The organism is Flavisphingomonas formosensis, assembly GCF_009755815.1.
GTDB lineage: Bacteria > Pseudomonadota > Alphaproteobacteria > Sphingomonadales > Sphingomonadaceae > Flavisphingomonas > Flavisphingomonas formosensis.
This window is the reverse complement of sequence record NZ_WRPK01000013.1, coordinates 1-196,319: the sequence shown is the minus strand read 5'-3', so window position 1 is coordinate 196,319 and position 196,319 is coordinate 1. Positions and strand designations below refer to the sequence as shown.

Sequence of the window (196,319 nt, the reverse complement as noted above, 5' to 3'; positions counted from 1 at the left end):
CGTTCTCGCGACGCCTTATGGGATCGAACCGGACAACTCCTCGACCTCTTCCCCGCCCACGAATGTCAGAATTATATCCGTCATGCCGGATATGATCCCGTATGATCACAAAATGCTCTAAAGCGGCAGGATAGGTGGGCGTTGCCGTCGCCACAGGTTCGCCGCGGCAATTCAGGAATATGTCCTTGTCAGGTCAGGATAGCGCGCGGCTCAAGAAAGGACGTCAGGCCGAAGGCGCCATATTCACGTCCCATCCCGGACTGCCTGAATCCTCCGAAGGGCGCCATCGGTTCATGTGGCGCGCCATTGATCACGACGCGGCCGCTGTCCAACTGCCTTGCAACTTTGCGGGCGCGTTCCACGTCACCGGACAGGACGTAGTTCTGAAGACCATAGCTCGTATCGTTGGCGATGCGCACGGCATCGTCGTCATCTTCATAGGACAGGATGCACAGAACGGGCCCGAAAATCTCCTCCCGCGCGACGCGCATGCCGTTGTCTACGTCGCTGAACACTGTGGGTCGCACGAACCAGCCTCGATCCAACTCGTCAGGACGGCCGAGGCCGCCGGCGATCACCCTGGCGCCTTCTTCGATGCCGAGCGCGATATAGGACTGGACACGCTCCCACTGCTTCTGGCTGACCATCGGCCCGATCCGGGCTGCGGGATCGCTCGCGGGTCCAACCGGGTAGCTGGAAAGGGCGCCGGCCAGTTTTTGCTCGAAGGCAAATTTGAGGCGGGACGGAATCAGGACACGCGTACCGGCGATGCATGCTTGGCCGCTGTTCATAAAGCCGCTTGTCAGCGCTTGTTCTGCCGCCCGATCGAGATCGGCATCGTCGAGAATGATCTGCGCGCCCTTGCCTCCCAATTCGAGTGTGACGCGCTTCATGGTGTCGGCCGCGGCGCGCAAAATTGCGCGGCCTGTCGCCGTCGAACCCGTGAAGCTGATCTTGGCGACATCCGGGTGCGCCGTCAGTGCTGAGCCGCATGTTTGCCCGTCACCGTTGACGACATTCAGCACGCCGCGAGGCAAGCCGGCTTGGTGCAATGCTTCCAGCAGAAGCTGGGTTTGGATCGCGCTCATCTCTGACGGTTTGATGACGATGGGAGAGCCTGCCGCTACCGCCGTTGCCAGCTTGGCGCAGATGAAGCCGATGTTGCTGTTCCAGGGCGTTATCGCGGCTGCCACGCCAAGAGGACGCATCTCGACTTCCGCGCTGCCGATCGTCTGGCGCCATGGATAGTCGATGACGGCCCTTGCCATGTCGAGGAACACGGTGCCGGCTCGCTCCGCGCTGAAGGAGACGAATCCGGAGGGGGCGCCATATTCCTCCCGCATGGCCGTCGCGAGCGGCTCTGAACGCGCGGCAACTGCCTCGGCAAGACGGCCGAGCATGTCCACCCGTTCCTCGATGGAGGTCGCGGAAAAAGACGGATAGGAAGCCTTTGCGGCGGAGACTGCGGCATCGACATCGTCAAAGGTGGAAAGACGTACAGTGCCGATCTGCTGCTCCGTGGCAGGATTGTAGAGCGGGGCTTCAGACGTCCCGCTCGATTTCCGGAAATCGCCGTCGATATAGTTGGTGGTGATGATCTGCATGTCTGCCTTCGACGAGATGGCATAGATGCGCTGCACCATCTGTCATGATAAGATGGACAGATGAGGATGGGTTGATGAGTAGGATCGATCAGTGAGAGCCTCTCTCACCGAGCTGGAAGCGGTTGTCGCCGTGGCTCGGCACCGCGGTTTCCGCCCTGCCGCAAGGATGCTCGGCATATCCTCTTCGGCCATCAGCCACGCCATCGCGGCGCTGGAAGAGCGTCTCGCCGTACGCCTGTTCAATCGCACGACGCGCAGCGTTTCGCTGACGTCGGCGGGTGAGGAACTCGTCGGGCAGATCGAGCCGGCGCTGGGGGCGATCGATGCCGCTGTCGAGGGGATCGGGATCCATGCGAGCGAACCGAACGGCTCGTTGCGGATCAATATGTCGCACGGAGCGGCACGCCTCATGCTGGATCCGATCCTCCTCGAATATGGGCGGCGCTATCCGAAAGTGCGGCTGGAGATTGTTACCGATGATGCGTTGATCGACATCACCGCAGCGGGCTTCGATGCTGGTGCGCGCCTGCATGACGCGATCCCGCCCGACATGGTGGCTGTACCGGTCTTTCGTAAACTGCGCATGATCGTCGTGGGTTCACCTGCTTATCTGGAAGGGCGCGAACGGCCCTTGGTCCCGCGCGATCTGGCCGCACATCAATGCGTCCAGATGCGCCTTTCGAGCGGTCGTCTATACCGCTGGGAGTTTGAGCGGCGAGGACATGCCATGGCGCTGGACGTGCCGGGCAATCTGGTCTTCGACGCTTCCGACCTGGTCCTGTCCGCTGCACTCGCAGGCGCGGGCCTGGCCTATGTCGAGGAGAAGGGCGCGCGCGGCCATGTGGTCGCAGGCAGGCTTATCCAGCTTCTGGACGAATGGACGCCGCCGTTCGAGGGCCTGTCGCTTTACTTTCCCGGCCGGCGCCATCTGCCGCCGAACCTTCGCGCACTGGTGGACCTGATCCGGGAGGTAAACGCCGAGTTCAGTTGAACAGGCGGTTCGCCCGCAGCCGGTCCACCGCCAGATCGACGAATGCACGCACCTTGGCCGGAGCGTGGCGGCCTTCGGGATGGACGACATGGATCGGTAGCGGCGGTTCCTCATGATCCGCCAGCACGATCTGGAGATCGCCAGCCACGAGCGCCGGACCAATCTGGTAATGCAGCACACGCGTCAGACCCCATCCCGATCGCGCCGTCGCGATCGCGGCCTCGTTGGTATTGCACTGGAGCGTCGCCTCGATCGTCACACGCTGGTCGCGGGCGAAGCGCCATTCGGGTGATGCCCATGCGCTCGTTGCCGCTGCAACGCGGTGGGCCTTGAGGTCAGCAGGCGTCAGAGGCACGCCCTGCTTTTCGAAATAAGCCGGCGCGCCACACACCACCCGGCGCACGGAGCCGACCCTGATCGCAGTCAGGCCGGAATCCGGCAGATGACCGATGCGGATAGCCACATCCACGCCCTCATCCACTATGTTCACCGGGCGATCGATGAAGAAGGTCCGCCCGTACATCGTCGGCCAGTTGTCGAGATATTCGGTCATGACTGGAAGGACGTACATCTGGCCGAACATGACCGAGGCGGTGACGGTCAGCGTTCCGGCAGGCGTCGCGTAGGAACCCGCCGCCGCTGCCTCCGCTTCTGCGATGTCGGACAGGATGCGCCGACAATCCTCAAAATAGCGCGCCCCTGCTTCGGTCATCTTCACCGACCGGGTGGTCCGCACGAACAGGCGGGCGCCGATCAGTTCCTCCAGCGCGGCGACCGCCCGCGTCACGGCAGGGGCACTCATGTGCAGGAGGCGGGAAGTCGCGGCGAAGCTCTCCGTCTCCGCGACCTTCACGAAGATCCGCATCGCCTGCCACCGGTCCATTGCTCCCCCTTCACTCCTGCCTTCCCATGAGGCGCATCAGCATTTTTGCGTCGCAATCATCTGCAGCACGGAGCATGTCGCCACGACAGCCCTTGCGTCTGACATGCTCAGACGCCGCAGGCAAAGGCAACGATGTGGAAGCGCGTCCGCCACCTGCACTATTGTTTATCGATCGCCCGGACCTGTCCGGCGAGGCGCTCGACTTCACGGCATGCCTGTTCGCAAAGGCCTGCCTGCCGCGCGCGTTCCCGCACCTCATCCCGTTCGTCCGTCGAAGCGAGCGCCAGCGCAAGCGCCCGCGACCGTCGCAGATCGAAACTGCGCCCGGCGCGCGCGGCATCGATCTCGGCCCCCGACATTCCCAGCCGTGCCGCCTGGCTGTTCTGGCGCTGATGAAGCACCGGATCGTCCCGGTCCCCCGTCAGCGCCATTTCGATCGACAGGCAGGTCAGCGCATCGAGCCATGGGGTCGACATCGCCCGATCCTTCGCCGCTTCACAGGCCAAGATCGCTAAGGCCCGGATGGTCATCGGGCCGACGGCCGAGCGGCCAGCGGAACTTGCGATCCCCTTCACGGATCGGCATTTCGTTGATGCTGGCGTGGCGGTTCGCCATCAGGCCGTCTTCGGCAAACTCCCAATTCTCGTTGCCATAGGCGCGAAACCATTGGCCGCTGTCGTCCCGATATTCATAGGCATAGCGCACGGCAATGCGGTTGCCGGTGAACGCCCAGAGTTCCTTGATCAGGCGATAATCGAGTTCCTTGTTCCACTTGCGGGTCAGGAAGGCCTGCGCCTCCTCGCGGTTGGTGGCGAACTCGACCCGGTTTCGCCAGCGCGTGTCGGTTGTGTAGGCCAGCGCGACCTTGGCGGCATCGCGGCTGTTCCAGCCATCTTCGGCAAGGCGGACCTTCTCGATGGCGCTTTCGCGCGTGAAGGGAGGCAGGGGTGGTCTGGACATGCGGCTTCTCCTTGTTCGAGCAGGGAAGAAAGATGCGGTGGGCGGCTCCGGGGAAGCGGGCGCGCGCCTACGGTCAGGCGACCTGGCGATCGATGCGGGGGAAATCGATCGCGGTTCCCAGCGCCTCGTTGACATAGTTGGTAAAGGTATTGAGCGCGACCTGCGCGATGATCTCGAGAATTTCCCCGTCGCTATAGCCTGCGGCGCGCACTGCCTCGACCTCGGTCGGAGCGACCGCACCGCGCGCCACTGTCAGGGCGCGTGCGAAGGTCAGTGCGGCAGCTGCCTCTGCATCGCTCGACGTGCCGTTGCGGGCTGCGGCGATCTCGGTGGCGTCCAGCTTGGCGAACTTCGCGGCGGTGAAACTGTGAGCGGACAGGCAATAGGTGCAGCCATTCGCTTCCGCCATCGTCAGCGCCAGCCGCTCGCGTGTGGCAAGCGACAGCTTGCCCTTGCCGAGCGCGCCCTGCAGCGCGGTGAGACCACTCAGCGTGGCCGGGCTGTTCGCGATCAGGCGAAAGATGTTGGGGACGGCGCCCATCTGCTTCTGCACGGCTTCCAGGATCGGCTGCGACGCTTCGGGCGCATCGGCGATGGTTGCGGGGGTGGGGATGAGGGACATCGGACTTGGCTCCTTTGGAGAGGGCGACTTGCTCTCGGCAAGAGAGAGATGATCGTTTCGGTTGTCGAATGAATGAGCAAAAGGTGGAAGTAACTATTGCCTCTGGTGGCTCTAATCCGAGTTCACAGCTCCAGCTGGATGCTAACGTCGCTACCGTCTGCCTGCTGGGCGGGCACCGCGCTGCAGATGAGCACTTCGTCATCGGCCAGCGCGACGCGCGGCTGGCGGATATGGGTGACGGCACCGCGCAGCAGCTTCGTCTTGCAGGTGCCGCAGGTACCTTCCCGGCAGCTGAATTCGGGTTCCAACCCTCTTGCTTCGGCAAGTTCCAACAGCGTGCCTGACTCCGGCGTCCACCGGGCCTCTTTCAGCGAACCCATGAAGGCGACCGACACCGGTTTGGTCGACGTCGGCGACTGGACGGCGGGGGGCAGGGCCGACACATCGGCAAGCCGCACAAGCGACGATGGGCCGAACGATTCCGCATGGATGCGGCTGTCGGCGACGTTCAATCCGCGCAACCCGTCATAGAGCGCCTGCGTGAAGCCCGGCGGACCGCAGAGATAGAAATCATAGTCATTGAACGGCAGGAAGCGCGTGAGCAGCGCCATGTCGATCCGCCCGGCGGCGTCATAGTCGACGCCTTCGCTCGCGCCGACGGGATCGCCCAGCACCCGGATCAGCTTCACGGCACTGAACGAGGACTCGACCAGCCGAGCAAGCTCCTCCGCAAAGGGGCGCTCCGCCACGGTCTTCGCGGCGTGGAACAAGAAGGTCGGCCTGACCCGCTGCTTGCGCACGCCCTCGTAGACGACATGGCGCAGCATCGCGAGCAGCGGCGTGATTCCGACGCCGCCCGCCAGCAGCACCGCCGGACGTGGCTCGTGCGCATCGATGGTGAAGTCGCCCGCTGGCGCGCGCGCCTCGATGATGTCGCCGATCGTGATCCGGTCGTGCAGATACCGGGACACCGCGCCGTCGCGCTTGACGCTGATCCGGTACCCGGCGTCCGAAGGCGCGGCAGAGATGGTGTAGGTGCGGATCACGGGCTTGTCCGCGCCGGGCAGCGTGACGCGGATCGGCAGATGCTGTCCCGCCTGATGCGGTAGGAGCCCGGCGCCGTCGTCGGGCGTGAGATGGAAAGAACGGATCGTGGGGCTCTCGTCCACGATCCCCGTCACCCGGAGCGGCCGCCAGTGGGTCGCGAGTTCCGCGGCGCGCAGCCGGTCCGCTGCCTGCACCCAATCCCCGGTCATCAGCGAATTGGGCGACCAGCCTCCTTCGCCGCGAAAAGTCCAGCGCAGCGCCAGCGCACCCCGCCGACGCACGATCCGCTGCGGGGTAAAGGTCCACAGCCGCTCCGCACCCTGGAACGCCGCGATCTCCGGCGAGTCGAATATGACTTCCGCCGTGCCCGTCAGCTGGAGCATGTCGCCGCTGGCATAATCCACGAACAGCAGGCCTGCTTTGCCGTTCAGCAGGATATTGCCCAATGTGTTGAAGAACAGATTGCCGTCGAAGTCGGGGATCGTGAGCCCCCCGCTCGCGTCGATGCGGACGAAGCCGCTCTTGCCGCCGCGATGGGAGACATCGACCTGCCGCCGCGCCTCGCGATCGGCATAGGAGGCGACGAAGAAACTATCGGCGGCATCGATCGTCGCCCGCGCCTCTCGATCGAGACCGCTCAGGGACTCCACCTCGCCTGCATAGGCTATGGAAACGTCGCGCGCGTAAGCGAAGTCGCGCAACTGGATATAGCGCGGGCAATTGCCGAAACTCTGGTCGACAGCGACATGCAGGCCCGCTGGCGTCATCGAGACGATGCCGTTCATCCTGTTGCGGCGGCGGGTGTGCATCTCGATGCCGAGCAGGCCGACGGGCTGCCCCTCGGCAATCCCCGCCGCCGCCGGATCGCTCGGGTCCGGACGGGCGGCGATATCGAGGGTGGTGGGCGTGGGAGAGGCGATGAAGCCGGAGGGCCCTTCGAGAAAGGTGGTCCAGGCGTCGCCCCGTCCGTCCACGCTCCCCACCACGATGAACGGCGACTGCGCGTAGAAGCTGCGATGCTGGTCGGGCATATAGTCGCGGATGACGCGCTGGCCGACCGAGGCCATATGCTCCGCCACGCCCAGCTTCTCCTGGATGAAGCGTTCGCCCTCATGCCATGTGGACAGCGTTTCCATCATGCTTCTCCCACGCGCAGATGCTGTGTTTTTCAGGCCGTGACGGCGGACAGGCCGGCCGGGGTCTGAACGAAGGGGACGAAACCGGGCAGCGCCTCGATCCGCCGCAGAAGAGCGTTGACTTGTCCGTAGTCCGAAAGGTCGACATTTCCTTCCGGCGCGCGCGCCACATAGCTGTAAATGGCAACGTCTGCGATGGTCGGACCCTTGCCGACCAGCCAGTCGCGATCCGCCAGATGCGCGTCAAGGCGGGCGAGGATGGTGTGTGCCCGGCTGATGACCTCTTCCGGCCGGAAGTCCGCGCCGAAGACGGTGATAAGCCGTGCGGCGGCCGGACCATAGGCGATCTCCCCCGCCGCGACCGAGAGCCAGCGCTGAACCTGCGCGGCGCCCCTGGCGTCCTCGGGCAACCAGTCCGTGCGCCCGGCCTTCTTCGCAAGATAGACGAGGATGGCGTTCGAATCGGCGATCGCGACGTCACCATCTTCCAAAACCGGCACCTGGCCGAACGGGTTGAGCTTCAGGAAATCGGGCTGCTTGTGCGCGCCGGCCTTGAGATCCACTTCGACCAGTTCGTGGGGCACGCCCAAAAGCGAGGCGAATAGCACGGCGCGGTGGGCGTGGCCGGAGAGGGGGTGGTGATAGAGCTTCATGACGCGTTCCTTCGATCTGGAGGACGGGTCCATTCCCGCTCCACACCGGAAGATTGGTCTATTTGTGGATTGACGATAATGGCCGCTCTTTGGACTTTTTCATTACGCAAGATGAAATAATGGCGATCATGATCCCCCATCCATGCACACATTTGCGCCAGATCGACGATTCGTCGGCACACGACATCATGGACAGCCGCTAGAGAACCCCGCTCGGTCGCCTTGACCAGCGCCGCGCAGCGGGTCGCATTGAGCAGCAACGGCTGTTCTGGCACCTTCCGGTCGATCGGCCCGTCGCCGCATTGAACGTCACCACCCAATGCCGGGCGATCTGCAGCGTAATGCCGCCGATCCGCGGCGCCTCAGTCCGGCTCGCTCCATCATAGATCACCGCCAACGCAAGCAGACGCCGGGCTTGCGCCCCGTCCTTCGAGCGGCGGCCGGCCCTCCTCACCGAGACGCGGGATCGCCATGGCGAACTCCAATCCGTTCGCCACCTTGAATCGCAGCCTCCCCTGCTGGATTCGAGCAAGCGTCGAAAAGAACGATCGAATCAGGGCGCCTCAAACCGCTCCCCGCGCCCGAGGAGTTCCAGAGCGAATTGCTGTCGGGTGGCGAGGCGGATCAGCTGGCCCATATTCCCTTGTAAATCAGGATATCATGGGCGCCAGCTGGCGGAGCGGGAGGGATTCGAACTAATCGGCTAAGCGGCTGATTTCCTGCGCTTATGATCGATCCGAATTTCCGCAATACCTCGGAATATACCTCGTCGACTTTTTCCTCTGAAAACCGTCACTTGTCGGCTCAGTTCGACTGCGGGCACGGTATTCGAACCCACGATACAAAGCAAGTTTTCGGCAGTCGCTGATCGACCGGGCTTGGGACTTTCCGGTCATTCCCATCACATCTTCCAGCGACGCTTCCGTCGAGACCGGACATTGCCAGACAGTCGCAACCGCGCCCGGATATCAGACGAGCCGATTGCCCAACCGGGAGGTTAGTGAAGGTCGAAAGCAGGCCTACCCGCATGCGACTAGACAAAGCATCAACACAACTATATTGTTGTGTGTATGATACCGACTTTGGTCGATCTTGGCTCTCCGGCTCCATGGCCCGTGCTTCCCCCCGGGATCCATGATGCGTCGATCGATGAGATCGAAACGCGCTTCGCGACCACTCCCCATCGCCGCTGGTTGTTCGAAGGATTCCGCCGCCTCGCGCAGGCGCTGGCCGATGCCGGCTGTTCGACTCTCTACCTCGATGGCAGCTTCGTCACCGCCAAACCGCATCCCGGCGATTATGATGGCTGCTGGGATCATCTCGGCGTCGATCTCGCCTTGCTCGACCCGGTCCTTCTGAGATTCGAAAACAAGCGCGCGGCGCAGAAGGCCAAATACCTTGGCGAGATGTTCATCGCCGGCTCGCCCGACGGGCTCGGGAATACCTTCCTCGATTTCTTCCAAGTCGAGAAATTCTCCGGCCTGCCCAAGGGCATTCTGCGCGTCTCGCTCGCGCCCCTGAAAGGAGCGACGCCATGATCACCAATGAAAAACAATATCGGTCGACGCGAGCGTTGATCGAAAAGCTGACTGCGAGCGCGTCCGCTTTGTCGGCCGACCGAACCGACCTGCCGGCCGTGCTGATCGAGGCCCAGCGTGCTGCCCTCAAGAGCCAGATCGACGAGCTCGAAGAGGACGCCAGCTTTTACGACAAGCTGCGCTCGGGGCAGATCAGCGCCTTCTCGGCCGAAAGCCTCCATGACCTGCCAGATATCCTCATCCAGGCACGGATCGCGCGCGGGATGAGTCAGAAGGATCTTGGCACCTTTCTCGGGCTCAAGGAGCAGCAGATCCAGCGCTACGAAGCCGAGCGCTATCGGTCGGCCAGCCTCGATCGGCTAATCGAAATTGCTGACGCGCTGAGCGTGCGGATCAGCGAGCGCGCTGAATTGGTCGGCAATAATCGGCTGGAGGCCGTCACGCCCGAGGCCTGGCAAGCCTTTCCGATCGCCGAAATGTATAAACGTGGCTGGTTCGAGGATTTCTCGGGCACGATGGCACAGGCGCGCAAGGCGGCCAGCGAACTCGTCCCGGCCTTCCTGCGCGGGGCGCACTCCCAATATGCGCCGATGGCCTTCCACCGGAAGTCCGTGCGGTCGAACGGTCAGGTGCATGAGGCGGCGATTGCTGCGTGGGAAGCCCGCATCCGAAGCGTTGCCGATCGCGATCCACCCGAAACGACCTTTGATCGCAGTCGAATTTCCGATGCGTGGCTCGAAGGCCTGGTCAGGTTGAGCCTCGATCCCTATGGCCCCGCCGCATCGGTAGACTATCTGCGCGCCGCCGGGATCACGCTCATCGTGGAACGCCAGCTGCCAGGCACTCTGCTCGACGGCGCAGCGCTCTGCTCGCTCGATCGCCGTGCGATCGTCGCGCTGACGCTGCGCCACGATCGGCTCGACAATTTCTGGTTCACCCTGCTGCACGAGATCGGTCATCTGAAACTGCATATCGGCGAGGGGGAGTTCGCCGCGATCTTCGACGACACCGAAGCACCGGCCGGCGATCAGGTTGAACGCGATGCCGACCTGTTCGCGCAGGAGGTGCTCCTGTCGTCGGAGAAGTGGAAGCTCGGCGTATCGCGCTACACCCGAACCGAGAAAGCTGTCATGACCGACGCCAAGCGCTTCGGGGTCGGCCCGGCAATCATCGCCGGTCGTATCCGACGCGAGGCCGACGACTACACCCTGCTAAGAACGCTCGTCGGCAATGGCGAGGTTCGGCGCCAATTCGGGCTTTAGGGAGAGCGGGAGATGATCATGCCGACCGATTATGTCCCGCTGCTCCGCTGGCGGATGGGCGAATATCAAGCGCTCGAAAAGCTCGATCCTGGTCTCAAGGCCGGGGTCGTGCCGCTGATCGAGGTTCTGCCGCCCGATTACGACTTCGAGCTGCGCAAGCCGAAGAAGGAAATCGGCGAGCAACTCTCGCCATTCGCGAAACAACTAAAAAAGCGCTGGGGGGATGGTCCTGCGTTGCTCGATGCGGGCCAACTGCCCGCCGCAACGCGGATGGACGACGGCCGTCATCCGCTCACTTTCCTGTTCGACGAGACCCGCGCGCAGGGAGCCGAACTGACGCCGGTCACCGCGCTCGACCGGGACGACGATTATCAGCAGGCCGTTTTCCTGATCCACGCCATCGACGGGCGCGGGGCGGCGCTGCGCTGCACGCTTGACGAGGCGCTCGATCCGGACTTCGACACTAATGTCGACGCGCTGTTGACGCGCCTCGAGATCGAGGCCGACGCGCTCGACATCCTTCTCGACCTGCAATGCCCGGCATATGATCCGCAGGATGGTCTGATCGCCGTCGTGACCGCAGCCTTGAGCGGTGCGACGATTTTCGGCGATGCGCGGAGCGTCACCGTCATCGCCACCTCTTTCCCGGACTCTCTGGCCGACCTCAAACAGGCGATCCAATTTCTCCCGCGCCGTGAATGGCTCCTTTACAAGGCCCTCGTCGCGCAGCTTCCCCAAGGCGTCCGCCGCCCTGGCTTTGGTGACTATGCTGTCGCGGCCGTCACCTTCGCCCAAGGTGACATGCGCTTCATGCGCGGGTCGCCTAACATTCGCTATGCTGTGGATGACGGTTGGCTGGTGGCAAAAGCGAAGCGGGACAAGGGTGGCAGCAATCATGCTTATCCCGGCCTCTGTTCCAGTCTGACGGCATCGGGCCGCTTTCTCGGCCCGACCTTTTCAGCCGGCAGCGCGTATATCGATGGCTGCCGGACCGGCAGCGAAAAGCGTGGCAATCAGACGACCTGGAAATGGGTCGCGACCAACCATCACATCACGAAAGTGGTGGACGATCTCGCCAGGCTGAACGGGTTTTGAGGGTCTCGCGTACCTTATAAGCCAAGATGCGCTTCGGCAGCTCCGCGACAAGGCGTTGATACAGAGCCTCGCGAGGCGCGCGTAGATCGCGTTCCGCAACGCCGACACCGCGCAGGATCGTAATCGCTTCGGGGCGCCAAAGCAGCCGAGCGAGCATCATTGAATCGACCATGCGGTTGACCCGTTCCTCCCGAATTCGGTGAAAGGTCACGCCGCTCCGCCGGCCGCGTTGCGCGACGACGACGCCCCACCAGTCAGGGATGATTGCGAGGGCGGCGTCGATATGGCGAGGTGCGGCGATCAGCGAGGCCTTGTCGACGACCTCGCCATAGGCCGCAACCTGACGCGGCAGACGGTCCAGCGTGTCGGCGTCGGCCTTGATCTCAAGCCCGCGGATATGGCCGTTGATAACCGCGATATCGACGCGACAGGCGCCATGATCGAGCCCGAGTTCGTCGATCACCAGCGTGTCGGGACAGGCCTGGGCATGAACGAGCAGACGGCCATAGGCCGCCTTGCGTATATCGATATCTCTCAGTGCCCCCGACGCCATATGCGTCGAATAGCCTCCGATATCCGATAATCGCAAACGCTTTGCGATGGTCCCGCCCGTCTGTCGGGCGACCCGAGTCACCTCGCAAGGCGGTCCGGAGGTAACCTATCGTATCACGGACAGGACCGGCAGCATGGTGTTCGAACCCACGATACAACGCAAGTTTCCGAGGCCGTGAGGTGGCTGATCATGGCGCCGCTCAGAAGGGCACATCGTCATCGAGAGCCCAAGGATCGGCCGCGGCTGGGAGCGCGGCTCTCGGAAGCTCAAGCCGGTGCCCCGTGTATAGATTCAAGATGTGCTCGCGATCCATGAACATGATCTGGCTGCGCTGGGATGTGTTCAGGACGCCACCCAACCAGTTCCGTGCAGCCTTGGTGATCTCGCCACCGGCAACGATGAAGGCGTGATCGACCAGAGCCTTCTTGTTGGTGTCGGAATCGAACACCTCATGCCCGAGCATCATGAGAACCTGCTGGTAGATTTCGGCCATGTTGGCGTTGGTGCCCTTAGAAGAGCCGGCGGAATCCAGCTTCCCTTTCTTGGCCTGGATGCCGAAGTAAATGACGTGCTCCGTTGGTAGCTTGTAACGCATCCAGACGTCTTTGCCGTACTCTAGCGCCTTGTCCTTGTGCCCGACACTGGTGATCCGTTGATAGCCGAGGTGCCGAAACATCGGCAGCAATACCTCCTCGATCAGCTCGTCTTCCGAACACATGTCGAGGTATGCGACCAAAAGCTCCCGCTTCTCTAGCTCAGCCGGAGTGAGTGGGCGGTAGAGATTCACTTGGGTCGAGACGGTCCTCGTCTCGATGTGGCGGACATAGAAGATCCCGTCTTCACCATAATAACCCTCAAACCCTTCGCGCATGAGCGGCACATTTAGGGCCGCCAGAGCCTGAGAGCGGTCATTGTCGCCATCCTCAGCCTCGCGCTTGTCCATTAGCGTGCGGAGAACCCGCGCGAACCGCTCCGGCAATTGATTGGTGCCCGGCTGAGGGTCGTTCAACAGCTCGGCAAGCACGCCCTCCGTCCACGGCACCCTTGAGGTTCCGTCATGAACGTAGTCCAACTCACATTCTTCAAAGAAGCGCGTGATGTAGAAGCTGCTGCGGTAATGAAACCATTGGTGGTCTCGGTTGCCGACCACCATTTCAGCTATGGCTCGGAGGTTGCGCGGCTTGAATTGCATTTGGCTATGATACTGGCTGGCTGGCTCATGCCAATCGCGGCGAGGTTGGGGTGACCTCTTTTAAGGCCTCCCGCGGACGGATCAGTCAACGACAACGGGAAGCTAGTCGGCCTCCCGACGGACTCCGTCGATTTTTGCCTTTAGTGCCACCACATAGTCCTGGATCTCGTATTCGATCATGTCGTCGTTTTGATCGAGCAGGGTAGCTAGCTTGGTCCAATAGCGTCGGTTCGGCCGCCTCTCACCGCCGCTCAGTAGTGCCTCGATCAGAAAAGCCCGCATCTGCGAGACCTCGCCGTCATCCGGGTGGAGATTTTTGATGGTCCGGATGGTCACGTCGTGCAGCGTTCGCACGACGCCTGCGTCAATCCGATCGGACATGACGACGCAGAACAGCACTGTCCCCAACGACAAGGCGGACGCGTGCGGGACAGTCGCCGCGCCTCCCGGCCGATCGGGAAATTTTCGATGTTCTGCCCCCGCGGGCAGATGCCGAAAGAACTCGACCCACGACGTCAGGTGACAGAAGAGATCATACAGAAGATGCGCGGAGCGTGTAGGAAACTCCGCGGTTTGGTCGATGCCATCGCCACTGGAATTGTAGCCGCGCTCAAGCCGTTCCGCGATATGAGGAATGTAGTAGAGCCACATATGATAGCCGACGCCCTGCTTGGCAGCCGCACTGACCATAATGCTGAAAAAGAACATGCCGACGAACGTCGGATCCTGCATTTGGTCCCGATCGAACCAGTCCGGCCGGTCGTTGAGCCACGACCAATAGTCGGGACGTTCGTCGCCATCGAGCAAGCGTTCAAGATAATTGCCGACGCCCTTCCAGGCCGAAAGCTCCTCGGCGACGCGGGCATCTGCAAATAGGTAATGCAGGATCCGGTTCCGCGACGGAAGCCGATATCCGATCATGCCGTCGCAGACGTCGTTAGTGGCGATTTCCTGATAGAGGGCGCTGCCTTGCCGGCGCATCAACTCGGTCAGATAGCGTTCGAGGAAATCTGGAGCACCGAAGATATCAGCGCGGAAGAGGCTGAGAGCAAAATATGGCCGCCGAGCGACGATATACTCGAACAGTTGCGGCGAGGTCATGATGAGCTGCAGGATGTCGGCTGCAGCATGTTCGCTCCGCGCGCCGTCGGGGATCCATCGAGAGATGAATCGAACGGGCGCCGCCGCCCACCCCGGCCAACTCTCGCCCGAAAAGCGACGCTCACCAGAGCGGCGCAAAAAGCGCTTGAACGAATTTTCGGGTGTCGGTCCAAAATCGTCGAGCCAGTCGTGAAGGCGTTGGCGCGAGCATTTGCGCCGACTGGCTTGGGCGAGCAGTCGGACGTGTGGCTCGAGGAGTTTCAGCGCGTCGCCATATTGCTCCTCGTCGATCAGCGCCGTGGCGACAGTGGTAAAGGCGGGAACGCTTGCGAGCGTCGGTTTGGCGATCCGGTGAATGACAATCGCGCCGATGAGCCATGCGAACGCGATCAGAAACGCGAACTTGCGCGCAGGTCCAGGATCAGCTCCGCCTAGCGTCAGCAGGTTGCAGAAGCGGCCGAACGAGGGAGGGCAGCTCGGTGGTTGCAGATCGAAAAGTTCGAAAGCGAGGATGCCAGCGAGGGAGGGCATGGCCAGACAAAACTGTGGTCGCCAGGTCAGGGACAATCGCAGTCGCTGTACCGGCGAAAGAACCGCGTAGATCGCTGCGCCGAGCGCTAACACTGTGAGAAAACCGTCGAGTGTCATCTAGGCCACCATCGCCTTCGCGCGAAGGTACGCTCCGCAATTCTCGGCAAAGGGGCAATCGGGATTTTCTGGTTGTTCGAACCAGCGATGCGAGAGACATGTACCGCTGTTGAAACTAAGTGGTTCGGTCGGGACGATACTGCGCATCAGCATTCTGCCTTTGGTGATTCCGCAGAACTGCTGGATTGGATTGTCTGACAGCGTCGATACCAGGAAATGGAAGACCCGGCCGAGGAACTCGTTCACAGCGTTGAGATTGCCGTCCATCGTCGTGAAGATGTCTTCGTAGATGAGCGGCTTGTCGTTCTTCGACATGCCGGTGTGCATATAGCTGACAAGCCCGGTATCATCCTGCAGGTTGCAATGGCCGGTATCGCGGTGCGTGAGCTCGTCTCTGAGGTAGCGGAGCGGTAGGTACCAATCAGCTGCGGACAACGCATTAACGATTGGCTCAGGCAGCCCAAAGATCTTGCCGTAGTCCGTAAAAAGAAAGCTCGTGGAAGCTTTGAACCCACGGGTTGATGGACCGAGCGTAGCGCGCAGGACCTGGGCGGTGCAGTCTGCGGCAGAATATAGTTCGACAGCAAAAGCCTCGACGACGGCCGCCAGCTTTCGGGCGTGATTTGCAGGCGTGAATCCCTGCCTGTTAAGCTCCTCGCGATCTATATCGAGGGTCGGCCTCAGCTCCTCGGCTAGGCTCTTGAATATCTGAGCCTTCTCGAAATGCGCCGAGACGCCGGCCAGAGCCCGGGCGTCGCGTTTCGACAACGAGTACGTGCCAGAGCAGAGCTTCGCGAACCGGGTAACCTCGCCCCAATATTCCGGCGCAAAGAACAGGACCGCCTTCGCAAGTCTCGGATCATCCTCGTTGCTCATGTTCAATCGGCCTTCTGCCGCACGGCCGCACCCGTGGGCCTTTCGTTCTGGCTGATGATCGGAAAGAACGGGCCAGACGCGAGGCGACCCTCCGTGCGCGCGTTCACGGCGCCGACGATCGCATGATATTCCGGCATTCCAAACGGTGCCGGGTCGACGAACCAGTTGCAGAACAACCGAATGGTCACGCCGCAAACATGGCCATGCGTCTTCGTTCGGTAGAGCGACACCTGCATCGAGTGGGCATTTGATCGATCAGGTCGCGAGTCCGGTGGCAGCTCACGGTAATCGCCACCAATCCAAAGTTCAGCGTCGCCCTCTCCCTTTAGGATAAGCGGCAAAAGCCAGGCGTCGAACCCGTCGATCCCGAGGTACAGAACGGCAAAGCAATGCGCCAGTTTGGCAAGGAAACGGTGAAAAGCCGAGAGGTTGAACGTGGCTTCGAATTGAATCGCGTCCGCTCCGAGCTGCTCGGCGGTGACACCCTCATTTGCCATCAGCCGGAGCCGTATCGGACGCTGGTCGCCTTCATAGCCGTCCAAGATCTTGCAAGGCTGAAGCCAGGCAACGGGCGTGAATGCGGGATGCTCGTGCCGCGCGATGGCGACCTCTTCCAGCTGGCCGCCGCGAAGCACCGTTAGGGGCATGTGCTCCGGGCGGTCCTTCTTATGCCGCGTCGGGAATTCATGTCTCGTGCGCATCGGGCCGAATATCTGCCGACCAACGACACCTTCGAATTTGTGGGTCACGCCAGCGCATTCGCGACATGACGCAGCGACTAACTGGATGCCACCTCCCAACGCATACGGAATGATGTGCTCGTCGGTCAGTTCGTCGTTTGCGCCGCAATATATGCACAGCCCGACCGGACCCAGTTTGGTGTATTTGAAATCCAGCCGTGACATCGCCGCAGGTTAGTCGATCGCGGCTCCGTTCGCACCTCCCAGGAGGAGCGGTCTGAGCCATTTCAGAGTTTTCGCTTCTTCCCTTCGAACCCGTCCTTCACGTCGTTTATCCACGCAACGATCTCGCGGTCGCTCCACCGCGATGCGAGCGGGGAAACTTTGTAGGGCGCAGGAAACCGACCTTCCTGGATCAAACGATAGATCATCGACTTGCCGAGGCCAACACGGCGTTTGACCTCATCGAGTTTGATGAGCCGCTCCGGCTGCTCGGCATCTGTCATTTGGAGCCGGCCCGGCTGCGCGAGAATGCGCGATCGCTATCCAGGAATGCCGCCAACATGGCCGGGATCAGCTCGGCGACAGGCTCCTCTCGGCCATAGGTGGTCGCGTATAGCGCCGCATATTCTGTCAACGCCTGATGGAGGTCCGGCATCACGGAGACGCTGAGCTTCACTGGATTGCGGTCCGGCAGCTGGGGCAATTTGAGGTCAGCCATATCAGCGTTCCTCCTTCCAAGGCGCGAGCACGAGATCCTTGTGGACGACCAACCGCACCGGCACCCCGGGCCGGATCGTGATCGTCGGCTGGATATTGAGGTTGCGCGAGGTGAGCTGATCACCAGCGCGCGACACATTCTGCTGCGTCGACTCTCGGATCGCCTGGACGAGATCTCCCTCGCCGGACACGGTAAGTTCCGATCCGACGCCGAGCAAAGTGGTGAGCGCGACGCCCTTGAGCAACGCCCAGGTGTGGAAGTCGACCTTGTCCTGCAGACCCGCATAGCCTGAAGCATCGGTCGCCGGGACATTGTCGACCCGGAGCGAGCTGCCATCGGGCAGCACGATCCGCTGCCACACGATCAAAGCGCGCTTCTGTCCGAACGCGACGACGCTGTCGTAACTGCCGATCAGTCGCGCACCCTGCGGGATGAGCAGGATGCGGCCGGTTGCGCTGTCGAACACCTGACTAGTCACCTGTGCCGTGACGAGGCCAGGCAGGTCCGAACGCAGCCCGGTGATCAGGCTCGCTGAAATCACGCTACCAGCCGACAGCAGATACGGCGACGGTGCCGCGGCAAGCGCGTGCGGATTGACGTCGCCCGACTTGTCGAGCGCACCGACAAACTGAGCCTTGCGGCCCTGCGCATTCGGGTCGCGATCAGGATCGAGTGCCGGTTTCGCGGCATCGGCCGCTGTCGGCACCGGCACGGACGCAGCCTCGGGCACGGCCGGCACTGCCGTGGTTGTCCGACCCTGAACCAGGATCCCCGACTCTCGTGCTGCCTTGAGCTCGGCCAACTGACGCTCGCGCTCCTGCGCCGCCATCTGAGCCGACGCGTCGGCGCTCGACCCGGTCTCCATCGCCATGCGGCGTTGGCTTTCGAGAATGGGGCGGCCGAGATCGCCCGGCAAAGGCGGACCAAGTTTTGGAGTATCTCCGTATGTCGATGGCAGCCCGTTCAGTGCTTCGGTCGACGGCCTATTGCTCGGCTCCAGCTCCTGCCGATCGGCAACAGCGTTGAACACGCGCGGCTTCAAGGCGATCCAGGCGACCGTGATGAGGCTGACCGACCCCAGGGCCGCGATGGCGATGATGACGCCGCGGCGGAACCGGATTGCGCGCGCCGGCTTAGCCCGGATCGCCAGCGTCTCGGGATCGAGCTTCGGAGCGGGTGAGATGACAGCCTCGCTCATGACCGCTTGCCCTTGCGTGCTGTACCGGTCTCGGCGACGCGATCGATCCGGACGATCTGCTGCTTGTTGGTGCCGAGCCGCAGCTCTGCCGCATCGAAGATGCGATCGACGACATAGAAGCGTCCGCGCACGCGGTAATTGACCAGCTCGGCGTCACCGGTCGGGCCGATGACGAAGAGCGGTGGCGCCTCGCCGACCGCGATGCTCGCGGCAAACTCCACGAAGGTCTGGCGGCCGTCGTCGAATGCGCGCAGCGGCCGCCAGGCCGGGCTGTCGCCGCTCAGCCTGTAGTTGAAATGAAGACTGTCGATCGAAAGGCTTTCGGCGACCGGCGCGGCCGCCGCGGTTCGCTCGGCGGCACGGCGCAGCGCGATCAGCTGGTCCGCCGGATAGGTCCAGGACAAGGCCGCCATCGCGGTACGCAACGTCGCCGTGAGCTGGAGGTGATAGCTCCGGCGATCGGTCGTGATGATGAGGTTGGTGGCGAGCCCGGTCGCGAACGGCTTCACCAGGATGTGCGTCCGCTTGTCTGTGCCGGCGCCGCTGGTCGTGTCGCCGATGACCCAGCGCACCGTATCGCCGGCCGCGACGGCGATGAGGTTCTCGCCGGGCTGCAAGGCAAGGTCGGTCACCGCGCCGGGCGCGGTATAGACCTGATAGATCGCGCCATCGCTGAAAGGATAGACCTGCGCGGCGTTCACGAAGGCTTGGGCCTGCGGCTCCTGCGTCGCCGCGCGATTGGCAGCGGCGACGCGTGCGACACCGGGACTGACCGGCTTGCGGACGCGGGCACGGCGGACCTGCGGCTTGGCAGGCGGCGTGGTGATGGGAGCCGCCGCCACATTGGGCGTGGGCTTCGGCGCGGACGGCGGCAATGCGGCAGTTTGCGCCGACGCGGGCGCGATGCTGAGGGCGAGCGCCGATGCGGCGAGGAGGAATTTCATGGACGGGGCTCCGGATTGGGCTGCGCCGATGCAGCGAGATTGGGATCGAGGGGCGAGCCGAGCGGCACGGCGGCCGGGGCTGTCTGGGCGGGCGGCGGCGCCGGAGCGGGTTTCGGCGGGGTCGGCGGATCGAGCTCGCGGCTCCAGTCGATCGCGTCGACATAGACGCCGAGCGGGTTGCGGCGGAGCGTGTCGGCGTCGCTGGGCGGCTTGAGCACGACCGTGAGGATCGCGGTCCAGCGCGACGTGCCAGTCTGGTTGCCGCGCTCATAGGCGATCTCGGCCCACTTGACCTGGAACGAGCGGTCGGATGCGCGCACCACGCTGGTGACCTGCACCGACACCGTGCGTTCGCCGATGTCAGCGAAAGGATCGGCGCTCCGCGCATAATCACCGAGAAACTGGCTGCCGCGCTTGGTGGTGAAGTCGTAGGCCTCGAGCCAGTCCTGCCGCACCAGCACCGGATCGAGCGATCGGCCGCGGACATTGGCGATGAACCTCGAGAGGTGCCACGCGATCTGCGGATCGGTCGGATGGTAGCCGGCCTCGGCTTCGGTGACGGCCCGGGCCTCGCCGAGCCTGTCCACCTCGACGACATAGGGCGTCACCCGGCTCTGCATCGACTGCCAGACGAGACCGCCCGACAGGCCGGTCGTCAGCGCGAGACAGCCGAACGCCATCAGCCGCCAGTTGCGGGCCTGCACGCGAGCCGAGCCGATGCGGTCGTCCCAGAGCTGCCCGGCACGCTGGTAGGGCGTCTCCGGTTCGGGGGTTCGTCCATAGCGCTGGACGGCGCGTTTGAAGATCATCGGTCATCCCTTTCCTTGATATCGGGTGTGGCGGAGCCGCCGCCGCGGTCGCCCTGCTGAAGGGTGTGCAGCGCGATCTGGCGGTGATGGCGGGCGGTCTGCTGGTTGCGCATGGCGCGTGCCCATCCGGGCGCGCCGTCATTGCTGGCGGGTTGGGCGGCGTCATTGCCGCCCGTGCGATTGAGCGCATTCCATGCCGCCGCGCGGCCTTGGGACGCGGCCTCGCCCAATCCGAGCGCGGAAGATGCGCGATCGCGTGCTGCGTTGCCGGCGGCTCGCGCGACGCCGCCAAGACCAGCGGACTTGGTAGGCGCGGGCGCGGTCTCCTTGCCGAGCGTGTAGGCGGTCGACGCCGCTGATCCCATCGACGTGCCGGCGCGGACAGCGCCGAGCGCAGCACCGCCGAGCATGCGCGCGCCACCGACAGCCGCGCTACCGGCGAGCATCGTTATGCCCGCCGCACCGACCGTCGTGCCGAGCGCTGCGCCAGCGCCGAGTTGGGGTGCGCCGGCAACGAGGCCCGACGCGATGCCGGGACCGAAGATGCCGAGGCCGAACAATGTCAGCGAAGCGAGAAGCAGGCTCGCGGCGGCCGCCAGGTCCGGTTCGCCCTGACCGGCCGTCGCGAACTCGGTGAAGAAGTTCGAACTGATGCCGATGATGACGGCGAGCACCATCACCTTGATGCCCGAGCTGACGACGTTGCCAAGCACGCGCTCGGCGAGGAAGCTGGTGCGATTCCAGAGTGCGAACGGGACGAGGATGAATCCGGCCAGCGAGGTCAGCTTGAACTCGATGATCGTGACGAAGACCTGCACGGCCAACACGAAGAAGGTGATTATGGTCAGCGCCCAGGCGAGGAACAGCACCGCGATCGTCGCGAAGTTCGTGAAGAAGGCGATCGGGCCTGTGAGGTCGGATATCTGTTGAAGAAGAGGCCACGCGGCCGAAAAGCCGACGCCCGCAAGCCGCCCTGGCTTGAGCAGGTCGTCGGCCGTCATTCCGCCGCCGCCCGCCGTGAGGCCGGCGGCCGTAAACGAACGGAAGATGATGTCGGCCAGCGTCGAGAAGCTGTTCAGGATGAACGCGAACGCGCCGATATAGAGGATCTTCTTGATGAACCGGCCGATGACGTTGTCGTCACCGCCCATCGCCCAGAACAGGCCGGCCAGCGTGATGTCGATCCCGATCAGCGTCACGGTCAGGAAGTGGACGTCGCCGCCGAGCAGCCCGAATCCGCTGTCGATGTAGCGGATGAAAGCCTGCATGAAGCGGTCGATGACGTTGAGGTCGTTCACGTTGGCGGTGTCCTGAAAAGATGAACAGATGCCGCGAGGCGGGACCGGGGGAGCGAAACCCCGCCCCGCGGCGGACGACGACGGGAGGCGGGACCGCCGTCGCCCCTGACCGGCGGCGCTACTGGGGCGTGTAGGCCGTGCCGGAGCCGAGGAATCGTTTGGCCGCCGCGCGCGCGTCGATCTCGGCCTGACCTTGGCGCGCCCGCTCGATCGCCTCGGCGCGGTATTGCGCGGCCATCATGTTCTGGATCTGGAACTGCTGCTTGGCGGTCAGTGCGAGCAGTTGGTTGGTGGCCTGCTGCGCCTGCAGCGACCCTTCGGCGCCCTGACTCTTGGCGACGATCGCGGACAATGCCTGCGTATCGGCCGCGACGTTCTCGGCGATCTGCGCCTGCACCGTCATCGTGTGCTGGTAGGCGGACATGCTGGTGTCCAGCCGCGTGCGAGCGGCGATGACCTGGTCGTTGGTGCTGAGTGCCTGCCCGAAGCTCTGCGGGAAGAGCTGGCGGAACCGTTGATCGAGGCCGGACACCTGAAACTGGATGCCCTGCGCCTGGCCCATTAGCCGGTCGACCTGCTGGAGCGTCTGGGTCAGCGCCTGCAATTCCGGGAAGTCGATCCTGGTCAGGTTCTTGGCCTGATTGATCAGCATGTTCGCTTCGTTCTGCAGCGATTGAATCTGATTGTTGATCTGCTGGAGCGTGCGGGCAGCGGTCAGAATGTTCTGGCTGTAGTTGCCTGGATCGAACACGGTCAGCTGCGCGTGCGCAGGCGTGCTGGTCATGGTCAGGCCGATCGCCAGCGAGCCGGCGGTGCCGAGGCCGAGCGCGCTCGCGATCAGACATTTGCGGGTGAGGAAACGCATCACATTACTCCTGTGCTTGGGGGGCGGGAAAATTGGCGAGAAGCTCGGCGGCCCATTCGAGGCCGGTGCCGGCGAGGAAGCGGGCGGCGAATTCCGCCTGGCCGCCCTCGGCGATCATCGTGTCGATGCGCGCTTGCGTGACGGGGTCGGAGGCGCCGCACAGCGCCAGCGCGATCGGTCCGAGCCCAAGCTCGAACAGCCGGTTGCCGCGCGCGGACTGGAGGTAATATTGCCGTTTGGGGGTCGCGCGGCTGACCAGCTCGATCTGGCGGTCGTTGAGCCCAAACCGCTCATAGGCCTCGCGGCTCTGCGGCTCGATGGCGCGATCGTTGGGCAGCAGGATGCGCTGCGGGCAGCTCTCGATTATGGCCGGGGCAATGCTGCTCGACGCGATATCGGCGAGGCTCTGGGTCGCGAACAAGACCGCAACATTCTTCTTGCGGAGCACCTTCAGCCATTCGCGGATGCGCGCCGCGAAGAGCGGATGGTCGAGGAAGATCCAGGCCTCGTCGAGGATTAGCAGCGTCGGCCGGCCGTCGAACCGTTCTTCCAGCCGGTGGAATAGATAGGTCAGCACCGGCGCCACCACGCCGGTCTGGCCCATCAGTGCCTCGGTCTCGAAGCATTGGACGTCGGCGAAGGCGAGATGCTGTTCGGCGGCGTCGAGCAGCCGGCCATAGGGACCGTCGAGCGTGTAAGCGCTGAGCGCGGTGCGCAGCGCGTTGGACTGCAACAGCAGAGCGAGACCGGTCAGCGTTCGCTCTTCCGGCGGGGCGGATCCGAGGCTGCCGAGCGCAGACCAGACCGCGTCCTTCACCTCTGGTGTGACCGAGACCTTCTCGTGCGCCAGCAGCGCCGCGATCCATTCGGCCGCCCAGCTCCGCTCGGTGGCATCCTCGATCCGGCGCAGTGGTTGGAACGCCAGCGTTTCGCCGGCATCGGCGCCAAGGCCGAGCGCATGGTGCGCGCCGCCCATCGCCAGCACCGCGGCGCGGGCCGAGAAACCCTTGTCGAAGATGTAGACCTGGCTGTCGGCGTAGCGCCGGAACTGGAGCGCGATCAGCGCGAGCAGCACCGACTTGCCGGCGCCGGTCGGTCCTACGACCAGCATGTGCCCGACATCGCCGACATGCGTCGACAGCCGGAACGGCGTCGATCCCGCCGTGCTGGCATGGAGCAGCGGCGGTCCGTCGAGGTGCGCGTTTCGGGTGGGTCCCGCCCAGACCGACGAGAGCGGCATCAGATGTGCGAGGTTGAGCGTGTGGACCAGCGGTTGCCGGACATTGGCGTAGGTCTGTCCGGGCAATGACGACAGCCATGCCTCGACCGCGTTGACGCCCTCGCGGATCGTCGTGAAGCCGAGCCCGTTGACGATCCGCTCGACCTGCCGGACCTTGTCCTCGACCCGGCCGCGATCTGTGTCGGTCACCGTGATGGTCGTGGTCAGATAGCCGAACGCGACATGGTCGCCGCCGAGCACCTGAAGCGCGAGGTCGGCATCGACCGCCTTATTGTCGGCATCGGTGTCGAGCAGCTGCGAGGGCTGGTTGTACATGATCTCCCGCAGCAGCGCGGTGATCGACTTGCGCTTGTTGAACCACTGGCGACGCAGCCTCGTCAGCGCCTTGGTCGCGTCGCTCTTGTCGAGCGCGATGAAACGCGTGACCCAGCGATAGGCAAAGTCCTGATGGTTGAGCGCGTCGAGGATGCCCGGTCGGCTCATGCTCGGAAAGCCGAGCACGGTCAGCGTCCGGACATGCGTGTCGCCAAGCCGCGGCTCGAGCCCGCCGGTCAGCGCCGTGTCGGCGAGGAGCGCGTCGAGATAGATCGGCGTGTCAGGGACTGCGACTCGATGGGGCCGTGTCGAGATCGTGCCGTGCAGGAAGGTCAGCGTCTCGCCGTCGTCGAGCGCGCGGACCTCGGGCATGAAGCTCGCGAACAGGTCGAGCGCGCGGTCGCTCTCGGCGACGAAGCTCGCAAGCGCGCTACGCCAGTCGCGGCCCTTGTCCGCATCGGGTCGGTCGACCAGCGACCGGCCCGCCGCGTCGGCATTGTCCGGCGTCGGCAGCCAGGTCAGGGTGAGATGGTAGCGGCTCTCGAAATGCTCGCCTTCGCCGAGAAAGGTTGCGCGCCGCTCCTGATCGATCAGCCACGATGCGCCGTCGGGAAAGTCGCTGTCGGGATAGGCGGTCGCCTCGCGCCGCTCGGCATCGAAGAACAAGGCCCATCCGGTGCCGAACCGCTTCAGCACATTGTTCGCTCGCGCGCAGGCCGAGATCAACTCGCCCTCGGTGGCGGATTCGAGATCGGGCCCGCGGAAGTGGAAGGTTCGCTGGAAGCTGCCGTCCTTGTTGAGGACGACGCCGGGGGCGATGAGCGCGGCCCAGGGAAGATGGTCCGCCAGCCGGTCGGACCGATGACGATATTCGGCGAGATTTAGCACGCGAGATAGCCCTTCTGGCGGATGTGGCGGAGCAGGACGGGCGCGAAATCGGGATCGCGGCGGGCGGCGAACACGGCGATGCTGTGCCCGACCGCCCACAGCACGAGGCCGGTCAGCCACTGCTGGAGGCCGAGGCCTACCGCTGCCGCGATCGTCCCGTTGACGATCGCGATCCCGCGCGGCGCGCCGCCGAGCAGGATCGGCGAGCCCAGGCTCCCGTGGATGGGAGCCTCGAAGCCTTCGAGGTGCTGACCGGTCCCGATCACGCGATCAGCGCTCCGCCGCCAAAGCTGAAGAAGCTGAGGAAGAAACTCGACGCTGCGAACGCGATCGACAGGCCGAAGACGATCTGGATCAGCCGCCGGAAGCCGCCGCTGCTCTCGCCGAATGCCAGCGTCAGGCCGGTGACGATGATGACGATAACGGCGACGATCTTGGCGACCGGCCCCTGGATCGATTCGAGCACCTGCTGGAGCGGCTGCTCCCAGGGCATGCCCGAGCCGGCCGCCTGGGCGCTGTTGCCGATGGCAAGTGACAGGCCGACGGCGGCGCCGACGAGGAAGGTCGATCCGCGAGACGGAATTCTGGCAAGCTGCATGGTCATTCTCCTTGGGGGTTGGCTGGGTTGAGAAGGTCGGCGAGCGCGTAGCTGCCGGTGTCGGGATCGAGCCCGGCGACGCGCGCGATGCTGGCGATGCGGCGATGGAGACCGCGGCCGGAGATGAAGACGATGATGTCGATCGCTTCGGCGATCAGCCGGCGGGGCACCGTGACCACGGCTTCCTGCACGAGGCCTTCGATCCGGTAGAGTGCCGACATCGCACTGTTCGCGTGGACAGTGGCGATGCCGCCGGGGTGCCCGGTGTTCCATGCCTTGAGCATGTCGAGGGCCTCTGGACCGCGGATCTCACCGACGATGATGCGATCGGGACGCAGGCGCAGTGTCGAGCGGACCAAATCAGCCATGGTGACGATGCCGGGCCGCGTGCGCAGCGCGACAGTGTCGTCCGCCGGGCTCTGCAACTCGCGCGTGTCCTCGATCAGGATAACGCGCTCGTCGACCCATGCCATTTCGGCAAGCAGCGCGTTGGCGAGCGTCGTCTTGCCGGAGCTGGTGCCGCCGGCCACGAGGATGTTGTAACGCTGGGTGACGCAGGCTTTCAGCCGATCGGCGGCGGCTTGGCCCATGATGCCGTCGGTCACATAGTCGTCGAGGCTGTATAGTCGCTCCGCCGGCTTGCGGATCGAAAAGCAGGGCGCGGTCGAGACCGGCGGAAGCACGCCTTCGAAGCGCTCGCCGGCGCGACCCTCGATATGGGGCGGCAGTTCTGCCGACACGATCGGCGCATCGCCATGAACTTCAGCGCGCGCGTGCGAGGCGACCAGTCGGATGATGCGCTCGACCTGAGCGGTGTCCATGCGGACGCCAGTATCGGACCGGCCTTCACCGAGCCGGTCGAGCCGCAATGCTCCGTCCGGGTTGACCATGATCTCGATGACGCGCGGATCGGAAAGGGCTTCGGCGATGGCCGGCCCCATCGCCGTGCGCAGCATCGCGCGCCGGCGGTCGGCGGAGACACCGGCGGTCATTGGCCGGGCTCCATGCCAGCGCTGAACGCATCAGATAGCGTCCGGCGACCCGCCGCGATCTGCCGTCCAACTTGGGCGACGAAGGCTTCGAACCGCTTGGCAGCCATGGCACGGCCCGCCTGATCGTTCTCGGCGAGCGGAGCCTGGATCGCCAATTCATAGCGGACGAACAGGGCCAGCGTTTCGAGCTGGATATGACCATCGCGCTCAAGCCGGCCGATCGCGGCGGTCATGCGATCCAGCCGCAGACCAAACCGATCCTCAAGCTCGGATGCGCCGCGCCGGTTCAACCAGGCTGTCACGGCATCGGTGAGGATCGCCGATTTGGAAGCGCCGGGCTTGGCAGCGAGCGCTTCGAGACGGTCGCTGATCGGCTTTGGCAGGAAGAGCTGATGGCGGATCTTCTCCACGGTCAGAATCCCAACTGCAAGTCGTCAGGCTGGCCGGTGGCGGCGTCGAAGCCGCAGACCGTCCGGGCGGTGCTCAGCGCTTGCACGCGGTCCATCGCCCGCCGTTCGGCTGCCTGGTCGCCATCGTCCTCGCCAAGGCCAAGCGGATCCACGATCTCCGCCTCAGCCGTTTTGACCGGCTCGATCTCGTGCGCCGGGTGACGGGCCTGTTCGAGCGCGCCGCCCACATCATCGCCATCGTCCTGACCGACGACACCGAGCCGCTGGTCGATACCGCGAACGATGCCGGCCCAATCGTCCCGCCGCGATGCCGGTCGATCGGCATAGTCGCCATCGTCGAGCGCTGGCGGCGGCAGGACGCGCGCCTTGAATGTGCTGTCCTCGTAGTAGCGCAGCTTGGCGGCGCGGATCGGCGGGGTTCCGGCGACGAGAACCAACTCGTCGGTCGGCGGAAGCTGCATCACCTCGCCCGGGGTCAAAAGAGCGCGGGCGGTCTCCTGCCGGCTGACCATGACATGCGCGAGCCACGGTGCGAGCCGATGCCCGGCATAGTTGCGCATCGCGCGCTGCTCAGTCGCGGTCCCTAGAGCATCGGAAATGCGCTTGGCGGTTCGCTCGTCATTAGTCGCGAACGCGATGCGGACATGGCAATTGTCGAGGATGGCGTTGTGCTCGCCATAGGCCTTTTCGATTTGGTTGAGACTCTGCGCGATCAGGAAGGCGCGGACGCCATAGCCGGCGAGAAACGCGAGGCTGGTCTCGAAGAAATCCAGCCGCCCGAGCGCCGGAAACTCATCGAGCATCATGAGCAGCTTGTGCCGGGCGGCAGCGTTCGCGCCGTTTTCCGCGTGCAGGTGTTCGGTGAGCCGGCGGCCGATTTGGTTGAGCACGAGACGGATCAGCGGTTTGGTGCGACTGATGTCCGACGGCGGCACGACGAGATAGAGCGAGACCGGCGACCGACCGTCGACGAGATCGGCAATGCGCCAATCGCAACGGGATGTGACGGTAGCGACGGTCGGATCGCGGTAGAGGCCGAGGAAGGACATGGCGGTCGACAGCACGCCCGAACGCTCGTTCTCGGACTTGTTGAGCACCTCGCGCGCCGCCGAGGCGACGACCGGATGGACCGCTGGCGCATCCGGCGTGCCAAGGTGGTTGGTGGTCATCATGCGCCGCAACGTCGCGGTGAACGGGCGCTGCGGATCGGAAAGGAAGGACGCGACCCGCGCGAGCGTCTTCTCCTCTTCGGCGTAGAGAATGTGGAGGATCGCGCCGACCAGGAGCGAATGGCTCGTCTTTTCCCAATGATTGCGGCGTTCGAGCGCGCCTTCGGGATCGACCAGGATATCGGCGATGTTCTGGACGTCGCGGACCTCGTCGATGCCGCGGCGGACTTCGAGCAGCGGATTGTAGCGCGCCGATCGCGCGTCGGTCGGATTGAAGAGGAGGCAATGGGAGAAGCGCTGACGCCACCCTGCGGTCAGCTGCCAGTTCTCGCCCTTAATGTCGTGGATGACTGCGGAGCCCGTCCAGCCAAGCAGCGTCGGCACGACGAGTCCGACACCCTTGCCGCTCCGCGTTGGCGCGAACGCCATGATGTGCTCGGGGCCGTCATGCCGAAGAAATTTTGGGCCAGACCGCCCAAGGAAGACACCGGCCTCCTTGAACAGGCCGGCGCGGCGGATGTCCGCAGCCGACGCCCAATGCGCCGAACCATAGGTAGTGATGTTCCGGCACCGCCGAGCACGCCATAGCGATCCGAACACCGCGGCGCCGCACCCGGCAAAGCCGCTTGCGGCGGCGATCGCGCCGGCCTCTTCAAAGACCTTCGGAGCATAGGCATCGAAGTGGAACCACCAGCCAAAGAGCGCCCATGGATGGTAGATCGGCCTACCGAGGAACCTAAACCAGGCTGGGCCAAGCTCCGGCTGGTAAGCCAATTCCGCCGCTGCCCATTGTGTAGCGAACCACAGGCCCGCCAGCGCGATCGCGAAGACGACGATGATCTGTCCGAGAAGCAATTTGGTCGGGGTCATGCGGGCCTCCGCCCGCACCAGAATCAGTCGGTGCGGGCTTGCCCGCTAAGATCGGCGAGGCTCCGGGCGAGCGTCAGCGTCTGTCCGCGGCCGTCAGCGACCTTTCTGCGGACACCCGATACGGCCATTTTCGGATCAACCAGCTCGTTCAAGAAACGAAACGACCATATAGTCTCGATCCGACCGCTTCATTTGGACACCATACTTGCCCTTGCTCAGCCCCACGATCATCGCTCCGGACAGTTCGCACTGGGCCAAATGGCTCGATGCGATGTCCGCCGACGATTCCGATCGGCGGCATCGGGCGCTTTCGCTGCACGATCAGCTTGTCGCACAAGGTCGCATTCCGCTCCTGTGCTGGCACCATCTCGAAGAATTGCTCGGCGGGGACGACGACGCGAGGGCGCGTAAGCGCATCTCGTTCCTGATGGCGCTTCCGCTGATCGCGTGGATCCGCTTGCCAAAGGACGAGGTCGGCCTTGGATCCGCCGCGCAGGTACGCGCGGCAGAGGCGGTCGCCGCGTGCGAAGGGCTGAATGACCTGACCGCCATCCGCGATCGAGCCCGCGCGCTGCTCCTGCAAACCGGAACCGGCCGCCAGGCGATCGGCGAAGAAGCGTGGGTCTGGGAGGCAGTTCGTCCGATGCTGCGGGCTCGCAGGGAGGGATCGGACATGGTCGCGGCCCTGGGACCGCTTCGCACTTTCGACGAAACACGGACGATCGGCGAGCTCTCGAAAGGCGCGATCAACTCACCGCGAGAGATGCGGGCGCAGCTCGGCACCATCCACGCCAAAGCCTTGCAAGAAGCGATGCAAAGCACCGGAGGCGATGCAGTTCGGTCTCGGGCAATGGCCGATCAGTTCATGGATCGGGTGCTCGCGATGCTGCCACCTCCAGGGACGACCGTGCGCGATCTGTTGGTCTCGTCGCTGGTCGATCAAGGTTTGGACGCGGACGAGATACGCGACGAATGCGTCCTCGCGGACCTCAGTCGGCTTGGCGTATTCCGCAGTCAGCTTCGGGTGATTGCGTCGGAAACCGGACGCTCCTTCGAGGCTCTCAAGCGCGTGCCGATGGACATGCTTCCGAGCTGGGTGATCGGCGAGGCCCTTCGAAAGCATGGGCAGGTGCGCACGCTTCGGCCGGGCAGCGATCTTCACGACAGCCATCTCGCTGTGCTCGCCGCCTACTGCGAGGTGCTCTATGTCGACAAGCGGACGGCCGAGGATTTCCGCCAGGCCCTGAAGAAGGAGCCGCGACTGGTCGGCCTGCTCGGGGAGATCGCCAAGGCCGGCGACTTCGACGGCATTGCGGCGCCGCCATGCTAGTCGCAATCAACGGTGCCGACGAGAGCCGCGTCGAGGCCGGGAACGCGGTGAAGGGACCATCCTTCACCTGCCCGGGATGCAAGGCGCCGGTAACGCTCGCCAAGGGGCGGATTCGCCGACCCTATTTCGGGCATCGGCCCGGCGCTGCGTGCTCCTATGCCGCGCTGGAAACGTGGGAGCATCAACAGGCGAAGGAGGATTTTGCGGCCGCCTATCGCGCACGGGGCCTTGAGTGCGACGTCGAGATCGAGGTGCTGTCGATCGATGGTGACCGCCGCGCCGACGTGCTGCTGCACGCACCCGACGACGCCTATCACGTCGTGCTCGAGGTTCAGAACAGCCCGCTCGACTATACGGCGTTGGAGGTGCGAACGACCGCCTACCTGAGCGCGGGCGTCCCGGTGATCTGGGTGCCGATCCTCATCCGCAAACGGCTCGACAACGTCCAGCGCATCACGGGCACCAACATATATCATGTCAGCCACTTTTCGGCGCCGCCCTGGCAGTTTTGGATCCACGATCTTCAAGGCGGGCTCTGGTATTATGATCCCGTGGTCCGAGGCGTTTGGCGCGGACTGCTCGACGACTGCATGCTCTACCGCAATCCCACCTCGTGGTTTGCGGATGGCGACGAGCACAGCGCCGGCGGTCATTGGTACTCCTCCGAACGCTGGTCGAGCCTGTTTCTGGAAGGCCCGTTCGACCTCTCGCGCCTTCGGGTGAAGCGGGTGAAGCGTCCCGGGCGCAAGCGGCGAACCTATCGCCTACCTGGCGGCATCGGCGCCGACTTCCTCCTTGTCGATGATCCGCGCGATTATACGATGCCGGTGCGCATCGGGAGCACCAAGGCCAACGGTCCTGGCGATTTCCACTATTATCGCGTGGAACGCCGCATCGACGATCAATGGGTGGGAGCGTCATTGGAGGCGTCGGTTTTGCCCGACATCGCCCTGACTGAGGGATAGGATTTCGAGCAATGCGCAACACCGATCATATCATCCTCGAAGATCGCGCAGCTCCGTTGCTGCTGCCGTGGCCGCTGCCAGGCAATCCCGGAGGGTTCATCGAAATCACGAAGGCCGACGATTGGCGGGAGCTGGTAGGCGGTCTGAGCATCGATCCGCGCATTCCTGATAGCGTTCGCGCCAAATTCGACCGCGCGCAGACTCTGTATCTGCTGGGATGGCTCGATCTCGGCTTGGTGAAGGCGGCCGAACTTGCCGCGCTGATCGCGCTCGAACTGGCGGTGATGGATCGCTACGGCGGCAAGGTTTCAAAGAGCAAGCGCAGCTTCGCCGCGCTGCTCAAATATATGGTCGACAGCGATGGCCTGACCGATGCGCAGATCCCGATGGTCGTTCGCTGTGGCGGCGCGGCGATCGGGCAATTGACCGGCGAGACCCAACCGACGCTCGCCGAGCGGCGCAACAAGCTGGCGCATGGCGACCCGTTCGACGGTCTCCCGACCGGCGGCCTGTTGGAGTTGGTCCGCGATCTCATCAACTTCGCCTATCGCGACTACATCGTCGAGGCGGCGGCCTTGGAGATTGAGCCATGACGCCGTTCCGATGGAAGAACTGCTTTGCAGACGTCCAAGCCAGCAAGCACGACATGACGATCGAATCCTATCTTCAGGATGTGATCATGCCGGCGCTCGCCACGCTCCAATCCAAGATCGAGGAACTAGAGAACAGTGATTGGCCGGGCGCGGTGTTCGCAAAGGCCGACATGGAAGAGGTTCGCCTCGAAACGATGCGCGCCTTCGGCTTGTCCATCCAATCGATCTGGGAGCGTCAGCTGCGCAGCTATCTCCAAGGCTGCGCGAAGGATCTGAGACCGAGCGAACCCTTCGCCACCAAGATCGAGAAGGCGAACTGGAAAGAGCTCCAGAAGCTGTTTCGCGGCCTGCGCGGAATCGGGCTCGACGCTTTTCCGAGTTTCGCGGTGCTCGATGCGCTTCAGCATCTCGGCAACGCCTGCCGTCATGGCGATGGCGATTCCGCCGCCGAGCTGGCGCAGCGTTACCCGGACTTCTGGCCCGTCATTCCGCCGATGCCGCCGGGGTTTGGGGCACCGGCGCCAAGCCCGCCCAGGGTGGCTCAGATGCGGATCCCGCTGCAACGGCTCCAGGAGTTCGTCGCAGCGATCGCACGGTTCTGGCGCGACGCCGAATATATCTACAATGAGAGCATCGAGCGGAAGGATCCCGGGCTCGAAGCCCGTCTCGCTCGCGAACGCGCAGAGCGTGACTGGCTGCCGCTGGCGCCGATGGATAGCAACTGATGGCGGCGAGCCCTGCCTTGATCGGCGCGGTCGAAGCGCTGTGGCGCGTACGGCGCCCCGGGCCGAGCAATCTCCTCGCCGCGCCTGCCTTCACCGCGGTCAGTGAAGTTTGCCGAGCGGATTATGGCGGCGACAAGCCGGTCTTCGCACTGAGCACGGCGGTTCGCTCGCTCGGCGTTCCCTGCTGGCTGCCGGCCGGTCACGCAAACCTGTCGGTCGACCCACTGTATGCGGCCAACGCCATCGACGAGGCGTTCACGCGGAAGACGATCACGCGGCGGCATCTCTGTCCGCTCGATCTCGCCGACGATCTTCCCGGGCTTGCCTTTGGCACGGCGCGCCTTGCCAAATTCGACGCGGACGAACTGGCGCAGATGTTCGACGCGCCACGCCTCGTGCGCAATTTTCCGACCCAGCCCATCGACGCGAAGCGCCTCGCGCAATTCCAGTGGCTGGTGATCGAAGAAGCCCATGAGGTGACCGGCGGGGCCGAAGCCCGGGCGGCACCTTTCATGTTCATGGCGATGAACCGCGACTTCGGCGAAATCGATCCGCATCTCGGCCGCTTTCCTCCGCCGGTGGAGGCGGCGCTGTTCTTCCTGCTCCTCGCCCCCTGGGAGCGTTGGTCGACGATGCAGGATGTCGACTGGCGCGGCTTTCGCGTTCCATGGATTTACACGATCACCGACGACCTGTTCGTCCGGCCGTCGCCGCCGCCCAGCCCTGACAGTCTCACGCTCGAGCCGTGGATCGTCGAGGATCGATGGGGCGAAGAAGTCGAACTTGAGCGACCGACGGAGCTGCCGTTGGATGACGATGCGAGGGCGGGGCTCGCACTCTTCACCGATGGCGCTTGGCGGGAGCTTGTGGCCGCGCGATCGACGAGCCTGTTCGAAACGCCGATCGCCCATTTTCTCGTTCGCGCGTTCTTGGCGGACGGCATGGACGAAGTGATGGCCCATATGACCGCGATCGAAGCGGCGATGGGGCTCGAGATGGATCACAAGAGATGGATGCGACCGAAGACCGACAAGCATAAGGACCGCTCGGCGACCGACCGTGTTGCCGCCCGGATCGCCGCGCTCCTGAACGATCCGAACTGTGTTCGCGACTATCGCCATCTCTTCGAGCTGCGCAGCACTTTCGTCCATGGGCGCGCCGCCGTTAAGAAGGTGTCGACGCACGAACGGGTGATGGCGCGCAGTCTCGCACGCAGTGTTGCTCGCGGATTGGTCAGCGCTGCCGCGCCGCCCGTCTGCTCCCGCGTCGACGTCTTGACCGACCTGCTCGACGAGGGCGTGCAATATCTCTGAAGCGGCGGCGAAGCTGTCGAACTGACGTGCGAAACGCCCTCTAATTTGCGACGGGCATCGATCATATTGAGGACATGGACACGGTCGAACCTCTCGAAACCTTCGTGCTCGACGAAGCCGCCATCGCGAACTTCGTGAAGCTGCAGCGGACCTTCAACGGCTGGAAGCAGGACATGCTTGCCGCCGAGGCCGGCGTGTCGCTGGCGACGGTGTCGCGGGTCGAGCGTGGTCAGAAGGTACGGCCGGCGCAATTGCGCAAGTTGGCGCGTGCATTGGGAAAGCCCGAGGACGAGTTTGTGCGCGAGCGCGTCCGGCCTACGCCGGAGGAAGCCGCCGCCAACTTCGTTGATATGTTCGCGTGGACCGAGGGGCGCGTACCCGTCGCGGTCGCCCCGTTCAGGACCGAGCTTCAGCTCCGCGCGACGCTGGCGACCTTCAGCCTGCTGCTCGTCTCCGATCTCGACGACACCGCCGCGAGCGATGTTGCCGAGCTGCGCGAATGGCTCGATCTGGCGAGCTTCGTCCAGGCCGAACGCGAGGGGATGATTGGGTCGAAGCCCGGTCGAGATTTCCGAGTGCGCCGGCTTTGGCGTGACGTGCTTGATTGCGTCGACCGGCTCGAGCGCACCCACGCCGCCGTTGTGCTCACTGGCACTTACGCTGCCGAGCCCTTGGCGGGCGGCGAACCGATCATGATCGCTATCGTTGCAATCCGCTCTCGCCTTCGCAATCCCGCGGCTAGCACGATTACGACGCTGTGGGCGGACGCGAAGGTCGACGAGCGGCAAATGCTGGCCGACTATTTCGAGGGGGTCGATTGATGGCTCGGACGAGCAAATCCGTCGATCGCTTCACCGGCGCCTTTCTGGAGGAGCTGGGTCGCTGGTCCGCCCGGCTGGTGATCGCGGCGGTGATCGCACTCGTGAGCGGCTTGATCGTGCTCCCGAACTGATCAGGCTTGGTCGCCCTCGATCTGCCGTGCGGCTTTCTCGATCCGATACGCTTCGACCCGCTCCTTCGTTCCTGCATCGATCATCGCCAGTTGCTCGCGCGCGGCGTCAAGGCGCGCCTCCTCCATCGGCTCGGTCATGAGGCGGGCGTATCGCGCATCGAGCGCCCCGAGTACGCCATCGAAAGAGAAGTCGTTCTGCATGGAGCGGCGAAATACCCATTGCATCAGACGCCACGAATCGGCGCCGATCTCCTTCTCACGGTGAAGCCTGTTGAACAGCCACATGATAACGTCGGTGACCTGGATGCCCGGACTGGCTTCGGCGGTAGATATCTCGAAGGTGCTCCCGCCAGCGCGCTGCGCCTTGAACATTTCGCCCATCATTAGCGGTACACGCTCCGGCGAGGCGTTCGCGTAAAGCTCATGCCAAAAGCGCAGTGCGGCCTCGAACTCGCTCTGTCGATCATGCCGAATGCGCCGCACCGGCCGGCGCCACGCCTCCGACTGTGCCTCCACTCCGTCCATCAGATTGCCGAACCCGACGAGGTTGGGAAGATGGCCCTGCCGCGCGATGCGGCCGTCCGAATGGAAGTAGATCGCTTCCGGATTCTCCTGCGCCCATTCGATGGCGGGGCGGATGCGGCGGACAAAGCCTTTGTCCTCGACGCCGGGTAAGAGTGCCAGCACGTCGTTACAGAACTGGATCATGCCGCCTTTCGCGCGGTCTGCATTGGTCTCCATCATCGACGCCCAGAAAGCGCGCGCCATGTCTTCGGTCACGATGCCGGCGAACTTTACCGCAAACGTGATCCTGAGCGGGCGAAGCATATAGATATGCGGTGATGCGGCGCGGTTCTCGCCAGGATCAAACAACAGATCGAACATCTTGGTGGCGACGATGTAGCGTTTCTCGACCCGGGAGACGAAGAAGCGCGGGTCGGCGCGCTGCAGCAGCTTGTGGAGCGGCCGGGCAATCTCCTCGATCCGCGCCACGCCCAGCTTGGCCGCGTGCAGCTGGGTGTCCCCGACCTCGCGAGCGAGGGCGGCGATCGGCTTGGCGTTGATGGCGTCGAAGTCGGTGCGCGTCATCAGTGCGACCGTCAGAAAGATCGGCTGCGCCTCATCGAAAAGATGGGCACCGGTATTTCCGGATTCGTCGACGAACACATACATCGCGCCCTGATATCCGAGCGGAAGTCGACGAACCAGAGGATGGTCTGCGATCAGGAAATTTCCGGACCAGAACGTCCGCGTCCGAACGTCCAGCTGACCCCATCTGCGCGCATGATTCCGGAAGCAGTCTTGCCCATTTGCCTTTCCAGCACCGGCCGCCACGGCACGAGCGTAAAATCGCGGGCGCGCTCGATGACGGCAAAGCGCCCGCTGGCGAGGTCGACCGAACGGGTCAATTTCCCTTCGATCCGGTCGCCCGCTTTCGTCTCGGCAAAGGGCTTGCCGATCTCGCTCGCGATCTGGTCCCCGGCGCTCAGCAGTTCGCGGCGCTGAAGCACCATGATCGCGCCGGCGCGCAGACGAACGCGATCGCCCTCGACATCGGCCAGCTCCTGCTCGATCAGCCACTGCCGGCGGGCCGCCATCGCGCCGCGCACCTCATGGCCAAAGCCAGCATCGCGGATGGGCAGCGGCGATGGCGACGTGAACTCACGATCGATCCACGTCGCCGCGCCCAGTGCCGGGAGCTGGTCGAGCGGCCGTGCCGACAGCGTCTCCACTTCGACCGGCTGGTCGCGATGGCGTCGCGCCTCATAGCCTGCGGCACGGTCGAGATGATCGGCAGGGATCGTCCAGCTCCCATCTGCCGCTCGGTCGATGCCGATCCCTGCGCGCCGCATCGCTTCCAACCGTCGAACATGCGCCTCGGCAAAAGCCTGGGTCGACGACGGGTCGTGCCGCAGATGGAGGTCGGGCGTGTATTGCCCGCCGTTCGCTGCGGCCACGTCTGCGACGGTGCGATCAACCTCGCGTATTTCGAGCTTGCGCGCGGAGACGCGGACGATCGCGCCCTCGGCGAGCGGCGCAGTCGCGTCGCCACGTCCGATGTCGACATAATGAGCATGACCGTCGACGCCGTCGACAAGCAGATAGTGACGGTCACGAAGCTCGTCGGCGAGACCGCGCGCGATCACCCGCCCGATGATCGGCTCTGGGTCGCCTTCACCGGCGCCGAACAAGCTGCGGCCAAGCCACGGCCGCTCAAGCTTTCGCGCCGTCAATTCACGCTGCATTGTGCGGATGATGTCGCCCCGCTCGCCAAGCGAGCGGAGCGTACCCTCCAGATCCTCGGCGAGCCGCCAGCGCCCGCCACCTGTAGCTTCGGCGAGGTCCATGCTGGCGAGCTTCTGCAATCGCCCCGCTCGCAGCGACTGCTGGAAGGGATCGCGGTCGAACGATGTGACCAGGCCATCGGCGTCGATCGATTTGAGCAGACGCCGGTCGATCGCGGTCATTCGCTCCTCGCCGATATCGTGGCGCAGTCGCGCTTCGATCTCCTGATCGGTGCGCGGCCCAAGATCAAGTGTCACCAGCTCGGCGGCGCGCTCGCGAATGCCATGGGCGATATATTCGCGGGCGATGATCAGATTCTGACCCGTATCGTCGACGCCGCGCAGCATGATGTGGGTATGCGGATGGGCCGTATTGAAATGGTCGACCGCGACCCAGTCGAGCCTGGTCCCGAGATCGCTTTCCAGCTGCGCCATCAGCCGGCGGGTGAACGGCTTGAGGTCGGGATATTCCGAACAGTCCTCGGCGGAAACGATGAAGCGGAACTGGTGGCGATCGCCATCCGAGCGCTGGAGAAAGGCCTTGCCGTCGGCCGTGTCGTGCTCGGCGGAATAAAGTTCACCGGGCGCACCTTCGCGGGTGACGCCGTCGCGCTGGATGTAGCGCAGGTGGGCGCGCGCCGCCGGCATGCCCTTCGCGCCGATGCGGACGAGCCGGGTCTTCACGACCGCGCGCCGCGCGCGCAAGCCGCTGAACCGATCGCGGCTGGAAAGCAGCCGCCCCATGCTGGCGCCGCGGCCGATCCTGCTGCCGTCGAACCGCCGGCTTTTGATCGCGCCCTTCTCGGCCGATCGGATCGCGGCGCCGACGATGCGACCAAGGTAGCGCCGGGCCTTCTTGCCGCTGCGCTGTCGCTGCCGGCCGAGCCGAGGGGTGAAATCCTCGTCGTCGCTCATCGCCGAGCGTCCGCAGGCCGGCGAATCTCGCGATTGCCGCGCAGAAATGGCGAATTTCCGCCAATCTTCACGCGCATGTCTCGCGCGCAGGACGGTCTGTCTCGTAAGAAAACGATGTGCAGACAACCACTTAGCAATGCCTTGGAGGCATTGCCTTTCTCTTGCTTTCGCTTTCTCCCTTCCTTTTCCCCCGCCCAGTCCCCTCGGCTCAAAGAAAAAGCCGGGACACGGTGCCGATGCGACACCGAATCCCGGCCCGAAATGTGTGCGTTTTCAGGCATCCGCAAATGCCGCCAGTGCCGCTTTGCGCAGCCCGAATGTGCGCTTTCCCATCAGGCCATGCGGGTTTCCATCGCCATCGACGATCACCACAGCGACGAACCATTTGCCGTCCAGTCGCCCGCAAATCCGCACCCCATCCAGGTCGATTTCATCCTCGTCGATGCTCTCATAAGCGCCGATCCAGCGCTCCATCTCTCGCGCATCCCAGAGGAAATCACTCTCTTCGGCCCCGAGAAATCGTTGCGCCAACGCATCTGCGACATCGTGCCCGAACTCGATCTCCAGCCCCGATATCAGCGCTGCCATCACGCGGTCAGACGCTACCGAAATGGGTTGAAACATGCCCATGATCATCTCCATCGTTTCTGCTCTCCTCAGCGAGAGCAGCGTGAAGACGACGGGTGGCGGAGCGGCTGTCAGGGCCGCGTAGCGAAGCGAAGCGCCGCGAAGCGGACGTGGGGGGAACCGATTTTCGAAGAAAATTGGGGGGCACCCACGGGCCTTGAGAGCCGCTCCGCCAGCCGTCATGCTGGGCCTATCGAGACGAGCCCCTCCAACGCTCGCCGTCATGGGACGTCCTTTCGAACCACGAACAGCATATTCTGTCCGCCCGGCTGATCGGAGGCCAGACGCTCGGACGCGACATCGCGGCGAACGATGAACATCGGGGGTGCCGGCGCTGGTCCGGGCACAGTTGGCCCCGTCACCGCAGCGCTCCCGACGGATGCCAGATAGGCGGTTGTCTCGTCTGGAAGCTGCCTTCTGCCGGCGAGATAGGCCGCGTAGGCGCCGGGTCCAGCATTATAGGCACCGAACAGACCGGGATATCCGAACCGGTCGTACATGAGCCGGAGGAAGCAGGTGCCGGCGAGGATATTATCGCGCGGATCATCCGGATTGGTGCCGAGTCCGAGTTGCGTGCGCATCTGCTGCCAGGTCGCGGGCATCAGCTGCATCAGGCCCATCGCACCGGCCCGGCTACGGATCGGGTGGCCGCCAAGCGTGGTGAGACCCCGGCTCTCGGCGCGGATCACCTGTTCGATCCAGCTCGTCGGAATGGCGAAGCGGGTCGAGGCTTCCTCGATCAACGGGCGCCATTGATCGACAGCGTCGGCCCGCGCTGGCGATGTCGCCAGGAACAGCGCCGTCGGGATCAGCCGAGTCAGCGCCCCTCCGCCGCCCTTCCAACGATGGTTACTCATCGTTGAAGCCTTTGGCCGGCTTCGCCCATAGCAGCCGCGCCTTGCCAATCACCTGATGGCCCTCGGTGATGCCGAAGTAGCGGCCATCGAACGAGGTCGGGCTCTGGGTCATCAACAGGAAGAGCTGGCGCCCGCGCAGCCGCACGCAACCGGTCCACCAAGGCATCGGGCGATGCTCGCCATCGGCCTGGCGGCGCTCGGCGAGCCACCGGCCGTTGACGAAAATCTCATGCCCGAGCGCGCAGACTTCGTCCCCCGCTGCCGCTGCGACATGCTTCACCAGCGGGACATTGGCGGGGATATAACGCCGTTTGGCCGCGAGCAGCCGCCACGGGTCCGGCACGCGCGCGATCACCATGTCCCCCGCCTCGATCGAGGCGTTCGGCGTGACCGAATAGAGGCCGATCGGCGCGCTGGCGCTAGCGTTCCAGACGAGACGCGGGAGCGGCGGGAAGGCGATGGTCAAGCCGAGGATGCTGATGCCGATGCCGGCGATCCCGACGCGCCGGCCGAGCCGCCGACGCCGCTGCTTCCGGGCGCGCAGTTGGTCGCCCCAGGCGAGGAGCGGCGTGTCGCCGCGGCGCGCGTCACGCGTCGTCATGGTGTGCTCCTGCGCTCATCTTCGCCTTCGACCAGGCGTCGAGGTCGTCGATATGATATTGAATGAAGCGGCTGTGGTGGCGGGACGCCGGGCCTTTGCCGGCCCGCCTGAGCCGCCTCAACAGGCGACCCGAGATCTTCAAATAAGCGGCTGCCTGATCGGTGTTGAGATAGGGAGAGCCGCGCTTGGCGCGGTTCGCACGGGAGATGTCGTCGTCGCTGTCCATGGGGTGTCCGTTGTTCCGGGAGACGGCGAATGGCCGCCGCTGGCAACGGAAGTGACGGGTGCGACCGCGAGGCGGGAGTGTCGGAATCGCGATGGTCGATTTCGACACACCCGCCAGAAAATTGAAGAAAACCCCCGCGCGCCGTGGCGCGCGGGGTCGGGAGGTCAACGCGACCAGATGAGCTTGTGCTCGCCGTTGTCGCCTTGGGTCAGGTTGGCGTAGATCGGGGCCGGAAACGACGGGTCGTCGAGCTTGAGACCGAGATATTCGGCGCCAGTGTCGCGCGCGGCCTTGCTCCAGCCGGCACCGAATTCAACACCGCCGGCGCTGACGCGGTAGTCGGGCGATTTATCGTTGTCGCGTTCGACGGGCTTGATGGTTGCCTTGACGCGCAACGTCAGCGTGCGGATTTCGCCGGTGTAGACGCCGTTTTCACCGCGGGTGAACGAACCGATCTGTGCCATGATGCTTCTCCTATTCATCGCTGCCGCGCCAGTGCGGCTTCGATGGCGGTCGACCGGCATCGGTACGGGCGGTCCGCACCCGGAGGGCCGCAGCGTTCAGCGGAGGATGGCAGGGCCGGGCTTTCTTGTTGCGCGAGGAGGCCGCGAAGCGGCCGGGGAAGAAAGTTCGGCATTGCCATTGCGGATCGAGACGGATCGCTGCCAGACCAGCCAATCGATTAAGCGGCTGATGCGGCAGGCGTGATCAGGGGGGAACGGATGGCAACAGTATTGGAGCGGGTTCGCGCGTTGATTGAGAGGCTATCGCCCGCGCCGATCTGCGACGATTGCATCGCCGAAAAGCTCGATCTCTCGGTGCGCCAACACGCCAATCACAAGTCGCGCGAGCTCGCCGGCGCGCCCGGATTCGAGCGGCGCAAGGACATCTGCTCGATCTGCTGCGGCGACAAGATCGTCATTCGCCGGACATCACGATAAGTGGGCCACGATCTTAGGACGCGACCGCGCTTCGAACGGCGGTCGCTACTCGTCTTCGCCCGGTTTGGTGAGTTTGCGCAGCGGGACGGTCGGGATCACGCACTCGTCTTCGGCGGGCCGTTCGGTCCTGGAAATGATCGCGACCGGCTGCTCGGTGATCCGCACGGGGTTCCCCATCCATTCACAGGCCGTGCAGAACGCTCGCTCCCAGACCTCCTCCGCGTCATCGGGATTTTCAGCCCTGAGCGGTGTCAGGCGATGATCACCGCATTGAGGACATTCGTTCGGGACGCCGCGAATGTGAAGCGTCGCGGCGTTGGTGCAGTGGGAAATCACGGCTTCGGTGGCCGACACGGCGGCTTCGGCATCGTGCCAGTTGGAGGTCGTCGTGTGCGTTAGCCAGTTGACGAACGTCCAGGCGGCGTCCGCCTGAGTCTTGAACAACTGGCGCCGGTGCTTGTTGGTTTCGCCGGCGAGGGAAGCCGCGCAGATGTGGTCGATCCAAGCTTTGAAGTCGCTTTTCTTCGGCGGCTCGTCGGCACTCGTCCAGGGTATCGCCACTTGCGCGATCGCGGTGAAGGCGAGCAACGCTTCGCGACAACGGACACCGACGGTTTGATAGTCGGCCACCTTGTGCGCCTGTCCGAGCGCATCGTGGGCTGCGGCGGCGGCCTCGAAAGCCTTGGCGAAGGGTTCGATCTGCCCGGCGCTTATCGGCGTCTTTTCGGAGCGCGGCACGCGCAACATGAGGCCGATATGGAATGTCATCGCCAAATCCATGTTGGGAAACATGGCCTGCGAGTAGAGGTTGGTCGGGTTGGTGATCACCCACCAGCGATCCTTGGTGGTGTGGACGTCCCAGACATCGTGCCGATGGCTGAGCACACACTCGCTATAGATTTTCTGGCAGAAAGTGACTTTGAGATCGGGCGCCCGCCATTCGACATAGTCGGTAATCTCGGAAACTTCTTCGTCTGTCGCTTGGAGCACACGTCTTCCCCCGGGGTCGAACACCTAATGCTCTACTGCATAACGGGCGGAGTGTCCTCGCCGAAGCTCGCCACCCCAGCAAACGATACCGCGCGCCGACGCCGGAACGGCGGAGGCGCGCAGCCGATATTTGGGGTGAAGGATGGGCGGGCCGAAGCCCGCCTACAGGTGTTACGCCGCCTGCTTTAACGGCTCATGGCATTCGTCGGGGTCCGGCGCGGGGGTCCGCGCCGCCTCGACCTTGGCGTGGGCGGCGACGGTGCCGACCCCGCCGCGCGTGGTGTAGGCCGACGCCGGGAAGGCCAGCCATTTCGGCACCCAGCGTTCGACCTTAGTCCTTCCCTCCGCGCCGTCGAGATGGTCGCGGACGATGCGCTTCAAGGTCTTGGTCTTCTCGCCCGCGTTGGCAGTGGCGACGGTATTCCCCGCCACCTCACCGACGATCTCGCCCAGCACCTCCTTGTCACGGATCAACTCGAAGAAGGCTTCGTCCGCCTGCCACCAATCGGCCATGTCGACGCCGATCTGGGTGCCGACCGCCGCGACGGCGGCGCTTCCGCTCGCCAGCGTTTCGCCCATGATGACCGTGATAATCTCCATAATCACCGGGTCAGGCAACTCGATCAGACGCAGGAACAGGTGCGCCACTCCATAGTCGTCGCCGTTGCCGCCGGTCACGGTCGGTTCCTCGGGCGAGAAGCCGAGCACCGCCAGCACCGCGCGGCGGCGCTCGTCGAAAACCGTCTCGGCGCGGCTGGTTTCGAGGCTTTCGCGAACCTCGTCGTTGCGCGTCGTCTGCGGCTCTGGTGTCACCCGCCATAGGTGCGAACCGCCGATGGTGTGGGCGACCATCAGGCGCAGTGCAATGCCCGGATGCCCGAGCAAAGCGGCGCGAGCGGCGGCATGACGGTGCAGGTCGAGATAGGTCTGCATCGTCGAAGTCACCTCGGGCCGGGCGACCTTTACCGCCTCCGGGGCAGCGCCGCGCGCGACGCGCTGCGCTTCCTTGCGGGTGATATAACCTTCGTGGAAGGTCACCTCGCCGTTGCTGCGGACATCGATATAGACCCGCCCGCCTTTGCGTTTGGGGGCTTTCTCGTGCTCCCACGTCTGGAAATGTTCGGACGGCGGTACGATCACCACATCGCTCCAGCCGTCCCCCAGATAGGCGGCGCGGCGGGCTTCGATGGCCGCATTCTGCGCGGCCCAGAAGGCATCGGCATCGGCGAAATAGCGGTCGTCGCCGAACAGGTCGGCGACGGTCGCTCCCTTGAAGCTGTCGAGGTCGAACAGCGCGAACTTGGCCGGGATCGATTGCCCGCCGAACAGCCAAGCCTTCAACTGATGGCCGGTCGGGACATAGGCATTAGGGTCGTCGAACAGCGCCAGCCATGCCTTTTGCTGGCTCTTGCTCCCGAGGGTCAGGTGGCGGACGGTCGCGCGGTCGATCTTCTCCGCTGCGTAGAGGCTCCGAACACGCGGGAGCAGATTACCGAGCGCCAGCACCCGCTGGATAGTGAGGTCGGGAAGCCCGAAGGTTGCGGCGATGTCGGCAACGTCGCGGCCTTCCTTGACCAGCCGGGTGAAGGTTTCCCACTGGGTGACCTCGTCGGCGTCGAGCCGCGCCAGATTCTCGATCATCGATGCCTCGATGGCGGCGTCGTCGGTATCTGCGAGGATGCGGCAGGGCAGCGGCTCGGCCTCGCCGGTTTCCTGCGCGACGATCTGCGCGGCGTGGAAGCGGCGCGATCCGGCGACGATCTCGAAATGCCCCTCCTCGCAATTGGGGCGGACCAGCAGGGTCTGGATGACGCCACGCTTGCGGACAGTTGGCAGGATGTCGGTCACATCGGGCGCCTTCTTGCCATAGCGCATGTTGGTTTTGCTGACGGACAGCTTGTCTTGGGCGATGAAAACGAGTGTCATGGCACAACTCCTTGTGAGTGCCGGTCCGTCGCTCTTTCCGGGGTTGGCGGACCGGTTTTCGGATGGCGGCGAACGGCCGCCTGCGTCATCCGCCGCTTGACGGAAGCTCGGGGTCCGGCGTCGGATCGACGCGCCAGAGAAGGCTTTGGGCGTGGAGGATCGATCCGGCGCGGCGCGCGGTTTCCGCCCAGACAGACAGAGGGTGCGGCGTTTCAAAACCGACGTCGCGCTCGATGCCCAGGCCGAACGGCAGGCGCACCGCCTCGATCTCGGACAGGCTGAACGAGCCGAGTTCCGGGCATCCGAAGCCAAGATCGGCCAAGCCGAACAAGGTATCGCCATCGCGGTCAAGTTCGGTCGCGAGCCACGTCGCAGCGCCGATGGGATTGAAAAATTTGACCACCGGGCACGGGTCGGGCTCGGGAAGGTCTCGGCGGGCGTGCATTTCGCGCAGGACCGCGTTGGTGCGAAGGGTCTGGCGGAGTTCTGGGGTGAGGAGGAGCATCATGCCGCCAGCCTCCCTTCTGCCCGCGCCGCCTGTGCCTCGCGATGGCGGGCAAGCAGCCATTCGGCGGCTTTGGTGGCGGCGCTCGCCGCGCGGAAGATCGCGCGATTGTCCTCGCGCAACACCTCCAGCCAAGTGCCGATATAGTCGGCATGACGGACGGTGGGGACGATGCCAAGCGCGGCGCAGAGGAACGCCGATCCCATCTCGGCGATCAGTTCTTCCCGCGCATAATCCTTGCTCCCGAAGCTGTTGGTGAGATCGCGGCCCAAGCGCTTGGCGTGGCCGGTCGCGTGGGTCAGTTCATGGAGGCAGGTCCGATAATAGTTGATCTGCTCGAAGAAAGCGGGCTGCGGGGGCACCTGCACGAAATCGAGCGCGGGCACATAGAAAGCGCGGTCGCCGCCGATGTGGAAATCGACGCCCGATGCGGCGATCACTTCCTCGGCAACCGGCACGATCTCCCGCTCGGGGAGCGGTGCGGGATCAGATGCCAGCCCGGCGCGAAGACCCTCGCATTGCGCGACATTGAAGACGGTGAAGCGCTTGAGGAAGGGCACCGCCTTGGCCTCGTCGCCATCGCGGGAGGCGCGCTCCTTCTCGGCCTCAGGGGTGAAGCGGTCGGCATAGACGACGGTCACGCCATGCTCGCCCTTGCGAACGCACCCGCCCGCTTCCTGCGCCTGCCGGAAGGTCAGCCACGATTGCGAGGGCCAGCCATGTTCGATGACCGCGCCCCAGAGGATCAAGACGTTGACGCCGGAATAGTTGCGGGCGGTCAGCGCGTTGCGCGGCAGGGCCGGCCCGGCGCTGCCGCTCGATCCCCAAGGCTGGACCCACGGCAGCCGACCGGCTTCCAGCTCGGTGACGATCCGGGCGGTCACCTCGTCATAGAGGTTTGTCCGGTTGTCGGTCTGACGATCTTCGCCCGCACCCTTGCGGCCGGCACGACGGTTGGGGGCATCACGCATCGCTATCCTCTTTCCGCCACCCAAAAAGCAGCAAGCCTCCCCGCAAAGGCGGGGGTGGGCGGCGAAAAGCGACCAAGAGGCCCGGCTCCAGTGGCCGGCGGCACCGTCAGGGCGAAACGAAGTGGAGCACCCCGGGAGCGCTAGCGAAGGGGTTGCGGCCGGCCGCGACGGGCCTAGCCGGGAGCGCCGCCCACTCCCGCCGCAGAGGGAGAGGCACCAGCCACGCCGCCGCGCTACAGCGCGGCGTCCACAGCCACGCCAGCGATCGTCACCTTAGGGCCGAGACCCGCCAGGGGCTCGGCGGAGATCAGTGCCGACAGGCGGTGATCGTAGTAGAGCGCGGTCGCACTTCGGTGCGAGGCGCCGGGACACCGCGTGCAGTTCGATGTCAGGCACGGACGTTGAAGGCAACGAGGGCCTCCGCCAATCCCTCACCAACAATCCAGCGGGCCCGGTCCAGATGCGTTCGCCAGCAGTCTTCGGCGTCAGGGCAAGCCGGATTGAGGTGCATCAGAGAGGTCGCGGCGCTGCGCCAATCCTGACCAGCGTCGTCGGCCTCGAGCAGGGCAGCGTACAGCGCGAGGTTGGAACGGTCATAATCGACCACATCGCCACTCGGCGCGCGCTGTGCGATGCCTGCCATCTCGTCTCCTCCAGAACAGCGAACTCTAACGAATAGGCACGATCGTTCCTAGCACTTTCGTTCCTATTCCGTGATCCAATTGACATGGATCTGAAGCACGTCCTGGCCAAGAATCTCAGGAAAGTTCGCCATGAGCGAGACCTGACCCAGGAAGATGTGGCGGGTCTGACTGGTCTCAGTCTCCGCTATATTGGCTCGATCGAGCGCGCCCGGGTTTCTGCTAGTGTCACCGTGCTCGGAAAGCTTGCGACGGCACTCAAAATCGATCCCTGCCGGCTCATCAGCTGACGATTGACTGCCACGCCAGACTCTCGGGCGGCTCTCTTCCCGGCGGGGTTCGGAAATCAAGTTTCGCCGATCATGGGCTAGCCTTCCGACGGCGCAAGAGCCGCTTTCAAGGCGGGATTGACCAGCGTGTCGAGCCGGGCTTTCGCCCACTTTGCCGTGCCGCCTTCCGGATTCAATCGAGCGAGCATGGCCAACGCCTGCGAAAGACGGTTCAGCAACGGAGCCGATCGTTCGTCACAAGCCTCCTCGAGCCACTCATCGGCATTGTCCTGTTCACGCTCGAGGAAGCGCAGCAGCGAAAAGGTGACGGGCTCGATGATCCCGTCCTCGCGGCAGGCGAGCTGGGAGCCGCCAGGCCCGTCATGGGTGTGGTGGCCGGAGCGCTCGGGATCTTCCGGCACGCGGCGCAAGAGGATCGGACTGGTTCCGACGAGCGCGAGGATCGCCGGGTCCATCAGACCGACGATGCGGTCCTCGTCTGTCGACAGCGCGCCGATCCGGACGCTCGCCAGGTGCGACAGGATGAGCCACGCGTCGAGATCAGCATAGGTCACCGCGGCTTCGCCGGCGGGCAATTCGATTCCCTCGCGCCAGCCGGGCTTCCTGATCACCGTCACGCCATCGGCGCGGGTCGTCATGTTGAGTTGGCCGACGCTCGGCATCCAGACGACGGCGCGCGTCCCCGGCTTGATCGGGCGGACCTTCGGCGCCCGCTGTAGCAAGGTGTTCAGGAACGCGACCGAGATGCCATTGCGCCAGGCTACGAGGTCGACCAGCGCTTGCGCGCCGATGACGTCGCCGAAGGGCAGCCGGGCGGTGGTCGCGACCAGCCAATCGGCAGCCTCCGCGTCGGGATCCGCCTCCTCGTCGCCCATGCGTTCGGCCAGTTCCTCGGCGATTTGCCGGGCGAGTTCGGATGCGATCAGTTCGGGAATGCGTCCCGTGACGAGGGGACGATTGCCCATGTCCAGCGCGGTGCCTGAGATGCCGGAGCGCAACATCGCAGCCATTTCGTCGCCATCGGCGTGCTCCCGCATGGTCGCCCTGCGAACCATGAAGCTGTGCATCGAGCGCAGGAGGACATCGTGGGGGCGGTCGCTGCGGCTATAATCATCGAGCACGGCGCGGGCGAAGGTCGCCGCTTGTTCGGCAAGTTCGTCCTCCACGAAATGATCGCGCGTATAGCGGAAGAGGTCGAGGCTGAGCAGAGGGGGCAGGATCGCCGTCATGCCCTTTGTCCTCTCCGGCGCGTCGACGACGCTCGCTGCCATCGACCGGAGCAGCCAGGGTTGGCGATATTCGTCCGCCTTGTCGGCACCGTGCATGAAGCCGACGTCGTGGCGCCTAAGCTCGTCGAGGGCTTGGCCAAACTCGTCGTCGTCGAGCCGGTCGACAAGAATGCGCTCCCCACGGCGGGCGAAGACAGTGTCCTTGCGCCGGCTCTCGCCCTTCCACAGGCGGTCGACGACCGACGTGTCGGCTTCCACGACGAACTTGACCTTTGGTCCCATAGACTGGGCCGACAGTGCTTCGAGTTCGCGGCGGATGCCGTCATGCTCCAAGCCGAGGCCATCGATGGCGATCACGAGCTGTGGACCGTCGGATGTCGCAAGCCGCTCCAGCCAACGTCGCGCCTCGTCGGCAGAGATCCGCCAGCCGACAGCGCCTGACAGAAGCCGGGCCACCTCGTCGGCAATTCCGATCGCGGCGGTGCCCGATGCTTCAACGAGGAGCACCGCGATGTCGTCCGACCCGGTAGTGCCGATCGCAAGCTCGCGCAGGACATGGCTCTTGCCGATCAGGGGCGCGCCCTCGATCGCGATGACGCGGCGGGTACCGGCCAGGACGGCCAGCGCCTGCGTCGACGCCTTACGCGAAATGTGGAAGTCGGGCGTGAACGGCGTACGGAGATCGCTCCAGTCGCCGGTTAGCTCGTCGAGTGTTTGCTCCGTCGCGGCGCGGATCGCGGCCATCCAGACGTTCGAGCCCGGGCCCATCAGCGTGGCGATCGCGTCCTGCAGGCCTGCATGAGCATTGGCCATGGCGGCATCCACCAGCGCGGCGAAGGCCTGCTCGTTCGGCAGCCCGTCCTTCAGAAGGTCGCCAGTCTCGGTCGCGTAGGTGTGGGTTTCGGTCCCGTTCGAGACGATCACGATCGGGGGCCGGGGATGCAGAACCCGGGCGTAGGACAGACCTTGGGCAACATCGTCGGCGTCGAGCGGCTGCCCGGGCTTCTTCAGTTCGAGGATCGCGAGGCGCTTGCTGCCGCTCTCAATCAGCATATCGAGCCGGCCACGCCGGCTGGAAGCTTTGGCACCGTCGATTTTGACCTTCTTGTGCCCCAGCTGAAAGGAGAAGGTCAGCTGATGCTTGATCCCGGCGGGGTCGAGCCAGGGCAGGGCCTTCTTGATGGCGGCGTTGGCATCGGCTTCGAAGTCGGTTTCGGTCTTGCCGACCGTGGTCTGCGTAATCGTCATTCGACCGTTTTACACCGGACGGCATCCGGGCTTCATTATTTGAATGCGCCATCGGCGAGATAATGCGTGATTGCCAAGATCGCGCTACCGCCCCCTGACCGACCGTTTGCTCGATGCAACGGGATTGGGAGCGGCACGAGCTTAGCGAAGAGCGGCACAAGCTCGACGGGCAGCATGTCGCGCCAAGCCACGACGCGGGTCTTCGGTGGCCTGGACTAGTGCGTCGCTCGCCTGTTGAACGCGACCAGGGCGGTAGCGAGGCCCGCTCCAACGATCCACCTGGCTCGTTCGAGATGCGATCGCCAGCAGGCCTCGGCGTCAGGCCGGGTCACATCGAGGTGCATCAAGGAAGAGGCTACGTCGCACCAATCGCGGCCGGCGTTCTCGGCTTCGAGGAGTGCGGCATAGAGGGCGAGGTTCGTCCGGTCATATTCAACCACCTCATCTCCCGCCGGAGCCAGTGCCTCGATCATGCTCAATTGACCAACTCTCCCAGATCCATTGACGAGTATACTCCGTGGATTGTCACTCGACTATGGCGTCCTTTTCGGCTCGTGGCCAGTCGAGACCATCTTGCCAGAAATCTTAAGAGATTGCGGACCGCGCAGGGGCTTTCGCAGGAGGCTCTGGCCTACGCGGCAGGGATCGATCGCACCTACGTTAGCGCGCTCGAGCGGCGCAAATACAGTCTGAGCATCGATCGGCTCGACCAACTCGCCTCATCCCTCGGTGTTGAGCCCTATGTTCTTCTGATGCCGGGGACGACCTCAGAGGAATGATCCATTCTGGGGGTAATTTGCCGGGGACGCCACTAATTACGTTAGCCTTCGATTTAGGCCCAAATCTTCAGCCACCAAGCACGGCGCGTGGGCCCGCGCTGATCATCCTCTCGCCGGCTGCGATCATGCGCCGAACGTGCGATTTCCGATGCTCGCCGTCGCCGGGCCAGTCCCCCGGCCCAAGGACACGTTCGGCAATCTCGCGGAGGCTGGCGCCAAGATCGCGGGCATCCACGGCCTGGAGGGCGTGAAGCCGGCGAGCGAGCTGACGGTGCAGCCGGGGTGATGCGGTGCTTGCCGTGAAGCTGCGGATGGCGGCGATCCGACGCTCCAGGTGGGGATCGTCAGCAAGGTCGAAATGCAGGACGACAGGACCGGCCAAGGAGGTCCCGTCGATGATGTCGAGCCGGGTGACCATACCGTTGCGCTCGACCAGAAGATGCTCCCGCCCGCGGCTGCGGACCGCGCGCACGACCTCGGCGGAGGCATCGAAGGGGCGAGCGCCAGGCGATCCGGTTCGGGAGGCCCGGGCCGGCAGCACATGCGGGTCCACGGCCGCCGACCAGAGCGGCAGCACGATGGCGCAATCGTCCGCGGGATTCTCAGGGAAAGTGCAACCCCCAGTCCGCGACGAAGGCAGGGTCCGCTGCAGCATCGAGAGCCGGTGACGTGGACAATCGCGCATAGGCTGCGCGGTAAGCCGGATCCCGGCGCAGGACTTCCCAAGCCAGCGCGGACCTGCCGCGCCGCGCGATGGCGCCGAAAGCGTCAGGGTCCGTCATCGCCATCGCTGCCTCAGCCGAGCTCGCCCATCTGCGAGCGCACGAACAGGGCGGCCGCCTCGGCCTGATCGGGCCGAAGGGCGTCGACCGCGGGCATATGATCCGGAACGTCGTTGCCGAGGAGGACCGAGGGACACTGGCCTTCGACATTGCCGAGGTTGGGCCTGTGCTGCGCATAGCCGACCAGGGCAGCCAGCTCGGGCGAAAAGCGCTGCGCGACGTGGGGCGGATAGACGAGCCATTGCAGCTCGAACGGCTTGAGCCACCCGAGACAATAGCTGATCACGATGCCGCGCCGCGGAGCCGGGCTGACGTTGCCGCCGCCACCGTGCAGCGTCGATCCGAGGAAAACGAGTGCGTCACCTGGGACGACGGTCGGCACGACGGCTTCTCCCTCGGGCAGGAGGGGCACGTCCTGATCGAAATGGCTGCCCGTCCACAGCCGTGTGCCACCGTTCGCGCGGGTGAAGGCGGTGAGCGGCCACATCACGTTGACGAGATATTCGAGACTGCCCTTCGGCCCTTGCCACATGTCCTGATCACGGTGGGGGAGCTGCGGCAGCGCGCCGGGGTGGATCTCGATCGCCTGGGTCAGATTGAGCGCGATCCGCTCGCACCATGGCAGAAGCATCCCCTCGACCAGCTTCAAGATGAGCGGGTGCATGGCCAGCCGCTCGATCGCGGGCGCGCGGGTCAGCAGCGAACCGAAGCGCTTCGTGCGGGCGCCATAGAAGGCACCCTCGCACAGCGGCGTCGCCCGGAACCGATCGTCGAGGTCCGCCTCGATCGCTGCGATGACCGCGGGTTCAACGGCTCGCCGGAGGACACACCAGCCATCACGCGCCAGCGTGGCCGCGTGTCGATCGACGGCCGCTGTCATGCCGGCACCTGGTCCGCGGCCTGCGGATAGACGCCGGTCCAGCGCAGCCGGTCGGGCGTGTCGGGCCGGACATGGATGAGAAAGGCCCCGATCGGGCCGCCGGGAATGCGCACCGCCGGCCCGAGGGGCTCGGCCTGCCAGCCCAGCGCTAAGACTTCCTTCCGAAAGGGGTCAGGAATGACGCCGGTATAGCGCTCGATGCCGCGCTCGAGGGCGACATCCACCATCGAGGCGAAGAGCTGGTTGCGTAGGATCCGGCGCCGCTCGGCTCCATGCCGCTGCGGCAGGCACAGGCGCGTGCTTTCCCAGGTACCGGCGTCGACAGGCACGCCGAGCGGACAGAGATGGGGAAAGAGGGTCCCGAGCATGTGCGGCTCGGTACTCGGATAAAGCCGGATCGACGCAGCATGGCTGCCGTCCTCGTCGGCAACGATCAGGTAGACGGTGTGGGCATTGTCGAACTGGTCGATCTCATACTGGCCGTCGATCACGGGAATGTCCCAGCCGAAGAGGTCGACGAAAAGCCGCTTGCGGTCGGCAAACATGGATTGAAGCAGCGCGCCGTTCTGCGGCGCCAGATGGTTGTCGATGACGTGTATCATGGGGTGCTCCGCTCGTGGTGTCGCGCACGAGAGAAGCAGCGGTCCGCACCGCAAAATAGACCGAGCGATTACTCGGGTTGACGCCTCAATTCGTGCAGGCCGACCTCTCCCGCAAAGACGGCGCTCACGACCAATTCGGTCCTGTCATGCGCATCAAACAAGCGCCGGGCTTCGGTGAGATAGCCGTCCACTGTCCGTGGCGTCAGGTTCAACGCACGTGCTATCTCCTTGTTGGAATGTCCCCGACCGGCGAGAATGACGCAGTCACGCGGACGTGGATGAAGCCGGGGCGGCGCTTCGGCAATCGGACGCTGTCGGGGCAGTAGCCGAAGTGCTGCCTGGAACGCGAAGATGCCTATCATTTGTGCAGCGCCAATGAACCGATCGGCGCGCTCCGGCCACGGCGTACCTGCAAAGGTGCACGATCCCATCCGGTCGCCGAGGCGCACATAGGGAACTGTGATCCCCTCATTGAGGCCGTGGCGGTAGCCTTCTTCGAAGCTCGCGCGATCGTGGCGGTCCACTCGAATGAAGCGCGGAAGATCTTTCCAGAGGAAGGCACCGTCCGCGAAGATGCAGCCACGGATCACCGGGTCGCGGCGATATCTTTGCTGGCCGATCAAACGATCGGTGACCGCGGCGGGATAATTCTTGAGGTCGACACGATCGGGGCGGATGGAACGCAGATCGTCATGATGAATGAGGGCATAGTAACGAAAAGCCATCTCGCGCGTCACCACGTCCATCAGGGAGGCAAGGTCTCCCCGCGTGCTCGTTTTCCGAAGCGCGTCGACGACGAGGTTCGTTAGCGTGAGTCCGAAGGGTTGGCGCGTCGGCGCCCTGACAGATGCCATGTGCTTTCATCCCACAGCCCCCGCAGTGAGTTCGATTTCATGGTTCAACCTTCCCCCAAAGTCGTTCTTGCCCACGTTATGAAATGGTGGATGGCGTCCCGCGACTGGCGGATGGAGGCACGGTATGCCGGATTCGCAAGGTCGATAGATACCAGCGGCCAAGCGGCGTGGTGGGCGGCCATTGCGGTGCGCATATCGTTGAAGAAGGACCGGAACTGTTGAAGTTGTCTCGGATCTTCGAATGCCTTTTCGGCGAGACGATCGATCGCGGACCTCTTCTCTCCCATTAGACGGCGGAGCTCGATACCGCGGCGGCGGTTCGCGTCGAAATTCTCGTCACCGAGCTTGGACGATTCAAGGATTATCGCCTCGAACTCATTCACCGCGCACAAGAAAGCTTGCCTGGCATCCATTCACAAACTCCGGGGTCGGATGGAAAGAGTGAAGCGCGATCGCGTACCGAGCGAGCAGCGGAGAGGCGCGCTGCGTCCCCCTTCCGCAGCCGAAACGCCGTGAACCTCATCGCTTGAGGACACTGCGATACACCCAACTGATCAGCAGGTCCGCGATCTCCAGGTTGTTGCGGTCCTGCATGATCATGTGACTATTGCCGCGGATGCCCATGTCGGGTGTGTGCAGCAGAGTCGCTTTGCCCCCCGCCGCATTCACCCGTGCAACAAAAGCTTGGCAATCCTTGAAAAACGGGAGCCAGTTCGGGCCGACGCTCTGTGGCGCGTCCAGATGATCCCCGAAAACGACTAGGATGGGTACTTTGGCGAGCGCGCTGATCTGACCAGCGGAGTAGCCATCGGAATTGCACCCTCCGGGCTCAATCGCGACAACGCCTTTGATCCCGCCGGGGTGCAGGAGGGCCACCTCGAACGGAAACCGCCCGGACTGGGAGTGGCCAATTAGAATGCTGTCCTGCAGGCGTCCGGCTAGATCCGCCAACGCCGTGTAATTTGCCCTGTCAGAGGCGGGATCGGGCTGGATATCCGGAACCGATTGCATCGCGAGGGGGGCTGCCGCCTCTGCTGGAAATTGGGAGTCGGGGAAACTGACCCCCGCCGCGGGACCAAAGCGGAACCGGACCCACGCTAGATCGTCGGCGATACGACGGAAATTCCGCTGGCTTTCAGGTGGAGCGATTTTGCCTCGGACGTTGTTGAATCCTGCCTGATCGAAACCAGAGCGGCCCCGACCGACCTGATCGACAACGTAACTGGGAAAGCCCTGTCGCGCGAAATACTCATACCAGCCCATGCGGCCGTCGGGTGTTGTCTCGTAGGTTTTGCCGGTGAGGGTAGCGCCATGGATCATCACGATGGACGGGCCGGTCACAGCTTCCGGGATTAGATACTCGACGTACATCTGATCGACTGAGACCGGCCCGCCGCGGTAGAGTCCCGCCTCCAATGTAGTGAAAGTTGCCTTTCGGCCGCCGACGAAAAAGCTTCCTGTCGATCGAAGCGACATCGGCTTGTTCAAGCCCCCGAAACGAGCGGCGGTCGGATTGCGTGGCGGGCGGGTCTGGTCGCTGTTCGTTGCGCAGGCGGAGAGGCCGAGCGCCATTACACATTGTACCAACCAACGGGTACGACGCCAGAGAGGGTCACAAGGGCGAGCGGGGCGCTTCCGCTTGGTGGCTATCATGGCTTGCGCGCCTTGCCGACCGCTCCAGCTCCCGTATGCGCCAGGTTTTCATCGAAGAATCGTACCTGCTCGCTCCACAGACGATCCCAGCTGCTCTGCCGGATCATCCGATGGGCTTCGCCAGGAAGGATGACAGTACGCACAGCCACACCACGGTCAGTCAGCTCACGATCGAGGTCGATTGTTTCGTGAACATCGACGTTCATGTCTTGGTCGCCGCTGAACAGGAGGACCGGTGATTTCCAGCCGTTCAGCGCGGCGACTGGAGAGGACTGCAACGCGCTGTTCCGCTGCGTCGGACCAACACCGAAGGCTTTTCCGGGGTATGCGAGACCAGCAATGGTCGGGACACGGCTCCAGTCGAAGAGGCCGTGCACGGCCACTCCCGCCGAAAAAAGGTCCGAGTTTCTGGCCAAGGCATTGGCGGTCAGAAAGCCGCCGTACGATGTGCCCCAGATCCCGATACGCCTGGGGTCAACATCGTCCCTCGATGCCAGCCACCGGCCAGCTGCCAATACGTCCTGATAGTCGGAGGCTGCGCGCCAAGCACGCCCCTCGGCTTCGCGAAACAGCCGCCCATATCCCGTGCTGGACCGGAAGTTCACGCTCAAAACGACATAGCCGAGCTCCGCCAGCCGGCGGTTGATCGCGTAGTCGTAGGCATAATAGCTTTGGTAATGAAAGGCGGGGAACATCTGCTCCTTTGGCCCGCCGTGCGCAAATACGATCGCAGGATGGGGAGCTCGTCCGAGGGGGAGGAAGAGCTGGCCTGAAAAGGCAAGTCCATCTGTTGATTTCAGTTTGACGCTTGTCGGGGATGGGTCGCGAAACTGGTAGGTATAACCGAACGTCGCGGGCGTCTCATCCAAGAGCAAGTTGCCGGTTCTTGCGTCGACGATGCGCAGCAAAGAAGGCGAACGGGAGTCTGCGCCCGCATAAGCGACCCACCGGCCGTTACCGGCAGCGACCGCATTCGCGAACACTTGATCGGAGGTTTTGATCGGGTGCTCGACGCCGTTCGATATGTCGAATGTCGAAATCTGGCGGAGATCGAGGTCGCGGCAATTGTGAACGACGAATAGCTTGCCTCGTTCAAGAAGGGCACTCTCCGCAACTTCGCACTGTGGTGGGGTCAGGGCGCGGGGTGAGCCTCCGGTTCGTGCAATCGCATAGAGTCGAGCCCAGTCGTCAGGCTCTGCTCGGAAGACGAGCGTCCGGTCATCTGCCCAACGCAGCCCGGATGTGTCATCGTCCGCGATCTTCAGCCCGGCCTTCTTCAGAGAGCGCCATAGGACGGTGGTGGTGCCAGTCTCCAGGTCCATCGCTTCAAGCGAAACCGGCTCGTTTTCGTACATGTCGGAAGCGACATTCTGCTCACGAACCGGCCAACGAAAATAGGCGATCGTTTTGCCGTCCGGGGACAGCGCTGGCGAGCTCACACGGGAAGCGCCCGCCGCCAGCCAAGTTATCCGATCGTTGCCCAGATCGTAGCGACCAAGGAACGACCAGCCCCCACGGTCTTGGACGAAGAAGAGAGACTTGCTGTTCGATGACCATGTCGGATGGACGAAGGTCGCCCCTCCCGTGACAAGTACCGACGGAGCGTCAGCGGGCGTTCTTACTTTAGCGGCCCATAGGTCGCGACCACGCCTGTAGGTGAGAAGACCACTATCGGGGGTGAAGACCGGCGTGGTGCCGGCTCCAAGCTTGATCGGTTCTGCGCCGCTGCGTGCCTCGATGATCCAGACGGTTGCACTAGGCGGAGAAATCAGACTTGCAGGGTTGTATCCGTCATCTCGCCCGCCAATCGCCGTCCCGGTTACGAAGGCGACGTGACGACCGTCAGGTGAGACGCGGATCTCGCTAATGGGCTGGCCGTCGCGGTCTGACTGAACCACGAGCTCGACCGGGGCAAAGTTTGGCGCCGTCGCGATCCTGAGCCTGGTTAGACCTCCCTGGCGAATGACCCACGCAACGGTGGGGGCATTCCCTGCGCTTACGGCGGAAACCATCGGGAAGTGCAGGAAGGCGGGGTCGGTTATCGTCACCGAATGAGCCGGAGCCGCGGTAGCTAATCCGGCGGCACTAAAAATTCGGCAGGCAGTCCTGAGCATCGTCCCGGCGCAATGCATTGAATTCCTCGACTGCATACCTTGCCTGCTCAGGGGGAGGGCCGTGCTGGCTTCCATTGGCCAGCACGGCTCCGGACCATTACATTTTGAAACGGACTCCAATGCGGAAGCTGCGACCCAGGAGATCGTAAAGAAGCGGATTGACGCTGAGCGGAGCGGCACCGATCGCCGGGCCGAACGCCACCTGGGCGGGATCCTTGTTCAGGATGTTGTCCACAGACAGGAACGCCTCGACCTGCTTCGTCAGCTTCGCGCTGATATTCGTGTCGAAGTAGATCGCGCCGGGCAGGTGATTGTCGTTGATAGTCTGATTTGCCACCGTCGACGCCGGGCAGTTCGAGGTGCACTCGATGTAGGAGGTGTTGTAGACGCCCGCGCTGAACCCTCGCGCCGTGACAGAGAAGGTCACGGGGTCGCGATCGTACGTCAGGTTCACGAGATAACGCCACTTCGGCAGGGTGTTGCGAAGGGTGCCGTTCACACCATTAGTGCCGACATTATCCGTGGCGGGTGTGATACCGTCGTTCGAATAGTTCTTGATGAACCGGGTCGCGAGACCGCGCAGTGTCAGCGCACCGCCGAACAGCGGTGTGCGGTAGCTCGCTTCGAAATCGAGACCGCTTGCTTCCTGCTTGGCGATATTGACTGGCAGGATCGTCACCAGCGACAGCGCGCCCGCGCTATCCCGCGTGATCTGCGAGCAGAGCGCAGTGTTCCCCTGGAAACACTGGTCTACGATTGCCTGACCATTGACGGTGGAAATCGCTCCCTTAATCTTGATGTCGTAATAATCGACCGATGCTTGGAAACCGGGAAGGAAACTGGGCTGGACGACGGCGCCGATCCCAAGCGTGTCGGCAACCTCGGGCTTAAGATTGAGATTCCCCTTCGTCACCTGTGGCACGGCGGCGCTGACATTGCCCCGGAATCGGTCGATGATCGTCCCGAGGTTGTTGATGCCTGCGGCGAACAGTTCCTGCAGATTTGGCGCCCGGATGTCGCGCGATCGGGTGAAACGGAAGGTCAGGTCATCGACGGGCGAATATGTCAGGCCCAGCTTCCAAGTCGTGACGTACCCGGAGGTGCTGTAGTCGGTAGCCCGCACCGCGCCGTTGAAGTCGAGACTCTTCGCAAACGGCATGTCCTTGGCGAGCGGAACGACCGCCTCGAAAAAGCCCTCCGTAACGTTGAAGGAGCCGAACGTCGGCGTGTAGTTGCCCGCGAAATACGGTCCAGATCCGCCCGCGGCCAGCACGGCCGCGCGCAGCGGATCGACGCTGCCCGACGTGGAGTCCTTGCGGTGCTCGATGCCAGTGGCGATCGAAACCGGCCCGGCCCATGTCGAGAATGGCTCGCCACGCAACGTGCCGGCGATCACATTCTCGCTGACCTTAGTCTTTCCCCATGCGAGGCCGGTGACATAATCCACCGCCGCTTGGCTATTAACCCCGGTGCCGAATGCGTTGTATGGTACGCAGCCGTTGGTTGGGTTGGTCAAGGTAGAGCGGCAAACGATCACGCCGTTGGCATTGCGGACGGAATCGATCGCTTGGAGGAACCGCGATGTGACGGTCTGGTAGAAGTCAATTCGGATATCATTGACTTGACGCTGGCCGTAGACGTCCCAAGTCCACTTGGAGCCGAGTGCCTCGAAATCCCCCTTGGCACCCACGGTGCCGACCCATGACGAGCGGTCCGTATTCGAGTATAGCTTGCCGATGTCCTGGCTGAACGTTCCCAGATTGAACGGGGCCGTCACGCGCGGCGCGATGCTCGCCGGAATGAAGGCATTGTCCGGCTGAATTGTGATGTTGCCGAAATTGAACTGGTAAAGCGGACGCGAGAAGGTGGTCGCCCGGTTGTACCCGCCTTGTGCGAACACCTCGAGATGATCTGTCAATTCATAGCTGACGCGACCGAAAACGCTCTGCCGGCTGGCTCTGGGGTCTAGGTCCTGCGAACCGCCAAGGTCTGAATAGAGATAGTCTCCGCCAACCATCACGTTGCCGCTGACGATGGAACCATAATTGAACTGCGCCGGCGTTCCACCGGGACCGAAATACGTGCCGCGCAGGGGGCCCGTGGTGATGATCCCTCCAGGCGTCGCGGTCGCAAACCCGGCATTGGGCAGGTTCAGCAGTTGCGGCTGGCCATTGGTCGGCGTGTAGTTGGGATTTACGAACAGCAGCGAGTGGTTGTACCATTTGCGCTCGCCGATGCCCTCGATGCCGTCATTGTGGGCAATTTCGCCGCTCAGCAGAACATGTCCACGTCCGTCGCCGAATTTCGCGCCGGCCGAGATCGAAGCGTTGTAGCTGCGGTCGTCGCCATAAGTGGTGACGCCGCCTTGGATCATTCCCTTCAGGCCCGTGAAGTCCTTGTCGAGTACGAAGTTGACGACGCCTGAAACCGCGTCCGAACCCCATTCCGCGGAAGCGCCGCCGGTCACGATGTCGACCCGCTTCACTAGCGCCTGCGGAAGCGTGTTGATGTCTACCAGGCCTCCGAGATTTGAGGGTGGTACGCGCCGGCCATCCAAAAGGACCAGTGTACGCGTCGCGCCGAGGCTGCGCAGATTGAGCGCGTTGATACCGGTGAAGCCGGTTCCCAGAGAGGCGATGTTCGCGCGCGGAGAGGTGCTCGCCGACAGTGACGGAAGTTGGTTCACGAAGTCGGCAAGGTTGACTGGAGACCGCTTCGCGATCTCCTCCGACCCAACCACGGTGGTCGGCGTCGGCGCCTTGTACCCGTCTCGGATAACGCGAGTTCCCGTGACGAGGATCTCGCCCGCTTCATCCGGGGCAGTCGCATCGCCGGTGCTTCCAGTTGGCGCGCCCGCCGGTACGGCAGTGGTATCTTGGGCGAACGCCGCTCCCGGCGCTGCGACGGCAATGATGATCGCCAAACTCGCGCTGCTCAAGAACTTCATCTTCGCCTGAACCGAAAAGGCTGGCCCGGTAGTCATGTTATTTCCCCCCTTATGTATCTGTGGAGGGTTTCATGGTGAAACTGCTCAGCCCTGTCCGTCAAAGTCGAAAAATCGCGGGGTGTATTCTCCAAGTTATAGGTTCTTGGGCCTGCAAAAGCTAGTTCAGTTCCTCCACTAGGAGGCCTGCGAGGGCCTCTGGCGCGTCGATCATCATGTCGTGACCGCTGTCGATCGACGCGGTTTTCCAGCCAGCCGTTTCGCGAAGCCGGTCGTAGGTGTTGTGGTTTGCCGATGAGCGATAGCGCGTCGCGACGATGAACGTTCGATTTGCGACGAGAGCCTCTTTTCCTGTGAAGTGTAATCGCTGGATTAGAGTTCCGATAGGTTGAGGGGTGCACTTTGCGTTGACCCAATCGAGGTCCGCGGGATTTACATTGAAGAGTGTGGCGTCGGGCGGTTCCACCGCCAACCCGTTTGCACCGGCATCCCTTATGAGCGCCATTGCCCGATCCGCGCCGATTATATCGAAGCTCGACTGGCCGTCCTCAGGCACAAGGCCGTCCAGGTAGACAAGGGACCTGATGCGATCGCCGATCCGGCCTGCGACCCCCGTAATGACCATGCCGCCATAGGAGTGGCCACACAGAACAACATCGACCAAGCTATGCGACTCGATCAGCGCCGTGACATCGTCGATGTGAGTCGAGAGATTTACACCGTTGGTGCACAGATGCGCCAGCTCACCCACACCGGTCAGAGGCGGCGCAAAAACATCGTGGCCTAAGCGTCGTAAGCGCTCCGCGACGCGTGAGTAGCACCAGCTTCCATGACAGGCGCCCGGGACGAGTACGAAGATGCCCATGCTGAAACACCTATTGCAATACGTTCGTGGGTCAGGAGGTCCTCGGGCGGATCAGGATGTCCGATTTGGGACTATCCGATATCGTCATCACGATCGCGCATGAAGCAAGCAAAGACCCGACAAGCAGGCCGAAAGTAAGGCCGAACGAGCCGCCGGCGATGGTTACGAGGTAACCGATCAGAATTGGCGAAATGAACGCCGCGATCTGGCCTGCTGTGTTGATGAACCCGCTCGCCACCCCCATCAGACGGCGCGGCACCGAATTCATCGGCAGCGCCCAGAACGTGGAGAAGAAGAAGTTGAGAAAGAAGCCGGCCATGGTCTGACAGGCAATCAGCACGATTGAGGACGTGGCGAAGTAGGAGCAGAAAAGGAGCAACGCCGCCCCGAGCTGCGAGGCAATAATTGGGAGCTTGCGGCTGTCTTTCAAAACGCGGTCGGACAGCCACCCGCCGAGTATGCACCCCACGGTGCCGGCGACAAACGGCAACGATGCCGCTACACCCATCTGCACCATCGAGAATCCTCGCGCTTGTACCAGGTAGGTTGGCAGCCACGACGTGAATCCCCAATACGCTATGTCGTAGGCAAAAAGAGCCAGGAAATATTTGACGATGTTGGGTTGCCGCATGACCTCCCCCATCGACGTCTTAGCAATCGGGCCGCCTCCATTGGATTCCCCTTCGTCAATCTCGGACAGTTCCGTCGCATCGACGGATTTGCTCTCCGCCGGGCTGTCGGCGATGAACAGCCAAAGAATCAGGGCAATGGCGAAGCCCGGTACGAACAGGAGGTAGAACACATGGCGCCAGCCCCACATGGACATTATTCCGACGACAAAGAGGGGCGCTAAGGCCGCTCCGAAGGGACCGGCGGCCATCTTGATTGCATTCGCGGTGGCGCGCTCCTGCTTCGGGAACCAGACCGCGATGGTCTTGAAAACACACGAGGGGAAAACACCCTCGCCCAACCCGAAAATGAAGCGGGCGAGAAGCATGTGCGTGAAATTGGCAGCAGCCCCGGTCAGCGCGGTGAAGGCTGACCACCAGAGCAGTGAAATGGTCGCGACGCGGCGCACGCCGAAACGATCCGCCAGCATGCCGCCCGGAATCTGTGAGATGGAATAGCTTGCAAAGAAGGCGCTTAGGACCATGCCGCCTTGCCAAGGCAAGAGGTGAAACTCCTCTGAGATATATGGCAGCGCAACCGACATCACCGTTCGGTCCATGAACGATACGACCCATGCGACGGTCAGGATCGACAAGACCGAATATCGCGCTCGCCATCGACGCGATCTTTCCATCAAGCCACCTCCATCAGACGCCGAACGGCGAGCGCGCGCCCAAACGCTGGTTTCCGCAGCCGCTGGACGCGTGGCTCCACGATTGACGAACGGTATGGGGTTATGATCTATTTCGTCCATGTCGAAAATCGGCGGTCTCTATTCCTGAGGTTATAGCATGCCCCGTCCCATCAATCTTCGACAGATTGAAGCGTTCAAGGCGCTGATCGAAAGCGGAACTGTAAGTGGCGCCGCCGATCTCGTGGGGCTCTCCCAGCCGGCGGTGAGCAAGCTGATTGCGAATCTGGAGTTTGACGCAGGCGTGAGCCTGTTCGACCGCGTGAAGGGGAGGCTTGCTCCCACCGCCAACGCGATGCGGCTTTACGATGAGGTGGGCCGAATCTTCGCGGGCGTTCGGCAGGTGCAGAACGCGCTCGATGCGATCCGTCGCGAGGAACAGGGCCGTTTGGCCGTCGGTGTCATGCCCGCACTGAGCGGCTCATTCATCCAGCGCGCCACCTCACGATTTCTAGACGTTTCTCCGGAAGTATTTTGCTCCGTTCAGACGCTGAGCTCACAATGGATTATCGACCTCCTGATCGCCCGGAAGATCGATGTGGGCCTGGTGGATGGAGGAATTGAGAACCCGTACGTCACTCACGATCCATTGATGACCCATCCACTTGTCTGCGTCATGCCCCACGATCACCCCCTGCGCAAAAAATCGAAGATCAAGGCACAGGATCTTGATGGAGTGCCTTTTGTCGCGCTCCACCGCGACACGAACCTCGGGCTGCGTGTTGAGAACATTCTCGAGGAGCATGGTGTCAGGCCAAACATCGGCATCATTTCAAACGCCACCCAGACGATCGCAGAATTCGTCGCGGCAGGTCGCGGTGTGTCGCTCTTACATCCGCTGATGATCAGTGGCTTGGAGGATCGGATCGTAGCTCGACGCTTCTCGCCAGAGGTGCTCTATAATTTTCAATTGTGCCGCAGTGCCGACAGTCGAAATACCAGGCTGGTCGATGCGTTCGTACAAGAGCTTCGCCGCATGACGGACGAGATTTCGTCGTCGATGCTATAAGAGTCTGATTTCAATTACCCCCCGGGCTGCTCTCGGGACCTTTACGCGACGCGAACTTCACCAGCGGGTCGCGCCGAAGCCATCCCGGGCGAGGTCGACGGTATAACTTGCAGAATACCAACCCAGTTTTTTCGACTTGGACGAATATAAAGCAGCCGCTTAGCCATTCCCCCGAGAAGGGGAATGTCCGTGGAAGCTTTCGATATCGTGGTGGGCCTGCATTGCAGCCAGATCCGAAAAGCCGACGCCTTTAGGATAGGGTTGCCCGCCGACGAGATGCAAGTTGGTCTCTCGAGCAGGCCCGGCAAATGAGCGATCGGATGATCGTCATCGGGGGAGGCCTGGTTGGCGCCGCCGTCGCGTTTGGCGCGGCGCGCGAGGGGCTTGGCGTCTGCGTACTCGACCAAGGGGATAGCGCATTTCGGGCTTCACGCGGGAATTTCGGTCTTGTTTGGGTGTCCAGCAAAGGCGCGGAAATGCCGAGATACGCGGCTTGGAGCCGTGACGCTCTCAAGCTCTGGCCGGACCTTCAACGCGAGCTGCAGGAACTGACGGGCGTGGACTCGGGCCTTCGTCAGGTCGGAGGTTTCTGGCTCGGTTTCAGCGACAAGGAAATGAAGGCGCGGTATGAGTTGCTGAGCGGCATAAGCCGAGCGGTCGACGGAATTCCCTTTAGGATGATGGAGCCGTCGGAGCTGCGGCATTACCTGCCTGGGCTTGGCCCAAAGGTCGCTGGCGGGAGCTTTTGCGAACTGGACGGGGATGCAAACCCGTTGATGTTGCTCCGCGCGTTGCACTCCGGACTAATCGAAAAGGGTGCCGACATCGTCTCGAATGTCGACGTTGTTCAGGTAAGATACGACCAGTCCAATGGCGTGTTCGAAGCGGTCGCCGCCGATGGGCAACGCTGGCAAGCCGAGCGCCTCGTGCTCGCCGCAGGGCTGGGAAATGCTCGACTTGCCCCGCAGGTCGGGTTGCAGGCCCCGGTCAAGCCAAGCCGGGGTCAGGTATTGATTACCGAGCGGCTGCAGCCTTTCCTTCACTATCCCATGAATAAGCTGCGGCAGACGGTGGAGGGCAGCGTCCAGATCGGATCCTCGTCCGAGGACGTGGGCTTCGATGACGGAACAACGCCTGACGTTATCGAGTGGCAAGTGAAGCGCGCCGTCGCCGCCTTTCCTGCGCTGGCCAAGGCAAGGCTTGTGCGTGCCTGGGGAGCGCTGCGGCCCTTGGCGCCGGACGCCTATCCAATCTACGAAGAGTCGGAATCTTGCCCTGGGGCCTTTGTGGTCACGAGCCACAGTGGCGTGACGCTCGCTGCGGCACATTGCTACGTCATCGGGCCATGGGCGGCCGGGCTTTCACAGACGCCCCCCGACTTTGCCGACTTTAGCGCCGAACGATTTCGGGATCCCAATAAGAGCTTTTCTCATGCTCACTGAGCCGTTGTTTTCCATCCCCGCGTCAGAAGGGCGCGAGACAGTGACCATCATATTCGATGACCAAGCGGTCACCGCCCCGGCAGGGATTAGCGTTGCAGCGGCTCTGCTGGTTGCGGGGGCGAGCGACTTCAGGACCAGCATCGTCGGGCACGAACCGCGAGCGCCCTATTGCATGATGGGCGTGTGCTTCGAGTGCTTGGTCGAGATTGACGGTGTTCCCGCCCGGCAGAGCTGCCTTGTCCCGGTGAAAGACGGAATGATCGTGCGGCGGCAACAAGGTGCCGTCAGCTTGCCCGATAGCGAGATTGGAGACGGCCGATGAATGTCGAGACGACGGACCTCGCGATCATCGGGGCAGGACCCGCCGGCTTGGCAGCTGCTTGCGAGGCACGGACGCTCGGCCTTTCCGTAACTGTTTTGGACGAGCAATCCGCCGTGGGCGGGCAAATCTACCGCAATGTGGTCAGCGCCCCTCGGGCACGGTCGGCAATTCTTGGCCCCGACTATTCCGCTGGCGCAGAACTGGTTTCAGCCTTCGCTTCGAGTGGTGCGCTCCATCTCGATAGCGCCGTCGTCTGGAATGTCGCCACTGACGGCACGATCGACTACATCCGTGAGGGCCGCACCCGCAAACTGTCCGGAAAATATGTCTTGCTGGCGAGCGGCGCGATGGAGCGACCGTTCCCGATCGAGGGTTGGACACTGCCAGGCGTCATGGGTGCCGGGGCTGCCCAAATTTTGCTGAAGAGCGCAGGCGCGCTTCCGCGCGAGCCGGTTGTGCTAGCCGGCTGCGGTCCCCTCCTATACTTGCTCGGCTGGCAGTATCTTCGCGCTGGAGCTCGGATCGCCGCTCTTGTCGATACCACCGCCACTTCCGACTACGTGCGCGCGTCACGTCATCTGATGGGCGCGCTGCGCAGCTGGAAGGAGCTTCGAAAAGGGCTCGGGCTTATCGCGGCTCTTCGGCGAAGCAATATCGCGCTCTATTCTGGCTGTTCGGACCTCAGGGCTGAGGGGACATGCAAAGTCGAAGCACTGGCCTTCCGGCAGGACGGCCGCTCGGTCCGCATTCCCACCTCGTTGCTGCTGGTCCATCAGGGAGTCGTTCCGAATACGCAGCTGAGCTGGTCCGTCAAAGCAGAGCACCGTTGGAACAAGGCGCAACTTTGCTGGGAGCCCGTGACAGATATATGGGGGAGGCTCGGCGAAACCGCCCTCTATGTCGCTGGCGACAGCAGGTCGATCGTGGGTGCGCAGGCTTCGGCGGTCCAAGGCCGCCTCGCGGCCCTGTCGATTGGTAATAGGCTCGGTGTCCTGCCTGACATTACGATCCGCGCCGCTCCATATCTGGAATCCCTGAAGCGCTATACGGCGATTCGACCGTTCTTGGACGCACTGTATCGACCAAAGGACGAGAACCGGGTGCCCGTGTCGGACAAAGTTGTTGTCTGCCGCTGCGAGGAAGTGACTGCTGGCCAGATACGACGATTTGTCGGGCTTGGTTGCCAGGGCCCAAACCAGACAAAGGCATTCGGCCGCTGCGGCATGGGACCATGCCAGGGTCGCTTCTGCGGACTGACGGTGACCGAGACGATTGCCCGAGAGCGGCAGCTCGAACCTGCCGATGTGGGTTACTACCGCATCCGCCCTCCCATCAAGCCGGTCTTGCTTGGCGACTTCGTCGAATAGCTAGGATCGCATCACTTCCAGCGAGGATAACTATGACCGACATCGTTCGGATCGAAACAAACGCGCGCCGCAGCCGAGCGGTGATATACAACGGCGTCGTATATGTCGGCGGGATGGCGGCGGACGACCGCAGCCAGGACATTCGAGGTCAGACCGAGCAAGCACTGGCAAAGATCGACGAGTTCCTGGCCAACGCAGGCACGGACAAGAGCCGGCTCCTCACCGCTCAGATTTGGCTGAAGGACATTACCCGCGATTTCGACAGCATGAATCAGGTCTGGAACGCCTGGACGACACCGAACGCGGCCCCCACGAGGGCCACGGCTCAATGCGAGATGGGGGCCCCGGACGTTCTGGTCGAGATCATCGTCACCGCGGCTTCTCAGGACGGACGGACCGTCGGGTAGCTGCGTCGCCGTCTATCATCCTTTGCATCTGCAGCAGGTGTCCAAATGCCTCTTTCCATATTCGAGGTGGAGCATAGCACCGCACCGTTGGCTAGCTCACGTCGTCGCGCTCTTCTCGCAGACCCCGGCTTCGGCCGGGTTTTCACAGATCACATGGCTCTTGCGATTTGGACTCGCGGGCATGGATGGCATGGTGCGTCCGTGATTGCACGCAAACCCTTCATCCTCGATCCAGCTGCGGGGGTGCTCCATTATGCTCAGGAAATATTCGAGGGCATGAAAGCGTATCGCGGGCAGCATGGCACCATCAACCTGTTTCGACCCGAGCAGAATGCCAGCCGCTTCAACGCATCTGCCAGACGGATGGCGATGCCCGAGATTCCGGAGGAAATGTTTCTCGATGCGGTGGAGACGCTTGTCTCGGTCGACTCAGACTGGGTACCTGAGGGTGAAGGAAGTCTGTACGTGCGGCCCTTCATGTTCGCATCCGAGGCATTTCTTGGAGTGCGTCCTGCTGACGAATTCACGTTCTGCGTGATTGCCTCCCCGGCCGGCGCATACTTCAAGGGTGGCAACAAGGCGGTCTCGCTCTGGGTTTCAGGTCGGCACAATCGAGCCGGTCCCGGAGGCACCGGGGCTGCGAAATGCGGAGGCAACTACGCGGCCAGCCTCGCGGCCCAGGCTGAGGCGTACGAACATGGGTGCGATCAAGTCGTCTTTCTGGACGCGGTGGAGAATCGCTGGATCGACGAGCTTGGCGGAATGAATCTGTTCTTCGTCTTCGACGACGGGCGCGTGATCACACCTCCTCTGAACGGCACGATCCTGCCTGGCATTACGCGCGCATCCATCATCGAGTTGCTCCAAGGTCGCGGCGTCGACGTGGCTGAAGAACCCTATGCGATCGACCAGTGGCAAGCGGACGCGTGCAGCGGCCGACTTGTCGAAGCGTTCGCCTGCGGCACAGCGGCTGCCATCGCCGATGTCGGGCGCGTGAAAGGCAGCGACGGGGAGTGGTCGATAGGCGACGGATCAGGCGGAAATTTCGCCGCTGCCATCCGCAACGAGATCATTGGGATTCAGCGGGGGCTGATCGCAGGGCCTGCGGGATGGGTCCGGCAGGTAGTCGGCTGACGATCGGACATTTTCTGGAACGACGTCGTGGCTCCAAACGTCCAACTTTCGCCACCTCACTCGAAGCTCGAAGACGTCCATGCTCTTGTGATGGGGGCAAGCTTTGCCGCGTTCGGCCTGGTTATGCTGAAGGCCGCCGGTCTGGTCACTGCGGGCGTGGCCGGCATAGCGCTCGTGCTGTCCTACGCGACGGCTTGGCCGATCGGTCCGCTGTTCGTCGCAATCAATCTGCCATTCTTTCTCGTTGCGCAGAGAAGCATGGGTGTGACGTTCACGATCAAGTCCTTGGGGGCGATGGTCCTTCTGGCCGCGCTCGCGCGGTTCATGCCGCTTTGGCTGCATTTGGGCAGCGTGCAGCCCGCCTTTGCAGCCGTCTTCGGTGGTTCGCTCATCGGGATGGGAGTGCTCTCCCTGGCACGACACAAGGCGAGCGTCGGCGGGATCGGCATCGTCTCCCTTCTTCTTCAGGATAGACGGGGCTGGAACGCCGGCCTCACTCAGATGATGTTCGACGTCGTCATCATCGGCGTCGCGCTCCCGATCGTCGGTATCGTGAAGGTCGGCTATTCGATTCTGAGCGCGGTTGCCTTGAACGGGGTCATGTTCGCGTACCATCGGCCTGGTCGCTACTTCGGCTATTGAACGAAGCCTGCTCCGTGGTCGCACTTAGTGGAAATCATGGCTGCGGACGCGGAGAATTTCTTCCTGCTCGGCGTCGGTTCCGAACGGCGGCGACGCCAAGGTTCGCCCTCTCGGAATGGCAGGGCTGCGGGAATCGGGACCTCCGCCAGTGTTCGCGCCGTCGCCGCGTCCAAGTGCAACAGAGAATTGTGTTCGACCGATCAAGCGCAGCATGGCGTCATGATCGGTGATCCGGTCGCAGATGATGTGGATGACCTCGCCTTCCTTCTGCAGCCGCCCGCGCATCGCGATCATCGACGAGGACATCACTTGGCGACGGTATATCTCGAACTTGTTGGGCCAGAGGATACCGTTCGCGATGCCGGTTTCATCCTCGATCGTGATGAACAGCACGCCTCGCGCCGACCCTGGTCGCTGCCGGACAAGAACCACACCCGCGACCTCGATGTTGCGCCCGTCGCGGATGTGGGCGAGATCCGCGCACCGGACGATCCGCATCGCTTCCAGTTCTCGACGAAGGAAGCTCACTGGATGACCCCGCAGCGATAGCTGCAGCGACCGATAGTCCTCGACAACCTCGCGCCCTGGGGTGAGCGGCGCGAGAGTCGCGGGAGGCTCGATCGCCTCCGGCGAGAACGCCCGCTCGCGCGCATCGGCGGCGGCGAACAGCGGCAACGGCGCTTCGCCAAGCCCTCTTACCTTCCACAGCCCTTGACGGCGATCCTCGGCAATGCAGTGGAACGCGTCTGCCTCGGCAAGGCGCTCGATCGCGGCGCGTGGCACACCCGTACGCCGCCACACTTCCTCGACGCTCGCATATGGGCTGTCGCCGCGGGCGACGGCAATCTGCGCGCCGTGGATATTGGCGAGGCTGCGCACCTGACGAAAGCCAAGGCGGACGGCCATGTAGCGGTCGTTGCTGGGCTCAAGCGTGCAGTCCCAATGGCTGTGATTGACCGACACGGGGCGGACCTCGACGCCGTGCTTGCGGGCGTCGGCAACGATCTGGGCCGGAGCGTAGAAACCCATCGGCTGCGCATTGAGCAATGCTGCGCAGAACACGTCCGGATGATGGTGCTTCATCCAGCAGCTGGCATAGGCGATCTTCGCGAACGAGGCCGCATGGCTCTCGGGAAATCCGTAACTGCCGAAGCCTTCGATCTGCTTGAACGTGCGTTCGGCGAACTCCTTGGGATAACCGCGCGAGATCATGCCGTTGACGAGCTTGTCGTAGAAATGGCTGACGCCGCCGGTCAGCTTGAAGGTCGCCATGGCTCGGCGCAGCTGGTCGGCCTCGGCGGGGGTGAAGCCGGCGCCGACGATCGCGACCTTCATCGCCTGCTCCTGGAACAGCGGGACACCCAGCGTCTTCTCAAGCACGGCGCGCAGCTCCGGCCGGGGATATTCCGGCTTCTCCTTGCCTTCGCGTCGCCGGAGATAGGGATGCACCATGTCGCCCTGGATCGGGCCGGGACGCACGATCGCAACCTCGATCACCAGGTCGTAGAAGCGGGCCGGCTTCATCCGCGGCAGCATCGACATCTGTGCGCGGCTCTCGATCTGGAAGACGCCGAGCGTGTCGGCCCGCTGGATCATCTTGTAGACCTCCGGATCATCATCCTGGAGGTCCGCCATGGTGACCTTGATGCCCTTGTCCTGGTCGAGCAGGTTGAAGGCGCGGTTCATGCAGCCGAGCATGCCAAGGCCGAGCACGTCGACCTTCATGAACTTGAGCGCGTCGATATCGTCTTTATCCCATTCGATGATCTGCCGGTCCTCCATGCGGGCAGGTTCGATGGGCACGAGATCATCGAGCCGATCCTGCGTGAGCACGAAGCCACCCGGATGCTGCGAAAGGTGGCGCGGCGTCCCGATCAGTTGGCGCGCAAGCCGCAAGGTCAGCTTGAGCCGATGGTCCCGCGCGTTGAGATTGAGGCTCTCGATCTGCTCGTCGCTGATGCCGTCCATCGACCAGCCCCAGACGAGCCCAGTGAGCATCTTGGTGAGATCGCGCGGCAGCCCCAACGCCTTGCCCACCTCGGCCACCGCGCCGCGCGTGCGGTAGCGCTTGACGACAGCAGTGAGCGCCGATCGTTCCCGGCCGTAGGTCTCATAGATCCACTGGATGATCTCCTCACGCCGCTCATGCTCGAAGTCGACGTCGATGTCCGGCGGCTCCTTGCGTTCGCCCGAGACGAAGCGCTCGAACAGCAGCTCATGCTGGATCGGGTCGATCGACGTTATACCGAGCAGGTAGCAGACGCAGCTGTTCGCGGCGGAGCCACGCCCTTGGCAGAGGATGCCCCGCCGCCGGCTCTCGGCGACGATCGAATTGACCGTCAGGAAGTATGGCGCGTAGCCGAGCTGGTCGATGAGCCGAAGCTCGTGGCCAATCTGGTCGCGATAGCGCTGCGGCACCCCATTCGGGAATTTTGCCACCGCCGCCGCTTCGGTCATTTCCGCCAGCGCTTCCTGCGCCGTGCGGCCGACCGTCACCTGCTCATAGGGGTATTGATACTGGATCTCGCCGAGATCGAAGGTGCAGGCGCGCGCAATGTCGGCGCTGACCTGGATCGCGTCGGGGAATGCCCGGAAGCGCCGCTCCATTTCCGCGGGCGGCTTCAAATGGCGGTCCATGAACCGCTCGCGCCGATAGCCGAGCGCATCGACCGTCGTCTTCTCGCGGATCGCCGTCACCACGTCCTGCAGCGGTCGCGCTTCCGGACTATGATAGAGCACGTCGCCGGTTGCTACCGCGCGCACGCCGTGCTGGGCGGCTAAACCCGCGAGCTCGTGGAGCCGGATCGCATCGTCGGGCCGGCGTCGGAACGATAGCGCGCAATATCCCCGGGCGCCAAACGCCGCTGCCACGTCGGTGAGCTGGCGCTCGCTCGTTTCGTTCGGAAGATCGGGGAGCAGGATGCCGACCATCCCTTCGGCATGATGGACGATGTCGGCCCAATCGAGGATGCAGAATCCTTTGCCGCCGCGCGCCTTGCCGATCGACAGCAGCCGGGTCAGTCGGCTCCAGGCGGCACGGTCCTGCGGATAGAGAAGCAGGTCATGGCCGTCGGTCGCATGGACGCGGGCGCCCGGGATCATGCGCACGCCTGTGGTCTTCTGGCCGTCCCAGCCGCGCACCACGCCGGCAACGCTGCCCCAGTCGGCGAGCCCCAGCGCGCCGTGACCTTGGAGCGCTGCCGCCGCGAACAGCTCCTCGGGCGAGCTCGCGCCGCGCAGGAACGAGAAATGGCTCATCACCTGAAGTTCGACATAGGCCGTCATCAGCCGAACATCCCATGGATGTACCAGCTGAGATCGCCGGTCTCTGGCTCGACGCCATCGCCGCGCCGGAACAGCCAGAACCGCTCGCCGCTCTCGACTTCGACGCGGAAATAGTCGCGCACCGCCCAGAGCTCGGTGTCGGTCCGCCACCATTCGCCATGGATCCGCTCGGGGCCATCGCCGGCGGTCACGCGGTAGGCTTGGCCGCGCCAAGTGAAGCGTCGAGGTGGATGGTCGGGAAGCAGCGCCACGACATGGGTCAGATGCTCAGGCCGACGCAGCATGCGGACCGGGCGCTTCCACCTCGGCCAGCAACCCGGTTCGTCCAATGGGCCGGCCCGTCGAATGGCACGCTCAGGGACGTCGCTTTCGTTGGGAGCCACACGGAACACGGCGTCCTCGCCCGCCCGGCCGACCAGCTGATCGATCGCAGGCGCCAGGTCCGTCGCGGCTGCATCCGACTTGATGAGCGATCCCGCCGTGCTGGCGCCGAGCGGCTCGCTGTGCGGCACGGTGAGGTGCATCGCCTCGATTCCAAGGCCCGGCTCGATCCGATCGAGCTTCAGTCCGAACATGCGCTTGAGGTGCTTGGCGTCGCGCGTTGCCCGCGATGCTCCGATCCCGATCCGCTGCGCCTCGCCATCGACCCTGTCGGCGACGAGCAACGCGGTGCGGACGCCAAGCCCGCGCTGCCGAAGCACGTCGATCAGGTCATCGACGAGATCCGAGATCACCTGTGTGATGCTCTCGGGCGTGCCGATCGGTTCAAGCAGACGACGCGACACGTCGGGCGCCTCGAACGGCACTACCGCCGTGATCGGCTCGGCGACATGGCCGAGCGCCTGGTCGAGACGGGTCACCGCATTGAGGCCGAGCCGCTTTGCCATCGGCCCGCGCGGGAGGCGGACAAGATCCGCCACGCGCTCTAGCCCGAAGCGAGCCGCCGCGGTCAACGCCGCCGCCTCGAGCCGGAGCGCTGCAACCGGCAGCTCGGCAAGTGCCGTCGCCTCGGTTCCGGAACCGAGAACGAGGATGTCCCGGCCGCCGTAGCGGGCGAGCGCATGCGCCGCGCCGGGCGTGCCGGCGATCGCGACGCGCGCCGTGAAGCCCAGTCGCTGCAGGAAGCGGAGCAGTCGGCGGCAAAACCGGTCCTCGCCGCCGAACAGATGGGTCGTGCCTGACAGATCGAGCCACAGGCCATCGCCTCCCGACACGCTCGCGATCGGCGTCCAATGAGTCACGCCATGGAGCGCCAGCCGATCGAGCCATGCCTCGTCACCGGCCGGATCGGCGTCCCGCACGTCGAGATCGGAAACTAGCGCTCGAGCATGGGCGGCCACCATCCCCGGCGTCAGGCCAAGCGACAGCGCGACCGGACAGGCCGAGCGGATCAGGTCGCGCTGCCCGACCCGTTGGATCAGGACCATCGGCCGGTCATGTCGGAATGCCATTACGGGCATCGGTGCCGTGCCGCGCCCGCCTTCGTCAGGCGGCATCGCCTTAAAGGGGTGTTCGACCGGTTCAGATCGGCGGCCGAGCATACGCATCGGCGGCCGCTGGTGGGCCGGCAGCTGCGCTATCGGACCGGTGACCTGCGCTTTGGTCGGTCCGCCGTCATGGGCCCACCGCGCGCCGGGTCGCCAGCCGCCACCGCGCGGAACCGAGCAGGCGCCCGGGTCATCATCGACAGGCGAAGCGAGCGGCGCTGCAGAAGCGCGCGGTTCAAGCGGCCTGGCTGGCCGCTCGGACCGCCGCAGCCGCTCGATGGCGAGCTGGGGCAGGTAGAGCGAGGCAACCCGTGTCATCGCAAGCCTCGACCATGAGAGAGAATGGGTTGCCGTTCCGCTGCCGCACCAGCTCGACCGACCAGCAGGCGCGGCCGACGCCGGGCGCAGGCAACGGCACTGAGGGCGCGCAGCCGATCCGCCAACGGGTCATCGCCGCGGACGGACGCTCCAGCGGATCGCGATTGGACCTCGCCCAGCGCCGGAGCAGCAGCATCGGCGTTCGGCCATCGGCCGCCGCCAACTGCAGCCGCCGCGTTGCGGTCTGGTCCGCAACCTTCACCTCGGCCACCACGGCGGAGAAACTGCCGTCGCGAAGCGAATCTTCGGCCAGCGCCAGCGCCATCGTCTCGTTCTTGCCCTGGAGGTAGAGCAGCTTGGCAGCGGGAAGGCCGGCCTGTTCGAGACCGGGCGCGTAGAGATCGAAGCGGGTGAGTGCCCAGGCGACGTTGGCGCCGGGCGCGGTAGCGAACCGGGCGGCAAGCCCAGCGACGAACAAGGTCGCGGCGGCATCGTCACCGAGCGTCGGGGAAGCGGCGGTGATTTCGTGGAGGCCTGCGCCGTCGACGCCGCCCGCCCCAAGCCGATTATCGAGCGCCTCGATCCCGAACGCCAGCACCGGCCCGCGCTGGCTTTGGGCCTGCGCGAGCTTCGCGCGTAGCGCGGCTAGCTGATCGGCGCAGGGCCGATCGAGGGACGACGGTTGGGCGGACATCGGGCAACATCGACTCACTTGTTCGTGTTATGTTCCGATGGTCGCGGAGATTCGTCAAGGCGTATGAATCCCGCAGGTGGGCTGCTGGCCTAGCTCTTGCCGATCTCGCGCCACGATTTCTCGCTGATTTCCACGCCGTGCTTTTTTGCCGCCGCCTTGATCCGCTTCCAGGCTTCGTCACGCTCGTCGTCGCTTACGTCCTTTACCTGGTTGAAGCGGGCGACCGCGTTGCGGACATGGCTCGCGTTTTCGAGCGGTTCCTTCCGCTGCTTTGGAAATGCGAACTCGCCCTTCGAAAGGTCGTCGCGGTCTTCAGTGCTGAGCTTGGCCATCATCGCCTCCTGATGCCCACACTCAACGGATGAGCGGAGCTGAGGGTTCTGCTCAAGCGGCGGCCGGGTTTGCCCCTGCGATTATCCGACCTGCTCGACGGTGAGGCTCCCCGCCGGAAGCGTCCTGAGAATGTCCTTCGCCGAGACCGAAGGGTCCAGCCAGTCGGCCCAGTGGGTGCGATCGAGGATCGCGATCTGGCGGTCGTGATACGGCGCGATGTCTGGACCCGGCTCCATCGTCAGCATCGTGAACGCTTCACCGACGTCAGGATTGCTCCGCCAGATGCCGGCGATGCAGAACCATGGCTCACCCTTCTTCGTGAACAGCCACTTGTCCTTGCGCTTCTTCTTTGGGTCTACAGGGTTCGTGAATTCGTAGAAGCCATCGGCGATGATCAGGCAGCGGCCGCTGGTGAACTGACGCCCGTCGGAGCGAAAATTGTAGACCGGCTTCTTGTTCGGAGCGGGCCAGCTCCATCGGCGCTGGACGAGCTCGCCCTCCAGGCGACTGGTTCCGGTCCGCACGATCGGTGCCGTATCGGTGATCTTGATGTCGGCCCGCGGAGCGAGGTTGGGGATGCCTTCGGGCGTCTTGATCTTGATCTTGAGGCTGTCGAAGTCCTCGACGATCGAGGCGACATCCACCTCTAGGCGATAATCATTGCACACGCGGTCAGCCTTTCTTGCGATCCGTCGTCGTTCCCATTATGTTCCTTCGATATGGAGTCGCCAACCCCCTTCGATTCTGAAGCTCCGCTCGGGAGCCGACGCGCCATCATCCGACGAAACCCGGACGATGCCAGCGAAATCGAAATGGTGGAGGCGACCTGGGGTTCCGATCCGCGGTTCAGCGCCGGGGTCACCTATCGCTTCGCACGCGCCGAGGGGCAGACCTTTCCGAGCCATCGCTGCCTGATCCCGGCGAGCGAATTCCACATGACAGTCGGCGATAAGCGCTATCGGGTGACGCTCGACGGCGGCAATCACTTCTATCTCGCCGGGGTCTGGGAGCCGGCGATGGCCGACTGGCCACTCTGCTATCGCGTCATCACGGTCGCCGCCAATCCCGAAGTCGCGCGCTATCAGGAGCGACACGGTGCCATCATCCAGAGGCGCCAGGTCATGCAGTGGCTCGACGCACAAGTGCCGGAGGCCGATCTGCTCCAGACGCCACCGGCGCGGACTTTCATCGTCGAGGAAATCACTTCGGGCTCAAGGCGCCCGGTGCAGCAGGCCCTCGCACTTTAAGAGCTTTGCGCGGCCCCATGTCTCGACTTCACCTCGCAATGCGCCCCGTGCTGGTTCTGCTGCCCTGCTGCCTGTGGGCGGCGCCGGCGCTCGCTGACCCATGCAAAGGCCCGCTTCCGGTCAGGAACACGAGCTTCGAAGGGGTCGTCCGCTACGTCGGCGACGGTGATGGTCTGTGCGTCGGACCGGCTGGCCGTCCCGATCGCTGGATCGAGGTGCGGCTCGCGGATTTCTACGCCCCCGAGCTGCATGAGCGAGGCGGCCTCGAAGCCAAGCACCGGCTCGAACAGCTAGTGCTCGGCAAGGCTATCCGTTGCCGCGCCGGACGGCGGAGCTACGATCGCGTGATCGGCTCCTGCACGCTGCGCGGACGCCCACTCGGTTCGCTGCTCCGCGCTGAAGGCGGCGTCGAGGGCGGTCGGGGATGGAACCCGTGAACGCGATGCTCGACCTGTTTGGTACGGCGACCCTGCCGGGTCTCGCCTCAGCCGAGGCGTTCGTCTCACCGGCGGACGAGGCTGCACTGATCGAACATATCGACGAGGCCGGTCTCAGCCCTTTCAAATTCCAGCAATGGACCGGCAAGCGGCTGACCCGCTCGTTCGGCTGGAGCTATGACTTCGAGACGGGGCGGTTTGCGCCTGCCGACCCGATTCCGACGTGGCTTGGGACGATCAGGGAGCGCGCCGCCCGCTTCGCCGGGCTCGATGCGGCCGATCTCGTCCAGGCGCTCGTCATCCGGTACGACCCCGGTGCCGGCATCGGCTGGCACAAGGATCGGCCGGTGTTCGAGCATGTCGTCGGCCTGTCACTCGGAGCTCCCGCGACCATGCGTTTTCGCCGGCGCTCCGGCGGGAAGTTCGAACGTGCTACCGCACCGCTCGCGCCGCGAGCCATCTATCATCTGAGCGGCGAAGTTCGGCACGACTGGGAACACAGCATCTCCGAGATGGACGCGACGCGGTGGTCCATCACGTTCCGGTCGCTCGCGGGGCGGGTCTGAATAGCACGCCACGGCCCTGCGATGCGGTTGCACCTGCACGCCGCGGCACGGCGTGAAATGCTGTCCGCAATTCCTATATTGCAGTCATGGCAAACGGTTGGGCCCGCGACGGCGCGGTACAGGATCAGATCGACGACACGGTGAGCGATGCCGTCCTTGCAGCCCGGGCGCGCATGCCTTCGGGCGAGAGTGCCGAAGAATGCGACGTCTGTGGCGAAGAGATCCCCGAGAGACGCCGCGCAGCGTTGCCCGGAGTCCGCACCTGCGTCGGCTGCCAATCCGAAAGGGACAAGCGGCCGGCTTTATCCGGCATCAACCGGCGCGGCAGCAAGGACAGTCAGCTGCGGTGAGCGCAGGAGGGAAAGCCTGATGCGAAGAATATCCCTGCCGGACGGCACCCTCGTTCCTGCGCTCGGCCAGGGGACCTGGATGATGGGCGAGAATCCTTCACGAAGGGAACAGGAGATCGCCGCGCTTCGCGCAGGTATCGAGCTTGGCCTAACGCTCATCGATACCGCCGAGATGTACGGCAATGGCGAGTCCGAGCGTCTGGTTGGCGAAGCGATCCAGGGACGCCGCGACGACATATTCCTTGTCAGCAAGGCTTACCCGCAGAATGCCTCGCGCGATCGGTTGCCGCGCGCCTGCGAAGCGAGCCTGGGGCGGCTCGGCACAGACCGGCTCGATCTGTATCTGCTTCATTGGCGCGGCGGCGTGCCGCTGCGAGAGACGGTCGAGGCCATGGAACGGCTGGTGGAAGCCGGCAAGATCCTGCGCTGGGGGGTGAGCAATCTCGACACCGAGGATATGGAGGAGCTGCTGGAGGCCGGCGGGGGAGCCTGCGCTACCGATCAGATTCTCTACAATCTGACGCGTCGGGGGCCCGAACTCGACCTCATGCCTTGGCTGGCCGAGCGCGGCATTCCTGTCATGGCATATAGTCCGGTCGAACAGGGCCGGCTGCTCGCGCATCGAGAGCTTGCCGCTCTTGCAAGCCGCAAGGGCGTGACACCAGCACAGCTCGCGCTTGCTTGGGTGCTTCGTCGGCCGGGGGTGATGGCGATCCCCAAGGCCGGCTCCGCGACGCACGTCGAGGAGAACCGGCGGGCAGCCGACCTCACGCTGGACGATGAGGATGTGGCTATGCTGGAAAGGGCGTTTCCTCGCCCCGACCGACGTCGCGCGTTGGAGATGCTGTGAAATAGGTCGCTTGTCGGCGGGCCCACCCGTTACACCGACGCCAGCTTCGGAATATCGACGCGCTTCGCGAGGATGACGCGCTCCCTCATGGTTGCGGACGCCCAGCGCTTGTCGCCGCGGGCTTGCGGCGACGCTTCGGTTTGCCGGCCAATTCGACCCATACCGGCGCGTGGTCGCTGGTCTTCTCCCAACCCCGTACGTGCCGGTCGACCTGCGCATCGACCAGGCGGTCCGCCAGCGCGGGGCTCAGCAGCAGATGATCGATGCGAAGACCGGCGTTGCGGGCATAAGCGTTCCGGAAATAGTCGAAGAACGTGTAGATGACCTCACCTGGATGGATCGTCCGCAATGCGTCGGTCCACCCTTGTTCGAGCAGCCGGAAATAGGCGGCCCTCACCTCTGGCGCGAATAACGCGTCGTCGAGCCAGCGCTCCGGTTTGTAGACGTCCAGATCGGTCGGCATGACGTTGAAGTCGCCCGCGAGCATGACCGGCGCGCCCGACTCGAGCAGCCCCGCGGCATGCTCGATCAGACGATCGAACCATCTCAACTTGTAATCGAACTTCGGACCAGGACGCGGATTGCCGTTCGGCAGATAGAGGCCGCCGATCAGGATTCCGTTGACCGCCGCCTCGATGTAGCGGCTGTGGCTGTCATCGGGGTCACCGGGCAGGCCCCGGCGCGTCTCGTGGATCTCGCCGACCCGACTCAGGATGGCGACGCCGTTCCAGCTCTTCTGGCCATGCCAGATCGCATTATAGCCGATGTCGCGGATCGCCTTCTCCGGGAATTTCTCCTGCGGCGCCTTCAGCTCCTGAAGGCAGACGATGTCGGGCTGGTCTTCCTCGAGCCAGCGCAGAAGCACGGGCAGGCGCCCGTTGACGCCGTTCACGTTGTAGGTGGCGACCTTCATAGATCAGGAAGAACCTGGTCGGCGCGGCCCCAGCCGGAGAGCGCCTTGGAGGCCGCGCGCTTCACCAGCTCGGCAGCGTCGCCGACATGCCAGTGGGTGGGCGTGTCGATCGTCTCCATCTCCTTCCAGCTGATCGGTGCGGCGACTGGCGCGCCGGAACGCGCGCGCACGCTGTAGGGCATGACGGCCGTCGCGCCGCGCTGGTTGCGCAGATAATCGACGAAGATGCGGCCCTTGCGCTGTGCCTTGGGCAGCGCGGCGGTGAAGTTCTCAGGATCGCTCTGGGCGACGGCCTGGGCGAGACGATGCGCGAAATCCTTCACCTCCGGCCACTCGGCCTTGGGCACGAGGGGGGCGATGACGTGGATTCCCTTGCCGCCTGTCACCATGGGAAAGGTCTCGAGCCCGATCTGCTGAAGGATCTCGCGGAAGTGGAAGGCCGCCTTGCGCACCGCCTCGAAATCCAGTCCCTCGTCCGGATCGAGATCGAAGACCAGTCGATCGGCTTTCTCGACATCCTCGATCCTGGCGCCCCAGCCGTGGAACTCGATGGAGCCCATTTGGACGCAGGTCAGCAGGCCGTCGGCGGTGTCGATGTAAAGGTAAGGCTCCTCGTGACCGTCCTTCTCGGTGATACCGACATGCTTGACCGTGTCGCCGAAGCTGCCGGCGTCATGCTTCTGGAAGAAGCATTTCTTCGCCCGGCCCTGCGGACACCGGACCAGGCTGATCGGCCGCGAACCGACCCACGGCAGCATGATCGGAGCGACCGTTGCATAATGGTCCGCGAGCTGGCCCTTGGTGATCCCCGAATCCGGATCGATGACCCGATCACGATTACTGATCTTGACCTTGCTCTGGGCCGGGACGGCGATCTCGGCGACCGGCGCCTCTGTCTCGAGCACCACGGCTTCCGGCTTCTTGTCCTCGCGGAGGCCAAGATAGCTGGGGTGACGTAGCGTGCCCTCGTTCGTCATCTCGGTATAGGCGATCTCGGCGACGAGCTTGGGCTTCAACCAATGCGCACCGCGAACCTCGCCCCGGGGCGCCTTGACCGTCGGCGCGGACTGCTCGAACGGCTGCATGACCTCCACGAGGCGGAAAAGCTCATCGGTATTGAAGCCGGTGCCCACCTTGCCCGCATAACGAAGCTCGCCTTGGTCATGCACGCCGAGGATGAGCGAGCGAAACGACCGTGACTTCTCCGAAGGCGTCCAGCCGACGATGACGAACTCCTGGCGTTTGATGCACTTGGTCTTGACCCAGCTGCCCGAGCGCGATCCGACATATTTGGCGCTGGCCAGCTTCGATATGACGCCTTCGAGCCCGGCCTCGCAGAAGCTGTGAAGCAGCTTCTCGCCATTGCCGATGATGTGCTCCGAATATCGGATGCGCGGATCGCCCTCCGGCAATAGCTCGCGCAGCTTAGCCTTTCGCTCGGTCAACGGGAGGCCGGTGAGATCATCGCCGTCCAGTTCGAGCAGATCGAACGCGTAATAGTCGATCGTGGCCGGCGCGCCCTTGAGCGCGCCTTGCAGCGCCTGGAAACTGGACCGGCCATCCGCGTCGAGCACCACCGCCTCGCCGTCGAGGAGAGCCGAACCCACATCCAGTTTCGCGGCAGCTTTGATGATCGCCGTGAACTTGTCCGACCAGTCGAGACCCGACCGGGTATACGCCCTTGCCTGACCACCGCCGACGGCAACGAGGAGGCGGTAGCCGTCATACTTCATTTCATGCAGCCACCGCGACCCCGTCGGCACGGTGTCGACGAGCGTGGCAAGCTGAACGGCGCGGAACGGTGGTGGCTTCAACGCGGCGGCGCGCGACCCGCGCACGGGCTTCTTGCCAGCGCCGGGAGCCCTGCTGCTGGTGGCGGTGCGCGCCACGGGGTCAGACGTCCTGCCTCATTCCGAATAGACTCCCGTCCGAGGAGAGTCGTTCCCCCAGCGGTGGTCCGGGCGGGCAGTTGCTTGGCAGTCCGGCCTATCTCAGCTTCGCCGCTGCGGCGTTGAGCTTTTCGCGATCATTGCCGATCCGTTTGATCAGCCCTTCGGCCTGGTCTTTGGTGATCCCGTGCTTCCGCGCGAAATAGTTGACCTCATAGCCTTCGCCGCCGGCGACCTGGCGCCGATCGGATGCACCTCGCTTCGATTTGTTGTCCGCCATTTCAGCTCTCCTTGGCGCATAGAATCCGCGAGGAATCTTCGGGTTCCCGAACGGCGCGGCGACGATCGCCGCCGCGCCTCGCTCAGGCTGCTTGTCGCCATCTTGGAAACCTGAAGTCGTCCCCCGGCTGATCGGGGTATTGACGCCGCGACCGATCCCCCACGACTTTCGTCGGGCGTTGCGTAAGCACGGACGGTTCCGGCAGGCCGTCGCACAGCAGGCCGGCCCAGACCGTCGCCAATTCGCGGCGACGGGGCATGTAGGCCGCCCGGTTATAGGCCCCTTCGACCTTCTCGGTCGGAACGTGGGCGAGCATCAGGTCGATGACTTGACGGTCATGCTCCTTGCCCTCGCGTTCCGCCCATTCGTTCATGATCGTCGAGAAGGCGGCCCGAAAGCCATGCGGTACGTGGTGGCCGTGGTAGCCGGCGCGGTTGAGCAGATACCCGATCGCGTTCTCGCTCATCGGGCGATGAGGGTGCCGGTTGCTTGGGAACAGCAGTTCGCCTTGCCCAGTCAGCGGCCAGAGCGCCCTGAGCACCGCCAACGCCTGCGACGTCAGCGGCACGAGATGATCGCCGTTCAGCTCTTCCTTGCGCTCGAGGTCTCCTTTCATCCGCCAGGCCGGGATACGCCACAGCGGGAGCTTGCCGTTCAGGTCCTCGAACTCCTCCCAGCGCGCCCCGCGCAGCTCGCTCGGCCGGACCGCCGTTAATGCCAGCATTCGCAACGCGAGGCGGGTGATCGGCCGCGCATAATCCTCCTCCGCGGCGTTGATCATCCTGCGCAGAGGAACGAGGTCGGTGATCGCAGGCTGCCGGCCCTTGCGCAGCGGCTTGAGCACCTTGCCCAGCTTCTCGGCCGGGTCGGTCTGGCAGATGCCCTGGGCAATGGCGTACACGAAGACCGCCGAGATGCGCTGGCGCACGCGCTTGGCTGTCTCGACGGCTCCGCGCGCCTCGATCTCACGCAGGACCGCGAGAATGAGCGGCGGCGTGAGCTGCGCGATCGGAAGGTCACCGATCGTCGGGAAGACATCCCGCTCAAGGCTGCGGATGATGTCCGCCGCGTGGACCTTGGCCCATTGTGCCCTTGCATTCTCGTGCCATTGGCGCGCGATCCTCTCGAAGGTCTGCCGGCTCGCCTCGAGGTTGGCCTCGATCTTCATCTTCCTGGCGACTGAAGGATCGCGACCCTCGCTCAGAAGGGTGAAGGCGTCATCGCGCTTGCCACGGGCGTCGGCCAGGGAGACGAGCGGATAAGCGCCGAACGCCATCGTCTTGTTCCTGCCATCGTAGACATAGTTCCAGCGCCAGAGCTTTCCGCCCGAAGGGGTGACTAGAAGGAACAGGCGATTGGTGTCGGCGAGCTTGTAGGGTTTCGGCCGCGGTTTTGCGCTGCGGACCTTTGCATCGGTAAGCATTGTCCCGGTCTCCTGAGATACCTCGTTTTTTGACCGCCGATACCTCGTTTCGGCCCCTCCGATTCGTCGGATGGGCATGGACGGGCATGGACGGCCGAGGCCGAACCGGTCTGCTAAGCTTCGGTAATCAGGAGGAAAAAGTCGATATCGGTGGTCCGATACGGACCACCATGGCCGGCGGAATGGCGGAGCGAACATGGTCCTCGAGCCGATTGCGTAGCTCGCGCGACAGGCGCGGCACCGAGCGATCGACGAGGAGGCCGAGCACCACCTTGCGACCACCTGGCGGCACGATGTTGATCTTTCGCTCGTGTAGCCGGAACCGCCGTGTCGCGAGCAGTTCTCGCACCTGGCCAATGAATGCTGCAGCATTGGCGCGGCTGAAGCCACTTGCCGGACCGGAGAAGGTCAAGTCGTCCGAATAGCGCGTATAGATGAGCCCGTTGCGAGCAGCGAGCTGGCTCAACCGCTCGTCTAGTACGCGAAAGACGAGATTGGAGAGCATCGGGCTGGTTGGGGCGCCTTGTGGCAGATAACCGGTCAGATCGCGGCGATAGAACTCAATACCGCGGCGGCTCGCATTGGCGACGCTGCGAGCGGCGCGGGTGCCGCGCGGCGGCGCCACCCAGGGCCGCGTACAAAGCCGCGCCAGCTCGAAAGCGACCAGGCGCCCATAGCCGATCTCCCGGAACACCCTGTAAATCGACTTCTCGGAGATACTTTCGAAAAAGTCGTGAATGTCGAGCTTAAGTAGCCAGCCAGCGCCGGCATGCTGCCGCGCACAGGCATAAATCGAGCTGCCACGGGCATAGGCGAAGCTTGCGGGATGGACCGGCCGATCGCGCAATATCTCACGGACGATCCAGCGCTGGACCGCCATCAGTTCGGGCGAAGGAACCGCTATGCGACGGCCGCCGCCATCGCGCTTGCTGATATGGAATTCGCGATAATGGGTGCCTTCCTTGCTCCCGACTACCGAGCGCAGGAAAGTGTGGCTGACGTCCATTCGCTTGGCGAGATGCATCAGGGTCAAGATCGCCGGCGCGCCAGAGGCTTCGGCGCGCCCGGCCTGGGCGAGCGCGGCGTCGAGAACCGGCTCGGGGCGTCCGAGCGCACGACCGTCGGCACGGTACTGGTGGGGCGAAGCGCTGATCATCCACTTTGACCCGTAAGGAGGCCATAGTGGAGCGGACGAGCCCAGACATCGTCAGAGCGGAAGTTCGCTTCACTAAGGTCGATCTCAGCGACTCCGTTTCCCAGGCGAAGCGCAACGCGCCAGCCCGCCGCGAGAACCCCGCGGCTTGGTCCGGCCTTTACGGCCGGGGGAAGCTGGATGCTCAACGCTCCGCCCTCAGTTACTTAGGATAATAGGGTTCGTCGCGATTAGGCAACACTCGAACTGGATGGGCGGCACGCCAGCGCTTGAGCTCGGCGCGGCCCGCATCGGTCAGCCGGTGCCGGGCATTGGTGAGCCCAAGGCTCTGAGCGAGGCGAAGCAAACGTTCGGCCTCGGCAATACTGACGCGCAGCACTTCGGCGATATTGCCGGCATCATGGACTCGCCGGCCAAGCAGGTCGATTGTCTGGCCGATCCGCGCGGCACCGGCGCTCCCGACCAACGGCTCGTGCGGCGGCTCTGGCCGCATCGTGAACAAACGCAGCAGGTCGTTCGGCACACCCTTATATTCGAACAGGCTGTTCCAGCCGGTCGCAACCTTCCAGAGGATATAGGGTAGGTTGTTGGGCGCGGTATGCTCGAACGCGATCAGCGCGCGACTATCGCGATAGCCCAGCGCCCAATTCTTGTTACGGCGACCGGCCGAGGCACGGCACAGCGCTTCGACTTCGCTCCGCTGCTCGGGCGTCCAGCCGGCGCCGTCGAAAGTGGGGCAGGCGCGGACGATATGGACCTTAGCGTCGCCGAAGCGGCGGCGCAGTAGCCGCGCGGCCTTCTCGGTCGCGGCGTAAGCAAGAACATGGAAATCGATGAGGTGATAGGAGATCCAGCTGCGGATCGTTTTGTGGCGCCTGAGCGCTTTGTGAAACTTTATTAGTTGGCTACCTGAACCGCTGAAATCATCGAGTAACAATATGGTGCGGACCTTGTGTTCGCGGAGGTGATGGAGATCGTGACCGTCGAGCAGCCCCACCGTATCGCCGCCCTGGCGCAGCACTCCGGTCAGAATGTTGGCTAGAACCGCCTCGCTGCCCGGTAAGCCGGGCTCGAGCAACAGATAGGGCCCGGCGCGTCCCTCAGCATGTGCAGGATTTTCGGGCGGTACTTCGCGGGCCGGGAAAGCGGCAACTGGCCCTGCCAGTGTCGGCAGCAATTCGAGCATTGTCGTTCCCAGTTCGCGACGCAGATCGGTCTCGCTCACGAGTTCGAGCGCATCGACCAGTAGCTGCGCCGTATCGCGGCGCGGCAACCCGAAATTCTCAAGCCAGGCGACGACGCGGGGATGATCGGATCGCGACGGAATCATGCCGCCCAACCCGGGTTGCCATAGATCGCGGCATAATCGGCGGCGCGCACGCAGGTGATGCCCAGTTCTTCTAAAAAGAAAATCTTACCCGCCTCGCGTTCGTCGTCGGGATCGTGGACATACACATACCAGGCCGGCTGGCGAAGCGCGCGAAACTTGCGAAAATAGCGCGCGCGCTCAATCAGCAACCAGCGCAGGAACACTTCGTTTTCCGCTAGGGCCAAGCCGAAGAATAATAGCGGCCGGGTGAAGGCGATCTGCAACCAAGTGCTTGCCCCCGGCCAATCCTTGGCGTGCTTGCCACTGAACAGAGGTTTACCGCCGCGATAGAGCCAGCCGCGCGCTCGTTGCACCGACCCCATATAATGGGTGAGACCGAGCCTGATGCTACGCTTATAGCGGGCCATGCCGTTGATGTGCCAGATGCCGAAGGCGGAGCAAGGATCGTCGACAATGCCATGCGCGAAGCGGCATTCCCAAGGATAGAAATCGCTGAACCCGTCGCCGCGCGGCATGCGAAAAGTACAGTTCGCCGCCACGCTCAGCACTTCCTCGAAATTGGTGGTGAGCACCGGGGCGCCATGGCGATCCGCCCAGGCCATGATCGCTCGATGATGATCCAACGGACGCCATTTCGCCATTAACTTGCAGAACTCTGCGGCTAGATCGCCGCTGCGCCCGGGCGTACGCAGATCGACTACATCGAAAAACTCAGTCAGCGTTGTCCCCGGTGGCACCGCTGCAATGTCGAGCCCGCAATTACGCGCGATCGCGAGCAGTAGCTGGTTCCAGCTGTTAACACCCGGCGGCGCATCAAACTGATTGATGCCATTGCCGACAACCAGCGCGACCTTGCCCGCACCTTCGTCTAGTAGCTGCTCAAGGTTCGCCATCCTCTCCCCTGTTCCTCACACGCATGCGTGACCCTGCAGTGATTCTTTCTCAGCAGCGCGCGATTGGCAACTGATCGACGCGCGACGCCTTGCACGCGACCGAACCCGGCGCGCGCGCGCATCCTTTTCGGAAAAGCTTATCTGGCCAAATGCATCACGTCGATCACAGCACACGCAAATATCGCGGAGCGGATTCGGTCCATGCTAAATGAAGGAATGATCAACCGGACCGATCCACAATTGCTTTTCTCCGACGCTGAATGGAATGCCGCCATGCCGGGCGTTTCAAAGGATTTGACCGCCTATCTCGCGGCGCGGCGAGCACCCATTTTCAAAGATCATGGCGATCACGGTGAAGGCTGGGGCAGCGGAGCATTCCTGCGACATGGCGGGCGCGTCTTTGTGCTGACCAACGAGCACGTTGCCGCCGCCCGTTCCCCGACCCAGCCGCTGGCCTCGCAGCTTCAGGATCAAAACGACATCTGGCGCTTCGTCGGCAATCACGTCCAATTCGGCTTACCGCTAGACCTGGCGCTGCTTCCTGTGCCGGAGGCAATGTGGAATACAAAGCACGGATCAACGGCGATCGAGATCGACGAAATCGCGATCGCGCATGACCCGGTCGAGGGCGAGCTGCTCGCCTTCACTGGCTTTGCAGGCGAGCGCGTCAAATTTCACTTCGGCACCCTGTTCGCGCAGGCGACCTGCTACACGGCACGGGAGATCGCGCTGCCGAGCGACCCCCGCTTCTCCAGCCGCTATCATTTTGGTATCGACTACCGCCCCGATCTAGCGACCGATGTCATCGGGACCCGAGGCCTGCCGTTGCCGCCGGGGCTGAGCGGCTCTGTGGTCTGGAATACGCAATTCGTCGCCGCGAAGATGCTGGGGCAGCGCTGGACTGCCGACATGGCGCAAGTGACCGGCGTGGTCTGGGGCTGGCCCTCGGACCATGGTTGTATAGTCGCTACCCGTGCCGAGTTTCTGCGAAGCTTCTTGCTGCAGGCGGCGCAGATGCCGGGTCGCGACACTTAGAAGCCAGTGCGTGGACTCGCGCCGACGATACGGAGGTAATGTCCACCTCATTGTTGCAACCGGCATTCAAGGCCACAATCCACCGTTTGAAAGGACGAAATGCTCGACGCCGAAGACTATCGCGACTGGCTAACGACCCAGCCGATCATCGACAAAACGCGCGTCAACCAGGTTTCGCGCGTACGTCGTCTCGAGAAAATTTTCGGCGATCTTCATGACGCCTACGCCCACGACAAGATGGCCACCGTTCTTGACGCACTCGAATATTCGCCGGCTGATGCCGCAGCAGCCAAGCCGCTCCCCCCCAAGCTAAAATGGAGCGGCGACATTGTGTCGGTGATGCAAACGCTTCGCCACGCCGCCAACACCTATTATCGGTATGCAGAGGAGCGCTTTGGTGGGGCTGCTCCGGGTCCGGCGCGGCGGACTAAGTTCGCGCCGTTGCGGTCGCCGCTTGCTGCTCCGACCCGGCAATGGCCGCCGACCGGCTTCTGGACGTTTCAAGCTAACGCTGGGGTCTGGAACATTGACGGCTGGATGCGAGAGGCGGGAACCGATCTGCTTTACCGGGTCAGCAAGGATGATCGAGACTTGGTCCAGATCGGCGATCTCGGTCTGCTGCGCCGGGTCAGCGGCAACAAGAGCAAGGCCGCTATCGTCGCGATCGTCGAGGTAATCGACCCGGCGCAAGTGCGGACCGATGAAGACCCGCGCTTCTATGTCGATCCTGCCGCCGCGCAGATTCCCGACTATCGGGCCCGGCTCGCGGTTCGGCATTTGCCCGATGCGCCGCTTCTCATTGCCGATTTGCCCGACGATCAGTTGCTCGACCGCGTCCGGCACGGCCTCCAGCGCACGACCACCCCGATCCCGCAGTCGGCGTTCGAATGGATAGCCGGCGCGCTCGGACTGAGCGTCCAGGAGCTCGAAGATCAGCGCGCCGCCCAATCGATGGCCGGGATACGCGCGCTGGAAGCGGCGATGCCCTCGATGACACCGACACGGCGGCACGCGGTCAGCGTGCGGATAGAGCGCGGACCAATCGGTGATGCGGTTAAGAAGGCGCGCCAGCATCGCTGTCAGTTATGCGAGGCATTGGGCCTGGATGGTATCGCCTTCGTCAAGGCGAGCGGCGAACCCTATGCCGAGGCGCACCACGTCGTGCCCGTCGCCGGGTTACTGCCCGGCTCGCTTGGGGCTTCGAATATCATGGTGCTTTGCCCCAACCATCATCGGCAAGCCCACTACGGACAGTTCGCGGTCCTCTTGGACACGGAAGCGTCTTGGATCGTTGCGCTCGACGGCGCGTCACTGACAATTCCTCGGACGGTCCTATCGTAAGGGTGCGATCATGCGCGCGTTTACTTTTTGGGCGATTTCGGCTAGGGCTTGCTCACGAGTTCCCTAGTGGAGGGGCAATCGCACATATCGGAGTTTGGATCGCTCACATCATTGGTCACGGCCTTCTTCATCTCACCATCGAAGAACTTTTAGAACTGGGGAGAAAGCCTATGATCAAGATCACTGAACACATCACAACTATCGGTCGCTACCTGAATTCGAGGTTGGAAGGGCTCGCGCCCACCCTCATCTTAGCAGCGGTTGTAACCATCTGAAGGCCCGCCGATCCGGCGGGCCTTTTGCTAACGTCGAGGTGAAATCAGGCGTCGAATCAGTCGAGCATTTTGCCGAATCAAGGCTGAAAGGGACTCGAACCTTTCTACATAAACTTGCCAAGGTATCGACGAAGGTATCGGGTCACGAGATGCTCCCGGAAATGGCTTATTTCTGCGGAATATTGGGTTGAATTCGAGTCCTCTTCTGCCTGAAATCCGAGGACGTACGACGACGTCCGAGGACGTCCGCTCCCATGGCGTAAGACTGCCAGATAAGGTGTGCGAACTCCTTGCGGTAGCGCATAGCCTTCGCGGCCACGCTCGGTCGCGAAGTAGAACTGGTACCACCATTGAAATTCTGCCGCCGGCGGCGAGGGTAGACGACCGGCCGCTTAGCTCCCAATCAGGTAGCCATTTACCGAAACGATGCCCCGGCAGCGGTGTGGCCAAAGCGCGGCGATGATGTCTGCGCTTCTAGTGCCCCAATCGAACCCGGCGGGGAAGGCGCGCGACACCCCAAGCGCATCCATCATCGTAACTGTGTCGGACGCCACTGCGGACAGCTGGCCGTTCCGCATGGTGTCCGCAGACAGGAAGCGTGTCGCGCCAAAGCCCCGCAGATATGGGATCAGCACGCGCAATCCCGCTGCAGCCAGCAAGGTGCTGCCTCCGCAAAGCTGTGGACGTCGTAGGGCCAGCCATGCAGCAGGATCGCGGCATCACCGTCCGGAGACCGAGTTCGGCATAGGCGATCTCCATCGGCCCGGCTCTGACCTGCGGGGTGGCAACCGGTGAAAGGGAACCGGCAACTCCAGGTCGTTGCACCGCCTGGGAGCCCGGCGGGAGATCGCCTATCATAGCGGCGCCCGCCGCCGCAGCCCCCAGCAGCTGCCGGCGGCCGAGTTCAAGTTGCATGGCGCGACACTCCGTCGGCATACCGACCAGAAAGGTGCGGGGATAAATGCCAGATCTGGCCAGTTCGGTGACCGGAACAATGCTACCAAAGTTTCAATGGCTCCGTGGTCCAAGTGGACCGACACCAAAGTATCTGTGGACGGCTAAGCCCGATTGCCTCACCTTGCCCCGAACCGCCGGAGGACAGTTTAGCGATGGACGATCGTGCGAGGATTGCGATCGTTGACGATGACGAGTCGGTTCGGGAGTCACTGCCGGACCTGCTGAGTTCATTTGGATATTCGACGATGCCTTTCGCGTGCGCTGAGGACTTTCTCGCATCCGGCATGATCGCCGACGCGAACTGCCTCATCCTCGACGTGGCGATGCCCGGCATGTCGGGTCCTGAGCTCCAGCGGGAGCTGCGAGGCCGGGGAGTGATGACGCCGATCATCTTCATCACGGCGCAGTCGATCGAACGCTCGCTGCCCGAGCTGATCCGAAGCGAGGCCGTCGCCTGTCTGCTCAAGCCCTTCAGCGAGCAAGCGGTGCTTGAGGCCGTACGCAGTGCACTTGGTCAGACATGAGGAGTCGTCGATGTATAGTCTCGCTCAGCATGCAGGTTCAGCCGCCAGGTCCGGAGCATTTCCGATGAAGGATGCCTGGCCCCTGGTGATGATCGTCGATGATGACGTCTCTGTTCGCGAGTCGGTGGAGGCGCTGATCCGGTTTTCCGGCTGGCAGCCACGATCGTTCGAGTCGGCAGCCGCTTTTCTCGCCCAGACGCCGGTCGAGGGGCCGGGCTGCATTCTGCTGGACATCCACCTCCCCGATGACAACGGCCTCGATCTTCAGGGGCGGATCGCCGAACAATACCCCGAATTGCCGATCCTGTTTCTGACCGGATATGGCGACGTGCCGATGACCGTCCGCGCGATGAAGGCGGGGGCGGCCGAATTCCTGACCAAGCCGTTCGACAATGACGTGCTGCTAGATTCAGTTGAACGGGCCATCGAGACCAGCAAGCGGATGATCGGCGAACGCCGCGAGCTCAAGCAAATCGCAGCCCGCTACGCCTCCCTCAGCAGGCGCGAGCGCGAAGTGATGCACCTGATCGTCGCAGGGCTGCTGAACAAGCAGGTGGGCGGTGAACTTGGGATCAGTGAGATCACCGTCAAGGCGCATCGCGGGCGGCTTATGGAGAAGATGAAGGCGCGCTCCTTCGCAGACCTGGTCAAGATGAGCGAGCGGCTCGGACTCGATACCGCTTCGCGGCGCTGATACCTAGGTCTTCGCGACACCAAGGTCCAATCGAACGATTTGCGGTAGCGGTCCACAACTCTCCCCACGGCACACCGGCAGTTGCCGGCCAATGCAACGGGAGATTCGGCATGGTCTTGGAAAATGCAGCTAGCGGGCAATCTCCAGTACCGGTGGCGTTCAGCCTGGTCGAGGAAATCAACCATCGCGTCGTCAACGAATATTCGGAGGCGATCGCGTCACTCAATCTGGCAGCCTCGCGCGCGGGCGACAATCGGCTCAAGGCCGAACTCGCAAATGCCGCAGAACGGCTGCGCGACCATGCCGAGGCTCACCGCGCTCTCATGCCGCCGCGGACGGCGGAGCGGGAAAATATCGCCGACTATATCGGGCGCATTTGCAACAGCTTCGCGCGCGCCACCCTTGCCGAGCGCGGTCTGCTGCTCACGCTGCACACGGCGGACATCCTGCTCCCGGCCAGCCGGTGCTGGCGCTTGGGGCTGATCGTCGCAGAGCTGATCCGCAATGCGGCACGTCACGGCCGCTTCGATAGTACCGGTCGCATCATGGTACACATCGCCGATCATGCCGGCGAAGTTCGGTGCCTGGTCCGCGACACCGGAACGGCGCGCGCCAAAGCCGAGCCAGGACGAGGCCAAGGGTTGATCCGCGCGCTGGTAGCGGAACTTGAGGGCATGGTCGAATGGTCTTTCACCGCGGAGGGGTGCCTGGTGCTGGTGCGCATCCCAGCGAAAGACGATGAGCGGGCGCGCGATCTGATCGTGGCTGGAGAGACGCTGTGAGTGCCCCCGCGCGCACCACGCTCGTGACCGGCGCATCCTCCGGGATCGGCGCCATCTATGCTGATCGGCTGGCCCGACGCGGCTGGAACCTGATCCTCGTCGCGCGCAGCGCCAGCCGCCTTGCCGAAGTGGCGTCGGGTATCGGGACAGACACTGGCGTGACCGTCGAGATCTTCGCGGCCGACCTCGGCACGCCCTCCGGCCAACGCCAGATCGCCAAGCGGCTCACCGAAGACGCGTCGATTGCGATGCTGGTCAACAACGCAGGCTTTGGCTCGGCCGCCTCACTGCTCGAGTCGGACCCTGAAACCATGGCGGCGATGATCGACCTCAACGCCGGGGCCGTTACGCGTCTGGCGATGGCGGCCGCGTCCGCCTTCGCAGCGCGCGGCGAAGGCGCTATTATCAACATGGCCTCGATCGCGGCACTGGCGCCGCGCCTGCTCAACGGCGTCTATGGCGGCACCAAAGCTTTCGTCGTCGCGCTAAGCGAGGCCTTGCATCGCGAGCTCGAGCCGAAGGGCGTACGCGTCCAGGTCGTGCTCCCGGGCGCCACGGCCACCGACTTCTGGCGAATTTCAGGGATGCCGGTGGAGCAGCTGCCCGACACGATCGTGATGAGCGCCGAAGATGCGGTGACGCCGCGCTCGCAGGCTTCGATCAAGGTGAGCTGGTGACGATCCCGTCGCTCCCCGACGCCGCAGATTGGGAAGCGTTCACGCGCGCGCGCGACGCATTGCTGCCCAATCTTTCGCACGTGAAACCGGCGGCGCGCTTCGGCCTGGGCGCTGTCACAGACGCGGGCAGCTGATCGCACATCGAGACGATCGTATCGGCAAGACCTTGATCCAATACTGCGTCCAGCCCCCTCGATATCCCGATCGCACGGCAATGAACCAGACTGCGAGGAAGACCGAGATGCGTTGGAACACCAGATTCGGCCGGCGGGTTCGCCGGTCCGTGACCATCATGCTCGCCGCGGTAGGCTGCGGCGGCCGGCGCTCCGGAGGTGGCGGTCCAGGTCGCCCGGGAAGCGCGGGCGCGCCCTATTCGCAAATGCCAGCGATCGCGCCAATAAGCGTGCGGGAGGATCGGTATATGCCGGTGCCGCCAGAAAGCGTGGGACCTCCGATCGACCCCGTGAAGGGCTATCGGCTTCAGCAGCTGGGCCGCGGCCCTACCTGGTCACCGACAACGCCTATCAATCGATGTTCCTCGTCTACGAGCAGGGCGTGGTGGTGATCGAGAACGCCAGTCGAGCTCAGCCCCGGCGCGCGAGTGGCCGCCGACACCTGAGGGGGGACCTACACCAAAGCATCTAGACACCAAGGTCCAATCGCAAAGCGACGGGCCAGCGAACAAATCCGACGTAGCAGACGACCTGCCGCAGGAGGATTCCGCCATGAACACGATGCCTTCCCTTCCGAGACGCCTGTTCCTTGGCTCCACGCTGCTGGGCTCGCTCGGCGTGCTGATGCCCGCGCTAGCAAACCGCCCGAAGGCACATGGAAAGGACACGATGATGTCAGCCTATACTTCCACCAACGCAGTTGAAGCCGGCGCCGGGATCGCAGCGTTCGAGTTCCACGCTTCCGCCAGTGCGCTCGATGATCTGAAGCGCCGTATCCTCGCGACCCGCTGGCCAAGCCGAGAGCTGGTGCCGGACGACACTCAGGGCGTGAAGCTCGAGACGATGCAGAAGCTGGCGAAATATTGGGCGGAGAGCCACGACTGGCGCCGGGCGGAGGCGACCCTCAATCAATATCCTCAGTTCGTCACCCGCATCGACGGTACCGACATCCATTTCATCCATGTGAAGTCGAAGCATGCCGACGCGCTTCCGGTGATCATCACCCATGGCTGGCCCGGCTCGGTCATCGAGCAGCTCAAGATCATCAAGCCACTGACCGATCCGACCGCTTTCGCCGGCACGGCCACGGACGCGTTCCATGTCGTTGTTCCCTCGCTCCCCGGTTACGGCTTCTCGCCGCCGCCGGCCGAGCTCGGCTGGGATCCGCAGCGGATCGCGCGGGCCTGGGCCACGCTGATGGGGCGGCTGGGCTACAGCCGCTACGTCGCTCAGGGCGGTGACTGGGGCGACGCCGTCAACGAGCAGATGGCGGTCCAGCAGCCCAAGGGGCTGCTCGGCATCCACACCAACATGCCCGGCACGCTCCCCGACGCCATTTCGGCCGCCCTGAGCGGCGGCCCCGTGCCGACCGACCTCTCAAGTGAAGAGAAATATGCCTGGGACCAGCTCGACTTCTTCTACAAACACCGAGTCGGTTACGCTTCGGAAATGGGCGCGAGGCCACAGACGCTGTACGGCCTCGACGACTCGCCCATCGCGCTCGCAGCCTGGATGATCGACCATGATCCGCAGAGCCAAAAGCTGATCAATCGTGTGTTCGACGGCGCGATGGAAGGGCTGACGCGCGACGATATCCTCGACAACATCACGCTCTATTGGCTGACCGGCACCGGCTTGTCTTCCGGCCGGCTGTTTTGGGAGAGCAAGCTCGCCTTCTTCGCGCCGAAAGGTGTCAAGATTCCGGTGGCAGTGAGCGCCTTTCCGGACGAAATCTACACCGCGCCCGAGAGCTGGACCCGCAAGGCCTTCCCCAAGCTGATCTTCTACAAACGTCACGAGAAGGGGGGGCACTTCGCGGCATGGGAGCAGCCCCAGCTCCTCGTCGAGGACATGCGGGCAGCGTTTCGCTCGCTGCGTTGATTGCGCCCGCCCCGGGAGCGGTGGCCCATCCCTCCCGTCCGCCGCCCCCAACCCAGCTTCCTGCAGAACCGCGATGAACGTGACCCAGTTTGTTTGAGGCTTGGGCCGCTGTCTCGCGCATGTCCTGATGAGGCTCGCTCCAGCGACCCGCGATCGTCCTCGTTCATGGCGCCTTCGCAGAGAGCGCATCCGCTCCACCGCGCTTATTTCAACGGCGAGGCGCTCTGGACTTATCTTGCCACGCCGTTCCTGATGGCGATGGAAGACGTGTCGGTCGAGGAAGTCGAGCCCTGGGACGAGGATTGCGCGCAGTGGCGCTTGCTGCGCGCGCTTTCCGGTATCCATCGAGACTTACAGCCAGGAGCAGGATTTCTTCTTCGACGAGAGGATGACGCTGCGGTGCCACGATTGCCGGGTGAACATCGCCGGCGGCTTCGCTGCGGCCCAGCTTGCCTCCGACCATGTTCGCGTCTACGGCATTGTCCTGCCGACCAAACGCCGCGCGGACACCCGCGGACCAGACCGGCGCCCGGTCCTCAGCATGCAGATGGTGTGGATCGACTTAAGCGACATCCGGTTCACCTGACGCGAATCGAAAGGGCCGCCCCGCCGTACGGGACGGCCCCTTCAGGTCTCGCTCGCGATTAGCCGCGCGCGGTCCTGAGCGCGATCGTCCACCAGTAAGCTGCCATCGGCGGCTCGGGAAACTCGATCATCCCCGCCATCGAGGCGACGTTGATTAACACGCCACCGCCGCGCGCCACCAGATGCGGTCAGGCGCAATGCGTCACATATCAGCTGGAATCGAGCTCGCCAGAGATGGTCGCGCGCCAGTCCTCGATCGGCATCGACGCCACCGGCCCGAAGCGCGCGGCGTCGGCATTGTTGTAGACCATGTCGATGCCGCCATAGACCTCCGCCGCGGCCGCAACGAAGCGCCCGGCCTGCGCCGGATCGGTCAGGTCCACCGGAGCGAAGCCGGTCATCTCCCCGCCGCCCGCGCGCATTCCGCGCACGGTCTCCTCGTTTTCCGCGGCGCGGATGTCGCATCCGATCACCCGCGCGCACTCACAAGCGAAGACCGCGCAGGCCACCCGGCCCTGGTCTCCGGCAGTCCCGGTGATCAGCGCAACCTTTCCCTCGAGCGATGTCAGGGACGTTACTCCCATCCCGCCGAACGCGCTTGTGGCGATCAGATGGGGAAGCCGGTATGTCGCGCCGATTGGATCTAAGTATCCACGATTACCAAGGGATCAGGCATATGGCGGTGGGCCGATACTATGGTATCTGTAGCCGATCGGCGCGCCGCAGTGCATCCTCTCCGGCGCAATGTCGAAAACGGAACTCCAGTGTCGGCAGGGGGCATTGCATGGGTGGGGCAGCCTCAATTCAGCTGGGCTGTGCGCACCTGGGCGAGGTGCGTCACGTCTGCGCCCTTTTCGATGGCGACGACGAGGCCCATCGCGTCCTGATGCCCTTCATCGTCGACGGCTTCGCCTGCCGCGAGAAGGCGGTTCATATCGTCGGTTCGGACCGGGAAACGGATCATCTCCGACGGCTGGAGCAAGCGGGCATCGATGTGCCGGACGCCCTGGCCCGTGGCCAACTCGACGTGCGCAGCAACACCGACACCTATCTTTCCGGAGGGCGGTTCGATGCGGACCGGATGCTCGCGGCGTTCGAAGCGATGGCGAGCGGAAACGACCCGTCCGGCTACCCGCTCAGCCGGATCGTGTGCAACATGGACTGGACCGGGGACAGCCGCCCGCTGTTCGATGATGTGCTCAGATTCGAGGCTCGCGTGAACGCAGTGTGGAGCCGCCACAAGGATGTGGTGATCTGCGTCTACGACGTGAGACAGATGAGCGGCGATATGGTGATCGATATCATGCGCACGCACCCGATCGTTCTGATCGGCCACGTGTTGCAGGAGAATCCCTTTTTCGTTCCGCCCGAACGATTCCTCCGCGAGCGCGCGGAGCGAGAGGGCGCCCGCGGGGACATGCCGTGATGAAGGTCCCGGCGCAGGATGCCCGGGACCTGGAAATCGCGCGGCTGCGCGGCGGCCTGGGCGACCTGATGGGCTTGCTCGCGCTCTCGGCCGCCTGGAACGGTCGTGAGGCGCCGGAAATCATCCGAACGCTGGGTGAGGCGCTTTCTACGGTGCTGCGCCTGGATCAGGTGTTCGTCGCGCTCGAGGGCGAGCCGGACGGTACCTTCGCCGCTCCCGGCTGGGATGCGGCCAGCGGTCCCGCAACCGCGGGCGCGGAATGGCGTCGACTGCTCGGCGCGGATCCCCGGAATTGGCCATCGGCGGCCACCGGGGAGCTGTTCGGCAAGCAGGTCTCGATCGCGACGCTGCCCCTCGGGCTGCGTAGCGGCTTCGGCGTGGTCGCAGCCGCAGCGGAGCGAGCGGACTTCCCGAGCGACACCGAAAGGCTGCTCCTAGGCGTCGCGCGCAACCAGGCGCTGCTCGCCCTTCAGGAGGCGCGGCTTCGGCGCGACGAACGTCTCCAGGCAAGCGAGCTCAGCGCTCTCTCGCTGATCGAAGGCATTCCCGGTTTTGTCGCCATGCTGGGTCCGGATGGACAGGTCGAGCGCGTCAACCGGCAGATCGAGGAATATTGCGGCCAGCCTATCGAGGAATTGCGCAACTGGGGCAGCAACGGGATCGTCCACCCGGACGACCTGCCCCACGTCGCGGAGGTGTTCGGCGGGTCGATCGCCACCGGCACGCCCTATGTCATCGAGCAGCGCCTGCGCTGCTTCGACGGCGAGTATCGCTGGTTCGATAATCGCGGCCGTCCCATGCGCGACGCGAATGGCGCGATCGTCGCCTGGCATGTTCTGCTGACCGACATCGACGATCGACGTCGCGCCGAAGAGGCGGTCCGCGCCAGCGAAAGACGGCTGCGCCAACAGGTGGAGACCTTCCCGCAGATGCTGTGGAGCGCGACTGCGGAAGGAAACATCGACTACTGCAACGAACGGCTCCTCGCCTATAGTGGGCTCGCCGCGCAGGAAGTGATGAACGGCGGATGGGTGAACCTGCTTCACCCCGACGATCGCGAGCCGACGGCTCGTATCTGGTCGCACTGCGTCGCGACGGGCGAGCCCTATTCGGTCGAGGTTCGGCACTTCAACAGTGCCGCGGGTAGCCATCGCTGGAACCTGACGACGGCGCTGCCGCTGCGCGACGGCGACGGCCGGATCCTGAAATGGTTCGGCGCATGCGTCGACATCCATGATCTGAAGCTGTCCGAGGAGGCGTTGAGAGCCAGCGAGCGCCATCTCGCGCAGATCATCGACACTATCCCTGCCTATGTTTTCTCGGCCGGCCCGGACGGTTCGGTGAACTACCTCAATCCGCAACTGCGCGATTGGTTCGGACGCGACGAGGAACGGATTCTTGCCTCGGAATGGGTGCACCTGACCCATCCCGAGGATCGCGAAGGAACGGTCGAAGCGTGGTTCGGCGCGGTGGCCGCTGGCCGGTCCTATAGGCGGGAGGTCCGCTTCCTGCACCGCAGCGGCGAATATCGCTGGTGCGACAATCTGGCGAGCCCGCTGCGCGATGGCGATGGGACGATCGTCGCCTGGCACGGCGTGGTGAACGATATCCACGACCCCAAGCTGGCCGAAGACGCGCTCAAGGCGAGCGAGGAGAATCTCCGGCTGACGATCGATACGATCCCGGCACTCGCCTGGTCTGCGCGAGCGGATGGCACCGCGGATTTCTTCAACCGCCACTATCTGGACTATGTCGGCTTCGCGCTCGAGGATCTGCGCGACTGGCAGTGGCTGCGTGTGATCCATCCTGACGACCTGTCTATCGTCACCGGCGCCTGGGAGCAGTTCGACCGCGAGCGCACCGGAGGCGATGTTGAGGCTCGGTTGCGCAGGCATGATGGAACCTATCGCTGGTTCAGCTTCCGCTCCCATCCATTGCGCGACGCGCAGGGCAACATCGTCAAGTGGTATGGCGTCAAGGTCGACGTCGACGATCAGAAGCGAGCGACACTGATGCTTGCCGGGGAGCGGCGGCTGCTCGAGCTTATCGCGTCGGGCAGGCCGCTTCTTGAGATCCTGAGTGCGCTGTGCGCCGTGGTCGAGGGCGCGTTGGCCGACTGTGTCTGTCAGGTGCGGACGCTCGATGGCTCCGGCACCGTCTTCGAGCACGCCGTGGCTCCCTCGCTTCCGTCTGGCGTCGCCTCCTCGCAGCCCGGAACCCCCTTGTCACCTGAGTCCTCGCCTTGGGATCTGGCGGTTTCTCGCAAGCGTCAACTGATCGTCGCCGACATCGAGGACCACCCGGATTGGGCCGGGACGAAGTTCCACGAACTGCTTCGGGATCACGGCCTGCGCTCGGCATGGTTCGTTCCGATTGCAGCGCGGGACGGAAGCGTGTTGGGTTGCCTCGGGATCTTTCAGCGGCACTCGCGGGAATTGCAGCCACGAGACAAAGATATCATTGACCGCGCCGTGCAGATCGCCAGCATTGCGATCGAGCGCTGGCGCGCGGAGGACGAACTCAAACGCCGGGAATATCTCCTCCGGACGGCAGAGCAGATCAGCGAGACCGGCTGGTTCAACTGGGACCTGAACAACAACAAGCTCGTCTGGTCGCCTCAGATGTACCGGATCTGGGAGTTGGACGAGAGCATCGAGCCCAAGTCGGTGAACCTCCTGCCCATGGTCCATCCCGACGATCGCGCTCGTGTCGAGGAGCGAGTCGCCAAGGTCTTCAGGGGGGAAGACATCCCCCAGACCGAAGAGCGGTACGTGATGCCGGACGGGAGGATCAAATACATCAGCGGAACCACGTTGATATTCCGATATGAAGACGGCCGTAGGGAGTGTGTGGGCGTCGCTCAGGACATCACCCGACGCAAGGTGGCCGAAGAGGGCCTCGACAAGGTGCGGTCAGAACTGGCGCACGTCACGCGCGTGGCCAGCCTGGGCGAATTGACCGCGTCGATCGCCCACGAAGTCAGTCAGCCGCTGGCAGGGATCATCACCAATGCCAGCACATGCATCCGCATGCTGTCGACGGATCCACCGGACATCGAGGGCGCGATCAAGACCGCCCAGCGCGGCCTTCGCGACGGCAACCGGGCGTCGCAAGTCATCCAGCGACTCCGCGGCCTGTTCCGCAAGCAGAACTTCGCCGCCGAGCCGCTCGACCTGAACGAGGCGATCGAGGAAGTCATTGCGATCTGCACGCATGACCTGCAGCGTCGCCGCATCGCCTCCCAAGCCGCGCTCGATCGGGAACTCCGCTCCGTCATGGGCGATCGCATCCAGTTACAGCAGGTCATCTTGAATCTCGTCCTCAACGCGGCCGACGCGGTCGATGCCGGCACGACCGGTTCGCGGCAGATTACCGTCGAGACCCGGCAGGTGACGGCAGACATGGTTCAGGTCGCTGTGCGGGATACTGGCAGCGGTATCGCGGCCGAGAACCTCGAAAAAATCTTCGACGCCTTCTTCACGACCAAGTCTAACGGGATGGGCATCGGCCTGTCCGTGAGCAGCTCGATCGTTGAGCGGCACGGCGGCAAGCTCTGGGCAAGTGCGAACGAGGGGCCGGGCTCGACCTTCGCATTCTCGATTCCGTGCGCCCCCGACGCGGGCCACGGCCTCCCCTCCGAGCCAGGGCAAGTTCGTTGATGGGCGTGCGTGGCGCAGGACTGCTCAGCGCGACGGTCAGCGCTTTGCTCTGCTGGGTACCGGATGTGGCGGCGCAGGACACCGGCCACGACGGATCGTCGTGAGCGCCCGAAAGCGCGAAGAAGAGGCGCTGCGGGTGCCGACAATCGCCACCGTCATCCGCACAGACGAGTTGAGTGACTGGCAAGTGTCGGATCTGCCGGACGTCGCGGCGATGACACCCGGCCTCGTGCTCGTGCCGCGCCGCTCGAGGTCGGTACGAGGTTTCGCTCCGAGGAAGCGGGTCCAGTCCGCTAGACCCCGCGATCGACAGTCCGTGGCCCTGAACCTGGACGGGCTCCCGCTCGGGCGCCTTCGCCAGCGGTCCGTTCGTGCGCTCTATCGCATGGAGCCTGTTCGCCTTGATCGTTGCAGCCAATTTGTGGCTAGTAGGCACTTGGCTGTTGCGCTGAAAACCGTCGAAGAGCCACTGCTCTGAAAGACGTCTTTTTCAGACCAGATCGGCATCGAGCGTGATAACCGCGCGCATGAGCTTCGACACAGGGCAGGTGAGTTCGGCTTGCCTTGCCAGTTCGCGAAACTTCGCCTCGTCGATTCCCGGCACGTCAGCGCGCAACGTCAGATCGGAGCGCGAGATGGTGAAGCTCTGACCATCTTGTTCGAGTTTTACAGCGGCCTCGGTCGTCATAATTCCCGGGATGAACCCCGCCGCCTGAAGTTGAAACGCGAGCGACATAGTGAAACAGCCCGCGTGCGCAGCAACGATCAATTCTTCCGGGTTCGTCCCCCTGTCGCTCTCGAAGCGCGTCCTGAACGAGTAGGCCGTGGCATCGAGTGCGCGCGAATCGGTGAAGAGTTCTCCCGAGCCGTCGCGGCCGGTGCCGCGCCATACAGCCTTGCCTTTGCGTATCATCGATAGTCTCCTCGATCAGATCAGGACGGCGGCGCCGCGGCGCGCGCGGTCGAAAGCGCGATGGCCCACCAGTGCAATTCATCCAGCATCAATTCGGCGTTTGGCCCGATGAACGGAAGGTCCGTAATATCGCGACCGTTCTGCAGCGCGTCGAAGAAATCTCCACCCTGGATGTGCACGCCGTTGCGGGTCGGCGCCATCTGCAGCTCCACCATGATCAGCCGCAGCTGCTCACACGCCCGCGCAGCGCCGACACTGCCATATCCGAGGCAGGCGCCCGGCTTACGAGCCCATTCGGGATAGGCGTAGTCGAGCGCATTCTTCAGGACGCCGGAGATGCTGTGGTTATATTCAGCGGTAACAAAGAGGTAGCCGTCGAACCCGGCGATCTTCTCCTGCCAGCGCTGCGCTACCTCGTTCGCCGAGGGGACGTATGCGTTCGATGCCGGCTCGTCGAAGAAGGGCATCGGATAGTCGCGAAGGTCGACCAGTTCGACATCCATGTCTCCGCGAGCTACAGCAAGATCATGAATCCACTGGGCCGGTTTGTCGGCAAAACGCATAGCGCGTGTCGTGCTGATGATGATGCCGATCCGGGGCTTTTCCATGTCGTTCACTCCTTCCAGATGATCAGCCGAAGCGAAAATCGCTAAGGTCGATGGACACCATCAGCGGATCGAGGCGCACGCTGAGGTCCTCGTTGCGCTGATAGGCCCGGCGGCGCGTCGGCAGCATGATCCCTTCTACGTCGACATAATCGAATAGGAGGTGGGCGCCTGCGAACCCGCCCGCGACATCAACATGATAGTCATGGCGGCGCAGAAGCCCGTCGGTGCCAAAATAGAAATCCTGTGCGCGGCTATGGGTCGCGATCCGCTCGGGAAACATGGCCCGCAAGCCGCGCCATGTTTCTCCATCGGTCTCGATCGCTGCAATTTCTTCAATCGCGAAATCGCCATCGACAAGGATGAACGGCGCGTTGAAATAGGTCCACAACGCATAGCCGTTGAAATAGGCGCGGTGCAGCAGATCCCATGGCGTCGTCATGTCATGCCCCGCGAACGCCGCGCGCGGATCTAAGCGCTCGGCGACGACGACGCCATCCGCATCCTTGATCGCAATATGGTCAGCCGTGAAGACCGAGGTCCAGTCGGGATTGCCATAGGGGTTAAGCGAGGCCCATTCGCGGCGGAGATCGACGGTGCTGCGGCGCGGATCGGAATCCTGGACGATGTCCTTCATTGCCCAGAATTCGCCACCTGTGACGATCGTCGCCGACAGCGTGCCGAATTGCCGCCAGCGTTCGAGGCCGCCATGCGCATGGAGCGCTTCGGCGAGCAGCGGATGCACCGTCATTGCCCTGCGTTCCGCTGGATGTTCGCTTCGCCGGTATATTTGGCGAGATTGGTTTCAACGTCGGCTTTCTTCTGAAGGCCCGTCTGCATCAATCGGCGGATCAGTTCCTGCGCCGCGGGACGCTGGACCGATTCGAGAAACGCGGCCCACTCGGCGCCTATCGCGCCATCAGGCGGCAGGCTCGCCACGTTCACCAACGCCTTGATCTGGGCGATCGACTGCTTGTCGAACGAGGCGATGCGGCGCGCCAGCGCATCAACGTAGCCGTCGAGTTCGGCGTCGGGAAGAGCGCGGTTCACATAGCCGTAGCGTTCGGCGATCTCGCCATTGATATCATTCCCGCTGAGCAGGATTTCGAGGGCCCGGCCGCGGCCCACGAGGCGCGGAAGCCGCGCCATCGGCCCGCCGCCCGGCACGAAACCCGCGCCGATCTCGAACTGCGAGAGGATTGCCTTTTCGCGGCTGGCAAATCGCATGTCACTCGCCAGCGACAATTCGCTGCCGACGCCGGTTGCGCGGCCGCGGATCGACACGATCGATACGACGGGCGCCTTGCTGAGCCGGACGAGCATGTCGGGGAGCTGCGGCAGCCCGGTCGGTCCGGGGGGCATGCTGGTCGTCTGGTCGAGCGGCACCGAGAAATCATAGTGTGTCAGGAAGAATCCCGGGATCGCGCTATCGAATACGACGACCTTCAGCACGGGATCATTTTCGATCGCGGTGATGACCCGATTGAACGGCGCCATCGAGTCCGGGCTATAGATATTGAACGGCGGCTTGTCGATCGTCACCCGCCAGTAGGCCGGCGTCACCTTCATGATCCGAAACTGTTCGCTGGCGGCCGCAGATGCGGCCGCTGTGGCTGATGCCTTGGGCTTCGCTTCCGCAGCGGCGATGGTGAGCGATGCCAGCGCAAAAGCCGCAGCGACTTTCTTTGCAATTGCCATAATCCGACCTTCCCGAAACTGGTGGGTTCGGGTCGACAGATGGGAGGCGGTCGGACGATCCCAATTGCACCATGGTATTAACATCGGTGCCGAGTTCGGCTCCGATACTAAGGTCTATGAATACCATCGGACAAGGGCCGCCCGCGGCGCCCGCGCCACATCGAAGTCGGTCGGAAAACCGATCGGTCAACGGAGGGCGCGTTGGTGACATTTTCGGGCAGACAGATCGTTGCGCCACTTCTGATCGCATTGTCGATCACTGCGGCCGCGCAGGCGCAGGAAAACGCCGACGAAACGGCGCCCGCGTCTACGATGGCAGGTGACGTTTTGGGCCTTCGCCCTCGCCTCACCGATGCCGGGATCGAGCTCACCGGGCATTATGTCGCCGAAACCGCCTGGAATTTTCGCGGCGGCGAACGGCAAGGGGTCACTGAAACCGGCGAGTTCGGTGTCGGCTTACAGTTTGACATGCAGCGGATCGCGGGTACGGACGGCAGCTTTCAGGCGACGATTACCTACCGCCACGGTCTGCAGCTCGATACGAAGGCGGGGCTCGGCACGCTTCAGGAAGTGCAGGAGATCTATGGCCGCGGCCGGACCTGGCGCCTGACGCAATTCTGGTACGAGCAACGCTTTGCGAATGGGGCCATCGCGGTGAAGGGCGGCAGGACTGCGCCGAGCGAAGACTTCTCCGCCTTTTCCTGCACCTTCCAGAACCTCAGCTTCTGCGGCTCGCAGCCGGGAAATATCGTCACCGACTATTGGTACAACTGGCCCGTCAGCCAATGGGGGCTACGACTTCGGGCCGCGCATCGCGGTGCCTACGCACAGATCGGCATCTATGAGGAAAATCCTCGTAATCTCGACAAGATCTTTACCATCGGGCGTTTCAGGGGCGCGACCGGCGCGCTGATTCCGATCGAGTTCGGTCTGACGGGGGGCGGCGATGGCGGCGCGGTGGGCAGCTTTAAGATCGGTGGCTGGGTGAGCACCGCCGATGCACCCGACCTGTTCCTCGACGTCGCTCGAGAAGCCGCAATTCTGACCGGCCGGGCGCCGCTGCAACGCGGATCGGCGCATGGCGTCTGGCTGGCGATCGAGCAGCAAGTGAGCGGGCGTTCGGCACGCGGCACCAGTATCTCGGGAGTCAGCGTCTTTTTCAACGCCCTTGCCGCCGATCGCCGCACATCGCGCATCGACAATCAGGTCGTCGTTGGGCTTTTCCTGCGCGATCCGCTGTCGGATGTCGCGGGCGACATGGTGGGTTTCGCCGCCGCCCGAACGCACGTCAACAACCGGCTCGATCAGGCCGAACGCCTCGCCGGACGGCCGCCACGCGGCGCAGAATATGCGTTCGAGCTTTTCTACGGCTTTAGGCCAGTCGGCTGGCTCGACCTTCGCCCCAATGTCCAGTGGATACACCATCCCGGCGGCCGCCGCGATGCGGGTGCGGTCGGTGTCGCGGGACTCAAGGCAGTGCTGCGCCTCTGATTTTTCAACGAAGGAGAAACAGCATGTCCATTTTCCATAATTTGCTCGGAAGACGAAATTTCCTTGCCTCCGCGGCGGTGGGATCGAGCCTGATCATCCTCGTCTGGGCCCAGGCGAGCGATGTGGTGGACGAGGCTCTGTCGAGCCCATCGGGATCGGGAGGGTGAGCATCCGTCCATTCAAATTCCGTGCGACCGATGCGGCGCTTGCGGACCTCAAGTGCCGCATCGCTGCGTCCAAATGGCGGAGCCAGAAACTCGTCCCCGACGCATCGCAAGGCGTAAAGCTCGCGACGATGCGCAAACTGGCAACCTATTGGGAGAAGGAGCAGGACTGGTGCAAAGGCGAGGCGCATGATGACGTCCTCGACAATGTCACCCTATATTGGCTGACCGGCACCGCAGTGTCATCGGCGCGGCTCTATTGGGAGAGCAAGCTGCCTTTCTTCGCGCCGAAAGGCGTGAAGATCCTGATGCGAGTCAGCGCCTTTCCCCACGCAAACTACATTGCGCCGCAGAGCTCGGCGGAGCAAGCCTATCCGAAGCTGGTCCACTATAATCGCTTGCCCAAGAGCGGCCATTTCGCGGCTTAGAATAGCCCGTGGCGGTCACGTCGGAGCTGCGTGCAACCCTCAAGTCGCTGCGCTCTCGATAGGGAGGGACCGGGTAGACCGGCCCCCTCCCGTCGCCAGCTTCAGGGAGCGGGATTAGATTTCCCTAAGCGGCGATCGAGGAAATCGAATGTTAGGCCGGCAACCTCGTCCGCCTTTTCGTCGAGCGCGAAATGCCCTGCATCGAGCAGGTGGATCTCGGCACCCGGAACATCGCGCGCATAGGCTTCGGCGCCCGGGACTATGAACGAGGGATCGTAACGCCCCCACATCACGAGCAGCGGCGGGCGGTGCTTGCGCAGCCACGCCTGCCATGCGGGATAGGAGGCGACATTGGTACGGTAGTCGTAGAGCAGATCGGCCTGAATCTGACGCTGCCCTGACCGCGACAGAAACGTATATTCGTCGGTCCAGCTGTCGGGATCGTATCGCTCGGGGTTCGGGCTGAGCCCGATGTGGCGCTCCCGGGCCCCTTCAAGCGAGACGAATTTGTCGACCTGATCGCCATGCAGAGCACGGTCGGCCCAATAATTAGCGATCGCAGTCCATTTGGCGCCAAGCCCCTCGCTATAGGCATTCGCGTTTTGGACGATGATCGCCTGAACCTTTTCGGGATTTTTCATCGCGATGCGGAATCCCACGGGGCCGCCGTAATCCTGCAGGAAGAGCGTGTAGCGGTCGACTTTCAGCCGTTTCAGAAACGCGCCGGTCGTGGCCGCCAGACGGTCGAACGTATAGATATATTCCCCCGGCGGCGGCGCATCGCTGTGCCCGAAGCCCGGATAGTCGGGCGCAATCAGCCGATAGCGTCCCGACAGCCGGCGCAGCAAAGGCTCGTACATTCGCGACGAAGAGGGGTAGCCGTGCAGGAGCACGACCACCGGCGCGTCCTTCGGGCCGACCTCGCGGTAGAATATACCGACCCCGTCGACCTCGATGCGCTGATAGGTGACGGGCGACGACGCAAGCGCCGCCGCAGTGAGCAGGGTGGCCATACTCACCCGGCCACCTCCACCGTCGCTATCGCGTCGAGCAACTCGGCGGTACTCAATATCGCATGCGCATAGGTCGGCCCGTTGAGCTCGTGTGCCGCATGCATCATCTCTTTCGAATAGGCGGCGGTCGCGTCGCGGATCAGCGTGACATGATAACCCAGTTCCATGGCATAGCGCCCGGTCGATTCGACACAGGTATTGGCGAGCAGCCCCACAAGAATGACATGCGTGATCCCGTGCTGGCGGAGCTGCTGATCGAGGTCGGTGTTGGCAAAACCGCTCTGCGCCCAATGTTCCTTGGCGACGATATCGCCGGGTTGCGGCGCGAAGTCGGGATGCCATTCACCGCCCCATTCGCCGCGGGCGAAACTGTGACGGCTCATGATCCCGATCTGCGTGGGATTGGGATGATCCCAATCCTGATAGTCGCCTGGCTCCCAGCGGCGGTGCGGTGCGATGACGACGCGGATGTCCGCCTTGCGGATGGCCGTGACGATCGCGCGCAAATTGTCGAGCAGGCCGATCTCCTTGGCGATCGGCCCGACGCGCGGCCATGCCTTTCCGCCTTCAGAGAGGAAATCATTATAGGGATCGATGAAAAGAAGCGCGGTCGACGCTCGTTTGTAGGTCAGCAATGCCATGGCCGCTCTCCTTCAACCACGCAGCGCGAAGCGTTCGATGCTTTCGGCGAAGAGCGGCGTCTCGCCGGCATTGTGCGCCAGCGACATCGGCTTTCGCTGCGCCGCAAAGGCTTCGAAAGGGATGCCCTGCCGATCGAGGTAGGTTAGGAATTCATCGGTCGCGTGCGTTTGCACATGGTTGACGAACTCGCAGCGGCCATCGCCCAGATCCTTGACGCTGAGTTCCCATTTGACGTGGATCGTCGTGCGGCCCGCGGGCGGGAAGATGTCCGACACTGATTCCAGCACCAGATGATCCTTCTCCGCCAGCGTTTCGACGTAATGCTGGACCATCAAGGTTCCGCCGATGATCTCGACGTTGATCGACATCCGCCGGCCGTCAGGCGCGGTGGTGGCGCCCGCGGCGACATGCGCGGGCGAACAGCCCTGATATTCATGTTCGGGGAGCGAAAACGCCCAGGCGGGCAGGTCGATCTTGCCGATCGGAGCGTTGATGATCGCGGTGAAGCTGGAATCGACGATTTCGGGGTTGGCCATGTCTCTATCCTTTGCCGGAGGGCGGCACCGTTGCACGGGCATGGAAGCAATCCATGCAACGAGCCTGTGAGGCGGAGATAGGAAGGCGCTATCGCCACCGTTATTGAACTTTGGTGTCAGCATGCGGCCGTCGCCGAGGGCCTGCACGACCCATCGATACGATGGTGTCGACAACACAAACGTATAATCGATTTGCCGCCGAAGCCCCGCGATATTGGCTGGGTCGAACGCCGACGTAAGCGAACGACTGAGTCAATCGAATTCCCGGCGTGGCACCCGCTCGCCACGCTGGGCAGAGGACGCGGACGGACTCTCCTCCCTCCCCCGCCCAGTCCGTCCGCGTCCCACTTCCGGCGCGACAGGCCCAGACAAAGGGGTGTAACGACGTGCAGCTATCCGCTTTCGAACAGGGCCTGTCGGACCGCCGGCAATTTCTCGGCGTCGCCGGCGTTACCGTCGCGGCGCAGCTCGGACTGAGTCTCGCGAGCGCCGGTGCAGCGCCACAACCGGCAATTGCCCAGACTGCACCCCCGACCGGCCGAGGTTTCCCGCCGCTTAAATCGGTCGACGCTGGTGTCCTCAATATTTCCTATATCGACATGGGCCCTGCCAAGGGGCCGGTCGCGATCCTGCTGCACGGCTGGCCCTATGACATCTACAGCTTCGCCGATGTCGCGCCGCTGCTGGTCGCGAAGGGCTATCGCGTCCTCATCCCCTATCTGCGTGGCTATGGCCCGACACGCTTCCTTGCGGCGGACAGCCTCCGCAACGGACAGCCCGCGGCGCTCGCGCAGGACCTGATCGATTTCATGGACGCGCTGAAGATCAAGCGCGCCGTGCTGGCCGGCTTCGACTGGGGCGCGCGCACCGCCGACATCGTCGCCGCGATCTGGCCCGAACGCACCACCGGCCTTGTCGCGGTCAGTGGCTATCTCATCGCGGGACAGGAAGCGGGCAAGGTGCCGCTGCCGCCCGAGGCAGAGCTGCAATGGTGGTATCAATTCTATTTCGCAACCGAGCGCGGCCGCGTCGGCTACGACAAGAACCGCAAGGATTTCAACCGGCTGATCTGGAAGCTCGCCTCGCCCAAATGGAATTTCGACGAAGCCACCTATGCCCGCAGTGCAGCGTCGTTCGACAATCCCGACCATGTCGATATCGTGATCCACAATTACCGGTGGCGGCTGGGCCTCGCCCAGGGCGAAGCGCGCTACGCCGACCTCGACCGCCAGATCGCGGCGGCGCCCACGATCGGCGTCCCGACGATCACGATGGAAGGCGACGCCAATGGCGCGCCGCACCCCCCGCCCGCCGCCTATCGCGCGAAGTTCACGGGCCGCTACGAACATCGCGACATCGGCGGCGGCATCGGTCACAATCTGTCGCAGGAAGCCCCGCAGGCGTTCGCTCAGGCAGTGCAGGACGTCGCGCGTGGCTGAGGTCGGGAGCGACCTGTTCGACCTGGCGCCGCTGACACGGCTGCAACGGCACGACCTCGCCGCCGCGCTCACCGACGAGGAGCGCAGCCTCCTCCTCGACCACGCGGAGGAAGCACCCTTTTGCGGCCTCTTCCTTTATGAAAAGCGCGAGGGCGTCTATTGCTGCCGCCTCTGCGGCCTGCCGCTCTTCCGCGCCGGCGCCAAGTTCGAAAGCGGCACCGGCTGGCCGAGCTTCACGACGCCGTTCAGTGCCGACCATCTCCAGACGATCGAAGACAGGCGCTACGGCATGATCCGTGCCGAGATCGTCTGCGCGCGCTGCGGATCGCATCAGGGGCATGTCTTCCCCGACGGGCCGCTGCCGACGGGCCTGCGCTATTGCATCAACAGCGGCTCGCTCGAGCTCGTCGCCGTCGGGGAAACGCTCCCCGACCGTCTCGGCCGCGGCGCGCCTGAAGGACTGGTATGGCGGGGATAAATCCTGCCGCCCTCAGACAATCTCGAACACGCTGTAGACAGGTCCTTCGGGAAGCCGGTGCCCGATGCCGACCGCCATAATGCGGTTCAGCCATTCGTATCTCGGATCGGACGTCGAAAAGCGCGGCGCGATGCGAAAATAATAGTCGGCAGGATCGACCAGCTCGCCGCGCCCCAGCCGCGCGATAATGTCGGCCGGCCCGGTACGGATGCCCGTATATTCCATCGCAATCTCGGCGCCGTCATAGGTGCGCAGCACGACCCGCGCGTCGAGCAGGATTGCGCCGTCGGCGCGCACGATCTGCCAGTCGGCGCCGCCGGTCAGGACATCGCCCGACAGGCGCTCGCCCGCGAAACGCCCGGCCACCATCTCGCCGACGCGCCGGTCGATTCCGGCTGGTCCGCCGATTGCATGGATATGATCGACGCCGACCTTCATCACGAACAGCGCGCGCGCGCGCAGCTCGCCGAGCGCGGCAAAGGCTTCGCCGAAATCATCCATTTTGCCTGATCCTTTCACGGCTTTCGGGCCGCTGATATCTCGGCCGCCAGCGTTGCGACGAGGTCGCCGGCGGGCATGGCGCGCGCCATCGGCGCCCCCTGTCCCGCCCATTGCGCACCAAAACCATGTTCGCCACGCGACTTGGCCGCCGCGTGCAGTGCTTTTCCCAAGTCATAGGCGATCGGGTAGGTCGGGATCTGCGTCGCCGAAACCTCGTCATCAAGCGCGGCGAACCGGTTTGCCAATATGCGCGCCGGGCGCCCTGACACCGCGCGCACCATTTGCGTATGCAGCGCGGCGTCGCTCGCCAGCGCGGCCCGATAGCCGGCATCGGCCAGGCTTTCGTCGCAGGCGATAAAGGCGGTGCCGAGCTGCGCCGCCGCGGCGCCCAGATCCAGCGCGGCGGCAATGCCCGCACCGTCCATGATACCGCCCGCCGCAATGACCGGAAGTTCGATCGCATCGACGAGCAGCCGCGTGAGCGCCATCGTGCCGAGCCGATCGTCGGGCGCGTTGGGATCGAAGACGCCGCGATGCCCGCCAGCCTCCCATCCCTGCGCAACGACGGCATCGACGCCAGCACGCTCTGCGATCCGCGCTTCGTCAAGGCTGGTCGCGGATGCGAGCAACGTGACGCCGGCATCGTGCAGCGCCTGGATTGCCAGTTCGGAAGGCAAGCCAAAATGAAAGCTGATGATCGTCGGCCGCTCGTCGAGTAGCATTTGCAGCATCGGTTCGTCGTCGACGAAGCTACGGTAGATTTCGTCCAGCACGTGCGGCGCATCCACGTCGAATTCGGCGAACAGCGGCGCGAGGCGGGCAATCCACGCGGCTTCGATCGCCGCATCGGCGACAGCGGGCGCGTGGCAGAAGAGATTGACGTTGAAAGGCCTCGCACTTCGCTCGCGGACCGCGGCAATCATGGCACGCGCTCCCTCGGCGTCGGTCGCGCCGACCCCGATCGAGCCGAGCGCGCCCGCATTGCTGACGGCCGCGGCCATGGCAGGCGAAGAGACACCCGCCATCGGTGCCTGGATGATCGGCAATTCGATGCCAAGCAAGCTGGTAAGATGGCGGGTGTTCATAATCGTCTCCAAGGTCGAGCAGATCAGCCGGAGGCTGCCGCGAGCTTCTTGCGATACTCGGCGACGGGCATACCGCCCCAGCCCCAATCTTCCATCTCGACTTCCTGGAAGACAACCCATGTCCAGTCGAGCGGCTTTCCGAGCACGTCGAGCAGGACTTGGCTCATCCCCTTGTAGATCGCGGCCTTCTGTTCTGCGGTCACATGATCGGCACCGGGTTCGGTACCTTCCCGGGTCAATTGGACGGTGATGATAGGCATGGTCTTTCTCCTTGGCTGAGCCGATTAATGGCCGGCCGACTGGCCGCCATCGACGTGCAGGATCTCGCCCGTCACGAAGGGCGCATTTTCGAGAAAGAGGACGGCATCGACGATGTCCGACGTTTCGCCCATATGGCCGACCGGGTGCAGCGCCGAGAGGAACTCGTGCGTTTCGGGGGCGTGCATCGGGGTCTTGATGATGCCCGGCGACACGGCATTCACGCGGAGACCGCGCTTTGCATATTCGACCGCGAGGCTCTTGGTCGCCGCATTGATGCCGCCCTTCGACAGTGAGGCAAGCACCGACGGGACGTTCGAATTGGCGTGATCCACAAGGCTCGTCGTGATGCTGACGACATGGCCGCGCCCCGCCGCTTCCATCGCCGCGACCGCGGCCTGCGTGATGTAGAAAAAGCCGTTGAGGTTGGTCGATACGACGCTGGTATATTGATCGGCGCTGTAGCCGGTGAAGGGGCTCGCGACGAAGATGCCGGCGTTGTTGACGAGCGTGTCGACGCGGCCGAATTGTTCGAGCGCGGCGGCAATGACGCGCGGACCGGTTTCGGGGTCGCCGATGTCGCCGGCAATCGCCAGCACGTCGGGATTGCTCGACGGCTGGATAGAACGCGAGGTCGCGACGACGCGATACCCACGGTCGAGATAGGCGTCAACGAGTGCGGCGCCGATACCCTGCGAAGCGCCGGTAATGACGGCGACTTTTTGTGCATTGCTCATGACATTGAACCTTTGCGCATGTGAAGACGGGACGGGAAAGCTCGCCCGTACGGCGCGCCTTGCGCCGACGGGAGCAAAGTAGGTTTGGCGCAATGCCGAGATAATCGATCTTCGCCGGCAGACATTCTGCCGCGCATCGGGATAATGATGGAGCTAAAGTTCGCGCGCGTCGATCGCGAGTCTCGCGAAGGCGGCACGAAGCCGCGGGGTGGCGAAATCGATGAATGCGCGGACCTTGGGCACCGCCATCCGTCCGCCGGGGGCCAACAGGTGCACAGGCTGCGGTTCCGGCTCGGCTTCGGCCAGAACGATCGTGAGCAACCCCTCCTTTACTTCGCGCGCGACATGGTAGGAATAGACGCGTGTCAGCCCACGCCCGCCCACCGCCGATCCGACCGCAGCGCGCACCGTGTTCACGATCAGTCGCGGCGGAAAATGGATGGTGCGCGCCGCCGGTCCGCTGCCGAAGGCCCACGCTTCGATTCCGAAATGGGTCAGCGAAACAATCTGGTGCCCCGCGATATCGGCAGGCTCTTCGATCAGCGGATGCTCGCTCAGATACTGCGGCGATGCGACGACCACCCGCCGCACTCCGTCGCCGACGCGCGTTGCAACGAGTGAAGAGTCCGGAAGCTGCCCGACGCGAAGCGCGACATCGACGCCTTCGTCCACCAGATTTACCGACCGGTCCACGAGGAGCAGACGCGCCGAAACCATCGGATAGGCTGCAAGAAATTCGTCGAGGATCGGCCGCAAGACCTCCTCGCCGCTGATCGGCGGTGCCGACAGCGTCAGCATGCCGCGCGGTGCGGATCGTTCCCCGCCGGCAAGCAGGTCCGCCTCCTCGAGTTCGGCGAGGATGCGCCGACACGATGCCGCATAGCGCTGACCCGCTTCGCTGAGCCTGATGCTGCGCGTCGTCCGGTGAAGCAGTTCGACGCCCAGATGCCCCTCGAGCGACGCGATCGCGCGGCTGATCGCGGTTGGCGAACGACGCAGGCGCCGAGCAGCGCCGACAAGGCTGCCCTCGTCGACCGCCGTGACAAAGATATTCATCAAGTCGATGCGATCCATGATCCGTCCGAAAATTTGAGCCTGCGTCCAGCATATTCATGCAACCATCGAGAGAAACCGAGAATGGCCAAACATTCGCGTTCGCCGATCACGAAGCTTGAGACACCAAGCTATTCCTCGATGTCGGCTGTTGGTCCGGCAATTGCGATTGCACGATCGTATCGTTTCGCGATTTGAGAGTGTGGCCGCCGACCGATGCAAAGCGTCGAGAAGGACGGTAGCCTGCGGTTCATCCTGCAGCCGCGGCCATCGTCATCGGAATCATCATCGTCTGACGCACCGTGGGCAACTTTTTACAGGCGACCATCGGCTAACCTTACCTCGCCAGATTGCAGAGCTCGAGCTTTCGGGGCATGTTGAGGGTAGCATTGAATGGACGTTAACGCCCGAAGGAAGCCACGCCCGCATGTAAATTCCTCGAGCCGAGGAATTGCGGAAAGTGCGGCCAGCCAACGCCACGCATAGGATTGAGACGAAGGTATCGGCGATACGTTCGTCCAGTTTCGCCGGAGGCTGTGACGGCACAATCTCGATGGCGGGGACCGATCCCGATCAGCCAGCGAGGCGCAGACATGGCCCGACAAATCCGCATCGATGAAGTTACGCGAGGCTATTGGCAGGCGGCGATCTCGAACCCCCCCATCAATCTCATCGATCTCGACACAATCGAGGAACTGTCGGACATCGTCGGGCGGCTCGAGGTCGACCCCGAGATCAAGGTAATCGTCTTCGCCAGCGAGGACCCGGATTTCTTCCTCGCGCATTACGACGTGCTCGTCGACAAGGCGAGAACGGCGGCATTGCCCAAGGGCCCGACGGGTATGCACCCCTGGCTCGACGTTCTCGCGCGCCTCGCCCGCGCGCCGGTCGTCTCGATCGCTTCCCTCCGCGGACGCGCGCGCGGCGCGGGGAGCGAGTTTGCGCTCGCGTGCGACTTGCGTTTTGCTAGCTCCGAAAAGGCTGTTCTTGGCCAGTTCGAGGTCGGCGTTGGGGCGGTTCCGGGCGCCAACCCCATGGCTCGGCTCGGCGGACTGGTCGGCCGAGGGCGAGCGCTCGAGATCGTGCTTGGCGCCGACGACTTTCCCGGCGATCTCGCCGAGCGTTACGGGTACGTGAATCGCGCGGTACCCGACGACGAGCTTGATGAATTTGTGAACCGCTTTGCTCGCCGGATTGCCGGTTTCGAGAAATATGCGATCGCGGAGACCAAGATGCTCGTCGATCAGGTAACCTTGCCAGACGACACCCTGTTTCCGCCGGCGCTCGACCAGTTCTTCGTATCGACCGCGCGGTCCGATACGCGCGCGCGCATGGCCCGACTTCTGGATCGCGGGCTTCAGACGCGGTCCGCGATCGAGTTCGAGCTCGGGCGCCATGTCGCCGACCCGAACCAGTAAATCCGGAGGATGCGACACTACACCAGAATATTTGCGGCACTACAGCTGCCGAGTAACCGGTGAAACGTCCTCCGAGGCAATACCTTCATATCAATAGCGCTCGCACCGCGCGGCGGGCATAATGATCGAACGCTGAGGCCATATCCGATCAGGCGGGAGAAACATGCAGCCGACATCCGGGAGAACCTCGTTGTGGATGCGCATCGCGATTTGCGGCACCATTCTCGTCTCCGGTATGTTAGGACAAGCGCTCCCGGCGGTGGCGCAAATCGTCGATCAGGACGAGATCATCATCACTGCCCGCAAGCGTGAGGAAGCGGCATTGCGAGTACCTGTCGTGGCCACAGTGCTACCGGCGGACGAACTGAGCAGCAACCAAGCCACCGACCTTTATGACATCGCCGCCCTCACGCCGGGACTCGTGCTTGGCGCAGCACCGCTCGAGGTGGGCACCGAAGTTTCGCTCCGCGGCATCGGCTCGAGTCCGCTCGATCCGGGGGTCGACCAATCGGTCGCGCTCAATCTCGACGGACTGCCACTTGGACAGGGCGCTGCCTATTCGATCGGTATTTTCGACATGGAACGGGTCGAAATTCTCAAGGGTCCGCAGCCGCTCTTCTTCGGGAAGAATAGCCCAGGGGGCGTCATCGCCATCCGGACGGCCGATCCGGGGGATCACACCGAGATCGTCGGAAGCGCAGCCTATGAAGCCGAGGCGCGCGAATGGCAGGCGCGCCTCATTCTCTCGGGACCGGTCACCGACGGTCTGGGACTGCGGCTTTCTTCGCAATACGCTTCGAGCGATGGCTATTTCCGGAACACCGCTATCGCAATTCCGGAAAGCGGCGCGATGCAGCCCGACAACCGCTTTGGCAAGAGTCACGCGCTTTATCTGCGCCTGACCGCTCTATTTCACCCGAGTCCCGATTTCACCGCGCGGCTCAAGCTCAACATCACCCACGACCGCCGCCTCGGCGGCTTGCAGGAACAGCTCGTCCGCTGCCCAGACGGGAGGTTCAACTATCTCCCTTCGATCGGCCTCGACCTGCCGTCACAATATAGCGCGAACGAGGATTGCAAGGCCGATCGCAACCTCAATATCGTCGATGTCGATCCAAACGCCTTCAGCGTGCCCAATGGCGGTGTCAACTTCACCGAAACCGGCCAGCACTTCGGCACGCTGGAAATGAACTGGCCTCTCACGCCGCAATTCACGCTGACCTCACTGACTGGCTATTATCGGATCAGGGTCGATGCACTTCAGAACGGCTCGTGGGCAGGAGGAGCGATGGCGCCACTTGCGATCACCAAAGGATTTCGGCGGCGCGAAGCGACCCAGGAGCTGCGTCTCGCGTCCAACCTTGGAGGCGACTTTGATTTTACCGGGGGCGTCTTCCTCCAAGGCGCCAATATCACGAACGATATCGGATTTTTCGGCAACGCCCGCTATGGTCTGCCACGCATTGCGCTGCAAGGCTCACACGATGTCGACATCCGCTCGCTCGCGCTGTTCGGGCAAGCCCGATTCCGCCCAGCGCCCCAGGTCGAGATTGCGGGCGGCGTGCGCTGGACAAACGAGAAGCGTAGCGACGCCCCGATTACTTATGATGTTCTTGGCGTCGTGACCGGCATTGAAGGGGAACCGATCAGGCCGCAGCTTCCCCGCCTGCACTCGCGCAATTGGTCGCCGGAGCTGACCATCAGCTGGTATCCGAACCCCAACCTGACATTCTTCGGCGCGTTCAAGCAAGGCTATAAATCGGGTTCCTACAACATCAATCAGGCGCTCAATCCGGGCGACGACAATTCATTTGGTGACGAGCGGGCCCGCGGCGGTGAAGTCGGCATCAAGGGTCATGCCGGCGCCCGGCAATTCTTCTTTGATCTCGCCGGCTATTATTATCGTTATAATGGGTTGCAAGCAGGCATTATCCGGATCACCGACGCGGGCGTGCCCGTGCTTGCAACCGTCAACGCAGGCGCGGCGAAGGTCTATGGCATCGACCTCACGCTGCGCTATCGCCCAGGCAGCGTTCCCGGACTAAGCTTTACTGGATCGCTTAATTGGAATCACGGCACTTTCACGCGCTTCGCCAACGCAGACTGCAAACCCGGCCAGACGGTCATCGAGGGCTGCAACCAGTTGCCAACCCCCGTAACTGATCCGGCCGAACTTGCGGCCGGCTACTTCAGCATCGACCCTGTGCTGGGCACGCCTGTCCGTTACAACGGACAGGATTTGTCAGGCACGCCCCTCCATCGCGCACCGCGTTGGCAGGTGGCGGCTCGCGCCGATTATGTGCGGCCCGTCGGCGGCAACCTCGAGCTGGGAATGGGCGCGCGGCTCCAATATTCATCCCGCTACGTCGTTGATCTCGGCAACCGCGATAATGGCTTTCAAAGTGCGTTCGCCAAGATCGGCGCCGATATCAGGCTCAAGGCGCGCGACGACCGGTGGGAGCTTGCGCTTATCGGTAACAACCTGACCGATCGCCTGACTACCGGCGGCTGCCTCAACATCAACTATCCGGGCGGCGGCGGCGTTTTCCCCGGCATAGTGACAGGGGCGCCCATCAAGGGGCCTGCGGGATCCGGTGAGACAGTGTGCGGCTTTGAGCGTGGGCGCGAGTTCTGGTTGCGGTTCACCGTTCGACCTTTCGGCCGGTAGGCAAGCCGCCTACCTGACTGCGGACCCTTGGCGCTGTTCCGATACTATCGTCCGATTTCCCGGTGCCCCGCGAAGTGACAGATTGACGCCATGCACTGAAGCCGAAGGAGGCACGACATGAAAATTCTGATGGTGTTCACCTCGCATGACATTTTGGGCAACACGGGCCGTAAGACGGGATTCTGGCTAGAGGAGGGCGCGGCGCCTTATTATGTATTCCGCGACGCCGGGGTCGAACTCACGCTCGCATCGCCCAAGGGCGGCCAGCCTCCAGTGGACCCTAAAAGCGACCTTCCCGAGAACCAGACCGAAGCAATGGCTCGCTTCAAGCAGGATCCCGAGGCGCAGAAGGTTTTCGCCAGCACCCAGAAGCTCGCGGATATGCGCGCGGGAGATTTCGATGCAATTTTCTATCCCGGTGGCCACGGCCCTATGTGGGACCTTGTCGACAACCCCGACTCGATCGCGCTCATCGAGGCTTTTTACAACAGCGGAAAACCGGTTGCGGCGGTCTGTCATGCGCCTGCGGTTCTTCACCGGGTGACATACAAGGGCGATCCCATCGTGAAGGGAAAGCGCGTCACCGGCTTCACAAATGACGAAGAGGAGGAAGTGCAGCTCACTGACGTCGTGCCCTTCCTTGTCGAGGACGAGCTCAAGCGGCTTGGCGGTCTCTTCGAGAAAGTCCCGAACTGGGGGAGCTTCGCGATTACGGACGGGCTGCTGATCACCGGGCAGAATCCCGCTTCCTCGACTGCGGGAGCGGAAGCACTTCTAGCGTTGCTGGCAGCACCGAAGCCGGCTGAGAAGCTGAGCGCCGTCTGACCCCGATCCTTCCGTCCCTGCAGCACGCGGTGTCGCAGTTCCGCGGTTCGCCCCAACAAGCTTGAGACATGACCGCGCCAGGCCCGAGTCCCAACCCCGGAGTTTTCCTCATGGAAATGAAGCTCGAAGTCGTCGTGATCCCCGTTTCGGATGTCGATCGCGCGAAACAATTCTATAACCGCCTCGGGTGGAGGCTCGACATCGACTATTCCTCTGACGAGGATTACCGCATCGTTCAGTTCACCCCACAAGGATCGGAATGCTCGATCATCTTTGGCAAGGGAGTTACAACGGCCGAGCCCGGTTCGGTTCAAGGGCTGCACCTGATCGTTTCGGATATCGTCGCGGTCCGCGACCAACTGATTGCGGACGGAATCGGCATCGGCGAACTGTTCCATGACGATGGCGGTGTCTTCCACCATATCGATGCGGACAAGATCGCCTGCGGTCCCAATCCCGAGCGGAAAAGCTATGCAAGCTACGCTTCCTTCAGCGATCCTGATGGCAATCGCTGGGTATTTCAGGAAGTCACGGCGCGGCTATCGGCTGACTTGCAAGGAGGAGACACGAGGTTCACGAAGCCGCTTGTGGACTGGCTGACGGCCACCTGAAGTATTTCATGCTCCTGACTAATGACAGCTTTTGGGTGCAGGTTTCCGCCGGCTGAGCGGCCGGCATTGGAGCGCATTGCCGACCCGCCGCTTCGGCTTGAGCTGACATATAAAGCGCGGGATCGGAACGGCGTATTCTGGTGGGAAGTTGCCACCCGCCTAGCGGAATTGTTACCTCATAGCCCATCGGCGCGTGCTGGTTGGCGACTTTGAACCGGCCTTTTTGGAATGGAGAGAGCGATACCGCCATCTCCATTCAACTCGACCTGCATGAATTTTCGATTAGGATCGATGCATAAGATTTTCCGCGCGCCTGCATGGGCGTGGGAGATTGAACATACCGGATCTCAGCGATCTCAAGCGCCACCTGCGCCCTGGACAGATTGGCTGCACCATCTCGGCCGTTACCGGAAGACAAATCGGCAGTGCTTCCACGCGCGCTTGAGCGGCGAAGGAAATGAACCGTTCGCGTCTCGCCAAGGCGGTCCAGGACTTTGCCCACCGCTTGCTCGCGCCTGTTCTTGAGCGAACCTGACGGCACACGGCAACAGAGAAAAGCCGACGTGCGGGGCGTTGGTCATTTGCCAAGGTTTAAATAGTACCTTGTGTGCTTCAGTTCCCCTTCCTTGCGAAGGGCTCCCAACTCGACCAGTTCTGCGAGATCGCGAGTGGCCGTCGCGGGGGCTGCGTCGGTGATGGTTCGGTAGTTTGATGCGCTCAGACCACCTCTGAAGCCGTCCGGTCCTTCGGCGAACATCCGGATCAGGGCCTTCTCCTGCCGTGCGTTGATCCGACTGCGGAGGCGATCGAGCAGCTTGGCCTTGGCCAAGAGGAAATGAACCCGATCCAGCGTGCGCTGTTGAGCCGCAAGCGTGATGTCGGAGAACCATCCGAGCCAGTCGTCGATACGGTTCGATAGACTGGCACGTTGAAGCTGGGTGTAATAGTCCTTGCGGTGGCGCTGGACGGTCTCTGCAAGAGCCGTGATCGCAGGCGCATCGAGCCCTTGGGCCAGAGCCTTTTCCGCAATCGCGCGGCCGAGGCGCCCGTTGCCATCTTCGAAGGGGTGAATGGACTCGAACCACAGATGAGCAATGCCTGCTCGCGTCAATGCGCTTACCGGTGATGGGCCGGCCGGCCCGGTATCGTTGAACCAGGCAATGAATGCGTCCATCTCGCCTGGCACCGCTTGCGATGGCGGCGCCTCGAAATGCACCTTCGGCGCGTGCAGGGTTCCCGATACGATCTGCATGGGATCGGCATGTGTTCGATATCGGCCTATGTCGGCGAGGTCCCGCCTGCCGTTCAGGAGCAAGGCGTGCCAATGGAACAGCATGGCATCGCTGACCGGCTCGCGATAGCTGCGGAAGAGGTTCGTCATGAGCTCGGCAGCGCCCGCCTCGGCGGCATTGGCGCGGCGGTGGTCGGCCTTAATTCCTAGGTGCTTCGCGACGGACGATTGCACGCTCGCGCGATCGAGGATCTCTCCCTCAATTGCAGAGCTATCGACAGCTTCCTGTGCCATGAGTTCGATGGAAAGGTTCTGACGATCGTCGGCATCGAGGTGGGCCATGACACCGACCAGAATACCGGCCCCCTTCAAAAACTGGTCCTCACGGCTTCTTAGACGCGTCGTGTCATAGGTGAAGTTAGGCCAGTCGGGTTGTTGCCAGTTCCAATGCATGATCGATAGCACTCCTCTCTATCGATCATATATCAGAACTATTTGATTTATAAAGATGCCCCTATCGCTCAGGAACAGGCATCCGGTCGGATGAGGGCCAAGCGCCACTTGCTAACGCCGGCAACGAATCGGCGAGGCGAAGTTAGCGATATGGAGCTTTTGGGACTCGAACCTCATGATCAAAAAGTTATAGGGTATCGACGAGGGTATCGGCTGATGATGTCATAAAAAATGATTATTTATCAACTCACTAGTGCGATTTTCGAGTCCTTTCCTGCTTAGAATCCAGGAGCGTCTGGCGACGTTCAGATACGTCCGACCAGAAAGAGCGCGCGACACTGCGTACTTAATTTTGGGCGTAGAAACCTTGCGCTGCGTTCTCGAAGCCGGCCATTCAGATTGATCGCCGGTGCTGGCGTACCGGCAGTCGCCGACCGGCGAAGATTGAGACATTCACGACGTTCCCAAGTGGCAGGTCGAATGGAAGGACGTGTCAGGGCCAGACGTTAAACGTTTGATTTACCGGCATCGCCGAACGCCAGGAAGCGAGCAGCACCGTGCGAGCCTATCAACGGCGAGGAAATTTAAGGCGCAAAACTATCCGTCAGCACTTATTCGGCGGTACCTTGAAAGGCCGAGACGCTCCCGGCAAACCACGGGCCAGCGACGTAGAGCGCGATCCGGACCCGGTGCGGCGACGGACAGGCGCTCATAGATCCACACACAGCAAGTTCGGGTTAGAGACCCGACGCGCATCAAAGAACAATGGTCGCCAGTGCACTTGGCGGGAATCGATCGTCACTACGCCGTCGAGCCATAGCAGAGGCAGGCATACCTTGGGAATCGAGCGCGAGAACAAAGTGGTCGATGCAAATCCCCCGCCGCCCATCGCGAACCTTTCGACTACTTCATAGGAAGGAGCCGCGCCGGTTCTGCGGCTCAGCCACTGTGTGATCAGCTGGGAACCCGCCTCCTTGCAGAACGCTAACTCCTCATCCGTCCACATGCTATTCGCTTCGAGTGCGCCCATGCCCACATAAGCGTGGAGTTCCTTGAAATAATCTTCTGTGCTGCGGGTGGTCCCGAGATCGAGTTCAGGCGGAAGCGGTTCCGTGATGAAACGCAGCAGCTGCGATGCTGTAGTATCAATGGAAACTTTTGACGTCAGCCCGTATGCGCGGATCGCATGACGGGAAACGCGCAACCCAAAATCGGCGACGATCCCAAACTTTAGGATTATTGGCGCGGGTGCGGGCAACTTGGCCAAAGCCTTGAGCCGCCGAACCGTTTCACTGCCACTCCACAACGCATCCTCATAGACGATGAAGCGATCGACCGATATTGGCGGAAAGGTCAGCGTTTCAGCATCCTTGTCCCACTCAACGGGATGCACCTTCCCCTCGGGTTGGCCGTGCATGAGCATGGATTTGATATCGCCCCAACTCCCGCCTTCGTCGTTGTCACGCACGTAGCAATAGGCATCGTTCAGTCCCAGCATGTCGGCTGGCCGCAACTTGAACGGTTCGCCTGGCATCTTGTCTGGCTGAATCACCCGCAGCTGAGATGCGAGCTTGCGCCCGGCGCTTGGCGACCGCAACTCTCCGAACTGCTGGAGCCAAGCATCGAGCCCAAGCTTCTGTCCGAGAAAAATGTCGATCTGACCCTGAGCATATGATTTCCAATGGGTGCCAGTTGCCGACCAGTGATCCACCAGCCTTCGCTTTATGTCGGCAGGTGTTCCCACCGAGATATTCCGGCTTACAAAGCCATTTTGCTCGCACCAAGACTTGAGCTCCCGATCACTGCATTTCGTATCGCGGTGGATGTATATCCTGTGCTCCGACGTCACGCTGTAAGTCGAAAGTGAATCGATCAGATCACGGGTCACAGCCTTGTTGACATCCGTCTGGTAACGGGAGTTGGAGGCGTCCGTCAGAATGCGAACCGACGGCTTGAACGCGCAAGCGACGGTATCGCGCACGAACGCTTCGAAATCTGCTTCGGCGGCCGAAGGGACGACCAAGAATACGCTCGGCTCTGCCACAAGATCGTTCCCGCAGCGATGTGCCGTTATTTCGTGCGAAGTGCGTCGAGAATGACCCCGAGCGGCAGGCGAAGGGACCGCAGCTGCTCATAGTCCATACCGTCGACCGCCAAATGCGCCAGAGAACGCGCCTGCGCGATGACGTCGTGGTCGGATCTGTAGGTCGCGCCGATTGACGCGCCGGGAGCAGCTACTGCAGCCTTGGCGGGTGGCGTCCGCTGCGGACGCTCGTAGGCGTTGCGCTCAGCTATCTGGATCTGCTCGATCGCTTTGCACTTCAGGGCTTCGTCGACATCAAGCGCGTTGATCCGCTCAGCAAATAGTCGGGCCAAATGCTCTCGCCGGAACGCGCCCCATTTGCGCAACGTCGTCGGAGCGTGTTGGCGCAGCGTGGATGTCCAGTCCGCGAATGGCATCTCAGGTGGCGCTAGTCCAGCCAAACGGGCGGCCTCCTCGGGTGGAAGGCTTTCCGCAAAGGCGACGCGCAATTGATCAAGTTCAGCGCTGCTCGCTTTAGCAATCTCGCGTTCCCCGATTTCCGCCTCGGCCGGAGCCCGGCGACAGACTAACCCGTCCGGCAAAGCCTTTAGGACGATATGTGTCGATGCGGACGGGGTTACGAAGGCATTCCACAATTCAGGCGATCGGGGCCGATAGACATCTTCGGCGTGACCAAGGATCTTATAGAGGATGTCGCCACCCTGGTTGCCGATTCTCTCAAGGACACCCAGAAGGTACATCTCGATAAAAGCAGTTTGGGCACCGGGCCCCTTCGGGATTTTCACAATGTCCCGATAATTGAGACCGGGCGCGACTTCGCGCATCAGTTTAAAAAGCTGACCACCCGTTATCGTTGGTGCCGGATAGCCCAGAAGGGCTGCTGTAATATTAGAGACAGCCGCATTCAAACCAACATCTTCCATGCCCAGCTCCACGCAGGGATCTGGCTGCACCGACCCAGCTAATACTGGGTGGTACAGCAGTCCACAATATCAAGCCGTCTTATGACGACCAGGAGCTAGCCAGTATGGGTCTCAATCCATACCGCGTCAGGATTCCGTGGGCACTCCGATCCGACCTCTGGCAAATTGTACCCAAAGAGACTTCAAAGCCTTCTTGCCTCGCTCGTTCTGATCGCATCAAATCGATCAGCGAACAGACTAGGCCATGCCATCTCCGCCAGCACGCCACACGATAAGCCGTTTCGGTTCAAATGCAAGCCCCATTGCCGTCCGGCAAACCGGTAGCGGCAGCGAGAACGTTTGAGCGCGCTTCGACCGGCCGGCTGCAGGTGGTCGCAACCAACGCGCCGCTTCCGCTATGTAAACGCCAAGCCGGGCGATCGTCGAGTCTGAACAGCGCACGCACCGGCCAGCCTGCGCGGACGCCGCACGACTGAACGTCGGCTTTTGAGATGCCGCTCCATCTATGAGTTGACCGGCGTTTGCGCGCAGCTGTCTGCCATTTCGTACTCAGCTGAGCGGCTGCCGCTCCACAGGAGCGGGCGCTTACGAGCTCCCGACGAATGACGTTAAAGTGGCTGGAAGTTACCAATGTGCTGTCCATCTAGCGTCATTATGCATGAGTTTTTAATGAGAATCGTTGCATGACATGCCGGAAGTGCTCATCTGGCGCGGAGGAATATGACATGTCGGCCCTCAGCGATCTCAAGCGCCACCTGCGCCCAGGACAGGTTTACCGCCGCAAGGATCTCGCGCGCTGGTCCAACGCTGTCGATCGTCATGTGCGGCAACTGGTGGGCGAAGGGCGCCTCGAAAAGGTCTCGGCCGGTGTCTACATGGCGCCGCGTCAGACCAGGTTCGGGGCGGCGCCGGCCAAGCCCGAAAGGCTCGTCGAGACATTCCTCGGCGACGACCGTTTTCTGATGGTCTCGCCAAATGCGTTCAACGGGCTCGGGGTCGGTACGACGCAGCTCTACAGCAAGCCGGTCGTTTATAATCGCAAGCGGCACGGGAAGTTCACCATCGACGGGCGTATCTATGATTTCCGAATGCGGCCGTCTGTGCCGAAGCGACTATCCAAGGAAATCCTGCTGGTCGATCTGCTGCACAATCTTGATCGGCTGCCGGAAGACAAATCGGCAGTGCTTCCGCGCCCTCGAGCGGGCGAAGGAAATGGACCGTTCGCGTCTTGCCAAGGCGGTCCAGGATTTCGGCTCCGCGCGGGCTGAACGCTTACTCGCGCCTGTTCTCGAGCGAGCCTGACGGCGCCCGGCACAAAGAATATCAGACGCGCGGGGCGATTGGTCATTCGCCAAGGTTCAAATAGTACCTTGTGTGCTTCAGTTCCCCTTCCTTGCGAAGGGCTCCTAACTCGACCAGTTCTGCGAGATCGCGAGTGGCCGTCGCGGGGGCTGCGTCGGTGATGGTCCGGTAGTTCGCTGCGCTCAGCCCGCCCCTGAAGCCGTCCGGTCCTTCGGCGAACATCCGGATCAGGGCTTTCTCCTGCCGTGCGTTGATCCGACTACGGAGACGGTCGAGCAGCTTTGCCTTGGCCAGGAGGAAATGAACGCGATCCCGTGTGCGCTGCTGGGCAGCAAGCGCGATATCGGAGGACCATTCGAGCCATTCGTCGATCCGGTTCGACAAACTCGCCCGTTGAAGCTGGGCATAATAGTCCTTGCGGTGGCGCTGGATGGTCTCTGCGAGAGCGGTAATCGCAGGCGTATCGAGCCCTTGGGCCAGAGCCTTTTCCGCAATCGCGCGGCCCAAGCGCCCGTTGCCATCTTCGAAGGGATGAATGGACTCGAACCACAGATGAGCAATACCGGCTCGCGTCAATGCGCTTACCGGTGAAGGGCCCTCCGGCCCGGTATCGTTGAACCAGGCAATGAATGCGTCCATCTCGCCTGGCACCGCTTGCGATGGCGGCGCCTCGAAATGCACCTTCGGCGCGTGCAGGGTTCCCGATACGATCTGCATGGGATCGGCATGTGTTCGATATCGGCCTATGTCGGCGAGGTCCCGCCTGCCGTTCAGGAGCAAGGCGTGCCAATGGAACAGCATGGCATCGCTGACCGGCTCGCGATAGCTGCGGAAGAGGTTCGTCATGAGCTCGGCAGCGCCCGCCTCGGCGGCATTGGCGCGGCGGTGGTCGGCCTTAATTCCTAGGTGCTTCGCGACGGACGATTGCACGCTCGCGCGATCGAGGATCTCTCCCTCAATTGCAGAGCTATCGACAGCTTCCTGTGCCATGAGTTCGATGGAAAGGTTCTGACGATCGTCGGCATCGAGGTGGGCCATGACACCGACCAGAATACCGGCACCCTTCAGGAACTGGTCCTCACGGCCTCTCAGACGCGTCGCGTCATAGGCGAAGTTAGGCCAGTCAGGTTGTTGCCAGTTCCAACGCATGATCGATAGCACTCCTTTCTATCGATCAGATATCGGCAATATCTGATTTATAAAAGATGTTCCCTATCGCTCAAAACAGGCATCCGGTCGGATGGGAGGCCAAGCGCCACTCGCTAACGACGGCAACGAATCGGCGACGCGAAGTCAGCGATCTGGAGCTTTTGGGACTCGAACCTCATGATCAAAAAGTTATAGGGTATCGACGAGGGTATCGGTTGATGATGTCATGAAAAATGACTATTTCTCAACTCACTAGCGCGATTTTCGAGTCCTTTCCTGCCGATCGTCCAGTCAAGTCCACGCGCGTTCATCAGCGCCCAGATATCGAGTGATTTGAAGTGCTTGGGTCGGTCCAATGATGACCTTCTGAGGCATCTCAGTTCATTGTAGCAGTCGCCAACCGCGATCAGTAGTCGGCGATTCCGATCCGACTACCTTGCGGTGGACGCACCGCTCCTTGAGCGCATCAGGAAAGTCGAGATCGCGTTGGCAACATCACTCGCATGCGTTTCCAGCGCAAAGTGGCCCGTATCGAGAAAGCGCACCTCCGCCGCTGGAAGATCGCGGCGGTAGGACTCGGCCCCTGCCGGAAGGAAGAACGGGTCGTTCTTGCCCCAAATCGCCAGCAGCGGCGGCTGATATTGACGGAAGTAGGCCTGGAAGGCGGGGTAGAGCGCGACGTTGCTGGCATAGTCGCCAAATAGGTCGAGCTGGATCTCGTCCATATCGGGCCTTGCCATGTACCAGCTATCGAGCGCGCTGCCGTCCGGCGAGAGGGCGCCGAGGTCTGGCACGCCGTGTTCATATTGCCAGCGGATCGACGCGGGCGTGAGCAACTCGCGCAGCGCCTCACGATTGGCAGCGCTGGGATCGCGCCAGTAGCGCTGGATCGGGTCCCATCCCGCGCTCAGGCCTTCCTCGTAAGCGTTGCCGTTCTGCGAGATGATCGCGGTGACGCGTTCCGGGTGCGCCATGGCAAGACGGAAGCCGGTGGGTGCGCCATAGTCGAAGACGTAGAGTGCGTAGCGGTCGAGCCCGATCACTTCGGTAAAGCGCCCGATCGCGCGGGCCAGCGCGTCGAAGCTGTAGGTGAAGGCGTCGCGTGACTTGATCTCGGACAGGCCAAAACCCGGCAGGTCGGGTGCAACCAGATGGAAGCGGTCGGCGAGCAACGGGATCAGATCCCGGAACATGTGGCTGGAGGATGGAAAGCCGTGGAGCAGCAGCAGCGCCGGCTTGGCGCGGTCGCCGGCCTCCCGGTAAAAAATTCCGTGACCGTCGACGTCGACCGTCTTGTAGCGAATGGTTGTCATATCGGTTTCCTTGTCCTGGAGCGCCGCCCGGCGCGGCCGGGCGGCGCGTTAAGTCAACCTTGGGCGACCATGGAGCGGGCGACGTCGGCGGCGCTGATGCCCTCCAGCGCGAGCCCATAGCCGGTGCCTTCGTCGATCAGCCGCCGGAGCGTCTGGGTCAGCGCGATGCGGGTGTAGCGGCCGGTGAGCGGCGGCAGGGCGGCGATGCCGTCGGCGATCGCATGGGCGCGGGCGAGCAGGCGATCGGCGGGCACGATCTCGTTCACCACGCCATAGTCCTTTGCGGTCTCGGCATCGAGCACCTGGCGGGTCAGCAGGAAATAGCGGCCGCGGACCGACCCGATCACGTGCGGCCAGAGGACATGCATGCCGTCACCCGGCACGATGCCGAATTCGAAATGCGGCTTGTCCTGAAACACGGTTTCGGGCGTGGCGAGGATGATGTCGGTCAGCAGCGCATATTCGCTGTGGAGCAGCATCGGCCCGTTGAGCGCCGTGATCATCGGCACCTCGATGTCGAGGATGTTGGACAGCACCTTGCGGCCCTCGCGCAGGATCTTGTCGTAGCCCTGGGGGCTGAAGAAGTCGAAGCCCTCGGGGTCGATCGCGTCCATGAAAGCATCGCCCGTTCCGGTCAGGATCACCGCGCGGTTTTCGCGATCCTCACCGATCTGGTGGAACAGCTCGACGAACTGCTCATGCGTATGGCCGTTGAAGATGAGCTTTCCGCCCTCGGTGTGCAGCGCGACCTCGAGCACGCCATTGTCCTTGCGGGTCAGGCGGGCGTTGCGGAAGGAGTCGCGATAGGTGTCGAACTTGGCCATGATGCTGATCCTCGATTTTCGAGCCCCCGGAAGCGGCGGCGTGAGGACCAGCTAGGCGGTTCGAGGGCGCGACGGACGATAGCGCAGGGCGATAAGGCTTATGCCATACCGGAATAGCTGCCCGCCATTGCGGTTTCCACGAAGCTCGCGAACTGCCGCGCCTTGGCACTCGCCATCCTCCCGGCCGGGAATACGGCCCATAGGTCTATCGGGGGCAGCGCCCAGTCGGTGAGCACCCGCCTGACCGCGCCGTTCGCGATTTCCGGCACGAACATCCAGTCGGAGCCGATCGTCAGACCCATGTCGGCCAGCACCGCCGCGCGCAATCCTTCGGCCGCGCTTACCCGCACACGACCGCGCACGGTAACCGATGCAACCGTTCCCTCCCGCGTGAACGACCACATGTTCGACAGCTGACTGTAAATGATCGTCTCATGCTCGGCGAGGTCAGCGGGCGTGTGCGGCTCTCCGGCGCGCGCGAGGTAGCCGGGGGTGGCAAACACCGAGCGACCGCCCGTCGCCAGCTTGCGTGCGACTGCGGAAGAGTCAGGCAGCGCGCCCATACGAAGCGAGATATCGATCCCCTCCGCGACCAGATCGATGACGCGATCGTCGAGGATGACGTCGATCTCCAGTTCGGGATGTTGTTCGAGGAAGCGGGGTAGCAGCGGGATTATATGAAGCCGCGCGAAGGTCGTCGCCGCCGAAACACGCAGGCATCCGGACAATCCGGCCCCCGCGCCGCGCGCGGCAAGCTCGGCTTCGTCTGCCTCCTGAAGCGCGGCCTTGGCACGCTCATAGAAGCGTTGGCCGGCCTCGGTCGGCGTCAGCCCATGGGTGGAGCGGATCAGTAGGCTCACCTGCAGCCTACCCTCGAGCTGCGCGATCGTCTTGGACACAGCGGGCTGGCCGACATTAAGCTGGCGCGCGGCAGCCGAGAAGGAGCCGGTCTCCACTACCCGCACGAGGGTCAACATTGCCTGATATCGATCCACGCCATTCCTCCTTGGAATGAGCGTTATCGCTCAGGCCCTGCTGCCGTGTCGAGCGGGATAGAGGCATTTGTCCTGCGCGCTTTCGGATGGACCGAAGCGATAGGAGCGCCAGATCATGATGACATGGCTGATACGGACCGCCGCGGCGCCTTCCGTGCTCGACGGCCTGCTGACCTTTCAGATCACCGGCAGCCCGATTCCGGCGCTTGTCGCGCTGGCCGCACCGATCCTGCGGGCCCGTCTACCTCTCAAGGAATATAACCATGTTTGACGTCTACGCCTTCGCTACCCCCAACAGCATCAAGGTGCCGATCGCCCTGGAAGAGCTCGGCCTTGATTATGCCCTCCACGGCGTCAATGTGCGCAAGGGCGAGCAGAACGCGCCCGACTTCCTGGCGCTCAACCCGAACGCCAAGGTTCCGGTGCTGGTCGACCCCGACGCGGAGAACGGACGTCTAGTCCTGACCGAATCCGCCGCCATCCTCGTTTATTTGGCCGAGAAGACCGGCCGCCTGCTGCCCACTTCGGGCGAGGGCCGGGCCCGTGTCTTCGAGCAGCTTTTCTTCCACGCTTCGGGCCTCAGCCCGGCCTTCGGTCAATCCGGCTTCTTCCAGCGCTTCGCCGCCGAGCCGCAGCCGATCGCCATCGAGCGCTTTTCGAACGAGGTCCGGCGCACAGCCGCCGTTCTTGATGGCGTGCTGGCAACGCGCCGCTTCGTCGCCGGGGACACCTTCACGATCGCCGACATCGCCCATTTCGGCTGGCTGTGGCGCCGCGAGTTCGCCGGCGTCGGGCTCGACGACACTCCCAATGTCGCCCGCTGGTACGACGAAATCGAGGCGCGACCTGCGGTTCAGCGCGCCATCGCCCGCGTGAACGCACTTGTCCCTGCCGCCTGAGCACCAATCGAGGAGTAATCGTCATGTCCAAATTGTTCACGCCGGTCGCGGCCGGTGCGCTGTCCCTCGGCCATCGTGTCGTTATGGCTCCGCTGACGCGCATGCGGTCCGGTCCTGGCGATCGGCCAAACGCGCTGATGCGCGACTATTACGCGCAGCGGGCGTCCCGTGGTGGCCTCATCATCTCGGAGGCGACCCCGATTTCGCGCCAGGGCTATGGCTATGCCGGCGCGCCCGGCATCTACGATGACGCGCAAGTCCTGGGTTGGCGGGCGATCACCGACGCCGTGCATGAGCGGGGTGGCCAGATCGTCATGCAGCTCTGGCATGTAGGACGCCAGTCGCATCCCGACATCCAGCCCAACGGCGAGGCGCCGGTCGCACCGTCAGCCATCGCGGCTGAGGGCTATGGCTATGCCGCATACGGGCCGGTGCCGTTCACGATGCCGCGTGCCCTGGAGCGTGCCGAGATCCCTGCCATCATCGCGGAATTCGGTGCCGGCGCCGCGCGTGCCAGGGCGGCCGGATTCGACGGCGTCGAAATCCACGGCGCCAATGGTTATCTGCCCGATCAATTCCTGCAGGACGGCACCAACAAGCGGACCGACGATTATGGTGGGCCGATCCAGAACCGGGCACGCTTTCTGCTTGAGGTCACCCAAGCTGCGATCGTTGCTTTCGGCACCGATCGGGTCGGTGTACGCCTGAGCCCGAGCGGCACTTACGGTTCGATGTCGGACAGCGATCCGCAAGCGACCTTTGGTTATGTGGCGGCCAAGCTTGACGAGCTGGGTATCGCTTATCTCCATGTCGTAGAACCCCGCATCAAGGGAACGGAGCTGATCGCGGCAAGCGAGCCCATCGCGGTGCGTCACCTCCGTGCGCTCTTCCACGGCACGATCATCGCAGCCGGTGGCTTCGACCGAGCAGGCGCCGAAGCCGTGCTGGAGAGCGGCGACGCCGATGCGGTGGCCTTCGGTCGGGCTTTCATCGCCAACCCTGACCTGCCCGAGCGGCTCCGCCTCGGCCTGCCGCTCACGTCTTACGATCGCGCGACTTTCTACGGCGGCGATGCCCGCGGCTACACCGATTACCCTTTCCATGCCCACGCCGCTTGAACGTCATTCCATGCCGGAATGAGCGATAGTCCTCTCACGCGGCTGCCAGTCCGGCCCGGACTGGCTCATCTTCCCCCTGCCACCCGATACACGGAGACCTGACATGACCCTTCAAGCCAAACTCGACGCCTTCAAGACCGATTTTGAAGCGGGCAAGCCGCCATACAATGTTCCGCCGGCCGTCATCGAAACGATGCACCGCGCAACCGCCGAACTGATCGCCAGCGGTGCCGCCACCCGTGCGCTCAAGGCCGGCGACAAGGCGCCGGCGTTCACGCTGAACGACCCGGATGGCAATCCCGTCTCGTTGGAGGATCTCCTCGCCAAAGGGCCGCTCGTGGTGAGCTTCTATCGCGGGGTGTGGTGCCCCTATTGCAACATGGAACTGCAGGCGCTCCAGGCGGCGCTCCCCGAGTTCGAGAAGCTTGGCGCCAAGCTGGTCGCTATCTCCCCCCAGACGCCGGTGAACAGCCGCAAGTCGGTGCGCCAGAACGAACTGGGCTTTCCGATCCTTTCCGATGCGCACAACGACGTCGCGGCCGCCTTCGGCCTGCGCTTCGCGCTGCCCGATTATCTGGTCGATCTCTACAAGGGCCTGAAGAACGACCTGCCGGCCTTCAACGGCGACCCGAGCTGGACGCTGCCGATGCCCGGGCGCTTCGTGATCGGCCAGGACGGCACGATCCTCTATGCCGAGGTGAACCCGGACTATACCCGCCGCCCCGAGCCGGAGGACATGCTTCCGGCGCTGCGCCGCGCCACGACCGTTTCCGCCTGAACATTGACCCCGGCCGCTGTTGCGGCCGGGGCCTCTCTTGACGGGGTGCCCGATGTCTCGAACCTTCCTCATCACCGGTGCCAGCAAGGGCATCGGTCTGGCGCTCGCGCAGCGGCTGAAACGCGACGGGCATCAGGTCGTCGGCCTTGCCCGCAATGCTAGCCCAGACTTTCCTGGCGTGCTTCTTCCCGTCGATCTCGCCGACACGCAGGCGACCGATGACGCACTGAAGGATCTCACCGGCCGCTTCCGCTTCGACGGCGTGGTCAACAATGTCGGCCTTGTCCGCCCGCAACGGCTCGGCGCGGTCGAACTACCCGCGCTGGAAGAAGTGATGCGCGTCAATCTGCACCCCGCACTTCAGACCGTTCAGGCGCTGCTCCCGGGCATGACCGAGCGACGCTGGGGGCGCATCGTCAACATTTCGAGCCTGACCGTCCTCGGCTCGATCGAGCGCACCGCCTATGCGGCGGCGAAGGCCGCGCTCGTCAGCTTCAGCCGAAGCTGGGCGCTCGAACTGGCAACCACCGGCATCACGGTCAACGCGGTCTCGCCCGGGCCGACCGAAACCGAGCTGTTTCGCGCTAACAACCCGCCAGGCAGCGATGGCGAGCGTCGCTACCTGGCGGGCGTGCCAATGGGGCGTTTCGGCCAGCCTGACGAAATCGCCGCCGCGATAGCCTTCCTCCTGTCCGAGGAAGCCGGTTTCATCACCGGTCAGACGCTGCATGTCGATGGCGGAGCCTCGATCGGCAAGGCCGCGTTCTGACCGCCTATCCAGTTATGGAGAACAGCATGACCAAGCAGACCGTCCTTGTTCTGGGTGCCTCCCGGGGCCTCGGCTTCGCCCTAGCCGAGGAGTGGCTCCGGCGCGGCTGGAGCGTCATCGCGACCGCGCGGGGCAAGTCGGACGAGCTGGCCAAACTCGCCGGCCGTTTCCCAGGCAGTCTGGAGACGGAGACCGTCGACATCAACGACGCCGAGGGCGTCCGTGCGTTGCACGATCGCCTAAAGAATCGCTGTCTTGATGTCTTGTTCGTCAACGCCGGCATTGCGCGCGCGATTGAGGAAAGCCCCGCGACGGCCAGCGAAGACGACTTCCAGGACATGATGCTGACCAACGCCTTCTCGCCCGTGCGCGCCGCCGAAATGCTACGAGACCTGGTGCCTGCCAGCGGGACGATCGCGATCATGACGTCCGAACTCGGCAGCATCGCCAACGCGAATGGCGGCTGGCAACTTTACTCGTCGAGCAAAGCCGCGCTCAACATGCTGATGAAAGGCTATGCGGCGAAGAACGCTGGCGATGGGCACACGCTGCTGCTCGTTGCGCCCGGCTGGGTGAGAACTGACATGGGCGGCAGCGATGCCACACTCTCCATCGAGGAAAGCATTCCTCTGGTCGTCGACATGATTTCGGCCAACCACGGTAAGCCGGGTCTGCGCTATGTTGACCGCTTCAACGAGGAACTGCCTTGGTGAGGCGGTTACACGGGTCGCTGCGCAGAAGCTGCGCGGCAGCGCAATCGCCCTAAGTAGGGCACATGTTGGTTGGGCAAACGCTGTGCGTCGGCTCCCGACGGGCGGCTCGACAGATTAAGATGAACGGCTAGGCAATATCCCACGATGCGAGCGACGTGGCCCAGACAAGGTGTCGGACCACTCTGTCCATCGCCGTCCAGCCTTTTCCACGAATTGAAAGCATGCTAATGCTGCACATGGCGACTTCGTAAGTCTATAATTTGACTGCGAAATCAATCGCTTAGCTGCCCAGCGATCAAGCTCTTCTGGCACTCGAATTCGCTGCCCTTGAATTACGCTGCCTCGACTGCCCGAGCTTCGAATGCGACGCCCAGTCGCTTGCGTACCGCGCCGAAGATGGCCGCCAAATTGTCCATGCTTGGATTGCCTTTCTCCGACAGCATCCGGTGAAGGCTCTTGCTCGGACGGTTGGTCTCGGTGGCCAGCTCCTCGAAACCGACAGAGGCATTGACGAGATCGCGCAGGATCAGCCGTGCCACATGCGGCTCTCCGTTTAGGAACGCGGTCGCCGCTTCGTCGAGCATGGCCTTGGCGAAGGCAGGGTCCCGCGCGGCGCGCTCCTTCACGGTTTCCTTGAAATCGCGGGTCAGAACCATCTCGTCACTTCCTACATTTCCTGGCTGCTGCCTTGCGGGCCTTGTACTCGCCCAACAGCACCTCGGTCCGTTCGATGTCAGACTGCTGCCGCTTTTTTGGTCCCGCCCACGAACAGGATGATGAGTTTGTCGCCATCCCGGGCGAGATAGAGCCGGTAGCCTGGTCCCCAGTCGATCCGATATTCCCCGAGCCCGCCGCCGATCCATTTGACGTTCAACAGATTGCCAAGCTCCAGCCGGACGATGGCGGTCGCCACCTTGGCCGAAGCCTGGAAATCAAGATCATCAAACCATGACCGGAACGGGCTCAAGCCGTCCTCGCGAATTTACTCCTGAACGATCACCTTATCTTCCCTGAAGTAACATATACGTTACCTATTGTCGAGCCGACTTGTCGGGCGGCGCGACGCTGAGCCGGAAAACGAAAGTCCGCATCGACGGGCGAGGGCAGCCTCCGTCGCGAGTGCGAGCCGATTTCTTTCGCGGGCCGATCGATCAGGGCCACAGGGTCGGGCAGGCCATCGCTCAACATGTCGGCCCAGATCACCGCCAACTCTCGCCGGCGCGGCATATAGGCTGCGCGGTTGTAGGCACCCTCGACCTTGTCCTTGGGCACATGGGCGAGCATCAAGTCGATCACCTTGCGGTCATGCGGGTCGCCATTTCGCTCTGCCCATTCGTTCATGATAGTGGAGAAGGCCGCGCGAAATCCATGCGGCACGTGATGCCCATGATAGCCGGCCCGGTTGAGCAGATAGCCGATCGCGTTCTCACTCATCGGGCGGTGTGCATGCCTGTTGCTTGGAAAGACCAGCGGTCCGCCGCCGGTCAGCGGCCATATCGCCCGCAGCACCGCGACCGCCTGCGGGGTGAGGGGGACAAGGTGGTCGCCGTTGATTTCATCCTTCCGGTCGAGGTCTCCCTTCATCCGGGCCGAAGGGATGCGCCATAGCGGCAGTTTCCCATCGAGGTCCTCGAACTCGGCCCATTCGGCGCCGCGTAATTCGCTGGGCCTGACGGCCGTAAGCGCCAGCATCCTGAGGCCGAGCCGCGTGATCGGCCGCGCATTGTCCTCTTCCGCTGCCAGGATCATCTTGCGCAGCGGCACGAGGTCGGTGATCGCCGGCTGCCGTCCCTTGCGCAGTGGCTTGAGCACCGCGCCAAGCTTTTCGGCAGGGTCGCTTTCCGCGATGCCTTGGGCGATGGCATAGACGAATACGGCTGAAATGCGCTGCCGAACGCGTTTGGCGGTTTCGATGGCACCCCGCGTCTCGATCTCTCGCAGAACGCCCAGGATCAAGGGCGGGGTAAGCTGCGCGATCGGCAAGGAGCCGATCGTCGGAAAGACATCGCGCTCGAGGCTGCGGATCACGTCGCTCGCATGGATCGTCGCCCATTGCGCCTTGGCGTTTCCATACCATTCGCGAGCCACGCGCTCGAACGTCTGGCGTCCGGCTTCCAGATTCGCCTCGATCTTCAGCCGTTTTGCGACATTCGGATCGAGCCCTTCGCACAGAATGGAATAGGCCTCGTCGCGCTTCTCGCGAGCATCTGCGAGCGACACGAGCGGATAGGCGCCGAAAGCCATCGTCTTGTTCTTGCCGTCATACTCGTAATTCCACCGCCAGAGCTTTCCACCGCTGGGGGTGACCATCAGGAAGAGGCGATTGGCGTCGGCGAGCTTGTAGGCTTTGGGGCGCGGCTTGGCCGTGCGCACCTTGGCATCGGTAAGCATGGTTCGGTCTCCGAAAAAATACCTCGTTTTTCGACCGCGCGTACCTCGTTTTCGCCCCTCCGATTCGTTGGATGGGCAGGGACGGGCACGGACGGCCGAGGCCGAACCGGTCAGCTAAGCTTCGGTAATCAGGGAGAAAAAGTCGATGGTGGGGGTCCGATACGGACCCCCACGGACATCCAGCTGGCGGAGCGGGAGGGATTCGAACCCTCGATACGGTTTTGCCGTATACTCACTTTCCAGGCGAGCGCCTTCGACCACTCGGCCACCGCTCCGCTTCGCTGGGAGGATCGCCCCCTATAGTGGGTTGGCGGGCTCTGCAAGGCACTGTGTAGCGAAATCCTTCGCATCCGGCTGGTCGACATGCGGGCGCTTGGCAAGCGCGTATTGGCGCGCGACAAGGTCGGATGCACAGCCTGCCGCTCTTCGTTAAGCTTGCCGGTCGCCCGGTCGTGCTCATCGGCGAAGGCGAGGCGGCCGATGCCAAGCGGCGGCTGCTCGAGCGTGCCGGAGCGCACGTCGTTGGAGAAGATGCTGACGCGGCGCTGGCGATCGTGGCGCTGGAGGACGAGGCGGCCGCCGCGGCAGCTGCCGGCCGGCTGCGAGCGCGGGGTTTGCTGGTCAATGCGGTCGACCGGCCGGGCCTTTCCGATTTTACGCTCCCGGCGATCGTCGATCGCGATCCCGTGATCATCGCGATCGCGACGGGCGGGGCCTCTGCCGGCCTTGCCAAGGCGCTTCGCCAGCGTATCGAGGCCTTGCTGCCGAACGATCTCGGGCGGCTCGCTGGCAGGCTGGCGGCCGCGCGCGACGCGATTCGGCAGCGCTGGCCCGAGGCCGCCACGCGTCGGCGGGCGATCGATGCCGGGCTGGCGTCGGGCGGGCCGATCGATCCGCTGCGCGACGGTGCCGCGAACGCGCTCGATACATGGCTGGCCGGCGAAGGGGGCGCCGCTCCCGCTCAACTCGTCACCCTCCGCCTGCGTTCGGCCGATCCCGACGATCTCAGCCTGCGCGAGGCGCGGTGGCTGGCCGCAGCGGACCATATCTATCATCGTCCCGACGTGCCGTCCGCTCTGCTGGTGCGCGCACGCGCCGATGCCGTGCGCATCCCCTGCGATGCTGCCCCCGCAATCTTGCCTCCGGGGCTTTCGCTCGATCTCGACTGGGAGGTTCGATGAAAAGCTGGTGTTACGTGATGGATGCCGGCGGCCGTGCCGTCGCCGTGCCGTTGCGCGAAGCCGAATGCCATCCGCCGGTCGCGCCGTTCACCTGGATCCATCTCGACGGACGCGACGAAGCCAATCTGGTCTGGCTGCGCGAGCGATCGAACATTCCGCGCCATGCCGTCTCGGCACTGACTGCCGTCGAGACGCGGCCCCGCTCCGAGCAGATCGGCGAAGGCGAACTGGTCAACATGCGCGGTCTCGGGCGAACGCCGGAGGACGACCCGGACAAGCTGGTCTCGATCCGTATCTGGGCCGAGCGCGGGCGGCTGATCTCAGTGAGCATGCGCACGCTGGATGCGATCGAGGCGGTGCGCGACAAGATGGAAGCCGGCAAGATCCACGATCCGGGCGATCTCGTCGCCGCTTTCGCGATGGCGATCACGGTGAAGCTCGACGAGGATATCGCCGCGCTCGGCGACGAGATCGACGAATGCGAAACCACTTTGCACGCCGAGCAGGCTTTCAAGATGCGGCGCACCGTGGCGCGCGTCCGGTCCACCGCGATCGCCTATCGTCGATTCGTCGTCCCCCAGCGCCATGCGCTCGAGCAGATGGCGGATGTCGATGCCGGCTGGCTGGAGGAGGATGATCGGCTGCATCTGCGCGAGGCGGCCGATCGTTTCGCGCGCATGGCCGAGGAACTGGAGGCGGTGCGCGAACGATCGGCGCTGATGCACGAGCAGTTGACCGATCTGCGTGCCGAACAGCTGGAGAATCGCACCTTGCTGCTGGCGATCGTCGCAGTGGTCTTCCTGCCTTTGACATTCATCACCGGTCTTTTGGGAATGAATGTGGACGGGATCCCGGGGGCGCACAGCCCCTGGGCCTTCGCGATCGTCGTGCTGTTCTGCATGCTGATGGCGGCGGCCATCACTTACTATTTCATGCGTGCACGCTGGTTCAAAGGGTAGAGTTCCAGATGTGGCTCCTCAGGCCGGCGCCGGCCGTGCCTGACGCAGTTCCGCTATCTCCTTTTCGAGCGCACGCAACGACGCGGTCAGGCGAATCCGTTCGGCCAGTCCCTCGGCCAGCTGGGCCTTGAGTTCGCCCATCTCCACCGCGCGGCTGGCGATGCGCGCGTCGAGTTGCGCATTGGCGCGCCGCAGATCGTCAAACGCGCGCGCGCGCGCCAGCAGCCGTTCGATGCGGGCGCCCAGCACGTCGAAATCGAACGGCTTGGCGAGATGATCGTCAGCGCCTTCGGCCAGCGCTTCGATTGCCGCGCCGATGTCGCTGCGCGCCGTCATCATCATGACGGGCGTCTCGGCGATGGCCGCGGTGCGGCGGATTTCCTGGAGCGTGGCGATGCCGGACATGTCGGGCATCACCATGTCGAGCAATACGACGTCGAAGCGTCGCGCATGCATTTGCGCCACGGCCGAAGCACCGCCTTCGCACAACATGGTGCGATATCCCATGCGGGTGAGGCGGCGTCCGATGACCTGAAGATTGGTGCGGCTGTCGTCGACGACGAGGATGTCGCGGCCCGTGGCCACGGGCACGGCCTCGCCGATCCTGTCCGCCGTCTTCAACCAATCCGCCATGTGCCGCCCCGCGCAACCGGTTCACCCGGATTGGATCATTAAGGCCGCGAACCTCACCAGCGGGTTAATGTCGTTGATGTTTAAAAGGATTTTGCAGCGTCGCATGGCGACGGCAAACAGCGGCCTTCCCATCCTTATCCGCTGTTGCGCAGCGCCGTCGCGACAGCATTGATCGACAGCAATATGCCTTCTCGGATCCGTGGATCCTCCTCGCCTGCGCGATGCCGCTTGAGCAGCTCGATCTGGAGAAGGTTCAGCGGCTCGATATAGGGCAGGCGCAGGCGGATGGACTGGTCGAGCGGCTTGTTCTTTTCCAGGAGTCGGGTCTGCCGCGTCACCATGAGCAGCGCGTCGCGCGTCATCGTCCAGCCATCCCGGATGCGTCCGAAGATCGTCGCGGCCAGAGCCTGATCCTCGACCAGCGCGCAATAACGCTCGGCGATCGCCATGTCCGATTTGGCGAGCACCATTTCCAGGTTGGCGAGGGTCGCCTGCAGGAAGGGCCACGCTTCCAGCATCTCGCGCAGCAGCGCCTGATCCTTGAACCCGGCAAGGGCATGGCCGACGCCGTACCAGCCGGGCAGCATCACCCGCGCCTGCGCCCACGAGAAAACCCAGGGAATCGCACGGAGATCCTCGATCCGATCGCTCTTGGTCCGGCTGGCGGGGCGCGATCCGATCTTCAGATCGGCGATCTCGGCGATGGGCGTGAACTGGCGGAAGAAAGTCTTGAAGCCTTCGGTCTCGTACACCAGCGATCGATAGGCCTTGAACGCCTGGCTCGACACCGTTTCCATCGCCACGGCGTAGCGATCATAGTCTCGGGCACCGAGCATGGGCGGCTCGAGCGAGGCCAGGACCGTCGCGGAAACCATCGCTTCCAGATTGGCGACGGTGCTTTCGCGCGTGCCATATTTGGCGGCGATCACCTCACCCTGCTCGGTAATCCGGATGCGGCCCTTGACGGTGCCCGGCGGCTGCGCGCGAATCGCCTGGAAGGAGGAGCCTCCGCCGCGCCCGACTGCACCACCGCGGCCATGGAAGAGCTGCATCGCCGCCTGTGCCTCGCCGAAAACCGGCTGCAGCGCGCGGCTTGCCTGGTGCAGCGACCAGACCGAGGTCAGGTAGCCGCCATCCTTGTTCGAATCCGAATAGCCGACCATCACTTCCTGATAGCCGCGCGCGCCCACGATCGCCTGAGCCTCCGGCAGCGAGAACCACTGCGTCATGACAGCGGGCGCATTTTCGAGATCGGCGATGGTCTCGAACAACGGCGCCACCATGATCGCCGCACTTGGCGGATCGCCCGGCACGTAGAGGCCTGCTTCCTTGAGCAGGATATGCACCTCCAATATGTCGGAGACGCTGTCGGCCTTCGAGATCAGATAGGTGGTGATGCAGTCCGGCCCGTACAGCCGGTGTGCCTCCGCCGCGGCCCGCACGATGGCGAGCTCGGAAAGCGTTTCGTCCGAATAGGAGGCGAAGGGCGTCGAGAGCAGGCGTGGTGTCGCGAGTTCCCGCCGCAGCAGCGCGACGCGACTCGCCTCGTCCAGATCGAGATAGGCGGATTCGACGCCGGCGACATCGAGCAGTTCGGCCACCACGCGCTCGTGCACGTCGGCATTCTGGCGCATATCGAGCGTGGCGAGATGGAAACCGAAGGTCTCGATCGACCGGATGAGCCGGCCCAGTGCACCGCCGCCCCCGCCCATGCCTCCGCCGCCATTCTGGCTCAGCGCATGGGCGATCTCGATCAGATCCGCCCGCAAGGCGCCGGGATGGTCATAGGGCTCCGCCCCGGTTGATGGCGGACGGGCCGGCACTTTGCCGGTCAGCCGCATATAGGTTGCCGCGAGGCGCGCATAGATGCCGGTGATCGCGCGCCGATAGGGCTCATCGTAGCGCGTCGCGGATCGGTCACCGCTGGTCTCGGCCAGTTTCTCGACTTCCCAGCTGGTCGCCGCGATGTCGGTGGAGATGGAAAGCTCGGCACCGAGTGCGTGCAAGGCGTCGAGATAATAGCCGATCACCGTCTCCGCGGCGCGCGCGAGTGCCAGGCGGAGCGATTCCGCGGTTACATTAGGGTTGCCGTCGCGGTCGCCGCCGATCCAGCTGCCCGGTTTCAGGAAGCTGGGCGGACGATGGCCCAGCGCGCGCTGCCAGCGCGTGTAGAGAGCGGGCAGCACGGGCAGGAAGCTGTCGCGCAGATAGGCGAGCGCGGTCTCCACCTCGTCCGCGACATAGAGCCGGTCCCGCCTGAGCGGCCGGGTCTGCCAGAGCAGCGCGATCTGGCGATAGATGGCGCGTTCGACGAGATCACCGTCGTCCGTCTCCTCGCGCCCCTGATCGCGCAGCAGCATCAGATCGGCGATCTTGTTGCGATGATCGATGATGCTCTTGCGGCGCACCTCGGTTGGGTGGGCGGTCAGCACCGGCACGATCAGACTGTCTTCGAGCAGGGCGAGCACGCCGTCCTTGTCGACGCCCTCCTTCTCCAGCCGCGCGATCGCCTGCGCGAAGTCGGCACCCGGCTCCGCCGCCACGCCTTGCCGATCCTCGGCGAGGTTGGCGAGCATCGAGAAGAGCATGAAGCCGCGCACGAAGGCGATGGTGTCGTCAAGGCTGAGCGCATCGAGGCCGGGATCGATCGCCCCGGCCGCGACGATGCCGCGGTGGCGGTCCACCGAGGCGGAACGAATATATTCCGTCCTTCGGAACAGCTGCTCGCCGCCATAGGCGCGGATCACGTCGCCGAGCAGCTTGCCGAGGAAACGGATGTCCGGGTTCTGGGTGATCGGAGGAGCGGATGCCATGGGAGGGATGCTGCATCGCAGCGCGACGAGAATCAATGCCGCTCCGTCAAGAATTCGGCCGCGCGTGGCCAACACGCAGCACTTTGCCTGTGGCATCTGCCCGGCCTAGGAGAACCGCCATCAGTGGGAGCAGATAATGAAGATTGATGGGTTCCTGATCTCGATGGCGAGCGCGATCATCCTCGCGCTGCTCTGGCCGGCTCTCGGCACCGCGGACGGCCCGCTGCATCTCGGCATCGTCACCGAGATCGGCATCGCGTGCGTCTTCTTCCTGCACGGCGCCGCGCTGTCGCCGCAGGCGCTGCGCTCCGGCGCGACCCATTGGCGGCTGCATCTGCTGGTCCAGAGCACCACCTTCGTGCTCTTCCCCATCGTCGGCTTCGGTCTGTGGTTCGCGACCAAGGGCCTGATGGCGGATGGGCTGCGCCTCGGTTTCTTCTATCTGTGCGCGCTTTCCTCCACCATCTCCTCGTCGGTGGCGATGACCGGAATCGCGCGCGGCAACGTCGCGGTGGCGGTGTTCAACGCCTCGCTCTCCGGGCTCATCGGCATGATCGTGACGCCGTTCCTCGTCGGCCTGGTCAGCGCCACCGGCGCCGGCGGACCTTCGGTCGGCGCGGCGATTCTGGATATCGTCAAGACGCTGCTTCTGCCCTTCGCGCTCGGCCAGATCGCCCGATCGTTCATCGGCGGCTGGGTCGGCCGCAACAAGAAGCTCACCTCTACGCTGGATCGCGGCGTGATCGTGCTGATCGTCTACAACAGCTTCTGTGAATCGACGCTCTCCGGTCTCTGGTCCAAGTTCAGCGTCGCGACTTTCGCTTTGGTCGCGATACTCTCGCTGCTGCTCCTCGTCCTCGCCTTGCTCTATACGACGCTGATCAGCCGCTGGATGGGGCTGTCCAAGGCCGATGAAGCGGCGGCGGTGTTCTGCGGATCCAAGAAGAGCCTCGCCAATGGAGCGCCGATCGCAAAGATCCTCTTCGCCGGCAATCCGGCGATCGGCATGATCATGCTTCCGCTGCTGCTCTACCACCAGATCCAGTTGATCATATGCGCCAATCTGGCGCGGCGCTATGCCGCCCGGGCCGAGGCCGAGCCGGCAGTCGTGTAGCCGAATGGAGGCGCATCAATGCCGGGCCTGGCCTCCGCCGGGCCCGGTATCGACGCACCGCCATCAGCGACCGGCCAACTGAACGTCGGTTGCGCTCTTTGCGGCGGCGAGCACGGCCGCGTGGCGGGCCGACGCGATCGCCTTGGTCCGGCAGGCCATGACGTGGAACTTGTTGACCTGATCCATCTCGCCGCACACCGCCTTCGCCGCGTGAAGGATGCGCTTGTCGAGCGCTGCCTTGCCGGCATCGGTGCTGAGATCCAGATCGCTATAGTGGATTTCGCTGGTCACCGTCTCGGCGTAGCCGGGTGCCGCGAAGGCAGCGGTCATCACGGTGGCGGCCACGGTTGCGAGGCCGGCGATCGAACGGGTCTTGAGGGTCAACATGGCTTCTTCCTTCCTGCCTTGAATGATGCCGACTGTTCAGCAGGAAGCGTGCCAGTTTCGTCTTTTGCCCAATTTGCGGGATTTTTTCTTTGTAGGAGCGATTTTGGCTGGATAGCGCTAGGTACTCTGCGCTGACTATTGGGGATTTTTGCCACTCCAATAAGGGGAATTATCCCAAGCGAAGGGATCCGTCCGCAAAGGCCGGTCGCGATCGGAATGGGAGGCGGGCCAGCCCGTCGCCACGAGCCGCGAGGCGGCAGCAATGACGGGCGGCCGGCGATCAGGCTTCGAGCGGAATGTCCCAATAGAGCCAGTCCCGCCAGCTCTCGTGCAGATAATTGGGCGGGAAGCTGCGGCCATGCTCCTGCAACTGCCAGCTCGTCGGCCGATAGGGGGCCTCGAACAGCGCCATTCTGGCCTGCTGCGGCGTCCGGCCGCCCTTGCGCAGATTGCAGGGCGCGCAGGCGGTCGACACATTCTCCCATGTCGTCCGGCCGCCTTGGGCGCGGGGGACGACATGATCGAAGGTGAGATCGCTCGTCGCGCCGCAATATTGGCAGGAGAAGCGATCCCGCAGGAAGAGGTTGAAGCGGGTGAAGGCGGGATGCTGCGACGGTCGCACATATTGGCGCAGCGCGATCACCGAAGGCAGGCGCATCTTGCTGGTGGGGCTGCGCACTTCGCGTGCATAATGATCGACGATGTCGACCCGTTCGAGGAACACCGCCTTGACCGCTGTCTGCCACGGCCACAGGCTGAGCGGATAGTAGCTCAGCGGCGTATAGTCCGCGTTGAGCACGAGGGCGGGACAACTGTCAGGATGACGAATGAGATCGGGATGGTACATGAGCGTGACCGACGGCCTCCTGTCTGGCGGAAGCTACCGCCAGACCGACCCCCGGCCCTGTCGCACTCAGGACGCGTATGCCCGGCCCGGCCGCGTCTCCGTCGCCCCGCTCCCTGCCCGGAAAGCGTGACGGGCACATGACAGCACGGGGCGCGACTCGCGGTCAAGAGCCCGTTTCGTGATTTCATCATCCCGCGCGACGGTGACCCGTTTCGCGCCGAGCCCTACCGGCCGCCTGCACCTCGGCCACGCCTATTCCGCCATGCTGGCGCATGATTTCGCGCGCGAGCGCGGCGGACGCTTCCTGCTGCGCATCGAAGATATCGATCCCGGCCGTACCCGCGAGGAGCATGTCCGCGGCATCGAAGAGGATCTCGACTGGCTCGGCCTGCGCTGGGATGAGCCACCGGTGCGGCAGTCCGCGCGATTGCCGCGTTACGATGCGGCGCTCGAGCGGCTGAAAGCGCTCGGTCTCGTCTATCCCTGCTTCTGCACCCGCGCCGAAATCGCGGCGAGCGCGGTGGCGCCGCACGGCAACGAAGGGCCGCTCTATCCCGGCACGTGCCGGGCGCTTCCGCCGACGGAACGGGCGCAGCGGCTGGCGGCGGACGCCCATTGCTGGCGGCTCGACATGCACGCCGCATCGGCGCGGGCCGGCGCCCTGCAGTGGCGTGACGCCGCCGCCGGCACCGTGATCGCCGAACCCGAGACGCTGGGCGATGTCGTGCTGGCGCGCAAGGATGCGCCGACCTCTTATCATCTGGCCGTCACGGTGGACGATGCGGCGCAGGGCGTGACAGACATCGTGCGCGGCGTCGATCTGTTCGCCGCCACGCATGTCCATCGCCTTCTCCAGGCGCTACTCGGCCTGCCGACGCCGGATTATCACCATCACCCGCTGCTCACCGCCCCGGACGGCTCCCGCCTCGCCAAGCGCGCCGGATCGCCCGCGCTGGCCGAATATCGTAAAGCGGGCATGGATCCCGGAACGCTGCTCGCCGCGCTCCGGCGCGGAACGCCGTTGCCACCCCCGCCGGGCAGGCCTACATGATGAGGCATGCAGACTTTTCTCACCGTGTTGCTGGTTCTGGCCGCGATCGGCGCCGTGGTCGCGCTGATCCGCGGCATCGTTATCTTCCTACGCACCACCGCCGCCGATCTCAACGGGCCTGACGGAGTGAACGTCTCGGGCGTGCGTCAGAACAAGATGATGCGGATGCGCATCCTCTTCCAGGCGCTGGCCGTGATCTTCGCGGTCCTGCTTCTGCTGCTCAAGCGGGCGAGCTGAAGCGCTGGTCAAGCTCACCAAGATCTACACGCGCACGGGGGACGGGGGCGAGACCGGCCTCGTCGATGGATCGCGCGTCGCGAAATCCGATCCGCGCATGGCGGCGATCGGCGATGTCGACGAAGCCAATTCGGTGATCGGCGTCGCGCTGCTCCACATCTCGGACCCCCCGGCGCGTGAGATGCTGGGCCGCATCCAGAACGAGCTGTTCGATCTCGGCGCGGATCTGGCGACGCCGGGCGAGGATTTCGCGCCGACCGAGATGGCGCTGCGCATCGTGCCGGGGCAGGTCGCGCGACTGGAACGAGAAATCGACGCGATGAACGAGGCGCTGGAGCCGTTGCGCAGCTTCATCCTGCCTGGCGGCGATCCGGCGGCGGCGTACGTCCATCTCGCTCGCGCGGTCGTGCGTCGTGCCGAACGGGCGGCGACCGCGGCGGCGCGTGCAGTTAATTTGAATCCCGAGGCTCTGGCCTACGTCAATCGTCTTTCGGACCATCTGTTCGTGCTTGGCCGTCTGCTCAATCGCGCGCGCGGGGACGTTCTGTGGAGGCCAGGCGCCACGCGCTGACCTCCCGCATTTCTGGCCGGATAGGGACAGGAGTCCCAGGCTGCACGATCGAATAGGTGCAACTTTCCGCTCTGCAGGCGGTTGAACCTGTCATAATGACAACCGATCTTGCCGGCGCGATGGCCGCTTCCGAACCCACCGCCGCTGGTGAAAGCCCGCTGGTCGAGCGCCTCATGCGGACCCGGACGCTGAGCGAGGCGCTCGTCGCGCCCTTGTCCGACGCGGACGCCACCGGCCAGTCAATGGCGGATGCTTCGCCCTCCAAATGGCACGTCGCGCACGTAACCTGGTTTCTCGAAAGCTTCATTCTGCGCGATCATGTGCCGGGCTATCGGCTGTTCGACGACGCCTTTCCTTTCCTGTTCAACAGCTATTACGAGGCTGAGGGCCCACGCCATGCCCGGCCGCGCCGTGGCCTGTTGACGCGGCCGTCGCTGGATCATGTGCTGGCCTGGCGTCGCCACGTCGACGAGGCGCTTGTGGCCGCGCTGCCGCGCCTGCCCGATGCGGCCCTGGCGCTCGTGGAGCTCGGCATTCACCACGAGCAGCAGCATCAGGAACTGCTGCTCACCGACATCCTGCATCTCTTCGCGCAGAATCCGATCGCGCCGGCCGTGTGGCCCAGCGTGCGCGACACGCCTTCGCCGCTGCCCGACGCGCTCCACTGGATCGAGGGTGCGGACGGGATCGTGACGATCGGTCATGACGGCGCGGGCTTCGGTTTCGATTGCGAAGGCCCGGCGCACCGCGTGCTGCTGCATCCGCATGCGCTTGCGGACCGGCCGGTGACCAATGCCGAATGGGCCGAATTCATCGCCGATGGCGGCTATGCGCGGGCTGAGCACTGGCTTTCGGACGGCTGGGCCTGGGTGCAGGCGGAGGGTATCGAGGCGCCGCTCCACTGGCGGATGGGAGACGATGGCCATTGGCGGCAATTCGCTCTGGACGGCCTGCATCCGGTCCGCCCGGCCGCGCCCGTCGCGCATGTCAGCTATTATGAGGCGGATGCCTATGCCCGCTGGGCGGGTGCCCGCCTGCCGACCGAGGCGGAATGGGAAAGCGCCGCCCGCGCGATCGATCCGGCATCGGGCAACCAGCTCGACGATGCCGGCCCCACCCGGCCGCGCGCCGGTGTAGGTGGGCGGGGCCTTCGGCAGATGTTCGGCGATGTGTGGGAATGGACGGGCAGTGCCTATCTTCCCTATCCCGGCTTCCGTCCCGCCGCCGGCGCGGTCGGCGAATATAATGGCAAGTTCATGTCCGGACAGTTCGTCCTGAAAGGCGCCAGTTGCGCCACCCCTCGCGGGCACAGCCGCGCGTCCTACCGCAACTTCTTCTATCCCCATCAGCGCTGGCAGTTCTGCGGCCTGCGCCTGGCCAAGGATATCTGACATGTTGATGGAAGATCTGCTGATCCTGCCGCCCGTCGAGGTGGATCCCGCCTTCCGCGCGGATGTCCTGAATGGCCTGCGTATGCAGCCGCAGCGCGCCATTCCCGCGCGCTGGTTCTACGATCATGCCGGTTCTCGGATATTCGAGGAGATCACCGAGCTTCCGGAATATTATCCGACCCGTACCGAGACGGCGCTGCTCAAGGCACATTGCGCGGAGGTGGGCCGAATCGCCGGACCGGGCCGGGCGGTCGTCGAGTTCGGATCGGGATCGTCCACCAAGACGCCGCACCTCCTCGCTGCCGTCGAACCCTCCGCCTATGTGCCGATCGACATTTCGGGCGAATTCCTGCGCCAGTCCGCAGCGGCGCTCGCCGAGAATTTCCCGAAGCTGCCGGTGCTGCCGCTGGAGGCGGACTTCACCTATCCGCTGGAACCGCCCGCCTCGATCGCGCGGCTGCCCAAGCTCGGCTTCTTCCCTGGCTCGACCATCGGCAACATGGTGGCGCGCACCGCGGTCAATCTGCTGCGCGCAATGGTGGAGACGCTGGGGATTGGATCGATGCTGCTGATCGGCATGGACCGGATCAAGTCCACCGACATATTGATCCCGGCCTATGACGATGCCGCCGGAGTTACCGCACGCTTCAACCTCAACCTGCTGAATCGCATCAACAGGGAACTGGCGGGCACCATCCCGGTCGACGCCTTCCGCCATCGTGCGATCTGGAACGACGATTATTCCCGCATCGAGATGCATCTGGAGGCGGTGCGCGACGTGCGTTTCTCCGTCGCTGGGCAGGATTTCGAGATGCGGGCAGGCGAAACGATCCATACCGAGAACAGCCATAAATATGGCCCGCGCGATGCCCGCCTGCTGCTCCGCGCCGGAGCGTGGACGCCGATCCGCGAATGGGTCGATCCCGACGGGCTATTTTCTCTGATCCTCGCCGAAGCCCAGCCGCCCGGAACCGCGCCCTGACCTGCCGGGCGTCCGGTCAGGCGATCAGGCGCAGGGTGTTCGAAGCCGGCCTGAGCTGGCTGCGGGCGATCAGCTCGTCATGCACCGCATAGGCCTGGGCGACCAGCATCTTCGAGGCATTGCATCCGGCGTGGCGGACAGGCTGCTTGCGCAACGAGGCCCACTCCAGCCCCACGGCGATGCCGATACCTGTGGCGAGACGGCGTGATCCAGCCTCCGGCGCTGCGCAAAGCCCGTCATAATCGACGAAAATCTGCCGCGACCGTATCGCTTCGGGCTGTCCGATGAGGAAGGCATAGGCCTCGATCCAGCGCCGCAGCCAATAGTCGATCCGGCTCGGGTCGTCCCCATGTTCCTCGCTGGTCAGCAGAAAGGGGCGGTGGTCGGCGCCGAATTCGTGATGGCCGAGCCAATGCATGAAATGGCGGCGGAACGGGTCTTCCCTGGCGAGCGCGCAGGCGCGGATATGCTGGCCCAGCAGCGACGCGCTCTGCTCGATCGGATCGCGGAACGGATGGATCAGGATCGCATCGTCGAACGCCTCGACCAGCGCTGGCAGGCGCAGGATATTGCTGTTGTTCTTCGACAAGTAGCGGTCGCGGCCATAGCGCCGCCGCACCAGCCTCACATAGTCCCGGAAGGCGGCGATGCTGCGCGCTTCCGGATTTACGGGCCGCAGGCCGTCCCTGCCGCGATAGCGTTCGCCCTCGTGGCAGAGCCAGAACAGCTCTTCGAGCGCTTCCGGGCTGTCGAGGTCATGCTCGAGGCCATCGCCATGGCCGCGCTCGACCCGTGCCACCTCGCGTTTCATCCTCTGGCCGATCCGCGCCCAGCCGTTGGGCGCGAGCGGAAAGGGCAGGTCGCGATAGGTGGGGCTGGCGAACAGGCCGGTATCGTGAAGCAGCCGCGTCACTATCGTGGTGCCGGCGCGCGCCAGCCCGACGATGAATATCGGCGCTCCTCCGATGCGTTCGTTCGGCAGCGGCGGATGAAGCCGCCGCTCGATCGAGAAGCTCGTTTCGAGTACCGCCCGGCTGCCCAGTGCCACGCGTTGCAACAGTCGTTCTCCGGCTGCCGAGGCGGTTTTGCGTTGCTGCCGGCGCATCAGCAGATAGGCTGAGCTGATCAGGAAGATCGCGATCCGCGACGGCCCGTCGATGAGTGCCTCCCGCACGCCCAGCGGCAGGACCGCATTGAGCATCAGGAGGAAGAGGATCGGCGCCGCGACGAGCAGCAGCAGGCCGCCGCTGGTGAGCGAGGCGCGCAGCAGCGAAGCGGAGGCGAGACGCAGCGCCCTCTCCTTGGCCCACTCGGACACGCCGGTCCTCAGGAGGAGCTGTGTAGCCCTCCGCGCGCGGTGCGCGAGACGGGTGAGGGACGTGATGACGCCCAACGCCGGAATCAGCTCCAGCGCCGCGAGCGTGCCGACCACCAACAGCGCCGATCCCAACAGCATCACATGCCCCGGTCGCGGGCCGCTTCGACCGTTCGTTCGGTTTTCAGAACGGTGCCCCGTCCGGTCAGCCGGCGGATCAGCCGCTTGAGCGGATACCAGAGGATCGAGAACAGGCCGAGAAACACCGCGACGACGACGCCGAGCGCGGTTGCCACCGCGCCCATGCCGAGGCCGGGGCCGAGATAGGCGAATGCCGGCGTCGGGATCAGCGGCAGGAGAAGGGCGAGGGGAAGCATGTTCAGGCGCATTGGGCGTGCTCCGCTGCTAGGATGGCAGGACCATCGGTGATGGGATCGAGGTAGCGGCTCCAGCGGAGCTGGTAGCGGTGTCTGGCGGGATCGGCCGAGATGTAGCGCCAGCGTATGGTGCCGTCGGGCGCCACACGCAAAAGGCGCCCATGCTCGGTTTCCTCGACCATCATGTCGCCGTTCGGCAGGGGCGTCGCGCGGCCCTGAGCGCGCGTGGCGATATGATGGAGGGTGGTGGCGGCGACGAGGGGAAAGTGCACCGTGTCGGTCGCGAAATCATAGACCGGAATGCGGTTGAGGCCATCCACCTCACCCTCCGGCGCGGCGAAGCGCCAGTGATTGTCGAACACCGAGATGCGATGATCGTCGATGATGCTGACGTCGTGCTGCATCGCCCAGGGCCCGACCCGATGCCAGAGGATCTTGCCGGCCGACGGTCGGTAGAGCGCGATCATCGAAAGATTGCGCAGGCTCAGGAACAGGTCGCCGCGCTGCCAGTAGGGGCCGGACGTCAGCACCGGCTGGACGTCGTTGAGGTGGAACGGATCGTCCACATAGGGATGGCTGCGCCACAGCGTGCCGAGGCCGTTCGCATCCAATATGTCGGAGATGCGTCGCAGCAGGAGCGTCCGCCCTTCGGGCGAGGCTTTCAATATCGCTTCGTCGTTGAAGGTCGGTGCGACGTTCGGCATGCGTGGCACCGGAAAGCGATAGACCGCCCAGATCGCGCCGTCCGGGCCGCGTTCGGCCGAGTGGTGGAAGATGCCGTCGATCTGCCATTCCACCCGTCCGCACGCGTCCACCCGCGCGAGCGGCGAGGTGTCGTGGATGACGAGGCCGCCGTCCGGCATCAGCAGCGGATGCATCATCAGATTCATGCCCACGCCGCGATCGCGCTCGAGATCGACGAGCGCGGATCGGAAATGCGATCGTGCGTTGATCGCATCGATGTCCGGCCGATATTCGTGAACCACCACGCCGTCGCTGAGGCGCAGCAGCCGCACGACCGGACGGCGCAACGCGTCGCTGAAGCTGGTCAGCAATATGTAGCCGGGATCGACCAGGGGCTGCGCCGTATTGCGCCAGAAGCCGTTGGGCAGCAGCGCGTCCGGGCCATCCGTATACGGCCGGAACGGCTTGTAGGGATGGTCGCCGCGCAGCAGGCGCTTCATGGTGCGCGGGATCGTCGCAATGTCCATTGCGATCGCCCCGGCGCGGCCGGAGCGGTCCGCGGTCCGCACCAGCGATCCGAACAGGATGATCAGGACGAGGCAGAAGGGGAGAAGGAGCAGGAGCACCCAGAGCGGCACCGGATGCGACAGGAATCGGTCCCAGCGGGAAGCGAATCTCCTCGCTTGTCGCCTTGTTTCAAGCGTCCCGCTCAAGCCGATCTCCTTGGCGGCGGCGCAAGCAGACGCAATGTCGCTCCGCCGCCGAGGGTCGTGATGGCGGCTAAATATTCGCTTCAGATTTCGTGATGTTACAGGCCTGAAAGATTCGCTCCATGTGCGCTGCGGCTTTGCTCCGCCGCTCTTTCCCTCATCGCCGTCGCCGCCTATCAGCCTCGCGAGTCATCGGATGGGAGACGGGCGGTGAAGACGATTGGCGTGATCGGCGCGGGCCAGATGGGCGTGGGCATTGCGCAGGTGAGCGCGGCGGCGGGCTATCGCGTGCTGCTGGCCGATATTTCGCAGGAGCTGGCCGACAAGGGCAAGGCCAACATCGCCAGGACGCTCGGCCGGCTGGTCGAGAAGGAAAAGATGAGCGCCGCCGATCGCGACGCGCTGCTCGGGCGGATCGAGACGGCCGGCGACGTGGCGCCCATGGCTGAGGCCGACCTGGTCGTCGAGGCGGCGACCGAGCGCGAGGACATCAAGCGCAAGATTTTCGAGAATGTTTCCAACGTGCTCGGATCGGAGGCGCTGCTCGCCAGCAACACCTCCTCCATCCCGATCACGCGTCTGGCGCAGGCCTCCGCCGATCCGGCGCGCTTCATCGGCGTGCATTTCTTCAATCCGGTGCCGCTGATGGCGCTCGTCGAGGTGATCCGCGGCCTCGCCACATCCGATGCGACGGTGACGGCGGTGGACGGCTTCGTGAAATCGATCGGCAAGACGGTGGTCCACGTCAACGACGCGCCCGGCTTCGCGGTGAACCGCATCCTGCTGCCGATGCTCAACGAGGCGGTGTTCGCGCTCGGCGAGGGTGTCGCCTCGGTGCGGGACATCGACAATGGCTGCCGGCTCGGCCTCAATCATCCGATGGGCCCGCTGCAGCTCGCCGACTTCGTTGGCCTCGACACCTGCCTGGAGATCCTCAAGGTTTTCCTGTCGACCACCGGCGATCCCAAATATCGCCCCGCGCCGCTGCTCGTGAAATATGTCGAGGCAGGCTGGTACGGCCGCAAGTCTGGCCGCGGCTTCTACGATTATTCCGGTCCGGAACCCGTGCCGACGCGCTGAGCGGCGCTTGACGCGGCTGCGGCTCCCCGATCACAAGGGGGGCCGTGCAGACGGGGGCCACCGCCGAATCGGAAACGCGTGCGCCTGCCGGCGAGGCCGGAGGCGGCGATGCTGCGTCTGCACCGCTGATGGCGCGGATGGCGATCGTCTATTTCGCCTATTTCTTCTTCCTCGGGATCAACACCGTGTTCGGCGCGAGCTGGCTCGGTTCGCGCGCGCTCGATCCGGTGATGATCGCGCTGGTCGGCTCGGCCTCGCTGATCGCCAAGACGGTCGGCCAGCCGCTGCTTTCCTACCTCGCCGACCTGTTCGGGCGCCGCACGCTGCTGATCGTCGCCGCGCTCTGTGCCGGGCTGGCGACGTTCGTGCTGATCTTCTGCCACGCGCCCGGCCCGATCCTGATGATGATGATCATCGCCGGCCTCTTCGTCGGGCCGGTGATTCCACTGGCCGACGCGCTCGCGCTGGCCGATCGGACGATGAACTACGGCCTGGCGAGACTGTGGGGCTCGCTCGGCTTCGCCATCGCCAATGTCCTCGGCGGGGCGCTGATCGACCGGTTCGGCGTGCCGATGGTGATATGGCTGGAGGTTGCGGGTCTCGCCATATTGGCAGTCGCCGCCCGGGCGCTGCCGACAGGGGCCGCCGCCACGCGGCCGATCCGCGATCCCGCGATCGACGCCGACCGCAATCGCGCGCTGCTCGCCATCCTGCGCCTGCCGCAGACCTGGATATTCATCCTGTCGGTTTCGCTGATCAACGCCGGTCACGCTTATTATTATCTGTTCAGCGTCGTCCATTGGCACGATCATCTCGGCTATTCCTACGGGCTGACCGGGTGGCTCTGGGCGTGGGGCGTGATGGCGGAGGTCAGCCTGCTCGCGCTGTTCGGCAACAAGGCCAGCCCGCGCTGGGCGATCGGCCTGATGCTGGCGGGCGGCCTCGGCGCCATCGTGCGTTTCACCGGCACCGCCTTCGATCCGCCCATCCTGATCCTGTTCGGGCTGCAGACGCTGCATGGCCTGACTTATGGCGCGATGCATCTCGGCGCGATGCAGACGCTGCGCGCAGCCGTGCCCGATCATGTCTCCACCGCGGTGATGGGCGTCTATGCTGCGATGGTGAACGGCGTGATCTTCGGAATCGTCACATCGGTGCTGGGCGGCATCTACGAAGATTATGGCGGGCGCGGCTACCTGCTGTCCGCCGCACTCGGCCTGGCCGGCACGATCGGTATATTCATCTTTTCGCGCTTGTGGAGCGGCGGACTTTTCCTCAAGAGCGGCGCGCGCCTCGAAGGCGCCTGACCACGCCCGCTGGAGAGGCCATTGTCCACCGCCGCCGATCACGCCCCCGATCCTGCCCTGCTCCTCAAGGCCGAGACGCTCACCGAGGCGCTGCCCTATATGCAGCGATATGCCGGCGAGACCTTCGTCGTGAAATATGGCGGCCACGCGATGGGCGATCCCGAGGCGGCGCGCGATTTTGCCGAGGATGTCGTGCTCCTGAAGGCGGTCGGCATCAATCCCGTCGTCGTCCATGGCGGCGGCCCGCAGATCGGCACCATGCTGAAGACGCTCGGCGTCGAGAGCCGCTTCGTCGACGGGCTGCGCGTCACCGATGCGGAGACGATGAAGGTCGCGGAGATGGTCCTCTCCGGCGCACTCAACAAGGAGATCGTGTCCTGGATCGGCCGCGCGGGCGGCCGTGCCATCGGCATTTCCGGCAAGGATGGCGGTTTCGTCGTGGCGGACAAGGTCCGCCGTACCAGGCGGGATCCGGACAGCAACGTCGAGAGCGTCGTCGATCTCGGCTTCGTCGGCGAGCCGGCGGAAATCGACCGGCGGGTGATCGACACCATCTCCAAGGCGGGCATGATCCCGGTCGTCGCACCGGTGGCGGTCGGCACCGATGGCGAGACCTACAATATCAACGCGGATACCATGGCGGGTGCGATCGCGATCGGCCTCGGCGCGGCCCGCCTCTTCCTGCTGACGGACGTACCCGGCGTGATGGACAAGGAGAAGCGGCTGCTGCGCGACCTGACGCCCGAGAAGATCGAGACGCTGCAGGGCGATGGCACGATCACCGGCGGCATGATCCCCAAGCTCGAGACCTGCGTCCACGCGGTCCAGGGCGGCGTCGATGCCGCCGTGATCCTCGACGGGCGCATTCCGCATGCGATGCTGCTGGAGATCTTCACCAAGCGCGGCGCGGGTACGCTCGTGAAGCTCTGAGAGCATTCACCCGTGGTTGACGTGGAACCCTCTTCTTCGTCACCCCAGCGCAAGCTGGGGTCGCTCTCCACAGCTACCCGGCTGCCTCTTGAGAGCGATGCCAGCTTCCGCTGGCATGACGGGGAAGAAAGCCAACCGAACGGATATGTGAAGCGGTGCCCTTATCGGGGAGGATGAAAGGGGGGAGCATCTCGTCCCGCGCCGATCAGTGAAGATTGCCCCATCGTTCTCCCCCCGCTAGAGCGTGGCCACTGACATGGCCCTTCTTCGGGGCGGGATTTCGGGATAGCGCGCATGCCCTTTGTGAATGCCCTGCTGCAGATCGTCGATCTGCTGCTCTATATTCTCACATGGATCATCGTCATCCAGGCGATCCTGTCGTGGCTGGTGGCGTTTAACGTCATCAACACGCACAATGATTTCGTTCGCTCGTTGCTCTACGCGCTCGATCGGATCACCGAGCCTCTCTACCGGCCGATACGCAGGATCATGCCGGATTTCGGCGCGCTGGATCTCTCACCCATGGTGGTGCTGCTCCTGCTCTACATCCTGCGGTCGATCGTGCTGCCGCAGATCCAGATGGCTTTGGTCTATTGAGGAGCCCCGCCATGACGGCCGAGATCATCGACGGCAAAGCCTTCGCCGCCGGGCTGCGCGCCCGGGTGGGTCAGGCTGCCGGCCTCTTCCAGTCGGTCGCGAACAGGGCCGCGGGGCTCGCGGTCGTCCTCGTCGGGGAGGATCCGGCCAGCGCAGTCTATGTCCGCTCCAAGGGCAAGGCCACGCTCGAGGCCGGCATGGCCAGCTTCGAGCACCGGCTGCCGGCCGGCACGCCGCAGGAGGAGCTGGTCGCGCTCGTCCACCGGCTCAATGCCGATCCGGCGGTGGACGGCATCCTCGTCCAGCTTCCGCTGCCGCCGCATATCGACGAGAATGCGATCATCGCCGCGATCGATCCGGACAAGGATGTCGACGGTTTCCACCCGATCAACGCCGGCCGTCTCGCCACCGGCCTGCCGGGCTTCGTGCCGTGCACGCCGCTTGGCTGCCTGATGCTGCTCAAGGACCGGCTGGGCGATCTCTCCGGCCTGGACGCTGTGGTCATCGGCCGCTCGAACATCGTCGGCAAACCGATGGCGCAACTGCTGATCCGCGAAAGCTGCACCGTCACCGTGGCGCATAGCCGTACGCGCGATCTGCCCGCGCTCGTCCGCCGCGCCGATATCGTGGTCGCCGCTGTGGGCCGGCCCGAAATGGTGAAGGGCGACTGGATCAAGCCGGGCGCGACCGTGATCGATGTCGGCATCAACCGCGTGCCCGCGGCCGAGCCGGGCAAGACCCGCCTTGTCGGCGACGTCGATTTCGCCGGTGCCAGCCAGCTCGCCGGAGCGATCACGCCAGTGCCGGGCGGCGTGGGGCCGATGACGATCGCCGTGCTGCTGCGCAACGCGCTGGTCGCGGCGCATCGTCATGCCGGCGTGGAGCTGACCGAGCGGCTGTGATCGCCCTCTTCCTCTCCGCCTTCGTCACTTTCTTCGTCATCATTGACCCGCCCGGCTGCGCGCCGATCTTCGCCAGCCTCACCTCCGGCACCACTGCCGTGCATCGCCGCGCGATGGCGATGCGCTCTGTCGGTGTCGCGACGGGTATCTTGCTGGTCTTCGCCATCTTCGGCGAGGATCTGTTCCGCGTGCTCGATATCGGACTCGACGCCTTCCGGGTGGCGGGCGGGATCATGCTGTTCCTGATCGCGATCGACATGGTGTTCGAACAGCGCACCCAGCGCCGCGAGGATCGCGCGAAGGAGATCGAACGCAAGGCGGCAGAGGAGGAACGCCCGCTGGAGGAGGAGGATATCTCCGTCTTCCCGATGGGCATCCCGATGATCGCCGGCCCCGGCTCGATCGCGACGGCGATGCTGCTCACCTCCAAGGCGCGGGGCCTGATCGAGACGCTGATCACGCTGGGCGCGATGCTGAGCGTGCTGGCGCTGACCCTGATCGCCCTGCTCGCCGCCGCGCCGATGATGCGCGTGCTCGGTCCCAAGCTGGAGGCGATGATCACCCGCGTGCTCGGCGTCATCCTCGCCGCGCTGGCCGCGCAATTCGTGATCGATGGGCTGAAGGCGAGCTTCGGCTGAACCTATTTCTGCACAGGTTCCGGGGTTTCCTTGGCTTTCTCCATAAGCGCCTTGTTGACGTTGATCCTGATGTTTCTGGCTGGGTTCGTCGCGGTTGCGATCGTCGTCGACTTTTCTCGCTCAGTCACCACCATCTTCTTGGCGTCAGCATAGCTGGGCCAGTCCGTGAAAATGGCATTTGCCATAATGGCCTTGCTGTTGCCGTAGGTGAGGATCACCGGCGCATTGCCACCTTTGGGCCAGCTGCTGGGTCGATCGAACTGGAAATATCCGTTTCGCCCCTCATTGACCGCGAAGCCGTAACGGGAGTCCCAGAGTCCCCGCCCCTTGCCCATATAGCGTATCGCAGAAATCTGCTCCGTGCCGACCTCAAATCGCTCGAGCAAGCAGTATTCGGCTCCTTCTATGGCCGGGCTTGCCGGCCTGGATTTCACATTGAAATGACGAGGCAGGGTGATGCTGATAGCCATCGCATCCGCAGCCGTCGCCGATTTTTCCCCGCCGCTTCCGGCACCATCCTTCATCGCGCCCTCGCATCCCGGCATGTTCGCAAACAGTCGCTTTCCGGAGGCGAAAAGCTCGGCGGTAACCGGCGCGCGCGGAAAGGGCATTTCCTGGAAGAGCGCTGCGGCGGCCTCCTCCACCTCCGCTTTTCGCGACTCCGGCCCACCGACCGTGATGACCACCGACCATAAGCCGATATTCTGCCACCATAACCCTTGCACCCGGGTCTCGCTGGGCAGGTTGTAACGTGCCCAGCGCATCTTGCCGGCCGGCTCCCGATCGCCGAGCATGAATGGCGCGGAAGAAAGGACTGTCGGCTTGGGAATATTGCCGCTGGCCTGTTCGACGTCGGCGGCCATGGTTATCATCGTCCATGGGAGATCCGCGCCGAAGTCGACGCCGCGCACATCCACGCGCAATTGCAGCAATATGCCGAGAGTAAGAGCTTTGTCGGGACTCTCATACCAGACCTTGACGCTCGCACCGTCCTGGCGGGTCGAAGTGAACTGCCGACGCTCGAAAGTTCGCCATTTTGTTGGGAAGACGAAACCCATATCCTTCTGCACGGCATCGCCATTCGCCTCCAGTTCCCAGAGCGGAACCTTCGGCGGCGCATTGTCTTGCGCACGATAAAAGGGGGTTTGTGCGTGGGCTGTCGCGGCCATCAAAAGCGCACACAGCGTCGCTGACAGAAAATGTCGCATAGTCCCTTCGCCCCTTTTTCTCTGAACAGCTTGCGCATTCCAATCGAACACACAAGCCCCCCGCGCCGACCGCAGATGTCGGACATTGCCCGCGTGAAGACAGGCAGGGACGGGAAGATCAGACCTTGGCCCGGATCAGCCGGCCCGGCCGCTCCCCCATGTCTGCGTCGCGTTCGCGCGTCACCACGCCGTTCTGCAGCGTCGCGACGAAGCCCGTCGTCTCCTGGCACAGGCGCGCGCCGCCGGCCGGCAGGTCGTGCCGCATCGTCGGCAGCCGCACGTTCAGCCGGTCGAAGTCGATCACGTTCACGTCTGCGCGCTTGCCGAGGGTCAGTTCGCCGCGGTCATGCATGCCGAAGGCGCGCGCGTTGCGGCGGGTAATGCGCTCCACCATCGATTCCAGGGAGAATTTCGGGCCGCGCTTGCGGTCCCGCGCCCAGAAGCTGAGGTGCATCGGCAGCAGCGAAGCGTCCGCGATCAGCCGCACATGCGCGCCGCCGTCGCCGAGCGACGAGAGCGTGTTGGGATGGGTCAGCATCTCATGGACGTGGTCGAGATTGCCGTTGGAATAGTTTAGCAGCATCTGCGGCACCACGCCGTCGCCGTCACCTGCGGCGAGGTGATCGTAGACGATCTCCTGCGGATCCTTGCCGGTGCGCGCGGCGATGGCGCCGATCGTCTCGTCGGGTTCGTAATCCGTATCCTCGTGGAAGAGGTGGGCGATCGGCGCCCGCTCGGTCATCACCCGCGCGGTCCCCCAAGTGATCATGTCGATGCCATTGCCCGGCGGCAGATCCTCCTGCGCCAATATGGCGGCGCGGCGGGCGGGATCGCGCATCGCCGCTGCCCGCTCCTTGCGCGGCAGGTGCGCGATCTCGAGATAGGCCGGGCGCAGCATGAAATTGTGATAGCCGTCCAGCGTCGTCAGCATGCCCATGCCGCGCGTCGCGATATGCGCGTGGATCGAAAGGCCGGCGGCATTGGCCTTCGCCGTCTCGGCCAGCATTGCGCGCCAGTCTTCCGGATCGGCATCGATCTGCGGCAGCAGATAATGGACCGGCCGGCCGCTGACCCGGGCGATCATCTCGAACAGGCGATGCTCGGCGATGCGTGCGTCGCGGCCGATGAAGCCTTGCATGCCGGCGCCCGCCGTGCCGCGCGCGACGACCTGGAAATGGCCGCGGCCGCTCTCGCCCATCGCGCGGGCGAGCGTCTCCAACTCCTCATGCTCGGCATAGGTGCCGGGTACCTTCTCGAACGTCTCGCCGTAGAAATGTTCCTCGACGCGGCCGCTCGACATGCCCATCGCGCCCGCCGCCATCGCGCCTCGGACCGCATCGGCCATCAGCGAGACCTCGGCCTCGGTCGCACGCTCGTGCGCGACGGCACGTTCGCCCATCGCATAGACGCGCAGCGGCGCATGGGCGATCATCACGCCGACGTCGACGCCGAACCGCCGCCCGTCGAGGAAATCCATATATTCCGGGAAGCTCTCCCAGGAGAAGGGAACGCCTTCCTTGAGCACGATGCCGGGGATCGCCTCGACACCTTCCATTACCGCGACCATCCGGTCCTGATCGGTGGTGCGCACCGGCGCGAAGCCGACGCCGCAATTGCCGAACACGGTGGTGGTGATGCCGTTGGAGAAGGAGGGATCGAGCGTGTCGTCCCACGTCGCCTGTCCGTCATAATGGCTGTGGACGTCGACGAAGCCCGGCGTCACCAGCGCGCCGTCCGCATCGATCACGCGCCGCGCCTTGCCGGTGATGCGGCCGCCGATCGCGACGATCCGGCCGTCCTCGATGGCGAGATCGCCGCTGCGCGGCGGCGCGCCCGTTCCATCGACCAGCGTGCCGCCCCTGATCACCACGTCCAGCATCGATACGCTCTCCTCGGTGCGGTGCCGGTGCGTGCCGGCCCGCCTGGACGAGAGACTATCTTTGGTGAGACAGGGTGTAAAGGACGGTGCGTCGCCCCCTCAGGCGAAGATCTCGCTGAGCGCTTCGGTTTCGGGACCGTCCTTCCAGTCGCGGAGCTCCAGGAAGAGCGAGGCGATGACGGTCGACCCATAGGCCGTCGTCAGCGTCTGCAGGACTGCAGAGGGCAGCTTGCCGAGCAGGACCGGGCTGTTCGCCAATCCGCCCACTACGCCGCCGATGATGGCCACGACCCCGGTAAGCAGCCCGAGGACGATGGTCAGCAGCACGGCGCAGCCGAATATCTTCCAGCGCGCGCCCGCGGTGAGCTGGCGGCTTCGCCCCAGCGCCCGGATCACGCCGTCGCGCTCGATCACCAGCGCCGGCATCGCGACCGCCCACATGATGGAAAGGATGATGCCCGGCACCACCAGCAGGATGAGGCCGACGATCAGGCCGAGTATCATGATGATTATGAGCAGCAGCAACGGGCCGGTCACGCGTAGGGCGCCACCGATGGCTTCGCCGAATCCCATCGCACGCCCGCTTCTGTGGCTCGCTGTCACACGCATCAAGGCTGCCTGGCCGATCAGCGCACCGAAACCGACGATGATGCCGCCGACGGCGGCCGCGGTCGTGAAGGTCGTGCCGACCGGCATGGAGAAGGCGTTCGCGCTGAACCCCCTCACCGTCCATTCGAAGATCAGGTTAGGGAGGGTTCCGAAGAGGAATGCGATGCCCAGCGTCACCACCGGATCGCTCCGGATCGCCGCCATGCCCTGCTCGAGAACCTCGCTTAGCGAAAACCCGAATGCCTGGTACCCCGAACCTGTCGCCATGATGCCCCTCTGCGCGTGCAACGGTGCCTCCCCAGGCGCCGTCGACGGAAAAACTGGCCTCCACTTCGGATACTGTCCACTATTTTCGCCGTTGCACGGGCACCCACTTGCTCTACTTTGGATGTTTGTTACGGGCAGTTGCCGGGGGCCGGATTTGAGCGGGAATTCGCAGGAAGCGGCGGCTGCCGCGGAGCGTTTCGCCGCCGCCCATGCCGCGCTCAAGGCGGACGGATCGATCCAGTTCACCCTGAAGCCCGCGCCTCCGCCGGCGGAACCGCCGCAATGGCTGATCGACATGCTGCGCTGGATCGGCCGGATGCTGCGTCCGGTCGGCCGCTTCTTCCGCTGGCTCGGCAGTTTCCTGCCCGATCTGCCCTATGCCTATATCCTGATGTGGACGGTGCTGGGGGCGGCTGCCGCGCTGCTGATCTGGATGATCGTCGAACGCCTACGCCATGGCGAATGGCGCCTGCCGCAGCGGCGCAGGTCGGCGACCGCGCTGGACGTGCCGGAGGAAGAGCCGGAATGGCGCCCCGATGCTGCGCCGGCACGCGCCTGGCTGCAGGAGGCCGACGCACTGGCCGCCCAGGGCCGTTATGCCGAGGCGGTGCACCATCTGCTGCTCCGCTCCGTCGAAGACATCGCCCGCCGCCGGCCGCGCCTGGTGCAGCCGGCGTTGACCAGCCGGGAACTCGCCTCGGCCGATGCCGTACCGAGTGGCGCCCGCTTGCTCTTCACCGGCATTGCCGCGCTCGTCGAGCGCAGCCTGTTTGGCGGCCGGCCGGTCAGCGAGCGCGAATGGCAGATCGCGCGCGACGACTATTCTCGTTTTGCTCTTGCCGCGACGTGGCGCGGATGAGCGATCTCGCGATCCGGGCCGCGGGCGATGGAGCGGACGGCGTGTTCCGCCCGCGCACGGTGGCGCTGCTGCTCGTCATCGGCATATTGGGTTTCCTCGGCACGCTGGTGCTCGGTGCCTTCGCGCCCGATTTGCGATCTGGCCACAATGGCGGCGCCCACGCGCTGTCCACCGCCGCGGTCGGCTTCGGCGGCATCGTGCGCCTGGCGGAGGCGACGGGGCGCAATCCGGTGATCCTGCGCAACGACACGCTGTTCGATACCGAGGATCTCGTCGTCCTCACGCCGGAGACCGGGCTGGAGGATATGGGCAAGATATTGGCGCGGCGCGCAGTGAAGCCGACGCTCGTCATCCTGCCCAAATGGGCGACCGTCGCGGATCCCGACAAGACGGGCTGGGTACGCGAGGCCGGTCTCGTCCTCCGCGCGGCGCCCGAGGCGGTATTCGCTCCGCAATTCCGCTTCTCGGTCTCGCGGCATCGCAGCGGCGGCCGTCCGCTCCGGTCGGTGGACGTGCCGCCCGCGATCCAGTTCGCGGCCGCCCGCCCGCTGCAGACCATAGCCGGCAAGGAACTGCGCCCGCTGATCACGGACGATCGCGGCGGCATCGTGCTGGCGCAGCTGGGCACCAGGCCGCTCTATGTGCTCGCCGATCCGGATTTGCTCTCCAACATCGGCATGGCCGATGCCCGTCAGGCACAGTCGGCGTTGACGCTGCTCGACTATCTTAATTCGGGTGGCGCGACGTCGATCAAGTTCGATGTCACGCTCAACGGCTTCGGCGCCGCTCCCAGCCCGCTCAAGCTCGCCTTCGAACCGCCCTTCCTGGCGATGACGCTGGCGGTGGCGATCGCGCTCATGATGGTGGCGATGCAGGCGCTCGCTCGCTTCGGCCCGGCGCGCCGGCGCGAACGGGCGATTGCATTCGGCAAGGCGGCGCTGATCGACAATACGGCGGCGCTGGTGCGCAAGGCCGGGCGCGAGGCGGCGCTTGGCCGCCGCTATGCCGATGTGGTGCGCGATCTCGCGGTGGCGGCGTTCGGCGTGCCGGCGCGGCTCCACGACGGCGCGATCGACGATTATCTCGATGGCCTGGGCGGCAGGGAGCGATTCAGCGATCTCGCCAATCAGGCGAGGGACGCGGGCGACCGGCACGCCATGCTGGCTGCCGCACAGAGGCTGCATCGATGGAAACAGGAGAAGGGCGGTTGACGGTCAATGAGGTCAAGGCGCTCGCCGAGAATATTCGCGGCGAGGTGAGCAAGGCGGTCGTCGGTCAGGACGCGACGATCGATCTGATGCTCGTGACGCTGCTCGCCGGCGGCCACATCCTGCTCGAAGGGCCGCCGGGCACCGCCAAGACGCTGATCGCGAACAGCTTCTCGCGCGCGCTCGGCCTTACCTTCGGGCGCATCCAGTTCACGCCGGATCTCATGCCCGGCGACATCATCGGCGCCAACCTGTTCAATTTCCAGACCTCGACCTTCACCCTCACCCGCGGCCCGATCTTCACCGACATCCTGCTGGCCGACGAGATCAACCGTACGCCGCCCAAGACGCAGGCCGCGCTGCTCGAGGCGATGCAGGAAGGCACCGTCACCATCGACGGCGTGAGCCTGCCGCTCGGCGAGCGCTTCATGGTGATCGCGACCCAGAACCCGATCGAGCAGCAGGGCGTCTATCCGCTGCCCGAGGCGCAGCTCGATCGCTTCCTGTTCAAGCATATCGTGGATTACCCCTCGGCTGCGGAGGAAAGGCGCATCGTCGCCACCCATGGCGCGCGCCAAGCGGCTATGTCGCCCGAGCAATGGGGCGTCGCACAGATCGCATCGGCGCAGGACATTCATGCAGCGGTGGAAAGCGTCGCCTCGGTGCGGCTCGCCGATGAGGTGATCGACTATATCACCACGCTGATCCGCGCGACGCGCGATGTGGCCGACCTCGAAAATGGCGCCTCGCCGCGCGCCGGCGCGATGCTGGCCGGCGCGGCGCGGGCGCGGGCCGCGCTGGACGGGCGGGACTTCGTGATTCCGGACGACGTGAAGGTGCTGGCGCCCGCGCTGCTGCGCCACCGGCTGGTTCTCTCCCCTGCCGCGGAGATAGATGGACGGGCGATCGAAGACGTGGTGCGCGGCATCATCGAAGCGATCGAGGCGCCGCGTTGATCTATCCCACGCGCGCGGCCGTATTGCTTGCCGCGGCGGGCGCTCCCGTCGCGCTGCTGATCGCGGTCGCGCTGCCCGGCCGCTGGTATGCCGGGCTGGCCTGGCCCGTCGCGGTGCTGGTCGCGACCTTTCTCGACGCCTTTTCGGGCGCGCGCAGCGGATCGGCGAGCGTGAAGGCGCCAGCGTCCGCGCCGGTCGGCGCCGATATCGATCTGGAGGTGGCGGTCACGCTCGCCGGACGCGCGGCCCCCGGTACGGCCGAGATCGCGCTTGCGACCAACGCGCTGCTTGCCCTGCCGGACGAGGGGCGCATCCGGATCGCGCTCGGCGGCGGCCGCGGGCGGGCGCTCGTGCCGGCCCTCACCTTGCGCCGCGGAAACGGGCAGGTGGACCGGTTGTGGCTGCGCTGGCGCGGCCCGCTCGGCCTCGCCTGGCGGCAGCGTGCGCTGGTTGTGGAGGAGAGCTTCCCGATCCTGCCGGACATCCGCCCGGTGCATGAGCGTGGCGCCCGTATCTTCCAAAGGCACGCGCTGGAGGGATTGATCGCGCAGATGGCGCGAGGCGACGGCACCGATTTCGATGCGCTCGTCGAATATCGCTCCGGCATGGACCGCCGCGCGATCGACTGGAAGCAGTCGGCCCGGCACGTCAAGCTGCATGCCAAGGAGTTTCGCGAGGAACGCAACAACCAGATCGTCTTCGCGATCGATTCCGGCCGTCAGATGTCCGAGCCCGTCGCCGGCCTGCCGCGTGTCGACCGCGCCGTCTCGGCGATGCTGCTCACTGCCTGGGTGGCGCTGCGCCTGGGCGATCGCGTCGCGCTCCACGCCTTCGATTCGCGGCCGCGCATCGCCAGCGGGCTCATCTCCGGCGCGGGCGCCTTTGCCGAGCTGCAGCGCCTGGCCGCGAAGGTGGACTATAGCGGCGAGGAGACGAATTACAGCTTCGCCCTCACCACGCTCGCGACGCGGCTAACCCGCCGCTCGATGATCGTGCTGATGACCGAGCTCACCGATCTCACCTCCGCCGATTTCCTCGTCCGGGCTGCCGCCCGGCTGGTCGAGACGCATCTGCTGCTCGTCCTCGTGCTGCGCGACGAGGAACTGGAGACGATCGCGGACCGGGCACCGGAAACCGCAGACGACGTCACCCGCGCCGTCACCGCCGCCGCGCTGCTCAAGGATCGGCGCATCGTGATCCTGCGTCTGCGCCATCTCGGCGTACATGTGATCGAGAGCGAGCATGATCGCGTCGGCGATAGCCTGGTCGCCGGCTATGTCGATCTCAAGCGGAGGAACCTGTTGTGACCGCATTCGCGCCCGCGGAGCCTGCGCTGGTCAACGCGACGCGCTTCCGCGCGGCCCATGCGGCGGATTGGGAGCGGCTCGAGGCGCTCGTCACGCGGATCGAGAAACGCTCGATCCGCGCGCTCGATGACGAGGAATTGCTGGCGTTGCCGCTGCTCTACCGGACCACCTTGTCGTCCCTCTCGGTCGCACGGGAGACCTCGCTCGATCGATCGCTGATCGCTTATCTGGAGCAGCTTTCGACGCGCGCCTATTTTCAGATCTACGGCGTGCCGACCTCCGCCTGGCGTCAGCTCGGTCATTTCTTCGCGCGCGGCTGGCCGGAAGCGGTGCAGGCGTTGTGGCGAGAGACGATCGTCGCCGCGCTGTTGGGCGTCGCCGGCACGATCGTCGGTTATCTGCTGGTGCGATCGGATCCGGGCTGGTTCTTCGGCATCGTCGGCGACGACATGGCGGGCGGACGGGACCCGTCCGCTTCGGCCGAGGCGCTGCGCAAGACGCTGTACGACGGCGGGCAGAGCATGCTCGCCACCTTCGCGACGTCCCTGTTCACCCACAACGCGCAGATTGCAATCTTCGCCTTTGCGCTCGGCTTCGCCTTCGCAGTGCCCACGCTCATGCTGCTCGTCTATAACGGCCTGATGCTCGGCGCGATGCTCGCGGTCTTCGTTCCCCGCGGCCTCGGCGTCGGCTTCACCGGCTGGCTTTTCATCCACGGCACGACCGAGCTGTTCGCGATCACCATCGCCGGCGCGGCCGGCATGCGGATCGGCACCGCCATCGCTTTTCCGGGCCGCGATACCCGCATCGACGCGGCCACGCGCGCGGGGCGGTCGGCGGCGGTCGCGATGGGCGGCACGGTGATGATGCTCGCCGTCGCCGGCCTGCTGGAGGGCATAGGGCGGCAGACCGTGCTGGCGGATGGCCCGCGCTATGCGATCGGTACGGCGATGCTGGTCGGCTGGCTTAGCTATTTCTATTTCCCGCGGAGGCGTCATGCGCTGGCTGCGCCGCACTAGGCCCTCCGGTCCGCGATCTATGACGCGCAGCTTCGTGACGCCCGAAGGTGTCGACCTGCGCCTCGAACTGGCCAGTGCCGGCAACCGCGCCGCGGCGTTCATCCTGGACGGGGTGCTGATCGTGGTGACGCTGATCGCCGCGACCTTCCTGGTGATGCTGCTGCTCGCCGCCACGCGCGGCCGCGCCGAGATACTGCTGATCCTCTGGCTGCTCGGCTCCTTCGTACTGCGCAATGGCTGGTTCACCCTGTTCGAACTCGGCGGCCGTGGCGCGACGCCGGGCAAGCGCATCATCGGCCTGCGCGTCGTGGCGCGGGACGGCGCCCGGTTGACCGGCGGCGCGGTGGTCGCACGCAATGCGATGCGCGAGATCGAGGTGTTCCTGCCGCTGTCCTTCCTCGGCTACCAGAGCGCGCAGGGCGCCGTGGACGGTTTCATAACGCTGTTCGCGCTGGCCTGGAGCGGCATCTTCCTCTTCTTTCCGCTATTCAATCGCGATCGCCTGCGCGTCGGCGATCTGATCGCGGGCACCTGGGTCGTGCGCAACGAAAAGAGGGGGCTGGGCGACGATCTCGCCGCCGGCATCGGGCGGCAGCGGCGCATTTTCAGCGACGCGGCGCTCGATCTCTATGGCATCTACGAGTTGCAGGCGCTGGAAGACGTGCTGCGCGGCCGCAAGGAGGATGCCGTCGCCGCCGTCGCCGCCGCGATCCGCACCAAGGCCGGCCTGGCCGACGATGGCGACGATTACGGTTTCCTGCAGGATTATTATGCCGCGCTATGCGTGCGGCTGGAACGCGGGCTGCTGGTCGGCCGCCGCCGCGCGGACAAATACGCCAGCGCGTAAGAGGGGGTCATGCCCGCCGGCTCCGCTCCCCGCGAAGCTGGATGACGGCGAGCATGAGCGCGACCAGCCCGATCGCGCCGCCGGCGAGCGCCGTCGTCGTCCAGCCGCCATGATGATAGGTCAGCGACCCCAGCACGGATCCCAGTGCGCCGCCCGCGAAAGTGACGGTCATGTAGATGGCGTTCACCCGGCCACGGGTCTCCGACGGCGTCGAGAAGATGATCCGCTGGCTCACCACCTGATTGATCTGCACCGCGGCGTCGATGACGATCGCCAATATCGCCATTACGCCGAGCCACAACATGCTCGCCGCCCAGCCGGACAGCAGGAAGCCGAGACCGAGCGTGGCCATCGCGATCAGCGTGGCGCGCATGCCATGGCCGCCGTCGGCCAGACGACCGGCCAGCGGGGCGGCGAGTGCCCCGCCTGCCCCCGCCAGTGCGAACAGGCCGATGCCATGCTCGCCGAGGTGGAAACGGTCTGCCAGCAGCATCGGCGAGGCTGTCCAGAAGAGGTTGAACGCCATGAACATCAGCGCCTGATAGGCTGCCCGCCAGCGCACCGCCGGCATGGAGCGCGCGAGCCCCGCCATCGATCCGAGGACCTGGCCGTAGTGCAGCCCGCCGGTGGGGCGATGGCGCGGCATCAGCGCGACGAGCGCGATGCCGATCAGTACCATCAGCGCCGCCGACAGCCAGAAGATCGCCCGCCAGCCGAAGCTGGCCGAAACGAACAGCGCTGCCGGCCGCGCCAGCATGATACCAGTGAGCAATCCTGCCATGACATTGCCGACCGTCCGTCCCCGCCGCGCCTCCGGCACGAGATGCGCGACGAAAGGCAGCAGCACCTGCACCCCGGTCGAGCAGATGCCGATCGCGAGGGCCGCGGCGAAGAAGGGCAGCGCCGCATTCGACAGCGCCGTGGCGACCAGTGCGAGCGTGGTGACCACCAGCGTGAAGAGCACCAGCCGGCGATTCTCGACGAGATCTGCCAGCGGCACGAGCAGCATCAGGCCGATGCCGTAGCCGATCTGGGTGACGCTGGTGACGGCACCCGCGATATCCGATCCGATGCCGACATCCCGCGCGATCGTCGCCACCATCGGCTGCGCATAATAGAGATTGGCGACCAACGCGCCCGTTGCGAACGAGATGGCGACGATCAGGGCAGAGGACGGTTCCGGCGAATCTTCCTTGGGGTTGCGTTGCGCTTTCATGATGGGCGAGGGATGGTCCGTGAGCTTCCGCTTTGGCGTGCCGGTTTCCCAGGCGAAACGCTTTTCGAGCGTGGCAGGGAAGGAGGCAGTTCGATGGCGCGCTTTGCCGATTACGGGCTTGAAAGACAAGCCGGGTTGCGGTCGGCGGTTGAGCGGTAGAGTATCGGACCGTCGCTTTCCGCGCCGTCACTTCATGCAGCGGGGGGCGAGGGCATCATGCGCGGCATGGCGTTTTCCCCCTCGCTGGCAAGCCAGTCGACGAAGCTGCCGAGCACCGACGTCTTTCCGGCATGATCCGGTACGAGCGCGACATAGCCGGTTCGCCGGACACGAATCTCCGGCAGCGGCGTCATCAGCCGGCCGGCCGCGATATCGATCGCGAGCATCGGCAATGGGCCGATGCCAATGCCGAGGCCGTCCTCGACCGCCTGACGCGTTATGAAGAAATGATCGAATGTCTGTCGGGGTTGGCCGGCCCGATGTGACAGACCTGCCGCGTCGAGCCAGTCGATCCAGTCGCCGGGACGAGTCTCGCTCGCCAGCAGCGCGTGGCCTTCTATGTCCGCCGGCTGCCGGATCGGGCGCTGCTCGAACAGAGCCGGGCTCATGATGAGCGTGTCGACATCCTCCAGAACCGGCGCCACCCTATAGTGCGGCCATGCCTCGCCGCGCGCGGTGCCGCGCCGGATCGCGACGTCGAAGCCGCCCCGCAGATCCTCGAGCACCGTCGAGACCGTGCTGATCACCACCTCAGTCTGCGGATAGGCTCCGTGAAAGCGATCAAGCCGGGGGATCAACCAGCGCATCGCGAAGCTGGTCGGTGCGCTCACCCGCAGGATGCGCCGTGTCGCGGGACGTCCGCATGCCTCGGCGGCGCGCGCCACGCGATCGAATGCGTGGGCAACTTCATCGGCGAACATCGCGGCGATCGGCGTCGCGACCATGCGCCGTCCGTCCTTGCGGAACAGCTTCTGCCCGAGCCATGCCTCCAGTGTGGCGACGTGCCGGCTCACCGCACCGTGGGTCAGGCCGAGTTCGCTCGCAGCGGCCGCGTAGCTGCCGGTTCTCGCGGCGACTTCGAAGACGCGCAGGGCGTTGAGCGGTGGGAGCTGGCGCATCGAAACTATGCGTAAAGCTCACGGGTATCGTGATCAACCGGCAGCTTTTTCCGGAAAGCTCACCAATCTAGGATGGCTTCCGGAGGTACGTCTTGGAGATTGCGACCGAGGGAATGGCCGGAGAAGATCGGAAGGGCCGGGGTTCGGCCAAGCCGCGCACTCTGCTGGCAGCCTGTATCGCCCATGCCTTGCACGATGGCTACACCGATGGCCTCTATGCGTTTCTGCCGATCTGGCAGGCGCAGTTCGGCCTTTCTTATGCCGGCCTCGCCATCGTACGCGCGCTTTATTACGGGACGATGGGCGGATTGCAGCTTCCTGCCGATCACGTGCTGCGCCGCCTTTCGTCGCGTGCGGCGCTCATCCTTTCGACGCTGCTCGCGGCGGCCGGTTTTCTGGTCATGGCATTGCCGTTGGGCTTTGCCGGCCTCTGTCTGGGCCTGCTCGTCGCCGGTGTCGGTTCGAGCATCCAGCATCCCCGCGGCTCGACGCTCGTCACGGACAGCTATGGCAAGGCGTCGCGCCGCCCGCTGGGCATCTACAATTTCTCGGGCGATCTCGGCAAAGCGATGCTCCCGGCGCTGGCGGCGGTGCTGATACCGCTTCTTGCATGGCGGCCGGTCGCCGGCCTGATGGCGCTGCTCGGATTGGCCGTCGCCGCTGTACTGCCGTGGCTGATTCCATCGAAAACCGCGCACATCCAGGGCCCGGTGAGCCAAGGCATCGCTGCCGTGGGTCGGCGGGGCTTTGGGTTGCTGACCGCGATCGGCGCGCTCGATACGGCGACCCGCATGGGTTACCTGCTGTTCCTGCCTTTCCTCATCCATGGTCGGGGCGGCAGTTCGGCGACGGTCGGCATTGCCCTGGCGCTGCTCTTCATCGGCGGAGCCTTCGGCAAGGCGACCTGCAACTGGTTGAGCGAGCGCCTGGGCGTCGTCGGTAGCGTCGTGGCGACGGAGGCGTCGACTGCGCTGCTGATCCTGCTCACCCTGTTCACGCCGCTCGGTGCCACATTGGTGGTTTTGCCAGTGCTCGGCATCGTTCTCAATGGCACGTCGTCCGTGCTTTACGGCACGGTGCCCGAACTTGCGCCGCGCGGCGATACGGGCCGGGCCTTTGCTATCTTCTATACGAGCGTCATCGGTTCGGGCGGATTCACCCCGATCCTATACGGCGCGATCGCGGATCACAGCAGTCAGGCGGTCGGCATCGTCGCTGCCGGTGCGACGGCGGCGGCCATCATTCCCCTCGTGCTGGCGTTGCGGCCTTCGCTGCAGCCGAGCTTCGAATGAAAGGGTGAGCTTACGGGCTGGATCCGCCCGGAACAGGCCGCACGCGGGAAGGCGTCACGGAAGATCCCGACAGGCACGAACCGCCGAGCGGAACGTGTCGTTTCTTCCGTGCATCAACGTCCTCAAAAGGTCATTCCCTCATTGCCCGTCTCGTATGCCAAGCCATGGCGTTGACAATGATTCAGCCGCGTCGACATCAATGGGCGGTCGGCTTGGCGGGCGCGGCGTGCTCCTTGTCCTTGTGGACGGCGTCATGACGGTCCGCGGCTTTTTCCTTTTCGATCTTGTGGGCGCGCTCGACCGCTTCGCGGCGGTCCGCCAGCTGGTCCTTGCGGATCTTGCCGGCGCGGATCTCGGCCTCACGGCGATCGGCGGCACGGTCCTTGTCGATCCTGGCAATGCGGGCCTCTGCATGTTTGTTTTCCTTGAGGCGGTCCACGGCCATGTCATGTTTGTGGGCAGCGGCAACCTTTTTCATATGCTCAGCATGTGTCTCCTGCGCTAGAACGGGTGTCGAAAAAGCGGTTGCTGCAATAGCCAACAAGATAAAATTCTTCATGATGTACTCCAATCATCAGCCCTCACGCGGATCTATATTTAAGATCACCATTCTGATGGATTGATGAACGTCTACGACTCGCAAAATTACATATCGTCCATATTCTCGTAACCTGCATATGTCGGATAGGCGCCGATCCGGCAGCCAAGAACGGTCTCGCCTCGCGCGGATGACCGGACGCGGCGTGCCGCCCCTCGGAGAAAAGGTCAGGGCGAGGGCAGGGCCGCGGAGTGCGCAAGCTCGGGCGGCGGCACTCCGTCCACGGCGCGGCCCTCGTCCATCACTATGATGTGATCGGCATGACGCAGGGTGGAGGGGCGGTGGGTGATCAGCAGGATCGTCACCCTGTTCCGCAGGCCAGCCAGCGTCTGCAGTACGCCGCGCTCATTCTCCTCGTCCAGGCCGCTCGTCGGTTCGTCGAGCACCAGCATGCTGGGATTGCGAAGCAGAGCGCGCGCGATCGTCAGACGCTGCCTTTCTCCCCCCGACAGCCGCGATCCGCGGTCGCCGACGATCGTATCGAGGCCCTCGGGAAGGCGCCGCACCACCTCCGCCGCGCCGGCACGGTTCAACGCCGTCCAGAGCTGTTCGTCCCGCGCCGAAGGGGACGCGATACGCAGATTGCCTGCGATGCTCTCGCAGAACAGGAAGGCATCCTGCGGCACATAGCCGACATGCCTCCGCCAGCCGGCGCGATTCTCCTCTGTCAAAGGCAGATCGCCGACATAGATGTGGCCCGATATTGGCTCGGCGAGGCCCAGCACGATATCGGCGAGGGTCGATTTGCCGGCACCGGATGGGCCGACCACCGCGGTGATCCGGCCGGCCGGGATGGTGACGCTCACGCCGTGCAGCGCTGGGGAATGGCCGGTACCGTGCTGCGCGCTGACGGAAAGCAGGCGTAGCCCCGGTGCGCCTGCGACGGGAAAGGTGGCCTGATGCGGTTCCGCTTCCGCCCGGCACAGCGCGAGCATCTCGTCCACAGCGACGAAGCCGGGCAATGCGTTGAGCAGCCGCCGCCAGGATTCCTGAATGCGCAACGCCGCCATCATCAGCCGTCCGAATGCCGCGACGAACACCACCGCCGCGGCCAGGCCCATGGCGAACAGGCGCACCGCCACCACCAGCCCCAGCACCGCGCAGATCGCACCTGCCGTCCGGATCGCGGCATTGCTGGTCGCGGTGGAGGCGACGAAGGCCAGCTGCCGGGTCCGCGCGGCCTCCTGCCGCCTATCGAAACGACGCTGGCGCTCCTCTTCCGCGCCGAAGCTCTTGATCAGGCGCAGGCCGGAGACATCGTCGACGATCGAGGCATGCAGGTCGCGCATCGCCTCGCCCGTGGCTTGGCCCAGCGTGAAGGCTTGCCGGTTGAGCGGCAGGGACAGGAGCGTGATCGCGCCGGCGATCAGCAGGGTCAGGAGCGTCATCGCCGGGGAGAGCCCGATCGCGACCGCCAGCAGCAACGGGATCAGCACGCCGGCGGTTGCGAGCTGCGTCAGGCAATCGACCGCCGAGCCGAGGCGGCTGACCTCCATGGTCATCACATGGGTGACGGTCGTGCCCTGTAGCCGCTGGAAACCGGTCCAGCTCATCTTCAGGAGGGCGGCATGGAGATCGCGCCGGAAATCATCGACCAGTCGTATGCGAAGCGCGATGGTGGCGATGGTACGCGATCGCATGACAAGCGCGGCCGCCACGATGATCGCGAGATAGAGGACGAGGCCCGCCTCCAGAGTGAATGCAATGCCGAAATAACGGGCGGCGGACCGATCCGAGATGCCGAGCAGATGCAGCAGCGGCAGGAGCAGCATCAGCCCGGCCGCCTCGGCGATGGCGCCGGCGGTGGAGAGCAGGATCATGCGAGCCAGCCGTCCCCGCTCGAAGCGCAGGATGTGGCCGAGGAAGCCCCGGACCGCGTTGCGGAGCCTGGCGTTCGAGTCGCGTTGCGGATGAATGGGGCCGGTCGTCACGAAACGACGCTAGAGCATCGTGCGGAAAAGTGGGAACCGGTTTCCCGCAGCAACGATGCGGCCGCAAAGACATTTACTCTGGAGCCAGATGGGAGCCACTGCTCATCGGCGGTGCATGAGTTGCACGTTCGTCGCACAGTCTGTTCGGCCTCGCCGTCACATTGGTGTCGATCGCGAATGGAAAGGGCGGCGATCCCGCCGCGCCCAAAATGGCTGGAAAGAGCTAAGGGCCAGAAGCGATCTGCTGCCATTCCGGATCTCGGCGGATGGTCGCGAGCGGCGCTCGAGATACGTTACTCGGCGATGAGCATTTGCAGAAGGATGTTTGGCTGCGCGCTTCCGCGTCGAGCCTTTGCCGGAAAGCCTGGGAGGAAGCGGGCGGTCCGATGTGATCGGATCGCCCGCTTTACTGTCGATCAGAATTCGAAATTGAAATCGATGCCGTAGGTGCGGGCTGGTTCGTACGAGCCCGAATAGATCACCGTCAGGTTGGATACGTGGGTGATTTCCTTGCGGTTGGTGAGGTTGCGGCCCCACAGCGCGATCTGGGCCTTGGTATTGGCGATCGGAATCTCCGTCAGGCCGAGCCGGCCGTTGAGCAGGAAGGTGGCCGGCGATACGAGAAATCCGGCGAGACGTGCCGTCTGCGGATTGGCGGCTTGTTCGGCTGCGCTCGGAATCGCCTGGTTGAGATAATATTTGCTGCGATAATTGCCTTCGACGCGCGCGAGCAGGCGGGCACCGAAGACGATCGGTTCCGATTCATATTGAACCACGCCCGACGCGGTCACTTTCGGGCGGATCGACGGATAGAATTGGCTGAGCGGCCGGCCGGCCAGCACGGACGGGGCCACTTCGGTATATTTGAAGTTGGTGTAGCCGAGATTGGCCTGCAGCGTCAGCCCGTTGACCGGAAGATAGGTGAGCTCCAGCTCACCGCCCCACGCGCGCGACTTGCCGGCATTCAGATAGCCGAGGCCGCCCGTCGAGCCCAGGAAGGGAAATTGCAGGTTGGTATAGTCGACATAGAAACCGGCGAGATTCGCGCGCAGCCGCCGGTTGAGCAGGTCCGCCTTGATGCCGCCTTCATAGGACTGCGCCGATTCCGGCTCGTAGCTGAGGCCGCCGAGGCGCCCGCCCGAGATGAAGCCGGTGCTCGCCTTCACATAGGTGAGGATGTTCGGCGTGGCCTGATAGTTGAGCCCCACCAGCCAGGTCGGCTTGCTGTTGCGATAGGAGAAGGTCGGAAAGGCCCCGGTCGAGGGATCTACGCCGCCGGTCACGTCGGTGCCGTTCTTGATATCCTTCGTGATACGGCCGCCGCCGACGAAGTCGAGCTGGTCGGTCAGGTGAAAGGTCGCCTGCAGATAGGCCGCATAGGATTTGGCGCGCAGCGTGGAGGGCGGCACGATCGGCCCCGGCACGACGAAGCCCGGCGAGAATTGGAAGGACGGGATCTGCTTCACGCCATGGCCGCCCGTGTCGACGCTCTGCTGGAAATAATAGAGCCCGCTCGTGACGCTGAAGAAGTCATTGGTGATGTTGAGCTGTAGTTCGTCGCTCCAAGTATGTTCCTGGCCGTAGACGTTGACCCCCAGGATGGTGAAGGGCGAGCCGATCAGATAGGGCTGCGCTGCGGCGGGAACGCCGAGCGCCGTCAGGAACGGAGCCGTGGCGACCAGTCCGCCCGCACCGTCGATCTGGGTATAATCGTCGGTCGTGTTCTTGCGATAGGCAAAGATGTTCTTGAGCGTGACGACATCGCTCACCCGCCAGTTGGCAGTGAAGGTATGGCCCCAGTTTTTGACATGGCCGGGCGCCGCATACCAGTTGTTGACTGCTTTGGGCCGCTTGCCGGTGATCGGTCCGAGCACGGAGGAAGAAGGCTGACTCGAATAAAGCAGCCCCAGCAGTCCGCTATATGCCGTGCCGAAGCCCAGCACGCTCACGCCTAGCGAGGTGTAGTGCTGGTCGGTATAGTCGAACTTGTAGGTGGCCGTGATGGGGCCGTCATTGTCGAACTTCAGCTTCGCCTGCACCCCATCGGTGTTGGTGCTGCCGAGATATTTGGGCGAGGTGACCGTCTTGAACTGGCCGTTGGTGTTCGTGCTGTAGTCCCAGGTCGTGCCGGCGCCCAGATTGCGGATATCGCCGCGCCGCTGGTCGTGGAAATAGCTCACCGTGGCCGCAAAAGGGCCGAAGGCGGGCAGGTCTATACGCGTCTTCGAACGGAACTGGCGGTAATTGCCCGCGCTCAGTTCCTGGCGGATGCCGAACTTGCCGGTGGGATCATGCGTGATGATGCTGATCGCGCCGCCGGTGGCGTTGCGGCCGAACACCGTGCCCTGCGGGCCTTTCAGTACTTCGATCCGCGCGATGTCCGCCATGTCGAATAGCGACCCGTTGATACGGGCGATGTAGACGCCGTCGACATAGAGCGAGACGCCATTGTCGGCGCCCGGCGAGGCGTTGGCGGCGAGCACGCCGCGGATCGAATAGGCCGGAATCTGTGAACCGCCACCCTGCTGGGTGACATAGAGGTTGGGCGCGATCGACGTCAGGTTGCGTACGTTGGTGATGCGCGCGTTCTGGATGGTCGCCGTCGAGACCGCGGTGATCGAGATCGGCACCTTCTGCAGGCTTTCCTCGCGCTTCTGCGCGGTGACGACGATATCCTCGAGCCCCTGCTGCGGAGCGCCCGATTGGGCAAAGGCCGGAAAAGCTGCAAATGCCGTGAATGCAATAACCGATCCGCACGCCATGAACTTCGTCATGGACGCGCCGTGCAGACGACGCCTCATCATCGATCCCCTCTCTCTTCTCACCCGGCCGTTATTGTTTTGCGTGCCGGTTTGACTGGAATGTTCCGCAAAAAACGTCGGTCACTCCTAACATTAAATATGATTCGGAATCGGGGGCTTGGCAACGCTTAGTTTGTTTGAATTCGCGATTCCGGCCGGCATCGATGTCTCGATTGCGTCAGCTGTCGCTTTTTCCCTGGCAGCCCGTCGGGCTCCGAAGCCGGCCGATCAGGCGCCGGTTCGCCGGCGCTGCCGCAGGGAGACGGCCAGTCTGTGGCTCTCCGCAATTTGCCAGATGGCAAGTGTCGGCACCGCGACCGCCAGATCGCGCGCACGCTTGGCGAGGGCGAGGGCGAGGGCGGCTTCGGGCGAGATGCCGAGCAGCGGCCCGGCCAGCGCATAGGCCGCTTCCTGCACGCCGATCCCGCCGGGAATCGCGAAGGCGACGCTGCGCAGTGTGAAGATCAGGCTCTCCAGCGCCAGCACCGTCCAGAAGGAGAGATGGAGGCCCATCAGCCTGAGCGCGATCCAGGCGCCGGCTGCACTGGCGATCCAACTCGCGAGGTTGAGCAGGAATGCGGCCGCGACACGCCGGCGCCGTGCATAGATGCGCTGCAGTTCCGTCCCGATGCCGGCCACCGTGCCGGCCGAATCCGGCAGGAGATGCTGCGCCAGCCGTTGCGCGATACGGAGCGCGAACCGCTGCGCGACGAGGAACAGCACGGTAAGCGCCGTAATCATCGCGATGCCGCCGAGGATCAGCGGGCGGATGGATGCGGCATGCGATCCCGCCGCCAGGATCGAGAGGAACAGCGCGATGCCGAGCAGGGTGAAAACCAGCTGGCTGGCCAGCTCGGTCGTCATGTCGACGATCAGCGAGGCATAGACGCGCGGCGTCGGCACGCCGCCGCCGACGATCAGCCAGGCGCTGAGGGCAATGCCGCCGATCTGCGAGAAGGGCAGCAGGTCGGCCGCGGCCTCGCGCAACAATCGTGCGCGGGTGAACAATCCCAGTCGCCGGGCCGGTTCGTCCGGTGCCGAAACCAGCCACGCCGCGCCGAGCAGCACGAACACGCCGAGCGAATAGAGATAATAGAGAAGGAAGCCGCCCAGGCCGATACGCCGACTGACATCCAGAATATTATCGAGGCCAGTCGCGCCGATCGCCCAGATCGCAGCAGCAAAGCCGATCAGGGTCGCGAGCAGCAGGCCGAGCCGGGCGGTGGTCTTCAGGCGCTGGCTCCTGCCTTCTTGCCGCCGGCGAAACGCAGCGCGAGCCGCATCATCGCCGGTACGAAGCGCGGCCGGATCAGCCGTTTGTCATAGGGCGCCAGCCGTCGGTCATTCTCGGCAAGGCAGATGCGGGCAAGCTCGGGGAAGCTGATCTCGACGCCGAGCTCCTTCGAGCCGTTGAGCGTGAAGTTGTTCTCCTGCGCCTTGCTGTTGTCCCCCATGCCCTTGGCCATATCGATTCGTTCCCAGATAAGGAAGAACCATACGGCGATCACCTTCAATTCGAACCAGGGCCGCCGCCACCAGGGCATGGTCCGCCGCCACCAGGCGACCCAGTTCACGAAGAACAGGATGTGGCGTCCCTCCTCGCGCATCACGGGCTCGAACGTATCGACCAGCTCGGGCGGGAAGAAGCCCGAATCCTTGGCGATCTTGAACAGGCCGAAGCCGAAGAAGCTGTCGATGCACTCCGAATAGCCGGTGCGCATGAACGCCCACTCCGGATCGCGGGGCCTCGGATAGGGCGGCTCGGGCGCTAGCTCGATGCCATAGGCCGCTACCATGTGGGATAGCACCGTCTTGTGGCGGCGCTCCTCATAGGCGTCGAGCGCGATAGCCTCGCGCAGCAGCGGATCGGCCATCTCCTCGCCATAGGTGCCGACATTGATGCCGGCGCGCCCCTCGGTGGCCACCGCCATGTCCCAGATCGGCAGCGAGACGATCTTGCCGCGGGTTTCCTCGTCGAGCTTCGGCCAGTCGATCACCGCCGGGCGATAGGGATCGTGCGTGTCCAGCAGCGTGCGACAGAACAGCCGCTTGTGCGCGTCGGATCCCAATGGGGCCGGCGCCTCTCCGTTGGGAAGCGCGGTGGCGCTGTCCACCGCGGAGAAGGGGAAGGCATCAGTCATGATACGCTCTCAAACAAGATCGGTGAAGCTGCCAAGCCGTACGCCGCGCCGGGCGAGGGCCGCGCGGGCGGCGGGATCGAGCAGGCCGGCAAGCTCCTGCTGATGGCGGTAGGCCGGGCCGTGGCCGGCGAAATCGTCGCGCGTTGCGGGATGGAGGTAGAGTTCGCTGAGCCCCTCGGGCAGCGCAGCGGCGGCCGCGCAGATCTGGCCGGCATCCATATGTCCGCTCGCCGCCAGGCCATAGACCTGGTCCGGGGCGTGGAGACCGCGGCGGCGGGCACGGCTGCGCAGCATCCTTGCGAAGGGTGCGGCGAGCCATCCGGATCCTTTCGGGCGGCCCGGTTCCACCGGCGCGCGCAGCGCGCGCACCCCGTAGCGCGCGGCCGCGGCGATCACCAGGCCGGCGATCACGGGATGAACGTGGAAATGCTTGTGCGCGTTGACATGATCGAAGGCCAGGCCTGTCGCCGCGAAGGCGGCGAACTGCGCCTCGATCTCCCGCTCCACCTGGCGGCGCACGGCGGGGTTGATCGCGATCTGCAGACCCAACATCGCCATGTCGGTGCGAAAGCAGCCATCGGTCCCGACGAGATCCGGCACCTCCTCCGGCGGCAGCGCCGGCTTCGCCTCGACCAGCACGAGGTGCAGCCCCACGCCGAGCCGCGGCAGCCGCCGGGCGCGTGCCACCGCATCGTCCGCGGCTTCGCCGGCGACCATCAGGCTGGCTGCCGTCAATATGCCGTCGCGATGCGCCAGCTCGACCGCCTCGTTCACCTCGATCGCCACGCCGAAATCGTCGGCGGTCACGACCAGGTCGGGCATCAGGTGGTCGCTTTGCGCGCGCGCAGGAAGGAGAAGAATTCCACGCCTTCGCGCAGCCGCCGCTTCATCATGTCGAAGTCGCGCAGCATTTCCATCACGATCGAGCCGATCTTGCTCGGGCGGAAATAGAAGCGCTTGTAGAATTCCTCGACCTTGTCGAAGATCAGGCTGGCCGGCAGGTGCGGATAGCTGAGCTGCGCGATCTGCGTGCCGCCGTCGGTCAGCAGATGGTCCGATCCGTCGAACCAGCCATTCTCGGTCGCTTGCTTGTAGAGGAAGGTGCCGGGATAGGGCGCTGCCAGCGACACCTGGATGGTGTGCGGGTTGATCTCCTTGGCGTAGTTGATCGTTTCCTCGATCGTCTCCTCGGTCTCGCCGGGCAGGCCGAGGATGAAGGTGCCGTGGATGACGATGCCGAGCGCGTGGCAATCCTTGGTGAACTGCCGCGCGACATCGACGCGCAGGCCCTTCTTGATGTTGTGCAGGATCTTCTGGTTGCCGCTCTCATAGCCGACGAGGAGGAGGCGCAGGCCATTCTCCTTCATGACCTTCAGCGTCTCATAGGGCACATTGGCCTTGGCGTTGCAGGACCAGGTTATGCCGAGCTTGCCGAGCTCGCGGGCCAGCTCCTCGACGCGCGGCCGGTTGTCGGTCAGCGTGTCGTCGTCGAAGAAGATCTCCTTCACCTGCGGCATCTCGCGCATCACATATTTCACCTCCTCGATCACATGCGGGATCGAGCGGGTGCGGTAATTGTGGCCGCCCACGGTCTGCGGCCACAGGCAGAAGGTGCAATGGCTCTTGCAGCCGCGGCCGGTGTAGAAGCTCACATAGGGGTGCTTCAGATAGCCGCCGAAATATTTCTCGATGGTGAGGTCGCGCTTGTAGATCGGCGAGACGAAGGGGAGCTGATCCATGTCGGTCAGCACCGCGCGGTCCTTGTTGTGGACGATCTCGCCGGCCTCGTTGCGATAGCTGATGCCGTCCACCTCGCTCCACGGGCGGCCTTCGGCGATCTCCTTGATCGTGAAGTCGAATTCGTTGCGGCAGACGAAGTCCACCGCGGGCGAGGCCTCGAGCGCGCCCTGCGCGTCGACCGCCACCTTGGCGCCGATCATGCCGATCTTGAGCGCCGGGTTGCGCTGCTTCAACAGCTCGGCGGTATGCACGTCCTGGCGGAAGGAGGGGGTGGAGGTGTGCAGCACCACCAGGTCCCGGTCGTCCGCCTCATGCTTGATGTCGTCCCAGGAAAGATCGTGCGCGGGCGCATCGATCAGCTTCGATCCGGGCACCATCGCCGCGGGCTGCGCGAGCCAGGTCGGGTACCAGAAGGAGCGCACCTCGCGCTTCATCTGGTAGCGCGCACCGGCTCCTCCGTCATAGCCGTCGAACGAGGGCGCCTGAAGGAACAGCGAACGCATCATTCTGATTTCTCCGTCTCGGCCGACACCCGGCCGCCTTGCACCATATTAAGCCGCGCGCCACGCCAATCAACCGAACGGGCGCAATAGGCCAGCGGGAAAATCGCGAAGGAGAGGATGTCCCGCAGTGGAATCAGCATGAGAGCGCCGAGCCTGTGGCCGATGCGCAACGCCATCGCGCCGCGCGCGACGAGCGCCAGCGCGATCGCGGCTAAGGCATAAGGGGAGAAGCCGGTCAGCACTCCTCCGATAAGCGCCAGCGGCAGCGGGTGGAGGACGAAGCTGCCGGCGTAGCCGCCCGGATCAATGGCGGCGATGGTCGCGTTCCAGCGCAATTCGTGACGCCACAGCTCGGTGAGGCTCGTCTCGGTGCAGCCATGGGTGATCAGCATGTCGGGGATGGCGACCGTCAGTCCCTCTGCGCGCACTGCCGCGCCGATCGCATAATCGTCGGCTAAAATGTCGGCAAAGGCAACGAAACCGCCTATCCGCTCCAATGTCCTGCGCCGCAGTGCGATGGTCGATCCCATGCAGGGATGGGCGAGGCCGGTCGCCAGGCCGATCAGCGCCAGGGGCAGGAAATGCAGGTCGATGCCGAGCGCCACCATCTGCGACCAGAAGCCGCGGTCGCCGCGTCCGCGATAGAGGCAGCTCACCGCGCCGACGCCGGGCGCCGCCATTGCATCGCGCAGCCGCGCCAGATAGGTGGGATCCACCGCCATGTCGCTGTCGCTCAGCACCACCATGTCGTGGCGGATATGCGGTTCCATATTGGCGAGATTGGAGACCTTGGCGTTGCTGCCATGGCGGCGATCGTCGAGGATCGGCTCGATCGCCTCGCCGCCCGGCCGGGCGCGCAGCCGCTCGACGACGGCTATGGCGGGATCGTTCGCGCGCTGCACGCCGCACAGCATCTGGATCGGCACTGCCGGCTCCTGCGCGAGGAAGCTCGCGAGATTGGCCTCGAGCTGCGGTTCCGGCCCGTAGAGCGGCTTGATCAGCGTCGCGGGCTCTGCCGGTGCACGCGGCGTCCAGGTGCGTCGGAAGCGCCCCGCCAGCAGCGCCGCCCAGCCTATCAGGGCCGAACCGACGCACGATGCCAGCAGCAGCAGGAAACCGAGGATCGCGATCGATAGACTCCTTGGTCGGCTTACGGGCAGAGGTTCGCCCTTCTTCGTCATCCCGACGAAAGTCGGGATCCATGCGCGCTCCCTCTCCCATCCGGGCAGAGCGTCAATGGGACTTTCGTCGGAATGACGGGCAAGCTCATGCGCTGTGGCCCGAATGCCCGGCAAGCCTGAAATTGCGGCAAGGAAAATCCGGGGGCGGTTCCGCAAGTGGGGAAACCGCTCTAGAGAGGCTCCTTTCTGCGGCGGTGGCTGGACGGAGTGACGTGACCGACACGGTGTTTCTGACGGGCGCCTCGGGATTCGTCGGGTCCGCCGTGGCGCGTGCGCTGGTGCAGCGCGGGCTGCATCCGGTGGCGCTCGTCCGTCCGACCAGCGCACGGGCGAATCTCGCCGGCTTTGCGGGCACGATCGTCGAGGGCGACGTGCGCGATGCCGATGCCGTGCGCCGCGCGATCAAGGGCGCGCGCTACGTCTTCCATGTCGCCGCCGACTATCGGTTGTGGGCGCCCGATCCTGAGGAGATCGTGCGCAACAATCGCGAGAGCACACGCGTGGTGATGGAGGCGGCGCTCGCCGAAGGGGTCGAGCGCATCGTCTATACGAGCAGCGTTGCCACCCTGCTGCCGATCCAGGAGCGACCGGCGACGGAGGCGGATGCCGCGACGCCCGAGCAGGCGGTCGGCGCATACAAGCGCAGCAAGGTCGTCGCCGAGCGGCTGGTCGAGCAGATGGTCGCCGAGCGGGGGCTGCCCGCGGTGATCGTCAATCCCTCGACGCCGATCGGCCCGCGCGACGTGCGGCCGACGCCGACCGGCCGGATCATCGTCGAGGCGGCGAACGGCCGCATGCCCGCCTTTGTCGACAGCGGGCTCAACCTGGTCCATGTCGACGACGTGGCCGAAGGACATTTGCAGGCGCTCGATCGCGGTGCGATCGGGCAGCGTTACATATTGGGCGGGCAGGACGAGAGCCTGGCCGGCATGCTGCGCGCGATCGCCGCGCTCGTCGGCCGCCGGCCGCCCGTCGTCGAGCTGCCGCGCGGACCGCTCGTGCCGCTGGCCTGGATCAACGAGCGGATCGCGCGGATCACCGGCAAGGAGCCGTTCCTGACGCTCGATAGCCTGCGGATGTCCAAATATCGCATGTATTACAGCTCGGCCCGTGCCGAGGCCGAGCTCGGCTATCGCGCCCGTCCCTATCGCGAGGCGCTGGCCGACGCGATCGCCTGGTTCCGCGAGACGGGGGCGATCCGGTGATCGGCGCGATCCTGGGCGCGGCGGCGCTGATCATCTGGCTGGGCATGCTCTTCGCCCATGGCGGCTTCTGGCTGGCGCGCGAGCGGGATACCGCCGGGCTGCCGGGTGATCCCGCGAGCTGGCCGGCGGTGACCGCGGTGGTGCCGGCCCGCGACGAGGCCGAGGTGATCGCGCGATCGATCGGGAGCCTGCTGGCGCAGGATTATCCCGGCGTGCTGAGGGTCGTGCTGGTCGATGATTCGAGCAGCGATGAGACTGCCGAGATCGCGCGCGGCCTGGGTGACATGCGGTTGAGCGTGATTACAGGCAAGCCACTGGCGGCAGGCTGGACGGGAAAGCTTTGGGCCGTATCGCAGGGAATTGCAGTAGCCTCATCCTCCCCGGAACGGGGAGGGGGACCATCCGAAGGATGGTGGAGGGGTTCCCGACCTGAGGAGAGCGGGAACCCCTCCACCGGCTTCGCCGGTCCCCCTCCCCCTTCGGGGGAGGATGAAGACGGTCCCCATTACCTCTGGCTCACCGACGCCGACATCGAGCACGCGCCCGACACGCTGCGCACGCTCGTCCGCCGCGCCGAGGGCGAGGGCCGCGCGCTCGTCTCGCTGATGGCGCGCTTGCGCTGCGATACGCTGGCCGAGCGCGCCCTGGTGCCCGCGTTCGTCTTCTTCTTCCAGATGCTCTACCCCTTTGCCCGCGTGAATCGCCCGCGGGGTATCGGCGCGGCGGCGGGCGGCTGCATGCTGGTGCGGCGCGATGCGCTGGAGCGGGCAGGCGGCATCGCCACGATCCGCGACGCGCTGGTTGACGATTGCGCGTTCGGCGCGCTGATCAAGCGGCAGGGGCCGGTCTGGCTCGGGCTCACCGATCGCTCGCTGAGCATAAGGCCCTATGACACGCTCGAGTCTGTCGGCGCGATGATCTCGCGTTCCGCTTATGCGCAGCTGCGCTATTCGCCGCTGGCGCTCGCCGGGACGCTCGTCGGCCTGGCGCTCGTCTTCGTCGTGCCGCCGGCGCTCGCACTGTTCGGCAGCGGCGCGGGCCGGATCATGGGCGCGCTCGCCTGGGCATTGATGGCGCTGAGCTTCCAGCCGATGCTGCGCTTCTATCGCCGATCGCCGCTGTGGGGCGTCGCGCTGCCGGCCATTGCGGCCTATTATGGCTGGTGCACCTTCCTCTCCGGCTGGCAGCATCATCGCGGACGCGGCGGCATGTGGAAGGGCCGCGCGCAGGCGGCGGTGGGGCACTGATGGACGCTGCAATCGATCTCGCCTCGGGCAAGGGCTCGGGCGACGAGAATTTTCCCGTCGCCTCCGTCCTGCTGAAGCCGGAGCATCGCGCGCCGGTGATGAGCTTCTATCGTTTCGCGCGCGCCGCGGACGACGTCTCCGATCATCCCACTGCCTCCGCGGACGAGAAGCTGCGGCTGCTGGAGGCCATGCGCGAGGGGCTGCGCGGCCGGCCGGACGGCGCCGAGGAGGCGCTGGCGCTGCGCGACGTGATGGCCAGCCATCGGCTCGATCCCATCCACGCCTTCGAGCTGATCGACGCGTTCGAGCAGGATGTGCGCGTCAACCGCTATGCGGATTGGGACGGGCTGATCGGCTATTGCCGGCTCTCGGCCATGCCGGTCGGCCGCTATGTGCTCGACGTGCATGGCGAGGATCGCAGCACCTGGCCGGCCTCGGACGCGCTCTGTGCGGCGTTGCAGGTGATCAATCACCTCCAGGATTGCGGCAAGGATTATCGCGCGCTCGACCGCGTCTACATCCCCGCCGAAACCTTCGCGGCAACGGGTGCGCGGATCGAGGATCTCGGTGCCGCGGCGGCCTCGCCCGCGCTACGCGCCGCGATCCGCGCGCTTGCCCAGCGCACGCTCGGCCTCCTCGGCCAGAGCGATCGCTTCGCGGGACAAATTCATGATCGCCGCCTGTCCGCCGAAGTCGCGATCATCCAGCGGCTGGCGACGAGCCTCACCCACCGCCTGCTGGTGCGCGATCCGCTGAGCGAACGGGTGCATCATAACAAAAGCGAGGCGGCGCTGCTCAGCATCGGCGCCGTCCTGTCGAATCTTTTCCGGAAGCGCCCGGCATGACCGCCGCCACCGACAATTCCGGCCTGCACGCGCAGGTCGCCGGTAGCTCCTTCTATGCCGGCATGCGTATCCTGCCGAAGCCCGAGCGCGAGGGCATGTACGCCATCTACGCCTTCTGCCGGCAGGTGGACGACATCGCCGACGATCTCGACGGCTCGCGCGCCGAGCGGAAGGTGGCGCTCGATCGCTGGCATGCGGACATAGACGCGCTCTATGCGGGGGGCGACGCCGGTCAGGCCGCCTTCCTGCGCCCCGCGGTCGATCGCTTCGGCCTCGATCCCGCCGATTTCCACGCCGTGCTCGACGGGATGATGACCGACGTCGAGGGCGACGTGCGCTGGCCCTCGGCGGCGGAGCTCGATCTCTATTGCGATCGCGTGGCGTCTGCCGTGGGCCGCCTGTCGGTGCGCGTCTTCGGCATGGAGCGCGAGCCGGGCCTCGCCCTTGCCCACCATCTCGGCCGCGCGCTGCAGCTCACCAATATCCTGCGTGACATCGATGAGGATGCAGCGATCGGCCGCGTCTATCTGCCGCGCGAGGCGCTGACCGCCGCGGGTGTCGCGCTGACGACGCCGGATGCGGTGGCGGCCGATGCCCGGATCGATCCGGCCTGCCGCGTCGTCGCTGCCGAGGCACATCGCCATTTCCGGGAATCGGATGCGATATTGGCGAAACGGCCGCGCGGGCATCGCATCGCGCCGCGTCTGATGTCCGCCGCCTATTCGAAGCTGCTTGCGCGGATGGAAGAGGCCGGCTGGGCGCCGCCGCGTACCCGCGTGCGCGTGTCCAAGCTCGGGCTGCTCTGGACGCTCGCGCGGTTGTGGATCGCACGTTGAGCTTCCGGCGGGTGACGATTGCCGGCGCCGGCCTCGCTGGGCTCTCCGCAGCGGTGGCGCTGAAGCAGGCCGGCATCGCCGTCGCGATCGCGGACAGCGCGGCGCAGGCGGGCGGCCGCTGTCGTTCCTATCATGATCCGCAGCTCGATCTCATGATCGACAACGGCAATCATCTCGTCCTCTCCGGCAATCCCGCCGTCGCCCGCTTCCGCGCCGCGGTGGGGGCCGCGCGGCCGCTGGCGGGACCGGACCATGCCGAATTCCGCTTCCGCGATATCGCCAGCGGGGCGGGATGGACGGTCTCGATGAACGACGGCCGCCTGCCCTGGTGGATCTTCCGGCCCTCCCGCCGCGTGCCGGGCAGCGGCCTTGCCGACTATCTGCCGCTGGCGAAGCTGCTCGCGCCGGGAGAAGGCCGGATCGATGCGCGGGTGCGGCCGGAAGGGCCGGTGTGGGAGCGGCTTATCGCGCCGGTGCTGCTCGCCGCGCTCAACACCGATCCGGCCGAATCCTCGTCTGCTCTGGCGGCCGCGGTACTGCGCGAGACCATCGGGCGCGGCGGCGCGGCGACCTGTCCGCGAATCGCCGAGCCCACGCTCGCCGCCGCTTTCGTCGATCCGGCGGTGGCCTGGCTGGCTGCGCGCGGCACCGATGTCGGGCTCGGCCGGCGGCTGCGCGCGATCGGCTTCGACGGGGACCGGGTGAGCCTGCTGGATTGGGGCAGCGGCCCGGAACCGGTGGCGCCGGACGAAGGGGTGATCCTCGCCGTGCCGCCTTGGGTGGCGACCGCGCTGCTGCCCGATCTGACCGCCCCCGACGATTTCCGCGCGATCGTCAACGGCCACTTCGCCTTCGTGCCTCCGCCCGGCGCACCGCCGATGCTCGGCCTGATCGGCGGCACCGCTGAATGGCTGTTCGCCTTCGCCGATCGCGCCTCGGTGACGGTCAGTGCGGCCGACCGGCTGATCGACGCGGATCGCGAGACGCTGGCCCGCCGCTTCTGGGCGGAGATATGCGCAGCCTGGGGGATCGATGCGCCGCTGCCGCGCTGGCAGATCGTCAAGGAGAAGCGCGCGACCTTCGCCGCCACGCCCGAGCAGAATGCGAAGCGCCCCGGTGCTGCGACGCGCTGGCGCAATCTCTTCCTCGCTGGCGACTGGACCGCCACGGGCCTGCCGGCGACGATCGAAGGGGCGCTGCGCTCCGGCGAAACGGCCGCGAGGCTGGCGATCGCGACGCAGCCGCGATAAGGCGGGACAAGGAGGAACAGAGTTGAATATCGCCACTGCCGAACGCCTTGCCCCCTCGCTGATCGACGTCGACATGGCCGTGGAACGGGCCACCTCCGCGCTTTCCGCCGCGCAGAAGGACGACGGCCATTGGGTGTTCGAGCTGGAGGCGGACTGCACCATCCCGGCCGAATATGTGCTGCTGCGCCATTATCTCGGCGAGCCCGTCGCGACCGAGCTCGAGGCCAAGATCGGCCGCTATCTGCGCCGCATCCAATCCGACGCGCATGACGGCTGGGGCCTGTTCTTCGCGGGCGATTTCGACGTCAGCGCCTCGATCAAGGCTTATTATGCGCTGAAGATGATCGGCGATCCCGTCGACGCGCCCCACATGGTCCGTGCGCGCAGGGCGATCCTCGCGGCCGGCGGCGCCGAGGCCGGCAACGTCTTCACCCGCATACAGCTCGCCCTGTTCGGCGCGGGCCCCTGGTCGGCCGTGCCGACCATGCCGCCGGAGATCATCCTGCTGCCGCGCTGGTTCCCCATCCACCTCTCGAAAATGTCCTATTGGGCGCGCACGGTGGTGGTGCCGCTGCTGGTGCTGTGCGCGCACAAGCCGGTTGCGCGCAATCCGCTCGGCATCAAGGTGGACGAGCTGTTCACGGGCAAGCCGGTGCGGCTGGAAAGCAAGGCAGCGAGCACCGATCGCAAATGGATCTGGACGGCGGGCTTCAATTCGCTGGATTGGGTGCTGAAGCGGGTCGACGGCCTCTGGCCCAGGAAGCTGCGCGCCCGCGCGGAGCAGGCCTGCGTCGATTTCGTCCTGGAGCGGCTGAATGGCGAGGACGGCCTCGGCGCCATCTATCCCGCCATGGCGAACAGCGTGATGATGTTCGATCTGCTCGGCTATGCGGAGGATCATCCCGCCCGCGCGATCGCGCGCAAATCGGTCGAGAACCTGCTCGTGATCAAGGAGGACGAGGCCTATTGCCAGCCCTGCGTCTCGCCGGTGTGGGATACCGCGCTCGCCGCCCATGCGATGATGGAGGCGGGCTCGGCCGACGCCGAGGAACGGGCGGCGCGTGCGCTGGAATGGCTGAAGCCGCGTCAGGTGCTCGACGTCGCGGGGGACTGGGCGGTGGAGCGGCCGGACGTGCGGCCCGGCGGCTGGGCCTTCCAGTACAACAATGATCATTATCCCGATCTCGACGACACCGCCGTCGTGGTGATGGCGATGGACCGCGCGCGCGGCCGCATCGCCAACGGCTATGACGAGGCGATCGACCGCGGCGTCGAATGGACGGCAGGGCTGCAGAGCCGCAACGGCGGCTGGGGCGCGTTCGACGCCGACAACAGCTACACCTATCTCAACAACCTGCCCTTCGCCGATCATGGCGCCTTGCTCGATCCGCCGACCGCAGACGTCTCGGCGCGCTGCGTCTCGATGCTCGCCCAGCTCGGCGAGCCGCGCGACAGCGAGCGGATGAAGGCCGCGATCGCCTATCTGGAGCGCGAGCAGGAGCAGGACGGCAGCTGGTTCGGCCGCTGGGGCGTCAACTATATCTACGGCACCTGGTCGGCGCTGTGCGCGCTCAACGCGGCCGGCCTGCCGCCCGAGCACCCGACGGTGGCGAAGGCGGTCGGCTGGCTGCACGCCATCCAGAATCCGGACGGCGGCTGGGGCGAGGACTGCGACAGCTACGATCTCGATTATAAGGGCTATACGCCCGCACCCTCGACCGCGTCGCAGACCGCCTGGGCGCTGCTCGGCCTCATGAATTCGGGCGACGTCGAGTCCGATGCGGTCGCGCGCGGCATCGACTGGCTGGCGCGCAACCAGGAGGCGGACGGCCTCTGGGGCCAGGAATATTATACCGGCGGCGGTTTTCCGCGCGTCTTCTACCTGCGCTACCATGGCTATCCGAAATATTTCCCGCTCTGGGCGATGGCGCGCTACCGCAACCTCAAGCGCTCCAACACGCGCGAAGTCGCGCACGGGATGTGATTGCGAGCCCCCCTTTCATCCTCCCCCGCAGGGGGAGGGGGACCATTCGCAAAGCGAATGGTGGAGGGGCTCTGGCTTACATCAAGCGATACCTATGTGGTGAGCGGCGGCCCCTCCACCACCAGCCTTCGGCTGGCGGTCCCCCTCCCCGTTCCGGGGAGGATGGAGAAAAGGGCGGCGCATGCCCTTGATCGTCGCCTGCGGCCTGCAAAGCGAGGCGCGGCTGATCGCGCACATCGGCGGGGATATGATCGTCATCCCGGGTGGCGGTGATTCGGCACGGCTCGAGGCGGAGCTCGATCAGGCCGCGCGCGGCGCCCCCGGCCTGATCCTCTCCACCGGTCTCGCCGGCGCGCTCGATCCGGCGCTGGTAGCCGGCGATCTCGTGATCGACGGGGATGCCGATATCGTCGCACGGCTGCGTCAGGCGCTGCCTGATGCCCATGCAGGCGGCATCACCGGCAGCGACACGCCCATCGCCACGATCGCCCACAAGCGCACGCTGCACGCCGAAAGCGCCGCGCTGGCCGTCGACATGGAATCGCACGTCGCCGCCCGCGTCGCCCGCCGCCACGGCCTGCCCTTCGCCGCGCTACGCGCCATCTCCGACACCGCGAAGGAGACGCTGCCGCCCGCCGCGCTCGTCGGCATGCGGCCCGATGGCGGTGTCGCGTTCGGCGCGGTGCTGGCCTCGCTCGCGCGTCAGCCGGCGCAGCTCCCGGCGCTGATCCGCACGGGGATCAACACCGGGCGCGCGATGCGTCGGCTAGGCCGCGCGTACGACGTGCTTGGCCGCCTTGGGATCGCTCGCCTTGATCTTGGCCAGCTCCCGCTCGAGATGCGATGAATAGACGTCTTCCGCGGGGCGCTGGTTGCTGAGGTCGATGTCCGGCGCCATCGGGCCGCTGGTGCGCACGCCCTTCATCGCCACCTTCATCATCTTCAGCGGGTGGCGGATCGAATCGGTCGCTGCCGTGCCCTCGAAGCCGCAATGCACCATGCAGTCGGCGCATTTCTCATATTTGCCGACGCCATATTTGTCCCAGTCGGTGCCTTCCATCAGCTCCTTGAAGGTTTCGACATAGCCTTCGCCGACGAGATAGCAGGGCTTCTGCCAGCCGAAGACGGTGCGCAGCGGCATCGACCAGGGGGTGCACTCATAGGTCTGGTTGCCGGCCAGGAAATCGAGGAACAGCGGCGAGTTGGTGAAGGCCCAGTTCTTGCCGCCATTGCCGCGGGCGAACACGTCGCGGAAGAATTTACGGGTCCGCTCGCGGTTTAGGAAATGCTCCTGGTCCGCCGCGCGCTCATAGGCATAGCCGGGCGACAAGGTGGTCTCGACGCCGAGCGCCTTCATCTCGTCGAAGAAGGCGGCGAGGCGCGCCGGATCGGCGCCATCGAACACGGTGCAGTTGATCTGGACGCGGAAGCCCTTCGCCTTGGCGATCATGATCGCCTCGCGCGCGATGTCGAACACGCCATCCTGCGAGACGGCGATGTCGTGCATGCCCTTGTCGCCGTCGAGATGGATCGACCAGGTGAAGAAGGGCGACGGCGCATAATCGTCGATCTTCTTCTTGAGCAGCAGCGCGTTGGTGCACAGGATCACGAACTTCTTTTTCGCGATATAGCCCTTGACGATGCGCGGCATGTCACGGTGGAGCAGCGGCTCGCCGCCGGCGATCGAGACGGCCGGCGCGCCGCATTCGTCAATCGCGTCCATGCACTGCTCATAGGAGAGGCGCTGGTTCAGGATCGGATCGGGATAGTCGATCTTGCCGCAGCCCTTGCAGGCGAGGTTGCAGCGCAGCAACGGCTCGAGCATCAGCACGAGCGGATAGCGGCCGCCCTTCAAATGCTCGCGCAGCGTGTAGCTGCCGATGCGGAGGATCTGGGATACGGGGAGGCTCATCGATTTTCCCGTCAGGCTGCGGAAGGGGATGTATGCGCGGCGGCCTTGAGGCCGGGCGGCAGGCTGAATTGCATGTTTTCCTCGACGCCGTCGAGCGTCGATATCGCCACCGGCCCGATTTGGCGCAGCGCGGCGATGACATGGTCGACCAACTCGTCGGGCGCGGAAGCGCCGGCGGTGAGGCCGACCGTCTCTATGCCGTCGAACCAGGCCGAATCGATGCTGTCGCCATCGGCGACGAGGAAGCTCGGCACGCCCATCTCGACGCCGATCTCGCGCAGCCGGTTGGAGTTGGAGCTGTTCGATGCGCCGACCACCAGCAGCAGATCGGCGACGCGGCATAGATCGCGGACTGCGGTCTGGCGGTTCTGCGTTGCATAGCAGATGTCGGAAACGTCGGGCCCCAGCACGTCGCTGAATCGCGCGCCCAGCGCCGCGATAAGCCCGCGCGTATCGTCCACGCTCAGCGTCGTCTGCGTCACGTAGGCGATCGGCGTATCCGACGGCAGGTCGAGCGCGGCAACATCCTCGATCGTCGAGACGAGATGGATCGGCGCATCGATCTGGCCCATCGTGCCGATCACCTCGGCATGGCCTTCATGGCCGATGAGGATGACGGTGCGGCCCATCCTGGCGTAACGGCGGCCCTGGACATGCACCTTGGTGACCAGCGGGCAGGTGGCGTCCAGCACGGGCAGGCCGCGCGCGGCCGCCTCTTCCTGCACGGAACGGGCGACTCCATGCGCGCTGAACACGGTACGGGCGCCGGCCGGAACCTCCGACAGATCCTCCACGAACACCGCGCCCTTGCGGCGCAGCTTGTCGACCACATGACGGTTATGGACGATCTCATGGCGCACATAGACGGGCGCCTGCTCCAGTTCGAGCGCCCGTTCGACGATCTCGATTGCGCGGACGACGCCGGCGCAGAATCCCCGGGGCTGAGCGAGAATAACCTGCAATCTTGTCTCCTTAAGCCACCCGAAGCGACGCCCGAACGTCGTACGCCAGCTCTGCGGCGGCAGCTCTCAGCCCCTTGAGTGCGCCTCTGCAATGATACGGACATAGCGGGCCGGGCATTCCCAAAAAAGTGTCATTTGCGCCAGAATGTACGCGGCGTTGCAGATTGGCCACATTCCACCGACAGGATGGACCTCTGCGGAAAGCGGCGATATCGTTATTCCTTACGACCTGCGGAAGCGAGTGAATGCGATCCTATAAGTCCGGCGTGTATGTTGCCCTGTCCCTGGCCGTTCCGGTGGCCGTTCATGCTCAGGCGGTCGATCCCGCGCAGGCGCCGGTGCAGGCTTTGTGCGACAAGCTCATTGCCATCATGAAATCCGGTAAGCAGGCGGGTCAGCAGGGCCGTGCCGCCGCGCTTGCCCCGACGATCGACAAGGTGTTCGACGTGCCGTTGATGACGCGGCTCACCGTCGGGCCGAGCTGGACGACCCTGTCGAGCGCGGATCAGGCTGCGCTCACCACCGCCTTCCGCCGCATGACGATCGCGCAATATGCCGCCAATTTCGATAGCTTCGGCGGCGAGAAGTTCACCATGGACCCCAAGGTGGAAGCCCGCGGTACCGACCGGCTGGTGCGCACCAAGCTGCTTCCCGCCTCCGGCCAGCCCGAATCGCTGGCCTATCGCCTCCGCCAGAGCGGTGGCGAGTGGAAGATCATCGATGTCTTCTATCGCGATTCGATCAGCCAGCTCGCGACCCGGCGTTCGGATTTCTCGCGCGTGCTGGCCACGGGCGGCGCCAAGGCGCTGGTCCGCCATCTGGACGATCTGGCGGACAGGCCGACCCGTTGAGCATTGCCGCGCTCGCCTCGACGCTGTCGCTGCTGAATGCTGCGCCGGGTGCATCGGATGTGCCCGCCGTGCTGGCGACGCCGCCGCTCGAACTCGTGGCCGCCGTTGACGCGACGGCACCTCCGCCGCCCGTCGATGCCGCCGCTTCCGCGACGTCCGCTCCCGCCGATGCGGCGCCAGATGCCGCAGTACCTGATGGCATGGCCGCGGACGCCGCAGCCGATGCGGTCGCCGGCAACCCTCATCCGCCGCATACCAAGGGCGATCCGCTCGAGGGTTTCAACCGGGCGATGTTCTCGGTCAACCAGTCGCTCGACAAGGCGATCTTCCGCCCTGCGGCGATGGGTTACAAACATGTCGTGCCGAAGCCTGCGCGCTCGGGCCTGCGCAACATGTTCACCAATCTGTCCGAGCCGGTCGTGTTCGTGAACGATCTGCTCCAGCTGAAACCCAAGCGAGCGGTGAAGACGCTGTTTCGCACCATATTGAACACCATCTTCGGCATTGGCGGCCTGATCGACGTCGCCAAGCGCGAGGGGCTGCCGCATCGCGACAACGGCTTCGGCAACACCCTGGCCTTCTACGGCGTCAAGTCCGGCCCCTATCTCTTCCTGCCGCTGATGGGGCCGAGCACGCTACGCGATTTCGGCGCCGGCCAGTTCGATGCGGCGGTGTTGCCCCTCGCAGTGGGCAGGCCGTTCGATCGGTTGGAATATCAGCTTCCCAAGGCGGTGATCACCGGCCTCGATGCGCGCGCCGAGGCGGATACCGAGCTCAAGGCGCTCTTTTCCACCGCTCTCGATCCCTATGCGACACTGCGCTCCGTCTATCTTCAGAATCGGGCGAGCGAGATTGCGGGGCTCAAGAAGAAGGCGGGCGAACAGGATATACCGCTCGACGATCCGCTGGAGGATCCGGCAGCGGCAACCCAGCCTCCGGCCGGTCAGACGCAGCCCTGACTTTTCTCCAGCGAACGGGGATAGCGTGCAAGCGCGATGTGCGCCCGTCAGCGTTCACCCTCGTCCGCGGCCGTCTTCCCACGCGGCGGCCCGAGCAAAGCCGGCTCGAAAATCAGCGCGCATACCAGGGTCCAGGCCAGCGAGATCATCAGTATCTTGCCCATGCTCGCCGTGCCGGGATGGTGTGAGAGCCACAGGCTGCCGAAGGCCGTGCCGGTGGCGAGCGCGCTGAACAGCACGGCGCGCGCCAGGCTCGATTGCAGCAGGTCGGTCGCGCCCGCGCGCCACGCCATCACGAAATAGATGTGAAAGGCGACGCCGACACCGAACAGCAGCGGGAAGGCGATGATGTTGGCAAAGTTGATCGGTTGGCCGATCAGCACGCAGCTGCCCAGCGTCAGGAAGCCGGAGAGCACGACCGGGGCCAGGGTGAAGGCCACTTCCTTCACGTCGCGCAGCATCGCGAAGAGCAGCAGGCTGACCAGCGCCAACGCGATCACGCCCGCCTGGATGAAGGCGCCGGCGACAGTCGAGGCGGCGGCCTGGGTCGCGACCGGCAGGCCGGAAATGGCGGGCGTCACCTTGGCGACCGCGTCGCGGAAGCGTGCGATGACCTCATTGTCGTTGCTGTCGCCGCGCGGGAAGAGCTGCAAGCGCATCCTCCCGTCTGGCGCAACCCAATCGCGATGCAGTTCGGCGGGCAGCGTGTCGCGTGTCACCGGTTGCGCCTGCAGCGCGAGACGCGTCTGATCCAGCATCACGGCGAGCGGCTGTGCGATCATCTGGTTGGTTCGCGCGCGTGCCGCCGGCGTTGCTGCGGCGAGCCGGGTGAAGGCATCGCCGAGCCGCCGTGCGTCCGCCGCGCCCGGCCCTCCTGCCTTTGCCGCTGTGGCACGCAGTCGCGCCGCCGTGGCGGACAGGGTGTCGATCAGCTCGGCATCGCTTGGCGGCGGTGCGACGTCGAACGGGTTGAGCGTCAGATCGAGCACGGTCGAGGCGTCGGTGATCAACGCCAGCTTCGCGGGCTGGTCCTCGGGCACGAAGCTGCCGATCGAAACGACCTGCGCCACCTCGGGCAGCGCGGACAGGCGACGAGTGAGATGGTCTGCCGCCTTCGCGTCGGGCGCCAATATGTCGATCGTGTTCGGCGTGCGGTCCGGATCGCGGGTGAGATCCGCCAGCGTCGCCATGGCGGGCGACTTGGGATCGCGAAGATGCAGTGGGTTGAAGTCGAAATGGACGAGCGGCAGCAGCGCGATGCTGGCCAGCATCGACAGGCCGAATGCCCAGAGCACGCCGCCGCGGTGCCGCGCCAGGAAATGATCGGCGCCCGCCATGCTGGAGAAACCGACCTCGCGCTGCGGTGCGCCGGGCGGCATCGCCGTCACCAGCGCCGGCAGCAGCGTGACGCTGAACAGCAGCGCGACCACCATGCCGAAGCCGGCGATGACGCCCAGCTCGGCAATGCCGACATAGGCGGTAGGCAGGAAGGCGACGAAACCGAGGCAGATTGCGCCCGCCGCGAGCAGCAGGGGCGCGCCGAGCGCGGTCGCGGCACGGCGCAGCGCCTCGGAGCTGGTGGCGCCGTCCGCACGTTCGGCGTTGAAGCGCACGCAGATCTGAATGCCGAAATCGACGCCGAGGCCTACGAACAAGGGAATGAACGCGACCGAGATGAGGTTGAATCGGCCGACCACGAGCAGACCAATCGCCGTCGTCACGGCAAGGCCGGCGACGATGGTGACCATGATCGCCAGCACCAGCCGCACCGATCGTACCGCCAGCCAGAGCGTCGCGAGCATGGCGAGCAGCATGACGACGGCGACCAGCCCGATATTTTCCTCCAGCGTCGCGAACTCCTCGTCGGCCAGCGGCACCTCGCCGGTCAGCCGCACCCGGATGCCGTGGGCGTCATCGAGGCCCATCGTCCGCGAGAGAGCGGCGATCCGGTCGGTCGCAGCTTCGCCGGGCATCAGCGCCGAATGATCGAGCACCGGCTGGACGAGGATCAGGCGGCGCAGCGGCGGCGACATCCTGCTCTTTTCGTCGGCGAAAAGCGTCTGCCAGGAGAAGAAGGCGGGTTTGCCGCTGAGTGACCGTTCGGTCGCATCGGCCAGCGCCCGCATCGGCCGGTCGATCTGGTCGAGGCTCGCCGATCCGCGGTCGATCCCGTCGAGCATCGTGCCGAGCGCATGGGAGAGGCCGCGCAGGCTCGGATCGGCGGCCAGCGGCCCGAGCATCGGCTGGGCCTGGATCAGCGCAGCGGTGGTGGCGCGCACCTCCTCGGGCGATTGGAACAGCAGGCCTTCGCGTGCGAAGAAATCGCCGCCGTCCGGCCGCTCGACACGGCGAAAATGCGCAGGATCGGCCTTGAGCCGCGCGGTCAGCCGTGCGGCGCCATCCTCGGCCAGTTCGGGCGTCGCGCCGTCGACGACGATCAGCATCACGTCCTTGAGCTGCGGGAAGGCCGCCTCCATCGCGGCTTCCTGCATGCGCCAGCCGACCTTGGGGGAGATCAGGGCGCCGGTATCGGTAATCATCGCGAAACGGCTGGTGACGATCAGGATCGCCGCGACCGCGAGCAGGAGCGAGAGCGCCAGCGTGGCGCGCGGCCGCCGGACGCTTGCCGAGACGAGGCGGGGGATCAGTTTCATAGCCCGCTCAGCACCCCAGGGCTGCGGGGCGCATTGATTGAAGGGGCAGCTCCTTTTTTCTTCGTCAGGATCCCGACTTGCATCGCGATGATGCCGTAGAAAAGCGCATCACCTTTTGGGTATGTCCGGCAGCCCTCCGGGGGGAGGATAGGCGAGCTGCACTCCACGCGTCTAGCGCGAGGCTGCGACGGCGGGTCCCGATGCGCCGGACCAGTAGCGCATGCGCAGGGATATCGTTTGCTCCCCCACGCCGTGGGTGAAGGCGGCATCGAGGAATTTGGGCGGGCCGAGGCTGATCCTGGCATCGTTGGAAAAACCCACTCCTTCCTTGGGTATGCCGAACACCATGCGATCGACCTTGTGATTATCGTTCTCGTCATGGAACGCCTGGACGGCATAACGCCCGGGAGGAAGATTGGTGACGGTGACGATCGTGACGCCGGGCCGCGCCGCCGCTTCCGCCGAATAGGGGCAGTCGTCCTTCAGGAAATGCGCCTCTGGACAGACGTCGATATGCACGTGCCCGGCGGCGTTGCGGACATTGCCGATCTCGATGCGAAGCGTGCTCGCGAGGGCAGGGGAGGAGGTGGCGGCGCACAGCGCGAGGCCGATCAGCGGACGCAGCACGCCGCTGGCTGCCGACAGGACGGGTCTCATTATGCGCCGGCCTTGGTCCCCAGAGCTGCGCTGTTGCTGTGCAGGGCGGCGAGGACCTTCGCGACGATGGCGTCGGCATCGAGGCCGGCGTCCTGGTACTGGCGTTCGGGTTTGTCCTGGTCCTGGAAGGTGTCCGGCAGGCGCAGGGTCCTGAGCTTGAGGCCGGCGTCGATGAGGCCCTGGTCGCTGGCGAGGGTGAGGACAT

General features: G+C 64.4%; 194 protein-coding genes, 1 tRNA gene and 1 pseudogene. 83 read left to right on the top strand and 113 right to left on the bottom strand.

Translation table 11 applies throughout. The features are described from left to right. Positions 1-188: 188 nt before the first annotated feature. Positions 189-1,643 (bottom strand): aldehyde dehydrogenase family protein, encoded by a 1,455-nt coding sequence (locus tag GQY20_RS28190; RefSeq protein ID WP_232476295.1) that lies wholly within the window; start codon positions 1,641-1,643, stop codon positions 189-191. Positions 1,644-1,695: 52 nt separating this feature from the next. On the opposite strand from GQY20_RS28190, the gene GQY20_RS28185 reads away from it, so the two are divergent. Further along, positions 1,696-2,595: a LysR substrate-binding domain-containing protein gene (locus tag GQY20_RS28185; protein ID WP_157220488.1), complete on the top strand. Its 900-nt coding sequence runs from the start codon at positions 1,696-1,698 to the stop codon at positions 2,593-2,595. On the opposite strand, the gene GQY20_RS28180 is transcribed toward GQY20_RS28185, so the two are convergent. The 7 genes from GQY20_RS28180 to GQY20_RS32325 all read right to left on the bottom strand — a co-directional run bounded on the left by GQY20_RS28180 (position 2,588) and on the right by GQY20_RS32325 (position 8,216). Continuing rightward, positions 2,588-3,478, bottom strand: coding sequence for a LysR family transcriptional regulator (locus GQY20_RS28180; RefSeq protein ID WP_157220487.1), 891 nt, complete (start codon positions 3,476-3,478; stop codon positions 2,588-2,590). The genes GQY20_RS28185 and GQY20_RS28180 overlap by 8 nt on opposite strands. A 158-nt stretch (positions 3,479-3,636) precedes the next feature. Continuing rightward, the gene (locus GQY20_RS28175; RefSeq protein ID WP_157220486.1) at positions 3,637-3,954 is read right to left on the bottom strand and encodes a hypothetical protein; all 318 of its coding nucleotides are present in this window, start codon (positions 3,952-3,954) and stop codon (positions 3,637-3,639) included. Positions 3,955-3,973: 19 nt separating this feature from the next. Next, positions 3,974-4,438: a nuclear transport factor 2 family protein gene (locus GQY20_RS28170; protein WP_157220485.1), complete on the bottom strand. Its 465-nt coding sequence runs from the start codon at positions 4,436-4,438 to the stop codon at positions 3,974-3,976. Between the two features lie 73 nt (positions 4,439-4,511). Beyond that, a complete protein-coding gene (locus GQY20_RS28165; protein ID WP_157220484.1) occupies positions 4,512-5,060 on the bottom strand; it encodes a carboxymuconolactone decarboxylase family protein in 549 nt (182 codons plus the stop codon). A 122-nt stretch (positions 5,061-5,182) separates the two neighbouring features. Beyond that, positions 5,183-7,243: an FAD-binding oxidoreductase gene (locus tag GQY20_RS28160; protein ID WP_232476294.1), complete on the bottom strand. Its 2,061-nt coding sequence runs from the start codon at positions 7,241-7,243 to the stop codon at positions 5,183-5,185. A gap of 32 nt (positions 7,244-7,275) precedes the next feature. Continuing rightward, entirely contained in the window at positions 7,276-7,896 is a 621-nt protein-coding gene (locus GQY20_RS28155; protein WP_157220482.1) for a glutathione S-transferase family protein, read from the bottom strand. Continuing rightward, complete coding sequence (locus tag GQY20_RS32325) at positions 7,893-8,216, bottom strand: hypothetical protein (protein WP_198351259.1); 324 nt, start codon at positions 8,214-8,216, stop codon at positions 7,893-7,895. Before GQY20_RS32325 ends, GQY20_RS28155 begins: the two co-directional genes overlap by 4 nt. A 795-nt stretch (positions 8,217-9,011) precedes the next feature. Between GQY20_RS32325 and GQY20_RS28145 the strand changes: the two genes are divergently transcribed. From GQY20_RS28145 to GQY20_RS28135, 3 genes are read left to right on the top strand one after another with little or no spacing between them, the layout of a single operon-like run. Beyond that, a complete protein-coding gene (locus GQY20_RS28145) occupies positions 9,012-9,434 on the top strand; it encodes a DUF6932 family protein (RefSeq protein ID WP_198351252.1) in 423 nt (140 codons plus the stop codon). Continuing rightward, positions 9,431-10,696 (top strand): XRE family transcriptional regulator, encoded by a 1,266-nt coding sequence (locus GQY20_RS28140; protein ID WP_157220480.1) that lies wholly within the window; start codon positions 9,431-9,433, stop codon positions 10,694-10,696. Before GQY20_RS28145 ends, GQY20_RS28140 begins: the two co-directional genes overlap by 4 nt. A gap of 12 nt (positions 10,697-10,708) precedes the next feature. Then, on the top strand, positions 10,709-11,791 hold the full coding sequence (locus GQY20_RS28135; protein ID WP_157220479.1) for a beta family protein: 1,083 nt from the start codon (positions 10,709-10,711) through the stop codon (positions 11,789-11,791). On the opposite strand, the gene GQY20_RS28130 is transcribed toward GQY20_RS28135, so the two are convergent. The 18 genes from GQY20_RS28130 to GQY20_RS28045 all read right to left on the bottom strand — a co-directional run bounded on the left by GQY20_RS28130 (position 11,748) and on the right by GQY20_RS28045 (position 29,158). After that, a complete protein-coding gene (locus GQY20_RS28130; protein ID WP_157220478.1) occupies positions 11,748-12,344 on the bottom strand; it encodes a sce7726 family protein in 597 nt (198 codons plus the stop codon). The genes GQY20_RS28135 and GQY20_RS28130 overlap by 44 nt on opposite strands. A 199-nt stretch (positions 12,345-12,543) precedes the next feature. Beyond that, positions 12,544-13,536: a hypothetical protein gene (locus GQY20_RS28125; protein ID WP_157220477.1), complete on the bottom strand. Its 993-nt coding sequence runs from the start codon at positions 13,534-13,536 to the stop codon at positions 12,544-12,546. Positions 13,537-13,638: 102 nt separating this feature from the next. Next, positions 13,639-15,285 (bottom strand): hypothetical protein, encoded by a 1,647-nt coding sequence (locus GQY20_RS28120; RefSeq protein WP_157220476.1) that lies wholly within the window; start codon positions 15,283-15,285, stop codon positions 13,639-13,641. After that, entirely contained in the window at positions 15,286-16,161 is an 876-nt protein-coding gene (locus tag GQY20_RS28115; protein WP_157220475.1) for a hypothetical protein, read from the bottom strand. 2 nt (positions 16,162-16,163) lie between these two features. Next, entirely contained in the window at positions 16,164-17,066 is a 903-nt protein-coding gene (locus GQY20_RS28110; protein WP_157220474.1) for an HNH endonuclease, read from the bottom strand. 62 nt (positions 17,067-17,128) lie between these two features. Further along, positions 17,129-17,347, bottom strand: a complete 219-nt coding sequence (locus GQY20_RS28105; RefSeq protein WP_157220473.1) for a helix-turn-helix transcriptional regulator — start codon at positions 17,345-17,347, stop codon at positions 17,129-17,131. Further along, positions 17,344-17,562, bottom strand: a complete 219-nt coding sequence (locus tag GQY20_RS28100) for a DUF2274 domain-containing protein (protein ID WP_157220472.1) — start codon at positions 17,560-17,562, stop codon at positions 17,344-17,346. The genes GQY20_RS28105 and GQY20_RS28100 overlap by 4 nt, the downstream gene beginning before the upstream one ends. 1 nt (position 17,563) lies before the next feature. Then, positions 17,564-18,760: a TrbI/VirB10 family protein gene (locus GQY20_RS28095; RefSeq protein ID WP_157220471.1), complete on the bottom strand. Its 1,197-nt coding sequence runs from the start codon at positions 18,758-18,760 to the stop codon at positions 17,564-17,566. Further along, positions 18,757-19,704, bottom strand: coding sequence for a P-type conjugative transfer protein TrbG (trbG, locus tag GQY20_RS28090; RefSeq protein WP_157220470.1), 948 nt, complete (start codon positions 19,702-19,704; stop codon positions 18,757-18,759). Before trbG ends, GQY20_RS28095 begins: the two co-directional genes overlap by 4 nt. Beyond that, a complete protein-coding gene (trbF, locus tag GQY20_RS28085; protein WP_157220469.1) occupies positions 19,701-20,513 on the bottom strand; it encodes a conjugal transfer protein TrbF in 813 nt (270 codons plus the stop codon). Before trbF ends, trbG begins: the two co-directional genes overlap by 4 nt. Continuing rightward, on the bottom strand, positions 20,510-21,811 hold the full coding sequence (gene trbL, locus GQY20_RS28080) for a P-type conjugative transfer protein TrbL (protein ID WP_157220468.1): 1,302 nt from the start codon (positions 21,809-21,811) through the stop codon (positions 20,510-20,512). The genes trbF and trbL overlap by 4 nt, the downstream gene beginning before the upstream one ends. A gap of 118 nt (positions 21,812-21,929) precedes the next feature. After that, complete coding sequence (gene trbJ, locus GQY20_RS28075) at positions 21,930-22,676, bottom strand: P-type conjugative transfer protein TrbJ (protein ID WP_157220467.1); 747 nt, start codon at positions 22,674-22,676, stop codon at positions 21,930-21,932. A 4-nt stretch (positions 22,677-22,680) separates the two neighbouring features. After that, entirely contained in the window at positions 22,681-25,119 is a 2,439-nt protein-coding gene (gene trbE, locus GQY20_RS28070) for a conjugal transfer protein TrbE (protein WP_157220466.1), read from the bottom strand. Next, entirely contained in the window at positions 25,113-25,385 is a 273-nt protein-coding gene (locus GQY20_RS28065) for a VirB3 family type IV secretion system protein (protein WP_157220465.1), read from the bottom strand. Before GQY20_RS28065 ends, trbE begins: the two co-directional genes overlap by 7 nt. Then, a complete protein-coding gene (locus GQY20_RS28060; RefSeq protein WP_198351251.1) occupies positions 25,382-25,723 on the bottom strand; it encodes a TrbC/VirB2 family protein in 342 nt (113 codons plus the stop codon). Before GQY20_RS28060 ends, GQY20_RS28065 begins: the two co-directional genes overlap by 4 nt. Further along, positions 25,720-26,709: a P-type conjugative transfer ATPase TrbB gene (trbB, locus tag GQY20_RS28055; protein WP_157220463.1), complete on the bottom strand. Its 990-nt coding sequence runs from the start codon at positions 26,707-26,709 to the stop codon at positions 25,720-25,722. Before trbB ends, GQY20_RS28060 begins: the two co-directional genes overlap by 4 nt. Then, on the bottom strand, positions 26,706-27,119 hold the full coding sequence (locus GQY20_RS28050) for a CopG family transcriptional regulator (RefSeq protein WP_157220462.1): 414 nt from the start codon (positions 27,117-27,119) through the stop codon (positions 26,706-26,708). Before GQY20_RS28050 ends, trbB begins: the two co-directional genes overlap by 4 nt. A gap of 2 nt (positions 27,120-27,121) precedes the next feature. Beyond that, positions 27,122-29,158 carry a conjugal transfer protein TraG gene (locus GQY20_RS28045; protein ID WP_157220461.1) on the bottom strand — a complete coding sequence of 679 codons (2,037 nt, stop codon included), beginning with the start codon at positions 29,156-29,158 and terminating at the stop codon, positions 27,122-27,124. Positions 29,159-29,363: 205 nt separating this feature from the next. Here GQY20_RS28045 and GQY20_RS28040 point away from each other — a divergent pair, with 205 nt between their 5' ends. The 7 genes from GQY20_RS28040 (at position 29,364) to GQY20_RS32885 (ending at position 35,036) form a co-directional block, all read left to right on the top strand. Then, positions 29,364-30,488, top strand: coding sequence for a hypothetical protein (locus GQY20_RS28040; RefSeq protein WP_232476293.1), 1,125 nt, complete (start codon positions 29,364-29,366; stop codon positions 30,486-30,488). Further along, positions 30,482-31,453, top strand: coding sequence for a competence protein CoiA (locus GQY20_RS28035; protein WP_157220460.1), 972 nt, complete (start codon positions 30,482-30,484; stop codon positions 31,451-31,453). The genes GQY20_RS28040 and GQY20_RS28035 overlap by 7 nt, the downstream gene beginning before the upstream one ends. A gap of 11 nt (positions 31,454-31,464) precedes the next feature. Next, the gene (locus GQY20_RS28030) at positions 31,465-32,046 is read left to right on the top strand and encodes a hypothetical protein (RefSeq protein WP_157220459.1); all 582 of its coding nucleotides are present in this window, start codon (positions 31,465-31,467) and stop codon (positions 32,044-32,046) included. After that, positions 32,043-32,771 carry a hypothetical protein gene (locus GQY20_RS28025; RefSeq protein ID WP_157220458.1) on the top strand — a complete coding sequence of 243 codons (729 nt, stop codon included), beginning with the start codon at positions 32,043-32,045 and terminating at the stop codon, positions 32,769-32,771. Before GQY20_RS28030 ends, GQY20_RS28025 begins: the two co-directional genes overlap by 4 nt. Beyond that, on the top strand, positions 32,771-34,084 hold the full coding sequence (locus tag GQY20_RS28020; protein ID WP_157220457.1) for a hypothetical protein: 1,314 nt from the start codon (positions 32,771-32,773) through the stop codon (positions 34,082-34,084). The genes GQY20_RS28025 and GQY20_RS28020 overlap by 1 nt, the downstream gene beginning before the upstream one ends. Positions 34,085-34,158: 74 nt before the next feature. Beyond that, on the top strand, positions 34,159-34,905 hold the full coding sequence (locus GQY20_RS28015; protein ID WP_157220456.1) for a helix-turn-helix domain-containing protein: 747 nt from the start codon (positions 34,159-34,161) through the stop codon (positions 34,903-34,905). After that, positions 34,905-35,036 carry a hypothetical protein gene (locus GQY20_RS32885; RefSeq protein WP_269769788.1) on the top strand — a complete coding sequence of 44 codons (132 nt, stop codon included), beginning with the start codon at positions 34,905-34,907 and terminating at the stop codon, positions 35,034-35,036. The genes GQY20_RS28015 and GQY20_RS32885 overlap by 1 nt, the downstream gene beginning before the upstream one ends. On the opposite strand, the gene GQY20_RS28010 is transcribed toward GQY20_RS32885, so the two are convergent. The 7 genes from GQY20_RS28010 to GQY20_RS27980 all read right to left on the bottom strand — a co-directional run bounded on the left by GQY20_RS28010 (position 35,037) and on the right by GQY20_RS27980 (position 41,011). After that, entirely contained in the window at positions 35,037-36,209 is a 1,173-nt protein-coding gene (locus GQY20_RS28010; protein ID WP_157220512.1) for a DUF3800 domain-containing protein, read from the bottom strand. 50 nt (positions 36,210-36,259) lie between these two features. Next, positions 36,260-38,236: a relaxase/mobilization nuclease RlxS gene (gene rlxS, locus GQY20_RS28005; RefSeq protein WP_157220455.1), complete on the bottom strand. Its 1,977-nt coding sequence runs from the start codon at positions 38,234-38,236 to the stop codon at positions 36,260-36,262. A 273-nt stretch (positions 38,237-38,509) separates the two neighbouring features. Next, the gene (locus GQY20_RS28000; protein ID WP_198351250.1) at positions 38,510-38,878 is read right to left on the bottom strand and encodes a hypothetical protein; all 369 of its coding nucleotides are present in this window, start codon (positions 38,876-38,878) and stop codon (positions 38,510-38,512) included. Positions 38,879-39,084: 206 nt separating this feature from the next. After that, a complete protein-coding gene (locus GQY20_RS27995; RefSeq protein WP_157220454.1) occupies positions 39,085-39,720 on the bottom strand; it encodes a lytic transglycosylase domain-containing protein in 636 nt (211 codons plus the stop codon). Further along, complete coding sequence (locus GQY20_RS27990; protein WP_157220453.1) at positions 39,713-40,321, bottom strand: S26 family signal peptidase; 609 nt, start codon at positions 40,319-40,321, stop codon at positions 39,713-39,715. Before GQY20_RS27990 ends, GQY20_RS27995 begins: the two co-directional genes overlap by 8 nt. Further along, positions 40,308-40,547 carry a helix-turn-helix domain-containing protein gene (locus tag GQY20_RS27985; RefSeq protein WP_157220452.1) on the bottom strand — a complete coding sequence of 80 codons (240 nt, stop codon included), beginning with the start codon at positions 40,545-40,547 and terminating at the stop codon, positions 40,308-40,310. The genes GQY20_RS27990 and GQY20_RS27985 overlap by 14 nt, the downstream gene beginning before the upstream one ends. Positions 40,548-40,711: 164 nt before the next feature. Next, positions 40,712-41,011 carry a DUF736 domain-containing protein gene (locus tag GQY20_RS27980; protein WP_157220451.1) on the bottom strand — a complete coding sequence of 100 codons (300 nt, stop codon included), beginning with the start codon at positions 41,009-41,011 and terminating at the stop codon, positions 40,712-40,714. Positions 41,012-41,269: 258 nt separating this feature from the next. On the opposite strand from GQY20_RS27980, the gene GQY20_RS27975 reads away from it, so the two are divergent. Next, a complete protein-coding gene (locus tag GQY20_RS27975; RefSeq protein ID WP_157220450.1) occupies positions 41,270-41,488 on the top strand; it encodes a hypothetical protein in 219 nt (72 codons plus the stop codon). A 45-nt stretch (positions 41,489-41,533) separates the two neighbouring features. On the opposite strand, the gene GQY20_RS27970 is transcribed toward GQY20_RS27975, so the two are convergent. From GQY20_RS27970 to GQY20_RS27950, 5 genes are all read right to left on the bottom strand, one after another. Beyond that, positions 41,534-42,478 carry a hypothetical protein gene (locus GQY20_RS27970; RefSeq protein WP_198351249.1) on the bottom strand — a complete coding sequence of 315 codons (945 nt, stop codon included), beginning with the start codon at positions 42,476-42,478 and terminating at the stop codon, positions 41,534-41,536. A 171-nt stretch (positions 42,479-42,649) separates the two neighbouring features. Then, on the bottom strand, positions 42,650-44,404 hold the full coding sequence (locus tag GQY20_RS27965; RefSeq protein WP_157220448.1) for a ParB/RepB/Spo0J family partition protein: 1,755 nt from the start codon (positions 44,402-44,404) through the stop codon (positions 42,650-42,652). Between the two features lie 85 nt (positions 44,405-44,489). Beyond that, positions 44,490-44,909 carry a DUF2958 domain-containing protein gene (locus GQY20_RS27960; RefSeq protein ID WP_157220510.1) on the bottom strand — a complete coding sequence of 140 codons (420 nt, stop codon included), beginning with the start codon at positions 44,907-44,909 and terminating at the stop codon, positions 44,490-44,492. Beyond that, a complete protein-coding gene (locus tag GQY20_RS27955) occupies positions 44,909-45,880 on the bottom strand; it encodes an ArdC family protein (protein WP_157220447.1) in 972 nt (323 codons plus the stop codon). The genes GQY20_RS27960 and GQY20_RS27955 overlap by 1 nt, the downstream gene beginning before the upstream one ends. A 388-nt stretch (positions 45,881-46,268) precedes the next feature. Next, positions 46,269-46,523, bottom strand: a complete 255-nt coding sequence (locus tag GQY20_RS27950; RefSeq protein ID WP_157220446.1) for a hypothetical protein — start codon at positions 46,521-46,523, stop codon at positions 46,269-46,271. A gap of 84 nt (positions 46,524-46,607) precedes the next feature. Here GQY20_RS27950 and GQY20_RS27945 point away from each other — a divergent pair, with 84 nt between their 5' ends. Continuing rightward, positions 46,608-46,811: a helix-turn-helix domain-containing protein gene (locus GQY20_RS27945; RefSeq protein WP_157220445.1), complete on the top strand. Its 204-nt coding sequence runs from the start codon at positions 46,608-46,610 to the stop codon at positions 46,809-46,811. Positions 46,812-46,888: 77 nt separating this feature from the next. Here the strand turns inward: GQY20_RS27945 and GQY20_RS27940 are convergent, their stop codons facing one another. Beyond that, positions 46,889-49,288 (bottom strand): hypothetical protein, encoded by a 2,400-nt coding sequence (locus GQY20_RS27940; RefSeq protein WP_157220444.1) that lies wholly within the window; start codon positions 49,286-49,288, stop codon positions 46,889-46,891. 215 nt (positions 49,289-49,503) lie between these two features. Beyond that, on the bottom strand, positions 49,504-49,761 hold the full coding sequence (locus tag GQY20_RS27935) for a hypothetical protein (RefSeq protein ID WP_232476303.1): 258 nt from the start codon (positions 49,759-49,761) through the stop codon (positions 49,504-49,506). Positions 49,762-49,842: 81 nt separating this feature from the next. Here GQY20_RS27935 and GQY20_RS27930 point away from each other — a divergent pair, with 81 nt between their 5' ends. Then, a complete protein-coding gene (locus GQY20_RS27930; protein ID WP_157220442.1) occupies positions 49,843-50,067 on the top strand; it encodes a helix-turn-helix transcriptional regulator in 225 nt (74 codons plus the stop codon). Positions 50,068-50,134: 67 nt separating this feature from the next. Here GQY20_RS27930 and GQY20_RS27925 read toward each other — a convergent pair whose 3' ends face one another. The 11 genes from GQY20_RS27925 to GQY20_RS27880 form a co-directional block, all read right to left on the bottom strand. Beyond that, positions 50,135-50,644, bottom strand: coding sequence for a DNA -binding domain-containing protein (locus GQY20_RS27925; protein ID WP_157220441.1), 510 nt, complete (start codon positions 50,642-50,644; stop codon positions 50,135-50,137). A gap of 25 nt (positions 50,645-50,669) precedes the next feature. After that, on the bottom strand, positions 50,670-50,849 hold the full coding sequence (locus GQY20_RS33115; RefSeq protein WP_408641146.1) for a transcriptional regulator domain-containing protein: 180 nt from the start codon (positions 50,847-50,849) through the stop codon (positions 50,670-50,672). Positions 50,850-50,862: 13 nt separating this feature from the next. Beyond that, positions 50,863-51,729 carry a phytanoyl-CoA dioxygenase family protein gene (locus tag GQY20_RS27920; protein WP_157220440.1) on the bottom strand — a complete coding sequence of 289 codons (867 nt, stop codon included), beginning with the start codon at positions 51,727-51,729 and terminating at the stop codon, positions 50,863-50,865. Next, a complete protein-coding gene (locus GQY20_RS27915) occupies positions 51,726-52,331 on the bottom strand; it encodes an acyl-homoserine-lactone synthase (protein ID WP_157220439.1) in 606 nt (201 codons plus the stop codon). The genes GQY20_RS27920 and GQY20_RS27915 overlap by 4 nt, the downstream gene beginning before the upstream one ends. 68 nt (positions 52,332-52,399) lie before the next feature. Beyond that, positions 52,400-53,185 (bottom strand): LuxR family transcriptional regulator, encoded by a 786-nt coding sequence (locus GQY20_RS27910; RefSeq protein WP_269769787.1) that lies wholly within the window; start codon positions 53,183-53,185, stop codon positions 52,400-52,402. Positions 53,186-53,229: 44 nt separating this feature from the next. Then, entirely contained in the window at positions 53,230-53,598 is a 369-nt protein-coding gene (locus GQY20_RS27905) for a hypothetical protein (protein ID WP_157220438.1), read from the bottom strand. A 106-nt stretch (positions 53,599-53,704) separates the two neighbouring features. Further along, positions 53,705-54,757 carry an alpha/beta hydrolase family protein gene (locus GQY20_RS27900; RefSeq protein WP_157220437.1) on the bottom strand — a complete coding sequence of 351 codons (1,053 nt, stop codon included), beginning with the start codon at positions 54,755-54,757 and terminating at the stop codon, positions 53,705-53,707. Positions 54,758-54,834: 77 nt separating this feature from the next. After that, positions 54,835-56,886: a S9 family peptidase gene (locus GQY20_RS27895; RefSeq protein ID WP_198351248.1), complete on the bottom strand. Its 2,052-nt coding sequence runs from the start codon at positions 56,884-56,886 to the stop codon at positions 54,835-54,837. Positions 56,887-57,049: 163 nt separating this feature from the next. Next, positions 57,050-59,935, bottom strand: a complete 2,886-nt coding sequence (locus tag GQY20_RS27890) for a TonB-dependent receptor domain-containing protein (protein WP_157220435.1) — start codon at positions 59,933-59,935, stop codon at positions 57,050-57,052. Between the two features lie 121 nt (positions 59,936-60,056). Further along, positions 60,057-60,761 (bottom strand): alpha/beta fold hydrolase, encoded by a 705-nt coding sequence (locus GQY20_RS27885; protein ID WP_157220434.1) that lies wholly within the window; start codon positions 60,759-60,761, stop codon positions 60,057-60,059. Between the two features lie 31 nt (positions 60,762-60,792). After that, on the bottom strand, positions 60,793-62,025 hold the full coding sequence (locus GQY20_RS27880) for an MFS transporter (protein WP_157220433.1): 1,233 nt from the start codon (positions 62,023-62,025) through the stop codon (positions 60,793-60,795). Between the two features lie 196 nt (positions 62,026-62,221). Here GQY20_RS27880 and GQY20_RS27875 point away from each other — a divergent pair, with 196 nt between their 5' ends. The 7 genes from GQY20_RS27875 (at position 62,222) to GQY20_RS27845 (ending at position 68,444) form a co-directional block, all read left to right on the top strand. Next, positions 62,222-63,130, top strand: a complete 909-nt coding sequence (locus tag GQY20_RS27875; protein ID WP_157220432.1) for a LysR substrate-binding domain-containing protein — start codon at positions 62,222-62,224, stop codon at positions 63,128-63,130. Between the two features lie 308 nt (positions 63,131-63,438). Next, on the top strand, positions 63,439-64,572 hold the full coding sequence (locus GQY20_RS27870) for an NAD(P)/FAD-dependent oxidoreductase (RefSeq protein ID WP_157220431.1): 1,134 nt from the start codon (positions 63,439-63,441) through the stop codon (positions 64,570-64,572). Further along, positions 64,562-64,894: a (2Fe-2S)-binding protein gene (locus GQY20_RS27865; protein ID WP_157220430.1), complete on the top strand. Its 333-nt coding sequence runs from the start codon at positions 64,562-64,564 to the stop codon at positions 64,892-64,894. Before GQY20_RS27870 ends, GQY20_RS27865 begins: the two co-directional genes overlap by 11 nt. Next, positions 64,891-66,261: an FAD/NAD(P)-dependent oxidoreductase gene (locus GQY20_RS27860; RefSeq protein WP_157220429.1), complete on the top strand. Its 1,371-nt coding sequence runs from the start codon at positions 64,891-64,893 to the stop codon at positions 66,259-66,261. The genes GQY20_RS27865 and GQY20_RS27860 overlap by 4 nt, the downstream gene beginning before the upstream one ends. A 32-nt stretch (positions 66,262-66,293) precedes the next feature. Further along, positions 66,294-66,668, top strand: coding sequence for a RidA family protein (locus tag GQY20_RS27855; RefSeq protein ID WP_157220428.1), 375 nt, complete (start codon positions 66,294-66,296; stop codon positions 66,666-66,668). 45 nt (positions 66,669-66,713) lie between these two features. Further along, positions 66,714-67,802 carry a branched-chain amino acid aminotransferase gene (locus GQY20_RS27850; protein WP_157220427.1) on the top strand — a complete coding sequence of 363 codons (1,089 nt, stop codon included), beginning with the start codon at positions 66,714-66,716 and terminating at the stop codon, positions 67,800-67,802. A gap of 90 nt (positions 67,803-67,892) precedes the next feature. After that, a complete protein-coding gene (locus tag GQY20_RS27845; RefSeq protein WP_157220426.1) occupies positions 67,893-68,444 on the top strand; it encodes a YitT family protein in 552 nt (183 codons plus the stop codon). A 24-nt stretch (positions 68,445-68,468) separates the two neighbouring features. Here the strand turns inward: GQY20_RS27845 and GQY20_RS27840 are convergent, their stop codons facing one another. The 5 genes from GQY20_RS27840 to GQY20_RS27820 form a co-directional block, all read right to left on the bottom strand. Further along, positions 68,469-71,729, bottom strand: coding sequence for an error-prone DNA polymerase (locus tag GQY20_RS27840; protein WP_157220425.1), 3,261 nt, complete (start codon positions 71,727-71,729; stop codon positions 68,469-68,471). Further along, a complete protein-coding gene (locus GQY20_RS27835) occupies positions 71,729-73,276 on the bottom strand; it encodes a DUF6504 family protein (protein WP_408641145.1) in 1,548 nt (515 codons plus the stop codon). Before GQY20_RS27835 ends, GQY20_RS27840 begins: the two co-directional genes overlap by 1 nt. Before the next feature lie 175 nt (positions 73,277-73,451). Next, positions 73,452-74,228: an ImuA family protein gene (locus tag GQY20_RS27830; protein WP_198351247.1), complete on the bottom strand. Its 777-nt coding sequence runs from the start codon at positions 74,226-74,228 to the stop codon at positions 73,452-73,454. A gap of 89 nt (positions 74,229-74,317) precedes the next feature. Continuing rightward, the gene (locus tag GQY20_RS27825; RefSeq protein WP_157220507.1) at positions 74,318-74,560 is read right to left on the bottom strand and encodes a DUF6582 domain-containing protein; all 243 of its coding nucleotides are present in this window, start codon (positions 74,558-74,560) and stop codon (positions 74,318-74,320) included. Positions 74,561-74,641: 81 nt separating this feature from the next. Continuing rightward, positions 74,642-75,229 carry an SOS response-associated peptidase gene (locus GQY20_RS27820; protein ID WP_157220423.1) on the bottom strand — a complete coding sequence of 196 codons (588 nt, stop codon included), beginning with the start codon at positions 75,227-75,229 and terminating at the stop codon, positions 74,642-74,644. A 144-nt stretch (positions 75,230-75,373) separates the two neighbouring features. On the opposite strand from GQY20_RS27820, the gene GQY20_RS27815 reads away from it, so the two are divergent. The 5 genes from GQY20_RS27815 (at position 75,374) to GQY20_RS27795 (ending at position 78,011) form a co-directional block, all read left to right on the top strand. After that, positions 75,374-75,808 (top strand): SOS response-associated peptidase family protein, encoded by a 435-nt coding sequence (locus GQY20_RS27815; protein ID WP_157220422.1) that lies wholly within the window; start codon positions 75,374-75,376, stop codon positions 75,806-75,808. 17 nt (positions 75,809-75,825) lie between these two features. After that, positions 75,826-76,245 (top strand): thermonuclease family protein, encoded by a 420-nt coding sequence (locus GQY20_RS27810; RefSeq protein ID WP_198351246.1) that lies wholly within the window; start codon positions 75,826-75,828, stop codon positions 76,243-76,245. Positions 76,246-76,250: 5 nt separating this feature from the next. Further along, positions 76,251-76,811: an alpha-ketoglutarate-dependent dioxygenase AlkB gene (locus GQY20_RS27805; RefSeq protein ID WP_157220505.1), complete on the top strand. Its 561-nt coding sequence runs from the start codon at positions 76,251-76,253 to the stop codon at positions 76,809-76,811. 86 nt (positions 76,812-76,897) lie between these two features. Further along, the gene (locus GQY20_RS27800) at positions 76,898-77,161 is read left to right on the top strand and encodes a DksA/TraR family C4-type zinc finger protein (RefSeq protein ID WP_157220421.1); all 264 of its coding nucleotides are present in this window, start codon (positions 76,898-76,900) and stop codon (positions 77,159-77,161) included. A gap of 19 nt (positions 77,162-77,180) precedes the next feature. Continuing rightward, entirely contained in the window at positions 77,181-78,011 is an 831-nt protein-coding gene (locus GQY20_RS27795; protein ID WP_157220420.1) for an aldo/keto reductase, read from the top strand. 85 nt (positions 78,012-78,096) lie between these two features. Here GQY20_RS27795 and xth read toward each other — a convergent pair whose 3' ends face one another. From xth to GQY20_RS27760, 7 genes are all read right to left on the bottom strand, one after another. Further along, positions 78,097-78,924 (bottom strand): exodeoxyribonuclease III, encoded by an 828-nt coding sequence (gene xth, locus GQY20_RS27790; RefSeq protein ID WP_157220419.1) that lies wholly within the window; start codon positions 78,922-78,924, stop codon positions 78,097-78,099. Next, positions 78,921-80,813, bottom strand: coding sequence for a DNA ligase D (gene ligD / locus GQY20_RS27785; protein WP_157220418.1), 1,893 nt, complete (start codon positions 80,811-80,813; stop codon positions 78,921-78,923). Before ligD ends, xth begins: the two co-directional genes overlap by 4 nt. Positions 80,814-80,910: 97 nt before the next feature. Then, on the bottom strand, positions 80,911-81,093 hold the full coding sequence (locus GQY20_RS27780; protein ID WP_157220417.1) for a DUF3606 domain-containing protein: 183 nt from the start codon (positions 81,091-81,093) through the stop codon (positions 80,911-80,913). Positions 81,094-81,175: 82 nt separating this feature from the next. Beyond that, complete coding sequence (locus GQY20_RS27775) at positions 81,176-82,516, bottom strand: tyrosine-type recombinase/integrase (RefSeq protein WP_157220416.1); 1,341 nt, start codon at positions 82,514-82,516, stop codon at positions 81,176-81,178. Between the two features lie 127 nt (positions 82,517-82,643). Next, positions 82,644-83,672 carry a reverse transcriptase family protein gene (locus GQY20_RS27770; RefSeq protein ID WP_157220415.1) on the bottom strand — a complete coding sequence of 343 codons (1,029 nt, stop codon included), beginning with the start codon at positions 83,670-83,672 and terminating at the stop codon, positions 82,644-82,646. 199 nt (positions 83,673-83,871) lie between these two features. Then, on the bottom strand, positions 83,872-84,999 hold the full coding sequence (locus tag GQY20_RS27765) for a phosphoribosyltransferase-like protein (RefSeq protein ID WP_157220414.1): 1,128 nt from the start codon (positions 84,997-84,999) through the stop codon (positions 83,872-83,874). Next, positions 84,996-85,892, bottom strand: coding sequence for an SIR2 family protein (locus GQY20_RS27760; protein WP_157220413.1), 897 nt, complete (start codon positions 85,890-85,892; stop codon positions 84,996-84,998). Before GQY20_RS27760 ends, GQY20_RS27765 begins: the two co-directional genes overlap by 4 nt. 216 nt (positions 85,893-86,108) lie before the next feature. Here GQY20_RS27760 and GQY20_RS27755 point away from each other — a divergent pair, with 216 nt between their 5' ends. Further along, a complete protein-coding gene (locus GQY20_RS27755; protein ID WP_157220412.1) occupies positions 86,109-86,927 on the top strand; it encodes a hypothetical protein in 819 nt (272 codons plus the stop codon). 99 nt (positions 86,928-87,026) lie between these two features. Further along, complete coding sequence (locus tag GQY20_RS27750) at positions 87,027-88,268, top strand: EVE domain-containing protein (protein ID WP_157220411.1); 1,242 nt, start codon at positions 87,027-87,029, stop codon at positions 88,266-88,268. 667 nt (positions 88,269-88,935) lie between these two features. Here GQY20_RS27750 and GQY20_RS32700 read toward each other — a convergent pair. Then, positions 88,936-89,202, bottom strand: a complete 267-nt coding sequence (locus GQY20_RS32700) for an alpha/beta fold hydrolase (protein ID WP_408641144.1) — start codon at positions 89,200-89,202, stop codon at positions 88,936-88,938. A gap of 450 nt (positions 89,203-89,652) precedes the next feature. Between GQY20_RS32700 and GQY20_RS27740 the strand changes: the two genes are divergently transcribed. The 7 genes from GQY20_RS27740 (at position 89,653) to GQY20_RS27715 (ending at position 94,817) form a co-directional block, all read left to right on the top strand. Continuing rightward, a complete protein-coding gene (locus GQY20_RS27740; protein ID WP_157220410.1) occupies positions 89,653-90,024 on the top strand; it encodes a response regulator transcription factor in 372 nt (123 codons plus the stop codon). Positions 90,025-90,088: 64 nt separating this feature from the next. Then, positions 90,089-90,718 (top strand): response regulator transcription factor, encoded by a 630-nt coding sequence (locus GQY20_RS27735; RefSeq protein ID WP_198351245.1) that lies wholly within the window; start codon positions 90,089-90,091, stop codon positions 90,716-90,718. A 110-nt stretch (positions 90,719-90,828) separates the two neighbouring features. After that, positions 90,829-91,500, top strand: a complete 672-nt coding sequence (locus tag GQY20_RS27730) for an ATP-binding protein (protein WP_157220409.1) — start codon at positions 90,829-90,831, stop codon at positions 91,498-91,500. Continuing rightward, positions 91,497-92,177 (top strand): SDR family NAD(P)-dependent oxidoreductase, encoded by a 681-nt coding sequence (locus GQY20_RS27725; protein ID WP_332836114.1) that lies wholly within the window; start codon positions 91,497-91,499, stop codon positions 92,175-92,177. The genes GQY20_RS27730 and GQY20_RS27725 overlap by 4 nt, the downstream gene beginning before the upstream one ends. Further along, entirely contained in the window at positions 92,174-92,311 is a 138-nt protein-coding gene (locus GQY20_RS32975; RefSeq protein ID WP_332836113.1) for a hypothetical protein, read from the top strand. The genes GQY20_RS27725 and GQY20_RS32975 overlap by 4 nt, the downstream gene beginning before the upstream one ends. Positions 92,312-93,022: 711 nt before the next feature. Then, on the top strand, positions 93,023-94,231 hold the full coding sequence (locus GQY20_RS27720; RefSeq protein ID WP_232476291.1) for an epoxide hydrolase family protein: 1,209 nt from the start codon (positions 93,023-93,025) through the stop codon (positions 94,229-94,231). Positions 94,232-94,646: 415 nt separating this feature from the next. Beyond that, positions 94,647-94,817: a hypothetical protein gene (locus GQY20_RS27715; protein ID WP_157220408.1), complete on the top strand. Its 171-nt coding sequence runs from the start codon at positions 94,647-94,649 to the stop codon at positions 94,815-94,817. Positions 94,818-95,025: 208 nt separating this feature from the next. Here the strand turns inward: GQY20_RS27715 and GQY20_RS27710 are convergent, their stop codons facing one another. Next, entirely contained in the window at positions 95,026-95,400 is a 375-nt protein-coding gene (locus GQY20_RS27710; protein ID WP_157220407.1) for an SDR family NAD(P)-dependent oxidoreductase, read from the bottom strand. Positions 95,401-95,441: 41 nt separating this feature from the next. On the opposite strand from GQY20_RS27710, the gene GQY20_RS32695 reads away from it, so the two are divergent. Continuing rightward, positions 95,442-96,242: an MEDS domain-containing protein gene (locus GQY20_RS32695; RefSeq protein WP_232476290.1), complete on the top strand. Its 801-nt coding sequence runs from the start codon at positions 95,442-95,444 to the stop codon at positions 96,240-96,242. Then, entirely contained in the window at positions 96,242-99,901 is a 3,660-nt protein-coding gene (locus GQY20_RS27700; protein WP_332836115.1) for a PAS domain-containing protein, read from the top strand. The genes GQY20_RS32695 and GQY20_RS27700 overlap by 1 nt, the downstream gene beginning before the upstream one ends. 490 nt (positions 99,902-100,391) lie before the next feature. Here the strand turns inward: GQY20_RS27700 and GQY20_RS27695 are convergent, their stop codons facing one another. From GQY20_RS27695 to GQY20_RS27680, 4 genes are read right to left on the bottom strand one after another with little or no spacing between them, the layout of a single operon-like run. Next, positions 100,392-100,814, bottom strand: coding sequence for an OsmC family protein (locus GQY20_RS27695; protein WP_157220405.1), 423 nt, complete (start codon positions 100,812-100,814; stop codon positions 100,392-100,394). 20 nt (positions 100,815-100,834) lie between these two features. Further along, positions 100,835-101,422, bottom strand: a complete 588-nt coding sequence (locus GQY20_RS27690) for an NADPH-dependent FMN reductase (protein WP_157220404.1) — start codon at positions 101,420-101,422, stop codon at positions 100,835-100,837. A 22-nt stretch (positions 101,423-101,444) separates the two neighbouring features. Further along, complete coding sequence (locus GQY20_RS27685) at positions 101,445-102,170, bottom strand: hypothetical protein (RefSeq protein ID WP_198351244.1); 726 nt, start codon at positions 102,168-102,170, stop codon at positions 101,445-101,447. After that, complete coding sequence (locus GQY20_RS27680) at positions 102,167-103,117, bottom strand: enoyl-CoA hydratase/isomerase family protein (RefSeq protein WP_157220403.1); 951 nt, start codon at positions 103,115-103,117, stop codon at positions 102,167-102,169. Before GQY20_RS27680 ends, GQY20_RS27685 begins: the two co-directional genes overlap by 4 nt. Positions 103,118-103,321: 204 nt before the next feature. On the opposite strand from GQY20_RS27680, the gene GQY20_RS27675 reads away from it, so the two are divergent. Genes GQY20_RS27675 through GQY20_RS27670 form a run of 3 tightly spaced genes read left to right on the top strand, consistent with a single transcriptional unit; the run spans position 103,322 to position 105,200 of the window. After that, the gene (locus GQY20_RS27675) at positions 103,322-104,608 is read left to right on the top strand and encodes a carbohydrate porin (protein WP_232476300.1); all 1,287 of its coding nucleotides are present in this window, start codon (positions 103,322-103,324) and stop codon (positions 104,606-104,608) included. A 23-nt stretch (positions 104,609-104,631) separates the two neighbouring features. After that, positions 104,632-104,775 (top strand): hypothetical protein, encoded by a 144-nt coding sequence (locus GQY20_RS32320; protein WP_198351243.1) that lies wholly within the window; start codon positions 104,632-104,634, stop codon positions 104,773-104,775. After that, positions 104,772-105,200 carry an epoxide hydrolase N-terminal domain-containing protein gene (locus tag GQY20_RS27670; protein ID WP_198351242.1) on the top strand — a complete coding sequence of 143 codons (429 nt, stop codon included), beginning with the start codon at positions 104,772-104,774 and terminating at the stop codon, positions 105,198-105,200. Before GQY20_RS32320 ends, GQY20_RS27670 begins: the two co-directional genes overlap by 4 nt. 101 nt (positions 105,201-105,301) lie before the next feature. On the opposite strand, the gene GQY20_RS27665 is transcribed toward GQY20_RS27670, so the two are convergent. Genes GQY20_RS27665 through GQY20_RS27655 form a run of 3 tightly spaced genes read right to left on the bottom strand, consistent with a single transcriptional unit; the run spans position 105,302 to position 107,391 of the window. Further along, positions 105,302-106,213: an alpha/beta fold hydrolase gene (locus GQY20_RS27665; RefSeq protein ID WP_157220498.1), complete on the bottom strand. Its 912-nt coding sequence runs from the start codon at positions 106,211-106,213 to the stop codon at positions 105,302-105,304. Between the two features lie 2 nt (positions 106,214-106,215). Continuing rightward, on the bottom strand, positions 106,216-106,854 hold the full coding sequence (locus GQY20_RS27660) for an isochorismatase family cysteine hydrolase (RefSeq protein ID WP_157220402.1): 639 nt from the start codon (positions 106,852-106,854) through the stop codon (positions 106,216-106,218). A gap of 12 nt (positions 106,855-106,866) precedes the next feature. Beyond that, complete coding sequence (locus tag GQY20_RS27655) at positions 106,867-107,391, bottom strand: hypothetical protein (RefSeq protein WP_157220401.1); 525 nt, start codon at positions 107,389-107,391, stop codon at positions 106,867-106,869. Positions 107,392-107,777: 386 nt separating this feature from the next. Between GQY20_RS27655 and GQY20_RS27650 the strand changes: the two genes are divergently transcribed. Further along, a complete protein-coding gene (locus tag GQY20_RS27650; protein ID WP_157220400.1) occupies positions 107,778-108,830 on the top strand; it encodes an alpha/beta fold hydrolase in 1,053 nt (350 codons plus the stop codon). Then, entirely contained in the window at positions 108,823-109,308 is a 486-nt protein-coding gene (msrB, locus tag GQY20_RS27645; RefSeq protein ID WP_198351241.1) for a peptide-methionine (R)-S-oxide reductase MsrB, read from the top strand. Before GQY20_RS27650 ends, msrB begins: the two co-directional genes overlap by 8 nt. A gap of 12 nt (positions 109,309-109,320) precedes the next feature. On the opposite strand, the gene GQY20_RS27640 is transcribed toward msrB, so the two are convergent. The 5 genes from GQY20_RS27640 to GQY20_RS27620 form a co-directional block, all read right to left on the bottom strand. Beyond that, entirely contained in the window at positions 109,321-109,809 is a 489-nt protein-coding gene (locus GQY20_RS27640) for a DUF3237 domain-containing protein (RefSeq protein ID WP_157220398.1), read from the bottom strand. 14 nt (positions 109,810-109,823) lie between these two features. Further along, entirely contained in the window at positions 109,824-110,894 is a 1,071-nt protein-coding gene (locus tag GQY20_RS27635; protein ID WP_157220397.1) for an NAD(P)H-dependent flavin oxidoreductase, read from the bottom strand. Between the two features lie 23 nt (positions 110,895-110,917). Further along, complete coding sequence (locus tag GQY20_RS27630) at positions 110,918-111,154, bottom strand: tautomerase family protein (RefSeq protein ID WP_157220396.1); 237 nt, start codon at positions 111,152-111,154, stop codon at positions 110,918-110,920. Between the two features lie 24 nt (positions 111,155-111,178). Continuing rightward, on the bottom strand, positions 111,179-111,889 hold the full coding sequence (locus GQY20_RS27625) for an SDR family NAD(P)-dependent oxidoreductase (RefSeq protein WP_157220395.1): 711 nt from the start codon (positions 111,887-111,889) through the stop codon (positions 111,179-111,181). Positions 111,890-112,042: 153 nt separating this feature from the next. Further along, entirely contained in the window at positions 112,043-112,945 is a 903-nt protein-coding gene (locus GQY20_RS27620) for a LysR family transcriptional regulator (protein ID WP_232476289.1), read from the bottom strand. 590 nt (positions 112,946-113,535) lie between these two features. Between GQY20_RS27620 and GQY20_RS27615 the strand changes: the two genes are divergently transcribed. The 4 genes from GQY20_RS27615 (at position 113,536) to GQY20_RS27600 (ending at position 118,464) form a co-directional block, all read left to right on the top strand. Continuing rightward, positions 113,536-114,360 (top strand): enoyl-CoA hydratase/isomerase family protein, encoded by an 825-nt coding sequence (locus GQY20_RS27615; RefSeq protein ID WP_157220393.1) that lies wholly within the window; start codon positions 113,536-113,538, stop codon positions 114,358-114,360. Positions 114,361-114,556: 196 nt separating this feature from the next. Continuing rightward, on the top strand, positions 114,557-117,028 hold the full coding sequence (locus GQY20_RS27610) for a TonB-dependent receptor (RefSeq protein ID WP_232476299.1): 2,472 nt from the start codon (positions 114,557-114,559) through the stop codon (positions 117,026-117,028). A gap of 117 nt (positions 117,029-117,145) precedes the next feature. Further along, positions 117,146-117,853, top strand: coding sequence for a type 1 glutamine amidotransferase domain-containing protein (locus GQY20_RS27605; protein ID WP_157220391.1), 708 nt, complete (start codon positions 117,146-117,148; stop codon positions 117,851-117,853). A gap of 110 nt (positions 117,854-117,963) precedes the next feature. After that, positions 117,964-118,464, top strand: a complete 501-nt coding sequence (locus tag GQY20_RS27600) for a VOC family protein (protein WP_157220390.1) — start codon at positions 117,964-117,966, stop codon at positions 118,462-118,464. Between the two features lie 577 nt (positions 118,465-119,041). On the opposite strand, the gene GQY20_RS27595 is transcribed toward GQY20_RS27600, so the two are convergent. From GQY20_RS27595 to GQY20_RS27585, 3 genes are all read right to left on the bottom strand, one after another. Beyond that, positions 119,042-120,148 carry a Fic family protein gene (locus GQY20_RS27595; RefSeq protein WP_157220389.1) on the bottom strand — a complete coding sequence of 369 codons (1,107 nt, stop codon included), beginning with the start codon at positions 120,146-120,148 and terminating at the stop codon, positions 119,042-119,044. 709 nt (positions 120,149-120,857) lie between these two features. After that, on the bottom strand, positions 120,858-122,192 hold the full coding sequence (locus tag GQY20_RS27590; protein ID WP_157220388.1) for a hypothetical protein: 1,335 nt from the start codon (positions 122,190-122,192) through the stop codon (positions 120,858-120,860). 26 nt (positions 122,193-122,218) lie between these two features. After that, positions 122,219-123,115, bottom strand: coding sequence for a hypothetical protein (locus GQY20_RS27585; protein WP_157220387.1), 897 nt, complete (start codon positions 123,113-123,115; stop codon positions 122,219-122,221). 725 nt (positions 123,116-123,840) lie between these two features. Between GQY20_RS27585 and GQY20_RS32315 the strand changes: the two genes are divergently transcribed. Further along, positions 123,841-124,383 (top strand): hypothetical protein, encoded by a 543-nt coding sequence (locus GQY20_RS32315; protein ID WP_232476288.1) that lies wholly within the window; start codon positions 123,841-123,843, stop codon positions 124,381-124,383. Between the two features lie 76 nt (positions 124,384-124,459). Here the strand turns inward: GQY20_RS32315 and GQY20_RS27575 are convergent, their stop codons facing one another. The 4 genes from GQY20_RS27575 to GQY20_RS27560 form a co-directional block, all read right to left on the bottom strand. Beyond that, complete coding sequence (locus tag GQY20_RS27575; protein WP_157220386.1) at positions 124,460-125,566, bottom strand: Fic family protein; 1,107 nt, start codon at positions 125,564-125,566, stop codon at positions 124,460-124,462. Positions 125,567-125,997: 431 nt separating this feature from the next. Then, positions 125,998-126,879 (bottom strand): alpha/beta fold hydrolase, encoded by an 882-nt coding sequence (locus GQY20_RS27570; RefSeq protein ID WP_157220385.1) that lies wholly within the window; start codon positions 126,877-126,879, stop codon positions 125,998-126,000. Positions 126,880-126,932: 53 nt separating this feature from the next. Further along, a complete protein-coding gene (locus GQY20_RS27565; RefSeq protein WP_157220384.1) occupies positions 126,933-127,703 on the bottom strand; it encodes an enoyl-CoA hydratase/isomerase family protein in 771 nt (256 codons plus the stop codon). Between the two features lie 98 nt (positions 127,704-127,801). Further along, positions 127,802-128,698, bottom strand: coding sequence for a LysR family transcriptional regulator (locus GQY20_RS27560; RefSeq protein ID WP_157220383.1), 897 nt, complete (start codon positions 128,696-128,698; stop codon positions 127,802-127,804). Positions 128,699-128,813: 115 nt separating this feature from the next. On the opposite strand from GQY20_RS27560, the gene GQY20_RS27555 reads away from it, so the two are divergent. The 6 genes from GQY20_RS27555 (at position 128,814) to GQY20_RS27530 (ending at position 132,975) form a co-directional block, all read left to right on the top strand. Further along, positions 128,814-128,969 carry a hypothetical protein gene (locus GQY20_RS27555; RefSeq protein WP_157220382.1) on the top strand — a complete coding sequence of 52 codons (156 nt, stop codon included), beginning with the start codon at positions 128,814-128,816 and terminating at the stop codon, positions 128,967-128,969. Then, entirely contained in the window at positions 128,962-129,597 is a 636-nt protein-coding gene (locus tag GQY20_RS27550; RefSeq protein WP_157220381.1) for a glutathione S-transferase family protein, read from the top strand. The genes GQY20_RS27555 and GQY20_RS27550 overlap by 8 nt, the downstream gene beginning before the upstream one ends. A gap of 23 nt (positions 129,598-129,620) precedes the next feature. Further along, entirely contained in the window at positions 129,621-130,715 is a 1,095-nt protein-coding gene (locus tag GQY20_RS27545) for an alkene reductase (protein WP_157220380.1), read from the top strand. A 103-nt stretch (positions 130,716-130,818) separates the two neighbouring features. Then, a complete protein-coding gene (locus GQY20_RS27540) occupies positions 130,819-131,493 on the top strand; it encodes a peroxiredoxin-like family protein (RefSeq protein WP_157220379.1) in 675 nt (224 codons plus the stop codon). A gap of 52 nt (positions 131,494-131,545) precedes the next feature. Further along, positions 131,546-132,262, top strand: coding sequence for an SDR family oxidoreductase (locus GQY20_RS27535; protein ID WP_157220378.1), 717 nt, complete (start codon positions 131,546-131,548; stop codon positions 132,260-132,262). 26 nt (positions 132,263-132,288) lie between these two features. Next, a complete protein-coding gene (locus GQY20_RS27530) occupies positions 132,289-132,975 on the top strand; it encodes an SDR family NAD(P)-dependent oxidoreductase (protein WP_157220377.1) in 687 nt (228 codons plus the stop codon). A 332-nt stretch (positions 132,976-133,307) separates the two neighbouring features. Here the strand turns inward: GQY20_RS27530 and GQY20_RS27525 are convergent, their stop codons facing one another. The 4 genes from GQY20_RS27525 to GQY20_RS27510 form a co-directional block, all read right to left on the bottom strand. Then, positions 133,308-133,631 (bottom strand): helix-turn-helix domain-containing transcriptional regulator, encoded by a 324-nt coding sequence (locus tag GQY20_RS27525; protein ID WP_157220376.1) that lies wholly within the window; start codon positions 133,629-133,631, stop codon positions 133,308-133,310. 77 nt (positions 133,632-133,708) lie between these two features. Continuing rightward, entirely contained in the window at positions 133,709-133,942 is a 234-nt protein-coding gene (locus GQY20_RS27520; protein ID WP_232476286.1) for a type II toxin-antitoxin system RelE/ParE family toxin, read from the bottom strand. A gap of 29 nt (positions 133,943-133,971) precedes the next feature. Then, entirely contained in the window at positions 133,972-135,366 is a 1,395-nt protein-coding gene (locus tag GQY20_RS27515) for a tyrosine-type recombinase/integrase (RefSeq protein WP_157220375.1), read from the bottom strand. A gap of 184 nt (positions 135,367-135,550) precedes the next feature. Then, positions 135,551-135,641 (bottom strand) — tRNA-Ser (locus tag GQY20_RS27510). A gap of 132 nt (positions 135,642-135,773) precedes the next feature. On the opposite strand from GQY20_RS27510, the gene GQY20_RS27505 reads away from it, so the two are divergent. Continuing rightward, positions 135,774-136,547: a precorrin-2 dehydrogenase/sirohydrochlorin ferrochelatase family protein gene (locus GQY20_RS27505; protein ID WP_157220374.1), complete on the top strand. Its 774-nt coding sequence runs from the start codon at positions 135,774-135,776 to the stop codon at positions 136,545-136,547. Continuing rightward, entirely contained in the window at positions 136,544-137,506 is a 963-nt protein-coding gene (locus GQY20_RS27500; protein WP_157220373.1) for a zinc transporter ZntB, read from the top strand. Before GQY20_RS27505 ends, GQY20_RS27500 begins: the two co-directional genes overlap by 4 nt. Before the next feature lie 18 nt (positions 137,507-137,524). Here GQY20_RS27500 and GQY20_RS27495 read toward each other — a convergent pair whose 3' ends face one another. Together GQY20_RS27495 and ppc are read right to left on the bottom strand one after the other, a co-directional pair. Beyond that, the gene (locus GQY20_RS27495) at positions 137,525-138,139 is read right to left on the bottom strand and encodes a response regulator (protein WP_157220372.1); all 615 of its coding nucleotides are present in this window, start codon (positions 138,137-138,139) and stop codon (positions 137,525-137,527) included. Positions 138,140-138,273: 134 nt separating this feature from the next. After that, entirely contained in the window at positions 138,274-140,952 is a 2,679-nt protein-coding gene (gene ppc / locus GQY20_RS27490) for a phosphoenolpyruvate carboxylase (RefSeq protein WP_157220371.1), read from the bottom strand. 136 nt (positions 140,953-141,088) lie between these two features. Between ppc and GQY20_RS27485 the strand changes: the two genes are divergently transcribed. Continuing rightward, complete coding sequence (locus GQY20_RS27485; RefSeq protein WP_157220370.1) at positions 141,089-142,066, top strand: bile acid:sodium symporter family protein; 978 nt, start codon at positions 141,089-141,091, stop codon at positions 142,064-142,066. Between the two features lie 63 nt (positions 142,067-142,129). On the opposite strand, the gene GQY20_RS27480 is transcribed toward GQY20_RS27485, so the two are convergent. Further along, on the bottom strand, positions 142,130-142,453 hold the full coding sequence (locus tag GQY20_RS27480; protein ID WP_157220369.1) for a UrcA family protein: 324 nt from the start codon (positions 142,451-142,453) through the stop codon (positions 142,130-142,132). Between the two features lie 280 nt (positions 142,454-142,733). Then, on the bottom strand, positions 142,734-143,300 hold the full coding sequence (locus tag GQY20_RS27475; protein WP_157220368.1) for an HNH endonuclease: 567 nt from the start codon (positions 143,298-143,300) through the stop codon (positions 142,734-142,736). A 178-nt stretch (positions 143,301-143,478) separates the two neighbouring features. Between GQY20_RS27475 and gluQRS the strand changes: the two genes are divergently transcribed. From gluQRS to egtD, 5 genes are all read left to right on the top strand, one after another. Beyond that, the gene (gene gluQRS / locus GQY20_RS27470; protein ID WP_232476285.1) at positions 143,479-144,351 is read left to right on the top strand and encodes a tRNA glutamyl-Q(34) synthetase GluQRS; all 873 of its coding nucleotides are present in this window, start codon (positions 143,479-143,481) and stop codon (positions 144,349-144,351) included. Positions 144,352-144,357: 6 nt separating this feature from the next. Next, positions 144,358-144,588 (top strand): HIG1 domain-containing protein, encoded by a 231-nt coding sequence (locus GQY20_RS27465; RefSeq protein WP_157220367.1) that lies wholly within the window; start codon positions 144,358-144,360, stop codon positions 144,586-144,588. A 4-nt stretch (positions 144,589-144,592) separates the two neighbouring features. Further along, a complete protein-coding gene (locus GQY20_RS27460) occupies positions 144,593-145,159 on the top strand; it encodes a cob(I)yrinic acid a,c-diamide adenosyltransferase (RefSeq protein ID WP_157220496.1) in 567 nt (188 codons plus the stop codon). 95 nt (positions 145,160-145,254) lie between these two features. Next, the gene (egtB, locus tag GQY20_RS27455) at positions 145,255-146,550 is read left to right on the top strand and encodes an ergothioneine biosynthesis protein EgtB (RefSeq protein WP_408641143.1); all 1,296 of its coding nucleotides are present in this window, start codon (positions 145,255-145,257) and stop codon (positions 146,548-146,550) included. Position 146,551: 1 nt separating this feature from the next. Continuing rightward, the gene (gene egtD / locus GQY20_RS27450) at positions 146,552-147,532 is read left to right on the top strand and encodes an L-histidine N(alpha)-methyltransferase (RefSeq protein ID WP_157220366.1); all 981 of its coding nucleotides are present in this window, start codon (positions 146,552-146,554) and stop codon (positions 147,530-147,532) included. 16 nt (positions 147,533-147,548) lie between these two features. Here egtD and GQY20_RS27445 read toward each other — a convergent pair whose 3' ends face one another. Genes GQY20_RS27445 through GQY20_RS27435 form a run of 3 tightly spaced genes read right to left on the bottom strand, consistent with a single transcriptional unit; the run spans position 147,549 to position 150,621 of the window. Next, complete coding sequence (locus GQY20_RS27445; protein WP_157220365.1) at positions 147,549-148,988, bottom strand: sulfotransferase; 1,440 nt, start codon at positions 148,986-148,988, stop codon at positions 147,549-147,551. Continuing rightward, entirely contained in the window at positions 148,988-149,236 is a 249-nt protein-coding gene (locus tag GQY20_RS27440) for a hypothetical protein (protein WP_157220364.1), read from the bottom strand. The genes GQY20_RS27445 and GQY20_RS27440 overlap by 1 nt, the downstream gene beginning before the upstream one ends. Beyond that, a complete protein-coding gene (locus GQY20_RS27435) occupies positions 149,227-150,621 on the bottom strand; it encodes an arylsulfotransferase family protein (RefSeq protein ID WP_157220363.1) in 1,395 nt (464 codons plus the stop codon). Before GQY20_RS27435 ends, GQY20_RS27440 begins: the two co-directional genes overlap by 10 nt. Positions 150,622-150,828: 207 nt before the next feature. On the opposite strand from GQY20_RS27435, the gene GQY20_RS27430 reads away from it, so the two are divergent. The 6 genes from GQY20_RS27430 to GQY20_RS27405 all read left to right on the top strand — a co-directional run bounded on the left by GQY20_RS27430 (position 150,829) and on the right by GQY20_RS27405 (position 156,072). Continuing rightward, a complete protein-coding gene (locus GQY20_RS27430) occupies positions 150,829-151,698 on the top strand; it encodes a 3-hydroxybutyryl-CoA dehydrogenase (RefSeq protein ID WP_157220362.1) in 870 nt (289 codons plus the stop codon). A gap of 44 nt (positions 151,699-151,742) precedes the next feature. Then, positions 151,743-153,005, top strand: a complete 1,263-nt coding sequence (locus GQY20_RS27425; protein ID WP_157220361.1) for an MFS transporter — start codon at positions 151,743-151,745, stop codon at positions 153,003-153,005. A gap of 21 nt (positions 153,006-153,026) precedes the next feature. Next, on the top strand, positions 153,027-153,935 hold the full coding sequence (gene argB / locus GQY20_RS27420) for an acetylglutamate kinase (RefSeq protein ID WP_157220360.1): 909 nt from the start codon (positions 153,027-153,029) through the stop codon (positions 153,933-153,935). A gap of 294 nt (positions 153,936-154,229) precedes the next feature. Then, positions 154,230-154,532, top strand: a complete 303-nt coding sequence (locus GQY20_RS27415; RefSeq protein WP_157220359.1) for a YggT family protein — start codon at positions 154,230-154,232, stop codon at positions 154,530-154,532. A gap of 11 nt (positions 154,533-154,543) precedes the next feature. Further along, entirely contained in the window at positions 154,544-155,434 is an 891-nt protein-coding gene (gene folD, locus GQY20_RS27410; RefSeq protein ID WP_157220358.1) for a bifunctional methylenetetrahydrofolate dehydrogenase/methenyltetrahydrofolate cyclohydrolase FolD, read from the top strand. Next, entirely contained in the window at positions 155,431-156,072 is a 642-nt protein-coding gene (locus GQY20_RS27405) for a MarC family protein (RefSeq protein ID WP_157220357.1), read from the top strand. Before folD ends, GQY20_RS27405 begins: the two co-directional genes overlap by 4 nt. A 2-nt stretch (positions 156,073-156,074) precedes the next feature. On the opposite strand, the gene GQY20_RS27400 is transcribed toward GQY20_RS27405, so the two are convergent. The 3 genes from GQY20_RS27400 to GQY20_RS27390 all read right to left on the bottom strand — a co-directional run bounded on the left by GQY20_RS27400 (position 156,075) and on the right by GQY20_RS27390 (position 160,035). Then, positions 156,075-157,280, bottom strand: coding sequence for a hypothetical protein (locus tag GQY20_RS27400; RefSeq protein ID WP_157220356.1), 1,206 nt, complete (start codon positions 157,278-157,280; stop codon positions 156,075-156,077). A gap of 118 nt (positions 157,281-157,398) precedes the next feature. Further along, positions 157,399-159,159: an N-acyl-D-amino-acid deacylase family protein gene (locus tag GQY20_RS27395; RefSeq protein ID WP_157220355.1), complete on the bottom strand. Its 1,761-nt coding sequence runs from the start codon at positions 159,157-159,159 to the stop codon at positions 157,399-157,401. Between the two features lie 99 nt (positions 159,160-159,258). Continuing rightward, on the bottom strand, positions 159,259-160,035 hold the full coding sequence (locus tag GQY20_RS27390) for a hypothetical protein (protein WP_157220354.1): 777 nt from the start codon (positions 160,033-160,035) through the stop codon (positions 159,259-159,261). 154 nt (positions 160,036-160,189) lie between these two features. On the opposite strand from GQY20_RS27390, the gene GQY20_RS27385 reads away from it, so the two are divergent. Genes GQY20_RS27385 through GQY20_RS27360 form a run of 6 tightly spaced genes read left to right on the top strand, consistent with a single transcriptional unit; the run spans position 160,190 to position 166,231 of the window. Next, positions 160,190-160,894, top strand: a complete 705-nt coding sequence (locus GQY20_RS27385) for a DUF4129 domain-containing protein (RefSeq protein WP_232476284.1) — start codon at positions 160,190-160,192, stop codon at positions 160,892-160,894. Beyond that, the gene (locus GQY20_RS27380; RefSeq protein ID WP_157220352.1) at positions 160,891-162,105 is read left to right on the top strand and encodes a hypothetical protein; all 1,215 of its coding nucleotides are present in this window, start codon (positions 160,891-160,893) and stop codon (positions 162,103-162,105) included. Before GQY20_RS27385 ends, GQY20_RS27380 begins: the two co-directional genes overlap by 4 nt. Next, a complete protein-coding gene (locus tag GQY20_RS27375; protein WP_157220351.1) occupies positions 162,102-163,058 on the top strand; it encodes an AAA family ATPase in 957 nt (318 codons plus the stop codon). Before GQY20_RS27380 ends, GQY20_RS27375 begins: the two co-directional genes overlap by 4 nt. Further along, complete coding sequence (locus GQY20_RS27370; RefSeq protein ID WP_157220350.1) at positions 163,055-164,365, top strand: DUF58 domain-containing protein; 1,311 nt, start codon at positions 163,055-163,057, stop codon at positions 164,363-164,365. Before GQY20_RS27375 ends, GQY20_RS27370 begins: the two co-directional genes overlap by 4 nt. Continuing rightward, a complete protein-coding gene (locus GQY20_RS27365; protein WP_157220349.1) occupies positions 164,362-165,384 on the top strand; it encodes a stage II sporulation protein M in 1,023 nt (340 codons plus the stop codon). The genes GQY20_RS27370 and GQY20_RS27365 overlap by 4 nt, the downstream gene beginning before the upstream one ends. A 19-nt stretch (positions 165,385-165,403) precedes the next feature. Further along, positions 165,404-166,231, top strand: a complete 828-nt coding sequence (locus tag GQY20_RS27360; protein WP_157220348.1) for an RDD family protein — start codon at positions 165,404-165,406, stop codon at positions 166,229-166,231. A 7-nt stretch (positions 166,232-166,238) separates the two neighbouring features. On the opposite strand, the gene GQY20_RS27355 is transcribed toward GQY20_RS27360, so the two are convergent. Both GQY20_RS27355 and GQY20_RS27350 read right to left on the bottom strand, forming a co-directional pair. After that, the gene (locus tag GQY20_RS27355) at positions 166,239-167,447 is read right to left on the bottom strand and encodes an MFS transporter (RefSeq protein WP_157220347.1); all 1,209 of its coding nucleotides are present in this window, start codon (positions 167,445-167,447) and stop codon (positions 166,239-166,241) included. Positions 167,448-167,638: 191 nt separating this feature from the next. Next, the gene (locus tag GQY20_RS27350; RefSeq protein WP_157220346.1) at positions 167,639-168,565 is read right to left on the bottom strand and encodes a LysR substrate-binding domain-containing protein; all 927 of its coding nucleotides are present in this window, start codon (positions 168,563-168,565) and stop codon (positions 167,639-167,641) included. A 92-nt stretch (positions 168,566-168,657) separates the two neighbouring features. On the opposite strand from GQY20_RS27350, the gene GQY20_RS27345 reads away from it, so the two are divergent. Continuing rightward, the gene (locus tag GQY20_RS27345) at positions 168,658-169,857 is read left to right on the top strand and encodes an MFS transporter (RefSeq protein WP_198351239.1); all 1,200 of its coding nucleotides are present in this window, start codon (positions 168,658-168,660) and stop codon (positions 169,855-169,857) included. 196 nt (positions 169,858-170,053) lie between these two features. Here GQY20_RS27345 and GQY20_RS27340 read toward each other — a convergent pair whose 3' ends face one another. The 8 genes from GQY20_RS27340 to hpnI all read right to left on the bottom strand — a co-directional run bounded on the left by GQY20_RS27340 (position 170,054) and on the right by hpnI (position 180,752). Then, entirely contained in the window at positions 170,054-170,416 is a 363-nt protein-coding gene (locus tag GQY20_RS27340; protein WP_157220345.1) for a hypothetical protein, read from the bottom strand. A gap of 206 nt (positions 170,417-170,622) precedes the next feature. Continuing rightward, on the bottom strand, positions 170,623-172,386 hold the full coding sequence (locus GQY20_RS27335) for an ABC transporter ATP-binding protein (RefSeq protein WP_157220344.1): 1,764 nt from the start codon (positions 172,384-172,386) through the stop codon (positions 170,623-170,625). A gap of 416 nt (positions 172,387-172,802) precedes the next feature. After that, positions 172,803-175,187, bottom strand: coding sequence for a TonB-dependent receptor (locus GQY20_RS27330; protein WP_198351238.1), 2,385 nt, complete (start codon positions 175,185-175,187; stop codon positions 172,803-172,805). A 228-nt stretch (positions 175,188-175,415) separates the two neighbouring features. Next, positions 175,416-176,393 carry a lysylphosphatidylglycerol synthase domain-containing protein gene (locus tag GQY20_RS27325; protein ID WP_269769790.1) on the bottom strand — a complete coding sequence of 326 codons (978 nt, stop codon included), beginning with the start codon at positions 176,391-176,393 and terminating at the stop codon, positions 175,416-175,418. A gap of 23 nt (positions 176,394-176,416) precedes the next feature. Further along, complete coding sequence (locus GQY20_RS27320) at positions 176,417-177,328, bottom strand: ferritin-like domain-containing protein (RefSeq protein ID WP_232476283.1); 912 nt, start codon at positions 177,326-177,328, stop codon at positions 176,417-176,419. Between the two features lie 9 nt (positions 177,329-177,337). Beyond that, a complete protein-coding gene (gene hpnK, locus GQY20_RS27315) occupies positions 177,338-178,150 on the bottom strand; it encodes a hopanoid biosynthesis-associated protein HpnK (protein WP_157220342.1) in 813 nt (270 codons plus the stop codon). Beyond that, the gene (gene hpnJ / locus GQY20_RS27310) at positions 178,150-179,574 is read right to left on the bottom strand and encodes a hopanoid biosynthesis associated radical SAM protein HpnJ (RefSeq protein ID WP_198351237.1); all 1,425 of its coding nucleotides are present in this window, start codon (positions 179,572-179,574) and stop codon (positions 178,150-178,152) included. The genes hpnK and hpnJ overlap by 1 nt, the downstream gene beginning before the upstream one ends. Then, positions 179,571-180,752 carry a bacteriohopanetetrol glucosamine biosynthesis glycosyltransferase HpnI gene (gene hpnI / locus GQY20_RS27305; RefSeq protein WP_157220341.1) on the bottom strand — a complete coding sequence of 394 codons (1,182 nt, stop codon included), beginning with the start codon at positions 180,750-180,752 and terminating at the stop codon, positions 179,571-179,573. The genes hpnJ and hpnI overlap by 4 nt, the downstream gene beginning before the upstream one ends. A gap of 212 nt (positions 180,753-180,964) precedes the next feature. Between hpnI and hpnA the strand changes: the two genes are divergently transcribed. The 7 genes from hpnA to GQY20_RS27270 all read left to right on the top strand — a co-directional run bounded on the left by hpnA (position 180,965) and on the right by GQY20_RS27270 (position 188,966). Beyond that, a complete protein-coding gene (gene hpnA / locus GQY20_RS27300; protein WP_232476282.1) occupies positions 180,965-181,957 on the top strand; it encodes a hopanoid-associated sugar epimerase in 993 nt (330 codons plus the stop codon). Further along, on the top strand, positions 181,954-183,204 hold the full coding sequence (locus tag GQY20_RS27295; protein WP_157220339.1) for a glycosyltransferase: 1,251 nt from the start codon (positions 181,954-181,956) through the stop codon (positions 183,202-183,204). The genes hpnA and GQY20_RS27295 overlap by 4 nt, the downstream gene beginning before the upstream one ends. Further along, positions 183,204-184,049, top strand: coding sequence for a squalene synthase HpnC (hpnC, locus tag GQY20_RS27290; RefSeq protein ID WP_157220338.1), 846 nt, complete (start codon positions 183,204-183,206; stop codon positions 184,047-184,049). The genes GQY20_RS27295 and hpnC overlap by 1 nt, the downstream gene beginning before the upstream one ends. Beyond that, the gene (hpnD, locus tag GQY20_RS27285; RefSeq protein WP_157220337.1) at positions 184,046-184,885 is read left to right on the top strand and encodes a presqualene diphosphate synthase HpnD; all 840 of its coding nucleotides are present in this window, start codon (positions 184,046-184,048) and stop codon (positions 184,883-184,885) included. Before hpnC ends, hpnD begins: the two co-directional genes overlap by 4 nt. Next, complete coding sequence (gene hpnE, locus GQY20_RS27280; protein WP_157220336.1) at positions 184,882-186,135, top strand: hydroxysqualene dehydroxylase HpnE; 1,254 nt, start codon at positions 184,882-184,884, stop codon at positions 186,133-186,135. The genes hpnD and hpnE overlap by 4 nt, the downstream gene beginning before the upstream one ends. A 22-nt stretch (positions 186,136-186,157) precedes the next feature. Then, complete coding sequence (gene shc / locus GQY20_RS27275) at positions 186,158-188,119, top strand: squalene--hopene cyclase (RefSeq protein ID WP_408641142.1); 1,962 nt, start codon at positions 186,158-186,160, stop codon at positions 188,117-188,119. A gap of 181 nt (positions 188,120-188,300) precedes the next feature. Next, on the top strand, positions 188,301-188,966 hold the full coding sequence (locus GQY20_RS27270; protein WP_157220335.1) for a phosphorylase family protein: 666 nt from the start codon (positions 188,301-188,303) through the stop codon (positions 188,964-188,966). Here GQY20_RS27270 and hpnH read toward each other — a convergent pair. Together hpnH and ispH are read right to left on the bottom strand one after the other, a co-directional pair. Continuing rightward, positions 188,886-190,031 (bottom strand): adenosyl-hopene transferase HpnH, encoded by a 1,146-nt coding sequence (gene hpnH / locus GQY20_RS27265; protein WP_157220334.1) that lies wholly within the window; start codon positions 190,029-190,031, stop codon positions 188,886-188,888. The two genes, GQY20_RS27270 and hpnH, sit on opposite strands and share 81 nt — an antisense overlap. A gap of 11 nt (positions 190,032-190,042) precedes the next feature. Continuing rightward, positions 190,043-190,993: a 4-hydroxy-3-methylbut-2-enyl diphosphate reductase gene (gene ispH / locus GQY20_RS27260; RefSeq protein ID WP_157220333.1), complete on the bottom strand. Its 951-nt coding sequence runs from the start codon at positions 190,991-190,993 to the stop codon at positions 190,043-190,045. Between the two features lie 245 nt (positions 190,994-191,238). Between ispH and GQY20_RS27255 the strand changes: the two genes are divergently transcribed. Beyond that, the gene (locus GQY20_RS27255) at positions 191,239-191,844 is read left to right on the top strand and encodes an ABC transporter substrate-binding protein (RefSeq protein ID WP_157220332.1); all 606 of its coding nucleotides are present in this window, start codon (positions 191,239-191,241) and stop codon (positions 191,842-191,844) included. Next, a complete protein-coding gene (locus GQY20_RS27250; RefSeq protein ID WP_232476281.1) occupies positions 191,841-192,803 on the top strand; it encodes an MlaA family lipoprotein in 963 nt (320 codons plus the stop codon). The genes GQY20_RS27255 and GQY20_RS27250 overlap by 4 nt, the downstream gene beginning before the upstream one ends. 47 nt (positions 192,804-192,850) lie before the next feature. Here GQY20_RS27250 and hpnN read toward each other — a convergent pair whose 3' ends face one another. The 3 genes and pseudogenes from hpnN to GQY20_RS27235 form a co-directional block, all read right to left on the bottom strand. Continuing rightward, positions 192,851-195,457, bottom strand: coding sequence for a hopanoid transporter HpnN (gene hpnN, locus GQY20_RS27245; RefSeq protein ID WP_157220331.1), 2,607 nt, complete (start codon positions 195,455-195,457; stop codon positions 192,851-192,853). Between the two features lie 171 nt (positions 195,458-195,628). After that, complete coding sequence (locus GQY20_RS27240) at positions 195,629-196,114, bottom strand: DUF2141 domain-containing protein (protein ID WP_157220330.1); 486 nt, start codon at positions 196,112-196,114, stop codon at positions 195,629-195,631. Then, positions 196,114-196,319, bottom strand: a pseudogene (locus GQY20_RS27235) (1-deoxy-D-xylulose-5-phosphate synthase); the annotation flags it as partial. The gene GQY20_RS27240 and the pseudogene GQY20_RS27235, both read right to left, overlap by 1 nt.

What these genes read in the sequence shown, in the direction of transcription:
- GQY20_RS27545 (WP_157220380.1), top strand. Translation starts at nt 129,621, where the DNA reads ATGTCCAAATTGTTCACGCCGGTCGCGGCCGGTGCGCTGTCCCTCGGC.
- GQY20_RS27525 (WP_157220376.1), bottom strand. Translation starts at nt 133,631, where the DNA reads ATGGTTCTGACCCGCGATTTCAAGGAAACCGTGAAGGAGCGCGCCGCG.
- GQY20_RS27475 (WP_157220368.1), bottom strand. Translation starts at nt 143,300, where the DNA reads ATGTACCATCCCGATCTCATTCGTCATCCTGACAGTTGTCCCGCCCTC.
- GQY20_RS28045 (WP_157220461.1), bottom strand. Translation starts at nt 29,158, where the DNA reads ATGACCCCGACCAAATTGCTTCTCGGACAGATCATCGTCGTCTTCGCG.
- rlxS (WP_157220455.1), bottom strand. Translation starts at nt 38,236, where the DNA reads ATGAGCGACGACGAGGATTTCACCCCTCGGCTCGGCCGGCAGCGACAG.
- GQY20_RS27770 (WP_157220415.1), bottom strand. Translation starts at nt 83,672, where the DNA reads ATGATCAGCGCTTCGCCCCACCAGTACCGTGCCGACGGTCGTGCGCTC.
- GQY20_RS28020 (WP_157220457.1), top strand. Translation starts at nt 32,771, where the DNA reads ATGGCGGCGAGCCCTGCCTTGATCGGCGCGGTCGAAGCGCTGTGGCGC.
- GQY20_RS27625 (WP_157220395.1), bottom strand. Translation starts at nt 111,889, where the DNA reads ATGAGCAATGCACAAAAAGTCGCCGTCATTACCGGCGCTTCGCAGGGT.
- hpnD (WP_157220337.1), top strand. Translation starts at nt 184,046, where the DNA reads ATGACCGCCGCCACCGACAATTCCGGCCTGCACGCGCAGGTCGCCGGT.
- GQY20_RS28155 (WP_157220482.1), bottom strand. Translation starts at nt 7,896, where the DNA reads ATGAAGCTCTATCACCACCCCCTCTCCGGCCACGCCCACCGCGCCGTG.
- trbB (WP_157220463.1), bottom strand. Translation starts at nt 26,709, where the DNA reads ATGACCGCCGGTGTCTCCGCCGACCGCCGGCGCGCGATGCTGCGCACG.
- GQY20_RS27940 (WP_157220444.1), bottom strand. Translation starts at nt 49,288, where the DNA reads ATGACGATTACGCAGACCACGGTCGGCAAGACCGAAACCGACTTCGAA.
- GQY20_RS27840 (WP_157220425.1), bottom strand. Translation starts at nt 71,729, where the DNA reads ATGACGGCCTATGTCGAACTTCAGGTGATGAGCCATTTCTCGTTCCTG.
- GQY20_RS27935 (WP_232476303.1), bottom strand. Translation starts at nt 49,761, where the DNA reads ATGATCGAGGCACTGGCTCCGGCGGGAGATGAGGTGGTTGAATATGAC.
- GQY20_RS28135 (WP_157220479.1), top strand. Translation starts at nt 10,709, where the DNA reads ATGATCATGCCGACCGATTATGTCCCGCTGCTCCGCTGGCGGATGGGC.
- GQY20_RS28125 (WP_157220477.1), bottom strand. Translation starts at nt 13,536, where the DNA reads ATGCAATTCAAGCCGCGCAACCTCCGAGCCATAGCTGAAATGGTGGTC.
- GQY20_RS27885 (WP_157220434.1), bottom strand. Translation starts at nt 60,761, where the DNA reads ATGGGCATCTTCGTACTCGTCCCGGGCGCCTGTCATGGAAGCTGGTGC.
- GQY20_RS27515 (WP_157220375.1), bottom strand. Translation starts at nt 135,366, where the DNA reads ATGCTTACCGATGCCAAGGTGCGCACGGCCAAGCCGCGCCCCAAAGCC.
- GQY20_RS28140 (WP_157220480.1), top strand. Translation starts at nt 9,431, where the DNA reads ATGATCACCAATGAAAAACAATATCGGTCGACGCGAGCGTTGATCGAA.
- GQY20_RS28100 (WP_157220472.1), bottom strand. Translation starts at nt 17,562, where the DNA reads ATGGCTGACCTCAAATTGCCCCAGCTGCCGGACCGCAATCCAGTGAAG.
- hpnN (WP_157220331.1), bottom strand. Translation starts at nt 195,457, where the DNA reads ATGAAACTGATCCCCCGCCTCGTCTCGGCAAGCGTCCGGCGGCCGCGC.
- GQY20_RS27500 (WP_157220373.1), top strand. Translation starts at nt 136,544, where the DNA reads ATGAAAAGCTGGTGTTACGTGATGGATGCCGGCGGCCGTGCCGTCGCC.
- folD (WP_157220358.1), top strand. Translation starts at nt 154,544, where the DNA reads ATGACGGCCGAGATCATCGACGGCAAAGCCTTCGCCGCCGGGCTGCGC.
- GQY20_RS27830 (WP_198351247.1), bottom strand. Translation starts at nt 74,228, where the DNA reads ATGTCCGCCCAACCGTCGTCCCTCGATCGGCCCTGCGCCGATCAGCTA.
- GQY20_RS27975 (WP_157220450.1), top strand. Translation starts at nt 41,270, where the DNA reads ATGGCAACAGTATTGGAGCGGGTTCGCGCGTTGATTGAGAGGCTATCG.
- GQY20_RS27735 (WP_198351245.1), top strand. Translation starts at nt 90,089, where the DNA reads ATGAAGGATGCCTGGCCCCTGGTGATGATCGTCGATGATGACGTCTCT.
- GQY20_RS27505 (WP_157220374.1), top strand. Translation starts at nt 135,774, where the DNA reads ATGCACAGCCTGCCGCTCTTCGTTAAGCTTGCCGGTCGCCCGGTCGTG.
- GQY20_RS28190 (WP_232476295.1), bottom strand. Translation starts at nt 1,643, where the DNA reads ATGGTGCAGCGCATCTATGCCATCTCGTCGAAGGCAGACATGCAGATC.
- GQY20_RS33115 (WP_408641146.1), bottom strand. Translation starts at nt 50,849, where the DNA reads ATGACGGACCCTGACGCTTTCGGCGCCATCGCGCGGCGCGGCAGGTCC.
- GQY20_RS32695 (WP_232476290.1), top strand. Translation starts at nt 95,442, where the DNA reads ATGTCGCGCCGATTGGATCTAAGTATCCACGATTACCAAGGGATCAGG.
- GQY20_RS27535 (WP_157220378.1), top strand. Translation starts at nt 131,546, where the DNA reads ATGTCTCGAACCTTCCTCATCACCGGTGCCAGCAAGGGCATCGGTCTG.
- GQY20_RS27815 (WP_157220422.1), top strand. Translation starts at nt 75,374, where the DNA reads ATGGTGGAGGCGACCTGGGGTTCCGATCCGCGGTTCAGCGCCGGGGTC.
- GQY20_RS27700 (WP_332836115.1), top strand. Translation starts at nt 96,242, where the DNA reads ATGAAGGTCCCGGCGCAGGATGCCCGGGACCTGGAAATCGCGCGGCTG.
- GQY20_RS27690 (WP_157220404.1), bottom strand. Translation starts at nt 101,422, where the DNA reads ATGGAAAAGCCCCGGATCGGCATCATCATCAGCACGACACGCGCTATG.
- GQY20_RS27330 (WP_198351238.1), bottom strand. Translation starts at nt 175,187, where the DNA reads ATGAGGCGTCGTCTGCACGGCGCGTCCATGACGAAGTTCATGGCGTGC.
- egtB (WP_408641143.1), top strand. Translation starts at nt 145,255, where the DNA reads ATGACAACCGATCTTGCCGGCGCGATGGCCGCTTCCGAACCCACCGCC.
- trbG (WP_157220470.1), bottom strand. Translation starts at nt 19,704, where the DNA reads ATGAAATTCCTCCTCGCCGCATCGGCGCTCGCCCTCAGCATCGCGCCC.
- GQY20_RS27810 (WP_198351246.1), top strand. Translation starts at nt 75,826, where the DNA reads ATGTCTCGACTTCACCTCGCAATGCGCCCCGTGCTGGTTCTGCTGCCC.
- GQY20_RS27905 (WP_157220438.1), bottom strand. Translation starts at nt 53,598, where the DNA reads ATGGATGCCAGGCAAGCTTTCTTGTGCGCGGTGAATGAGTTCGAGGCG.
- GQY20_RS28105 (WP_157220473.1), bottom strand. Translation starts at nt 17,347, where the DNA reads ATGACAGATGCCGAGCAGCCGGAGCGGCTCATCAAACTCGATGAGGTC.
- GQY20_RS27395 (WP_157220355.1), bottom strand. Translation starts at nt 159,159, where the DNA reads ATGCTGGACGTGGTGATCAGGGGCGGCACGCTGGTCGATGGAACGGGC.
- GQY20_RS27495 (WP_157220372.1), bottom strand. Translation starts at nt 138,139, where the DNA reads ATGGCGGATTGGTTGAAGACGGCGGACAGGATCGGCGAGGCCGTGCCC.
- GQY20_RS27270 (WP_157220335.1), top strand. Translation starts at nt 188,301, where the DNA reads ATGCCCTTGATCGTCGCCTGCGGCCTGCAAAGCGAGGCGCGGCTGATC.
- hpnK (WP_157220342.1), bottom strand. Translation starts at nt 178,150, where the DNA reads ATGCCCGACCTGGTCGTGACCGCCGACGATTTCGGCGTGGCGATCGAG.
- GQY20_RS27480 (WP_157220369.1), bottom strand. Translation starts at nt 142,453, where the DNA reads ATGTTGACCCTCAAGACCCGTTCGATCGCCGGCCTCGCAACCGTGGCC.
- hpnC (WP_157220338.1), top strand. Translation starts at nt 183,204, where the DNA reads ATGGACGCTGCAATCGATCTCGCCTCGGGCAAGGGCTCGGGCGACGAG.
- GQY20_RS28160 (WP_232476294.1), bottom strand. Translation starts at nt 7,243, where the DNA reads ATGGAAACGCTGTCCACATGGCATGAGGGCGAACGCTTCATCCAGGAG.
- GQY20_RS27775 (WP_157220416.1), bottom strand. Translation starts at nt 82,516, where the DNA reads ATGCTTACCGATGCAAAGGTCCGCAGCGCAAAACCGCGGCCGAAACCC.
- GQY20_RS27695 (WP_157220405.1), bottom strand. Translation starts at nt 100,814, where the DNA reads ATGATACGCAAAGGCAAGGCTGTATGGCGCGGCACCGGCCGCGACGGC.
- GQY20_RS28000 (WP_198351250.1), bottom strand. Translation starts at nt 38,878, where the DNA reads ATGGAGATGATCATGGGCATGTTTCAACCCATTTCGGTAGCGTCTGAC.
- GQY20_RS27805 (WP_157220505.1), top strand. Translation starts at nt 76,251, where the DNA reads ATGCTCGACCTGTTTGGTACGGCGACCCTGCCGGGTCTCGCCTCAGCC.
- GQY20_RS27985 (WP_157220452.1), bottom strand. Translation starts at nt 40,547, where the DNA reads ATGGACAGCGACGACGACATCTCCCGTGCGAACCGCGCCAAGCGCGGC.
- GQY20_RS28180 (WP_157220487.1), bottom strand. Translation starts at nt 3,478, where the DNA reads ATGGACCGGTGGCAGGCGATGCGGATCTTCGTGAAGGTCGCGGAGACG.
- GQY20_RS27540 (WP_157220379.1), top strand. Translation starts at nt 130,819, where the DNA reads ATGACCCTTCAAGCCAAACTCGACGCCTTCAAGACCGATTTTGAAGCG.
- GQY20_RS27950 (WP_157220446.1), bottom strand. Translation starts at nt 46,523, where the DNA reads ATGGCAGGCATCGCACAGCGCGCGCCGAGTGGCGATGTGGTCGATTAT.
- GQY20_RS27910 (WP_269769787.1), bottom strand. Translation starts at nt 53,185, where the DNA reads ATGGCATCTGTCAGGGCGCCGACGCGCCAACCCTTCGGACTCACGCTA.
- GQY20_RS27550 (WP_157220381.1), top strand. Translation starts at nt 128,962, where the DNA reads ATGTTTGACGTCTACGCCTTCGCTACCCCCAACAGCATCAAGGTGCCG.
- hpnI (WP_157220341.1), bottom strand. Translation starts at nt 180,752, where the DNA reads ATGACGAAGAAGGGCGAACCTCTGCCCGTAAGCCGACCAAGGAGTCTA.
- xth (WP_157220419.1), bottom strand. Translation starts at nt 78,924, where the DNA reads ATGAAGGTCGCCACCTACAACGTGAACGGCGTCAACGGGCGCCTGCCC.
- GQY20_RS28060 (WP_198351251.1), bottom strand. Translation starts at nt 25,723, where the DNA reads ATGACCATGCAGCTTGCCAGAATTCCGTCTCGCGGATCGACCTTCCTC.
- GQY20_RS27620 (WP_232476289.1), bottom strand. Translation starts at nt 112,945, where the DNA reads ATGAATATCTTTGTCACGGCGGTCGACGAGGGCAGCCTTGTCGGCGCT.
- GQY20_RS27415 (WP_157220359.1), top strand. Translation starts at nt 154,230, where the DNA reads ATGCCCTTTGTGAATGCCCTGCTGCAGATCGTCGATCTGCTGCTCTAT.
- GQY20_RS27750 (WP_157220411.1), top strand. Translation starts at nt 87,027, where the DNA reads ATGCTCGACGCCGAAGACTATCGCGACTGGCTAACGACCCAGCCGATC.
- GQY20_RS28170 (WP_157220485.1), bottom strand. Translation starts at nt 4,438, where the DNA reads ATGTCCAGACCACCCCTGCCTCCCTTCACGCGCGAAAGCGCCATCGAG.
- GQY20_RS27320 (WP_232476283.1), bottom strand. Translation starts at nt 177,328, where the DNA reads ATGACTGATGCCTTCCCCTTCTCCGCGGTGGACAGCGCCACCGCGCTT.
- ppc (WP_157220371.1), bottom strand. Translation starts at nt 140,952, where the DNA reads ATGGCATCCGCTCCTCCGATCACCCAGAACCCGGACATCCGTTTCCTC.
- GQY20_RS27780 (WP_157220417.1), bottom strand. Translation starts at nt 81,093, where the DNA reads ATGGCGGACAACAAATCGAAGCGAGGTGCATCCGATCGGCGCCAGGTC.
- GQY20_RS27380 (WP_157220352.1), top strand. Translation starts at nt 160,891, where the DNA reads ATGAGCGATCTCGCGATCCGGGCCGCGGGCGATGGAGCGGACGGCGTG.
- GQY20_RS27960 (WP_157220510.1), bottom strand. Translation starts at nt 44,909, where the DNA reads ATGCTCCTCCTCACCCCAGAACTCCGCCAGACCCTTCGCACCAACGCG.
- GQY20_RS27655 (WP_157220401.1), bottom strand. Translation starts at nt 107,391, where the DNA reads ATGGCCAACCCCGAAATCGTCGATTCCAGCTTCACCGCGATCATCAAC.
- GQY20_RS27465 (WP_157220367.1), top strand. Translation starts at nt 144,358, where the DNA reads ATGCAGACTTTTCTCACCGTGTTGCTGGTTCTGGCCGCGATCGGCGCC.
- GQY20_RS27585 (WP_157220387.1), bottom strand. Translation starts at nt 123,115, where the DNA reads ATGGAAGATGTTGGTTTGAATGCGGCTGTCTCTAATATTACAGCAGCC.
- GQY20_RS28015 (WP_157220456.1), top strand. Translation starts at nt 34,159, where the DNA reads ATGGACACGGTCGAACCTCTCGAAACCTTCGTGCTCGACGAAGCCGCC.
- GQY20_RS27900 (WP_157220437.1), bottom strand. Translation starts at nt 54,757, where the DNA reads ATGGCGCTCGGCCTCTCCGCCTGCGCAACGAACAGCGACCAGACCCGC.
- GQY20_RS27660 (WP_157220402.1), bottom strand. Translation starts at nt 106,854, where the DNA reads ATGGCATTGCTGACCTACAAACGAGCGTCGACCGCGCTTCTTTTCATC.
- GQY20_RS28035 (WP_157220460.1), top strand. Translation starts at nt 30,482, where the DNA reads ATGCTAGTCGCAATCAACGGTGCCGACGAGAGCCGCGTCGAGGCCGGG.
- GQY20_RS27400 (WP_157220356.1), bottom strand. Translation starts at nt 157,280, where the DNA reads ATGCGACATTTTCTGTCAGCGACGCTGTGTGCGCTTTTGATGGCCGCG.
- GQY20_RS32885 (WP_269769788.1), top strand. Translation starts at nt 34,905, where the DNA reads ATGGCTCGGACGAGCAAATCCGTCGATCGCTTCACCGGCGCCTTTCTG.
- GQY20_RS32315 (WP_232476288.1), top strand. Translation starts at nt 123,841, where the DNA reads ATGTCGGCCCTCAGCGATCTCAAGCGCCACCTGCGCCCAGGACAGGTT.
- GQY20_RS28115 (WP_157220475.1), bottom strand. Translation starts at nt 16,161, where the DNA reads ATGAGCAACGAGGATGATCCGAGACTTGCGAAGGCGGTCCTGTTCTTT.
- GQY20_RS28095 (WP_157220471.1), bottom strand. Translation starts at nt 18,760, where the DNA reads ATGAGCGAGGCTGTCATCTCACCCGCTCCGAAGCTCGATCCCGAGACG.
- GQY20_RS28165 (WP_157220484.1), bottom strand. Translation starts at nt 5,060, where the DNA reads ATGTCCCTCATCCCCACCCCCGCAACCATCGCCGATGCGCCCGAAGCG.
- GQY20_RS27630 (WP_157220396.1), bottom strand. Translation starts at nt 111,154, where the DNA reads ATGCCTATCATCACCGTCCAATTGACCCGGGAAGGTACCGAACCCGGT.
- GQY20_RS27965 (WP_157220448.1), bottom strand. Translation starts at nt 44,404, where the DNA reads ATGACACTCGTTTTCATCGCCCAAGACAAGCTGTCCGTCAGCAAAACC.
- GQY20_RS27350 (WP_157220346.1), bottom strand. Translation starts at nt 168,565, where the DNA reads ATGCGCCAGCTCCCACCGCTCAACGCCCTGCGCGTCTTCGAAGTCGCC.
- GQY20_RS27955 (WP_157220447.1), bottom strand. Translation starts at nt 45,880, where the DNA reads ATGCGTGATGCCCCCAACCGTCGTGCCGGCCGCAAGGGTGCGGGCGAA.
- hpnJ (WP_198351237.1), bottom strand. Translation starts at nt 179,574, where the DNA reads ATGATGCGTTCGCTGTTCCTTCAGGCGCCCTCGTTCGACGGCTATGAC.
- GQY20_RS27615 (WP_157220393.1), top strand. Translation starts at nt 113,536, where the DNA reads ATGGCCCGACAAATCCGCATCGATGAAGTTACGCGAGGCTATTGGCAG.
- GQY20_RS27340 (WP_157220345.1), bottom strand. Translation starts at nt 170,416, where the DNA reads ATGAAGAATTTTATCTTGTTGGCTATTGCAGCAACCGCTTTTTCGACA.
- GQY20_RS27665 (WP_157220498.1), bottom strand. Translation starts at nt 106,213, where the DNA reads ATGGCCACCCTGCTCACTGCGGCGGCGCTTGCGTCGTCGCCCGTCACC.
- GQY20_RS27680 (WP_157220403.1), bottom strand. Translation starts at nt 103,117, where the DNA reads ATGGCAATTGCAAAGAAAGTCGCTGCGGCTTTTGCGCTGGCATCGCTC.
- GQY20_RS27860 (WP_157220429.1), top strand. Translation starts at nt 64,891, where the DNA reads ATGAATGTCGAGACGACGGACCTCGCGATCATCGGGGCAGGACCCGCC.
- GQY20_RS27610 (WP_232476299.1), top strand. Translation starts at nt 114,557, where the DNA reads ATGCGCATCGCGATTTGCGGCACCATTCTCGTCTCCGGTATGTTAGGA.
- GQY20_RS27730 (WP_157220409.1), top strand. Translation starts at nt 90,829, where the DNA reads ATGGTCTTGGAAAATGCAGCTAGCGGGCAATCTCCAGTACCGGTGGCG.
- GQY20_RS27755 (WP_157220412.1), top strand. Translation starts at nt 86,109, where the DNA reads ATGATCAACCGGACCGATCCACAATTGCTTTTCTCCGACGCTGAATGG.
- GQY20_RS27995 (WP_157220454.1), bottom strand. Translation starts at nt 39,720, where the DNA reads ATGAGTAACCATCGTTGGAAGGGCGGCGGAGGGGCGCTGACTCGGCTG.
- GQY20_RS27445 (WP_157220365.1), bottom strand. Translation starts at nt 148,988, where the DNA reads ATGCTGTTGGGATCGGCGCTGTTGGTGGTCGGCACGCTCGCGGCGCTG.
- GQY20_RS27570 (WP_157220385.1), bottom strand. Translation starts at nt 126,879, where the DNA reads ATGACAACCATTCGCTACAAGACGGTCGACGTCGACGGTCACGGAATT.
- GQY20_RS27565 (WP_157220384.1), bottom strand. Translation starts at nt 127,703, where the DNA reads ATGGCCAAGTTCGACACCTATCGCGACTCCTTCCGCAACGCCCGCCTG.
- GQY20_RS27600 (WP_157220390.1), top strand. Translation starts at nt 117,964, where the DNA reads ATGGAAATGAAGCTCGAAGTCGTCGTGATCCCCGTTTCGGATGTCGAT.
- GQY20_RS27845 (WP_157220426.1), top strand. Translation starts at nt 67,893, where the DNA reads ATGGGGGCAAGCTTTGCCGCGTTCGGCCTGGTTATGCTGAAGGCCGCC.
- GQY20_RS27835 (WP_408641145.1), bottom strand. Translation starts at nt 73,276, where the DNA reads ATGCGTATGCTCGGCCGCCGATCTGAACCGGTCGAACACCCCTTTAAG.
- GQY20_RS27360 (WP_157220348.1), top strand. Translation starts at nt 165,404, where the DNA reads ATGACGCGCAGCTTCGTGACGCCCGAAGGTGTCGACCTGCGCCTCGAA.
- GQY20_RS27825 (WP_157220507.1), bottom strand. Translation starts at nt 74,560, where the DNA reads ATGGCCAAGCTCAGCACTGAAGACCGCGACGACCTTTCGAAGGGCGAG.
- GQY20_RS27635 (WP_157220397.1), bottom strand. Translation starts at nt 110,894, where the DNA reads ATGAACACCCGCCATCTTACCAGCTTGCTTGGCATCGAATTGCCGATC.
- GQY20_RS27865 (WP_157220430.1), top strand. Translation starts at nt 64,562, where the DNA reads ATGCTCACTGAGCCGTTGTTTTCCATCCCCGCGTCAGAAGGGCGCGAG.
- GQY20_RS27640 (WP_157220398.1), bottom strand. Translation starts at nt 109,809, where the DNA reads ATGGATGATTTCGGCGAAGCCTTTGCCGCGCTCGGCGAGCTGCGCGCG.
- GQY20_RS27355 (WP_157220347.1), bottom strand. Translation starts at nt 167,447, where the DNA reads ATGAAAGCGCAACGCAACCCCAAGGAAGATTCGCCGGAACCGTCCTCT.
- GQY20_RS27855 (WP_157220428.1), top strand. Translation starts at nt 66,294, where the DNA reads ATGACCGACATCGTTCGGATCGAAACAAACGCGCGCCGCAGCCGAGCG.
- GQY20_RS27440 (WP_157220364.1), bottom strand. Translation starts at nt 149,236, where the DNA reads ATGCGCCTGAACATGCTTCCCCTCGCCCTTCTCCTGCCGCTGATCCCG.
- GQY20_RS27485 (WP_157220370.1), top strand. Translation starts at nt 141,089, where the DNA reads ATGAAGATTGATGGGTTCCTGATCTCGATGGCGAGCGCGATCATCCTC.
- GQY20_RS32320 (WP_198351243.1), top strand. Translation starts at nt 104,632, where the DNA reads ATGTCCATTTTCCATAATTTGCTCGGAAGACGAAATTTCCTTGCCTCC.
- GQY20_RS27740 (WP_157220410.1), top strand. Translation starts at nt 89,653, where the DNA reads ATGGACGATCGTGCGAGGATTGCGATCGTTGACGATGACGAGTCGGTT.
- GQY20_RS27850 (WP_157220427.1), top strand. Translation starts at nt 66,714, where the DNA reads ATGCCTCTTTCCATATTCGAGGTGGAGCATAGCACCGCACCGTTGGCT.
- GQY20_RS28030 (WP_157220459.1), top strand. Translation starts at nt 31,465, where the DNA reads ATGCGCAACACCGATCATATCATCCTCGAAGATCGCGCAGCTCCGTTG.
- egtD (WP_157220366.1), top strand. Translation starts at nt 146,552, where the DNA reads ATGTTGATGGAAGATCTGCTGATCCTGCCGCCCGTCGAGGTGGATCCC.
- GQY20_RS28110 (WP_157220474.1), bottom strand. Translation starts at nt 17,066, where the DNA reads ATGTCACGGCTGGATTTCAAATACACCAAACTGGGTCCGGTCGGGCTG.
- GQY20_RS27255 (WP_157220332.1), top strand. Translation starts at nt 191,239, where the DNA reads ATGCGATCCTATAAGTCCGGCGTGTATGTTGCCCTGTCCCTGGCCGTT.
- GQY20_RS27765 (WP_157220414.1), bottom strand. Translation starts at nt 84,999, where the DNA reads ATGATTCCGTCGCGATCCGATCATCCCCGCGTCGTCGCCTGGCTTGAG.
- GQY20_RS27710 (WP_157220407.1), bottom strand. Translation starts at nt 95,400, where the DNA reads ATGGGAGTAACGTCCCTGACATCGCTCGAGGGAAAGGTTGCGCTGATC.
- GQY20_RS27915 (WP_157220439.1), bottom strand. Translation starts at nt 52,331, where the DNA reads ATGATACACGTCATCGACAACCATCTGGCGCCGCAGAACGGCGCGCTG.
- GQY20_RS28025 (WP_157220458.1), top strand. Translation starts at nt 32,043, where the DNA reads ATGACGCCGTTCCGATGGAAGAACTGCTTTGCAGACGTCCAAGCCAGC.
- GQY20_RS27795 (WP_157220420.1), top strand. Translation starts at nt 77,181, where the DNA reads ATGCGAAGAATATCCCTGCCGGACGGCACCCTCGTTCCTGCGCTCGGC.
- GQY20_RS27890 (WP_157220435.1), bottom strand. Translation starts at nt 59,935, where the DNA reads ATGACTACCGGGCCAGCCTTTTCGGTTCAGGCGAAGATGAAGTTCTTG.
- GQY20_RS27595 (WP_157220389.1), bottom strand. Translation starts at nt 120,148, where the DNA reads ATGCATTGGAACTGGCAACAACCCGACTGGCCTAACTTCACCTATGAC.
- trbF (WP_157220469.1), bottom strand. Translation starts at nt 20,513, where the DNA reads ATGATCTTCAAACGCGCCGTCCAGCGCTATGGACGAACCCCCGAACCG.
- GQY20_RS27870 (WP_157220431.1), top strand. Translation starts at nt 63,439, where the DNA reads ATGAGCGATCGGATGATCGTCATCGGGGGAGGCCTGGTTGGCGCCGCC.
- GQY20_RS28175 (WP_157220486.1), bottom strand. Translation starts at nt 3,954, where the DNA reads ATGTCGACCCCATGGCTCGATGCGCTGACCTGCCTGTCGATCGAAATG.
- GQY20_RS27720 (WP_232476291.1), top strand. Translation starts at nt 93,023, where the DNA reads ATGTCAGCCTATACTTCCACCAACGCAGTTGAAGCCGGCGCCGGGATC.
- GQY20_RS27875 (WP_157220432.1), top strand. Translation starts at nt 62,222, where the DNA reads ATGCCCCGTCCCATCAATCTTCGACAGATTGAAGCGTTCAAGGCGCTG.
- GQY20_RS27240 (WP_157220330.1), bottom strand. Translation starts at nt 196,114, where the DNA reads ATGAGACCCGTCCTGTCGGCAGCCAGCGGCGTGCTGCGTCCGCTGATC.
- hpnH (WP_157220334.1), bottom strand. Translation starts at nt 190,031, where the DNA reads ATGAGCCTCCCCGTATCCCAGATCCTCCGCATCGGCAGCTACACGCTG.
- GQY20_RS27390 (WP_157220354.1), bottom strand. Translation starts at nt 160,035, where the DNA reads ATGGCGACAGGTTCGGGGTACCAGGCATTCGGGTTTTCGCTAAGCGAG.
- GQY20_RS27575 (WP_157220386.1), bottom strand. Translation starts at nt 125,566, where the DNA reads ATGCGTTGGAACTGGCAACAACCTGACTGGCCTAACTTCGCCTATGAC.
- GQY20_RS27945 (WP_157220445.1), top strand. Translation starts at nt 46,608, where the DNA reads ATGGATCTGAAGCACGTCCTGGCCAAGAATCTCAGGAAAGTTCGCCAT.
- GQY20_RS28130 (WP_157220478.1), bottom strand. Translation starts at nt 12,344, where the DNA reads ATGGCGTCGGGGGCACTGAGAGATATCGATATACGCAAGGCGGCCTAT.
- GQY20_RS27990 (WP_157220453.1), bottom strand. Translation starts at nt 40,321, where the DNA reads ATGACGACGCGTGACGCGCGCCGCGGCGACACGCCGCTCCTCGCCTGG.
- trbJ (WP_157220467.1), bottom strand. Translation starts at nt 22,676, where the DNA reads ATGCGTTTCCTCACCCGCAAATGTCTGATCGCGAGCGCGCTCGGCCTC.
- GQY20_RS28120 (WP_157220476.1), bottom strand. Translation starts at nt 15,285, where the DNA reads ATGACACTCGACGGTTTTCTCACAGTGTTAGCGCTCGGCGCAGCGATC.
- GQY20_RS27530 (WP_157220377.1), top strand. Translation starts at nt 132,289, where the DNA reads ATGACCAAGCAGACCGTCCTTGTTCTGGGTGCCTCCCGGGGCCTCGGC.
- GQY20_RS27605 (WP_157220391.1), top strand. Translation starts at nt 117,146, where the DNA reads ATGAAAATTCTGATGGTGTTCACCTCGCATGACATTTTGGGCAACACG.
- GQY20_RS27800 (WP_157220421.1), top strand. Translation starts at nt 76,898, where the DNA reads ATGGCAAACGGTTGGGCCCGCGACGGCGCGGTACAGGATCAGATCGAC.
- GQY20_RS28010 (WP_157220512.1), bottom strand. Translation starts at nt 36,209, where the DNA reads ATGTATGTGTTCGTCGACGAATCCGGAAATACCGGTGCCCATCTTTTC.
- GQY20_RS27760 (WP_157220413.1), bottom strand. Translation starts at nt 85,892, where the DNA reads ATGGCGAACCTTGAGCAGCTACTAGACGAAGGTGCGGGCAAGGTCGCG.
- GQY20_RS27980 (WP_157220451.1), bottom strand. Translation starts at nt 41,011, where the DNA reads ATGGCACAGATCGGTTCGTTCACCCGCGGTGAAAACGGCGTCTACACC.
- GQY20_RS27555 (WP_157220382.1), top strand. Translation starts at nt 128,814, where the DNA reads ATGATGACATGGCTGATACGGACCGCCGCGGCGCCTTCCGTGCTCGAC.
- GQY20_RS27920 (WP_157220440.1), bottom strand. Translation starts at nt 51,729, where the DNA reads ATGACAGCGGCCGTCGATCGACACGCGGCCACGCTGGCGCGTGATGGC.
- GQY20_RS27685 (WP_198351244.1), bottom strand. Translation starts at nt 102,170, where the DNA reads ATGACGGTGCATCCGCTGCTCGCCGAAGCGCTCCATGCGCATGGCGGC.